Here is a 226,396-nt window from a genome sequence, read left to right as displayed (position 1 = left end):
CCAGCGCTGCTGAAGAATGTCGCGGCTGCGCTCGTCCAGGGCATCCATCGCTTCATGCAGATTGGAATTGGAGCTGTCGCTCCAGTCCGCATCTTCCAGCTGGCGGGCCGGATCGTAGCGGTGATCCTCCAGATAGTGCGCCGGGGACTGGTAGGCGCTGTCGTCATCGGCGTCGGCCGACGGATCGAAGGCCATGTCGTGACCGGTCAGACGGCTCTCCATCTCGCGCACTTCACGTGCCTCGACACCCAGGCTGTCGGCGACTCGCTCGACTTCGTCGTTGCTCAACCAGGCCAGGCGCTTCTTCTGGCTGCGCAGATTGAAGAACAGCTTGCGCTGCGCCTTGGTGGTCGCAACTTTGACGATGCGCCAGTTGCGCAGGATGAACTCGTGGATTTCCGCCTTGATCCAGTGGACCGCGAAGGACACCAGCCGCACGCCCATTTCCGGATTGAAGCGCTTGACGGCCTTCATCAGGCCGACGTTGCCTTCCTGGATCAGGTCAGCTTGCGCCAGACCGTAGCCCGAGTAGCTGCGGGCGATATGCACCACGAATCGCAGGTGAGCAAGCACCATCTGGCGAGCGGCCTCGAGGTCCTGCTTGTAGAACAGGCGCTCTGCCAGGTCGCGTTCCTGCTCGACCGAAAGCAGCGGGATGCTGTTTACCGTCTGCACGTAGGCTTCGAGATTGGCTCCCGGAACCAGCGCTTGAACAGGTTGCAGATTAGTCGTCATGCAGTTCCTCCAATAATGAAGCTGCAGCAGTTTAGCATTGCCGAATCAGACTTCAAGCCTGTGGAAAAGTTCCGACACCAATCTAAATAACTGAACAAAAACAATAACTTATCACCTTGGCGCAAGCTCACTGAGGTGCCGCGCTACCGCCAGCCAGGCTCCGATGTAGCCCAGCAGCAACGCACCGAGCACCAGCGACAGGCCATCCTCGACGGGTACCCCGGCCAGCCCGAAATCGCTGCCATACAGCCCAGCCAGGCCGGTCACGGCCTCGTTCAGCCACCCCAATCCGTAGGCGAGCAGCGCCCAGGCGATGAGCCCGGCCCCTAGGCCATAGAGTGCGCCCATATAAAGGAAGGGGCGCCGCACGTAGCCATCCGTACCACCAACCAGCTTGACCACTTCGATCTCGGTGCGGCGGTTCTCGATGTGCAAGCGAATGGTGTTACCGATGACCAGGAGCAAGGTCGCGATAAGCAGCAGACTTAGTCCGAAGACGAAGCGGTCGCCCAGCCTGAGGATGGCCCCGAGCCGCTCGACCCAGAGCAGGTCGAGCTGCGCCTGGGCCACGCCCGGCAGGTCGTCGAGCTGCTGTCGCAGGGCTTCCAGGTTATCCCGGTCGACTTCGCGAGGCGTGACCAGGATGACACCTGGCAGCGGATTCTCCGGCAGTTCGCGCAGGGCTTCGCCCAGGCCGGACAGTTGCTGAAACTCCTCGAGCGCCTGCTCGCGGCTGATCCATTCGGCCTCGGCAACGTCCGGTATCTCGAGTATCCGCTCACGCTGCGCTTGCCCTCCGGACGTGTCCACGTCCAGCTCCATGAACAGCGAGATCTGTGCGGCGCGCTGCCAGGAGCCGCCGAGCCGCTCGACGTTGTCCAACAGAAGCGCCAAGCCCATCGGTAGGCTCAGCGCGACAGCCATGACGAGGCAGGTGAAAAAACTGCCGATCGGCTGCTTGACCAGGCGCCCGACACTGTCGACGACGCTGGCGCGATGGCTCTCCAGCCAGGCGTGGAACAGCGCCTTGAAGTCCGGTTCGTCGTTGACGGGCTGTTCGGGCTTGTTGGGCAGGCCGCCGACGCGTTCGGCCGGGGTCGAGCCTTGTTTCTGTGCACTCATCGAGTCGCCTCCCCGTCACCGATCAGACGACCGCGCTGCAGCGTGAGCATGCGATGGCGCATGCGTGCGATCAGCGCCAGGTCGTGGCTGGCGATCAGCACGGTCGTGCCGAGGCGGTTGATGTCCTCGAACACACCCATGATTTCCGCGGCCAGGCGAGGATCGAGGTTACCGGTAGGCTCGTCAGCCAGCAGCAGGGCCGGGCGGTGCACCACCGCGCGGGCGATACCGACACGCTGCTGCTGCCCGGTGGACAGATCCGAAGGGTACTGCAACGCCTTGTCCTTGAGGCTGACTCGCTCGAGCGCCGTCATTACCCGCTGGCCGATCTCGCGCTTGCTCAGCCCGAGGATTTGCAACGGCAGCGCGGCATTGTCGAACACCGTGCGGTCGAAGAGCAGCTGATGGTTCTGGAAGACCACGCCGATCTGCCGACGCAGGAAAGGAATCTGGGCGCTGCTGATGCGCGACAGATCCTGCCCGGCCAGGAGCAGCTTGCCGCTCGTGGGTCGCTCCATCGCCAGCAGCAGCCGCAGCAGCGTGCTCTTGCCAGCGCCCGAATGGCCGGTCACGAAGAGAAATTCGCCGCGCTGCACATGGAAGGACAGCTCATGCAAACCGGTGTGCCCGTTGGGATAGCGCTTGCCGACCTGTTCGAAGCGGATCATGACGAGGCTGCACCCCCGCCCGCACCCCTCTCGGCGAACAGTGCGTCGACAAAGGCGTCCGCCTCGAAGGTCCGCAGGTCATCGATGCCCTCGCCCACGCCGATATAGCGAATCGGCGTGCCGAACTGCTTGGCCAGCGCGAAGATCACGCCGCCCTTGGCCGTGCCGTCGAGCTTGGTGAGCACCAATCCGCTGAGCTCGACCGCCTGGTTGAACTGCTTGGTCTGGTTGATCGCGTTTTGCCCCGTGCCCGCATCGAGCACCAGCAGCACCTCGTGCGGCGCCGTCTCGTCGAGCTTGCCCATGACCCGGCGGACCTTTTTCAGCTCTTCCATCAGGTTGTCCTTGGTATGCAGACGACCAGCCGTGTCGGCGATCAGGACATCGATGCCCCGCGCCTTCGCAGCCTGCACCGCATCGAAGATCACCGAAGCGGAGTCCGCGCCAGTGTGCTGAGCCACGACGGCGATGTTGTTGCGCTCCCCCCAGACCTGCAACTGCTCCACGGCCGCGGCGCGGAAGGTGTCACCGGCCGCGAGCATGACCTTCTTCCCCTCGAGCTGCAGTTTCTTGGCCAGCTTGCCGATGGTAGTGGTCTTTCCGACGCCGTTTACGCCAACCACCAGGATCACGAACGGGGTCCGGCTGGCATCGATCTGCAACGGCTGCTCGACCGGCCGCAGCAGGCCGGCGAGCTCCTCCTGCAGTGCCTTGTACAGGGCCCCGCTGTCAGCCAGTTCCTTGCGCGAAACGCGCCGCGTGAGGTTCTGCATGATCGCGGTGGTCGCCTCGACACCGACATCGGCGGTCAACAGCCGCGTTTCCAGCTCGTCGAGCAGGTCGTCGTCAATGGCCTTCTTGCCGAGGAACAGGCTGGCCATACCTTCGCCGATGCTGGCGCTGGTTTTCGACAAACCTTGCTTGAGACGTGCAAAGAAGCCAAGCCGAGGAGGCGCCTCGGCGACAGGGGCAGGCGGCGGCTCGATGGCGACTTCAGCCAGCGCCGGCTCTTCCGGCATCGTCTCGGGCACGACGATGTCGTGGGCCGGTTCGGATTCGGTCTGCAGCGCGGACACAGGCGCAGGCTCGGCCGACGCTTCGATGGGCGCCTCACGATCACGGACTTCTTCGCGGGCGGCCTCGTCGGGTTCATCGGCGAACGGCTGGCTCTCTTCCAGCGGCTCGGCGGCTGGCGGCGGCTCGGAGGCAGGCGCCTGCGGCTTCTTGCGCAGCCAGCCGAACAAGCCTTTCTTTTCGCCAGCCTCGGCTGGCGCCTTCTTATCGTCGTTGGAACCAAACATGGAGAAGATTTTCTCAAGAGGGCAAACGCCGGCGGCCACGCCACCGGCCGGACGGGCGCTATCCTAGCACTGCATAATCCCCTGCGCTAAGCGTGGCCCTACGCCAGGCTGCCGCCTTTGCCCTGGCATCAGCGCACCATTAACATGCCCGACGTGACAGCCTGCCGTGCCACCGGCGGATCCGACCTTCCAACGAGCCCCGACTATGCCCTTGACGCTACGCCGCGCCGCCCTGACGTTGTTAGGCGCCCTGTACTTGCCGCTGGTCATCGCCGCCGATGGCCAGCCCACCCACGAATTCTTCCTCGACAACGGCCTGAAGGTGATCGTGCGCGAAGACCACCGCGCACCGGTTGTAGTGTCGCAGCTCTGGTACAAGGTGGGTTCGAGCTACGAGTCTCCCGGCCAAACCGGCCTCTCGCACGCCCTTGAGCACATGATGTTCAAGGGCAGCCGCAAACTTGGCGCGGGTGAGGCCTCGCGCATCCTGCGCGAGCTCGGCGCTGAGGAAAACGCTTTTACCAGCGACGACTACACCGCCTACTACCAGGTCTTGGCGCGCGACCGCCTGGCTGTTGCCTTCGAGCTCGAGGCTGACCGCCTGGCCAGCCTGAAACTGCCGGCCGATGAGTTCGCCCGCGAAATCGAGGTGATCAAGGAAGAACGCCGCCTGCGCACGGATGACAAGCCCAGCGCACTGGCCTACGAGCGCTTCAAGGCCATGGCCTACCCCGCCAGTGGTTACCACAACCCGACCATTGGCTGGATGGCCGACCTGCAGCGCATGACAGTCGAGGAACTGCGCGGCTGGTACCAAACCTGGTACGCGCCCAACAACGCCACGCTGGTGGTAGTCGGGGATGTCACGCCAGAGGAAATCCGCAACCTGGCCGAACGTTATTTCGGGCCAATCGAACAACGCCCTCTGCCCAGCGCCAAGCGGCCGCTGGAGCTTGACGAGCCCGGCGAACGCCGCCTCACCCTTCACGTCAAGACGCAGCTACCAAGTCTGATCATGGCCTTCAACGTGCCCGGCCTGGCGACGGCTGACGAAAACCCCCGTCAGATACATGCCCTGCGCCTGATCAGCGCCTTGCTCGATGGCGGCTACAGCGCACGCCTGCCCGAGCAGCTGGAGCGCGGCGAAGAACTGGTGACCAGCGCCTCGGCCTGGTACAACGCCTACCCCCGCGGCGACAGCCTGTTCATCGTCAGCGCCTCGCCTAACGTGCAGAAGGGCCGCACCCTCGAAGAGGTCGAAGCCGGCATATGGCGGCAGCTCGAGGCGCTCAAGCAGAGTGCGCCTTCGGCAGAAGAGCTCGAACGGGTCCGAGCACAGGTCATTGCTGGCCTGGTTTACGAGCGCGACTCCATCACCCAGCAAGCCACAACTATCGGCCAATTGGAGACGGTGGGCCTATCGTGGCGGCTGATGGATGACGAGCTCGCTGCGCTGGAAGCCGTGACCCCGGAAGACATCCAGCAGGCCGCCCGCACCTATTTCACCCGCTCGCGCATGAGCGTCGCCCATGTGCTGCCCGAGGAGACCCGCGATGAGTGATCGCACCCCGTTGCGTCGCGGCCTGTTCGCCCTGGCGCTGGCCACTGGCCTGTTGACAGGCTGCAACGAGCACGCCAGCGAGACCGCCGCCAACCTGCCGGTGCCAGCCACGCAGACAGTTGCCACGCCGGCCGAGTCCGGCCAGGCCATCGCCCGCGAAGCCGAAGCGGAGCAACAGCGCATCCAGTCGCTCGACGAACTGGGCGACAAGCCGCTCGCCCGCCGCACACTGGACATTCAGAGCTGGCAGACCGAGGGCGGCGCACGGGTGCTCTTCGTCGAGGCCCACGAACTGCCGATGTTCGACCTGCGCCTGACCTTTGCCGCCGGCAGCAGCCAGGACGGCGGCGTCCCGGGGCTGGCCATGCTGACTAATGCCATGCTCAACGAAGGCATCGAGGGGCGTGACGTCACCGCGATCGCCTCGGGGTTCGAGGGGCTGGGTGCCGAATTCGGCAACGGCTCCTACCGCGACATGGCGATTGCCAGCCTGCGTAGCCTTAGCGCGGCGGACAAGCGAGAGCCGGCGCTGCAGCTGTTCAGCCAGGTGGTCGGCCAGCCGACGTTCCCGGAAGGCTCGCTGCAGCGGATCAAGAACCAGGTCATGGCCGGCTTCGAATTCCAGAAGCAGAACCCGGGCAAGCTCGCCAGCCTCGAGCTCTTCAAGCAGCTCTACCAGCAGCACCCCTACGCACATGCTAGCGAAGGCAACGCCGAGTCGATCCCAGGCATCACGGCCGACCAGTTGCGCGCCTTCCATGCCAAGGCCTACGCCGCCGGCAATGTGGTGATCGCCCTGGTGGGCGATCTCAGTCGAGACGAGGCCGAGGCAATCGCTAACACGGTTTCCGCGGCCCTGCCAAATGGGCCGTCGCTGCCAGCGCCACCAACGCCCGATGCCCCCCAGGCCGTGCATGAGCACATCGATTTCCCGTCAAACCAGACTCACCTGATGCTCGCGCAGCTGGGCGTCGCGCGAGGCGATCCGGACTACGCCGCGCTCTACTTGGGCAACCAGATACTCGGTGGCGGCGGCTTCGGCACGCGCCTGATGGAAGAAGTGCGCGAAAAACGCGGCCTGACCTATGGCGTGTATTCGGGCTTCAGCCCGATGCAGGCTGTTGGCCCCTTCATGATCAACTTGCAGACCCGCGCGGAGCTGTCCGAGGCGACGCTGGAGCTGGTCCAGCGCCTGGTCGCCGAATTCCTCGAGAAAGGCCCTACCGAAGCGGAGCTCGAGCGCAGCAAGCGCGAGATCGCCGGTAGCTTCCCGCTGTCCACCGCGAGCAACAGCGACATCGTCGGCCAGTTGGGCAGCATTGGGTTCTACAACTTGCCGCTGACCTATCTCGAAGATTTCATGCAACAGGTCCAGGGGCTATCAGTCGAGCAGGTGAAGACGGCGATGAACAAGCACCTCGAAGCCGGCGGCTTCGTCATCGTGACCGCCGGACCCAAGGTCGAGCAGAAGCCCCTGCCGCCGCCCAGCGATACACCCATCGAACAACCCAGCGGCGTTCCGGAGCATTGATGACCAGACCTTCCGCCCGCCCCGCCGCCCATGGCGGCCAAGGGCAACTGCGCATCATCGGCGGCGAGTGGCGCAGCCGCCGCTTTGCCTTCCCCGATGCCGAGGGGCTACGCCCCACTCCCGACCGGGTGCGTGAAACGCTGTTCAACTGGCTGGCGCCCTACCTGTCCGGCGCGCGTGTGCTCGACCCCTTTACCGGCAGCGGTGCGCTGTACCTCGAAGCGTTGTCACGCGGCGCCAGCATGGCCCTGGCGCTTGACCTCAACGCCAATGCTATCGCTGCCCTGCGCAAGCACCTCGATACCCTCAAGTGTGGCCACGGCCAGCTGATGCAAAGCGACGCCCTGCGCTACTTGGATACCCAAGCGCCGACCCCCTTCGACCTGATCTTTCTCGACCCACCATTCAGCAAGAACCTCCTGCTGCCTGCCTGCGAGCTATTGGAGGCCAAGGGCTGGCTGGCGAAGCATGCGTGGATCTATACGGAGAGCGAAGCGCAACCTTCGAGTCTCGGCCTGCCCGGTAACTGGCGCCTGCACCGGGAAAAGACGGCCGGCCAGGTGCACTACGCATTGTGGGAGCGCAGCGGCCAGGCCTGATCGGGCCCGGCACGCGCGCCAACGGACGGGCCGAACGTGTCCATGCCTGACACTGTCACCGCCTCGGTCGAGCAGGCTTTCCGGCCATCTCCCTGGCTACCGGGTGGCCACTTACAAACCCTGTGGAACCCCTTCTTCCGGCGCACCCCAGCGCTGGCGCGGCGCCGCGAGCGGCTCTGGCTCTCGGATGGCGACTTCATCGATCTCGACTGGCACGGTCCGCACGATGTGACCACGCCGCTGGTGCTGGTCCTTCACGGGCTGACCGGGTCATCGAACTCGCACTATGTCGTCGGGCTACAGGACCGTTTAGCGCATCAGGGCTGGAGCAGCGTCGCGATCAATTGGCGCGGCTGCTCAGGCGAACCGAACCTGCTGCCGCGCGCCTATCACTCCGGCGCCAGCGACGATCTGGCCGAAGTCATCGCGCACCTGCAGGCCGCACGCCCGCTCGCACCGCTGCATGCCGTGGGCTACTCGCTGGGCGGCAACGTTCTACTGAAGTACCTGGGCGAGACGGGCGCCGCGGCACCGGTGCAAAAGGCGGTAGCGGTCTCCGTCCCCTTTCGCCTGGACCAGTGTGCCGACCGCATCGGCCTTGGCTTTTCGCGGGTCTACCAGGCGCATTTCATGAAAGCGATGGTTGCCTACGTCAGGGACAAGCAACAGCGCTTCCAGCACGAAGGCCTGACTGAACACCTCGGCGCACTGCAGCGCCTGGGCTCGCTGGATGGCATGCGTACCTTCTGGGATTTTGACGGCCGCTTCACCGCGCCATTGCACGGTTACACCGACGCCCAGGACTATTACCGCCGCGCATCGAGCCGTTATTTCCTGCCAGACATCCGCGTCCCGACGCTGCTGATCCAGGCCGAGGACGACCCCTTCGTGTTCCGCCACAGCCTGCCCGAGCCGGGCGAATTGTCGTCAACCACCACCCTGGAACTGCACCCTAGCGGCGGCCACGTTGGCTTTGTCGAGGGCTCTCCACTCAAACCCGGCTACTACCTGGAGCGGCGTATTCCGCAGTGGCTGGGATCTCGCTGAACGGTGCTGCAGATCAACCGAGGGGCGCGTCGAGCGGCACGCGGAAGCGCCTACAGAGTGCGATATATCCCGCCCGCGCCGGCTCGGTAATGAAGCCTTCCTCCAGCGCCAGTACTTGGTAAACGCCGCGGCGCAGCAAGGCCTCGCTCAGCCGTTCCGAGCGAACGCCAGCGGTGTACAGGAAGCGCACCCATGAAGTGATGACGATCCAGGCGTTGAGCGCAATGTCCTCGACCTGAGTAGCGTCCATCCGCAGCAGGCCGGCATCGGCAAAGCCTTGATAGATGGTCCGGGCGGCCTTCAGATGGCGGTCGATGAACTGGCGGTAGCGCTCGGCCAGCAACGGGTCGTCGTCGAGCAGCTGTTCGAGGTTGCGTTGCACGAAGCGGTACTCCCAGATCGAGCCCAGCAGCGCTTCCAGATAGTCGGCCTTGTCATCCAGCGTCACCTCGCGGTCCGCAGGCAACTGCAGGAAGCCAGCCACGGCCGCTTCATAGCGGTCGAACAGATCGGCGACGATCATCCGCTTGTTGCGGAAGTGGTAATACAGATTGCCGGGCGATATTTGCAGGTACGCCGCGATGTGGTTGGTGGTGACGGCCGGCACGCCTTGCTGGTTGAACAGCTCGAGCGCGGCATTCAGGATGCGTTCGCGGGTATCGGGTCTGGGCGACATCGGGGGCATTCGTGACGGAGCGGAAACGAGGCGCAACGGTAACCCGGAAGCGGCATCCAGCCCAGCTCGATTGACAGAATAGAGTAATCACTCTAAACAGATTCGACCCCACCCCGGAGCTCGTCCCGTGCTCGCTGAGATTTCCTACCTGGACCAGACGCATCTCGTCATCGAGCGGCTGCCCGCAATTCTGGAGCGCCAGCGCAAGGCGTTCGCCGCCGACCCGCACCCGAGCAGCGAGACGCGCCTGCAGTGGCTCGAAGCGCTGCACGACCTGCTCGCCACGCATCAGCAGGCGATCGTCGAGGCAATCAGCCAAGATTTCGGACATCGCAACGCGGACGAGACCCGACTGGCCGAGATCATGCCCAGCCTGCACGGCATCCGGCATGCGCAGCGCCATCTCCGACGCTGGATGAAACCCTCGCGCCGCCGCGTCGGCCTGGCCTTCCAGCCGGCCAGCGCCCGGGTGATCTACCAGCCGCTTGGCATCGTCGGGATCATCGTGCCGTGGAACTATCCGCTGTACCTCGCGATCGGTCCCATGATCGGCGCGCTGGCGGCGGGCAACCGGATCATGCTCAAGATGAGCGAAGCCACGCCTGTCACCGGCATGCTATTGAAGGGCTTGCTGGGGCAAATCTTTGCCGAGGATCAGGTCGCTGTGGTGCTCGGCGAGGCGGATGTCGCTATCGCATTCTCACGGCTGCCATTCGATCACCTGCTGTTCACCGGTAGCACCCGCGTTGGTCGGCAGGTGATGCGCGCTGCAGCGGACAATCTCACCCCCGTAACCCTTGAGCTCGGCGGCAAGTCGCCGGCCATCGTCTCGGCTGACGTGCCCTTGGAGCAGGCCGCCGAGCGCATCGCCTTCGGCAAGATGCTCAATGCGGGGCAGACGTGCGTCGCGCCTGATTACGTATTGGTACCGCGTCAACGCCTAGCCCCCTTCATCGAGGCGTACCGCCAGGCGGTGCGCCACCTCTACCCCTCGCTGGTCGACAATCCTGACTACACCAGCATCGTCAACCAGCACCATGCCGATCGCCTGCAGGCCTACCTCGACGACGCACGGGCCCATGGCGCGCGCATACTGCCGCTGCATGACGAAGGCCATGGCCGGCGCATGCCGCCTTGCCTGGTACTGGACGTGAATGACCAGATGACGCTCATGCAGGACGAGATTTTCGGCCCGTTGTTGCCGGTAGTGCCTTACGACGGCCTCGACGAAGCGCTCGCCTACGTCAACGCTCGGGCTCGGCCGCTGGCGCTGTATTACTTCGGCTATGGCAAGGCCGAGCAGCGGCGTGTGCTGCACGAAACCCACGCCGGCGGCGTCTGTCTCAACGACACCCTGCTGCACGTTGCGCAAGACGACCTGCCATTCGGCGGCATCGGCCCGTCCGGCATGGGGCACTACCATGGTCGGGAAGGCTTTCTGACCTTCAGCAAGGCGAAGGGCGTATTCGCCAGGCCGCGACTGAACTCGACCCGGCTGATCTACCCACCCTACGGCCGACCACTGCAGCGCCTGATTACACGGTTGTTCGTACGATGAGGGCTGGCCGCTGTGCGAACGGCGCGGTAGGTCGACGGGGACTCCGCAGCCCGTCAAGCCCTCTAACGGTTGAAATGAGCATGAACAGCGCCATCATGCCGACAACGAGCCGGCATCCGCATTGATACTTTACGCTGCCGACACCCAGCCGCTACCATCCACCCCCCACGCATGCGTCAGGACGCCGCGATGAATCGAGTGTTGTATCCGGGCACTTTCGACCCGATCACCATGGGCCATACCGACCTGGTCGAGCGCGCCTCGCGCTTGTTCGACGAGGTGATCATTGCCGTTGCGGCCAGCCCCAACAAGAATCCACTGTTCCCACTTGAACAACGCGTCGCGCTGGCCAAGGAGGTGACAGCCCACCTGCCGAACGTCCAGGTGCTGGGCTTCGCCAAGCTGCTGGCGCACTTCGTCGTCGAGCAGCAGGCCAACGTCCTGCTGCGCGGCCTTCGTGCAGTGTCCGATTTCGAATATGAGTTCCAGTTGGCCAACATGAATCGCCAGCTGGTGCCGGACGTCGAAAGCCTGTTCCTGACGCCCTCGGAGAAGTTCTCCTACATCTCCTCGACGCTGGTCCGCGAAATTGCGCGGCTGGGTGGCGACGTCAGCAAGTTTGTCCACCCCTCGGTGATGAAAGCCCTGTCAGAACGCTACGCCTCGCGCTGAAACGCGGCGCGCGGTCGAGGGATGATCGGCCGCGTGCACCGGGCGAGCCAATGCGGCAAAATTGGCGGCCTGTTCTTACCTGCGCTACGGCCCGCGCCGCAGCTGGAGTTTGCTGGATGTCCCTGATAATCACCGATGACTGCATCAATTGCGACGTGTGCGAGCCGGAGTGCCCGAACAGCGCGATTTCCCAGGGCGAGGAAATCTACGTCATCGATCCCAACCTCTGCACCGAATGCGTCGGCCACTACGACGAACCCCAGTGCCAGCAAGTCTGCCCGGTGGATTGCATTCCGCTCGACGAGAGCAACGTCGAGAGCAAGGACGAGCTGATGCAGAAGTACCTCATCATCACCGGCAAGGCGTGATCACTTCGCCTGCCCAGAACTTCTTCACGATGGCTTTACTTCCGCAGCGGCCCTCGCCCGTTCCATACCCCGGCGCCAAAAACGAAACGGCTCCGCACGCACGAGGCGGCGGAGCCGTTTGAACGCCAAGCCGGCAGATGACCGACATTGGGCGTAGCAATCAGTCCTGGCGGTTGTAGCCGACGCGAGTGCAACCCAGGCAACGCGCGAATGCCGCAGCGCCGGGTTCAACCACCAGCGCCTTGCCAGTTTCCTTAATGCCACCGCCCATCGCGCTGAACGGCAGGCTGACGACGAACAGGCCGGCGCCGATCGCGGTAGCGGCAATCAGCAACGGGCGCGCGATTAGCAAGTCACCAACAATGGAAAAGGCCTTGGGTGCCTCGACGGTGTACAGGGGATCGCCACTGGCGTTCTGCTGCGTCGATTGCGCCTGGGCCGGCATTGCCAGCAGGCCGGTGGTCAGGGCCAAGACAACAGCAGTGGAGCGAAACAGATTCATGGTGTGGTCCTTCAGCTGGGCGAAACGAGGCAGATGATTGTAGTGGCGGTCCACTATAGCAGCGGCCACGGGTGATTGATCGTGAACGCCGTCAATGCCTGTGCAGCCGCGCCGAATTCATCGCTGGCAGCGGCCACAGTAGACACTGGCGCGCTGGCCCAGGCGCACTTCACGCAGGGTTGAGCCACACGTTTTGCAGAAATCGCCGCCGCGCCCATAGACGTATAGCTCCTGCTGGAAGTAGCCAGGCTTGCCATCCCCACCGACGAAGTCGCGTAGCGTGGTGCCGCCGCGCTCGATGGCGTAGGCCAGGATGCGTTTGATCTCGACGGCCAGCTTCAAATATCGCGCCCGGGAAACTGCGCCCGCGGCGCGCCGGGGGTCGATTCCCGCCGCGAACAACGCTTCGCTGGCATAGATGTTACCGACACCCACGACCACGGCGTTGTCCATGATGAACGGCTTGATCGCCATGCTGCGCCCACGCGATAGCATGTAGAGCCGATCACCGTCGAAGGCGTCATCCAGCGGCTCGGGGCCCAGGCTGGCGAGCAGCACGTGGCTCAGCGGATCATCGCTCCACAGCAGCGCGCCGAAGCGGCGCGGGTCGGTGTAGCGCAGCGCCATGCCCGATTCGAGCACGATATCGACATGCTCATGCTTGCCCGCCGGCAGCTCCGCCGGCACCAGACGCAAGCTGCCGGACATGCCCAGATGCGCAATCAGGGTACCGACCTCGGCCTTGATCAGCAGGTACTTGGCACGCCGCTCGACCGCCTCGATGCGTTGCCCGGACAGGCGCACGTCCAGATCGTCGGGGATGGGCCAGCGCAGCCGCCGCTCCCGGACGAGGACACGGCTGACGCGCTGGCCGATCAGGTGCGGGGCGATGCCGCGACGGGTAGTTTCAACTTCAGGTAATTCAGGCATGGGGCGAATCAACGGGAGACGGAAGGCGACCTTAGCAGCTCACGCCGCCCCGGGTCAGCTGAGGCCCAGCTCGCGGATGCTGTCGCGCTGGCATTCGAAATCGTAGTCGGAAAGCCCCACATACTCGAGCACGCGCTGAGCGATCGTTTCCCACTCGTGATCGTCCGCCTGCTCGCCAAGCACGCGATGGGTGGCGCAGATGTGCTCGGCCATCTTCAGAATGGCCAGCAACGTCCGGACCTGCGGATCGCCCCATTCGTCGCGGAACATGGCTAGCGCATTGTGGTGGTTGGCGATGGCTTCGCACAGATGCTGCGGCAGCTTCCAGGAGCGCGCCACGAAGTAACCGACCACCGCATGGTTGGTGTTCAGCACGCGATTTTCCACATCGGTGATGCGCGTCTCCGGCCCCACGCTGGCGTACGCCTCCTCGAGGATCGTCATGTAGCCGGGAAAGCGTTCGAGCATCAACGGAATGCCGCAGTTATGGAACAGCCCCAGGGTGTAGGCCTCGTCCGGCGAAGGGTGGCCAATGCGCTTAGCCAGTGTCAGACAGGTACTGGCCACGTCCTGCGCCGAATCCCAGAAACGGTTCAGGGTCACGATGGCCGCGTCGGTCAGCTCACCACGAATCGATTGCGCATTGATCAGGTTGATCACCGAATGGCAGCCGAGCAGATTGACCGCCTGCTGGATCGAGGCGATACGGTTGGCCAGGCCAAAGAACGGGGAATTGACAGTCTTGAGCAGCGCGCCGGAAAGCCCTGGATCCTGGCTGATCAGCCGAGCGATGGCACGGAGGTCGGGGTCAGGCATGACCTGCTCCATCTGCAGGTCGACCATGATCTGCGGCTGCGGAGGTACGCTGATCCCCTGCAGCACGCTACGGATCTGCTCGTCGGTAAGTTCGATGGACATGCTCGGCCCGGCCCGGCAAGTAGCACTAGGCCACTAGGAAAGAAGTGCGAACTTTGGCTGAGTTCACTGTCGGATTTCAAGTAGACCGAATTGCAATCCGACGAGGAGAAAACGAAATGGCCGATACCCTTAAAGGCAAACGCGTAGCGATCCTGGTCACCGATGGCTTCGAGCAGGTCGAGCTGACCGGCCCCAAGGAAGCGCTGGAGAAGGCCGGCGCTGTTGCCGAGATCATTTCGTCATCCAACGGCGAAGTCACCGGCTGGAACCACACCACGCCAGCCAGCAAGTTCCATGTCGACAAGACCTTCGACATCATCCACATGGAAGACTATGACGCTGTGCTGCTTCCAGGCGGTGTGGTCAATTCCGACACCATCCGCACCGACGAGATGGCGCAGGAGCTGGTCCGTGACGCCGCCAGGGCGAACAAGACCATCGCGGTCATCTGCCACGGCGCCTGGCTGCTGGCTTCTGCCGACCTGGTCAAAGGCAAGAAGATGACCAGCTGGCCATCGCTGACCGACGACCTGAAGAACGCTGGCGCCAATTGGATTGACCAACAGGTGGTGGTCGACGGGCATCTGATCAGCAGCCGCAAGCCGGACGATATCCCCGCGTTCAGTGAAGCGCTGGTCAAGGCATTGGCGGCCTGATACGTCCGCCGGACGGGAGCAGGCGCTTTCTGCGGCCGGGCACGGCTTTTTCGCTACGCTGGTCGCAGGCAGAGCCTGCTCCTACAAATGGGCTGAGCGCAGGCCCAAAGCCTGAAGCCTGCGCGGGGGCACTGCTCGCACGCCCAGCAACCTGTCTTTCGCCTACCCGTCCCAGCCTCAAGCCTCCAGCGCTTTTATCGGCTTTTACCCCTATAATCGCGCCCTTTTCCCGGAGCCGCCCCGATGAACCTGCCCAGCCTGCGCCTCAAAGCCAATGCCGACCGTCGCCTGCGGGCCGGCCACTTGTGGGTCTACAGCAACGAAGTGGATACCGCCGCCACGCCGCTGGCCGGCTTCCAACCTGGCGACCAGGCCGTTCTCGAAGCGGCCGGTGGCAAGCCGCTGGGCATCGTCGGGGTGTCGCCAAACAACCTGATCTGCGCGCGCCTGCTGTCTCGCGATCTCAAGCACAGCCTGGACAAATCGCTGCTGGTGCACCGGATCCAGGTCGCGCTATCGATTCGTGAGCGACTGTTCGACCAGCCCTGCTACCGCCTGATCTATGGCGATTCCGATCTGCTGCCCGGCCTGGTGGTGGACCGCTTCCACGACCACCTGGTGGTGCAATTGGCCTCAGCGACCATGGAGCGCAACCGCGACGCCGTGCTCGAAGCCCTGGTGCAAGTGCTCAAGCCGCGCGGCGTGCTCTGGAAGAACGATTCGAGCGCCCGCGACGCCGAGGGCCTGGAACGTTACGTCGACACCGCGTTCGGCGTCGTCCCGGAATGGGTGGCACTGGAAGAGAACGGCGTGAAGTTCGAAGCGCCTGTGCTGCAAGGCCAGAAAACCGGCTGGTTCTACGACCACCGCATGAACCGAGCGCGCCTGGCACCCTACGTCAAGGGCAAGCGCGTGCTCGACCTGTTCAGCTATATCGGGGGCTGGGGCGTACAGGCGGCGGCCTTTGGTGCTAGCGAAGTATTCTGCGTCGACGCCTCCGCTTTCGCCCTGGATGGCGTCGAGCGCAACGCCGCACTAAACGGAGTTGGAGACAAAATGACCTGCGTCGAGGGTGATGCCTTCGAGGCCATGAAGGAGCTGAAGAACGCCGAAGAGCGCTTCGACGTGGTCATTACTGACCCGCCCGCCTTCATCAAGCGCAAGAAGGATCTGAAGAACGGCGAAGCGGCGTATCGCCGCCTAAATGAGCAGGCCATGCGCTTGTTGAACAAGGACGGCATCCTGGTCAGCGCCAGTTGCTCCATGCACCTGCCCGAAGACGACCTGCAAAACATCCTGCTTGGTAGCGCGCGGCATCTGGACCGCAACATTCTGCTACTCGAACGCGGCGCGCAGGGTCCAGACCATCCCGTTCACCCGGCCATCCCGGAGACGCGCTACATCAAAAGCCTCACCTGCCGCATCCTGCCGAACAGCTGATCGCCATCGCAGGCGAAATCCTCGCACCCGACGCGTGCGAGGATTTCGTCAGAACGCTTACTCGATGCCCTTGCGTTGCTCCGTCCATAAAAGGCTGGTGCACAGCCCGCATAACCGTCCGTAGAAGGTGCTGCGGGCTGATTCATCATCCATCAGCTGATAGCGGAACCAGGCCGTGGAAGGCCCACGGTAAGCGCCGCCATCACCGACCGGCTCGAAGTGCGTGACGTAGCGCCGCTCACCCCAGAACACCGGCACGTTGGCACGCGTGTAGACCGGCTGCGCATTCAGGTATGGAAACGCGATGGTGTCGCCTCCGCCCGACATCAGGAACATCGGCCCCTTCTGATTGCGCTGAGACGCCGGATTGTGGCCCAGGCCAATGGTGTAGGGCTGAATCGGCGCGGTAGCGCTGACACGATCATCCTGACCGGCCATGATCGAGCCCCCGCCGCCCTGTGAATGACCGGACGTCCCGACCCGCCCGGTGTTGAGCACGCCGACATAAGTGCCGAAGGTACGGTTGCTCTCCTGCACCAGATAGTCGAGACAGGCGAGCATGTCTTGGCCGGTGCCGGCGTTGGAGGTCTCAGCTGCCGCTACCACGAAGCCATGGCTGGCCCAATGCGACAACAGGCCTGAATAGGCAGTCGGCCCGGTCCCGGTTCCGTTACCCCACAGAATCACCGGATGCCGGACGCCGTTCTGTCCCAGGTTGCTGGGACGGTAGACGCGGCAATTCGGGCCTTCGCTGCGACTCGTCGTCGCGTAGGGACCGGAGCGGTCGAAACTGCTCACGTTGGGAAATGGCGCGCCGGGGGTGTCAGGCAGTGGAGCAGCGATGGAAGACCCGCCAATTGCAAGGCCCAGCGCAACGGCGATGCCGCAGAGTTTGATGTCCAGCATGTGCATGTTCCTCTTGTTGTAATCATCATGTGTACGGACGTCGCGCCAGCTCGCCATGCGAGTCGAACGCACTGCACCTTTGTTTCCCGCCTGCCATCCAAAGGGCGGATGGCCAGTCGGCCGAATCAACCCTAGCCAGCGAAAATCGGTGCGCCACTGAAAGCCCGCGTGCGGCGGATGAACGGCCGCGCTTCGCCCCGGCTGAATAATTGATGATCAGCTTCGGTGTTGATGCACCTGACTCAACGTAGGATGAGTGCCGGTAATCGTGCCGTTTGGCTCGCCGCCCGGAACGCGCGTAGAATCGGCCGCATTCCTCGCCACCATCCCCCGGCGGGCCAGTGAGCCCCGGCCGCACGAGCCCTACCCGTCTCGTCCCGGCCCGTCCGCACGCACACGGTCACCTTCCGTTGCACGCAGCTCACCCTAAGCACCATTCGACCCGTTGATTAGCCGCAGGAACCGTCATGCCTGACTATCGCTCGAAAACCTCCACCCACGGCCGCAACATGGCCGGCGCCCGTGCCCTGTGGCGCGCCACTGGCATGAAGGACGAAGACTTCAAGAAGCCGATCATCGCCATCGCCAACTCCTTCACCCAGTTCGTGCCCGGCCACGTGCACCTCAAAGACCTGGGCCAGCTGGTCGCCCGTGAGATTGAAAAGGCCGGCGGCGTGGCGAAAGAGTTCAACACCATCGCGGTCGACGACGGCATCGCCATGGGCCACGACGGCATGCTCTATTCGCTGCCCTCGCGCGAAATCATCGCCGACTCGGTCGAATACATGGTCAACGCTCACTGCGCCGACGCCATCGTCTGCATCTCTAACTGCGACAAGATCACCCCCGGCATGCTGATGGCCGCGTTGCGCCTGAACATCCCGGTGGTGTTCGTCTCCGGCGGCCCGATGGAAGCCGGCAAGACCAAACTCGCCAGCCACGGCCTGGACCTGGTCGATGCCATGGTCATCGCCGCCGACAGCTCGGCCAGTGACGAGAAGGTCGCCGAATACGAGCGCAGCGCCTGCCCCACCTGCGGCAGCTGCTCGGGCATGTTCACCGCCAACTCGATGAACTGCCTGACCGAAGCCTTAGGACTAGCCCTGCCGGGCAACGGCTCGACGCTCGCCACCCACGCCGACCGCGAACAGCTGTTCCTGCGGGCCGGCCGCCTGGCCGTCGAGCTGTGCCAGCGCTATTACGGCGAGGGCGACGAATCGGTGCTGCCGCGCAATGTCGCCAACCGCCGCGCGTTCGAGAACGCCATGACGCTGGACATCGCCATGGGTGGCTCGACCAACACCATCCTGCACCTGCTCGCCGCGGCACAAGAAGCCGAACTGGACTTCGACCTGCGCGCCATCGACGCGCTGTCGCGCAAGGTCCCGCAGCTGTGCAAGGTGGCGCCAAACATCCAGAAGTACCACATGGAAGACGTGCACCGCGCCGGCGGCATCTTCTCCATCCTCGGCGAGCTGGCCCGTGGCGGCCTGTTGCACACGGACGTTCCAACGGTCCACAGCCGCAGCATGGAAGAAGCCATCGCCCAGTGGGACATCACCCAGACAAGGGACGAGGCGGTTCATACCTTCTTCCGTGCTGGCCCTGCCGGCATTCCCTCGCAAACCGCTTTCAGCCAGTCGACCCGCTGGGACACCCTCGATGACGACCGCACCAATGGGTGCATCCGCTCGGTCGAGCACGCCTACTCGCAGGAGGGCGGCCTGGCCGTGCTCTACGGCAACATCGCGCTGGATGGCTGCGTGGTGAAGACGGCCGGCGTGGACGAGTCGATTCACGTCTTCGAAGGCAGCGCCAAGGTCTTCGAAAGCCAGGACGCCGCCGTCAAGGGCATCCTCGGCGACGAGGTGAAGGAAGGCGACATCGTCATCATCCGCTACGAAGGCCCGAAAGGCGGCCCGGGCATGCAGGAAATGCTCTACCCGACCTCATACCTGAAGTCGAAAGGTCTCGGTAAAGCCTGCGCGCTGCTGACCGATGGCCGCTTCTCCGGCGGCACCAGCGGCCTGTCGATCGGCCACGCCTCGCCGGAAGCGGCCGCGGGCGGCGCCATCGGCCTGGTTCGCGACGGCGACAAGGTCCTGATCGATATCCCCAACCGAAGCATCAACCTGCTGGTATCGGATGAGGAACTGGCGCACCGCCGCATCGAGCAGGACAAGCTGGGCTGGAAGCCGGCGAAGCCGCGCACGCGCAAGGTAACCACTGCGCTCAAGGCCTACGCCCTGCTCGCCACCAGCGCCGACAAGGGCGCAGTGCGCAACAAGGCGATGCTGGACGGCTGATCGGCCGGTTCGCTGACAAAAAAGCCCGACCTCGCGTCGGGCTTTTTCGTTCTAGTCGGACATCGAAGGTTCCAGACGCATATCGTCGATCTGCAGGGCCGGGAAGCGCGGTGCGATCCGGTCTACATCGCCGGCACGCAGCCGTTCCGCCAGGGTCTCTCTGTCCAGCGGCTGATTGCCCGCGAGCCGCAGTTGGCCAATCCAGCGCCAATCGCCTGCGGCGTTGCGCTGTATCACCGGAAAGATGCGGGGTCGATCGCCGCGCAGCAGTACCGCTTCAGCTTGGCCGTCAGCGTCGAGGTCGATGGCGAATAGCTGGCATTCTTCGGCGCAACCCTGCGGTGCGAGCGTACGTGCAAGCGCCCCATCTTCGTCGGCCAGCGCCTCGCCAATCCAGCTGATCGGCGGGGCCAGGGCGACCTCTTGTTCGTTTCGCCATGCCCAGTAGGTGTCCGCCTTGTCGAGCCGTTGCAGCTCGGCCTGCAGCGCCTCGACCCGCGCCGGCTCAAGGCCTGGCATGGCGAGCTGGTCACGAAGTTGCGCCAAGTGACTGCGGCCGGGCTCACCCAAGTTGAAGCGCAAGGCTCCCAGGTCGGTGCGTTCGAGCGGCACGTCGTTATCCAGCAGGCGGGCATGCTGGCTCGCCGCGCTGAGCTGCAAGGGGCTCAGCGCGGCGACGTGCAGCCCGATCAGCAACAGCGCGGCCAGTAGCGCCAGCGGCGGATTGCTCTGCCGCAGCCCGGCCAGCCAGCCCTCCCCGCGCCGCCCCACCGCAACGGCCAGAGCCAGCCCATGCAGCACGGCAAGCGCGGTGAACAGCGCGGCCAACACACGGTCGGGAGTCAGTCCGTACTGGCCGATGCGCAGCCAGAGTGCGTAGGCGGCCAGGCCCGTCAGGATCGGCAGGCCAAGCGCGCTGACTTCGATCATCAGGCGCAGCGGGCGAGGATAGGGGCTGGTTTGATGGCCGTCCTGCACCACGCCGTTGAGCAGCGACAGGTGTGCGAAGGCCAGCGTCAGCAAGATCGGCGTCGCGTGCCGCGTTGCCCACAAAGGCCCAAGCCCTGTGAACGGTAAGAACAGGAGGAAGAGCAACAGGATGAGTGTCGTCATTGGCAGCAGAAACCGGCACATCGCCTGCACGCCGTTGCGCAACGCATCGACCATCTGGCCCCGCTCCAGACCAATCCACAGGCCGAGGGCAAAGACGCCGGCACTGGCGATCCAGACGAAGCCGGACGACTCGAAGAACGTCTCGAAAGCATCGATGCCGACCAGCTTGAACAAGCCCGCCCAGAGCAGGATCAGCAGCCAGAACGCCAGCAGCAGGAGACAGGCGATAAAGAGCATCAGGCCGTTGTTCACCGCATGCTGGTAGAGGCTGGCGTATTCCACGCGCCAACGCTGCCCGGCTTCGCGCGCCTGGATGAACGGCGCCAGCACATAGGCCAGGAGCAGGTTGCTCCAGAGCAACAATGTGGCGCTGGTTTCGCCCAGGTAGTACCAGCGCGGCTGGTCGAATTGTGCCGCAAGCGCCGCCGCCAGTACCGCCGGCACCAACGCTGCGGCCAACACGTGCGGCGTGCGCCCGGCCTCGCGCAGCGAGCCCCACATCAACTGCACCAGCCAGCCGCCGATCACTGCAAACGCCAGCAGCGCCGAACAGAGCGCGCGCCAGGCAGCGCCCTGTGGCCAGGCCTCGCTCGCCCCCCAAAGCACCAGGCCCTGTGCGAGCCCGATCAGCAGGTAGATTCCCAACAGGCGATTGTCAGTCGACGCTTGCATGCATTCCTCCCTGGCCCGCCGTCCGAAACGGGGCGGCGCAGCAGTGTGCCGCCGGGCGCCGGTAAGCCGCAACGCGACCAGCGTTGCGGCGTGATCAGTTCGTCAGCTGATCGCGGACGTGTCCGGCTATCGCCAATGCTGAAGTCAGCCCCGGGGATTCGATGCCGAACAGGTTCACCAGGCCGGGTACGCCATGCTGCGCCGGTCCATCGATGCGAAAGTCCGCGGCCGGCTCGCCGGGCCCACTGATCTTCGGCCGGATACCGGTATAGGCAGGCTGCAACGCGGCGTCCGGCAACGCTGGCCAGTAACGGCGGATCGCCGCATAGAATCCCTCGGCGCGCCCTGCGTCGAGGCGGTAGTCGAGACCCTCGACCCATTCGACATCCGGGCCAAAGCGCGCCTGGCCACCGAGATCGAGCGTCAGGTGCACACCTAGCCCGCCGGGTTCCGGCATCGGATAAACCAGATGGCTGAACGGCGCGCGGCCATTGAGCGTGAAATAGCTGCCCTTGGCGAAATAGCGCGGCGGCACGGCCAAACCCGGCGCGCCCTGTATGGCCTGGGCCAGCGGCGGCGCGCCGTGCCCGGCACAATTGATCACCTCACGCGCCATGAGCCGCATGGGCTCGGCGCCGCCGACCGTGACCTCGATTCCGTCGCCCGATATCCGCAGCCCTTCGACCGGCGCATTCACCGCAAGCATCGCACCGGCCGTTTCGGCATCGCCGAGCAGCGCCAGCATGAAGGCGTGGCTGTCGATAATGCCGGTGCTGGGTGAGAGCAACGCGGCGACGCCCGCGAGCTGCGGCTCGCGCGCGTGCAGGGCGGCCGCGTCGAGCCGTTGCAGGTCATGCACGCCATTGGCACGGGCCTGCTGTTCGAGCCGGCCGAAACCCTCGAGCTGGCTGTCGTCAGTCGCAACGATCAGCTTGCCGCAGCGCCGATAGGGCACCCCGTGGCTGTCACAGAAGGCATAGAGCGCTTCCCGCCCGGCCACGCACAGGCGCGCCTTCAGCGAACCTGCGGGGTAATAGAGGCCGGCATGGATGACTTCGCTGTTACGCGCGCTCGTCTCGGTGCCAATGGCGTCCAGCGCCTCGAGGATGATCACCTCACGCCCCGCCTGCGCCATGGCGCGCGCCACGGCGAGGCCAACCACGCCGGCACCGATGACGATGCACTCGACCCGTTCCATTGCCCCGCTCCGTTCAGCCGAAAGGGGCAAGCCTGCCCCATGATCGAACCGCGGCCAAGCCTTGCTTGCCTATAGTCGAGTAACCATGACAGGAGCCCCTATGCGAATCGGCGTGATATCGGACACTCATGGCCTGGTGCGGCCCGAAGCCCTGGCCATCCTCGACGGTTGCGCGTGCATCATCCACGCCGGCGATATCGGTAAGCCTGAGGTGCTTGACGCCCTGCGGGCGCTGGCGCCACTGGAGGTCATTCGCGGCAATGTTGATAGCGGCGAATGGGCCTCCGCCATTCCCGAGCGCCTCGACCTCGAACTCGGCGGGCTGCACATTCATGTCTTGCACGATCTCAAGACGCTGGACCTGGACCCGGTTGCCGACCAGGTCGATGTCGTCATCGCGGGGCATTCGCACCAGCCGCGTATCGAGGAGGTTGACGGCGTGCTCTACCTCAATCCCGGCAGCGCCGGCCGACGCCGCTTTTCGCTGCCGATCAGCCTGGCCCTGCTAGACATCGAGGATGGCCAGCCACGGGCGCAGCTGGTCACGCTGGGTTGATCAAGCCGGCCGTCTCAGCTGACACCCATGTAGCGATCGGCGCGATGGTTGATCGCCAGCACGAGGTTCAGCGCTACTGCGCCCAGCACTGAGAGCGCGACCCTGTCTAGCGGCACGACGAACACGACGCCCAGCACGATTGCCGCATCGATGCCCATCTGGATGGTGCCGGCGCGCAGACCGAAGCGCTCCTGCAAGAACAGCGCAAGGATGTTGACCCCACCGAGGCTCGCGCGGTGACGGAACAGCATCAGCAGGCCGATACCCATCGCGAAACCGCCGAACAGCGCGGCGTAATAAATGTTCAGATCGGCAAAGCGAATCCAGCCGGGTGTCAGCTCTGCCAGCAGCGACACCAGCCCGACCGCACAAATCGTACGCAACGTGAAGCGCCAGCCCATGCGCCAGATCGCCAGCAAATAGAAGGGCACGTTGAGCAGGAAAAACGCCAGGCCAAAGGACCAGCCGGCCATGTATTTCGCCAGAAAGGCCAACCCTACGGTGCCTCCGGTAAGCAACCCGGCATGCGTATAGAAGGCGATGCCGAGCGCGACCATGGCCGTGCCAAGCACGAGGGCAAGCGCGTCCTCCCAGAGCGGATGGCGCACGAAAAGGGGCGCAACGGCTTCGGCCGGCGCGGTATCAGGCTGCTGATGGGGCATGGGGATTTCTCGTCGGCTGCAATCGGGCAAGCCTATCGCCTGACGCCAATGCTGAACTTGGCGCCGGTCAATGCGGGCGGATCAGCAGGGGATCAACCGCGCTGCCAGGTCTCGAAACGATAGGCGGGCGCGCCGCCCTCGGCCGGGTGTGCCTGGTCGTCGACACGCTGCCACTGGGTTTCGTCAAAGTCAGGAAAGAAGGCGTCACCGTCAGGCGCGGCATCGATGCGCGTCAGGTAGAGGCGCCGCGCCCGATTTAACGCCTGGGCATAGAGCTGGGCACCACCGATCAGCATCACCTCGTCCACGCCCTGCTCCCGCGCCCACTGCTCGGCGCGTGCAAACGCCGCGTCCAGCGAAGGAAAAGTCTCGGCGCCCTCGAGCTGCAAACCCGGCTGGCGGCTGACGACCAGATTCAGCCGGCCCGGCAATGGTCGGCCGAGCGAATCCCAGGTCTTGCGGCCCATGATGATGGGCTTGCCGAGTGTCATAGCTTTGAAGTGCTTGAGGTCGGCGGGCAGATGCCAGGGCATCTTGTTGTCGAGGCCTATGACGCGGTTTTCCGCGAGGGCCGCGATCATTGCGAGGGGAAAGGGGGGCTGAGTCATGGCGGCGAGGATAGCAGAGGGCCTGCCGTGCGTCAGCGGCGCCAGAGACACGTCATCATCACGAAACGGTCATCCCCCAGCCACCGGAGCGTCAGGTGCTTGTCACTGTTACGCTTCAGGCTGACCGCTCCCCCTTCCGACGGAGACGTCTGCAATGGTCCGCCACCGCCGCCCTACCCTTCGTAACCTGTTCGTCGCCTGCAGTTTCCTGCTGCCAGCCGCCGCGTTCGCCGCTTCGCCCGAGCTGGCGAAGTCAGACAAGCTGACCGGCCGCGACGAGCCCAACCCGCTGGTTATCGCCCACCGCGGCGCCAGTGGCTACGTGCCCGAGCACACCCTGGCCTCTTACGCCCTGGCCATCCTCCAAGGCGCCGACTACATCGAGCCGGACCTGGTAATGACCCGCGACGGACAACTGGTCGCCCGCCACGACAACGAACTGGGCCTGACCACGGACGTCGCCAGCCATCCCGAATTCGCCGACCGCAAGCGCACCCAGGTGGTCGACGGCGTCAGCCTGACCGGCTGGTTCAGCGAAGACTTCACGCTCGCCGAACTGAAGACATTGCGAGCCATCGAGCGCATCCCGGCTATCCGCCCGGGCAATGCCCGCATGGACGGCAGCCTGGAGATCCCGACGCTGCAGGAGATCATCGATCTGGTGAAAACCATGCAGCTCAGCGAGCGCCGCCGCATCGGCCTGTACATCGAGACCAAGCACTCGACGCACTTCCAGCAACTCGGCCTGGCGATGGAGCAGCCGTTGGTGCGCACGCTCCACCGCAACGGCTATGCCGGCCGCCGCGCACCCGTCTACATTCAGTCGTTCGAAGTTGAGAACCTCAAGACCCTGAGCCGCCTCACCCAGCTACGGCTGGTGCAGCTCTTCGGCGGCGGCCAGCCGTACGATCAGACAGTGCGCGGCAGCGATCTGACCTACGCGCAAATGGCAACCGCCGAGGGCCTCAAGGCCATTTCCCGATATGCAGCTGGCGTCGGGCCGGAGAAGAGCTACATCATCCCGCGCGACGCCAATGGCAACCTCGGCGAGCCCACCGACTTCGTGCCGAACGCGCATGCAGCCGGCCTGAAGGTGCACCCCTACACGTTCCGCGCCGAAAACGTATTCCTGCCCGCCAACCTGCGTAAGGGCGAGGTCCCATCCGAGCGCGGCGACATCGAGGCGGACATCCGCGCCTACCTTGATGCGGGCATAGACGGCCTGTTCATCGACCAGCCCGATATCGCGGTGAAAGTGCGCGCTCAGGCTGAGTGACCGGCCCGAGAAAGGAGAGAAAGCGAAAAGGCGGCAGGGAAGCCGCCCCGGCCTATCACTGACGGATGGCGATTTTCTTCAGATTTTCGTTGATCTTGAACATGACGATCAGCAGCTCACACCAGAGCCGCGTCCCAATCAGGCCGCCGACGAGGATGGCAAGGCCGGACCACAGGCCGCCGCCAAATACACCAAACATGGCGGCCACACCGCATACGATAACGGCCAGCAGCCCCGCCCAATACAGGAGGGTAATGATCTTAGGCGTCAGCATGGCGTCGAAGAAAAAAATGTCTTTCATGGCAAAAGTCCTTTTAAAGCATGAAGGCGGGCCAGCAGCGCGTGGCGAACCGGCCTATCCGTGGCAGGTGATGCGGCGAAGCCGCAGGTCGATCATTCGATCGGCGGCGGATGGTACTGGACGCTTTAGCTGGACGACTTGACCGGTTTCACTCTTCGGGCGTGCAACGTTATTCTCAAACCCAAGCCCCATCTCGAGAAACCGCGTGCCCCAACCTCCCCTGTCGCCGCCCAATCCCCTCGACCGCCTCTGGCTGACCGAAGCCATTCGCCTGCGCGAAGAGCACGCCGGGCCGCTGGACGACGCGGAAGCCAATCGCCAGGCCCGCGCAAAAGGCGGGGAGTTGCCCGAACTGATCGAAGTCCGAGCGCTGTGGCTGGCACGCCGTGACGGTCTGATCGATGCCCTGCAGCACTGGCGCCAGGGCGTGCGGCTGGCCGGTATCGCGATGGCGCTGTTGGCGCTGTTCACTGGCGCCGGGCTGGCGTTTGCAGCGCTGGGGGACGGGCTCAGACCCGTGAATGTGTTCTGGGCGCTAGGCAGCCTACTTGGGTTGAATCTGCTGACACTGCTGGGCTGGCTGCTGGGATTTTTCTTTGCAGGCGATGCCGGCGGTGCGCTGGGTCGGCTGTGGCTCTGGCTCAGCGAAAAGCTCGCCCGCGATGCTCGTGCCGTGCAATTGGCCCCGGCGTTACTGGCGGTGCTAGAACAACGCCGCCTCGGACGTTGGCTGCTGGGGCTTGGTGTACATGGTTTATGGCTGGTGGCCATGAGCAGCGCACTGGTGACCCTGTTGGCGCTGCTCGCCACGCGTCGCTATGGCTTCGTCTGGGAAACAACCATTCTTGGTGAAAGCACATTCATCAACCTAACCCAGACCCTCGCCGTGCTGCCTTCGCTGCTGGGCTTCGGTGTGCCGGACATCGAACAAATCCGCGCCAGTGGCGACTTGGCCAACGGCGTGGAAAGCGCACGCCAAAGCTGGGCCGGCTGGCTGGTCGGTGTGGTACTGGTCTACGGCTTGCTACCGCGCCTGCTGCTGGCCCTGTTCTGCCTGTGGCGCTGGCGGCGCGGCCGTGCGCAGCTGCGGCTCGACCTGGAGCTTCCGGCCTATCGGCTGTTGCGCGAGCGATTGCAACCCTCGAGCGAGCGCCTCGGGATAAGCGATGCAGCGCCGCAACAGCTGCACGCACCGAGTGGCGGAGCGCAACTGGACGGCAGCGAGGGCGCGGTACTGGTTGCTATAGAACTGGACCAGAGCCACCCCTGGCCGCCAAAACTGCCAACGGCGGTGGCCGATGCCGGTGTGCTGGACGACCGCGAACAACGTCGTCGGCTGCTGGAACAACTCACTCGCTTCCCGCCGGAGCGCCTGGCCATCGCCTGTGATCCTCGCCGTTCGCCGGATCGGGGCACGCTGGCGTTGATCGGCGAACTGAGCCGTTGCGCCGCCGAGAGCCGCGTCTGGCTGCTGCAGCCGCCCGCTGGCGAAGCGCTGGACAGCTACCGATTGCAAGACTGGAAGCAGGCGCTGGACAGCCTCGGCCTGCCCCACTCCACCAGCGCACCGCTGACCTGGCTGGAGACCGGCCATGACTGATGAAACCGGCATTGCTGCAGTAGGAGCCAGCTTGCTGGCGATCAGATCGCCGACATCGCAGGACGCATCGCCAGCAAGCGGGCTCCTACAAAGGCGAACGCAGTGGAGCAATAACCGATGAGCGCCCCCCTGAAACTCGCCCTGGTCGGCCATACCAACGTCGGCAAGACGTCGCTGCTGCGCACCCTCACCCGCGATGTCGACTTCGGCGAAGTCTCGCATCGGCCTAGCACCACCCGCCACGTCGAAGGTGCGCGATTGTCGGTCGAGGGCGAGCCGCTGCTGGAGCTCTACGACACACCCGGCCTGGAGGATGCCATCGCCCTGCTCGACCACCTCGAGCGCATCGAACGCCCCGGCGAGCGCCTCGACGGTCCGGCACGCACCGCCCGTTTTCTCGAAGGCAGCGAGGCTCGGCAGCGTTTCGAGCAGGAAGCCAAGGTGTTGCGCCAGCTGCTGGCCAGCGACGCCGGGCTGTATGTCATCGACGCCCGCGAACCCGTGCTGGCCAAGTACAAAGATGAGCTGGCGGTGCTCGCGGGGTGCGGCAAGCCCTTGCTGCCGGTGCTCAATTTTGTCGCTCAGCCCGGCCACCGTGAAGACCTGTGGCGCGAGGCGCTCGCGCGGCTGGGCCTGCATGCGCTGGTGCGCTTCGACAGCGTGGCGCCGCCGATCGACGGCGAGCGCCGGCTCTACGAAAGTCTGGCGCTGCTACTGGAGCAATCGCGCCCCAAGTTGCAGCGGTTGATCGACGATCACGAAGCCCAGGCCCTTACCCGGCTGAGCGAGGGCAATCGGCTGATCGCTGAATTGCTGATCGACGTTGCCGCCTTCCGGCGCAGCGTGGCGGCACAACCTGAGCTCGAACGCGGCGCCATCCGTGAATTGCACGACGCAATCCGTGCACGCGAGCAGCGCTGCGTCGAAGCGCTGCTGCGGCTGCACGCGTTCCGCCCGCAGGACGCGGCCGCGGCGGACCTGCCGCTGCTCGATGGGCGCTGGGGCGACGACCTGTTCAATCCAGAGACGCTGAAGCAGCTCGGCGTGAAGATCGGTAGCGGCATGGCTGCTGGTGCTGCGGCCGGCGCGGGCGTTGACCTGATGGTTGGTGGCATCACGCTCGGCGCCGCAGCACTGCTCGGTGCGCTCGCCGGCGGCGGCGCGCAAACCGCCAGGCATTACGGTAATCGCCTGCTCGGCAAGCTCAAGGGCCAGCGTGAGCTGACTGTCGACGACGCCGTGCTGCGTCTGCTCGCCTTACGCCAGCGCTACCTACTGCAGGCACTGGCCGCCCGCGGGCATGCGGCAGTGGACACGATTCGCCTGGATGCGCCGGATGATAAGGCTTGGCGCGAAGGCCGACTTCCAGACGCACTGCAACGCTGCCGTGCTCATCCGGAGTGGTCGTCGCTCAATCCTGGGGCGCGGCTGGAGCACCCCGAGCGCCAGCAGCAACTGGCATCCCTGCAAGCGAGCCTGGCGCAGCGTTAGGGCCGCCTGGCTAAGCCGCACTCTGCGCTGGCGCAGCGACACCCCTTGCTTGCGTCGTGGTGGCCCGTAGCGCGATAAAGGTCGCCGTGACGATCAGCAGGCCACCCAACCAACCCTGCACGCCGATGCGTTCCCCCAGCCAGAGCCCGGCGATCAACGCACCGAACAGCGGCTCCGAGCCCATTAGCAACGAAACGCGCGTGGCGCTGGTGCGCCCCAATGCGAGGTTTTGCGCATACAGCGCAAAAAGCGTGGCGAACCCTACCAGATAGAGCGCGCCAGCCCAGAACGCCGGGCTCTGTGGCAAGGCCGGCAGACCCCCTGGCAAGGAAAAGCCGATCGCCACGCAGCCCGCCGCGACCACCCCGCTCTGCACCGCTGTCAGTGCCATCGGCGGAACCTCCAGCCCAGCAGTGAACCGCCGGGTCAGGCACACCAACAGCGCGCGCAACACCGCAGCGGCCAGCATCAGCCAATCACCAAGACTCAGCGACAGCTCGGTCCCGCCGGTCAGCAGCCAAACGCCCACAAGCGACAGCCCACACGCTATGAACAGTCGGCCGTCCGGGCGCTGGCGCAACAGTGCCCACTCGACGAAGGGCGTGAAAATTACGCACAGACTGATGAGAAACGCCGCGTTGCTGGCGCTGGTTAGCATCACGCCCCAGGTCTCACAGAGGAAGATCCCCAGCATGATCAGGCCCAACGGCACACCCGGGCGCAACGCCCGGCGCCCCGCTCCGCGCAATTGCGGCAACAGCAGCACAAAGGTCAGGCCGAAGCGGATCGCCAGGAAGCCCAGGACGGGATAGAACAGCAGCGCCTGCTTGGCCACCGCATAACTGCTGCCCCAGATAACCGCTACCGCCAACAGCATGGCGTCGGCCAGCCATAGATTACGTCGCGCCAGTTCCTGCATCTCGCTCGCCCCCTTCGTGGAGGGGCGATTGTTAACCTTTCCGAGCGGATCGATAATCCGTGACCTCAGAACAGGACTTGTGCGCTATGGGAATAAATGATGGCGCGGCTCTGCTGCCTGGCATGGCCGTTTTTGTCCGCGTGGTTGAGGCCGGAAGCTTTTCCGCGGCGGCGCGCCAGCTCGATATGACGGCCTCGGCGGTCAGCAGGCAGGTAGCACGGCTCGAGCAACAACTCGCGCTGCGCCTGCTCGAACGCACCACGCGGCAGCTGCGTCTGAACGAGGCTGGGCGAGAGTTCTACACGCATTGCCGAGCGATGCTGGACGCCGCCGACCAGGCGCTAGCCATCGGGGAGCGGCTGATGAGCTGTCCGCGTGGGCTGGTCCGCCTGAGCGTGCCGAAGGCGTACGGTAAGTTCGTGATCAGCCCATTGATGCCAGGCTTTCTTGGGCGTTACCCCGAGGTCGACGTGCAATTACACATCAGCGATCAGAGCCCAAGCCTGATCGAGGATGGCTTCGACGTGCTGGTACAGGTCACCGACCACCCGCCCGAAGAACTGGCCGGAAAGCCGCTCGGCCCGGTCCGTCAGCTACTGTGCGCAACCCCGGCTTATCTGCAGGAGCGCGGCACTCCGCAACATCCGCAGGCATTGCTTGGTCACGACTGCCTCTATCTGGGCGAGCGCGCCGGCGATAACCGCTGGCACTTCAGTGATGGCGAGCGGCAGGAGACGGTACTGGTGCGGGGTCGCTTCCAGAGCAACCACAGCGAAGCCCGTCTGGAGGTAGCGCTAGCCGGGCTGGGCATCGCCGTGCTGCCGCAGTTCACCGCGGCCGCCGCCCTGGAACAAGGGCGGCTTTGCGAAGTGCTGCCTGGCTGGCGCTTCACCGGCTCCTATCAGGGCGCCGCCTGGCTGCTCTGGCGACCGAACAGGCACCTGCCGCCGAAGCAGCGGGCGATGATCGATTACCTGAGCGAGGCGCTGGCGCGACGTTGAAGGGTCAGTCGCGCTTGGCGACCTCTTCTGCCATACGGGTCAGGCCCAGGTGGCGCACGTCGGTGCCGCGCACCAGGTAGATCACCATTTCGGCGATGTTGCGCGCATGGTCGCCGATCCGCTCCAACGAACGCAGTACCCAGATAACGCTGAGCACGCGGGAGATCGAGCGCGGGTCTTCCATCATGTAGGTGACCAGCTCGCGCAGCGCGGTCTTGTATTCTCGGTCGACGGTCTTGTCGTACTGCGCGACAGACAGGGCCAGTTCGGCGTCGAAACGGGCAAAGGCATCGAGCGCTTCCTGCACCATGCGGCGCACCTGGTCGCCGATATGACGGACCTCGACGTAACCGCGTGGCGACTCGCCGTCTTCGCACAGCTCGATGGCGCGGCGGGCGATCTTGGTCGCTTCGTCACCGATGCGTTCCAGGTCGATCACCGACTTGGAGATGCTGATGATCAAGCGCAGGTCGGAGGCAGCAGGCTGACGACGGGCCAGAATGCGAATGCACTCCTCGTCGATGTCGCGCTCCATGTGGTTGATCTGATCGTCGACGTCACGTACCTGCTGCGCCAGCCCGGAATCGGCCTCGATCAGCGCGGTGACCGCGTCGTTGACCTGCTTCTCCACCAGGCCACCCATGGCCAGAAGATGGCTGCGCACCTCTTCCAGCTCGGCGTTGAACTGCTGGGAGATATGTTGCGTGTGGCTGTCTTTGCTGATCATTGTTTCGCTCCGAGGAGGCTGCCGCTAGGCGGCTCTGGTGCGCAGCGCACCTAGAAAATTGTCGACTTAACGTTGAGGCCCTTGGGAAATCTTCACTGGCGCGGAGGGCGCGCGCTGACAGTACGAGTAGTACGGCAAGCGCGCCCGACAAAGCCAGAGGAGATTTCCCATGGCATCAACCGTAGCGGCCGGTGATGTAGTCTTCGGTCTGCTTCTTTTCGGGATTGGTGAACAGCGTATCGGTATCGCCGTACTCGATCAGCTTGCCCATGTACATGAACGCCGTGTAGTCCGAAACCCGCGCGGCCTGTTGCATGTTGTGGGTCACAATGACGATGGTGTACTTGGCCTTCAGTTCGTAGATGAGCTCTTCGACTTTCAGCGAGGAGATCGGGTCGAGTGCCGAGCTCGGCTCGTCGAGCAGCAGCACTTCCGGCTGCACGGCGATGGTGCGGGCGATCACCAGGCGCTGTTGCTGACCGCCGGAGAGGCCGAGCGCGGACTCATGCAGGCGATCCTTGACCTCATCCCACAGGGCGGCGCCCTTGAGGGCCCATTCGACGGTCTCGTCGAGCACGCGCTTCTGCTTGATCCCCTGGATGCGCAGGCCATACACCACGTTCTCGTAGATGCTCTTGGGGAACGGGTTGGGCTTCTGGAATACCATACCGACGCGACGACGCAGGTCGGCAACGTCTTCGCCCTTGCGGTAGATATTGTTGCCGTCGAGGTTAATGGCGCCTTCGATGCGGCAGCCGTCGACCAGGTCGTTCATGCGGTTGAAGCAGCGCAGCAGCGTCGACTTACCGCAACCGGACGGGCCGATGAAAGCGGTTACGCGCTGACGCGGAATGTTCAGGCTGACGTTGTAGAGCGCCTGCTTTTCGCCGTAGTAGAGGCTCAGGTCCGGCACCTCGATGGCGACCTGCTCGCTGGCCAGGTCCAGGGCGCGCTTGTCACGACCCAGCGCCGAAATGTCGATGGAATGCGTCTTTGCTTGTGACATGAGATGTCTCCGTAGTCGCTGGAGGCCAGAGGCTTGAGCTGGACGCGGTCAGTGCCGCTTGTTCGCCCAGCGCCGGCCTCCAGCGCTTTTATCGGCTGTTAGTGATCAAGCGCTTTGTATTTTTCGCGCAGATGGTTACGAATCACGACCGCGGTCAGGTTGAGGATGGCGATGACCAGGACCAGCAGCAGCGCCGTCGCGTAGACCAATGGGCGTGCCGCCTCGACGTTGGGGCTCTGGAAGCCGACGTCGTAGATATGGAAGCCCAGGTGCATGATCTTCTGATCCAGATGCAGGTAAGGGTAGTTGCCGTTAAGCGGCAGGCTCGGCGCGAGCTTGACCACACCCACCAGCATCAGCGGTGCGACTTCACCGGCGGCGCGTGCAACAGCGAGGATCAGGCCGGTCATCATCGCCGGGCTGGCCATCGGCAGCACCACCTTCCACAGCGTCTCGGACTTGGTTGCGCCCAACGCCAGCGAACCTTCACGGAGGATGCGCGGAATACGGGCCAAACCTTCCTCGGTGGCCACGATCACCACCGGTAGCGTAAGAATCGCCAGGGTAAGCGACGCCCACATCAGGCCAGGCGTGCCGAATACCGGCGCCGGCGCCGCCTCGGGGTAGAAGATGCGGTCGAGCGAGCCACCAAGCACATAGACGAAGAAGCCCAGGCCGAACACGCCGTAGACGATCGAGGGCACGCCGGCGAGGTTGTTCACGGCGATGCGGATGATGCGGGTCAGGACGCCCTGCTTCGCGTATTCGCGCAGGTAGACCGCCGCGATCACGCCGAACGGCGTGACGATGACCGCCATGATGAGGGTCATCAGCACGGTGCCGAAAATCGCCGGGAAGATGCCGCCCTCGGTATTGGCCTCACGCGGCTCGTCACTGACGAACTCCCAGATCTTGGCGAAGTAGAAGCCCATCTTGTCCGTCAGCGACATGGCGTTCGGGCGGTAGGCGCGGACCACCTTGCCGAGGCTGATCTCCTGCTCGCGGCCGTCCATGGTGCGCATGGTGATGCTGTCGCGGTTGAATTCCTTGTACAGGCTGACCAGCTGGCCTTCCAACGCCTTGTATTCGGCATCCCATTGGGCGCGCTCGGCGTCGAGTTCGGCCTGGGCCGCTTCGTCGAGCTGACCATCGAGCTCGAGCTTGCGTGTTTTCAGCCGCAGGCGCTCGAGGCCGTGGTTGATGCGGCCGATGTCTACCGCTTCTAGCTCGGCAATGCGTTCATGAAGATCGTCTACACGTTCGATGCGCGCTTGCAGCTCGCTCCATGCAGCCTCGCCCTCGGCGACCAGGTTGCCTTCTTCTTTTACGGCAAGCAGTTCACCGTAGAAGTTGCCCCATTCGCGGCGCTCCAGGGCAACCAGGTCGGCAGGCTTGCGCGGGTTGCTCAGCCACTCGCCGATGACCCAAGAGAAGTCCGCGCCGTAGACCTCACGGTTGCCGACCTTGAGCAGTTCGCGGGTCATGAATTCCCCGCCTTCCACATTAACCGGCAGCCCGCTGGCAGCCAGGCGCGCGCGCGGCACCTGCTCAGCCTGCACCACTTCGCCAGCCATGATCTTCTGCTCGGCGCCGGGCACCTGATAGTCGGCGACAATCACATCCGCCGGCCAGAAATGCTCGAGGCCACGTACAGCGATAACGGCGAGCAGGCCAAGGGTCATGATGACCGCGATGGACACAGCGCCGGCGTTCATCCAGACCCAGGGAGTGCCACTCTTGATCCAGGTTTTCAGCGAATCCTTTTTCACGGATCGATACCTTTGTCGAAATCTGTTCGCAGCCGTCACCGGCAGCGTCTTGCGCCCGCAGGCGGGGCTTCGGTTACAGGCTGGCGTACTTGCGACGCAGGCGCTGGCGAATCAGCTCGGCCAGCGTGTTCATCACGAAGGTGAACATCAACAGCACCATCGCGGCGAGGAAGAGCACGCGGTAGTGGGTACTGCCGACTTCCGACTCGGGCATTTCCACCGCGACGTTCGCCGCCAGGGTGCGCATGCCTTCGAAGATGTTCATTTCCATGATCGGCGTGTTACCGGTGGCCATCAGCACGATCATGGTTTCGCCCACGGCGCGGCCCATGCCGATCATCAAGGCCGAGAAAATGCCCGGGCTCGCAGTCAACAGGACGACGCGCGTCAGTGTCTGCCACGGCGTCGCGCCGAGGGCCAGCGAACCCAGGGTCAGGCTCTTCGGCACGCTGAACACGGCGTCCTCGGCGATCGAATAGATGGTCGGGATCACCGCGAAACCCATCGCGAGTCCAATCACCAACGCGTTGCGCTGATCGAAAGGAATGCCCATTTCATGGGACAGCCAGTGGCGCATGTCGCCATTGAAGATCCAGTTCTCTAGATGGCCGCTGACGGCGATCGAGCCCCAACCCACGAGCAGAATCACTGGAATCAGCAACACCGCTTCCCAGCCATCCGGCACGCTCAGGCGGATGCGCTCAGGCAGGCGGCTCCACGCCCAGCCGGCGAGCAGAATGCCGATTGGCGTGAGCATGAGCAGGCTGAAGATGCCTGGCAGGTGGTTTTCCAGGAACGGCGCGAGGAACAGGCCGGCGAAGAAGCCGAGGATGACCGTCGGCAGCGCTTCCATCAGTTCGATGACCGGCTTGACCTTACGACGCAGCGAGGGCGCCATGAAGTAGGCGGTGTAGAAGGCGGCGCAGATAGCCAGCGGTGCGGCCAGCAGCATGGCGTAGAAAGCGGCCTTGAGCGTGCCGAACGCCAGCGGTGACAGGCTCAGCTTGGGCTCGAAGTCACCCGTTGCGGAGGTGGACTGCCAGACATAGTCCGGCTCCGGATAGCTTTCGTACCAGACCTTGCCCCACAGCGCGCTCCAGGAGATTTCCGGGTGCGGGTTGTCGATTACGAAGCGCTGCAGTTGGCCATCGGACTCGACCAGCAGCCGTGTGGCACGCGGCGACATGGCGGCGATCGCCGCACCCTCGGCAACCTGTTCGGTCAGCAGTGTACGGTGCGCGGTGCTGTGAAAAATGCCCAGCTGGCCAGCGCTGTCGAGTGCAAGGAAGCCCTTGCGACGTTCTTCCGGAAGGATCTGGGTGATGGCGTTATCCGCTAGCTGGAAATTGCGCACGTTCTGCAGTTCGGCCTGGCCGTCACTGCTACGCACCATGAACCACTGGCCGATACCGCCCGTTGAGTCACCCACCATTAGCGAGATGCCGCCCAGCAGCGAAGCAACGGTCGTGATCTCACCTTTTCCGCTCAGCAACTTGTAACGACCGTTCAGTTGCTTACGGCGCAGGTCGAAGACATCAACGCTGGCGCGACCGCTCACGGCGAACAGCCACATGTGCCTCGGGTCGATTCGCAGCGCCTTGATCGGCTCGGCGAGCTGCGGCAATTGCAGCCGCTCTTCTTCGAGGGTGGTCTCGCCCGTCAGCATGTTTTCGGTGGCGGAAATGCGCAACGCCTGCAGCGCGCCGTTTGCAGCGCCTGCGACCATCAGCGTCTTTCCATTCAAGCTAACCGCTGCGTGGGCTATCGCGCGCCCTTCGGGATCCAGCTGCAGCGGCTCCTTACCGAACGGATAGTCGAGCTGAGGCGTGATGGTCTTTTTGCCGTTCGGGTAGCTGACTTTATAGTTGTGCTCAACGACCAAGACTTGGCCGTTGTCCAGTCCAAGGACGATACGGCGATTGCCTGGGGTGTCCTGACCGAGGGAGACGATCCGGCTTCCAGCCGGTAGCGGCAGTTCGACGCTACGCAGTGATTCGCCCGTACTCAGGCTAAAGAAGCGCACCAGCCCGTCAGCGCCCAAGCGCATCGCGACTTGATTCTGCTCTTCCATGGCGAGTAGCAGCGGTTCGCCCGCTTCAGCCAGCCAAGCCGGTTGCTGAGGATCGCGAGCTTCCAGCTCAGCCCCCTGAAACATCGGCGTCACGACCTGGGCGAGGTAAAAGAAAATAAGGCAGATGGCGCCAAGCACGGCGAGGCCGCCGATGGAGACGTACCAGCGCGCCATGTTGTCTTTAAGCGCGCGTATGCGGCGCTTGCGTTGCAGGGCCGGGGTATTGAAGTCCAGCCGTTGCAGATCGGAATTCGCGCTCATGGTCTCGATATCGTTCATGCGAAGGTCCTGGCCGCTCGGGCCGTTTTGTCCGCCGCGCCGCGTTGGCGCAAGCCTATATCCGGGCTTGGGGCCGGTCGGGCGCCTAATTTAATGCAGTCGTGTGACAGAAAAATTACAAGGCAATGACACGACAACGCCCGCCAACGCGCTTGGCGTGGCGGGCGTTTGCTCAACCTGCGACCGGGGTCGCAGGCTGTGCAGCAGACCTTAGTTGAGGCCCAGGTCGCTCAGCGTCTTGTCGACGACTTTCTTCGGCAGCGGGATGTAGCCGTCCTTGACTACGACTTCCTGGCCCTGCTTGGACAGTACGAGCTTCAGGAACTCGGCGTCGATCGGGCTCAGCGGCTTGTTCGGCGCCTTGTTGACGTAGACGTAGAAGAAGCGAGCCAGCGGGAACTTGCCAGCCAGCGCGTTCTCTTCGTTGGCTTCGAAGGCTTCGCCACCCTTGGACAGCGGAACGGCACGGACACTGGAGGTCTTGTAGCCGATACCCGAGTAACCAATCGCGTTCAGCGTGCTGGAAATCGACTGCACCACCGAAGCGGAGCCCGGCTGCTCGTTGACGTTGGACTTGAAGTCGCCCTTACACAGCGCTTCTTCCTTGAAGTAACCGTAAGTGCCGGACACGGAGTTACGGCCGAACAACTGGATCGGCTTGGCAGCCCACTCACCGGTCAGGCCCAGGTCGCCCCAGGTCTTGATGTCTTGCTCGCCACCGCACAGACGCGTGCTGGAGAAGATGGCATCGACCTGCTCGATGTCCAGGCTCTTGATCGGGTTGTCCTTGTGCACGAACACCGCCAGGGCGTCGATGGCGACCGGAACGGCGGTCGGCTTGTAGCCATACTTCTCTTCGAAGGCCTGGATCTCGTTGTCCTTCATCGGACGGCTCATCGGTCCAAGATTGGCGGTGCCTTCAGTCAGAGCGGGCGGAGCAGTAGACGAACCGGCAGCCTGGATCTGGATATTGACGTTCGGGTAGAAACGCTTGAAGTCTTCGGCCCACAGAGTCATCAGGTTGGCCAGGGAGTCGGAACCGACGCTGGACAGGTTGCCGGAGACGCCGGAGGTTTTCTCATACGTCGGCAGCGACGGATCAACCGCAGCGACCGAACTTGCAGCGCCTACACCGGCAGCGACAAACGTCAGGGCCGCCATCAAACGATTCAGTTTCATACCTTGCTCCTAGCAGGGGTGTGCTCGAGTGTGTTGGAACGGAGGCCATTGTCTGCAGGCCGTGTGACCACTCTATGAATGGAATATGACAATCTGGTTACGAGCCACCCGCGCCGGCGGCGGTCGCTGGACCCGCCGTCAGCGGCTATACTCGGCCCCCTGCCCGCGTCGATGCGGGCTTTTCGCGCCAGAAAAACAAACGCGCCGCGAGTCCGACCGATGAAAGAATACGAACAGGAAGATCCGATCCCGCAGGGCGACCTCGCTCTCCAGCTGACTGCACTGCCGCGCGAGACCAACGGCTTCGGTGACATTTATGGCGGGTGGCTGGTGTCGCAGATGGACCTGGCCGGCACGGCGATGGCCAGCCGGGTCGCGGCCGGCCGGGTAGCAACGGTCTCCATCGACCGGATGGCCTTCATGGTGCCGGTGCCGGTGGGCGCGCAGCTGTCCTTCTATACCCAGACGCTGGACGTAGGGCGGAGCTCGATTCGCATGCTGGTAGAGGTGTGGAGCGACGACCCGCTGTCGAGCGAGTGGCGTAAGGTCACCGAAGCGGTGTTCGTCTTTGTCGCGATTGACGGCAGCGGCCGGACCCGCCCGGTCATGCCGCGCCGCTGAGCCGCTTCTTCGGGCCTGTCAGGCTGCAACGTAGCGGTTTTTTCCTGCCTGTTTGGCGCGGTAGAGCGCGGCATCAGCCGCCTGATAGAGCTGCTCGGCGCTCTGCCCGGGCTGCCACATCGCAACGCCAATGCTGGCAGTGACACGCGCGCCCTGCGCCGACGCCGGGTGCGCGATGGCCCGCTCAGCCAACGCCTCCAGTATCTGCCCGGCAATCACCTGAGCTGCCTGCGCATCGCAGTTGAGCAACAGCAGCGCGAATTCCTCGCCTCCGACGCGCGCGGCCAGGTCCATGGGTCGGCGCGAGAAGCCCGCCAGGATCTCGCTGAACTGGCGGATCAGCGCATCGCCTGCCGGGTGGCCCAGCTTGTCGTTGTAGGCCTTGAAGTTGTCCAGATCGAGCAACAGCAATGCCAACGGCTGGCGGTCACGTCGCGCCTGTAGCAGCGTCTGCTTGAGCGCTGTGTCGAAGCTGCGCCGATTGGCAAGCCCGCTCATGGCGTCGTGCTCCGCAACCCAGCCCAGCAGCTTGCGCACCAGAAACTGCTCGCGCTGCGAGTACTCATGCACATAGCGGCTGATCGCGCCGATGATCAGCAGCAGCGTGTAATAGCTGACCGAAATCCAGTGCACGCGCATTTCTTCGGACGGCAGGATCACCGCGGCGATGACGATATCGATGAGGATGATCGCCGCCGCGCTGGCCAGCGCGCGCCAGAACGTGATGCCAAGAAAGAAGAATGAACAAACGATCAGCAGCCCAGCGCCATAGCGAAAGGCGAACTCTGGCTGCAGCACCTCATACTGGATGTCGATACGTGCAGCGATGGCGCCGACCAGCACCAGCAACAGCGGAAACAGCCGATTCGCCACTACCCGTATGCGCGTTCGCAGCAGCGTGATGATCAGGACAGCGAAACCGGGCAACGTCTGCAACAGGCGCAACAGCGTCAGTTCGCGCAGCCATGCCGGGTCGTGATAGGTAAAAAGCCTGTGTTCGACGTAGAGGTAGCCGCCGACCACCGCCAACAACAGACAGGCACCTAGGCACTGTGCGAGGCGCGCCTGCCGATCAACATAGCGGCGGAACTCGCGCTCCAGCTCGGGCGCGAACAGTAGGCAGCGAAACCCACCGAGCAGCTGCCGGCCGTAGGACGTGTCGCGAAAATCTTCCGCGGACTGGTGTTCGAGGGTCAACATCGGTATCGCTCTTGTACAGGCCCGGCGAATGATATCACTTAGACATCACCCCGCTTGGTTTCCCGATGAACGCACCAACCGGTTCCGGCGGCCACACCTGGCTTGCGGCGCGGCGCTTGACGTTCCACTATCGCTGAACCTGCACCGATGGATGTATACGAGTGACCACCCTGCTGCTGGCCCTCTGGCCCCTTTTCGCCCTGATCGTCGCCGGCTATTTCTTGCGCTTGCGTGCTTTTCCAAGCGCCGAATTCTGGCCCGGCGCGGAGCGCATCAACTATTTCATCCTATTCCCGGCCCTGCTGTTCAGCAGCCTGGCCACTGCGCCACTGGACAACCCCGCCCTGCCGCAACTCGCGAGTGGGGTCATGTTGAGCCTCGGCGTGGCCTGGATCGCCCTTCTGGCCGTCAAGCGTCTGCGTGGCTGGCCGGCCGCCCGCTTCGGCGCAATCACCCAGGGCGTGCTGCGCTTCAATACTTACCTGGGCCTGGCCGCCGTGGGCAGCCTGTTCGGCAAAGACGGCCTGGCCATGGCTGCGCTGATGCTTGCTCTCATGGTGCCGACTGTGAACGTGATGTCCGTATGGGCATTGACGGCCGAGCGCGGTGTTAGCGTGCGCGGCCTGCTCCTTCCAATCATCAAGAACCCGCTGATCCTCGCGTGTCTGGCTGGCGCGCTGGTCAATTTCTCAGGCCTGGGACTACCGGGCGGCACCGACCGGTTGCTCGCCTTGCTCGCCGCTGCCAGCCTGCCACTGGGCCTGCTGTGCGTAGGGGCGGCACTTAAACCTCGCGAGCTGGGCGGGGAGATTCCCGCGCTGGGCTGGAATTGCGCGGTACGCCTGCTCGCCGTGCCGCTGCTGGCTTATGGCGTTGCCATCATGCTCGGCCTGCCGACGATGGAGACGACCATTCTGGTGCTGTTCTTCGCCCTGCCCACCGCGCCGACCGCCTATGTGTTAACCCGCCAGCTTGGCGGCGACAGCCACCTGATGGCCGGCATCATCACCCTGCAAACGCTGCTCGCCGCCGCCAGCCTGCCGCTGGTGCTGACCTTGCTCGGAAGCTGACCCTCTCCGTTGCATGGCTGCGACCCTGTCGCAGCCATGCAACACCTGCAGCGCGACACTCGGTTGCACTGACACGCCCCGTCCCGCCCGCAAGCCCCGCCAGCCGTGGGCTGCATGCCCTTCGGCCGGCCTGGCACAGCGGTTGCTCTCCCTGGAAGACCTGCCCCTGAGGCGGTCGATCAATAACAAGAGAGAGCCTGCGATGAAGTCATTCGATCCCTACCTTGGCCGGTTTCCGGCGCCCACGCTGCTGGGCGCCAGCCTTGCTGCCCTGCTGTCCCTGCCGCTGCACGCCGCCGACGTCGACGGCAAGCGCATCGCCAATGCCGACGCCGAACCCGGCAACTGGATGAGCCACGGCCGCGACTACGGCGAGCAGCGCTTCAGCCCGCTGAAGAAGATCACCGATGCCAACGTCGACGAACTCGGGCTAGCCTGGAGCTACAAGCTCGACATCGACCGCGGCGTCGAAGCCACGCCCATCGTGGTCGACGGCGTGATGTACACCACCGGGCCCTTCTCCATCGTCTATGCGCTCGATGCGCGCACCGGCAAGGAAATCTGGAAGTACGACCCCAAGTCCGACCGTTCCCGCGCCGGTGAGGCCTGCTGCGATGCGATCAACCGCGGCGTCGCCGTGTGGAAGGGCAAGGTCTATGTCGGCGTGCTCGATGGCCGCCTGGAAGCCATCGACGCCAAGACCGGTGAGCGCGTCTGGTCGGTCGACACCCGCTACGACAAGGAACGCAGCTACTCCATCACCGGCGCGCCGCGAGTAGTCAACGGCAAGGTGGTGATCGGCAACGGCGGCGCCGAGTTCGGCGTGCGCGGCTACGTCACCGCCTATGACGCCGAAACCGGTAAGCAGGCCTGGCGCTTCTTCACCGTACCGGGCGACCCGGACAAGCCCGCCGAAGGCAAGGGCATGGAGATAGCCAAGAAGACCTGGCACGGCCGCGCCTTCGTCGAACAGGGCGGCGGCGGCACAGCCTGGGACTCCTTCGCCTACGACCCGGAGCTGAATCTGCTCTACATCGGCGTCGGCAACGGCTCGCTGTGGGACCCAATCTGGCGCAGCGAGGGCAAGGGCGACAATCTGTTCCTGTCCTCCATCGTCGCGGTCAACGCCGACACCGGCGAATACGTCTGGCACTACCAGACCACGCCGGGCGATGCCTGGGATTACACCGCCACGCAGCACATGATCCTGGCTGACCTGGAGATCAAGGGTAAACAGCGCAAGGTGCTGATGCAGGCGCCGAAGAACGGCTTCTTCTACGTCATCGACCGCGCCACCGGTGAGCTGCTCTCGGCTGAAAACATCGTGCCGATCAACTGGGCCAAGGGCGTCGATCTGAAGACCGGCCGGCCCATCGTCGACGACGAAGCGGCGGCCTACTGGAAAGGTGAAAAGAAGGCCAAGCTGGTCCAGCCGGGCTTCTGGGGCGCGCATGACTGGCACCCCATGTCCTATAACCCGAACACCGGGCTTGTCTACATCCCCGCGCACATCATGTCCGCCTGGTACGAGCACGTGCCGGATAAGCCGGCGCGTAACAAGTTCAAGAGCATGTACCAGCTGGGCCTGAAGACCGGGATGATGCCCGAGGACCCGGAAGGCCTCGGCAAGTACGCCGACACCTGGTCCGGCAAGCTGATCGCCTGGGACCCGGTCAAGCAAGAGCAGGCCTGGGAAGTGCCCTACGTCACCATCTTCAACGGCGGCACCCTGAGCACCGCTGGCAATCTGGTCTTCGAAGGCAGCGCCGATGGCCGGGTCATCGCCTATGCCGCCGACACCGGCAAGAAGCTCTGGGAGCAGCCGGCTGCCAGCGGGGTGATGGCCGCGCCCATCACCTACAGCGTGGACGGCGAGCAGTACGTGACCTTCATGGCGGGCTGGGGCGGTGCCTTCTCCACCTTTGCCGGCGCCCTGTCGCTGCGTGCCGGTGTTCAGCCCTATGCCCAAGTGCTCACCTACAAGCTTGGCGGCACGGCCGAACTGCAGGAACCGGCGCCGCGAGAAGATGCACCCAAGCCGCCACCACTGACTGCCGATGCCGCCACCGTCGAGGCCGGCGGCAAGCTCTATGACGGCTACTGCTCGCAGTGCCACGGCATCCATGCGGTCAGCGGCGGCGTGCTGCCGGATTTGCGCATGCTCACCCCGGAAAAGCATGAGCAGTTTCTCGGCATCCTCCACGGCGCACGCATCCCGGATGGCATGCCGTCGTTCGCAGAGGCTTTCGACATGGAGCAGATGGGCCAGATCCATCAATACCTGATCAAGCGCGCCCACGATCGCCTTGAGCACGGCCCGGACGACCTGCCACAGCCGACCCAGAAAACGGCCAGCAACTGACCACTAGGAGAATTGACATGACTGACTTGACGACCTACCAGAACTACATCGACGGCGCCTTTGTCGCCAGCGACAACCTCATCGAGGTGCGCAACCCGGCGACCGGCGCGGTGCTCTCCCGCGTGCCGGAGTCCGATGCCGCCACCGCCGAACGCGCCATCGCCGCCGCCCGCGCCGCGCAGAAAGCCTGGAGCCAGAAGCCTGCCATCGAGCGCGCCGGTTACCTGCGCGCCATTGCCAGCAAGATCCGCCAGAACGCCGACCGCCTGGCCCGCGTCATCACCGAGGAAGGCGGCAAGATCCAGAGCCTGGCGCTGGTCGAAGTCAACTTCACCGCCGACTACCTCGACTACATGGCCGAATGGGCGCGCCGCATCGAGGGTGAGATCATCACCAGCGACCGGCCCGGCGAAAACATCTTCCTGTTCCGCAAGCCGCTGGGCGTGGTGGCCGGGATCCTGCCGTGGAACTTCCCCTTCTTCCTGATCGCCCGGAAGATGGCGCCGGCGCTGGTGACCGGCAACACCATCGTCATCAAGCCCAGCGAAGAGACGCCGAACAACTGCTTCGAATTCGCCAAGCTGGTGGCCGAGACCGACCTGCCCAAAGGCGTGTTCAACGTGGTCTGCGGCAGCGGCGCTGGGGTCGGCAGCGCGCTGACCACCAGCGACAAGATCGACATGATCAGCTTTACCGGCAGCGTCGGCACCGGCCAGCGGATCATGGCCGCCGCGGCGCAGAACGTCACCAAGCTCAACCTGGAGCTGGGCGGCAAAGCCCCGGCCATCGTAATGAACGACGCGGACCTGGACCTCGCCGTCACCGCCATCCGCGCCTCGCGCATTATCAACACCGGGCAGGTCTGCAACTGCGCCGAGCGCGTTTACGTGCAGCGCGGCGTGGCCGACCAGTTCATCGAACGCATCGCCGGTGCCCTGGCCGAAACGCGCTACGGCGACCCCATCGCCCAGGCGGACGTGGAGATGGGCCCACTGATCAACGAGGCCGGGCTGCGCAAGGTCGAGCAGATGGTGCGCACCGCCCAGAGCCAGGGTGCGCAGCTGGTCACCGGTGGCGCCGTGGCGGACCTGGGCAAAGGCTTCCACTACCAGCCGACGCTGCTCGCCAACTGTTCGCACGACATGGAAATCATGCGCAAGGAAGTTTTCGGCCCGGTGTTGCCGGTACAGATCATCGACGACCTGGACGAGGCCATCGCCCTGGCCAACGACTGCGAGTACGGCCTGACCTCTTCGATCTACACGCGCGATCTGTCCACCGCGATGAAAGCGGCCGCTGGCCTGGACTTCGGCGAGACCTACATCAACCGCGAGAACTTCGAGGCGATGCAGGGCTACCACGCCGGGGTGCGCAAATCCGGCATCGGCGGCGCGGATGGCAAGCACGGCCTGTACGAGTACACCCATACCCATGCGGTGTACGTGCAGAGCTGATCAGCCGAGCATGCCCGGTCCCGCGCAGGCGAGATCGGGTCATGCGGGTCTGTGTGCCGGGGCTGAGTTCTAGTTGCGCTGGCATTAGGTGCTGGGTGCCTTTGGGGCGCATAAATTCGCCCCTACGCCCGGCATCTGTAGAGGTGAATTTATTCGCCTGACGTCCCCACACCGGCCAGCCTTTCCCTTACGACAAACCGTACCGACGCACCTTGCGATACAGCGTGGCGCGGTTGATGCCAAGGGAACGCGCCGCCGACGTGACGTTGCCGCCATGCTGCTCGAGTGTCGCTTGCAGATGGGCCGCTTCGGCCGCGTCTCGGGTCGTCTCCAGCGATTGCGTCACGGACGACGACTCCACCGACACCGACACCGACAGGACTTCCGGTGGCAGGCAATCGAGACCGATCACCCCGTCGTCTGCCAGCGCGACCGCACAGCGCAGCACGTTGATCAGCTGGCGCACGTTGCCCGGCCACGCGTAGGCGATCAGCCGCGACATCGTTTCGGGTGCCAGCGCGATCCACTCATCGGCCGACTCCTGCTCCAGCACCCGCTGAATCAGCCCGGCACGGTCCTCGCGCTCACGAAGTGGCGGCAGTTGTAACGTCAGGCCGTTGAGCCGGTAATACAGGTCCTCACGAAACTCGCCCGCAGCCACCATCGCGGGCAAGTCGCGGTGCGTCGCGCAGACCAGTTGCACATTCAGCGACACCGGCGTGGCGGCGCCCAGCGGCACCAGTTCCCGCTCGGCCAGCACCCGCAGCAGCCGCGTCTGCAGGTGCGCCGGCATATCGCCAATCTCGTCGAGAAACAGCGTCCCGCCATTGGCCTGCTCCAGCTTGCCCTTCATCCCCTGCCGGCTGGCGCCGGTAAAGGTGCCGGCGCGATAGCCGAACAGTTCGCTTTCGATCAGCGACTCCGGAATCGCCGCGCAATTGAGCGCTACGAAAGGGCCGGCCGCACGCTGGCTGGCCTGGTGGATAGCGCGGGCGAACGCCTCTTTTCCCGTGCCCGTTTCGCCGCGCAGCAGCAATGGGATGTCCCGGTTGAGGACCCGCCGCAGGCGCTGCACGGTCCGTTGCAAGTGGCTGTCTCCGCCGGCCAATTGTTCGAGCGTCGGCACGGCGATTGTCGTCTGCCGCGCCGGCACCGGGGCGGCACGTTGGGCGGGCATTGGCGGCAACCGCAAGGCCACCTCCAGCACCGGCTCGTCTGGGCGCAGGTGAAGGGTGGTGCTGCGTGCGCCGCCCTGGGTCAGGCTGATCAGACGATCCAGCGAGACCGGCAGCAGCGCCTCGACCGCCTGCCCGAGCAGCGGCCGTTCGCCGGTCGCCGCGGCAAAGGCAGCACGGTTGGCGCCGAGTACGCGGCCGCCGGCATCGAGCGCGAGCAATTGCTCGTTGCCCAGGTCGTTTTCCTGGCCACCAAGTGTCAGCACGACGCAATCGGCGTAGCGTTGCCGAAAGCTCGCATTCTCGATCAGGCGAGCGTACAGGCTGACCAATTGCAGCGTCAGGTATTGCGCCTGCTTTGGCCCGCCACTGTTCAGGCAGGAGGCGTTGAGACAGCCCATCAGCGCACCCTGGGCATCGAACAACGGCGCCACCGAGCAGCTCAGGCGGAAGTGGCTGTTCAGGAAGTGCTCGTCGCGGTGGATGATCAACGGCTGCCCGGCCGCCAGACCGGTGCCAATGCCATTGGTGCCGACCAGCGATTCGTCCCAGCAACTGCCGATGACCAGGCCGGAATCGGCGTACGGGCTGTGGCGGCTTGGCAGGCGCGCGTCCAGCGTAATGCCGCGACGATCGCTCAGCAGGACAGCGAAGCCTGCCGGGTTGAGCCGTCGCGACAGGCCCTCGACGCCCTGGCTGGCGACGCCGAGGTAGTCATGGTGCGCCTCCTGGTGCAGGCGGATCTCGTGCGCCTCGAGTTGTGCATGCGGCGCGTGCCGGGCCGGGTCTAGCCCGTGCTGGCTGACGCTGCGGTGCCAGGATTCGGCGATGAGTCGATCGGGCTGGCTCTGCCGGTCGGCGAAATGCGCGGCGACGAAGGCGGCGAGCTCGGTTGGCAGCTCGGCGTGCGAACGGGGGATCATGCAAGGCTCCAGACCCGGCGCCGAAGCGGGCCAGGCGTTGTTGTTCGTATGAGCCGGTCGAGACGGCGACAATATTGACTAGCCTAGCAGCGGTTTGCGGAACCGGCCGCCTGGCTGGGCGGTACCAAAGGCGAGCAGCACTGCTTCGATTGCCTGAGACGGTCGAGGTTCGACGAGCGGCCCTACAACGGCTTGACGGGCAAGCGCGCCTGATCCAACAAGCGATGGTATTCGCCACTGGCGCGTAGGGTTTGCAGGCCCCGGTCGAAGCGCTCGATCAGCGCCTCACCGCCCGTACGGCTACGCGGCACGATAAGGTGCATCGTCTCGCGGCCGACCACCGAGTTCGAGACGTGAAAACGCGATCGGGGCCCCTCGGTGGCCTGCAGGGCGAAACGGCCCAGCTCCAGATCAGCCAGGAAGACATCGTCACGGCCGAGCAATAGCAACTGTGCGCACTCGTTCAGGCCCGGCGGCGAATGACGCACCAGCACACCCCGGTCAACCAGCTTCTGGATAGCCTCAGGTAACTGCCAACCCAGCGGATGGCACAGCCGCCGCCCGGTTACGCGGGCCAGGTCTGCGTACTCGATGGCGTCCTTAGCGCGACTGAACAGGTGTTGCTCGGACACGTACAGCGGCGAGGAAAAGAGAAAATCGCGCTCGCGCTGCGCCGCGCGAATGTAGGGAAAGGTGGCGTCGTACTCGCCACGCAGGGTCATGAGATAGCCGCGTTTCCATGGTTGCCATGCCAGCGAAGTGTCCTGGCCGCCGCGCGTGAACGCTGCCTGTACCACCGAGGACAGCATGCCGGCACCGACCAGCGACTGGCCGGTGAGTGGCGCATAGTCGTCGCCCGTCACAAGCCGGACAGTGCCCGCATGAGTCCCCAGGCTGATCGCCAGGCTCAGCAATAACCATAGGCTGCGCGTGCACCCTTTCATCAGTCAGATCCCGACGTGCATAGAATGGCCGGGGCGAAACGTACCTGATGCCGCGTTACAGATCAGCATGACAACACCCGCGACCGATCAGCGCACGGTCTGGCCGCGCAGGAGATGCAGCAGTAACAGCGCCATTCCTAGCCCCGTAATGACCAGCACCAGCACCAGCATCGGCCCCAGGTAGCCGACCAACTCCTGCAGCCACAGCAGCAGTTGCCGAATGATCATCAGGCTCAAGCGGCCATCCCGATCGGCGGCTTCCAGGCGATAGGCGCCCTGCTCCCAAACGTCATACGCAGCACTGAGCGGCAGCAGGGCCATCGGCAATAGCAACAGGCACAGCCAATAACCGCTTCGCCGCCTCGGACCGAGCAGCCCCCAGGGCCGGTAGGCCGCGCGGATCAGTTGGAGGAAGCAGAAGGTGTAGTAAGCGATAGCCAACAAGGCCAAGGCGCCGCCCAAGGACGGCTCGGCCCACAGGCCGTACAGCGCAGCCCCGGCGAGCGACAGGCTGAGCAGGCCCCAAACCAAGAGAAAGAAGATTTTCATCGCGTGTCCCGGTTGTGGGTGATCGGCGAACGCCCATCGGAACAGAAAACCCGAGCGGATACCGGCAACCGTTTCACGAAACGAGCCTGCATTGGCGGCGATCATGCAGGGTTCGTGACCGGTGACCCTGTTCAGAACAGGCTGAGCTGGTCACCGGCCGGCTCGGGTTGCGCCGGCGGGCCGTCGCGGACAACGGGCGCCACCGCCTCTGCTGCTGATACCCGTGCCGATGCCGATGCCAGCCGCTCGGCAAGTCCGGCGGCGCGTTCGGCCCGAGTGGCAACCGCCTCAGCCAACCGCGCCGGCAGCGCCCAAATCTCCACGACCCGCTTGGCGCGGGTGATGCCGGTGTAGAGCAACGCGCGCGTCAACAGCGGGCTCGGTTGCTCAGGCAGCGCCAGCAACACCTCGGCGAACTCCGAGCCCTGGCTCTTGTGCACCGTCATCGCGAAGGCGCTGTCATGGCTCGGCAGGCGCGCCGGGGCGAAGCCGCGATGACCCTCGTCGCCCTCGAAGAACACCCGCAAACCCTGGTCGGTGTTCAGGCACAGGCCGATGTCTCCGTTGAACAGGCCCAGCGCATAGTCGTTCTGCCGCACCATTACCGCGCGGCCGGGATACCAGCGCTCACGGCTCGCGACGCCGAAGCGGCGTTTGAAGCGCGCCTCCAGTGCCTCGTTGATGCCAGTCACGCCAAACGGGCCGTCACGCTGCGCCGTCAGCGCACGGAAATCATTGAAGGCGGCGAAAGCCGCCGCGGGGTCGGCCTGCCGCGCGGCCTGCAAGTAGGGTGAGTAGCCTTGCTCCAGCCGCTCGATCAGCGCGCCCGGGGTCGGTGTCGCGTTCCAGACCAGGTCATCACGATTTTCCTGCAGCAGCGCGACGGTCCCCTTCGCATCGCCGCCGTTTATTCGCCGTGCCAGCTCCCCGATGCCGCTGTCGCCGGCGAAACGATGGCTGTGGGTCAGCAGCACCACGGCATCGCCGAGGCGCGAGCGCGGTGGCTCGACGGGCACCGGCTGACCGGTGAGACGTTCCAGCTCGCTCGCTGCCTCGGCATCGAAACCGCGCCCCTCGCAAAGCTCGGCGAAGACTGCACCGGCTTCAACGGCGGCGAGCTGATCCTTGTCGCCGAGCAGGATCAACCGCGCCTTGGGCGGCAGGGCATCGACCAGCTTGGCCATCAAGGCCAGGTCAACCATGGAGGCCTCGTCCACGACCAGCACGTCCAACGCCAGCGGATGGGATGCATCGTGACGAACCCGTGGGCTGTCGCCGCGGCTGCCTAGCAGGCGATGCAGGGTACGCGCCTCGTCCGGCAGCGCCGTCTTGACCGCCTCGCTGACCGGCAGATCGGCCTTGGCGTCGCGGATCGCCTCGGCCATCCGCGCAGCGGCCTTGCCGGTGGGCGCGGCGAGGCCGATGGCCAGACGCTCGCTGCCCGGCTGTTCGAGCAACGCGGCCAGCAAGCGCACCACCGTGGTGGTCTTGCCGGTGCCAGGGCCGCCGGAGATCACGGCCAGGCGCCGGCGTACCGCCTGGGCGGCGGCCAGGCGCTGCCAGTCCGGGCGCTGCTGGTTGAAGGCGAACAGCCGCGCCAGGCTGTCGGCGAGCTGCGCTTCGTCCACAGCCGGGGCTTCAGTTGCGCGGGCGATTAGCTGCTCAGCCAACCCTTGCTCGTAGGCTTGGTAACGGGCGAGGTAAAGCCGATCGCCATGGAGGATCAGCGGTGCGTAGTCGCCTGGCACACCAACCAGGGGCGAGGCCTCCAGCATCTCGCGCCAGGTGTCGAGCGGCGGCAGGTTGAAATCGTGCTCCGGCCACGGCCGTTGACCACCCAGGCGACGTAGCGGCAGGCAGACATCACCGCGGCCCAGCGCCTCGCAGCACAGCGCGGCGGCCACCAGCACCGGCTCGGCGGCCTGTGGCTCGAGGCGCTGCAAACTGCCGACGATGGCACGCTCCAGCGGACCGAGGGGTAGCTCTTGAAGCGTCATGGATGCGTCCTCACGGAGCGGTGGCAGGCGCCTGCGTATCGATGGGTTGCACCCTCCCTGGGCGCAGTGTGGATCAGCTGCCCCAAACGCTCAACGGCGCCTATATGCCCACTCCCGCTAGGGGACAGGGAGCAGGCGGCAGGCTGGCTCCTGGTTGGTCGTAGAGTCGGAGCAACCCGCCAGGCGAATAGGATGGGCATCACTTGCCCTCCTCGAACAAGCGATCCAGCGCATCGAGCAACGCGTCATCGGGCCGTGCGAAATACACACCCGCCTCGGGCATCCCGCGCAGGAACAGGTAGAAGGCTCCACCCAGCTGCTCGTCGCGGAAATCGGCAAGGCGCTGGCGCAGGAAGCGGCGCAGTGCGACCAGGTAGATCAGGTATTGCAGGTAATAATGCTCGGCGGCCAGCGCCTGCAGCAGCCGCTCGCCGCCGTAGTAACCCGCATCCGGGCCGAGCCAGTTGGACTTGTAGTCAGCGATGTACCAGCGGCCGTCGTGCTCGAAGGTCAGGTCGATGAAACCCTTGAGGAAGCCCTTGAGGCTGTCGAACTCCAGCCGCGACGCCGCCTCGCGCAGGGGCTCGGCCAATCCGTTGCCCGGATCGACAAGCAGCCGCCGCAGCCGCGCCACGTCCAGGTCACGCACGGGGAAGGTGAACCCTAGTTCAGGCAGGCGCCGCGCCGACTGCAGGCTCGCCAGCGTCAGGCCGGCACCATTCAGGTCGGTTTCCAGCACCTGCTGGAGGTGCCGAATGGCGATGTCCCGCCATTCCAGCGGCAGGCCGTAAGCCTGAAGCGCCGGTTCGACCAGCTGCGCCAGCTCGCCCTTGCCCCGCGCCCAGTCTTCGAGGATCGCGTGCAGGCAGGTGCCGGCCCGCGCACCGCGGGGAAAGGCGAAAAAGCCCGTGCCTGGTTCACCGGCATCGGGCATCGCCAGGGCATCGCGGTCGGGCGCTTCCATGTGCATACCCGCGGCGAGGCCGGAGAAGCTGCCAATGCGCCAGGCGCTGTGCAGGCTGCGGTTGAGCTGCGACAAATGCCTAGGCGGCGCGGCGCGGCCTGGGCCCTGCGCGCTGGCTTCGCGCGACTCCAGCGGCAGGCAGGCGATACGCCCATCGCTGTTGTCGACTAACCGTTCGATGGCCAGGCGTAGGCTGCTGCCCTCCAGCGCACCCAGATGTTCACTCAGCTCGGCCAGTGGCCGCTCTCCCGCCAACGTGCGCCCGTGCAGCAGCCAGGCCAAGGCACTGGTATGCAGGCCCTCGTCGGCGAAGGTGCCGTCCTTCTTCGGCTTGCACAGGCTGACCGGCCCCCAATGCAGCCAGAGCCGGTCACGGGCGCGGGTCAGCGCGACATAAGCCAGGCGCAGCTGCTCAGCGAAGGCCTCCTGGCGCGCGCCTTCGAGGTGTTCCTCGAAGGCTTCGCTGCCCAGGTCCAGCAGTGGCCGGCCCTCTGCGTCGTGACAGCGGGCGCTGTCGGGATGCTTGCCGAGCAGCTTGCCGTCCCAAAGGAACGGGCAGAACACCAGCGGGTATTCGAGGCCCTTGCTGGTGTGGATGGTGACGATCTGGACGCGCTCGGCATCGCTTTCCAGGCGCAGCAGCGCCTCCTCGCCACCGCCTTCGCTATTGCGCTGCGCATTAAACCAGGCGATTAGCGGTTCCAGGCCGGGCCGCACCAGGCTCTCGGCCTGTAGCAGCTCGCCGAGGTGCAGCAGGTTGGTCAGCCGGCGTTCGCCATCGACCCGCGCCAGCAGCCGCTCGGCCACCGCCTGCTCGTCGAGCCAGGCACGAAACACGCGCATGAAGCCCTGCTGCTGCCACAACTGGTGATAGCGCTCGGCGGCTTCGCGTTCGGCGTCCCACGCCTGCTGATCGTCCTGACAACGCGCCAGATCGGCAGCGCTGCGGCCTAGCATCCGCGTGGCCAGCGCATGGCGCAGCAGGCCTTCGCGCCCAGGTTCGACATAGGCAGCCAGGATTGCGGCGAGCTCGGTCGCCTCTTCGCTGCGCCAAACACTGTCACGCCCACGCCGCACGCTGGGAACGCCGCGGGCGGCCAATTCCTCGGCGATCATTCCAGCCTGCCGATGGTTGGCGACCAGCACCGCGATGTCGCCGCCTTTCAGCGGGGTGAATTGGCCGCCTTTGTAGAAGCCGGCGCGCCCCTCGGCGGCCGCTGCCAGCTGGATCGCGATGCGCCGTGCGGTGTCGCTGGCGACCCGCTCGGCAGCTTCGCCCTTGCCTAGCGGATCGTCACCGAGCCAGACCAGCGACAGCGGTGCCGCTCCGCCCTCCTCTACCAGGCGCAGCGTGGCGCGCGGTTTCTCGGCAGCATCGACGCTCGGGTACTGCAGGTCACGCTGGGCGAAGGGCTCCGGGTGCTCGAACAGCCGGTTCAGCGCATCGATCAACTCGGGCGTCGATCGGTAGTTGGTCGGCAGGTTGAACGGCTCGCGGTCGGCCTGCTGCTTGGCCGTCATGTAGGTCGCCAGGTCCGCACCGCGAAAGGCGTAGATGGCCTGCTTGGGATCACCGACGAAGCACAGCGAGGCCGGGCTGCCCTTGGTGTAGATGCGGTCGAAGATGGCGTACTGGATCGGATCGGTGTCTTGAAACTCGTCGATCAACGCCAGCGGATAGCTCGCGCGCAGGGAAGCAGCCAGGTCGTCGCCTGCCGGGCCTCGCAGGGCCTGATTGAGGCGGTTGAGCAGGTCGTCGAAGGCCAGCAGCCGCTGCGCCGCTTTGCGCTCGGGCAATTCGCGGTCGAGCCGCGCCAGCAGCTCGACCTGTAACGCCACCAGCCGCTGCGCGCCGGCCGGCAGGGCCTCGGCAACCTGGTCGCACAGCGCGTCGAGGGCGTGGGCCAGCTCGCAAACGGGCGCGTCGAAGCCCTTCTTGCAGGCCTTGCTGAGCGCACGCACGCCGAATTTCGCCGCGCCGTCAGGCAGGTCGAACATGACGGCGGGATCGGCGAAATAGGCGTCCAGCTCGGCCCGCCAGGGATCGAATTTGATGCGCTTGTGCGTACTCTGGTTGAGCCCGTCGTGGGCTGACAGCTCCGTCACCCAGGCAACGCCAGCCTCGCGCCATAGCGCCGCGGCCCGCTGCCAGGCCGCCTCGACCGGACGCAGGTCGGCAGCCACCGGTGTGCCCTGCGGCTCGACCCGCAGGTAAGGCTTGCCCAGATGGCTGCGCAGCCGCTGGCGCAGCGCCTGCGGGGTGATCCGCTGCTTCGCGAGGAAACGCGCCCAAGCCGGGTCCGCTGCCGCCAGCTCGCTGCGCCAGGCATCGGCGAGCAGCGCATCGATGAGCTCGCGGTCATCGGCGGTCAGTTCACTGTCGAAATCGCCGCCGGCTTCAAAGGCCGCGTCCTGCAAGGCCCGCTGGCAAAAGCCGTGGATGGTGAAGATTGCTGCTTCATCGAAGCCATGCACGGCGAGCAGCAAGCGCCGCCGCGAGGCTTCGTCGGGGTAGCGGGCGTGCAGCCGGTTGAGGAAGTCGTCCTCGCTGGGCGTGCCCTCGTAGACCGCCAGCAGGTCGGCCAGCCGCGCGCGGATGCGCTCGCGCAGCTCGGCAGTCGCGGCGGTGGTATAGGTAACAACGAGGATCTGGCCGACCGACAACTGCCGCTCGAGCAGCAGGCGGGCGTATAGCGCGGTCAGCGTCCAGGTCTTGCCGGTGCCGGCGCTGGCTTCGATCAGCGAGCGGCCGTCGAAGGGGGAATCGAGCAGGTCGAGTTTCATTGATCAGTTCCCTGCCAGGCGAGCGATGTATCGGCAGCATCTGTATTGCTGATAAGTCCGGGTTTCGCCCCGCCGGGCGAGTCACTTTCTCTTTGCGTGTGCAAAGAGAAAGTAACCAAAGAGAAAGCACACCCCACACCCGGCCCCGGCTGCGCCGGGGTTCCCTCGCTCCATCGGCCCTCCAGCGGCCCGCTCCGAAGGGGCGTCCATGCCCCTTCGGAGCTCTCGCGGCGTCCATGCCGCTCGACCACTTCCAGACCGATTCCACTCGGCCTCCTGAGGGGGCCCGGTTCCCGGCCCGACCTGCCTCGTATTACCGAAGCATTGGCAAGACAACGATGATCGCGATGCAATGATCGTTGCATCGCAGTCGGGACGGCACCCGGTTCCCCTTCAGGAGGCCGAGCGCAGGCGTTGCGCAGGGGGTCGCGAGGCATGGACGCCGAGCGAGTCACGAAGGGACAGGGACGTCCCTTCGTGGCGTGCCCCCGGAGCAATGCTGGAGTGAGGGAAGTCCGGTCGCGCAGCGACCAGACCCGTATGCAGGGGCGCGCTTTCTTTTGCTTACTTTTCTTTGCGCGAGCAAAGAAAAGTGAGGCGCCCATGAAGGGCGCAACGCGGGGCCGAGCCCGGCTAGCAAAGCCAAACACGTTCATTCCCCATCCTCCGGCACCTTCAACGCATCCAGCGCCGGGCCTATCAGCCGTTGGGCCAGGGTTTCGAATCGCTCGTCCAGCGGATCGCGATCGCGGAAGGCCAAGGCATTCCAGGGGTCTTCGGACTCGGCAGCGATGGGGCTGAACTCAGCCCCGACCCAGGCCTCCCGCGCCCGCTTGCGGGCCGTCTCGATAGGCTCGCTGCCGCGCGCCGGTTTGCGGTAGCCCTTGGCAAAGGCGTGGCTGCTGCGGGGCAGCAGCGGCAACGGTTCGCGGATAGCGTGCCGATAGGCATCGAGCCAGGGCTCGAGCAGCTCGGCCGCATTGGCCAGCGGCCCGAGCTGCCAGTCCCCGGCCGGCGACAGCATCATGCTGTGGCGCTCGATACCCGGCGTCGCGGAGAGGTTCAGGAGCAAGTGACGCAACCAGAACGGCGGCAGATCCCACTCGCCCAGCTTGCCGAGCTTCCAGCCGAACAGCCCACCCGGAGTGACGCCGTCGAGCCAGCCGTGGATGCGCACGCCCGCCAGCGTGATGTCCACGGCAAGCGGCTCGGGCACGGCCTCGGGGCGCAGCTCGAATAGCCGCGGGGTAAAGGCGCGTACCGGGCCGCGCAGCTTGCCCCAGAGCGCCTGGCCCAGTTCGCCGGTGGGCAGCCAGCCCGCCGCGCAGGCCATGCGCCGCTCGTCCTCGTCGCTCCAACCGTGCTCCATGGCCTGCAACGTCAGGCGGCGCAGGCCGTTCCAGGCCGGCAGCTCCAGGTCAAAGGGCTCGTCGGTGGCGAGCGCTTCTTGGTCGTCTGCCAGGCGCACACCCAAGCGCTGCTCGAGAAGGAAACGTGCCGGGTGGCGGAAGCACTGCAGCAGCTGCGATGGCTCCAGGGTCAGCCAGGCGTCATCGGGTTCGGCAAGCACGCTGGCAAACGGCTGCGGCTGGATGTCGGGCGGCTCGGCCAGACGCTGGGCCGCGCGGAACCAGGGCAGCGAGTAGCCGGCGCAAGGCGATTCGGCGAAGTTGCGCGGTGAAAACGGCTGCAAGGGATGGGCAATAAGAATCTTCTCGCTGGCCTTGGATTCTGTCTGCTGGACGAACTCAGCGCTGGCCCGATCGCGAGCCAGCTCGCTCTTAACGACGGCGGTCATGTCGACGGCTTCGAGCACTTCGCTGAGCAGCACCGACGGTGGCAACGTAGCGTTGTCCCGAGGGTCGCGGCCGACATAGGACAGGTACAGCGCCTGACGCGCCGAGAGCAGCGTTTCCAACAGCAGGTAACGGTCATCGAGTCGCCGCGCGCGATCGCCACGGCGGGGATGGCGGCCGATCAGGTCGAAGCCCGAGGGCGGTGTGCGCCGCGGGAAGGCGCCGTCATCCAGCCCGAGCAGACAGACCACGCGAAACGGCAGGCTGCGCATCGGCACCATGGTGCAGAAGGTCACCGCGCCAGTGAGAAAACCCGAGACGCCGCCGCCTTGCTGCAGCGCGGCGCTGAGCTGTTGGTGCACCAGCGCGAGTTCGATGGGCCGCGTGAGGTCCGCCGCCTGGGCCTGGTCGCGCAACGCCGCGCAGGCTTGCGACAGTAGCAACAGGGTGTCGCCTGCCTCGCGCTCGTTGAAGAGCGTGTCGAGTAATGCCTGAAGATCATCAGCCCAATCAGCCAGCGGGCGCGGGCGCTCTAATTGGTCGGCCAGTTTGCCGAGCCGTTCGACAAACTCAATCAGCCGGGCCAGCACCTGCGCACGACCGCCTTCCAGCGCATCCAGCGGCCAGTGCTCGCCGAGCAGCGGCGCGCCGTTGCCAGCCAGTTGCGGCGGTGCAGCGAAGCCGAGCAGCAGGCGGTCCAGCCCCTGGCGCCAGGTAAAGGCAGACTCGTCCGGGAGGCCGAGGCGCGCGCGTTGGGCACCATCGCGCCCCCAACGCACGCCGGCTTCGCGCAGCCAGTCACGCAGCAGGGGCAGATCGTCGCTTTCGATTCCGGCGCAGCGGGCAATGGCCGGCTGTTCCAGCCAGGCGAGCACTTCTTCGGCGGTAAAGCGGCTCTGGGCCAGCAACAGCAAGTCGAGGAACGCCTCGATCAGCGGCAGTTCGGCGCGCAGGCTGCGGTCGGCAAGGCTGTAGGGAATCCGCGGGCTGCCCTCGCGCGGGGCGAACACCGCCTCGATGAAAGGCGCATATCGCTCGATGTCCGGCGTCAGCACTACGACCTGGTCAGGCGTCAGGGTCGGGTCTTCGGCGAAGCGCGCAAGCAGCTGGTCGTGCAAGATTTCCACTTCGCGCAGCGGCGAATGGGCGATGTGGACTTCCAGCGAACGGTCATTCTCGGCCAGGTTGATGCGCGCTTCGGGCTGCCGCGTGTGCAGGCGCAGAACGTCGTTCTGCAGGGCGTGCAGGAGGCTGTCGTCGGTCAGGTCTTCATCATCGGAATACAGGCCGAACTCACGGCTGCCTTCGCTGGCGGCGAGGCTGAACAGCGAATCGAAGAAATCGCGGCCCTGTTTGCCCAGGCTCGCCAACAGTGGGTGGCCCACGTCCAGATACCAGTCATCAGCGGCGGATGGCTGCCTGGCCAGCTCGCGGATGTCACGAATCTCGCCCCACGCCTCGCGGCTCGGGTTGAGCGCGCAGACCACGACGTCGATGTGTCGGGCCAGGCCGTCGAGCACCCGCAAGTGGTGCGGCGGCAGGCTGCTGATGCCGAATACCAGCACCCGCTCGGGCAGCCCGGGAAGCGGCTCTTCTTTGTACAGACGCTGAAGCAGATCACCAAGTAGCCGTGCCCGGTGCGGGTGGCCATCCTTGGTCAGCTCGCGCCAGAGCAATGCTTGCCACGCTTCGTCCGGGCCGAGATCCAGCGTTTCGTCACGCTCCCAGGCCGCAAGCCAGTCGTCGCGATAAAGCAGGTATTGATCGAAAACGTCGGCAATCTTTGCGGCCAACGACAGTCGCCTGCGTTCGTCGCCGCCGTCGAGATAGCGCGCCAGACGCGGCGCCCGGTCGAGATTGTCCGGCTCGCACAACCAGCCGTAGAGCCGCCAGGTCAGGGTCGTCGGAGAAAACGCCGACTGCTCCGGCAGGCTGCCGAGAACGGCGCGGCTCAGGTCCCAAACGAATTTGGCGGGCAGCTGCATCTCCAGCTGCATGGCAATGCCCTGCTTGCGGGCCAGCTCGAGGGTCAGCCAGCGGCCCATGCCCTGGCTCGGCACCACTACTTGCGCAGGGGCGAAGGGGTCGCGCAGCGGCTGGGCAAGCAGCCGCGTGGCCAGTTCACCGAGGGTTTCCAGATCAGGGGCGTGATAAAGGTCGAGCATGCGGGCGGCTTCGGCGGGATCAGCGGCCAAGGTTAGCAAGAACGGCCCCCAGCGCCGACCCGGCCCGGCGCTCACGGACCGATGGTGCGGCATTTTTGCCTACGCCTTTCGCAGGAGGTCATCGCGCCTTGCGATCAATATCAATAGCCCCACCGGACATAGGATATTCAGGCCAGGCAGCCCTTCACGCACCTTTGCAGCCTGTCGCCTGCCGCAGGCTAGGAGCATTCGATGAAACCGAACCACCGGAACCTGCTGATCCTGTCGCTGGGGGCTGTGCTATGCGCCGGCCCGCTCGCCCATGCCGCCACGGAGAGCGCGCCGGCCAAGGGCTCGGTCGAGCGCAGCCACATGCGACAGGCCAACGCACTGCTTGACCGAGCCGCCGACTACTTGCAAACGAACGGCCCGGAGCGGGCACTGGCCGCTTTCAACGATCCCCAGGGCGGCTTCGTCGACGGCCAGCACTATGTCTTCGTGCTCGGCCAGAGCGGCACCCTGCTCGCCAGCAATGGCGCTTCACGAGCGCTGGTCGGGCTGACGGTGGGCGACGTCAAGGATGCCGCCGGCACGCCCTTCTTTCGGCAGATCCTCGAGGGTGCTCGCCAGTCGGACCGCGGCGCCGTCGACTATCACTGGCTGAACCCCGTCGACAACAAGGTGGAGAACAAGACCAGCCTGTACCGTCAGGTCGGTGACCACATCGTCGCCGTTGGCTACTACCTGCCCCGGGCTTCAGCCGAGCAGGCGCAGAAGATGCTCGATCGCGCCGTGGCACTGGTGAATCAATCCGGTGCGCAGGCCGCCTTCAATGCGTTCAATGACCCGCAGGGCGACTTCGTGATGAACGATGAATACGTCTTCGCCATCGGTTTGGACGACGGGCGCTACCGCGCCAGCGGCGCCTCGCCGAGCCTGGTCGGGGTGGATGTGCGTGAGGTCACCGATGCGGCTGGCACGCCGCTGTTCCGGCAGATGATCGCGTTGGCCAAGGACAAGGGCACCGGTACGGTCGACTACATGTGGTGCAACCCGGCCACCAATGCGGTGGAACGCAAGCATTCGTTGATTCGTCGCGTCGACGACGTGCTGCTCGGCGTCGGCTACTACTCGCCGAACTAAGGCCCGGACAGCCGTTCATGACCGCCACGTGAACGGCCGGCTCAGGCAGAGGGTCAACCCTATAGACCCGCGTGCGCCTTCACGGCGAGCCGCGGTCGTTGACCCTGCTATACCGGAGCCTGTGCTCGATGTTGACGCTGCTGCACTTGCTGTCCTCCATCGCCCTGCTGGTCTGGGGTACGCACATCGTGCGCACCGGGATCATGCGGGTATATGGCTCGCACCTGCGGCGGCTGCTCGGGCACAGCATGGCCAACGCGCCGATGGCCTTTACCGCAGGCCTCGGCGTTACGGCGTTGGTGCAGAGCAGCAACGCGACGGCATTGCTGGCCATTTCCTTCGTCGCGCAGAACCTGATGGCACTGCCCACGGCGTTGGCGATCATGCTCGGCGCGGACGTCGGCACGGCGCTGATGGCGCGGGTCCTGACGCTGGATCTGTCCTGGCTGTCGCCCCTGTTTACCCTGGTCGGCGTCTGCCTTTTTCTCTCGCGCAAACAAACCCGCGCCGGCCAGCTTGGGCGGGTTCTGATCGGCCTCGGTCTGATCATCCTGGCCCTGCAACTGATCGTGCACGCCGCAGCCCCCATCACCGAAGCGCGCGGCATGCGCGTGCTGTTTTCGTCACTGGCCGGCGACACCTTGCTGGCCGTGGTCGTGGGCGCCCTGTTCGCGGTGCTGTCCTATTCCAGCCTCGCCGCTGTGCTGCTTACGGCGACCTTGGCCAGCGCCGGCTTGATCGGCCTGCCGGTGGCCCTTGGGCTGGTAATCGGGGCGAACATGGGCAGTGGGCTGCTGGCCTGGTTCAATGCCACGCCCCAACCGATCCCGGCCCGGCGGGTGGCGCTGGGAAACCTGCTGTACAAGTTCGCCGGGCTGCTGGTGCTGCCCTTCCTGCCGACGCTGGTCGAGTGGATGGGCACGCTTGGCTATAGCGCGCAAACCCAGGTGATCGCCTTTCACCTGGTCTACAACTCGCTGCGTTGCCTGGTGCTGCTTCCCACCGTGAAGCCGATGGCCCGGCTTTGTGAGCGCCTGCTACCGGATCGCGTGCTCGATAGCGGGGTCGCACAGCCACGTCACCTGGACCCGACCGCGCTGGACACCCCGACCCTCGCATTGGCCAATGCCACCCGCGAGACATTACGCATTGGCGATCTGGTGGAAACGATGCTGGCGCGGCTGCTCGAGGCGCTGCGTGAGGATCGGCCAGAGCCCGGCGAGGAGATTCGCCGCCTGGACGATGACGTCGACGCGCTCTACAGCGGCGTCAAGCTGTACCTGGCGCGTATGCCACGCGAAGACCTGGCCGAGCAGGAAAGCCGGCGCTGGGCGGAGATCATCGAGCTGGCGATCAATCTGGAGCAGGCCGGCGACATCATCGAGCACATGCTGGGCAAGGTGCAGAACCTCAAAACATCCAAGCGTCGCTCGTTTTCCGACCGCGGCGTGGACGAACTCAGCCAGCTGCATGCGCTGCTCAGCGCCAACCTGAGCCTGGGGCTGTCGGTGTTCCTTTCCAGCGACTCGCACAGCGCACGGCAGCTGCTCCAGCAGAAGCGCCAATTCCGCAAGCGTGAACGCGAGCTGGCCCATGCCCATGTACATCGTCTGCACCAGCAGGTGGTCGAAAGCATCGAGACCAGCGCCGCCCATCTGGAGCTCATCGCCGACATGAAGCGCCTGAACTCTCTGTTCTGTAGCGCCGCCTACGCGGCCCTGGAAGGCCAGCCAGGCCAACGCAACCGGCAGCCCGCCGAGCCCTTGCGCGAGGCACAGGGCGCTCCGACGTCCTTGCCGGGTAAGCCGGCGTAGCGGAGCTGGTTTGGGGAAGCATCCGCGCAACGAGCGGATCGTAGCGGCCGGCATGCGGCTGAGGCCGTTAACCGGCGCCGGAGACGGGACGCGATCACCCCAGCCGCCCCGGACACGCTGTTCCGATGGCGCTCACAGTCCTCAGCACGCGGTATTGGCCAATAAAAAGCCCCGGCCATGCAGCGCATGACCGGGGCTTTCTACGCTCGATGCGTCAGCGGTTCAGGCGCCGCCGCTGCATCCAGACAATCAGGCCGAACAGCAAGAAGGCCGGAATCCACATGAACTCCTTCGGCCAACGCTCCGTGGGCGCACGGACCCGCAGAATCTCCTGATCGAACTCCAGGCCCGCCTCTGCGGCCGGGCTGCCGAAGGTGACGCTATCGATCAGCACCTTGCCGCCCTCTTCATAGGTCATCAGGCCGATCTTCTCGAGCTTCTCCTCACCACTCTCGCCATCCGGGATGGCCAGCAGCACGACGAACTCGCGCGGGTCGCCGACGTCGTCCTCACCCATCACCCGCAGGCGCAACTGGCTGTCTTCCTCGACGTCGGCCAAAGCCTCGACCAGCCGGGTCGGCTCGAGGTCGCGGTACGGGTCATGGATCATGTCCATCCAGAAGCCCGGGCGGAATAGCGTGAATGCGACCAACAGCAGCAGCACACTCTCGTACCACCGGCTGCGCACCAGGAAATAACCCTGAGTGCCGGCGGCGAAGATCAGCATGGCGATGGTCGCCACGATGAAGATCAGCGCTCCGTGCGCGAAATCGACATCGATCAACAGCAGGTCGGTATTGAAGATGAACAGGAAGGGCAGCGCCGCGGTGCGCAGGCTGTAGTAGAACGCGGTGATACCGGTCTTGATCGGATCGCCCTTCGACACGGCCGCCGCAGCAAAGGAGGCCAGGCCCACCGGTGGCGTCACGTCGGCCATGATGCCGAAGTAGAAGACGAACAGGTGGACCGCGATCAACGGCACGATCAGGCCGTTTTGCTGACCCAGCGCCACGATCACCGGCGCCAGCAGGCTGGACACCACGATGTAATTGGCAGTGGTCGGCAGGCCCATGCCCAGGATCAGGCTGAGGAAGGCGGTGAGCAGCAGCATCAGCAGCAGGTTGCCCATCGACAGCAGTTCGACCAGGTCGGCGAGCACCAGGCCGACGCCGGTCTGCGAGACCGCACCGACGATGATCCCGGCTGCCGCAGTGGCGATGCCGATGCCGATCATGTTGCGCGCACCGGCGATCAGCCCTTCGCGCAGATCGACGACGCCGTCCATGAAGTTGCCGTGGTCATGGGCACCATCCTTGCGCAGCAGCGACAGCAACGGCCGCTGGGTGAGCAGGATGATCACCAGCATCACCGACCCCCAGAACGCCGACAGGCCGGGCGACAAGCGTTCGACCATCAGGCACCAGACCAGCACCACCACCGGCAGCAGGAAATGCAGGCCGGACAGCAGCACGGGGCGGGTCTTGGGCAACTGCTCGATGGGCGCATCCGGGTCTTCGTCCGGCAGCGGTGGGTTGCTCGCAGCGACTTTGAGCAGGCCGACATAGACGATCGCGAGCAGGACGCCAACGACCCACAAGGTGGCATCGCCCAGCAGGGGTTTCATCCAGCCGAGGCCGTAATAGACCGCCAGGGAGATCCCCGAAATCAGTGCCGCGCCAAAGGCGAAACCGATCAGACGCTGCATCCAGGGCTTGGCCGCTTGGGCAGGTGGCAGGGCGGTAAGGCCAAGCTTGAGCGACTCCAGATGCACGATGTAGACGAGCGCGATGTAGGAAATCAGCGCCGGCAGGAAGGCATGCTTGATCACCTCGACGTAGGGAATGCCCACGTACTCGACCATCAGGAAGGCCGCGGCGCCCATTACCGGCGGCATGATCTGCCCATTGACCGATGACGCCACTTCCACCGCGCCGGCCTTCTCGGCTGAGAAGCCGGTGCGCTTCATCATCGGGATGGTGAAGGTCCCGGTGGTTACCACGTTGGCGATCGACGAACCGGAGATCAGGCCGGTCATGCCGGAGGCAACGACGGCGGCCTTCGCCGGGCCACCGCGGAAATGGCCGAGCATGCTGAAGGCCAGCTGGATGAAATAGTGCCCGGCGCCCGCACGCTCCAGCAGAGCGCCGAACAACACGAACAGAAAGACGAAGCTGGTGGAAACGCCGAGGGCGATGCCGAACACGCCTTCAGTGGTGATCCACTGGTGGTTGGCCAGTGCGGTGAGGCTCACCCCGCGGTGCGCCAGCAGACCTGGCATCCAGGGGCCGGCGACGCTGTAGACGAGAAAAATCAGCGCGATGATCGCGAGCGGCGGGCCAAGCGCGCGGCGAGTGGCCTCGAGCAGCAGCGGAATGCCCACGCAGGCAGTCACCAGATCGAGCGTGGTCAGGTTGCCAGGGCGCTGGGCCAGTTGCTCGTAGGCAATGAACAGGTAGGCGGCCGTGGCGGCAGCGATGAGCCCCAGGGCAATGTCAGCGAGCGGCACACGATCCCTGGGCGATCGCTTGAAGGCTGGATAGGCGAGAAACGCCAGCAGCAGGGCGAAGGCCAGGTGGATGGAGCGGGTTTCGGTGTCGTTGAGCACGCCAAAGCCCAGGACGAAGGGCAACGGCGAGGCAATCCACAGTTGAAACAGCGACCAGAGCAGGGCGAGCCCGGCAATGACGGCCGACATGACCCCCGCCGGCGTACGCGCACCGACGTCCTGGGCGATCAGTTCCTCGGTGGACAGTTCTTTGTCTTGCATGGAATGTGGCCTGTTTTTTCAGGTAACGGAAACCGCGAAAACCCGCGCAAGGCGCGGGTTTCCAGACGAAAGCCGCGGACAATGGGCCTGTGCGCCATCGGCGTCAGGCCCGGAGCCCGTTACATCCAGCCACGTTCCTTGTAGTAGCGCTCGGCACCTTCATGCAGCGGCGCGGACAGGCCAACCTTGATCATGTCCTCGGCCTTCAGGTCCTTGAATGCCGGGTGCAGGCGCTGGAAGCGCTCGAGGTTCTCGAACACCGACTTGACCAGCTTGTAGACCACGTCAGCATCGACCTTGGAAGTGGTCGACAGGACGGCCTTGCCGCCGATCGACTGGGTCGCGCTGTCGTTGCCCTTGTACAGGCCGCCAGGGATCTCGGCCTTGGTGTAGTAGGTCTTGTCAGCCAGCAGCTTGTCGATTTCCGGACCGGTGATCGGCACCAGAACCGCGTCGACAGTGGTGGTCGCTTCCTGGATGGCACCGTTCGGGTGGCCCACGAAGTAGGTCATCGCGTCGATGTTGTTGTCGCCCAGGGCGCTGGCCTGTTCAGCCGGCTTCAATTCGGCGGCGAGCGCGAAGGCCGACTTGTCCCAGCCCTTGACGTTCATGATCTCTTCGAGCGTGTCACGCTGGCCCGAACCGGGGTTGCCGATGTTGACACGCTTGCCCTTCAGATCGTCGAGGCCCTTGATGTTGGCGTCACGGCGCGCCAGCACGGTGAACACTTCGCTCTGCAGCGAGAAGACGGCGCGGATGTCATCCATCTTGCCTTCTTTCTCGAACGGCGCGACGCCTTCCATTGCCTTGTACTGGTGGTCCGACTGCATGATGCCGAAGTTGAACTCACCGCTACGCAGGCCGTTGACGTTGGCCACGCCGCCGCCACTCGCTGGTGCGTTGCACTTCAGGTCCTCGGCGTTGCGGTTGACGAAACGGCAGATCGACTGGCCGGCGACGTAGTAAACGCCCGTCTGGCCACCGGTGCCGATGGTGACGAAGTTTTCTTGTGCCTGAGCCAGGCCAGCGAAGGTTGTGCCCGCCAGTGCTGCTGACAGGGCCCATGCGAGGGATGTGCCTTTCATGGGAGATCTCCTTTTGAGTTGTTGTTAAATCCGGCCGAACCTTGTGGGCCTTTTCGAACGGAACCCGGAGTTTAACCGCTCCAACCCCGCTGCACGAATGAAAAGCCGTGAGCCGGCGTCTCACAACCGCAGCGGTTGCGAATTACTCGCCAGAGCGGTTCACCTTGCCCGACAAGCCAAGGCCGAGTGCAGCCGCCGCCGGCCGGGCTCGAAGCACCTAGGCGGCGCCCCGCGACCGATCAGTCAAGAACGCAGTTGGCCGCTTGGGTTGCTTCCGATGGATGGCAGACCGCTGGGTCGATGCCAAGTAGCATCAAAACGACATCACCCGTATCGTCTCAACCTTTCGCCCACCGCTCCGATACCCTGCTGGACGCTCCAGTCCACCGAAACAGCCACGAGGTTTTCCGGCCGCAATGCGCACCTGCCTGCTTACGATTCGCTGCCTGATGGCGCTGCTCGCGACTGTCGTCTGCAGTTCAGCCCTGGCGTTGAGCCCGGAGGTTGTCAGCAAGGCTGACACGACACTGCGCGCCGGCGCGATCGAGTGGATCGAGGGGCACCCGGATGCAGACTTCACCACCGCGCAACAGGCCGGCTGGCCGTGGCAACCGCTCGCCAAACCCAACCTCGGCAAGCAGCGCGAAGGCGCCTGGCTGCGCTTCAGCCTGGAAAGCAGTGTGTTCACACCGGCCGGCAGCTGGTATCTGACGCTCAAATGGCCGGTGCTGGACGTCGTTCGGGTGCGGCTCTATTACCCGGCCAGCGATAGCTGGGGCCCGCCGATGTATGCCGGCGATCACTTGCCGATGGCCGGACGCCCACTGGAAAGCAACAACCTGGTGTTTCCCATCGAAATCGAGCCAGGCGAAAAGGCAGTGGTGTACATGCAGGTCCAGGCGCGAGAGCTGATCGCCCTTCCGCTGACGCTGTTCGATGAAGCAGGCTTCGCCGCCGACAAGATCACGGATGTGGCGATGATCAGCCTGTTCTTCGGCGGCATGCTGGTGATACTGCTCTACAACAGCAGCCTCTTCATCTTTACCCGAGACCGCGCGTACCTCTTCTACGTGGCCTACCTGCTCAGCGCGCTTTTTTACATCCTGGCGATGACCGGCTTCGGTCAGTTGTTCGTCTGGCCAGATACACCGGCCCTAGCCCGTCACTTCTATGGGCTCTCCGCTGCACTGACTCTGTTTACCCCGCTGCTCTTCGCCAGCCGCTTCCTCGCCACGCGCCGTTATGGCGGCTGGCCCTGGCTGGTGACCTGGGTCCTGATGATCTACTGGGCAGTGGTGATCGTGGCGATCATCGCGGCGCCGAACCTTACTCGGTATTTGGCGATCGAGCCGATGGTGCTGGTGCATTGCGTGCTGACGATGGCGGCGGTGATCAACCTGTGGCGACGTGGCAACGGTGCGGCACGCATGTTCACTATCGCCTGGGCGACCCTGCTGGTGGCGACGATCGTGCACCTGCTCGCGCTCGAGGGCGTGCTGCCGTTGAACGCACTGACGCTGCACGGCCAATTGATCGGCATGTTCACCGAATTCGTGCTCTTGTCGATGGCGCTGGCCGAGCGCATCAATCAAGAGCGCGAGAGCCGCATCAGCGCCCAGCACAGTGCGCTGCAGGCATCGCTGGCGCTGGCTCAGGAACGGGAGTCGCGGCTGAGCGCGCAGCAGGAAGCACTGTCGGCGCAGATCCGCAGCAACGAGGCACTGGAGGCGCGGGTCTATGAGCGCACCCGGGCGCTGGAGGACGCCAAGCGCGGGCTGGAGCAGGTCAACGCGCAGCTCACACGCGTCAGCGTTACCGATGCGCTGACCCAACTGTCTAACCGCGGGCATTTCGACCTGATGCTGGACGAAGAGATTCGCCGCGCGGTGCGCACCGGGATGTCGCTGTCCGTGCTGCTGCTCGACATTGACCACTTCAAGCGCGTCAACGATACCCACGGCCACCTGTTCGGCGACCGCTGCCTGCGCCAGGTAGCGGAGGTCCTGCGCCAGCACGGCCAGCGCGCCGGCGAGGTGGTGGCGCGCTACGGCGGCGAAGAATTCGCGATGATCCTGCCGGGCCTCGCCGCGCCCGAGGCGGCCCCGTTGGCCGAGCGCATCCGCGACGCGGTCGAGCGGCTGGCGCTGAGCCATGGCGAAACCCGCGTGACCTTGACGATCAGCATCGGCGTGGCGAGCTTGCCGCCCCGTGATACCAGCCCAGCACAGCTGCTCGATGCCGCCGACGCAGCGCTCTACCGCGCCAAGCACAGCGGGCGTAATCAGGTCATGGTCGCCGAGGCACCGTTAATCGACGCCGTCGCTCGTTGACGCTGGAAAGCGCACCTTGACCAGCAGGCCACCGAGCGCCGCCTCGCCGAGCTCGATGCGGGCGCGGTGGGCGCGGCTGATCTCACCGACGATCGCCAGGCCCAGGCCGGCGCCGCGCCCGCGCTTGACCTGATAAAAACGTGCAAAGACCCGCTCGCGCTCACTGGCCGGTATGCCGGGGCCGTCATCTTCAACCTCCAACACCCGTTGCGGCAGCACGCGAATAACCACATTGCCGCCTGCCGGCGTATGCGCCAGCGCGTTGTCGACCAGGTTGCTGAGCAGCTCGTTGAGCAGGGTCGGCTCGCCATGTACCCATACTGGCTGGTCGGCTTCCAGTGCGAGCGCCACGCCCCGCTGGTGCGCCAGCGCGGCCATCGCCAGCCCCAGCTCGCGCGCCAACTGCGACAGGTCGAGACGTTGGGTGCCGCCTTCGGCCATGGCCTGCACGCCGCTTTCGATGCGCGCCAGTGAGAGCAGCTGGTTGGCCAGGTGGACGACGCGATCGGTGTGCTCCTCGGCCTCCTCCAGGGTCAGTTTCCAACGCTGCGGCTCCGGGTCGCGCAAGCCCAGTTCCAGGCGCGCCTTGAGCGCCGCCAGCGGTGTACGCAGTTCGTGCGAGGCATCGGCGATGAATTGCGCCTGCCGTTCCAGCTGCCCACGCAAGCGTTCGGTGAAGTGATTGAGCGCCAGCACCAGCGGCCGGAACTCGCGCTGCACCGAGACCAGCGGCAGCGGGCGCAGGTCATCCGGCTCGCGCAGTTCGACCGCTTCGCTGAGCCGCCCAAGCGGGCGCAGCGCGCGACTGACCGCAAGCCAGACGAGCACAAGCGCGGCGATCGCCAGCACCCCGACCCGCCAGAGGGTATCGGTGAGCAGGCTGCGCGCCATGCGCTCGCGCGCGCCCAGGGTTTCGGCGACCCGAATTTCAGCGATGCCCGTGAGGGCCGGGTCGCTGAGCGGCTGCAGCAGGCTGACCAGGCGCACACCCTGGCCCTGGAACTCGCCGTCGTAGAAGCGCGCCAGTGCCGGGTAGTCATCGGTACGTAACACTTCGGGGCCTGGCGCGGGCAAGTGCTCGTAGCCGCTGACCAATTCGCCGGCGGTGTCCAGCACCTGGTAATAGATGCGCCCCGCGCTGTCGTAGGCAAACGTATCGAGCGCGATGTAGGGCACGTTGGCGCGCAGCTTGCCCTCGTTGGTGACAAGCCCGTCGGCAATGGCGCGGGCCGAGGCCAGCAGGGTGCGGTCGTAGGCGGTATCGGCGGCGGCGCGGCCGTTCCAATAGGCACTCCAGCCACTGAACAACAACAACAGCGCGAGCAACGCCGCCAGCCAGAGCAGCAACCCGGCGCGCAGGCTTCCGGCGCGCCGCCATTCAGGCATCCACGGCCTCCAGCAGGTAACCCAACCCGCGGAAGGTGACGATCCGCACCGCGCCGCCTTCAAGCTTCTTACGCAGCCGGTGAATATAGATCTCGATGGCGTCGGCGCTGGCTTCCTCGTCGAGCCCAAAGACCAGGGCGGCAAGCTGATCCTTGCTCATCACCCGCCCCGGCCGGGTAATCAGCGCTTCGAGCACGCCCTGCTCGCGCGAGGTGAGGCTCAGCGGTTGGCCGTCGAGGCTGAAGCGGCGGGCGTCCAGGTCATAGACCAGCGCACCGCAGCGCTGCTGGCGCTCGCCACCGGCGACGCTGCGGCGCAACAACGCCTTGACCCGCGCCTCCAGCTCCGACAGCTCGAACGGCTTGGCCAGGTAATCGTCAGCACCGAGGTTGAGCCCATGGACGCGGTCGCTGACCTCACCGCGCGCGGTGAGCATCAACACCGGCAGCGTCTTGCCACGCCCGCGCAGACGCGCCAGCACCTCGAAGCCATCGAGCCGGGGCAGGCCGACGTCGAGGATTGCCAGCGCGTAGTCCTCGCTCGCCAGAGCCAGATCGGCCGCGATGCCGTCGTCGAGCCGGTCCACAGTCCAGCCGGCCGCGCGCAGCGCCTGAGCCACGCTTTCGGCGAGCTGAGGGTGATCCTCGACGAGAAGTATCCGCATTGCCTGTCCTCTGCCCGATACGCAAGGTGCGCCAGTGTAGCGACTGGGCTTGCGACATGCTGCTTTCGCGCGTGAAAGGCTGGTGAAAGTTTCGCCGCCTAGGATCGCCGCAGGTGGCCAGATCCACCGGCACGGCTCAAGGCCGTCACAACAAAAACAATAGTGGAGATCCAAGGATGCTGACTGTCGTCAGACAAACACCCGTACACGCCCGTCTCGCCCTCGCTGTCGCGGCCGCCTCGCTGGCACCGCTTGCCCAGGCTGATTTCATCGAGGACAGCAGCGCCACGCTGCAAACCCAGAACATTTACCTCAACCGCGACTTCCGCGAAGGCACCGGCCAATCCAAACGCGAGGAATGGACCCAGGGCTTCATTCTCGACGTTCAGTCCGGTTTCACCGAAGGCACCGTGGGCTTCGGCCTGGACGCGCTCGGTATGCTCGGCGTCAAGCTCGACTCGGGCGGCGGCCGTGCCGGCACCGATCTGCTGCCCGTCAACGAGGACGGCAGCACGCCTGATGAGTTCAGCCGTCTGGGCCTGACCGCCAAGGCGAAGATTGGCGAGACCGAACTGCGCTACGGCACCCATCTGCCGGAAATGCCGATCGCCAACGCCAGCGATAGCCGCACCCTGCCGCAGCTGTTCGAAGGCACCACGCTGATGTCCACCGACATCGACGGCCTGACGCTGATTGGTGGGCGCTTCGACAAAGTGATCGACCGCGCCTCGACCGACTCGCAGGACCTGCAGCTGAACAACAAGAACAGCCGCTTCGCCCGTGCTGCCGAGGCCGATCATCTGACGTTCGCTGGTGTCGAGTACCGCTTCAGCGAGCGCTTCACTGGCACCTACTACGCCTCGGAGCTGGACGACATCTACCGCCAGCACTTTTTCAACCTGCTGGCAGTGCAGCCGCTCGGCGAGCAGTCCTCGCTAAGCGCAGACGTGCGCCTGATGATCAGCGACGACACTGGCGCGGCCAACGGTGGCGAGATCGACAACCAGGCCTGGAACGGCATGCTCGGCTACAGCCTGGGCGGCCACAAAGTTAGCCTCGGCTACCAGCAGATGCGCGGCGACACGGGCTATGCCTACATCGACGGCAGCAACCCGTACCTGGTCAACTTCGTCCAGATCAACGACTTCGCCAACGCCGATGAGCGCTCCTGGCAGGCACGTTACGACTACAACTTCGCCTCCATCGGCATCCCTGGGCTGACCTTCCTCACCCGCTACGTCTCGGGTGACAACGCCGAGTACAGCGGCGGCGACAACGGCAGCGAGTGGGAACGCGATATCGAACTGAAGTACGTGGTGCAAAGCGGCCCGCTGAAAAACGTGGCGGTGCGTTGGCGCAACGCGATGTACCGCTCTGACTTCGCCCGCGATGCCGATGAAAACCGCCTGATCGTCAGCTACAGCCTGCCGATCTGGTAAAGCCGTCCACAATAAGAAACCGAGGAGACACCCATGAAGAACGCATTTCGTCGTTTCGCCCTGCTCTCGTCCTGCTTGATGCTCTCGAGCCAGCTGATGGCCGAGCCCAAGCGCCCCGAATGCATCGCCCCGGCCAAGCCCGGCGGCGGCTTCGACCTGACCTGCAAGCTGGCCCAGAGCGGCCTAAAAGATGCCGGCCTGCTTGAAGCGCCGATGCGCGTCACCTACATGCCGGGCGGTGTCGGTGCGGTCGCCTACAACGCCGTGGTTGCCCAGCGCGCCGACGAGCCAGGCACCATCACCGCGTTCTCCAGCGGCTCGCTGCTGAACCTGGCACAAGGCAAGTTCGGCCGCTACGACGAATCCGCCGTCCGCTGGCTGGCCGGTATCGGCACTGACTATGGCGCCATTTCGGTACGCGCCGATTCGCCCTACCAGGACCTCGATGACCTGATCGCTGCCGTGAAGAAGGATCCGGGCAGCGTGGTCTTCGGCGCTGGCGCGACCATCGGCGGCCAGGACTGGATGCAGACCGCACTGATCGCCCGCGCCGCCGGTGTGGACGTCAAGAAGCTGCGCTACGTGGCGTTCGAAGGCGGCGGCGAGACGCTCACCGCCATGCTTGGCGGCCATGTGCAGGTCACCAGTAGCGGCCTAGGTGAAGTGGCGCCGCAGCTCGACGCCGGCAAGATCCGCATTCTCGCGGTGCTGTCGGACGAGCGCCTGCCGGGCAAGATGAGCGAGATCCCGACCGCCAAGGAGCAGGGCTTCGACATCAGCTGGCCGGTGATCCGCGGCTTCTATATGGGCCCGGAGGTCAGCGATGAAGACTTCAACTGGTGGAAGACCCAGTTCGACACCCTGCTGGCCGACGAGGATTTCGCCAAGCTGCGTGAACAGCGCGACCTCTTCCCGCTGTCGATGACCGGCGACGAGCTCAAGGCCTTCGTCGACAAGCAGGTCAAGGAGTACAAGGATCTCGCCGGCGAGTTCGGCCTGGTCAAGTAACACCCCGTCGGCGCCACGCCTGCGCGGCGCCGACTCCTGCCGAGGTAACTCCAATGTACGTTCGTGTCTTCGCCGCGGCCTGGCTGCTCGCCTGCGTCGGTCTCGCGCTGCTCGCCTGGGGCTTCGAGGCGCCATTCGCCTATGACCCGGTCGGCCCGCGCGCCTACCCGCTGCTCCTGCTGTTCTTGATGGGCATCGGTTCGCTCTGGCTGCTGTGCAAGCCCAAGGGCGAGCCGACGCCAGCTTTCGATTGGGCCATGGCCCGCCGCGCCGCCCTTTGCATCCTGGTGCTCCTGGCCTACGCGTTGCTGTTCGAGCCACTGGGCTTCGTGATTTCAACCGCGCTGGCCGGCTTCGCCCTAGGCCTGCTGTTCAACGGTCGCCTGTGGCCATGCGTGATCAGCGGTGCGCTGCTGGGCCTGTTGCTCTACGGCCTGTTCGATTACCTGCTGGACGTGCCGCTGCCGCTCGGCGTGCTGCGTTTGCTGGAGAGCTAAAATGGAAACACTGAATTTCTTGATGCAGGGCTTCGATGTCGCCACGCGACCGACCAACCTGCTCGTGGCGCTGTTCGGCGCCTTTGTCGGCACCATTGTCGGCCTGCTCCCAGGCCTGGGCCCGATCAACGGCGTGGCACTGCTCTTGCCGCTGGCCTTCGCCCTGGGCCTGCCGCCGGAGACCGCGCTGATCCTGCTCGCCGCGGTGTACCTGGGCTGCGAATACGGCGGCCGCATCTCGGCAATCCTGCTCAACGTGCCGGGCGACGCCGCCGCGGTGATGACCACCCTCGACGGCTACCCGCTGGCGCGCCAGGGCAAGGCGGGCATCGCCCTGTCGCTGTCGGCAGTCAGCTCCTTTATCGGCAGCATCATCGCCACCTGCGGGGTGGTGCTGTTCGCGCCACTGCTGGCCAAATGGGCGGTGGCCTTCGGCCCGGCCGAATATTTCGTGCTGATGATCTTCGCCATCGCCTGCCTCGGCGGCATGGTCGGGGACAAGCCGGTCAAGACGCTGATGTCGGCGCTGATCGGCCTGGGCCTGGCGACCGTCGGCGTGGATGCCACCACCGGCGTGTACCGCTTCACCTTCGGCAGCGTCAGCCTGTCGGACGGCATTCAATTCGTCATCGTGGTGATCGGCTTCTTCAGCGTCAGCGAAATCCTGCTGATGCTGGAAAAGACCCACAGCGGGCAACAGGCAGTCAAGGCCAGCGGGCGACTGCTGTTCAACTTCAAGGAGTTCTGCCTGACCTTCTTCACCATGGTCCGCAGCGCCGTAGCCGGTTTCGTCATCGGCACCTTGCCGGGCGCCGGCGCCACCATTGCCAGCGCCATGACCTACATGAGCGAAAAGCGCATGGCTGGCGAAAGCGGCAAGTTCGGTGACGGTGACCTGCGTGGCCTCGCCGCGCCGGAAGCCGCGAACAATGCGTCTGCGTGCGGCTCGTTGATTCCCATGCTGACCCTCGGCGTACCGGGCTCAGGCACCACCGCGGTGATGATCGGCGCGCTGACGTTGTACAACATCACCCCCGGTCCGCTGCTGTTCGAACAGCAGCCAGACGTGGTCTGGGGCCTGATCGCCTCGCTGTTCATCGGCAATGTGATCCTGCTGATCATGAACATCCCGCTGGTCGGCCTGTTCTCGCGCATGCTCGCCGTGCCGAACTGGGTCCTGGTACCGGCGATCACCGTGATCAGCATGGTCGGCGTCTATTCGGTGCACAGCACCACCTTCGACCTGGTGCTGATGGTCGGCCTCGGTGTCTTCGGCTATCTGCTGCGCAAGCTGGATTTCCCGCTCTCGGCGCTGATTCTTGGCTTCGTGCTCGGCGAGATGATGGAAGACAACCTGCGCCGTGCGCTGTCGATTTCCAACGGCGAGCTGGGCATCCTCTGGGGCAGCCCGATTACCCTGATCCTCTGGGCCATGGCTGTACTGATGCTGGCAATGCCGGGCATCCGCTGGTACATGGGGCGCCGCCGTCGCGCCACCCTGGCCGCACAGGGCTGAGATGCGCGCCCTGCGCTTGCCCGCCTGGTGGGCGACCCCGCTGGTGGGCGCCCTTGGCGGCTGGCTGGCCAGCCTTGCAGGCTGGCCGCTGCCCTGGATGGTCGGCTCGCTGCTGGCGGTGATCCTTGTTCGTTGCAGCGGCTGGTTGGTGCAGGAGGTGCCGCGAGGCCGCCAGGCCGGTCAGTGGATCATCTCCAGCGCCATCGGCCTGCACTTCACCAGCGAGGTGATGGAGCAGGTACTCAGCCACTTCGGTGTGATTTTGGCCGGCGCTATCGGCACCCTGCTGCTCGGTTTGATCGGCCTTCTGGTGCTGATGCGCGGCGGCGGCGTCGATCGAGCGACCGCCTTTTTCGCCAGCATGCCCGGTGGGGCAAGCGAAATGGTCAACCTGGCCTCGCGCCACGATGCCCAACCTGCTCGCGTCGCTGCCGCGCACAGCCTGCGCCTGCTGTTGGTCGTACTGGTAGTGCCGGCACTCTTTACCTGGAGCCTGCCGCCGGTCGACCCGCCGGCCCCGTACCCGGTAAGTTGGTTCTGGATCGCCGTGCTGCTGCCCGCGGGCGGCTTGCTCGCCTTGCTATGGAAGCGGCTGGGCCAACCCAATCCCTGGATGCTCGGCCCGCTAACAGCGTGCGCCATCGCCGCGGTGACGTTCGACCTGCACCTCGGCCTGCCGCCGGGCGCGGGGCAACTGGGGCAATGGCTGATCGGCTGCTCGCTGGGCTGCCATTTCGATCGGCCGTTCTTTCGCAACGCGCCGATCTTCCTGCTACGCGTCTTGCTCTTCACGCTTCTCGCCATGGCGGCCGCAGCTGGGCTGGCAGGGGCACTCGGCTGGGCGAGCACGCTGAACCAGACCTCGTTGATGCTGGGCATGATGCCCGGCGGTATCACCGAGCTGTGCCTGACGGCCGAGGCGCTGCAGCTGTCCGTGGCGCTGGTGACGGCCGTGCAGGTTTTGCGGTTGTTTCTGGTGATGTTTCTGGCAGAGCCGTTGTTCCGGGTCTGGCAGCGAGTAGCGGGCTAACGCCCACGCCAGGCTAAAGCCTCGACCGGCCTTAGCCAAAAAACCAATAGCACACCAGGATCGCCGCGGTGATCCCCGCGGCATCTGCCGCCAAAGCACACCCCACCGCATGCCGCGCGCGCTGAATCCCGACCGCACCGAAATACACCGCCAGCACGTAGAAGGTCGTCTCGGTGCTGCCCTGCACCGTCGCGGCGACTAACGCGGGAAAGCTGTCGACCCCTTGGCTTTGCATCGTTTCGATCAACATCGCCCGTGCTGCACTGCCGGAAAACGGTTTGACCAGTGCCGTCGGTAGCGCATCGACGAAGCGGGTGTCCCAGCCCAGCACCTCGACCAACCAACGGATGCCGTCTAGTCCGAAATCCAGCGCGCCGGATGCGCGCAGCACGCCGATCGCGCAGAGCATGGCAATGAGGTACGGCAACAGGCTCTTGGCAACGTCGAAGCCTTCCTGCGCCCCCTCGACGAAGCTCTCGTACACCGGCACCTTGCGCAGCGCGCCAATCACGACGAAGGCGATGATCAGGCCGAACAGCGTCAGGTTGCCCAGCAACGACGACAGGGCAGCCAGCGCCGTAGCGGAGAGCCCGGCCAGCAGCGCGATGAAACCGCCAAGCAACAGCGCACCGGGTACTAGATAGGCGAGCACAACCGGGTCCCAGAGGCGCAGCCGCTGGACGAGCGCGACGGCCAGAAGCCCGGCGAGCGACGATGCGGTGGTTGCCAGCAGGATCGGTAGGAAGACGAGCGTGGGATCCTCCGCGCCCTGCTGGACGCGGTACATGAAGATCGAGACAGGTAGGAGGGTCAAGGACGAGGTGTTGAGCACCAAAAAGAGAATTTGCGCATTGCTCGCCACGGTTGGGTAGGGGTTAAGCTCCTGCAGTGCTCGCATTGCACGCAGCCCGATAGGCGTGGCCGCGTTATCCAGGCCAAGGCCATTGGCGGCGAAATTCAGCGTGATCAAACCCAGCGCCGGGTGACCGGCCGGCACCTCGGGCATCAGCCGCCTGAACAGGGGGCCAAGCAGACGGGCCAGCCATTCGATCAGCCCGGCCTTTTCCGCGATTCGCAGGAAGCCGAGCCAGAGCGTCAGGGTGCCGAACAGCACGATCATGATTTCCACGGCCAGCTTGGCCATGGCGAACAGGCTCTCGACCAACGCCGCAAAGACGCCAGGGTCTCCACCGATCAGCCACCTAGCGAACGCCGCAATAGCCGCGACGACGAAAAAGCCAAGCCAGAGGCCATTGAGCATGTTGTTCTCCCGCGGATGACTGGTCGCGATGATAGCGGCGTCGACGGGTGACGGTCATGCCTTGACCAACGCCGGCTGGAGAACAGTGCGGTTCGCGCGGATAACGTAACGGATACGTTTAAGCACAACGGAGGGAGAGATAGATACGAACCGAAGGTGGTGAGTGCCACCTTCGGTTGCGCGTCGCTGAACCTGGCCCGTGCCGGAGGTACCCCCTGTACCCCTAGGTCGCTCCGATAGCAGAGCGTCCCGACCCCTTGGTTCACCCGCTACGCGGGGTTGGATGGCTCGCCAGCGAGCCGTCCGATCAGTGGAGGGCTGCGTGGGCAACCACTCTAGATTTTGGCGTCCTGTCCGGTGCCGCTTCCTTCGGTATTGCAGCCGCCCTTACGGGCGGCATGGTTGCGTCAGACCCGCGGGCCGCGACCACGGCCGAAGATCAGCGATGCCACGAACAGCACCAGGAACACGACGAACAGGATCTTCGCGATACCCGTTGCGGTGCCGGCGATACCACCGAAGCCCAGTACCGCAGCGATGATGGCGATGATCAGAAAGGTAATGGCCCAACTCAGCATGGTGTCTCTCCTCTTCGGTTCAGGAACATCTCAGCGGGATCGTCGCGTTGAGATTGGCGGATCTACTACTCAGAAAACCCAGCGTTGCTCCGACCGGACCTGCAGATAGTCGATAGAACGTGGTTCGGGTCCGGTCTGCACGACCCCTACCGGTTGAGCGTCATACATGCGGATTCGTTCCGCCGGCTGCTGTTGCGTCTGGCTGAGCGGTTGCGACATCGGCCGCTCGGCACCAACGAGAAGAGTTACGACCGCAGCGGTAAGACAAGCCTTTCCAACCAGTGAGAAGCGTGCGTTGCGATTCATCCTCAACTCCTTCTAAGCATGCGGGGCAATCTGAATTACCTAATGGATTGCACTCCGCATGCCAGCTTTATCTAGTTATTTTTAATTTGTATTTCAATAACTTATCTACACCAACCTGCTTGCCGCCAATTTAATTTGCACGATGCCCCGAAGCGGGCCCGTGCGAAATGCACGACGGCCTAATCCCCACCTAGGCGTCATCGCCGCGGTGATTGAGCGCATGGATGCGAGCGTGGCAGGCGCGTAGCTTCGGCAGCTCGATGGCAAGCAGCGCACGCACATCGGGCTCGGCGCTTTTCAGCGCGTCTTCGAAGGCGCCCAGGATGCGTTCCTCCGCCTGGTCCAGTTGGTCCACATACACCGCGTCGGGGTCGCCAAGGCGCGCCTTGGTGTCGGCGTAGACCTCCCGCAATTTGCCGGCTGTAGTTCCACCCTGCGCTGGCTGCTCCTGATTGGCGGCGACCTTCACCGACAGCGCTTGAATGACGTGCGTCTTGGCCTGGGCGAGATCACGGAACAGGTGTTGGAGTTCGACGTCCTTCACCGCCTCCATTGCGTGCTGATAGAAATGTTGGCCGTCGCGGGTGATTTCGATCAGCTCGTTCAGTTGCGTCATGGTGTGGGCCATTTGATTCCTCCAGCGCCCCGTTCGAGGCAAGTCAGACAGTCAGTTGTGCCCTCTCGCCGCAAGGCGCGTGCCAGACTTTTTCACATGGCAAAGTTAAAGAAAACAACGACTTAGGCAATCGTTTCGCTTGCTGAGTGATTGCAGGCTGCAGTAAAGCCCCAACCTGACCGTGCAACTTGCAAGACTTTCCGTAGACTAATGCAGGCGCTCGAGTGCGGCCGCCCGCTCAGCCGCTAACCGGGCGCCCGTCGTACCTTCCGATTCAGCTGCTAATCCGCTTTGCCAACCTGGAGCATCCATGGACCAAACGACCGACACCGGTGGCCGTATTCTTCTGGTAGATGACGAGGCCGCGATCCTGCGTACCTTCCGCTACTGCCTGGAGGATCGCGGCTATACGGTTGTCACTGCCGCTAGCGCATCGCAGGCCGAAGCCGTCCTGCAGCGCCAGGTCTTCGACCTATGCTTCCTCGACCTGCGCCTCGGCGAGGACAACGGCCTGGACGTTCTGCAACAGATGCGCGTGATAGCCCCCTGGATGCGCGTGGTGATCGTCACAGCCCATTCGGCGGTCGACACCGCGGTCGATGCCATGCAGGCGGGCGCGGCGGACTATCTGGTCAAGCCCTGTAGCCCCGAGCAGCTGCGGCTGTCGGCGGCCAAGCAGCTGGAAGTCCGGCAGATGGCGGCACGGCTCGAAGCGCTCGAAGGCGAGGTCCAAAAGCGCAACGACGCGCTCGGCTCGCACAGCCCGGCCATGATGAATGTGCTGGAAACCGCCCGGCAGGTGGCCGACACCGACGCCAATATCCTCATTCTCGGCGAGTCCGGCACCGGCAAGGGCGAGCTGGCCCGAGCCATCCACAACTGGAGCCGTCGCGCCAAGAAAGCCTTCATCACCATCAACTGCCCATCGCTATCGGCGGACCTGATGGAGAGCGAGCTGTTCGGTCACAACCGCGGGGCCTTCACCGGGGCGACCGAGAGCACGCTCGGCCGCGTCAATCAGGCCGACGGCGGTACGTTGTTTCTCGACGAGATCGGCGATTTTCCCTTGACGCTCCAGCCCAAACTCCTGCGTTTCATCCAGGACAAGGAATACGAGCGGGTCGGCGATCCGGTCACCCGCCGGGCCGATGTGCGCATTCTCGCCGCCACGAACCTGAACCTCGAGGAAATGGTCCGTGAAGGCAAGTTCCGCGAGGATCTGCTCTACCGCTTGAACGTCATCACGCTCAACTTGCCACCGATGCGCGAGCGCCCAGAAGACGTGCTGACCTTGGCCGAACGTTTCCTGGCCTCGTTCGTAAAGAGCTATGGCCGGCCGGCGCGCGGCTTCAGCGACGCCGCCATCGCGGCCCTCAAGGCCTACCGCTGGCCCGGCAACGTGCGCGAACTGCGCAACGTCGTCGAGCGCGCCAGCATCATCTGCCCGCAGGAAATGATCGAGGTGAGCCACCTCGGCCTGGCAGACCAGGCCGTCAGCAACGCGCCACGCATCGGTGAAGCCATGAGTCTGGAGCAACTGGAACGCGCCCACATCGCCGGCGTGCTGAGTACCAGTGAAACACTCGAACAGGCCGCCCGGACGCTCGGCATCGACGCGTCGACCCTCTACCGGAAGCGCAAGCAATACGGCCTATGAAGATTCAGATGAAGCTCCGGACCCGACTCTTCCTCGGGTTCTCGGCGCTGATGACCGTTGCATTGCTGGGCCTGGTCCTGGCGCTCGTCAGCGTGGTGCAGATGGCCAAGAGCCAAGAGAAGCTGATCCGCGACAACTTCGGTGTGATCGAGGCCAACCAGCAACTGCGTCAGGCGCTGGGCAATCATCTGCTGATCCTGGTGCGCACGGATCGCGACAATGCCGCCCTCGACGAACCGCGCCAGGCCTTCGAAACAGCCCTGGCCAGAGGCTTGGCCGAAGCGGCAGACGAAGCCAGCCGCGATGATTACCGCGCCATCGAACAAGCCTATGCCGCGTTTCTCGCCATGCTCGAGGCACCGGCCGCGCAGGCGCTTACGCTGCTGGAGGACAACGGCCTGCGCCGCGCCTTCAATCGGGTGCGTTCGTTGATGGTCGATATGCAGCAAGATGCCTACGATCAGATCCGAGACACCGAGATCCGCAGCCGCGAGCGGGCCCAGCTACTTGCGGGCCTGCTCGGCTTGACGGGCATCGCCGTCCTGCTGATCGGCTTTGTAACGGCGCACAGCTTCGCACGGCGCTTTGGCGACCCCATCGAGCAACTGTCGAGCGTGGCGGACCAGATTGGCCGCGGCGATTTCAATATCACGCTGCCTAGCTCGCCCATTGCCGAACTGTCTTCGTTGAGCCGGCGCTTCGGCTTGATGTCGCAGGCCCTGCACACCTTCAAGCAGACCAACATTGATGCCTTGGTCAACGGCCAGCAACGCCTCCAGGCCCTGCTGGACAGCATCGACGATGGCCTGCTGATCATCGATCGGCAGGGCCGCCTGGAGCACGCCAACCCGGTCGCACAGCGGCAGCTCGCTTGGGAAACCGAACACATCGGCTCGACGCTCGGCGAAGCGCTGGGCCATCCGGAACTGGACGAGGCCGCACGCCTGGTGCTGGACGACAAGCCGCTCTCCGGTCCGCCGGACGACCTGGTAATCGAAGCCGACGGCGAGCGACGCCTGCTTTCCTGGCGCCTGAGCCCGGTGAACCACCATGACGGCCGTATCAGCGGCGCGGTGATGGTCTTGCACGACGTCACCGACCAGCGCACCTTCGAGCGCGTACGCAATGAATTCGTGCTGCGCGCCTCGCACGAACTGCGCACGCCGGTAACCGGTATGCAGATGGCCTTCAGCCTCTTGCGCGAGCGCACCCATTACCCGGCGAGCAGCCGCGAGGCCGACCTCTTCAGCACCGTGCACGAAGAGATGCAACGCCTGGTCACGCTGATCAACGACCTGCTGAACTTCTCCCGCTACCAGAGCGGGCAACAAAAGCTCGAACGCGTGCCATGCGACCCGGCGGCGCTGCTTAGCGAAGCCCGCGAGCGCTTCGTCGCGGCGGCCGCCGAGAACGATATCGAGATTGAGCTGGAACTGCAGGCCTTGCTGCCGAACCTGCTGCTTGATCGCCAACAGATGGAGCGCGTGCTGGACAACCTACTCAGCAACGCGCTGCGGCACACGCCCAAGGGCGGCGAAATCCGGCTGCTGGCGCGGCACCATGGCGAACGTGTGATCCTCAGCGTGGAAGATAACGGCGAAGGCATCCCCTACAGCCAGCAGGCGCGAATCTTCGAGCCCTTCGTGCAGATCGGTCGGCGGCGCGGCGGGGCTGGACTGGGGCTTGCCTTATGCAAGGAGATCGCCCAGCTGCATGGTGGTCGCATCGGCGTGCATTCACGCATCGGCCACGGCACCATCTTCTACATCGCCCTGCCCATCTGAGCCAGGCGGGCGACGGCCAACGAAAGGAGCCGCCATGCCCGCCCATCTCAACCCTACCGCGGAACAAATGCAGCAGTTCGCCGAGCGCATGCCCGCCGACATACCCATTCTCATGCTCAATCTGCTGCGCTTCCACCAGGAGGCGCACTACCCTGACAGCTCGCCCCATGCAGCGTGCAGCGGTGCCGAGGCGTATGCGCGCTACAGTCGCACCGCACTGACGAAGGTCCGTGAAGCGGGTGGCGAGGTGCAGGTGATGGCGCGGGCCCATGTCGCCCTGATTGCTCCGGCCGATGAGCATTGGGACCGGATGCTGCTGGTCCGCTATCCCTCGCGAGCGGCCTTCCTGGCGATGCTGGCCGATCCTGAATACCGCGCCGCTACCGACCATCGAACCGCAGCCCTGGCCGATTCCAGGTTGATCGGCTGCACCGAGCGGTCTTAGGGCGCAGCGAGTGCCGCGTTGAGCACGTGCAGCAGCGCTGCAGTCTCAGCATCCGGCTCGCCATCGAACCGCGACGGTCGATACTTCATTTGAAACGCTGCGATCACGTTGCGCGTCTCCAAATCCAGATGCTCATGGGTCGGCACCTTGTAGCCCTGGATCGCCAGCTGGCGCTGGAACCAGCCGACATCCGGCAGCTGCTGCGCGAAGATCGATTGCTGCCGCGCAACAGCGGCTGCGTTTGGCCAAGGCACCAGCCCTTCCTCTGCGAGCCGTTTCCAAGGAAACAAGGGCCCCGGATCCACCTTGCGCTGCGGGGCGATGTCGCTGTGCCCGACGATTGCGCCAGGCTTGAGCCAGTGGCGCTGCATGATGTCCTTGAGCAGGACGACGAGCGCGTCGATTTGCGCCTCCGAATAGGGATACCAGAGCCGCCGCCCCTGCGCGTCCTCAATGTAGCCACGGTTGACCAACTCGATGCCAATGGAACTCGAATTGAGCCAGGTGCGCCCATTCCACTGGCTATCGCCAGCATGCCAGGCGCGTCGGTCCTCATCGACCAGCCGGTAGATAGTGGCTGGCGATTCTCCAATCAGGTAGTGGCTGCTGACCCCGTCACCCTTGAGAATCTCCAGCGAGCGCTGCAGGTCGCTCGAGGTGTAGTGCAGGACAATGAATTGCGCCCGGCTGTCCTGGCCCAATGAAGTATGGCGGGTATCGATGCGTGGGCCGCTGGCGCAGCCAGCCAGCAATACGGCCAGCGCACCTAGAATCAGGGCTTTCATGGTCACCTCGGGTCGACAACTGAATGACTCAGGCAGCCGGCATGCCGCTGGCCGTGCCGATGCAACGCGCCGCTTCGCGCGGCGCGTGACGAGACGGGCCAGTATACGCAGGGTAAGCAGCCGGTCCAGACCGGTTGGTCAGCCCGCCTCGATACGGTTGCGCCCGCCGCCTTTGGCACGGTAAAGCGCCTTGTCGGCCCGCTCGAAGACCGCATCGGCACTGTCGCGCTCGCGGAAATCGGCGATACCGCCCGACAGCGTGACCTCCAGACGCGCACCTTTGAAATGGAACGGGCAGGCCTGAATGCCGGTGCGCAAGTTGTCGAGCAACTGCAGCCCAGCTTCCAGCGGCGTTTCAGGCAGCAACAGGGCGAACTCCTCGCCGCCGAAACGGGCGATGAAATCGGTCTTGCGCAACCGCTTGCGCAGCTCATTGGCGATGATTTTCAACACCCTGTCACCGGCCAGATGACCGAAGCTGTCATTGATGCGCTTGAAGTGGTCGACATCGAGCACCGCGAGCAGCAGATTTCCGCCATAGCGCTGCTGCCGCGCCAACTCCAGCTCGAGGCGCTCATCCCAGGCCGCCCGGTTGGCAAGCTGGGTGAGCGGATCCTGCAAGGCCTTCTGACGCTGCTCTTCGAGGTGCTGCTGCATGCCGACTGCTGCTTCCTCCAGGCTCGCGACACGGCCCACCAACGTGCCGAGCCGTTCGGCCAGGCGCTGCTCATGCTCGCCGCGTTGCTGCTCGTAGAGGTCGACCGTCTCCAGCAGCCCGTCGAGGCGTGCCTGCACGGCCTGTTTCAGTGAAGGCAAATCCTTGGCTTCGAGCATGCTGCTCTGCAAGCCACCAACCTGCTGGCGCAGCTCCTCATCGAGCGCTTGGGCGGCTTCCTGGCTTTGCGCATGACCTTCACGGGCCGAACTCAGGCTCTGCTGCATGCTCGCCAGTCGCTCGTTAAGCAGCTTGAGGTAGTTCTCGAATTCGCGCTGCCCCTGATCCGCCACCGCCAGCATCAGTTGCGCCAGATCATCGAGCACCGGCACCAGCTCGTACCAATTCAGACCGCGCTGGATACGTTCACGCAGCGCCTGCGCCTGCGGCTGCTGGTGCTCCGGCAGTTGCAAGCCATCGAGCAGGCTGAACAGGGTGGTCTCGACCCGCTCGGCTACCGCGCTGTAGGCCAGCTCAGGGGTTTCAGGCAGCGTATAGATCACATCATCGCCGTGGCTGGCGTCTTCCAGAGGGCTGTCAACCGGCGTGACGGGCGTTAGGTCGACCGGTTCGTTAACGGCCGGGCAGGATCCCTCAGATGCGACCGTTTCAGGCTCGGGCCCGGAGAGTGTCGCCTGGGGCGGCGCGGGCTCGGACGGCGCCCCCAGCGGCTGTGGCGACGAGGCCTGGCCTGCGGGTTCGCCCGATGAGGCTTCCGGTTGATTGCGCGTGCCAAAGAGCCGGCCGAACAGGCCCACCGACGCCGGCGCGGCCTGATCCTGTGCAGCCAAGGCCTGTTGTTGCAATTGGCCCAGCTCGTCCAGCAGCGGCGGCAGTTCGCGCGATTGCGCCGCGCGGTCGTCGAGCTGACGATCGAACTTCTTCAGCGGTTTGCGTATCTCGCCAGGCAGAGGCAGCTCGAGCAATTGCTCGACCAGGCGATGGAGCGCGCCGGTCAATTGTCCAAGACGGTCCTGCTTGGTCCGTTCGGTATCCAACACGGCCCGTTCCAGACGCGGCACCAGCGCGGCCAGCCGGTCGTCCAACACCTCATCGCGCAGTATCTCGCGCAACTCGCGCATGCACTGCTCGACCGCTGGGTCGGCACCCTCGACAGCGAAGCTGCTGCGCACCAGGCTCCGTCGCAGCAGATCCAGGCGGGTTTCCCAACGCTTTTCCTGGCGCTCCTGCTGCTCCAGCGAGCTGAGGTACTTTTCCTTCCAACGTTTGGCGTCGTCGTTCACTTCATGCCTACCTTGGGACCGGCAACGCATCGCCGTGCATTGAATCGGGCAGCCGAATCTCCACGGCGACGGGCAGATGGTCGGAGCTCGCCTGGGCCAGCACGTCGACGCGCTCGAGTGTCAAACTTGGGCTGAGCAGAATATGGTCCAAACACCGGCGCGGACGCCAGCTGGGAAAGGTCGCCTCAATCTGTGGCGCCTGCAAACCGAGGTCGCGCAAGGGCGAATGTTCCAGCAGGTCGCTGGCATGAGTGTTCATGTCGCCCATGAGTACTTGATGACGGTAAGGCCCGACCAGCTCGCGAATATAGGCAAGTTGTCGCGTCCTGGTGCTGCCGCCGAGCGCGAGGTGCATGACGACCACCACGAGGGCATCCTCACCTTCACCGAAACGCAGAAGGATCGCACCGCGCCCGGAGGGGCCAGGCAGCGGGTGATCCTCCAGCCCCTGAGGCTCCAGCCGGCTGAGCACGCCGTTGCTGTGCTGGGCGAAGCGGCCGAGGTTGCGATTGAGCTGCTGGTACCAGTAGGGAAAAGCGCCGAGTTGGGCCAGGTGCTCGACCTGGTTGACGAATCCGGAGCGCATGCTGCCGCCGTCAGCCTCCTGCAGGGCGACCAGATCGTAATTGGACAGCAGCTCGCCGATACGCTGCAGGTTGAGCGCCCTGCCCTGATGAGGCAGGAAGTGCTGCCAGCTTCGGGTCAGGTAATGGTGATAACGCTCGGTACTGATGCCGACCTGGATATTGAAGCTCAGCAGGCGCAGCCGGCCATCGCACGGCAGGCCGATGGAGTCCAGACAGTGCGAGTTGACCCTGGTCTGACCGGGGCCTGCCAGGCGCGGCGAACTCCAGCGGCGCAACATGGCGTTGCTTACTGCGCGGTGCGTTCTTTTTCGATCAGGAAGTCGGCGACTTCCAACGCGCGCTGCGGGCCACCCGCCGAGCCGATATCGAAGCGGTACTTGCCGTTGACGATCATTACCGGCACCCCCGTGATCTGATAGGCCATGGCAAGCTTCTTGGCCTGCTCAGCGCGGCTCTTCACACCGAAGGAGTTGTAGGCTTTCAGGAAGGCCTCGCCGTCGACGCCCTGGCCGGCCAGGAATTCGGCCATTTTCTCAGGTGTATCGAGCTTGTTGCCCTCGCGGTGATAGGCATTGAACACCGCATCATGAACCTTCTGCTCGACACCCATCGACTCGAGCGCCAGGAACATCTGGCCATGCAGGTTCCACACGCCGCCGAACATCGCCGGAATACGCTTGAAGTCGACGTCCTCGGGCAGTTGCTCGACCCACGGATTGATCACCGGCTCGAATTGATAACAGTGTGGGCAGCCGTACCAGAACAGCTCGACCACTTCGACCTTGCCGGGCTCGGCGACGGGCACCGGCGTCTTCAATTCGACGTATTCCTTCCCCGCCTGGAATTCCGCCGCGCTGGCCGGCAGACCGAACAGGCTAGCAGTGACGAGAACGGCGCTGAGAACGAGTTTACGCATGGTGACTCCCTTGGCTATGAACGGCTGACCGAATGCGCAACAGGCTGCAGTAATTCGCTGCGGCTCGCCAGCGCTTTCATCGGCTTTTCAAACTCTTGACACAGGATTATAGCGAGGCCCAAAACAACGAAAGGGCGCCAAGGCTCACGCCTCGAACGCCCTTTCGGTACGCCGACCGGCTAGCGGATCAGTGTAGGCCCTGGATGTAGCTGGCCAGGGCTTCGATGTCCTTGTTGGTCAGCTTCGACGCGACGGTTCGCATGATGGCGGCATCGCCGTCGTTGGTGCGGTTACCTTCGCGGAAATCGGTCAGCTGCTTGGCGGTGTAGGCCGCATGCTGGCCACCGAGGTGCGGGAACTTGGCGAGCTCGATACCAGCCCCATTGGGCGAGTGGCAGCCAGTGCAAGCGGGCATGCCTTCTTCGACCTTACCGCCGCGGAAGAGCTTCTCGCCCTGCGCGACCAGCGCCGGATCGGCCATGCCGACGGTCATCTTCTGGCTTGCGAAGTAAGCGGCGATGTCTTGAAGGTCCTGATCGCTGTAGGGATCGAGGATGCCTGTCATTTCCAAGACCTTGCGACCAACACCCGGCTCGGCGGTTGGCGAGCTGCCGGCCTTGATGTCCTGCAGTTGCTTGAACAGGTAGCTTTGGCCCTGACCCGCGAGCTTCGGGAAGTTCGGGGCGGCGCTGTTGCCGTCGGCACCGTGGCAGGCACCACAGACCGCGACCTTTTCCTTGCCTGCTTCGGCATCTCCAGCCGCGTGGGCCATACCGGTGATGCCAAGGGTCAACAGCAGACTCACGAGTACTTTGTTCATCAGCTCATCCAACTACGGCTAAAGGGTTAAAAGGATCTTATTCGGCAGGCCAGCCAGCTGGCTGCGGCCATGCTCGTTAGGTTCGCACGGGTTCGATACTGACCGAAACGATCCCTCCACCGGCCGGATGCGGCGCCGAGGTGATCGCTGCAGGGGTTCGTGTCAAGACCAAAGCGCACACAAAATCTGCGGCATTATATACTGGCGGCCTTGAAACGGAAATGAACCATTGCCGCACCCCTGCGCACCTCACCGGAATATCCATGCTCCCGAAGAACCCGATTCTCCGCCTCTGCCAGCAAGCGACCTTCATGACCAGCGCCGCCAAGGTCGACCAATGCCCGGCTGACGAGGGGTTGGAGGTCGCATTCGCCGGCCGCTCCAACGCAGGCAAGTCCAGCGCGCTGAACACACTGACACACGCCAACCTTGCGCGTACCTCGAAGACGCCCGGGCGCACCCAGTTGCTAAACTTCTTCCGCCTGGACGACGAACATCGCCTGGTCGACCTGCCCGGCTACGGCTACGCCAAGGTGCCGATTCCCCTCAAGCAGCACTGGCAGCGCCACCTGGAAGCGTACCTGAGCAGCCGGGAAAGCCTGGCCGGTGTGTTCCTGATGATGGACATCCGCCATCCGCTGACCGAATTCGACCGCATGATGCTGGACTGGTCGAGTGCCAGTGACCTACCGCTGCATATCCTGCTGACCAAGTCGGATAAGCTCGCGTTTGGCGCCGCGAAAAACGCCCTGCTGGCGATCCAGCGTGACATTCGTAAGGGGTGGGGTGAAGGGGTCAGCGTCCAGCTGTTCTCCGCCCCGAAGCGCCAGGGCGTCGAAGAGGCGCAGCTCGCGCTAGCCGAAATGCTAGGGATGGAATCGGTAGCCGACGACGCGGCCGACAGCTGACGCTCGACCAGCGAAACCGGGCCAGCCTATGGTCAGGTGTAACGGCAATTCACGCGGACGGGTAGCACTCTAACCGAAGCATCTTGACCGGCAGCCGTGCGAGGCGGATTGCTGAGAACGCTGGATCGCCCGTCTGCAAGCCGGTCTCTGGGGCCCCTGGCATATCTGTCGGGAACGAAATATCGGGCTTATCATGCCCAGACCACCCAGCGTGATGATGCCTCTATCCTTTTACCGAGCTTGGGAACACACCGAGGGCTCGCCGCCCCCGGTTTCCAGCGCGTTCTCAGCAGATCAATCCCTGTATGCGTCGACCGGCACGCAGGCACAGAACAGGTTGCGGTCACCGAAGACGTTATCCACCCGGTTCACCGCCGGCCAATATTTGTGCGCGCGCGTGTGGGCAGTCGGGGTGACACCTTCGGCGATGCTGTAGGGGCGGTCCCAAAGGTGAGTCACGTCTGCCAGGGTATGCGGTGCGCGCACCAATGGGTTGTCCTCGGCCGGCCAGCCACCGCTCTCGACCTTGGCAATCTCGGCCCGAATGCTCAGCATCGCCTCGACGAAACGGTCAAGTTCGGCCTTCGATTCGCTTTCGGTCGGCTCGATCATCAAGGTGCCAGGGACTGGGAACGACATGGTTGGCGCATGGAAGCCATAGTCGATCAAACGCTTGGCGACGTCCTCCTCGGTTATCCCCGTCTGCGCCTTCAAGGGTCGCAAGTCGATGATGCACTCGTGCGCGACGCGGCCATTGCGGCCGCTGTAGAGCACCGGATAGGCATCACCCAAACGCTTGGCCAGGTAGTTGGCACCCAGGATGGCGACTTCGGTAGCGTCCCGCAGCTGCGGGCCCATCATGGCGATGTACATCCAGCTGATCGGCAGAATACTCGCACTACCCCAGGGCGCCGCGCTGACCGCACCGTTCTCGGGGTTAGGGCCTTGCAGTTCGATAACCGGATGATTGGCCACGAAGGGCTGCAGGTGGGCCTTGATGCCAATGGGTCCCATGCCCGGGCCGCCACCGCCGTGCGGAATGCAGAACGTCTTGTGCAAGTTCATGTGCGACACGTCGGCGCCGATGTCGGCCGGTCGCGCCAGCCCAACCTGCGCGTTGAGGTTGGCTCCGTCCATATAGACCTGCCCACCGTGCGCGTGGATGGTCTCGCAGATCTCGCGCACGCCTTCCTCGTAAACGCCGTGCGTAGACGGATAGGTGATCATCAGGCAGGACAGCCGATCCCCCGCTTCGGCGGCCTTGCGCTTGAGGTCCGCCAGGTCGACGTTACCAGCCTTGTCGCATTCAACGATGACGACACGCATGCTGACCATCTGGGCCGAGGCTGGATTGGTGCCATGCGCTGAGGACGGGATCAGGCAGATGTCGCGCTGCCCTTCGCCACGGCTCTCATGGTACTTGCGGATCGCGACCAGGCCGGCATATTCGCCCTGGGCGCCGGAGTTGGGCTGCATGGAGATCGCATCGAAACCTGTGATCGCGCACAGCCAGGCTTCCAACTCGTCGATCATGGCCTTGTATCCCTGTGCCTGTTCGAGCGGGGCGAAGGGATGCAGATTGGCGAATTCCGGCCACGTGATCGGGATCATCTCGCTGGTTGCGTTGAGCTTCATCGTGCAGGAGCCCAGCGGGATCATCGCCTGGTTCAGGGCCAGATCCTTGTTTTCGAGCTGCTTGAGGTACCGCAGCATCTCGGTTTCGCTGTGATGGCTGTTGAACACCGGGTGCGAGAGGAAACCGGTGCTGCGTACCAGGGCCTGCGGGATGCCATCGCCAACCTCGCCGGCGTCGAGTGCTGCAACGTCGAGCCCGTGGTCGGCACCGAGGAAGATTGCGAGCAGTTGCTCGACGGTCTTCTCACAGCAGGTTTCGTCCAGGCTCACGCCCAGCTTGCCGCGCCCCAGAATGCGCAGATTGATGCGCGCTGCCCGGGCACTTTCGAGGATCGCCGTCTGGGCACCGCCGACGTCGAGGGTCAGCGTGTCGAAGAAATGGGCGTTGATGCGCTTGATGCCGCCGCGCTCCAGCGCCGCGGCAAGGATCGCCGTCAAGCGGTGGGTGCGCTGGGCAATCCGCTTGAGCCCGTCCGGCCCGTGGTAAACAGCGTAGCAGCTGGCAATGTTCGCCAGCAGCACCTGCGCGGTGCAGATGTTGGAGTTGGCCTTCTCGCGACGGATGTGCTGCTCGCGGGTTTGCAGCGCCATGCGCAGCGCAGTATTGCCACGCGCATCCTTGGACACACCGATGATTCGCCCCGGCATGGCGCGCTTGAACTCGTCACGCGTGGCGAAATACGCAGCGTGAGGCCCGCCGTAGCCCATCGGCACGCCGAATCGCTGCGTCGTACCGAGCACCACGTCCGCGCCGAGCTCGCCAGGCGGCGTCAGCAGCACGAGGCTGAGCAGGTCGGCCGCGACACAGGCCAGGGCCTGACGCGCATGGAGCTGCTCGATGGCCGGGCGCAGGTCGCGAATTTCGCCATGGGTATCGGGATATTGCAGAAGCGCCCCGAACACGTCCTCGCCGGCAATGCTCTCGACGGCACCGACCACCAGTTCGAAGCCGAAGGCCTCCGCGCGGGTCTTCATGACCGAGAGCGTTTGCGGGTGGCAGTTTTCATCGGCGAAGAAGCGGTTGCTCTTGCTCTTGGCTACCCGCCGCGCCAGCGTCATGGCTTCGGCCGCGGCGGTCGCCTCGTCGAGCAGCGATGCGTTGGCCAAATCCAGCCCGGTCAGGTCGATGGTCATTTGCTGAAAATTCAGCAGCGCCTCGAGACGGCCCTGGGCAATTTCAGGTTGATAGGGCGTGTAGGCGGTGTACCAGCCCGGGTTCTCCAGCACATTACGCAGGATAACCGTCGGAGTGATGGTGCCGTGGTAGCCCATTCCGATCAGGCTGGTCCAGAGCTGGTTCTGCTCGGCATGGCTGCGCAACCTGGCCAGCGCACCTTGTTCGTCCAGCGCCGGCGGCAGTGCCAACTCGCCGTTCAGCCGGATCGCCGGCGGTACGGTCTGCTCGATGAGCTGCTCGCGGCTCGACAATCCCAGCGCGTCGAGCATGGCCTGTTGCTCAGCCGCATCGGGCCCTAGGTGGCGACGGAGGAAGGCGTCGGGTTGCTGAAGCTGGGAAAGGCGCGGCACTTGGGACATGACTGCTCTCTCGGAAAAAGGAAAGCCCCGGCGCCGAGCCGGTGAGCGAACTCGACCAGCGGCGCGGGGCTCGGATCAGAAAATCAGGCGTCGGCGTTGCAAGCGGCCTTGTAGCCCTCAACGTCGAGCAGCTTGTCCAGCTCGGCCGTGTCGTTGGGCTGCACACGGAAGAACCAGCTGCCGTAAGGTTCGCCATTGACCTTCTCGGGTGCATCGGTCAGCTGTTCGTTGATTGCTACGACCTCGCCGGAGATCGGCGCATAGATGTCGGACGCTGCCTTCACCGACTCGACCACGCCCGCCTGCTGGCCGGCGCCGAGCTGCTGCCCGACCTCAGGGAGTTCGACATAGACCACGTCGCCCAACGCTTCCTGAGCATGGTCGGAGATGCCGACGCTGACGGTGCCGTCCGCTTCGAGGCGGGCCCATTCGTGGCTGGCGGCGTAACGCAGATCGCTTGGGATGTCGCTCATGTTCATGTCCTCGAAACCGTTGGAATTGAAGTCGCAGCAGGCCTCTCGCAGCCCACCGCAAGGAAGCGCTCCGCGGAATTTACACCAGGACTTTGCCGTGGCGCACGAAAGTCGGCTGAACCACCCGAACTGGGTACCATTTGCCGCGTATTTCCACTTCGGCACGATCACCGGTCGCGGCAGGCACGCGGGCGAGCGCGATGGACTTGCCCAGCGTCGGCGAAAAGCTCCCACTGGTGATCTCACCTTCACCGCTGCCATTGACCCGCACCACTTGGTGGGCGCGTAGGACGCCACGCTCCTCCAGCACCAGCCCAACCAACTTGGGCACCTCGCGCGTGCGTTCGGCCTCGAGTGCGGCGCGGCCGATGAACGAGCGATCGGCCGGCTCCCAGGCCACCGTCCAGCCCATGTTGGCCTGCAGCGGCGATACGGCTTCGGTCATGTCCTGACCGTAAAGGTTGAGGCCCGCTTCCAGGCGCAGCGTATCGCGCGCGCCCAGCCCGATCGGCGAAATGCCGGCACCGACCAGTTCGCTGAGGAAATCCGGCGCTTCGGCGGTAGGCAGAATGATCTCTAGGCCGTCCTCGCCCGTGTAGCCGGTGCGGCCGATGAACCAGTCACCGACAGCGCGACCCTGGAAGGGTTTGAGTTCCTGGATAAGCGCCGCGCGTTGCTGATTGAGCAGGTCGGCCGTACGGGCGCGGGCATTCGGCCCCTGAATCGCGAGCATCGCCAGATCGGGCCGCTCGCGGACGTCGACCGCAAAACCCTCGGCCTGGCGGGTCATCCACGCCAGGTCCTTGTCACGGGTGCTGGCGTTGACCACCAGGCGGTAGCCCCAGTCCGTGAGATAGACGATCAGGTCGTCGATCACCCCGCCCTGCTCGTTGAGCATGGCGGTATAGAGCGCCTTGCCGACCTCGGCGAGCCGGCCGACATCATTGGCCAGCAGGCGCTGCAGGTAAGCCTTGGCTTGTTCGCCGGACACATCGACGACGGTCATGTGCGAGACGTCGAACACCCCGCAATCGCGCCGCACCTGATGATGCTCCTCGACCTGGGAGCCATAGTGCAGCGGCATGTCCCAACCGCCGAAGTCGACCATCTTGGCACCGAGCGCGAGGTGCTGATCGTAGAGGGGAGTACGCTGACCCATGGGTTTCTCCTTCCGGGCAGGTCGCCGAAGCGGCGTAGGTAATGCTTGTTAGAGCCGGAGAATGCTACCCGGCGTTTTTTGAATGGCGCGCATTGTAGCCCCAAGGTTGTGACAGGTCACGGTGAGGCGATTAGCCACCGGCCCGGCGCGCGGAACGTCGAATGAGCAACACTACCGGCAGCAACCCGACCAGGACCAGCGTCAGCGCAGGCAGCGCCGCCCGGGCCCACTCGCCCTCGCTGGTCATTTCGAAAATCCGCACGGCGAGCGTGTCCCAGCCGAAGGGCCGCATCAGCAGGGTGGCCGGCATTTCCTTGAGTACGTCGACAAATACCAGCAACGCGGCACTCAGCGTGCCTGGCAGCAGTAGCGGCAAATAGACCCTGAAGAACAGCGCCGGCCCGCCAACGCCCAGGCTGCGCGAGGCCTGCGGCAGGGACGGCCGGATCCGTGCCAGCGCAGTCTCCAGCGGCCCAAAGGCGACCGCCATGAAACGAATCAGGTACGCAAGCAGCAGCGCGCCAAGGCTACCCAGCAGGATCGGCTTGCCCGCACCGCCAAGCCAAGCGGACAACGGCACGACCCATTCGCGATCGAGGTAGCTGAATGCCAGCATGATCGATACCGCCAGGACCGAGCCGGGCAGCGCGTATCCAAGGTTTGCCAAACCCACCGCGGCGCGCACCGAACGCACTGGCGCCTGCCGCCGGGCGAAGGCCAGCAGCAAGGCCACCACCACGGTGATCAATGCCGCGAGGCCGCCCAGGTACAGCGTGTGGAGGATCAGCCCGACGTAGCGTTCGTCAAGGTCATAGCGACCGCGCTGCCACAGCCAGACCAAGAGCTGTAGCACCGGTACGACGAAGGCGCAGCCGAACACCAGGCCGCACCAGACGCTGGCCCCGAGCGCCTTAAAGCCTCGCAGCTGATAGAGCGGCGCCGAACGCGCACGCTCGTTGGCCGGACGGGCCGCACCACGGGCCCGACGCTCGCCGTAGAGCACCAGTATCACGGCGAGCAGCAGAAGGCTGGCCAGCTGGGTCGCGCTGGTCAGGCTGAAGAAGCCGTACCAGGTCTTGTAGATGGCCGTCGTGAAGGTATCGAAGTTGAACACCGAGACGGCACCGAAATCCGCCAGGGTTTCCATCATCGCCAGCGCCAGCCCGGCGCCAATCGCCGGCCGCGCCATCGGCAGCGCCACGCTCCAGAACGCCCGCCACGGCGAGTGACCGAGCACCCGCGCCGCCTCCATCAAACCCCGCCCCTGCGCCAGGAACGCCGCCCGCGCGAGCAGGTAGACGTAAGGATAGAAGACCAGCACCAGAACCACGATGACCCCGCCTGTCGACCGGACGCGGGGGAACCGGATACCGCTGCCGAACCACTCACGCGCCAGCGTCTGAACCGGGCCGGCGAAATCCAGCAACCCGATGAAGACGAACGCCAGCACGTAGGCGGGAATCGCGAAGGGCAGCATGAGGGCCCAGTCCAGCCAGCGCCGGCCTGGAAAGTCGCAGAGAGCGGTCAGCCAGGCGAGACTGACGCCAAGAAGCACCACACCTGCACTGACACCGACGATCAATGACGCCGTATTGCCCAGCAGCCTGGGCAGCTGGGTATCCCACAGGTGAGACCAGATGCTGGTATCGATATCGCTCCAGCTGAGCAGCAGCACACTCAGCGGTAGCAGGACCAGCGCGGCAACCGAAAGGGTGATGGGGTACCAGCGACGCTCGACGGGGTGGGACACGCAGGCCTCGGAAAAGCAGAAATGACAACGCCCCCGGAGCAATCGGGGGCGTCGAGTATAACCGCAGCCGCAGCGGCCTGGTCGCGTGCCGGCGGTGCGGCTGCGATCAGGCGTTCAGGTCGCTGCCTTTAGTTCCAGCCGGCGCGATCCATCAGCTTGATCGCTTCGGCCTGGCGCTTGCCCGCGACCTCGACCGGAATGGTGTCGGCCTTGAAGTCACCCCATGCGGCCACTTCGGCAGATGGCTTCACGTCGGGATTGGCCGGGAACTCCATGTTGATGTCGGCGAAGATGCTCTGCGCTTCGGGGGTCGTCATCCACTCGACCAGTTTGCGCGCGGCGTCTGGATGCGGTGCGTGCTTGGTCAGGCCAATGCCGGACAGGTTGACGTGAACGCCCCGGTCGGACTGATTCGGCCAGAACAGCTTGGCCTTCAGGTCCGGGTTTTGCGCGTGCAGACGACCAAAATAGTAGGTGTTGACGATACCGACGTCGCACTGGCCGGCATCGACCGCCTGGATCAGCGCGGTGTCGTCAGCGAAGACGTCGGTCACCAGATTGTTGACCCAACCCTTGAGGATTTCCTCGGTCTTCTCGGCGCCATGCGTTTCGATGAGCGTGGCGGTCAGCGACTGGTTGTAGACCTTCTTGCTCGTGCGCAGGCAGAGGCGGCCATCGAAGTTTTCGTCGGCCAGGGCTTCGTAGGTGCTCAGCTCGCTCTCTTCGACGCGCTCGGGCGAATACACGATGGTCCGCGCGCGCAGCGACAGCCCAGTCCAGGCATCAGTGGAGGAGCGGTATTGCGCGGGGATGTTCTTCTTCACCACATCCGAGTCCAGCGGCTGAAGAATACCCATCTGTTCGGCCTGCCAGAGGTTGCCGCCATCGACGGTCAGCAACAGGTCAGCCGGCGTGTTCGCACCTTCCGCCTTGATGCGCGCCATCAGCGGCGCTTCCTTGTCGGTGATGAACTTGATGTCGACGCCCGTCTTGGCTGTGTAGGCGTCAAATACGGGCTTGATCAGCTCGTCGATCCGCGAGGAGTAAACCACCACTTCGTCGGCAGCCTGAGCGGCGCCGGACAGCGCAGTGAGCGCCAGAGCGGCGAGTAAACCTTTGCTTACCTGCATGGATCAGCCTCTTCTTGAGTGAACGAAAGAGGCCAAATAGTAGTGAATCCCATTTGCCAACTCAATGCGACACGTCGTGCAAGGCGTTACAGCACGCGTCAGACCCGCGCCAGTATCGGCAAATCACCGGACAGTCCAAGCGCTTGCCGAACGAAGCGCGCCTTGGCTTCGGGCATCGCCTGGACACCCTTCAGCCCGGCGTTACGCAACCACCGCAGCGGCAAGCTATCGGCCTGGAACAGCCGCTCGAACCCCTCCATCGCCGCCATCATCGCCAGGTTCTGCGGCATGCGCCGCCGCTCGAACCGCGAGAGGACGCGCAGGTCGCTCGGCTCGGCCCCTCGCGCCACCGCAGCCGTCAGCACCTCGGCCAGCACGGCTGCGTCGAGCAATCCCAGGTTTACGCCCTGCCCCGCAAGCGGATGGATGGTATGGGCCGCGTCGCCGATCAGGGCCAGCCCCGGCTGGACGTATCGCTTGGCGTGGCGCTGGCGCAGCGGGATACACAGCCGCGGATCGGCCTGCTGAATGTCGCCCAGGCGATGCTCGAAGGCCCGCCCCAAGGCCTTCCGGAAGCCCTCGTCGTCGAGCGCCATCAAACGCTGCGCCTCGAGCTCGGTGGTCGACCAGACGATCGAGCACCAGCGCTCGTCATCGCCCCGCTGCAACGGCAGGAACGCCAGCGGCCCTTCGTCAGTAAAGCGCTGCCAGGCGGTGCGCTGGTTGGAATCGGCGCAGCGCACGCTGGTCACGATCGCATGATGCAGGTAATCCCACTCGCGGGTTTCGCAGCCGGCCAGGCGCCGGACCGCCGACTGGGCGCCATCAGCAGCCACCAGCAGTCGGGCACAATGGTGAGAACCGTCGGCCAGCGTGACCTGCCAACCCTCGGCATCATGTTGCAGATGTTCCAGCCGCGCCTCACCGATCAGCTCGACTGACGCGCCATCGTTGAGTGCATCGAGCAGGGCGTCCTGTACGACCCGATTCTCCACGATGTGGCCAAGCACCTCGGCATGTACGGAGGCGGCAGAAAAATGGATCTGGCCGGTGCCGGAGCCATCCCACACGCGCATTTCGAGGTAGGGGCTGGCACGCCGTTCGACGATCCCGGTCCAGGCTCCCACCCGTTCGAGGATCCTCTGGCTCGCCGCCGAAAGCGCGCTGACACGCGGTTCGAAGGCGCCATCAGCGTCGAAGGGCTGCGACGTTAGCACGCCGGCATCGATCAGTTTGATGGAAAGCCCTGCGTCACGCAGCGCCAGCGCAAGGGTGCTGCCGACCATGCCCGCACCGACGATGATGAGGTCCGTATGCATCCGTTCTCTCCTGCGTGGCCGGCTCGCGCCGGTATGAGATTCAACCTTCGCGAACGCCAAGCCCCATCGCCTGGCGTGCGAACCACCCCTTGCCCGTCGGTGAAAGGTCCAGCGCGACCAGCCCCAGGTTGCGCGCGAGCGTACTGGCCCGACCGGGCTCGCCGAACAGACGCGTCAGACGATCCGAAAACCCGACGGTAAGCGCCTGGTCCGCCCGTTGACGCCGGTGGTAGGCCTGCAGCACGGCCAGGTCGCCAAGCGCGGATGAGCTGGAGAGCAACGCCCCGGCCAGCGCCTCTGTGTCGCGCAGCGACAAGTTGTAGCCCTGACCGGCAATCGGATGCAGGCTGTGCGCGGCATTGCCGAGCACTACCAGGTTGCGCCGGACCTGCTCCTCCGCTTCGATGAGGGTCAGCGGGTAAAGATGCCGCGTGCCGACGTGACGAAACCCGCCAAGCCGGAAGCCGAACGCATCTTGCAGTTCGGCGAGGAAGGTCCTGTCGTCTAGCCCTACAAGGCGCTCGGCGTCGGCCTTCGGGCGCGTCCAGACCAGCGCGCAGCGGTTGCCCTGGACGGGCAACAGGGCCATCGGCCCATGTTCGGTGAATCGTTCGAATGCGCGACCGCCATGCGCTTGCCCCGGCGTGACGTTCGCGATCAACCCGCACTGCCCGTACGGCGTACGGCGCACCTCGATGCCGAGTTGCTCGCGTAGGCCTGAGCGACCGCCGTCGGCAAGGACCGCCAGGTCGCAATCGAGCGTGCGGCCATCGCTGAGCGCAAGGCGATAGCCATCGGCCACGGGTTGCATGTGCTCGACCTCGGCGGGGCAATGCCGCTCCACAACCTGGTCATCCAGCGCTTGCCACAGGCAGTGCCCGATCCAGGCGTTTTCTACAACGTAGCCAAGCGCCGGTACGCGCTCTTGCGCCGCTTCGAGCCGGGTCGCGCCAGGATGCCCACGATCGGACACATGGATATGACTGATGGGCTCGGCACGCTCGGCAATCCGCGCCCAGACGCCAAGCCGCTGGTATATCAGCCGCGTGCCGTAGGACAAGGCCGTGGACCGCGCATCGTAGCTCGGCTGGTACTCATGGCCTGGCTCGAACGGCTCGATCAGCAGGATTTTCCATCCACGATTCCGCGCCCCGGCCTGCAGCGCCAGCGCAAGGCTGGCACCAACCAGCCCGCCGCCGACAATCGCCAGCGTGCCCATGCCTTAGGCGACCTCGCGAGCGGCGGCCATCAGCGCCTCGACTTCGTCGGCCGCCTTGGGCACGCCGCCAGTGAGAATCTCGCATCCGGTACGGGTTACCACGACATCGTCCTCGATGCGCACGCCGATGCCACGCCACTTCTTCGCAACATCCGTATTGTCGGCCGCGATGTAGATTCCGGGCTCCACCGTCATCGCCATGCCGGGCTCGAGGACACGCCAGGCACCGCCGACCTTGTAGTCGCCGACATCGTGCACGTCCATCCCCAACCAGTGGCCAGCCCGGTGCATGTAGAACGGTTTGTAGGCCTCGGCCGCGATGAGCTCGTCGACTTCACCCTGAAGCAGGCCCAACTCCACCAGACCTGCAGTGATCACCCGCACGGTGGCTTCGTGGGCTTCGTTCCAGTGCTTGCCCGGCGCGATGTGCTTGAACGCTTCCAGGTTAGCGGCCAGGACCAGGTCGTAAATGGCGCGCTGCTCTGGTGTGAAACGGCCGTTGACCGGGAAGGTGCGGGTGATATCGCTGGCGTAGCAATCGATTTCGCAACCCGCATCGATCAGTACCAGCTCGCCGTCCTTCAACGGCGCATCGTTTTCTCGATAGTGCAGGATGCAGGCGTTCTTGCCCGCCGCGACGATCGAACCGTAGGCCGGCATCTTCGCCCCGCCCTTGCGGAACTCGTAGTCAAGCTCAGCTTCGAGGTGATACTCGTGCAGCCCGGCTCGGCTGGCCTGCATCGCCTTGATGTGCGCGCGCGCGGAAATCTCCGCGGCGGCACGCATGACCTTCACTTCGTTGGCCGATTTGTACAGCCGCAGGTCGTGCAGCAGATGGTCGAGGGCGACGAATTCGTTGGGCGGCTGCGCACCTTGGCGCGCCTTGGAGCGGATGGTGTTGATCCACTCCATCAGTTGGTGATCGAACTCAGGATTGCTGCCGATGGCGTAGTACACCCGCGAGCGGCCCTCGATCAGCCCTGGGAGGATGTCGTCAATGTCACCGATGGGGAAGGCATCGTCGGCGCCGTAATCACGAACCGCCCCATCCTGCCCTGCACGAAGCCCGTCCCAGAGTTCGCGCGCCGGGTCTCGCTCGCGGCAGAACAGCACGTACTCACCGTGCTCACGTCCGGGGATCAGGGCAATCACCGCTTCGGGCTCGGGAAAGCCGGAGAGGTACTGGAAATCACTGTCCTGCCGGTAGGTGTGCTCGACGTCGCGATTGCGGATATGCATGGGCGCCGCGGGCAGGATGGCAATGCTGTTGGGCTCCATCTGCTCCATCAGCGCCTTGCGCCGGCGGGCGTATTCGGATCGGGGTATGCGAGTCATGTATGGGCAACTCTCAATGCAGGGAAGGCTTGGGGACCGGCGCGACAGGTCTGGCACACTCACTGAACAAGAGCATGGGCGCGACGCGCAGGTACTCCATTACCTCCATATAGTCGCTTTCGCCATCCTCCGACTCTTCCAGCGACTCCTGGACCTGGGCAATCGCCGCCAGGTCCTGCAGGACTTCCATTGCCTCACCGCTCAGGGCGCGGTCGCCGGCGACCAGGCCGAAGCCGGTCAGGAAACTCTGACACCACTGCCCCAGCGCGGTTGCGCGCTCGGTGAGCGAGGCCTCATCGGAGGGCAGCAGCAGGACGATAGCAATGTCCTCGCCGGCGAGTTCGCCCTTGACCATTTCCTGCAGGCCGATCAACGCCTGACGGACCGGCTCGTCCGGCTCGCCACCGAGCAGTTCGGTGGCGTCAGCGATCCAGGCATCGATATCGAAGCCGGCCCCTGCGCAGCTGCGCCCCAGCAAGAGGCCATGGAGTTCGGCCGGGGTGACGGGTTGAGCGCTGCTGGCCAGCAATGTGGCGAAGGCAGCATAAGGAGAATTCTGAGTGGGCATTGGCTGCTAGGCGCGCGGGGGCGCTAATGACTAGAATGAAGGCCTCGTATCCTAGCATCGGCGCCCGAGCCAAGACCATCTGAGACGGCCGGTCGTTGCCGCTGGCACTTCATCAGGAATCCCATGGAAGACGCCGATCTGCAATTGCTCACGAGCAAGCTGGAACAGCTGTTACAGCGGGTCGAGCAGCTCAAGGCCCAGAATCGCCTGCTGCTCCACAGCGAGCAGGCCTGGCGCGAAGAGCGCGCTCATCTGATCGAGAAGAACGAAATCGCTCGTGTAAAGGTCGAAGCGATGATTTCGCGCCTGAAAGCCCTGGAGCAGGACTCATGACCCAGCCGAACACCGTCACCGTGCAAATCTTGGACAAGGAATATTGCATTGCCTGTCCGCCAGAGGAGCGCAGCAATTTGGAAAGCGCGGCCAGCTACCTGGACCGCAAGATGCGCGAGATCCGCAGCAGCGGCAAGGTCATCGGGGCGGACCGCGTTGCCGTGATGGCCGCGCTGAACATTACGCACGAGTTGCTGCACAAGCACGATCGCCTAGACGCCCAGGCCAACAGCGCCCGCGAGCATGTTCGCACCCTGCTCGAGCGAGTCGACAGCGCGCTTGCCGCCGATCCAAACCCCTCGCGCAACTGATCAACGGCAACCGGTTTGCGTTATACTCGCGCCCACTCCCTGGCATGTTCGCCAGTCGGCGATGACCCTCTCCCGATAAGCAACACCATGGAGGCTACACGTAGTGCCGGTGTGCATGTCCGCCTGACGGAAAGCCTTAAGGTACTCTGTAGTCGCCACCTTGAACTCTCGGGTTCAAGGGCCTACGCGGGCAGCGGCATGCTGGGGAGCTTACTTTCATGATCGCTGCCGAAGGCCTTTCTCGCCCCGCGCTGCGGCGGTCACTGCGCCAAGCGCGCCGCCAACTGTCCAAGCATCAGCAGCGCCTGGCCTCAGGCCGACTCTTCCGTCAACTTGCCCAGCACCCACTGTTTCGCCGCGCCCGGCATGTTGCCTTGTACCTACCCAACGATGGCGAGATCGATCCGCGCCCACTCATGCTTGAAGCCCAGCGCCGCGGCAAGGCGACCTATCTACCGGTGCTCAACGCCTGGCCGCGAACACGAATGGCGTTCCAGCGGATCATGCCCGGCGAACCTCTGCGAACCAATCGCTTCGGCATCGCCGAGCCGCGCTTTCGACCGGCTCGACAACGCCCCATATGGGCGCTGGACCTGGTACTGATGCCACTGGTGGGCTTTGATGAGTTCGGCGGTCGACTGGGCATGGGCGGCGGGTTCTACGACCGCAGCCTGGCCTACCGGAAAGCGCGCAAAAAATGTCACAAACCGACCCTGCTCGGCCTGGCACATGACTGTCAGAAGGTCGACCAGCTACCCCTGCAAAGCTGGGACGTCAGCTTAAGGGCGACAGTGACGGATAGAGGATGGTACGGAGAGGACTGAGCGATGCCGCGTCCATGCGGCGAGCGGGATCAGCGCTGTTGCTGCGCGTGGCTGATCGGGACGGTGGACGTAGCGTCATTCTGTTCCCAAAGCCCCTGCGTATAGCCCGTCGTGACGACACCGAGACCGAAGATAAGCACCAACACCCACAAAATATCCGGCTTGCGTTTCATATAAGTTCGCCTCCCCCTGCCAGGCGAAAAACATCGAGCCACTCTTTCGTTTTAGTTCTGGGACTCGATACTGCCAACCTCAAGCGCGGCATTCTCCGCTAAGGTCCGATGCAGCGCAAACGAGCGCGGTGACCGGTTGTCGGGGAATGTTCGACTTGAGAATCCTGATAACCCTAGACAATGAGCAAACTCCATGCCGTATTGGCTGATGAAGTCTGAACCCGACGAATTCTCCATCCTCGACCTTCAGCAAAAGCAGCGGGCACGCTGGGATGGGGTGCGCAATTACCAAGCACGCAATTTTCTACGGGCCATGGCGCCAGGCGATGAGTTTTTCTTCTACCACTCTAGCTGCGCTACGCCCGGCGTGGCAGGCGTAGGCCTTATCATCGGCGAGGCCTATCCCGACCCGACGGCGCTGGATCCGGACAGCCCCTATTTCGATGCCAAATCCAGTGACAGTGCCAATCGATGGAGCGCCATCGACGTCGGCTTTGGTGAACGTCTCAATGAAGTACTGGCACTATCGCGCCTGAAGCAGCAACCGGCGCTGGCGGAACTGCCATTGGTACAAAAGGCCAGCCGACTCTCGGTGATGCCGGTGACCGAGGCGCAGTGGCGCGCGATCCAATCGCTGCGCTGACAGCGCAGCCGTGACCTACTGGACGATCAAATTATTGAACAGCAGATCCTCGACCAACGGCTGCCCCTCCTCCTGATTCAGCACGGCCTGCACCTGCTTGAGCGCCTCCTGACGCAACGCTTCCTTGGCTTCGACACTGCCCAGACTGGCGTCCGTCTGCTGTGAGAACAACATGACCAGTTGGTTGCGTATCAGCGGCTCGTGATGCTTGACCTTGGCCTCGGCTTCGGTACCGGTGATGCGCAACGCCACATCGGCCTTGTAATACTTGAGCTTTGCACCGGAGCCATAGTTACCCACCAGCGCCGGAACCAGCGTGTAGTAAATCGTCTTTGGCGCCGCGGCCTCCTCCCCTTCGGGTGAATTGGCCATCACAGGCGCGGCAACTAACAGGGCAAGGCAGAACAGCAGAATGCGTTTCACGGTGACGACTCCAAAAGGGGAGGCGGCCAGCATAACCACTGCGCCGCGCCGACCCAAGCCCGGCGTATGGGCACCCATCAGGGCCGACCATGCTCATTGCGCCTACGATCGAGGCTTCTAGACTCCAGGCGACTGACCCGGACTAAGAAGGAAACCCGATGAAAGCGGTCCTGTGCAAAGCGTTCGGCCCCGCCGAACACCTCGTCGTCGAAGACGCACCCACCCCGACCGTCAAGAAAGGCGATGTGCTGCTCGACGTCCATGCGGCTGGGGTGAATTTCCCCGACACCCTCATCATTCAGGGCAAATACCAATTCAAGCCGCCGTTTCCCTTTTCCCCGGGCGGAGAAGCGGCCGGTGTGGTCGCCGCGGTGGGCGAAAAAATAACCCATCTCAAAGTCGGTGATCGCGTCATGGCCCTGACCGGCTGGGGCAGCTTTGCAGAGCAGGTCGCGGTGCCTGGCAGCAATGCCCTTCCGATACCCGCCGAGATGGATTTCACCACCGCCGCCGCCTTCAGCATGACCTATGGCACGTCCATGCATGCCCTGCGGCAACGCGCCAACCTGCAACCAGGCGAGACGCTGCTCGTACTCGGCGCATCGGGGGGCGTAGGGCTCGCAGCCGTGGAGATCGGCAAGGCGATGGGCGCCAGGGTCATCGCGGCCGCATCGACGGCCGAAAAGCTGACGGTGGCGAAGGCGGCGGGCGCGGACGAGCTGATCAACTACAGCGAGACGAGCCTGAAGGAGCAGATCAAAACGCTCACAGGTGGACAGGGTGTGGACGTCATCTACGACCCGGTCGGTGGGCAACTGTTCGAGGAGGCGTTCCGCAGCATCGCCTGGAACGGGCGGATGCTCGTTGTGGGATTCGCTGCAGGCGATATCCCCGCGCTACCGGCCAACTTGCCGCTGCTCAAGGGCGCCTCGCTGGTAGGCGTGTTCTGGGGCTCGTTCGCACAGCGACAGCCGCACGACAATGCCGCCAACTTTCGACAACTGTTCGCCTGGTATGCCGAGGGCAAGCTCAAGCCACTGGTTTCGCAGACGTTTACGTTGGAACAAACGCCCCAGGCAATCGACACGCTTGGGCAGCGCAAAGCGGTGGGCAAATTGGTTGTCACGGTCCGCTAGCGTGAACACATGACGAGCGAAACAGCCGGGCGTCACGCCTCGGCTGTTTCATGCACCGAACGAACTGCGGCGCGTGGCGGCGTGCTCGATTAGTGAGCGGTCGCGGGAGCGTCGCCGGCCTGCTGCATGCGGGCCATTTCCTGCGCATAGAGCGCATCGAAATTGACTGGCGCCAGCATTAGCGCCGGGAACGAGCCACGGGTCACCAGGCTGTCGAGCGTCTCGCGAGCATAAGGGAACAGGATATTCGGGCAGAAGGCGCCGAGCGTGTGGCTCATCGCCTGCGCCTCGAGCCCCTTGATCAGGAAGATGCCGGCCTGCTGCACCTCGGCGATGAACGCGACCTCTTCTCCGGTCTTGACGGTAACTGAGAGCGTCAGCACGACTTCATGGAAGTCGCCTTCGAGCGGCTTCTGCTTGGTGTTCAGATCCAGCGAAACACTCGGGCTCCATTCCTGACGGAAGATTTCGGGGCTCTTTGGCGCTTCGAACGACAGGTCGCGCACATAGATGCGCTGCAGGGAAAATTGCGCGCCCTGCTCCTGCTGGCCAGCCGCTCCGTTGTTTGCTTGTTCAGTCATGTGAAGCCTTCTCGTTGTGCGTGGGATGTTCGGGTCATCAAGCGGCAACCTAAGGCGCCGCGGCCGGCCGGTGCGGCTCAGCCCTGCAACATCGCATCCAGGCGTCCAGCACGGTCGAGCGCATGGAGGTCGTCGCAACCACCGACATGCGCGTCGCCAATCCAGATTTGCGGAACCGATGTACGGCCGGCCTTGCTGGCCATCTCGGCACGCAGCGCAGGCTTGCCGTCCACGGCTATTTCCTCGTAGGCGACACCCTTGCGATCAAGCAGCGCCTTGGCGCGAATGCAAAAGGGGCACCAGGCGGTGGTATAGATGACGATGTTAGGCATGTTCATTTGACCACTGGCAGATTCTCGCCGCGCCAGCTGGAAATCCCTCCGGCCAGCTTCGCGGCTGTGAAGCCTGCCTTTTGAAGCTCACGGCAGGCCGTTCCGGCGTGCTGGCCCATGGCATCGACCACGACGATCGTCCTGGCCTTGTGCTTTTCCAGCTCACTCAGTCGGCTGACCAGCTTGTCGTAGGGAATGTTCAATGAGTCGACGATGTGGCCGGCATCGAACTCCTTCTTGGCACGCACGTCCAACACGACGCCTTCGTCACGGTTGACCAGGCCGGTCAGTTCGCGATTGCTCAGGCTCTTGCCGCCCTTTCGGGCCTCGGTGATCGCCAGCAGGATGAGCAGCACCAGAAAGATGCTGACCAATACATAGTGGTTAGAGACGAATTCAATCAGCTTAGCGACCATCTAATGGGTACCCGGGGGATAAAATGCGGGCCAGTATACACAGCCCCCCTACCAGGCTGAACCCTGCGAATCGTGACGCCAAACCGGCCAGCCAGTAGACTGGCCGCCATTTTCGCGCCCTCGTGCAAGGAGCCAGATACATGCCTGCCGCGCCCAAACCTCTCGTACTGATGATCCTCGACGGCTTCGGCCACAGCGATAATCCGGAATTCAACGCGATCCATGCCGCCCGCACGCCGGTCTATGACCGCTTGCTCGCGACTCAACCGCACGGGCTGATCTCAGGCAGCGGCATGGACGTCGGCCTGCCGGACGGCCAGATGGGCAATTCCGAGGTGGGCCATATGAACCTGGGCGCCGGCCGGGTGGTGTATCAGGACTTCACCCGCGTGACCAAGTCGATCCGCGACGGTGATTTCTTCGCCAACCCCACCATCTGCGAAGCGGTCGACAAGGCCGTCAATGCGGACAAGGCCGTACACATCCTCGGCCTGCTGTCCGATGGTGGCGTGCACAGCCACCAGGATCACCTGGTTGCCATGGCGGAACTGGCAGCCAAGCGCGGCGCCGAAAAAATCTACCTGCACGCATTCCTCGATGGCCGCGACACACCACCGAAGAGCGCGCAATCCTCGATCGAACTGATGCAGGCGACCTTCACTCGTTTGGGCAAGGGGCGGGTCGCCAGCCTGATCGGTCGTTATTTCGCCATGGACCGCGACAACCGCTGGGACCGCGTCGAGCAGGCCTATCATCTGATCGTTGACGGCAAGGCCGACCACCATGCCGACTATGCGGTCGACGGCCTGATCGCTGCCTACGAGCGCGGCGAGAGCGACGAATTCGTCAAGGCCACCACCATCGGCGAGCCGGTCCGAGTGGAGGATGGCGATGCCGTCGTCTTCATGAATTTCCGCGCCGATCGTGCGCGCGAGCTGACGCGCTGCTTTGTAGAAGCCGATTTCGAGGGCTTTCAGCGTGCTCGCGTCCCACAGCTGGCCGGCTTCGTGATGCTCACCCAGTATGCGGCGAGCATTCCGGCACCGTCGGCCTTCGCACCCGAGGCCCTGACCAACGTGCTCGGCGAATATCTGGCCAACAATGGCAAGACTCAACTGCGAATTGCCGAGACCGAAAAATATGCGCACGTGACCTTCTTCTTTTCGGGCGGCCGCGAAGAGCCGTTCGAAGGTGAAGAACGCATCCTGATCCCATCGCCGCAAGTCGCGACCTACGACTTGCAGCCGGAGATGAGCGCGCCGGAAGTCACCAACCGCATCGTCGACGCCATCGAACATCAGCGTTACGACGTCATCATCGTCAACTACGCCAACGGCGACATGGTCGGCCACACCGGTGTGTTCGACGCAGCGGTCAAGGCCGTCGAGTGCCTGGACAGTTGCATGGGTCGCATCGTCGAAGCGCTGGAGAAGGTCGGTGGCGAGGCTCTGATTACCGCCGATCACGGCAACGTCGAGCAAATGGAAGACGCGATGACCGGCCAGGCACACACGGCGCACACCTGCGAGCCGGTGCCCTTCATCTATGTCGGCAAGCGTTCGGCGCGCATTCGCGAGGGCGGCGTGCTTGCGGACGTCGCCCCGACGTTGCTGACGTTGCTGGGCATGCCAGTGCCAGCCGAGATGACCGGTCGTTCGATAGTCGAACTGAGCTGACAGCCCAATCGGGAAGCCAGGCCCAGCTTTGGCAGGGCCTCAAGCTTCCCGATCATTTTTTAGGCATACTACGGCGGTCGTCGAACTCTCGGTTAGCTCCCCCATGCCTCGTATTCTTTTAGCCCTGGTGCTCGCCTGCCTGCTCGGTCCGGCCATCGCCGATGAACGTGCCGACGCCCGCCGGCAGATCGAAGCGGCACGGCAGGACGTTGCCGAATTGCAAAAGCTGCTCAAGCAGATCGAGCAGGAGAAATCCACGGTCCAGAAGCAGCTGCAAACCACTGAAAGCGAGATGGGCGAGCTGGAAAAGCAGGTCGACTCGCTGCAACAGGAAATCGATCGCAGCGAAGCCGAGCTTGACCGCTTGAACGAGGAGAAGACGACGCTCGAAGGCGCCCGCATCGAGCAGCAGCGTCTGATCGGCATTCAGGCTCGCGCGGCCTACCAGAGCGGCCGTCAGGAATACCTGAAACTGCTGTTGAACCAGCAAAGCCCGGAGAAGTTTTCCCGCACGCTGACCTATTACGACTACCTGAGCAAGGCGCGCTTCGAGCAGGTCGAGGGCTTCAACGAGACGCTGCGCCAGCTCGCCAATGTCGAGGCTGGTATCGAAGCGCAGCAAGCAACCCTCGCCGAACAGCAGGACGGCCTCAAGCAACGCCGCGAGCAGCTGGCCGAAGTACGCCAGAAGCGCCAGCAAACCCTGGCCAAGCTGGACCGCGACCGGGCCAGCCGCGACCAGAAACTGCAGGCGCGCAAGCAGGAGCAGGCACAGCTCGAGCGCGTCCTCAAGATCATCGAGGAAACCCTTGCCCGCCAGGCCCGCGAAGCGGAACAGGCTCGCCAGCGCGCCTTGGCACAGGCCCGCGAGCAGGAGTCGCAACGCCAGCAGGCAGGCCGTGCTTCGACGCAGCCCAGCGGCCCTGTGGTCTCAAGCGCGGGCGGCAGCTTTGGTGGCCCCTTCGCTAGCGCCAAAGGCAAGCTGCCCTGGCCGGTGGACGGCCAATTGGTCGCGCGCTACGGCACTCCGCGTGGCGGCGATGCTCGAACCAAATGGGACGGCGTACTGATTGGCGCGCGTGTCGGCACTCAGGTCCGTGCCGTCCATGGCGGCCGGGTGGTGTTCGCCGACTGGTTACGGGGCGCCGGATTACTCGTCATCCTCGACCACGGCAACGGTTACCTGAGCCTCTACGGTCACAACCAGAGCCTGCTGCGGGACGCGGGAGAGATCGTCAAGGCCGGCGACCCCATCGCTACCGTAGGCAACAGCGGCGGACAGGAATCTGCCGCCCTGTATTTCGCCATTCGCCAGCAGGGCCGCCCCAGCGATCCTGCCGTGTGGTGTCGCGCGCAAGGATAGGCCGCCCGGCCGCAAGCGCACCCCCTCTCAACTGGAGTTCGACATGCTGCACCTGCGCCGTTTCGCCCAACCTTCCACCCTCGCCCTGGCGATCATGCTGGGGATGCACGGTAGCGCCTGGGCCCAGGAGCCGCCGGCAGAGGCGGAGCCGGCCGCCATCGAGGCGCAGCGCAAGGCGCCCCTGCCACTGGACGAGCTGCGCACCTTCGTCGAGGTGCTGGACCGGATCAAGGCCGCCTATGTCGAACCGGTCGATGACAAGACCCTGCTGGAAAACGCCATCAAGGGCATGCTCAGCAACCTTGATCCGCATTCGGCTTATCTGGAGCCGGAAGCGTTCGCCGACCTGCAAGAAAGCACCAGCGGCGAGTTCGGCGGCCTCGGCATCGAGGTGGGCATCGAAGACGGCTTCATCAAGGTCGTCTCACCGATCGACGACACGCCCGCCTCCAAGGCCGGCATCGAAGCCGGTGACCTGATCGTCAAGATCGACGGCAAGCCGACTAAAGGCATGTCGATGATGGATGCGGTGAACATGATGCGCGGTAAGCCGGGCACCGACATCGCACTATCGCTCGTGCGCGAGGGAGGCAAGCCGTTCGACGTCAAACTCACCCGTGCGGTGATCAAGGTCAACAGCGTCAAGAATCAGATGCTGGAGCCCGGCTATGGTTACCTGCGTGTGACCCAATTCCAGATCAACACTGGCGAAGAAGTCGGCAAGGCGCTGGCCGCGCTGCGCAAGGAGAACGGCAAGAAGCTCAACGGCCTGGTGCTCGACCTGCGCAACAACCCCGGCGGCGTGCTGCAGGCGGCCGTCGAGGTGTCCGATCACTTCCTCACCGATGGGCTGATCGTCTACACCAAGGGGCGCATCGCCAACTCCGAGCTGCGCTTCAACGCCGATCCGGCCGACGCCAGCGAAGGCGTACCGCTCGTCGTGCTGATCAACGGCGGCAGCGCCTCGGCGTCGGAAATCGTCGCCGGCGCACTGCAGGATCAGAAGCGCGGCGTGGTGATGGGCACGGACAGTTTCGGCAAGGGTTCCGTGCAAACCGTCCTGCCGCTCAACAACGATCGTGCGCTCAAGCTCACCACCGCGCTCTATTTCACCCCTAATGGCCGCTCGATCCAGGCCCAGGGCATCGAGCCGGACATCGAAGTCACACGCGCCAAGCTGACCCGCGAGCAGGCTGCCGACGGTATCCGCGAGGCGGACCTGGCGGGGCACCTGGGCAACGGCAACGGTGGGCCGGATCGCCCCAGCAGCACGCAAGTGATCAGCGATTCGGAGCGCCCGCAGGACGATGACTACCAGCTCGGGCAGGCGCTGAACCTCCTCAAGGGACTGAACCTGACCCGCGGCCAGTAACCGGTGCGCCGGGTGGCGCTGCCGTGGCTGGCGGCATTGACGCTGTTCCTGCATGCCGCGGCGGCACCCGCCCCGGCGGCAGACCGTGCCAGCCCGCCTGAAGCCCAGCGGCAAGCTCCTGCCAGCAGGCCCAGGCTCGCTCTGGTCATCGACGACCTCGGTCAGAACCTGCACCGCGACCTACGAGTCCTGCAGTTTCCCGGGCCGGTCGCGCTGGCGATCCTGCCGGATGCCCCTCACGCCAGGGCGCTTGCGGAGAAGGCCAACAGTGCGGGCAAGACCGTCATGCTGCACATGCCCATGGCGCCGGCGGGTGGTCCCTACGCCTGGCGCCCCGGGCTGCCTCAGGACGCGCTTCAGCACCGACTGGACGAGGCGCTCCGGGCCGTACCGCACGCAAGCGGACTGAACAACCACATGGGCAGTGAAATGACCGTCAGGCAGTTACCGATGCTGGCCTTGATGACCGAGCTGCAACGGCGCCACCTTTTCTTTCTCGACAGCCGCACTAACCGGGGAACGGTCGCGGCGGCATCCGCCCAGCAGGTGGGGCTGGCCAGCCTGTCACGGGATATCTTTCTCGACGACGATCCAAGCCCCGCGGCAGTGGCCACACAGTTCCGCGAGGCGCTCGCCCTCGCTCGCAAACAGGGTTCCGTGGTGATCATTGGCCATCCGCACCGCAGCACATTGGCGCTGCTTGAGCGCGAACTGCCGCGCCTGGAGGAGGCCGGCATCGACTGGGTCGACATGGGCCAGATGATCGCCATGCGAGCCAACCGGGCTATGGCTGCGCACGGCCGCGATGGCGTCTATCGCTGACCAACAGCTTTCAGCACCGCCCCGCCCTGTTGCGGGTTGACCATGACATCAGGCGCTACAGATAGCGGCGCAGGATGACATCGATCGATCCGTCGCTCCGCATGTCGTTGAGTGCCTTCTGCAGGCGGCTCACCACCTCGTCGGGCGTCTGTTTGTTCAGCGCGAGGAACAGTTGGGCATCGTTGAATCGCAATACGGTGGTCAGACCGCCGACGCCCTCCTGCTTGGCGAGGTACGGGCCGACCGGGTCGGTGGTCGCCCAAAGATCGATCTGCCCCTTGAGCAACTTGCCGACGTTCTCCTGATCACGAAGCGAGTTGACCGGCTCGAAACCTTTACTTTCCAGATGCTGGCTGACCGCATCGTTGCGGTAGGCGCCGATCCGGTACTGCCTGGCCTCTTCCAAGGAGGTCAGGCGCAGCGAGCTGCCGGGTGGCGCAAGCAGAACCCAGCCGGTGCTCGCCAATGGCCCGACCCATTTGAACAATGGCTCACGCTCAGGGGTATAGGTGGTGGAGAACAGGGCCTGGTCGTGGTGCTCCAGCACCTGGTTGTAGATGCGGTCCCAGGGGAAACGCAGCGTGAGGCTGTAGTCCACACCGGCGCGCTTGAACATCTCCCGGACGATATCAGCATTGATGCCGCTGATGTTCCGGTCGGCAGCGTAATTCTTGCCGTCCGCCGCCATATTGAAGGGCGGGAAGTTCTCAGTCAGCACAACGAGTTTGTAATCGCTTGGCAATGCGGCCTGAGCCGACACGGCCGACAACATGAACAAGGCCACCGCAAACAAACGCTTCATCGAACACGCTCCCCTCATCGAACACGCTTGCACCGACGCCGCTGGCAGCCTGTCGTACAGGCACTGCGCCAGTGTTCCTCCATCTGGTTTAGCAAGTTGTGAACCAGGCGCACGCGAGCAAGCCGTGAAATGAGAAATCGGTCACAGCTAAGCTGTCATTTCGATATCACAAGGAGGTGTCGGGTAGAAATACCGGGCACTGTGCGGCCCTTGCCTCGCCGCGACGCCCGCGCGTTGCGCACGGGCTGGCGAAAGCGCCCCGTGATGGGGCGCGGGGGTAGGTCAGAGGTAGCGAGCCGTAATGACGTCCAGCGTGCCATCGGCACGCATGTTGTCCAACGCCGCCTGTAAACGGGCCACGATGTCGTCGGCGGTTTCCTTGTTCAGTGCCAGGTAAAGCTCAGCGCTGTCGAACCGCAGCACCGATTTGAAGCCCGTCACACCCTGCTGGCGAGCCAGAAATCGCCCCGCCGGGTCACCCGTGGCCCAGAGGTCGATGGACCCGTTCTGTAGTTTCTCGACGTTAGCCTGGTCACGCAGCGCTAATTGCGGTTCGAGTCCCTTGCTTGCAAGGTGCTCGGCGATGGCGTCGCCCTTGTAGGCGCCGATTCGATACTGGCGCGCCTGTTCGAGGCTGCTGATCTGCAGGTCACTGTCGCCTCGCGCCAGCAGCACCCAGTCGTCCGGCCCGATCGGCCCTACCCATTTGAACAGCGCTTCGCGCTCTGGCAGGCGCGCCGCGACGAACACGCCGTAGCCCGGCATCTCCAGCGCCATCTTGTAGATTCGCTCCCACGGGAAACGCAGGGTCAGGCTGTAGTCCACACCCGCGCGCTTGAACACCTCGCGCACGATGTCCGCAGCGATGCCACTGATGTTCTCGTCGCGCGCGAAGTTCTTGCCGTCGACGGCCATGTTGTAGGGCGGGAAATTTTCAGTCAGCAGGTGGATCCGTTCCGGTTCCGCCTGGGCCGCGACCGGGGCGAGTGAGAGGCCGACGGCCAGCGCAAGCAGGAGGGGTTTGAACATTTTTCAGGGGTCCTTGATGACGCAACGGCCGCTGCTGGCGGCCGTGTCCTTGGGTGTGGTGATATGTCCGCCGGGCGGCGGTTGTCAGCGCATCACGATGCCGCAGCTGGCCATGTAGGCCTTGGCTTCCGGCACGGTGTACTCGCCGAAGTGAAAGATGCTCGCGGCGAGTACCGCATCGGCCTTGCCTTCAAGGATGCCGTCGGCCAAGTGCTGCAGATTGCCGACACCGCCGGAGGCGATGACCGGGATGCGCACCGCCTCGCTAATGGCGCGCGTGACACCGAGGTCATAGCCACTCTTCACACCGTCCTGATCCATGCTGGTCAGCAGGATTTCGCCAGCGCCAAGGGCTTCCATCTTCTGCGCCCAGAGCACCGCGTCGAGCCCGGTGGGCTTGCGACCGCCATGGGTGAAAATTTCCCAGCGGCCGGGCTCACCGGGCTTCGAGACGCGCTTGGCGTCGATCGCCACGACGATGCATTGCGAGCCGAAACGATCGGCGGCTTCACCGACGAATTCTGGGGTGAACACCGCGGCCGTATTGATCGACACCTTGTCGGCACCGGCATTGAGCAGGTTGCGGATGTCTTGAACGGTGCGCACGCCGCCGCCCACGGTCAGCGGAATGAACACCTGGCTGGCCATGCGCTCGACGGTGTGCAGCGTGGTGTCGCGGTTGTCGACGCTGGCGGTGATGTCGAGGAAGGTAATCTCGTCGGCGCCTTGCTCGTCGTAGCGGCGCGCGATCTCCACCGGGTCACCGGCGTCGCGGATATTCTCGAACTTGACGCCCTTGACCACGCGGCCGTTGTCCACGTCGAGGCAGGGGATGATGCGTTTGGCCAGGGCCATGCTTTTCTCCGAAAAGAGCTTGAAGCCTTAAGTGCAGAAGCGGGAAGCCGGTCGAGCAGCTTCGCTTTCAGCTGCCGGCTTCCAGCTCACGGCTTGTTACTCGTCTTTGAACTTCAGATCGCAGAGCGCCTGCGCTTCGGCGACGTCGAGGGTGCCCTCGTAGATCGCGCGCCCGGTGATGGCGCCGATGATGCCGGGCGTGTTGGTGTCGAGCAGCTTCTGGATATCGCCAATGTTGTGGATGCCACCGGAAGCGATCACCGGGATACGACTGGCATTGGCCAGCGCCACCGTGGCCTCGACGTTGCAGCCCTGCATCATGCCGTCCTTGGCGATGTCGGTGTAGACGATCGCCGAGACGCCATCGGCCTCGAACCGGCGGGCCAGATCGACGGCCTGCACACTGCTGACTTCCGCCCAGCCGTCAGTGGCCACGAAGCCGTCCTTCGCGTCCAGGCCGACGATCACTTTGCCCGGGAAGGCGCGGCAGGCTTCGCCGACGAACTCGGGCTGCTTGACCGCCTTGGTGCCGATGATCACGTAGCTGACGCCGGCGCGCACGTAGTGCTCGATGGTTTCCAGCGAGCGAATGCCGCCGCCGATCTGGATGGGCAGGTTCGGGTAGCGCTTGGCGATTGCGGTGACCACTTCACCGTTGACCGGCTGGCCCTCGAAGGCACCGTTGAGGTCGACCAGATGCAGGCGACGGCAGCCCGCTTCGACCCACTTCGCGGCCATGGCCACCGGATCATCGGAAAACACCGTCGCGTCATCCATCAGGCCCTGACGCAGACGCACGCAGGCGCCGTCCTTGAGATCGATGGCGGGAATAATCAGCATGGCTCGAACCTGTTCAAATCAAGTGTCGGTTAAGGTCAGCTCTTCTCGAGCGCCCACAAGTCGCTCTCGATGCTTTCGAACCTCTCTTTGAGGTGCGTCTGCACGTCGAAAATCGCCTTGTTGTAATACAGCGGAGCGATTTCACGGGCGAACAGATCAAGCACTTCCTGCGCTTCGAACGAGCCCAGCTCCAGCTCGAAACGGTCTTCCAGAAAGCGCTTGATGGTCTGTTGCGCGGCCTGCTCCTGAGCGGAATCCAGCGTCAGGACCGGAGCCTTTGGCTTGGCCCGGCTCATTACCAGCGGCCATCCCAGGCGGCGAAGTTCTGCAGCAGCTGCAGGCCGTGGGTGTGGCTTTTCTCGGGGTGGAACTGCACGGCGAAGCGCGAGCCGTCGGCCAGCGCGGCGGCAAACGGCTTGCCGTAGCGACCCCGCCCGACGACCTGGCGCGGCTGAGCCGCCTCGACGTAATAGCTGTGAACGAAATAGAAACGGCCGTCAGCTGGGATGTTGTGCCACAACGGATGGCTGACCGCTTGCTCCACCTCGTTCCAGCCCATGTGCGGCACCTTTAGGCGCTCGCCATTTTCTTCCAGATCCTTACCGAAAAAGCGCACCCGACCTGGAAACAATCCAATACAGTCAACGCCGCCGTTCTCTTCGCTATGTTCCATCAGCGCCTGCATACCCACACACACGCCAAGGAACGGCCGATCCACGCTAACTTCGCGCACCAACTCATCGAAGCCCAGTCGACGGATTTCGGCCATGCAATCGCGAATCGCGCCCACGCCGGGAAACACTACGCGGTCCGCCTCGCGGATCACCTGCGCATCGCTGGTGATCAGTACCCGGCCGGCGCCCACGTGTTCGAGCGCCTTGGCGACCGAATGCAGGTTGCCCATGCCGTAATCGATGACTGCGACGGTCTGCATTACAGGCAACCCTTGGTCGATGGCATCTGCCCGGCCATGCGCTCGTCCAGCGTCACGGCCATGCGCAGCGCGCGGCCGAAGGCCTTGAATACGGTTTCGATCTGGTGATGGGTGTTGTGCCCGCGCAGGTTGTCGATGTGCAGGGTGACCAGCGCGTGGTTGACGAAGCCCTGGAAGAATTCCTGGAACAGATCGACATCGAAGCCGCCGACGGTGGCGCGGGTATAGGGCACATGCATCTGCAAACCCGGGCGACCGGAGAAATCGATGACCACGCGCGACAGCGCCTCATCCAGCGGCACGTAGGAATGGCCGTAGCGGGTCATGCCCTTCTTGTCGCCCACCGCCTTGGCGAAGGCCTGGCCGAGGGTGATGCCGACGTCTTCAACGGTATGGTGATCATCGATGTGCAGGTCACCCTGACATTCGATGTCGAGATCGATCAAGCCGTGGCGGGCGATCTGATCGAGCATGTGCTCGAGAAAAGGCACGCCGATGGCGAAGCGGCTCTTGCCAGTGCCGTCCAGATTGATGGTGGCCTTGACCTGGGTTTCCAGGGTGTTGCGCTCTACGCAAGCCGTACGTTCGGACATCAACAGCTCCGCTGATCATCGGGCGAAAAAGGCACGCATTATAGGCGTAAACCCGTACCAAGGGATACGCGCCCGCCGGCCGGATCGCCTCGCGCGGACCGGCAGATCGCCCCGCTCCCCCCTGCTGCACGGGCAACCGCATCGGATATCTCGAGCCCGCGCGGATAGATCAAGGACCCGCGCATCGCCTCTGGGCGCCCATGAGCCGTGTCCAGGCGCAACACCGGCGGCCAACCCGCGCAGGCAGGGTGCTGTCGTGCGATTGCCAGAATGCGGGGTTATGCTTGCCGGCATCTTCCGCACAGGTGCCCGGCCGTATGCCCGTCTACGTCGAAACGCTCACCGACCCCAGCCCGCAGGATCGCATCGACCTGGCGAAAATCTATGCCGACGCGCCCGCCTGGCTGCTCGTGCCCCACGCCGATGCCGAGGCGTTGATCGACAGCGCGCTGGCCGACGGCAGCCTGATCGCCGGCCGCTTCAATGACCGCCTACTCGGCGCCGCCCAGCTTCGGCGCAACACAGATCATTGGCAGCTTTCACACCTCTGCGTGCGCAAGGTCACCCGGCGCCGTGGCGTCGGCAAACGCTTGCTCGACGAGAGCCTGCGATTGGCGGCCGAGGCCGGGAAACCGCTGCGCCTGGCCGCGCCAGCCGGCCATCTCGACGCCCAGGCGCTCGCCGCTCGCACCCATCTGCCGCTGGACCTGATCTGAGGCCCGACCGGCCGCAGGAACCGCGGCGCCCACATCGACTCCAACACGCACCGCGCCGCCCGGCCAACCTGCGGCGCTATACTCGCTGCCTTTCAGAACGCAAAAACACAAGGACTCGTCCATGAAAGCGCTCGGCAAGATCCTGGGCCTGGTAATCCTCGGGTTGCTGCTGGTACTCGTCGGGTTGGGCTTCGCACTCACCCACCTCTTCGACCCCAATGACTACAAGGATGAAATTCGCAAGCTTGCCCGCGACAAGGCCGGCCTCGAACTGAACATCGCCGGCGACATCGGCTGGAGCCTGTTTCCCTGGCTGGGTCTTGAGCTGCACGAAACCACCCTCGCCAGCGCCCAGACGCCCGACCAGCCCTTCGCCGACCTGCGCATGCTCGGGTTGTCAGTCCGCGTAATGCCGCTGCTGCGCCGCGAAGTGCAAATGAGCGACATCACCGTCAACGGTCTCAACCTGATGCTCGCCCGTGACGAACAGGGCCGGGGCAACTGGGAAGGCATCGGTCGCCCGGCGAAGCAGGGCGACACCGAGCAAGGCGCGGAGGCCGAGCCAGCCGAAGCGCCCGCCGATACCGAGGCGGAAACGACCGGCAGCACACGCCCGCTGCGCCTGGACATCGACAGCCTGACCATTACCGATGCTCGTGTCGCCTACCATGACGCCCGCAGCGGCCAGCAGCTCAGCGCCGAAGGCATCGAGCTGACCACCGGCGCTATTCGTGAGGGCAGCCCGATCCCGCTCAAGCTCAATGCCTTCTTTGGCAGCAACAAACCGGTCATGCGGGCCCGTACCGAGCTGCAGGGCTCGCTGAGCTTCGACAATCGCCTGCAGCGCTACCAGTTCGAGGACATGCGCTTGAGCGGCGAAGCATCGGGCGAGCCGCTGAAAGGCAAGACCCTCAACTTCAGCGCCCAAGGGCAGCTTCTGGCCGACCTGGCCGCCGATGTGGCCGAGTGGACCAGCCTCAAGTTCACCGCTAATCAGGTGCGCGGACTTGGCGAACTCAAGGCGCGCGATCTCAACGACCAGCCCAAGGTCGCCGGCACGCTGTCTATCGCGTCGTTCAACCTGCGTGAGTTTCTTGAAGGCATCGGCCAGCCGCTGCCGGTGATGGCCGACGGCAACGCCCTGGGCAAAGCCGAACTGGTCACGCGACTGGCCGCCACGCCGACCAGCCTCATGCTCGAAGAGCTGGACCTGAAGTTCGATGACAGCCGCTTCACCGGCCAAGCCGGCATCAGCGATTTTGCCCGCCAGGCCGTGCGTATGGACCTCAAGGGCGACCGGCTCGATCTCGACCGCTACCTGCCCCCTGCGCAAAAGGACGATCCGGCGGGCGCCGCACGCCAAGGCGAGGTCGATGCCACCGAAGCCGCGGTGATCGGCAGCGGCACCACCCCGCTTCCGGACAAGCCGACCCAGCACGCCTGGAGCGACGAGAAGCTGTTGCCAGTCGAGACGCTGCGCAAGCTGGACGCGCGCGTCGTGGTTACTGTCGCCAGCCTCACCGCGAAAAAGCTGCCGCTGGAGAACGTCAGCCTCAACGCACGCAGCGCTGGCGGCCAGCTTGCTGTCGAGACACTGCGCGCCGGCCTGTACAACGGGCGCGTCGAAGGCTCGGCGACCCTCGATGTCCGGCAGGCGCTGCCGCAGATCGGCCTGCAGAGCCGGCTGATCCATGTCCCCATCGAACGTCTTCTGCAAAGCATGGGCGAGAAAGTCATCATCAAGGGGCTGGTCAATCTGGACGGCGACTTCCGCACCCAGGGCAATAGTCAAAAAGCTTGGATCGACAACCTCAACGGCAAGGCCGGCTTCATCATCGACAATGGCGTGCTCGTCGATGCCAACCTGGAGCAGCAAGTCTGCCGCGCCATCGCCACGCTCAATCGCAAGCAGCTGAGTGGCGACCCTCGGGGCAAAGACACCCCCTTCCGTGAACTCAAGGGCAACTTGGTCGTGAGCAATGGCGTCGCCACCAACCGCGACCTCAAGGCCAGCATCCCGGGCCTGACGGTCAACGGCGAAGGCGATATCGACCTGCGTGTGCTGGGCATGGATTACCGCGTCGGCATCCTCGTCGAAGGCGACAAGGGCGCCATGCCCGACCCGGCCTGCGAGGTTAACGAGCGCTACGTAGGCATCGAGTGGCCGCTGCACTGCCGGGGGCCGCTGGAGCTCGGCGCCAAGGCGTGCCGTTTCGACAATGACCGTCTGGGCAAGATCGCCGCACGGCTCGCCGGCGAGAAACTCAACCAGACCATCGAAGAAAAGCTGGGCGACAAGGTCAGCCCGGAACTGAAGGATGCGCTCAAGGGGTTGTTCAACCGATGATCACCGAGCCGATGAGCCCGGAGCAGTTCGGCGACGCCGTGCTCGAATGGTACGACCGTCACGGGCGCAAAGACCTGCCCTGGCAGCAGGGCATCACTCCGTATCGGGTCTGGGTGTCGGAAATCATGCTGCAGCAAACCCAGGTCAGCACCGTGCTCGGCTATTTCGACCGGTTCATGGACGCGCTCCCCTCGGTCGAGGCGCTTGCTGCCGCGCCGGAAGACGAAGTGCTCCACCTCTGGACTGGCCTCGGCTACTACAGCCGTGCCCGCAACCTGCACAAGACTGCCAAGCTGATCGTGGCCGAGTACGGCGGCGAATTTCCCCGTGACGTCGAACGCCTCGCCGAACTGCCCGGCATCGGCCGCTCGACCGCGGGCGCCATCGCCAGCCTCAGCATGGGCCTGCGCGCGCCGATCCTCGACGGCAACGTCAAGCGCGTGCTGGCCCGCTACACCGCTCAACCGGGCTATCCCGGCGAGCCGAAAGTCGCCCGCCAGCTCTGGGACGTCGCTGAGCGATTTACCCCGGGCCGGCGCGTTAACCACTACACCCAGGCAATGATGGATCTGGGCGCCACACTCTGTACGCGAAGCAAGCCGAGCTGCCTGCTCTGCCCGCTACGCTCGGGCTGCCGCGCTCACCTGCTGGGTCGCGAGACGGATTTCCCGGTCCCCAAGCCGCGCAAGACGTTGCCACAGAAGCGCACCCTGATGCCGCTGCTGGCCAACCGGGACGGCGCCATCCTGCTCTATCGTCGCCCATCGACGGGCCTTTGGGGCGGCCTCTGGAGCCTGCCCGAACTGGACGACTTGGACGCCCTCGCGCCGCTCGCCGAACGCCACGCCCTACGCCTGCAGGGGCAACAACCGTTGCCGGGCCTGACGCACACTTTCAGCCATTTCCAGCTCGCCATCGAACCCTGGCTGGTCCGCGTCGACAGCGTCGCCGGCGCCGTGGCCCAGCCCGACTGGCTCTGGTATAACCTCGCCACCCCGCCGCGACTGGGGCTTGCCGCCCCGGTGAAGACGCTGCTCAAGCGCGCCGCCGCCGAACTGAACGCAGGAGAGATGTCATGACCCGCACCGTGAATTGCCGCAAATACAAGGAAGAACTGCCCGGCCTGGACCGCCCCCCATACCCCGGCCCGAAAGGCGAGGACATCTATAACAACGTGTCGAAGCAGGCCTGGGACGACTGGCAGAAACACCAGACCATGCTGATCAACGAACGCCGCCTGAACATGATGAACGCCGAGGATCGCAAGTTCCTCCAGGCCGAAATGGACAAGTTCCTCTCCGGCGAAGAGTACGCCCAGGCCGAAGGCTACGTGCCGCCGAGCGAGTGAGGGCGAGCAGGGCGGGTAGTCACCTAAACGCCCGTCCTGGCTAAATATTTTTCCAGGGCGCGCTTGACAGGCAAAAGCCAAATCCGTCTAATAGCGCCCCGTTGCCCAGGTAGCTCAGTCGGTAGAGCAGGGGATTGAAAATCCCCGTGTCGGCGGTTCGATTCCGTCCCTGGGCACCACTCATTTCGTTTCGAGTGGTGCACACCTTCGAAACACCAGAAACCGGCCATGAGCCGGTTTTTTGTTGCCTGCGATTTCTGTAGTCGCTACCCATCTGAGACACAGCTCCCTGCCCTTCGGTAATTGGCCTGCTAACCTCGCGCGCCTCGCTTCGCCGGAGGTACACATGCTGCGCTACCTGCTCGCCACCTTGTTGGTCACCGCCCTGCCCGCTTCGGCTGACTCAATCGACTGCCGCGTCATCGGCATTGCGGGGGGCGATCTCTTTGCGTGCCTGACTGCCGACCGAGAGCGGATACGTGTGCGGCTGGCTGAGGTCGACGCGCCCGAGGCGGGGCAGGCGTATGGCCTCGAGGCACAGCACGCCCTGTCGGGCTTCATTTTCGGTAAGGACGTCTCGCTCGCGGTGAAAGGACGCGATCGCCATGGCCGCACGCTTGCGCGGGTTCATGCGGGCGACACGGATGTGAACGCCGAGATGATCCGAGCAGGTGCAGCCTGGGCCGAACCCGACTACATGACGGATCGGAGCCTGCTAGCCCTCGAAGCCGTGGCGCGCGAATTCAAGCGCGGCCTGTGGGCATTGCCCAAATCGGACCGGCAGGCGCCCTGGGAATGGCGCCAACGCAAGCGGTGAGTCGCCACGGCAAGACCACCCCCATCTCGCTGGAAGACTTGCGCAAGGCCGAAACAACCCAGCCGACTGTGTAAATTTAATGAAAGTAATTCGCATTTAGTTTAAGTTCTCGCTCCCCCAATAAAACCAATACCGGGAGCACCAGGTGTTACGCAAACCTTGTCTTTGTCTGGCCATTTCTCTGGCTTCCCTATCCTTCGCCTCCGCGCCGGTCCTGGCCAACCAGGCGGCCGAGCTTGAAGCAGTGACCATCAGCGCCACACGCGCTCGAAGCGAAGCGGGCAAGACGCCCCAGAAAATAACCGTCATCGATCGCCAACAGATCGAGCAGCAGCTGGCGATCACGTCGGATCATGGTGCGGTGCTCAGCAACCTGATCCCCTCCTACTCCCCGAGCCGGCAGAAGATGAGCAGCGCTGGCGAAACCTTTCGCGGTCGCTCGGCGCTGATCCTGATCGACGGCGTACCGCAGTCGACGCCGCTTCGCGACAGTCAGCGAGATGGCTATGTCATCGACTTGTCAATGGTCGAGCGCATCGAGGTGATCCACGGCGCCAGTGCCGAGCACGGCCTGGGCGCCACGGGCGGGATCATCAACTACGTCACGCGGCGCCCCGCCAGTGGCACGCTACGCCAGCATGCCGCCGTGAGCCTCACGGCCCCCACCGACTACGATTCCGAAGGCCTTGGCTACAAGATGGACTACCGGGTCGAAGGCACGAAAGGCGATTTCGACTACCTGGCCGCGGCCAGCTGGCAGACGCAAGGGATGTTTTACGACGCCAATGGCGAACTGATCGGTGTCGACGACACCCAGGGCGACGTCATGGATTCCACCGCCCAGGATCTGATGGTCAAGCTCGGCTACTGGATCGATGACAACCAGCACGTGTCGCTCATGCTCAACCGCTACCAGGTCGAAGGCGAACACGAATACGTGAACGTGCCGGGCGACGCAGACGCCGATGTACCCGCGACCTCGCGCAAAGGCGACCCGCAGGGCAAGGCGCCGCAGAACGAGACGCTGGCGAGCAGCCTTTCCTACAAGCATGCCGATCTGTACGGCAACGAACTTGGCCTTCAGCTTTACACCCAGCGTTTTCGTGCGCGCTTCGGTGGCGGAACCAATGGCACCTTTCAGGACGACAGCATCGCGCCGATCGGCACCCTGTTCGATCAGTCGCAAAACGAATCGGACAAGATTGGCGGCAAGCTGACCCTGAGTCGCGACGGCCTGCTCGACGATCACCTGCGGCTGACGGGCGGCCTCGATGTGCTGCAAGACACCACCCGCCAGCAGCTGATCCTCACTGATCGGGAATGGGTACCGGAGACGGTATTCCGCAACTACGCGCCCTTCTTGCAGGCCGAGGTCCGCACGCTGGACTCCCTGACCCTCTTCGCCGGGGTGCGCCACGAGTTCGCCGAGCTTGAGGTCGACAGTTTCCGCACCATCGCCTCGACCAATCCGGCGCTAGGCGGCGTAGACGTCGAGGGCGGCAACCCGAGCTTCGAAGAAACGCTCTACAACGCCGGCCTGGTGTGGCAGATAAATGACTGGGCACAACTGTTCGGAAACTATTCCGAGGGCTTCGGTATGCCTGATGTCGGCCGCGTGCTGCGCGGCATCGGCACCCCGAACACTCGCGTAGACAGCTTCCTCGATCTACAGCCGGTGGTTACCGAGAACCGCGAGATCGGTCTGCGCCTGAAGCAGGGGCCGTTCGATGCCGAGATCAGCTACTACGAGTCCGACGCCGATCTCGGCTCACGTCTGGACAGCGTAGGCGGGGTCTACCAGATCCGTCGCGAGCGCACCGAGATCGACGGCGTCGAGCTCACCGCTGGCTGGCAGGTCAACGATGCACATCGCCTGAAACTGATGTATGCCCAGGTCGATGGCCGCTCGGACACCGACGGCGACGGCAAGGTCGACACCGACCTCAACGGTGCCAACATCTCGCCGGACCGCTACAGCATGAGCTGGCAGGCCAACTGGACTGACAACCTCCACAGCCTGCTACAGGTAAACCACTACGCCAGCCGCGATTTCGACACGCCCGGCCTGGAGTTCGATGGCTACAGCCTGGTCGATGCCACCCTGGGCTACCGGTTGCCGGTGGGCGAGGCCAGCCTCGGCATCGAGAACCTGCTGAATGAGGACTACCTGACCTACTACTCGCAGGCGGCCAACACCGGCTCGAAGGTCACCCGCGACGGTCGCGTGTTCAACGGCCGCGGTCGCACCTTCACGCTCGCCTACGCCGTCACGTTCTAAGCGACACGGCGCACTCGGTTCACGCGCCGGAACACCCCACCCCACCGTCCTTGCCCGCGCACGTCCTGTGCGCGGTTGGCCCGAAGGCGCCTGCTTCGGGAAAGTTCTGGTGAGTATTCGGCCGCCCCTTGCCGTCTACCTTTGGTTGGCGTCTCGCATAAAGGAGCCACAGCCCGTATTCCGTCCCATTCTCCAACCAGAGAGCAGACCGACATATGGAAGCAGACAAGAAGCTACCCAAAGCCATCATCCTCGTGCCGGTGTTCGTGCCCGCGGTCATCGTGACGCTGCTCTTGGTGATCGGCACGATCAGCAACCCAGACCTGGCAGGCGAACTGTTCAGCTCGACCCTGGCCTTCATCACCACCAATTTCGGGTGGTTCTACATGCTGTCGGTGGCCTTCTTCCTGGTCTTCATCGTCGGCATCGCGCTGACCAAATGGGGCAACATCAAGCTGGGTCCGGACCATGCCGAACCGCAGTACAGTTTCCCCGCCTGGTTCGCCATGCTCTTCTCGGCCGGGTACGGCATTGCGCTGCTGTTCTTCGGTGTTGCCGAGCCCGTACTGCATTACGCGTCACCGCCAGCCGGCGCGGCGGAAACGGTCGATTCGGCCAAGCAGGCGATGCAGATCGCCTTCTTTCACTGGGGTTTCCATATCTGGGGCATCTTCGGCATCGTCGGGCTGGCGCTGGCGTACTTTTCGTTCCGCCATGGGCTGCCGCTGTCGCTGCGCTCGGCGCTGTATCCCCTGATCGGTGAGCGCATCTACGGGCCGATCGGCCATTTCGTCGACGTGCTGGTCATTCTCGGCACGCTGTTCGGCATCGCCACCACGCTTGGGTTGTCGGTCACTCAGATCAACGCGGGTCTGAATTACCTCTGGCCGGAGATCCCGGTGAGCATCTGGGTGCAGGTCACCGCCATCGCCATCATCACCGCGATGGCTGTCGCCTCCGTGGTTGCCGGCTTGGACAAGGGCGTGAAGAACCTGTCGCTGCTCAACATCCTGCTGGCGACCGTGCTCATGCTGTTCGTGCTGGCGGTAGGTCCCACCATCTTCATTCTCGAGACCTTCCTGCAGAACACCGGCAGTTATTTGAACAACATCGTCGAGCGGACCTTCAATCTTCAGGCGTACAGCCGCAGCGACTGGATTGGCAACTGGACGCTGTTCATCTTCGGCTGGACGATTTCCTGGTCGCCCTTCGTCGGGCTGTTCATCGCCAAGATCAGCCGCGGGCGCACCATCCGCCAGTTCGTCTTTGGAGTGATGATCGTGCCAACGATGTTTACCTTCCTCTGGTTCTCAGTCTTCGGCGACACCGCGCTGCACCTGATCATGGTCGAGGGCTACACCTCGTTGATTGCCGAGGTCCAGGCTGACAACGCCATCGCGCTGTTCAAGCTGTTCGAACTGCTGCCCTGGTCATCAGTCGCCTCGTTTCTGGCGGTGCTGCTGATCGTGACCTTCTTCGTCACCTCGTCGGACTCCGGCTCGCTGGTCATCGACTCGATCGCCGCCGGTGGCGCCATCCGCACGCCGGTCTGGCAGCGGGTGTTCTGGGCGACTATCGAGGGCGTCGTCGCCGCGACGCTTCTGATCGCTGGCGGTCTCAGCGCGCTCCAGACCATGGCCATCGCCAGCGGCCTGCCATTCTGCATCCTGATGATGCTGGCCGGGCTCGGCATGTGGCGCGCGCTCGTCATCGAAGGGCACCAGCTCAGCCTGCAGAACCTCGCCCAGGGCAATCGTGCAACCACAGCGGCGCCCGGTACGTGGAAGAAGCGCCTGGCCGGGTTGGTCAACTTTCCCAACCGCGAGCAAGTGCAGACCTTCATGGACACCACCGTGCTCAAGGGCATGCGCCGCGTGCAACGCGGGCTGGTAGAGCAAGGCTGGCCGGCCGAGATACAGATCGACGAAGCCAACTCGCGCCTGTATCTGGAAGTGATCAAGGAAGACCAGCTCGACTTCGTCTATGAGATTCGCGCGGTCGGCTACGCCATGCCGGCGTTCGCGTTCGCCGACGCACCGGAGTCGGACGAGCTCTACTACCGCGCCGAAGTCTTCCTGCGCCGCGGCGGGCAGCACTACGATGTGTACGGCTACGACCAGGCCGACATCATTAGCGACATTCTCGACCAGTTCGAAAAGTACCTGCACTTCCTGCATATCTCGCCCGGCAGCCTGCCATGGCGCATGGAAGAGCATGACGAAATGCTGACCGGCGAGGCCGAGCACGCTCGAACTGGCTCGGCCTGACGCTCGCACCCAAGGGCGCAAACGATCCAATTGCGCCGCCCTTGGGAATTTCATCTATATAGATAGAGGCACCTGAACAGGGCACGGCAAAGCTGACCGGTCAGTCACGCCGCACGGGGTAGCGTCGCGCTTGGCGCATGCCCCCACCCATGCTAGGTTTGCGCCTCGCCAGGACGGCGAGCAGTCGGCCGGAGCGCAATTTACATAAAGACGGACCAGGTCCCCGCCTGCTCCGAGAAGAGGAAGCTCAATGGCCGAGGCCATACCCGCGCTGGAAATCCGCAACCTGCACAAGCGCTACGGCGATCTGGAAGTACTCAAGGGCATCTCGCTGACCGCGCGCGACGGCGACGTGATTTCCATCCTCGGCTCGTCCGGCTCCGGAAAATCCACCTTCCTGCGCTGCATCAACCTGCTGGAAAACCCCAACGAGGGCGAGATTTACGTCTCCGGCGAGCAGCTGCGCCTCAAGCGTGCAAAGGACGGTGACCTGGTTGCCGCGGACTCCAAGCAGATCAACCAGATGCGCAGCAAGCTGGGCTTCGTGTTCCAGAGCTTCAATCTCTGGCCCCACATGAGCGTGCTGGACAACATTATCGAAGCGCCCCGCCGCGTGCTTGGCCTTAGCAAGGCCGAGGCGACCGAAACGGCCGAAGCCTTGCTGGCCAAGGTTGGGATCGCCGACAAGCGACACGTCTACCCGAATCAGCTCTCCGGCGGCCAGCAGCAGCGCGCGGCCATTGCACGGACGCTGGCGATGCAACCACAGGTCATCCTGTTCGATGAGCCAACCTCGGCCCTCGACCCGGAGATGGTACAAGAAGTGCTTACGGTGATCCGGTCGCTGGCCGATGAAGGTCGCACCATGTTGCTGGTCACCCATGAAATGAACTTCGCCAAGCAGGTTTCCAGTGAGGTCGTCTTCCTCCACCAGGGCCTGGTCGAAGAGCAGGGAACGCCCGAGCAGGTGTTCGACAATCCCCAATCGGCACGCTGTAAACAGTTCATGTCCAGCCATCGCTAATGGAGCAACACCGCATGAAAAGCTATAAGAAGATTCTGCTGACCGCCGCCGCCACGCTGATGATCGGCGCCAACGCCTTTGCTGCAGAAAAACTGCGTATCGGCACCGAAGGTGCTTACCCACCCTTCAACTTGATCGATGCCAGCGGGCAGGTCGTAGGGTTCGACCTGGACGTCGCCCACGCGCTCTGCGCCAAGATGGAAGTCGAGTGCGAAGTGGTCACCTCTGACTGGGACGGCATCATTCCCGCCCTGAATGCCGGTAAGTTCGACTTCCTCGCCGCCTCCATGTCGGTCACCGAGGAGCGCAAGCAGGCTGTCGATTTCACCGATCACTACTACACCAACAAGCTGCAGTTCGTGGCGCCCAAGTCCGTCGACTTCAAGACAGACGAGAGCTACCTCGATGGCAAGGTGATTGGCGCACAGCGTGCGACCATCGCCGGTACCTGGCTCGAGGACAACCTCGATGACGTCGTTGACATCAAACTCTACGACACCCAGGAAAACGCCTACCTTGACCTTGCAGCTGGCCGCGTTGACGGCATCCTTGCCGACTCGTTCGTCCAGTGGGAATGGCTCAAGAGCGATGCAGGCAAGGACTTCGAGTTCAAAGGCGAGCCGGTGTTCGACAACGACAAGATCGCCATCGCCGTACGCAAGGGCAATGACGAGCTGCGTGAAAAGCTGAACAAGGCGCTGGCGGAAATCCGCGCTGACGGCACCTACGAGAAGCTCAACGCCAAGTACTTCCCGTTCGACATTTACTGATCCAGCTGAATCGAAGCCCGGCCGCCAGTCTTGGTAGGTCGGGCTTTGATGTTTGAGCCCATATGATTCTCGATCTTCACGGATTCGGTCCGGCGCTGGTCGCCGGCACCTGGATGACCATCCAACTGGCCCTTGCGGCGCTCGCCCTCGGCCTGGTGCTGGGCCTGCTCGGCGCGCTGGCCAAAACGTCCCCGTTTGCCGCCCTGCGCTGGGTCGGCGGCACGTACTCGACGATTGTCCGCGGCGTCCCCGAGCTGCTCTGGGTGCTGCTGATCTATTTCGGCACCATTGGCCTGGTGCGCGGTATCGGTGAGCTTTTTGGCATCGAGAACCTCGCCCTGAGCCCCTTCGCTGCAGGCACCATCGCCCTCGGCCTGTGCTTCGGCGCCTATGCCACGGAAGTCTTCCGCGGTGCTTTGCTGGCGATCCCGAAGGGTCACCGGGAAGCCGGTCTCGCGTTGGGCTTGGGTAAGCGACGCATCTTTCTGCGCCTGATCCTGCCGCAAATGTGGCGCCTGGCCCTGCCTGGCCTCGGCAACCTGTTCATGATTCTGATGAAAGACACGGCGCTCGTATCGGTCATCGGCCTGGAAGAGATCATGCGCAGCTCTCAGATCGCCGTGACCGCGAGCAAGGAACCCTTCACGTTCTTCGTCGTTGCCGCACTCATCTACCTGGGCCTGACGGTCATTGCCATGACGGGCATGTATTTCCTAGAAAAACGGGCCGGTCGCGGCTTTGTCAGGAGCGCCGCATGAGCTGGGAGCTATTCATCAAGTGGCTGCCGAGCTTTCTCGAAGGCGCCTGGCTGACCCTGCAACTGGTCGGGGTCTCGGTCATTGCCGGCCTGATTCTCGCCCTGCCGCTGGGCATTGCCCGCTCGTCCCGCATGCTGGCCGTGCGCGCCCTGCCCTACGGCTACATCTTTTTCTTCCGTGGTACGCCGTTGCTGGTCCAGCTCTTCCTGGTGTACTACGGCATGGCGCAGTTCGAGGCGGTCCGCAACAGCGTGCTCTGGCCTTACCTACGTGATCCTTACTGGTGCGCCATCATCACCATGACGCTGCACACCGCGGCCTATATCGCGGAGATCCTTCGCGGCGCGATCCAGAACGTGCCTGCGGGTGAGGTCGAGGCGGCACGGGCGCTGGGCATGTCACGTAGCCAGGCGCTTTGGCACATCATCCTGCCCCGTGCGGCGCGTATCGGCCTGCCGGCCTATAGCAATGAGGTGATCCTGATGCTCAAGGCCAGCGCGCTGGCGAGCACCATCACGCTACTGGAATTGACCGGCATGGCGCGCAAGATCGCCGCCCGCACCTACATGCACGAAGAGATGTTCCTCACTGCCGGCCTGATCTATCTGGTTATCGCCTTCGTGCTGATGCAGGGGTTCAAGTTGATCGAGCGCTGGCTGCGCGTCGACGCCTGCCAGGGCCGCTGATCACGCCCCGTCGGGGCCCGCCCGCGCGGCGCCCCGCCTGCCCCTCTCACCGCGCCGTTCTGGAATCCCGCGGCGCCGGCAGGGTCAGAGCTATTCATTCATTACCCTCGCGAGAGCACCTATGCCCGTCGACATCCAGCGCATCGAAATGGACCAACTCGCTTGCTGGCGTATCCGCCGCGGCGATGCCGAGCTGGTAGTCGCCGAGCAGGGCGCACAGGTACTCAGCTACCGCGGTGCGGACGGCCAGCCGGTCATCTGGCTGAGCGAGCAGGCCGCCTTTCTGCGCGGCCAACCGGTGCGCGGCGGCGTACCGGTCTGCTGGCCTTGGTTCGGTGACCTGAAGCGCAACCCTCAAGCCGTGCAGAACGCCTACCACAGCAGCGAACCGCCAGCACACGGGCTGGTTCGCGGCATCGACTGGACACTGCAGAGCAGCGACAGCGATGACGAGGGCGCATCCCTGATCTTCGCCTGCCCCGGCAATCTTCCCGGCTGGCCTCACGAGGTTAGGGCGGAGCTGAAGATTCGCCTCGACGACCGGCTGCATCTGTCATTGACCAGCCATAATCGCGGGCACCAACCCGTGGCGCTGTCCCAGGCACTGCACAGTTATTTCGCCATCAGCGACATCCACCAGGTGGTGGTCGAGGGCCTCGATGGCCTGCCCTACATCGAGACGCTCGACGGCTGGCAGCGCCGCGAACAACAAGGCGACCTGCGCTTCGCTGGCGAGACTGACCGCATTTACCTCGACGTTCCAGCCAGCCTGGCCCTGCATGATCCAGCAGCGAACAGGCGCATCAGGTTAGAGGTCGAGGGGTCGCGCTCGGCCGTGCTGTGGAACCCCTGGATCGACAAGTCGCAGCGCCTCTCGCAATTCGCCGACGACGCTTGGCAGCGGATGCTTTGCATCGAGACGGCCAATGTCATGGACGATGTCGTGCAGCTCGCGCCCGGAGCCAGCCATACGCTCAGCGTTGCGATCGGCGTCGAGCCAAGCGCCAGCTGAGCGCTATCGCCTGGGCAGTAGCTGCGTCAGCCGCGCATCGAGCAACCCGGGGAAGCGGCTGTACCAGGCGAGATTGCGTGGCGAGGGGTGTGGCAGTGGGTGCAGGCGCAGCTGGCGTCTGCCTTGCCCGGTGTCGAGCATGATCTCGCAACATGAGCTGAACCTGTCCTCACGCTGCCAGTAGGCCTCCAGCCGCTGACGATCGGCGGGCGTCGCATCGAGGCCGAACCAGAGAAAGGCCTCGCGCCCGAGTGTGACAACGTCTTCGCCCTCCCAACGTTCCAGCAGCAAACGTCGCATCAACGGATGAAAGCGGCGCTTGACCGCCATCGACCATGCGCGATTGCCCAGCGGTTTGTAGGGCACGGTGTTAAGCCAGAAGAAGTCGGCTCCCACCGCCAGGCTCGCCTCGAAGCTGGGCGACTCGGTTGCGTAAAGATGGCGATGAAGCGCACGCCGCACCAGCTGCCCGCCGCTGCCAACGAACGGCTCGCCATGGCGCACCTCCTCGCGCCCCGGGTCACGCCCGAGAAAGGCGACGGGGGCGTCGCCTGGGCCGAGCCCGATGATGGGCTCCAGCGGGTCCTTGCCGAATGCCTGGTAAACCGCCGTGTCGATCCCCTCCGTCAGTGCTGCCAGATTGCGAAACGCCTGGCGCAGCTGCGGATCAAGAGCCCCAGACTGACGCATCGGCTAGGGATCGTCCTCGTCGACGAGCGTGACGCTGCTAGCGGCAATGGCGTAGGCGGCATCCGCCAGTTCATTGCTGACCGGTTCGATTGCCAGCGTACCGTCGACCCATAGCGGCGCGTAGATGTCGTCCAGCAGGATGCCAGCCGGGTATCGCACCATCACGATCTGGTTCGGCGGTGGCGGTGGAACGTGGATGCAGGCGCCCGGGTAGGGTACGAGGAAGAACTCGATGGCGCGCCCTTTTGCGTCGGTTTCCAGCGGGACGGGATAACCACCCAGGCGAATCTGCTTGCCCGCCAGGGCCGGCACGGTTTTGGCCGAATACATCACCTCCGGCAGGCCGGCGCCTTGCTTGAGTCCACCCTCGTCGCTGAAGCCGTCCGCCTCGGGTGTGTCGTGCGCGATCTCGGGCATGTCTTCCAGCGCCTGGCGATCTTCGGCCGGCATCAGTTCGAGCCAGTCGAGTTCGGCCGGGGCGGCATGGGTGAAGGTGGCGCAGAGCAGCAGAAAGAGGGCGGTGAGGCGCATGGAGGTCGACTGGTCGATGGGAAACGGGCCGCCGGAGACGGCCCCGTGCGGATCAGTGTTTACGGCCGGTCACCATACCGTAGATCACCAGAAGGATGATTGCACCGATCACGGCACCGATAAACCCTGCACCCTCGCCTGCCTCGTAGAGGCCGAGCGCCTGGCCACCGTAAGTCGCCAGCAACGAACCGCCGATACCCAGCAGGATGGTCATGATCCAGCCCATGCTGTCGTTGCCCGGTTTCAGGAAGCGTGCGATCAGGCCCACGATCAGGCCGATGATGATTGTTCCGATGATGCCCATTGGCAGTCTCCTAAGGTCCGATATTGGCGTTACCCAATTTCGGACCGGCGCCGCGCCAGCCAGTTCGGAAACCGGTGCGGCGAGCCAGACGGCCGGGAGCTCAGTTACGTTTGATCAGCGACTCGACCGCCGTAACCTGCCGGTCAAGGGTCGCGCGATCCGGGCAGCGCAACGTGGCGTGGCCAACCTTGCGCCCCGCTTTGAAGGCCTTGCCATAGTGATGCAGGTGGCAATCCTCAACGGAAATGACCTTGTCCACCGGCGGCACTTCACCGATGAAGTTGAGCATGGCGCTCTCGCCCAGCTTCGCTGTCGAGCCCAGTGGCAGGCCGGTCACCGCGCGCAGGTGATTCTCGAACTGGCTGCATTCGGCGCCTTCGATGGTCCAGTGCCCGGAGTTGTGCACACGCGGCGCGATCTCGTTGGCCTTGAGGCCACCGTCTACCTCGAAGAACTCGAACGCCAGCACGCCGACATAGTCGAGCTGCTTGAGCACGCGACCTAGATAGTCCTCGGCCAACGCCTGCAGCGGATGGTTGCTACTGGCAACCGAGAGCCTGAGGATGCCGTCCTCATGGGTATTGTGAACCAGGGGATAGAAACAGGTTTCGCCGTCACGACCCCGCACCGCGATCAGCGAGACTTCGCCACTGAACGGCACGAAGCCTTCGAGGATGCAGGGCACGCTGCCCAGTTCCGCAAAGGCGCCGGTAACGTCGGCCGGTTTGCGCAGGACCTTCTGACCCTTGCCGTCGTAGCCCAGGGTCCGCGTCTTGAGCACAGCCGGTAGGCCGATGCTGGCTGCCGCGGCGTCGAGATCTTGCTGCGACTGAATGTCGGCAAATTCCGGGGTGGGAATGCCGAGATCCTTGAACATGGACTTTTCGAACCAGCGATCGCGAGCGATGCGCAGCGCCTCGGCGCTGGGGTAGACCGGTACGAACTGCGAGAGAAAGGCGACGGTTTCGGCCGGCACGCTCTCGAATTCAAAAGTCACCAGGTCGACCTCATCGGCCAACTGGCGCAGATGATCCTGATCGCCATAATCGGCACGCAGGTGCTCGCCGAGCGCGGCGGCACAGGCATCCGGCGCCGGGTCGAGAAACGCGAAGTTCATGCCCAGCGGTGTGCCCGCCAGGGCCAGCATGCGGCCCAGCTGGCCGCCACCGATCACGCCAATCTTCATTTACGCGTCCCTCGGGTCCGGGTTATCGAGCACGGTCTGGGTCTGTTCGTCGCGGAATTTCTTCAGCGCCACGTGATACTCGGGGAATTCATGGCCCAGGATGCTGGCCGAGAGCAGCGCAGCGTTGATGGCGCCCGCTTTGCCAATGGCCAGGGTCGCGACCGGCACACCGGCTGGCATCTGCACAATGGACAGCAGCGAATCAACGCCTGAAAGCATCGATGACTGCACAGGCACGCCGAGCACCGGCAGGTGAGTCTTGGCCGCGCACATGCCCGGAAGATGGGCGGCACCGCCCGCACCGGCGATGATCACCCGCAGGCCACGCTGTTCAGCCTGTTCGGCGTACTGGAAGAGCAGATCGGGGGTGCGGTGCGCGGACACCACGGTGACTTCGTGCGGTATGCCGAGCTTTTCCAGCATATCGGCGGTGTGGCTCAGGGTTGACCAGTCGGACTTGGAGCCCATGATCACGCCTACCAGTGCGCTCATCATCGTGCCTCTCATCGGCGCCTTAGGGGCGCATCAATAACGACAAACCACGCTATAGAGCGTGGCCTGGAATGCCTCGCGGCCTGGCGATTGCCGGCCGTCGAGAGGGCCGGGGAGTATAGCGCAACCCCCGTCCGGTCAGTACCCCACCGGCCGACAAGGCGGCGGCTGCGTCCGGGTTGTGACAAGCAGATCGGTTAGCCGCTCGCTTACCCTTCGCCGGTCTGCCCCGCTCCCGCTTCGAGCTTGCGCCAGAGCAGCCGGACCGGCGCCTTGCGCACCAGCGCACAGCGATACAGACGGATTTCCAGCGGCACACGCCACTGCTCGCCACCGCAAACCACCAATTCGCCACGTTCGAGTTCGGCGGTCACGCTCAGGCGCGGCACCCAGGCCAGACCGAGGCGCTGCATGGCCATGCTCTTGAGGCTGTCGGCCATGGCGGTTTCGTAGAGCGTCGTCGCGCGCAGCCCACGCTGGCGCAGCAACAGGTTGACCGAGCGGCCGAGCGAGGCACCCGCGGTGTAGGCCAGCAACGGGACCGTCTGCCCGCTATCCGGATCGAACAGCGGCTCGCCGCCGGCATCCACCGCGCAGACCGGGACGATCTCTGTGCGCCCGAGCGACAACGAGGGAAACAGCTCCGGGTCCATCTGCAGCGCGGCTTCCGGATCGTAGTAGGCGAGGATCAGGTCGCACGTACCCTCGCGCAGCGAATGCACGGCCTCACCGACGTTGGTCGCCACCAGTCGGCTGTTCACCGGCACTCCATCCTGGCGCAGGCGGGCCAGCCACTCGGGAAAGAAGCCGAGCGCCAGCGAGTGAGCGGCGGCGATCTGCAGCACTTCGCCGCGCTGACCTTCGAGGTTGTGCAGGTAATGCACCGCTTCGCCGAGCTGGTCGATCATGTTGCGCGCGGTCACCAGAAACAGCTGCCCCGCCTCGGTCAACTCGACCGGCGTGCGCGCACGGTTGACCAAGGTCAGGCCGAGGCAATTCTCCAGGCTGCGGATACGCCGACTGAATGCCGGCTGGGTGACGAAGCGCCGCTCGGCGGCCTGGGAAAAGCTGCGGGTGGCGGCCAGGGCGACGAAGTCTTCCAGCCATTTCGTTTCGATGTTCATGCCAGCTCCGGGCGGTGGGACAAGCGACGCACAACTCGATAACGCTCGCCAGCGAAACGGCGTCACAGCATCGTTATGCCGATCCTGCATGACCCAACACCCAACGGCATTGGCCGAGCATCACCTTGAACCCCTATGGTAGCGGCCTTCGCGGCAAATGCCGTTTTTCTCTCGGATGAGAACCTCATGTCCTCCGCTGCATCCTTCCGGCTTGAAAAAGACCTGCTTGGCTCCCTTGAAGTCCCCGCCGACGCCTACTACGGCATCCAGACCCTGCGCGCGGTGCGCAACTTTCACCTCTCCGGCGTGCCGCTTTCGCACTTTCCCAAGCTGGTCGTGGCGTTGGCGATGGTCAAGCAGGCCGCCGCAGACGCCAACCGCGAGCTCGGTCACCTCAGCGATGCCAAACATGTGGCGATCAGCCAGGCCTGTGCGCACCTGATTCGCGGCGAGCACCACGAGCAGTTCGTCGTCGACATGATCCAGGGCGGCGCCGGCACCTCGACCAACATGAACGCCAACGAGGTGATCGCCAACCTCGCACTCGAATACATGGGCCACGCCAAGGGTGAATATCGCCACCTGCACCCGAACAATGACGTGAACATGGCGCAGTCGACCAACGACGCCTACCCCACCGCCATCCGCCTCGGCCTGCTGCTCGGCCACGACACCCTGCTGGCCAGCCTCGACAGCCTGGTGCAGGCGTTCGCCGAGAAGTCCGGCGAATTCGCCCACATCCTGAAAATGGGCCGCACCCAGCTGCAGGATGCCGTGCCGATGACCCTCGGTCAGGAATTCCGCGCCTTTGCCACCACGCTTGGCGAAGACCTCGAGCACCTGCGCCTGATTGCGCCGCAGCTGCTGGTCGAAGTGAACCTTGGCGGCACCGCCATCGGCACTGGCATCAATGCCGACCCCAACTATCAGGCCCTGGCCGTGCAACGCCTGGCGACCATCAGCGGGCACCCGCTGAAACCCGCTGCCGACCTGATCGAAGCCACCTCCGACATGGGCGCCTTCGTTACCTTCTCCAGCATGCTCAAGCGCCTGGCGGTGAAGCTGTCGAAGATCTGCAATGACCTGCGTCTGCTCTCCAGCGGCCCGCGCACCGGTATCAACGAGATCAACCTGCCAGCGCGCCAGCCGGGCAGCTCGATCATGCCGGGCAAGGTCAACCCGGTGATTCCCGAAGCGGTCAACCAAGTCGCCTTCGAGGTGATCGGCAACGACCTGGCGCTGACCATGGCCGCCGAGGCCGGCCAGCTGCAGCTCAACGTGATGGAGCCGCTGATCGCCTTCAAACTGTTCGATTCGATCCGCCTGCTGCAGCGCGCCATGGACATGCTGCGCGAGCACTGCATCGTCGGCATCACAGCGAACGAAGACCACTGCCGCCGCCTGATGGAAAACTCCATCGGCCTGATCACCGCGCTCAACCCCTACATCGGCTACGAGAATGCCACCCGCATCGCTGGCCAGGCGCTGCTCAGCGGGCGCGGCGTGCTGGAGCTGGTGCGTGAGGAGCAACTGCTCGACGACGCCACGCTCGACGACATCCTGCGACCGGAAAACATGATCGCCCCGCGGCTTGTCCCGCTGAAGGCCTGACCCCCGTTTCACGCGCCCGACTCGTCGGGCGCGCTTGCATCCGGGCCGCGATCGGCGGCCCTTCTTTCAATAAGAACAACAAGGTACCCGCATGAACCAGAGCACCACCCTGCGTACACCCTTCCGCCTGCTCGGCCGCCTGGCCCTCTGGCAGCAGATCCTCATTGGCCTGGCCCTCGGCATCGCCGTCGGCCTGGCATTCAAGCAGGACGCCCTTGTCCTGGCGCCGATCGGCACGCTGTTCCTCAACGCGATCAAGATGCTCTTCGTGCCGCTGGTGTTCGTCTCGCTGGTAGCCGGCATCACCTCGATGAAAGACAGCGCCAAGCTCGGCCGCATCAGCGTCAAGACCATCGTCGTCTATCTAGTGACCACCGCCTTCGCGGTCAGCATCGGCCTGCTGTTCGGCGCCCTGTTCAGCCCGGGTGAAGGGATGAACATGGTTGCCAGCGGCACGGCCGAAACCAAGGAGGCGCCATCGCTGGTGAGCATCCTCGTCGGGTTGGTGCCGAGCAATCCGGTGACCGCCTTCTCTGAAGGCAACATCCTGCAGATCATCGTCTTCGCCATCGCGATGGGCGTCAGCATGAACCTGGTCGGCGAGCGCGCAGCCCCGGCGGTGCGCCTGTTCGACGGCCTGGCCGAAACCTTTTACAAGCTCACCGACCTGGTGATGCGCGTCGCCCCCATCGGCGTATTCGCGCTGACTGCCGGGGTGGTCGGCAGCCATGGGGCGGAAGTCTTGCTGCCGCTCGCCGGGGTGATCGGTGTGATTTATCTCGCCAGCATCGCCCATGTACTGGTCGTTTACGGTGGCCTGCTGGGGCTGGTCGGCCGGCTCAGCCCGCTGCGCTTCCTGCAAGGCATTGCGCCCGCCCTGGCGGTCGCCTTCAGCACCTCGAGCAGCGCCGGCACGCTGCCCGTCTCCATCGAGTGCGCCCGCAAGAACCTGGGTGTCTCCGAAGGCGTCGCGGGCTTCGTGCTGCCGGTCGGCGCGACCATCAACATGGATGGCACGGCCATCTATCAGGGCGTGCTGGCCCTGTTCATCGCGCAGGCCTTCGGTATCGACCTCAGCGCCGGGCAATACCTGATGATCATCCTTACCGCGACGCTCGCCTCGATCGGCACGGCCGGCATCCCCGGCGCCGGGCTGATCATGCTCGGCCTGGTCCTGACCTCCGCCGGCTTGCCGCTCGAAGGCGTAGCGCTGATCGCCGGCATCGACCGCATCCTCGACATGGCCCGCACCACCGTCAATGTCGCTGGTGACCTGATGACGACGACCCTGATCGGCCGCAGCGAGAACGAGCTGGATCGTGAGGTGTTCGACAGCGCAGCCAACCGCTAGCGCGATCGCGGCGCCTGCAACAGGCGCCGCGTGGAACTTGCCCCTACGTACCCATCGTATCGAGGCAACTGATTCGCTAGAGAGCCTGGGAGCACCGCTCAGTCCTGGTCAGTCCTTCCATACGAAAGCACCACAAAGGTAAGAAACCAGGCGATCAGCGGGATATAGGCTCCGATGAACATCCGGTGCCTGTGTTTTCGCTCTTGTTCGTTGTAAGCGGCCTGGGTCCAGTCGAATTGAAGCAGCTCCCGCTTTATCCGGCCTCGATCGATTCGAGCGATGAACTGACCAACAAAATCGCGTTGGCGCACCAGCCGTTCAGCTTCGTCATCACACATCCATACAACCTTTCGTTGCAAGGCGGTCGGGTGATCTCGAAAGCTGCAGGTCCCTTGAGCTTTTTTGGACTGGATCGGTGGTTTGATCCGATAGATAAAACCTTCATGGGTGCCGAGCAACACATCCTGCCCACGCTCAATGGGCAGCATGACGGTATCGCGGTAGGCCAGCGGCCAGATTCTTCCTTCTGTATCCGCGATAAAGCTCTGCGGCTCGCAACGGCGATGGGTGCTGAGCCAACCACTACGACAGCTCAGTTTCTCGCCAAATGCCGCAACCGTAACGGGCTGATCAACCAGGCTGCGAAGCGCCGGCATTGGCCTCGGACGGAGGCTCCAGACCGAAACCGCGGATACAAGCACCGCGCACAAGAGATACAAGACAAGCGCGCGGCTCGGGAAGCGCATCCGTTTGATCATTACGTAGGCCAGGGCCAACACAAGTATGTCGGCCAACAGGCGTCCGCCGTCTCGCCATAGAAGCGACTTATGCCACGCCTTCAGTTGCACCATATCGAGCAACGTAGCGGTACGGGGTAAGCCTGGAAGCGGGGCTGGCGAAGCGGTTCGGGTAATGGTGTACGCAACGTCACCCCGTAGCCCTACGTTGAGCTCGTCGCCTGCCTGCAGCAATGCATAGCGGCCGTCGTTCGCATCGAGCAACGGTGCGAGAAACATCCGTATTTCCCGCTGCCGATCAGTGACAAGCACCATCCTCCAGTCGCACAGGCGCTCGCCACGGCGGAGCACCCTGCAGTACTGCCCCGTTTTCACGCTTTTAACAGTGATACGTTCTTGGACAAGCTCTTGCGCGTCCGGGACGGTGGCCATAAGCGAGGCGGCACGACTGATGGCGTCTTTAGCAGCCAATGCGGACAGCAAAGCGAAGATCGCCAAAAAAAGAAGCCGCATGTTTCGTCCTTGAGTGAGCTGCGGGTTCGACGCACCGATAGGCCTGACGGGGGCGCCGCAAAAACACAGCACCCTAGCCCAAATCGATAACGGGCTATGCGGACCCGTTCACGGGCGTTTAGCCAAATCGCTAACTGCGCATCCGGGACAAGCCTCCCTTCGCTATCGCCCCAATGAGTCAAGCCGACGCTGCAGAAAACGCCTCTCCGATTCGAGCCGGGCGAGAGACAGTGCGGTTCGGTAAGCCCGGCGCGCTTCGTCCAGGCGGCCGAGTTGGTAGCAGAAGTCGGCACGCGCGGCGTGTAGCAGGTGGTTATCCTTCAACAGGGCGCGGGCCTCGATGTGGTCGAGAACGGCCATACCGGCCGCAGGGCCGTCGTGCATGGCCAGCGCCACGGCACGGTTCAGTTCGATGGTCGGTGATGGACTGACGCACAGCAGCACATCGTAGAGCCTGATGATCTGCTGCCAGTCGGTCTCCGGCGCACTGGGGGCCTCGGCATGCACGCCGATGATGGCCGCTTGCAAGGCGTAGGGGCCAGGGCGGCCAGTTCTGAATGCCTGCCGTACTAGCGCCAGACCCTCCGCGATGATGGCCGGCTCCCATAGGCTGCGGTCCTGATCCTCGAGCCGCACCAGATCCCCAGCGGCATCGACCCGCGCCGAGCGGCGGGCTTCGTGCAGCAACATCAGCGCCAGCAGCCCGCTCACTTCCGGATTCGGCAGCAGATGCTCGAGCAAGCGACCCAGACGAATTGCCTCACGGCAGAGGTCGGCGCGGGTCAGCGCATCGCCGCCCGTGGCGCAATAGCCTTCGTTGAACACCAGATAAATCACTCGCAGCACGCTATCCAGCCGCTCCGGCAGCTCGTCGCGGTCCGGCACGTGATAAGGCAGCCGCGCCTCACGAATGCGCGCCTTGGCGCGAACGATGCGTTGGGCGATGGTCGCGGGCGCAACGAGAAAGGCGCGGGCGATCTCGTCGGTAGTCAAGTCGCAGACCTGTCGCAGCGTCAGGGCGACCTGCGCATCAGGCGGCAATGCCGGATGGCAGCAGGTGAAGATCAGCCGCAGACGATCATCGTCCACCTCGTCCACCTCCCCCGGCGCCGCCTGCTCGAGCTGATCGGCGAGCTGCTGCAACGAGGCATCGAAGCGCATGCGCCGGCGCAGGGCGTCGATGGCCTTGAATCGTCCAGCCGACACCAACCAGGCGCGCGGGCTCGCCGGCACGCCATCGCGCGGCCACTGCTGGACAGCGGCGGCGAAGGCGTCGTGCAGCGCCTCTTCGGCGCGATCGAAATCACCGAGCAGTCGGATCAGGGTCGCCAGCACGCGCCTCGACTCGCTCCGGTAGAGATGCTCGATGCGCGCCGCGACATTGGTCGCCTGGGCGGGCATCCCTAACGCTGCGGCAGCTGACGCAGCGGGCGCACCTCGATGCTGCCAAATGCTGCGGGCGGCAAGGTCGCGGCGATTTCGGCGGCTTCGTCCGCATCTTCCGCCTGGATCAGGTAGAAGCCTGCCAGCTGTTCGCGCGTTTCAGCGAAAGGCCCGTCAACGACTGACGCTGCACCGTCGCGCACCCTGACCGTGCGCGCCGTGCGTACCGATTGCAACGGCTCTCCGGCCAGCATGTGGCCGCTGGCGCGCAGCCGCTCGCCGCACGCCAGGCACCGCTCGACCAGCGCATGCCACTGCTCGTCGGTCATGGTCTCGACGTGCTGTTCGTCGTAATAGATGAGGCACAGGTAGTTCATGGGCGGGCTCCGTCTGCCGCTGACGCAGCAACGCTAGCAGCCCGCCACGTACCCTGCCTTGCCAGGCGACGAACGCATCCGCTACGCCTGCCCCTGTTGCTGCGCCGGCGCCTCGCTGAAACTGACCTGCCCAGTTTCCATGTCGAACGGCATGGAGAAATGCTCATGCACGACCCGCCACTCGCCATCCTGCCGGCGCCAAACCCGGCTGCCGCGCATCCAGGCGGTCTGCAGCTGACCTTGTTCGTTGGTACCCCCGCAATGGTTGAGCATGCGGCTGTAGGCGAGGTCGCCGCCGACCTCGATGTGCAAGTCATGCACCTCAAAAAAGCCCTCGCCTTGGCAGAACTCGAAACAGCGCTTCCAGTGGGCGTGGTACTCGGGCACACCGCTGAATTGCAGTGCGCCGACCGCATCGAAGGCGACCACGTCTGGTGCGTACTGGGCCATGATCCGGTCCAGATCCTTGGCCTTGATGGCAGCCTCGAACTCGTTGTGCAGTTGGCGAATGCGGGCTTCGTCCGGGTGGATGGCATTTGGCATGGTGGTTTCTCCTGTCATGTGGGTTTCGCATGAACTGGTCGTCCGGCAGCAAGCCAGATCGACAACCGCCCTCATGTGTTTCCGAATATGACGACCAACGGCATAGTCGCGACCATTCGGCGCAGGATGATGCAACTTAGGTTGCGAATTGTTCGCATTGAAATATGATAGTGGCCCTCAGATAGCATGCCGTTTCGTCGGCCTCTGCTCCGTGATCCACCCATTGCCTCCATGCCGGTCAGGTCTCCCATGCCCACTCTTCGCTTCGCACGCAAAACCGCCCTGCTGCCCGTTTGCCTTGCGGCCAGCTTCACTGGCACGCCGTTGATGGCGCAGGAACAAATCGAGCGCCAGCCCCAGGCGGCGACCACCGAGCCGGTGGAACTGCAATCGGTCGAGATCACAGCTAGCGCCGACGCCTCTGCTGAAGGCCTGACTCAACCTTACGCAGGCGAACAAGTTGCCCGGGGCGGCCGGGTGGGCATCCTGGGCAATCGCGACTACATGGAAACGCCGTTCACCTCTACGTCCTACACCTCGCAGCTGATTCAGGATCAGCAGGCGCGCAGCGTGTCGGATATCGTGCAGAACGATCCTTCGGTCCGTGTCGCGCGAGGCTTCGGCAACATGCAGGAGCTTTATGTCGTGCGCGGCTTCCCGTTGTACTCGGACGACATTTCCTACAACGGACTGTATGGCCTGTTGCCTCGACAGTACGTTGCCGCCGAATTTATCGAGCGAGCCGAAGTATTCCGGGGTGCGAGCGCCTTTCTTAACGGCGCGGCACCAGGCGGTACCGGCCTTGGCGGCGCTATCAACCTGCTGCCCAAGCGCGCTACGAACGAGCCGCTAACGCGAATGACCGTTGGTGCCAGCAGCGGAGGCCAGGGCACAGTCGCGGCGGACGTGGGCCGCCGCTTCGGCGAGGAAAACCAGTTCGGCTTTCGTCTCAACGCCGCCAAACGCGCTGGCGAAACTGGTGTCGACGACGAGGACCAAACGCTGGACATGTTCGCGCTGGGCCTGGATTACCAGGGTGATCGCCTGCGTCTGTCGGCGGACATTGGTCACCAGTACCACTTCATCGATGAACCACGCCCGAGCGTGACACCGAACGGTGGCCTGCCCAGCGCGCCAGATGCTGACGATAACTTTGCGCAGTCCTGGACCTATTCGAAAGAGAAGCAGACCTTTGGCACCTTTCGCGCCGAATACGATTTCGCCGACGCCGTGACTGGCTGGCTGGCCGCCGGTTTGCGTGAGGGTGAGGAACAAAATCGCCTTGCCAATCCACGGGCCACAGCCATTGGCACAACCTCCGCTTCGCGCTTCGACAATTACCGCGAAGACAGCGTATTCACCAGCGAAGCCGGCTTGCGCGTGCGCCTGCAGACAGGCGCAGTCTCGCATCAGCTCGTGACTTCGGCGGCAATGTACGACTCGCGGGAAAAGGGGGCAAATCAGTTTTACGCCCCGGTGGTCGGTAACCTTTACAACCCGTTCGACGCGGTGCTGCCCACCACTGTTACCTACGATGGTGGAGACCTCTCTGATCCGCATGTAACAGAGCGCATCCGTACGAAAAGCCTCGCTTTAGCCGACACGCTGGGCTTCATGGATGACCGCCTTCTGGTCACGCTTGGTGCGCGCTGGCAGGGCATCGAAACGAAGAGCTATTCCTCGCAGACCGGTAACCGCAGTGGCCAGTACGATGACCACGAAGTCACCCCCGTCGCGGGCGTTGTATACATGCTGACCGACGAGCTTTCGGTGTACGCGAACTACATCGAAGGATTGACCAAGGGTGAAACCGCCCCGGCAACATCCAACGGGCTGCCAGTGCTCAATGATGATGCGATCCTGGCGCCCTATGTCGCCAAGCAGACCGAGGTCGGCCTCAAATACGACGGCGGTAACCTGGGTGGCAGCATTGCGGTATTCAATACCAAACGGCCTTTCGGCATCGTTGAAAACCAGCTGTTCCGCGAGGGCGGAGAGCAACGCAACCGTGGCATCGAGCTGTCGGTCTTCGGCGAGCCCGCCCATGGGATACGTCTGCTAGGCGGCCTGACCCTGCTGGATGCCGAACAGAAGAAGACCCTCAACGGCGCAAACGATGGCAACGATGCCATCGGCGTTCCTAAGGTACAGGCCAATGTCGGTGGCGAATGGGATGTGCCCGGCATGCAGGGGCTGACCCTGACCAGCCTGGTGGTGCATACCGGCAAGCAGTACGCCAGCGCCAGCAATGACCTGCGCTTGCCCTCCTGGACTCGCCTGGACCTCGGCGCTCGTTACCGTATGACCATCGACGACCGGGACGTGGTCCTGCGGGCTCGTCTGGACAACGCCACCGGCCGCGATTACTGGGCCTCCGCTGGCGGCTATCCGGGCTCGAACTACCTCGTCCTCGGCGCGCCCCGCACCCTCACGGTTAGCGCCACGGTCGACTTCTGATGCAGGCAGCAACGCTTCGGCGCTGGGGCTGGGTCCACAAGTGGTCCAGCCTCGTCTGCACGCTGTTCATCCTGATGCTGTGCCTGACCGGCCTGCCGCTAGTCTTCTCGCATGAAATCGAGCACCTGGCCGGCGACGAGATCGAAGCGCCGGCCATGCCCGAAGGAGCTCCCCGCGCGCCGGTCGACCAGGTGGCGGCGCAGGCGGTGGCGGCCTATCCGGGGCTGGTGCCGCTGTACTTCTTCGCCGAGGAAGACGAGCCCGACCTCTGGTACGTGAAGCTCGACACCCGTGTCGATACCGACGAAAGCGAGTCGACCCTGATCCTTTCCGATGCGCGCACCGGCGGGGTGCTCGGTGCACCGAACTTCGACGAAGGCTTCATGAGCGTCATGTATCGCCTGCACGTGGACCTGTACGCCGGCCTGCCCGGCAAGCTGTTCCTCGGCTTGATGGGCCTGCTGTTGATGATCGCGATCATATCCGGCGTGGTGCTCTACGCGCCCTTCATGCGTAAGCTGCGCTTCGGTGAAGTGCGCCAGGAGCGCGCCGCACGCACGCGCTGGCTGGACCTGCACAACCTGCTTGGCATCGTCACCCTGGTATGGGCGCTGGCAGTAGGTTTCACTGGCGTGATCAACACCTGGGCTGATCTGATCTTCAAAGGTTGGCAGGCCGAGCAGGTCGCGGCGCTGCAGGCCGGCGAGACGCGCGTGCTGCTCGCTGCCGAGGCCGAGGGCGCACCCGCCGTGGACGGCACACTGCAGGCGTCAGTCGATCGCGCATTGGCCGCTGCACCCGGCATGGCGGTATCGATGATCGCCTACCCCGGCACCCTGCGCGCCACGCCCGAGCACATCGCCGTGATCCTGCGCGGCGACACGCCGCTCACTTCGCGCCTGACCCAGGCCCTATTGGTCGATCCCGCCACGGGCGACGTGCTGGAAGCCAGCGCCCGCCCTTGGTACGTCACCGCGCTGCAGCTGTCCGAACCGCTGCACTTTGGTGACTACGGGGGATTACCGCTCAAGGTGCTCTGGGGATTGCTCGACATCCTCACCATCATCGTGCTCGGCAGCGGCCTGTACCTATGGCTCAAGCGCGGCGTTACGGAGCGGCAGCCATGATGCGTATCTGGTTCTGGCCGTTGGTGATCGCCACGCTTTCGCTCTTCGGGCTGATTGCCGGGCTGGTATCCGACGGGTTGGGCGACTGGCTGAGCTGGTTCGCCCTGGCCGTACCGGTGGCGATTTCGCTGCACGGGTTGCACCGCCGCAAAGCGCTGGGCCAGCGTGCGCTAAAGGTACGAACGCAGGGCTGAAGGGCAACGCGTGGAGCGTTGCGGCGCGGCTGCGGTCATAGCCTCACGCACGTTCGGGAGATCCGCCATGCGCCACCTCATCACTGCCCTGCGCCACAGTGCCCTCCTCGGCGCGCTGGCGTTCAGCGCCTCGGGAGTAGCGGCACCCATGTACCAGTTTCTAGTCGGCAGTTACACCAGCGAAGAGGATGATCGCGGCATCTACCGCATGCAATTCGACGCTGGCAGCGGCCAGATCGAACCGCAGCCCTTGCAGGTCATCCGTAGCCACAACCCCTCGTGGCTGACGTTGGATCTCAACCGCAACCGGCTCTACGCCACCAACGAGAACGGGCCGGGGCAGCCCGACCCCGTAGGCCGGGTCAGTGCTTTCATGATTGCGGTGAACAGCGGCAGGCTGTCGCCACTGGCGCAGCAGGTCAGCCTGGGCGACGAGCCCACCCATTTGAGCCAAAGCCGCGACGGCCGCTATCTGTTCGTCTCCAACTATGGCTCGCGGCCAAACCCTGGTGGCAGCCTGGCGGTAATGCCAACGGCGAACGACGGCACCCTGGCGCCCGTCACGCAGATTGCCGCGCACAAGGCCAGCGAAGTACACCCGGAGCGCCAGCAGGGCCCGCACGTGCATTCGGCTGTGATGTCGCCCAATGGCAAGACGCTCTTCGTCAGCGATCTGGGTGCAGACAAGATATTCGCTTACCGCTACGACCCAGCCAACGCCGAGCGACCGCTCTCCCCCGCCGACCCCGCATTCATCGCCCTGCCCGGCGGCAGCGGCCCACGCCATCTGGTGTTCAGTCCGGACGGGCTGCAGGCTTACGCCACACTGGAGCTGAGCGCCCAGGTCGCGCGCTTCGATCATGTCGATGGCACCCTGGTGCAGCGCCAACTCGTCAGCCTGGCCGAAAATGGCGATGTGTCCAAACATTCACCTGGCGCCATTCACCCTTCACCAGACGGCCGCTTCCTCTACGTCAGCGACCGCGCCGAGACCAACCGCATCGTGGTGTATGCAATCGAGGAAGCCGGCATGTTGCGCGAGATTCAGCAGCGCAGCAGCGAAGGCCGCGAGCCGCGGGAGTTCGCCATCGACCCGAGCGGCCAGTTCATGATCGTTGCCAATCAGAAGAGTGACGGACTGGTTGTACTGGCGCGGGACCCCGACAGCGGCAAGCTCGGCGATACCGTGCAAACGCTGCCGCTGGGGCGGCCTTCGGATGTGAAATTCATCGATCGCGGCGAGCCGTGAGGGGGCGGCTCGTCAGGACAGCAGGCTGACCACCGCGAAGCGGCTGATGGTCGCCTGGGCGACGACCGTCTGGGTGACCGCAGCGTAGCTCGATGGGCTGCGCTGCATCAGGTTGAACACCGAGCGCGAGAAATCCATGGCCCACTGCTTCTCGTCGACATGCGCCTGGCGGGCGAGGAATTCGCGGATTTCCTGCTGGCGGTTGCTCAGCTGTTCGCGCAGCGTGGTGACCTTGTCGAGCCCGGCCACCACCGAATCGAGCAGACGGCGCAGCTCGCGGAAGGAATCGAGCTGCAGTTCATCGGGGAAGCTCAGCAGCTGGTCGTCCTCGCTCTGCACGCGAACGTACCGGCCTTTGTCGAACAGCTTGCCTTCGCCCTGTACCGCCAGCTGGCCCTTGAGTGTCTGCCAGTCGCCTTCGCGGGCGGAAAATTTCAGCGCACCGTTCTGGTCCAGCTCGGCGCGAATCCCGGCCTGACCCAGGCTGCCGTTGAAGCGGCGCAGGATCTGCTCGTCGGTCATCTCGTCGTCGAGCACCACGGCCACCGGTTCGGCCAGCTGACGGCCACCGCTGAACAGCAGCGTCTCGCGGCCCGACTGGCGAATCTTTTCCAGCGACTCCTGTCGATCCTGGCGATGATCATCCTGCCGCTGCCGCCGCAGCTGCTGGACGTGCTGTTCACCTTCAACATCGCCATGTCGATCCTGGTGCTGCTGGTCAGCGTGTCGTCGAAAAGTCCGCTGGATTTCTCGCTGTTCCCCACGGTGATCCTGATCACCACGCTGATGCGCCTGACGCTCAACGTCGCCTCGACGCGCGTGGTGCTGCTCGAGGGTCATACCGGTACTGGCGCGGCGGGCAAGGTGATCGAGGCCTTCGGCGAAGTGGTCATCGGCGGCAACTTCATCGTCGGCCTGGTGGTGTTCGTGATCCTGATGATCATCAACTTCATCGTCATCACCAAGGGCGGTGAGCGGATCTCGGAAGTGACCGCGCGCTTCACCCTGGACGCCCTGCCGGGCAAGCAGATGGCCATCGATGCCGACCTCAACGCCGGCCTCGTCACGCAGGAAGAAGCCAAGGCGCGGCGCCAGGAAGTGGCCAAGGAAGCCGACTTCTACGGGGCCATGGACGGTGCCTCGAAGTTCGTCCGCGGCGACGCCATCGCCGGCATCCTGATCCTCCTGATCAACCTGTTCGGCGGTTTCGCCATCGGCGTGTTCGCCCACGACCTGGCGGCTGGCGAAGCCTTCAAGCAGTACGCCCTGCTCACCATCGGCGACGGCCTCGTCGCGCAGATTCCGGCGCTGCTCTTGTCCACCGCGGCAGCGATCATCGTCACGCGGATCAACGAATCCAGCGACATCACCAGCCAGGTGCAGCGCCAGCTGCTGGCCAACCCGGCCTCGCTGTACACCGTGGCCGGTATCCTCTTCGTGCTCGGCCTGGTGCCGGGCATGCCGCACCTGGCCTTTATCGGCTTTGCCGCGCTGATCGGTTTCATCGGCTGGCGGGTGTCGCTGCACGAGCCGCCGGCTGCCGGAGCGGATCTCAAGGAGATCCAGCAGCTCGGCCAGGCGATGGACAAGGAAAAGGCCCAGACGCTGGCCTGGGAAGACATTCCGCTGGTCGAGCGTTTGTCGATTTCGCTGGGCTACAAGCTGGTCGGGCTGGTCAACGAAGCCTCGGGCGCGCCGCTGCCGGCACGGGTGCGCGGCGTGCGCCAGACGCTCTCCGAGCACCTGGGCTTCCTGCTGCCGGAAGTGCAGATCCGCGACAGCTTGCGGCTCAAGGCTTCGCAATATGACATCTACATCAATGGCGAGAAGATCGACGGCGCCGAGCTGCATGCCGACCGCCTGATGGCGATCCCCTCGCCGGAGCTGTACGGCGAGATCGACGGCATCCTTGGCACCGATCCGGCGTACCGCATGCAGGTGGTCTGGATTCAGCCGACGGACAAGTCGCGGGCGCTGAACCTCGGCTATCAGGTGATCGACTGCGCCAGCGTGGTCGCCACCCACCTGAACAAGGTGGTGCGGGAGCACCTGCCGGACCTGTTCAAGCACGACGACGTCGAGCACCTGATGCAACGCCTGACGCTGCAGGCGCCAAAGCTGGCCGAAAGCCTGAAGGGCGCGCTGAGCTACACCCAGCAGATGCGCGTGTACCGTCAGCTGCTGCAGGAGGAGGTGCCGCTGCGCGACATCGAAACCATCGCCAGCACCCTGCTCGAATGCAGCGAAACCACCAAGGACCCGGTGCTGCTGGCGGCTGATGTACGTTATGCCCTGCGCCGTAGCATCGTTTCGATGATTGCCGGTGATCGTCGCGAACTGGCGGTCTTCGTGCTGGAAAACGCACTGGAAAACACCCTGCTCAATGCCCTCGCGATTGCCCAGCAGGCCGGCCAGGTGAGCCTGGACAACATCCCGGTGGAGCCGAGCCTGCTCAACCAGCTGCAGAACAGCATGCCGGTGGTGAAGGAAAAGCTGCGCAAGGACGGCCACCCGCCGATCCTGACCGTGATGCCACAGCTGCGCCCGCTGCTGTCGCGTTACGCACGGGTGTTCAGCCCAGGGCTGCACGTACTGTCGCAGAACGAGATTCCGGATCGGGTCGGGGTGAACATACTCGGGACGCTGGGTTGATCAGCCACGGCTCTGGCCGGCTGGCGGCGATCCCCGCGACTCGGGAGCCTGGGGGATCGCCAGCAAGCTGGCTCCTACAGGTTCGGAGTTCGCCCCGGAGCGGGCTGCTCCTGTAGGAGCGAGCTTGCTCGCAAAAGATCAGGTCGACGATGCCGCAGCCGCGCCCGATGCAGTCGTTCGACCCGCGAGATTTCCCGGTTCGCCAGCAAGCTGGCTCCTACAGGTGCGGAGTTCGCCCCGGAGCGGGCTGCTTCTGTAGGAGCGAGCTTGCTCGCGAAAGATCAGGGCGACGATGCCGCAACCGCGCCCGTTGCAGTCGTTCGACCCGCGAGAATTCCCGGTTCGCCAGCAAGCCGGCTCCTACAGGTGCGAAGTTCGCCCCGGGGCGGGCTGCTCCTGTAGGAGCGAGCTTGCTCGCGAAAGATCAGGTAGACGATGCCGCAGCCGTGCCCGCTGCAGTGTTTCGCCCCCCGGTTTCCCGGTTCGCCAGCAAGCTGGCTCCTACAAGTTCGGAGTTCGCCCCCGAGCGGGCTGCTCCTGTAGGAGCGAGCTTGCTCGCGAAAGATCAGGTCGACGATGCCGCAGCCACGCTCGATGCAGTCGTTCGACCCGCGAAATTTCCCGGTTCGCCAGCAAGCTGGCTCCTACAGGTACGGAGTTCGCCGCCGGAGCGGGCTGCTCTTGTAGGAGCGAGCTTGCTCGCGATCACGGGCCCTTCGTAGCCGCAGGTCGCAAAGCAGGGCTCGATCTTGCAGCGCCTACGGGGCGATCCCTAGCCATCTGGACTGCTCAAAGATTCTCCGCCAGGAACACCAGGCTCCGCCCATGCGCCAGCGCCGCGGCATTCTGGCTGTAGGCTGGCCGCGCCCAGCAGTTGAATCCATGGTCGACGCCCGGGTAAGTCTCGATCTGGGCCCCACCGACCTGCGCCATCTTTTCCTGCAAGGCCGCGACTGCGTCGCTGTCGATGTGGTCATCTTCTTCGGCGAAGTGGAACAGCGTCGGGCACTTGATCTTCTCCGCCTGATCCAGACGCTTCTCGATGCTGCCGGGGTAGTAGCAGATCGCAGCATCGACGCCTGGGTGGGACGCCAGCAGATAAGACAGCACACCGCCCATGCAGTAGCCCACCGAGGCTACGCGCCCACTGCAGTCGTCGCGTTCGCGCAGCAGCTCGGCGCTGCGGCGCAGATCGTCAATGGCAAGCTCGAAGTCCAGCGCCTTCATCAAAGCAAAGGCCCGCTCCCAGTCGTCGCCGTCATAACCGAGCTGCACGCCCGGCTCGCTGCGCCAGAACAGATCCGGCGCCAGGACGACATAACCATCGGACGCGTACTGGTCGGCGACCGACTGGATATGGTCGTTCACCCCGAAAATTTCCTGAATCAGCACGATGCCAGGGCCGTGGCCGGCGGCGGCAGAGCCAGGTAGCCCTTGAAGGATTTGCCGTCTTGCGCGGGAATGTCGATCCACTGTGAAGTCATGCCTGTCTCCGTTGAGTTGCGAGTTGCCGGACAATTTCAGGCGCACCGAAGAGCACCGGTCGAACAGGTGCGACCGGGGCAATGGGGTTCGAGTTCGCGCCGGTCTGCCAGTAAAGCCACGCACGCCTGTCATTGCGCTGAGCGCGACACGGGACATTCCGCTGCACGTCTCGGGTCAGAGGTTCTGACTCAGCCACCCGGCTCCATTACTATGCCGAGCTGCCTTCGACACATGACAGACACGGAGACAACCAATGCCCCAGGCGCCCGCGCCCGATGCCCAGGCCACTCACGGCGAGCCGAACGACCCGCGTCTCTATCGCAAGATTGCCTGGCGGCTGATCCCGTTTCTCTGCTTCTGTTACCTGGCGGCGTACCTCGACCGTATCAATGTCGGCTTCGCCAAGTTGCAGATGGCCGATCAGTTGCAGCTCAGCGAAGCGGCATTCGGTCTCGGGGCGGGCCTGTTTTTCGTCGGGTACATTCTCTTCGAAGTGCCCAGCAACCTGATCCTCAAGCGCGTCGGTGCGCGGGTCTGGATCGCGCGGATCATGATCACCTGGGGTGTGCTGTCGGCCTGCACCATGCTGGTCACCACGCCCGGGCAGTTCTACCTGGTGCGCTTCCTGCTCGGCGTCGCTGAGGCGGGCTTCCTCCCTGGCGCGCTTTATTACCTGACGTTGTGGTTTCCGACCTACCGGCGAGGGCGAATGATCGCGCTGTTCATGATCGGCCTGCCGTTGTCGAGCGTCATCGGCGCGCCGCTATCCGGCTGGATTCTCGATCATTTCGACCAGATTCAGGGGCTACGCGGCTGGCAATGGTTGTTCCTGCTCGAAGGCATTCCCAGCGTACTGCTTGGGCTGTTGGCGCTGCGGATGCTGCCCGAGGGACCCAAGCAAGCCAGCTGGCTGGATGTTACCGAGCAAGGGCAGGTGCTGCGCGACCTGACGCTGGACGAGGCACAGAGCCCGGCCAGCGGCGACAGCTTTCGCCAGGGCTTCTTCAACCTGAAGGTCTGGATGCTCGGTGGCATCGATTTCGCCATTCTGCTGAGCGCATACGCGATGGGGTTCTGGATGCCGACCTTCATCCGCAATGCGGGCGTCAGTGATGTCACGGTCATCGGATTGCTCACGGCAGTGCCGAGCGTCGCTGCGGTCATTGGCATGCTGGGGCTAGGCGCCAGTTCAGACCATTTCCGCGAGCGGCGCTGGCACATCATCCTGCCGTTCTGGATCGGCGCCGCCGCACTTGCCACCAGTACGGCCTATACGGACAACGTGCTGATCACGGTCCTGCTGTTCTCAATCGCACAGGCGGCGATCATCGGTGCGGTGCCCGTATTCTTCAGCCTGCCGGCGACCTTCCTCACCGGCACGGCTGCAGCGACCGGCTTCGCCCTGGCGTGCTCGCTGGCCAATATTGCAGGGCTGGTCAGCAACACGGTGATCGGGGTGACGCTGCAGCTGACCGGCAAGAGCGGCAGCGCCTTGCTGTTCTTCGCCGCTTGCCTGCTGCTCGGTTCGTTGCTGGTAGCCGCATTGCCGGCCCGGGTGGTCAATCGCTGATCAACGCCGCTTGGGCAGCAACCGTCCGACCAGGTCGATGAAGGCCGCGCTGGGCCGGTCCAGCGAAAAGCCCATCTCGAAGGCATCGCGACGGGAATCCTTGCGCACCCACTGGCAGATCACGACCACCTCGACCTCACGCAACCGCTCGCCTTGGTCCGGCACGTGCAGCACCATTTCATAGCAGCCACTCATGCCCAGCGGCTGCTTGGCGACCAGCCGCAACCCACCCATGGACAGGTCTGCCACGTAGCCCATCGGATCCCCACTGAGGCGATTGGTGACCAGGATGCGGCTGAGGTGACGAAAGCTGAGGCGGGTATGTTGGCGCATGGCGGGCTCTGCGGTCTCGTTCGGCGGCCCTGACGCATGACGAGCCAGGCGCCGTAGGACGATGTACGTAGAGCCAGCAAGCGACCATCGATAGGATTTTCTTAAGCCCGGACGCCATTTTTTTTCGCCGCCCGGGCCGCTGGACTAGTGCCGGGGTTTATCGCTGCCGCGCGCCGGGTCGTCGCTGACCTCCTCGGTCATGTCCGACGGCACGTTGTAGGCGCCACCCGGCACGTCGTCGCGATCGCCTCCGGCCGCCTCGCCGTTACTGGTGCGGCCGTTGCTGCGGGCCTGGTCGTCGCGCGCTGGGATGCGGTCTTCGAGAGTCTCCAGGTTCTGTTTGCCACGCTCGGATGGGTTCATTAGGACCTCCTGATGGGATGGGCTGGGCGATACGCGCCCTTGCAGTTAGGAAGACCGTCATGGGTAGAAGTTGCACGACGATCAGCCCCCGCTGATGACCGGCCATTCGGCAGGCGCGCTGAACTAATACCCAGCGGGCGGGGCCAAAAAAGTCATCTGGGGCCTCCCCTTCTGCCGCCGTGTGAACCTATGCAACTGACTCCAAGCCTCCCCGTCGATGCGCTGCTCGTGGCACCCGAGGCAAGGGCGCCTTCCAAGGAACTCTATTTCGCCCTGCTCGAGTCGCCTGCCAGCGAACAAATCCGCGCAAGCGCAGCGGAGTATCTCGAACTGCAATTGGGCAAGGCCGCCTCGCTACCCTGTGACCTGCCCGAACATCCGGCCGGGCTTGGCGAATGGCTCGAAGGGCATACCGCCAAGGTCGGCGCGCAGTACCAGCGTTATCTGGACGAGCGCCGCGCGGGCGGGCCACGCCGTTACTTCACCAGCAAGGCGCACGCGCTGCATTTCCTGCGGGGCGTGGCACCGACCAAGCTCGTCGACGGCGCCTGGCTTTATGGCCTGTTGCAGCGCTGGGACGACGCCCGCTTCACCTCACTGATCCAGACCTATCTGGAAGAGCTCGGCGAAGGCCAGCCAGACAAGAACCATGTCGTGCTCTACCGCAAGCTGCTCGCCAGCCAGGGATGTGATGACTGGCAAAGCCTCGAAGACGAGCATTTCGTTCAGGGTGCGATTCAGCTGGCGTTGGCGGAGCATGCCGAACGGTTCCTCCCGGAGGTGATCGGCTTCAATCTCGGCTACGAGCAGCTTCCGCTGCATCTGCTGATCAGTTCCTACGAGCTCACTGAGCTAGGCATCGACCCCTATTACTTCACCCTGCACGTGACAGTAGACAACGCCGATAACGGCCATGCGAAAAAGGCCGTACAGGGTTTGTTGTCTGCCTGGCCACAAGTGGCCGACAGCGAAGAATTCTATCGCCGGGTCGTCAACGGCTATCGACTCAACGATCTCGGCGCGAGCACGCTGTCGGTGATCGCCGATTTCGAACCCGAGCACGAAGTGATGCGGGTGTTGGAAAAGAAGGCGGCGGTCGGGCAGTTCGTCCACTCGGACTACTGCCGCTTCGACGGCCGCACGGTGAACGCCTGGCTCGCCGAACCGGCGCTGATTCCGCGCTTTCTCGACACGCTTCAACAGCGTGGCTGGATCAAACGCCACCAGGATCCGCAGCACAGCCGTTTCTGGCAGCTGATCACGGGCGAGCAGGCCCCGATGTTCGGCGTATTCAGCGCACACGAGCAGCAGCTTATCCACGACTGGATTGCAGGGGACTGGCTGGCCGAGCAGGCCCCGACGTCGGGCAAGCCGCACCCGGCCCTGGCGCAGCGCCAGGCTCAATTCAATAGCCGCCGACGCACGCCGGCCGAGCGCCCGAACAAGCCTGCGCTGGTCGCGGCCAAGGATCGGCCGAACAGCGACTTCGACACCGAGACCCAACTGCTCGAACAACAACTGGCGCAACTGCCAAGCCGCGAGGCACGCATGCATCACCTGGTGCCGCTGCTCGCGCCGACCCGCCACCACAGCGCGGCCGGGCTGCTGGCCACCCGCATCTTTACCGGATTGTTCAACTGATAGGCGAAAGCCAGGGAAGCACTATGACAACGGAAACCACTCAAGACCGCGCGTTGCTGCAGCTGGTCAATGCGCTGCGCGAACGCGGCTACCACTTCGTTACTCCGACGCCTCTGACGCACGAGCGAGTCAATCAACGCCCCGAGAACCAGCTCGCCAAGGATCTGCAGGGCGTCTTCGGCTGGAGCCGGCCGTTCCAGCATGAGCTGCTGCCACCGGCGATCTTCAGCCTCATGGACCAGGCTGGCGTCCTGGCACCCTGCGATTCCCACTGGCGTAGCCGCGTGCGGCTATCAAGCCTTGACGGCCAACTTTTCGTGCACTCGGCTTACCCGACCGACTCGCCGGACTCGGTTTTTTTCGGCCCCGATACCTATCGCTTCGCCAACGCAATCAGCGCGCATCTGAGCCATCACCCGGGCAACATCGCCCGCACGGTGGACATCGGCTGCGGCTCCGGCGCCGGTGCAATTCTCACCGCTCTGGCACGCCCGCAAGCAGAGGTGCTGGCTGTGGATATCAACCCGCTGGCGCTGCGCATGACCCGCACCAACGCCGCCCTGGCCGGAGCCGACAACTTGAGCACACGCCACAGCGACCTGCTCGATGATGTCGAAGGCGACTTCGATCTGATCCTGGCCAACCCGCCCTATCTGGTCGACCCGGGCGAGCGCGCCTATCGGCACGGCGGCGGCCCGCTTGGTGCGGGCCTGTCTCTGGCGATCGTCGACAGCGCGCTGCAACGTCTGGCGCCCTGCGGCACTCTGCTGCTGTATACGGGCGTTGCGATGAAGGGCAGCCAGGACCCGTTCCGTCGCGAGGTCGAGCAACGTCTCGAGGGGCGTGGGTTCGATTGGCGCTACCGGGAGGTGGATCCGGACGTGTTCGGCGAGGAATTACTTGAAGGTGCCTATACCGAGTGCGACCGCATCGCAGCGGTGGTGCTGGAAGTGACGCGGCCGGCGGGCTGAACGTTACCGCGTGGCAAACGCTTCGCGGTTTTCCACGGGGTGGCCATCCACCCTACGACCGGCCCAGGCGTAGGGTGGATAACGCCGCAGGCTTATCCACGCGTTCCAGACCTTTGATAGGGGCACCAGATCCGTAGGATGGGTGCAAGGCCACCTCTACACCGGCAACAGCACCAGGCACGCCGACAGGGTGACCAGCGAGCCGAGCGTCGAATACAGCACGACACGCGACACCCGCGAGCCCTCCCGCCCATAGAACTCGGCGAGCATGTAGGGGCCCGTCCCGGTAGGCAACGCACTCAGCAGCAGTGCCGAATAGGCCCATAGCAGCGGCAACTCGAAGATCTGAAACGCCAAATACCAGGTGATCAGCGGCTGCGCGATCAGCTTCAGACCTACCAGAGGCCAAACCCCCGCCACCCGCCCGCCTGGTTGCGGTTGCGCCAGGAACAACCCCAGCGAGACCAGCGCACAGGGCGCCGCCGCTGCGCCGAGCAGCTCCAGCAAAGTCGCCACCGCTACCGGCAATGTCGCCCCACTGGCCGCCCAAAGCCCACCCAGCATTGGCGCCACCACCAATGGGTTGCGCAGCAGCGCAAACGCTACCTTGCCGAGCGTACGGCTGAAGCCTTGGCCGCTGTGCAGGCCGGTTTCGACACAAGCCAGGGCGATGGCAAACAACACGCAGACCACTACGATCGAAGCCACCATGGCCGGCTGCAGCGCCTCGTCGCCCAACACCAGCATGCACAGCGGAATACCGATGTAACCCGTGTTGGCATAGGACGCGCCGAGTGCATCGAGGCTGGCATCGACCAGCGGCTGTTTCTGTAGCAGGCGATAACCCAGCGTAAAGGCGAACACCCCCAGGCAACCCACTGCGAACGCTGTAATAAAGCCGGGCTGCCACAACTGCGCCCATGTGGAGTTGGCCACCACGCTGAACAGCAGCGCCGGCAACCCCAGCCAGACCACGAACCGGTTGAGCTCGGAAGCCCCAGTCGGCCCCATGCGGCCGGTACGGCGGCAGATGAAACCCAGCAGGATCAAGGCAAAGACCGGGAGGACGACGTTGACGACGGCGGACATGGGTTCTCATCGGGTGGTGACCGCCAGGGGTGGCGGTGCGGGGCGGGCTGCAGACCTTAGCAAAAAATGGCCTGTCGCATTGTTCGGGGCGAGTTGCTTTTTCGAGCTATTAAGCGCGTAAAACCGATTGCCCCTGCATATTGCGCTGTCGTGGGAGCGGTCTTGACCGCGAAGCTTTTCGACTTTGAGTTCCGAGCCCAGGGCCCGATGGCGGAGCTGACTGGGGCATTGGTTTCGCCCTGCTGGGCGAGTCCCTTTTGGCAATTGCCCCAAAAGGAACCAAAAGGTCTTGCCCCGCCATCCGGCCCCGGCTGCGCCGGGGTTCGTTCGCTCCATCGCCGCTTCAGGGGCCGGCTTACAAGGGCCATCCATGGCCCTTTAAGCCTCTCGCCGCATCCATGCGGCTCGCTCCCTTACGCAACGATTGCGCTCACCCTCCTGATGGGGCGTTTTGTGTCGTCTGGCGATCTGTGCAAAGAAAACGGAGCAAAGGCGACAAAGCGACAAAGCGACAAAGCGACAAAGCGACAAAGCGACAAAGCGACAAAGCGACAAAGCGACAAAGCGACAAAGCGACAAACAAGTCTCGTGGGGCGGTGGGGCCGCGTGAGTGAACGTTATCAACGTGCAGCACAGGACATCTCGCATGCTACGTTTTTTGCTCTTCTTGTAAGCGCACGGCCCGGCAGACGACACCGAATCGCCCCTTTCAGGAGGCCGAGCGCAGGTGGCGTGGAAGGGGTTGAGCGGCATGGATGCCGCGAGAGCCGCGATGGGCCAGGGATGGCCCTTCGCGGCGGGCCCCTGGAACGTCACCGGAGCGAGGGAACCCCGGCGCAGCCGGGGCCGGATGCAGGGGCAAGCGTTTTTGCTTACTTTTTTCGCGACTGAAAAAAGTGAGTCGCCCAGCAGGGCGAAACCAATGCTCCAGCTAGCTCCGCCATCGGGCCCTAGGCTCGGAAGCCAAAAGCCCAAAAGCCCAAAAGCCCAAAAGCCCAAAAGCCCAAAAGCCCAAAAGCCCAAAAGCCCAAAAGCCCAAAAGCCCAAAAGCCCAAAAGCCCAAAAGCCCAAAAGCCCAAAAGCCCAAAAGCCCAAAAGCCCAAAAGCCCAAAAGCCCAAAAGCCCAAAAGCCTCGCGGCCAAGGCCGCTCCCACAACAGCGCAATACGCAGAACTAAGGCTTTTTTGGTCCCTTTGGCAGACCGTCCATCCGGGCGACTGCCAAAAGAAACCCACCCAGCAGCGCGATACCAAGCCCTCAACCAACTCGGTAGTCACCCAGCGCGCAAAACCAACCCGCGCAACGCGTCCCGTCGGCGACAGCCGGAATGCCCCTTAATGCAACATCGTCGAGGGACTGTACCCATTCGGCTCAGCCCGCGCCGCGGCGAACTCCGCCTCGACCTTCCCCCGCATCGCTTGCGGATCCGCCGGGAAGCCGCTGCGGTCACTGTAGTCCCATTCGGTAACGTAATGACTCTCGGCGGCCAACCCCTTGGCGCAGCTGATATCCAGTGCCGTGATACCAGCCACCGCCCCCGCGGCAATGGCCGCGTTGACCTGCTCGGTGCCGTTTTCGATGCTCAGGCCCAGGCCGACCAGGTCGAGGGCATCGCCGCCGATGCGGCCGTATATCCAGGGTTTGGGATCGTCGGTGAGCAGGAGGCCGACGCCGGTGGCGATTTCCCGTGCGCCGCAGGCGCGGATCAGTCCCTCGTTGCCGGGTACGCCGAGGAAGCGGGCCAGCTTGCCGGGCATCAGCACCTCGGCCAGGCCCAGGCCGATGCTGAACCAGCCCAGCCCGCGGGCCAGGGTACGAGCGGAATGGTTGGGGCGGGTAACGCGATGTGGAACGCTCATTATTCAGTCCCTCCTTCGGGGCTCGGGGGAAGCAGATGACGACTCCCTGTACCAGGGAACCGCCACCCGGGCCTCAGGGTTTGAGAACGACCTTGATGCAGCCGTCATGCTTGTCGCGGAAGGTCTTGTACATCTCCGGACCCTGCTCGAGGCTGACGCTGTGGGTGATGACGAAGCTCGGGTCGATCTGGCCTTCCTGGATGCGCTTGAGCAGGTCGTCGGTCCAGCGATTGACGTGGGTCTGGCCCATGCGGAAGGTCAGGCCCTTGTTCATCGCCGCGCCGAACGGAATCTTGTCGATCAGCCCGCCGTAGACGCCGGGAATCGAGATGATTCCGGCCGGACGGCAGACGTAGATCATCTCGCGCAGCACGTGCGGGCGGTCGCTCTCGAGCATCAGCGCCTGCTTGGCGCGGTCGTACATCGAGTCGATGGAACGCGCCGCGTGAGCTTCCATACCCACCGAGTCGATGCACTTCTCCGGGCCCTTGCCGCGGGTCAGCTCTTTGAGCCGCTCGAGCACGCTCTCTTCATCGAAATTGATGGTGATGGCGCCGCCGGCGCGGGCCATCGACAGGCGCTCGGGCACGTTATCGATGCAGATGACCTGCTCGGCACCCATCATGATCGCGCTGCGGATGGCGAACTGGCCGACCGGTCCTGCGCCCCACACGGCAACCGTGTCGGTGGGCTGGATATCGCACTGCGCCGCGGCCTGCCAGCCGGTGGGCAGGATGTCGCCGAGGAACAGCACCTGCTCGTCAGTCATGCCATCTGGAACAACGACCGGACCGACATCGGCGTAGGGAACACGGACATATTCGGCCTGGCCGCCCGCATAGCCGCCGGTGAGATGGGTGTAGCCATAGAGGCCAGCGGTGGTGTGGCCGAAGACCTTGTCGGCCACGTCCTTGTTGCGGTTGGTACGTTCGCAAACGGAAAAATTACCGCGCCGGCATTGATCGCACTCGCCACAGACGATGGTGAAGGGCACCACCACGCGGTCGCCGACCTTGAGCTTCTTGTTCGCCGAGCCGACTTCCATCACCTCGCCCATGAACTCGTGACCCATGATGTCACCGTGCTGCATGCCGGGCATGAAACCGTCGTACAGGTGCAAGTCTGAGCCACAGATGGCGCAGGACGACACCTTGATGATGGCGTCGCGGGGGTCTTCTATCGACGGATCGGGTACGTGGTTGTCGCAGCGGATGTCGTGCTTACCGTGCCAGCGAAGGGCTCTCATTGGAAAAATCTCCTGCTTCGGTGTTCGAAAACGCCGCCGTGGTGGTTCTTCCTGATGACTTCGCCGCGCTGCGGCAGCTGCTCCTGACCCGACTGCTGCCATGCGGCAGGGTGTACGGCGTGCGTGCTATCAGATTTTTAGTAAGCACGATGTCGGCAGAGTTGCGGGAAATGACGGCCAAACGGGCGGATCGCCGACGGAATGACATACGCGGTTCGGTGCGGGGAGGCCTTATGCGGTCCGTTCGCCCATTGATCTAAGGCGCTCCACCGGGCTGATCGCACCGCCCTTGCTGTAGGAGCACGCTCTGCGTGCGACCCCCGCGGCCCCACCCCCCCGCGACGCGGCTCCTTACTTAACCCTTGCCGGGGCGAAGGGAGGCGTAGCCGTTGCGGTAGCTTGGATACTGTGGCACCCAGCCCAGCGCGCGGGCGCGCGCATTACTGCAGCGTTTGCTGCCAGCGCGGCGGGTCATCGTCTGTTCTGCCCAATGCGTGACGCCGAGCCGCTCGCGCAGGAAGTCGACCACTTCGTGAAGGGGGGCAGGGTCGTCATCCACACCCAGATAACAGTCCTCCAGCGGCGCTCCGGCAAGATCCTTTTCCAGCAGGCAGGCGAGCAAGCCGGCGGCATCGTCGCGGTGGATGCGGTTGCTGTACTGCGCAGGCTCCCGATCGACACGCAACCCCGCGCGTACCTGGTTCTGCATCCAGGGCCGCACGGGATCATAGAGCCCCGCCATGCGTACGCAGGTTGCTGGCAGGCCACTGGCCGCCGCCAGCGCCTCTGCTTCCAGCATGACGCTACCGGTGTAGCCGCTCGGTTCGGTTGCCGAGGTTTCGTCGATCCACTCGCCGCCGTGCTGCCCGTAGACGCCGGTGCTGGAGAGGAAGAACAAGCGGCGCGGCTGCTGGCCGCGTTGCTGCAACCAGCCGAGCACGTTGCGCAGGCCCTCGACGTAGGCCTGACGATAACCCGGCTCATCATGTTGGCTGGCCGAAGCGGCGTAGACGAGGTAGTCCAGCGCGACATTGGGCCAACCACGCGGCACCTCGGGCGAGGCCAGATCACCGCGGACCGGCAGAATCGGCACCGGCAGCGACGAGGCCTCGCGGCGCAGGCCGAACACCGTCCAGCCAGCCCGGCTCATCCGCAGCCCCAGACGACTGCCGACGTCACCGCAGCCGGCGATCATTACAGAAGGACGCTTTGCCATGGCGGTTGCTCCATAACCGGTGCGAGCCATCGTTCGGGCCCGCCTGCGTCGAGTGTACTGCTGGCGACGCTTTGTGCGCTCGTTGCGATGTAAAAGGAACAACAGGCAGCCAGTTGGTTCGAACACGAGCAAAGGCTATGCTAGCCGGCACTCTGATGGAATGACGCTATGACACTGACCGAACTGCGCTACATCGTCACGCTCGCCCAAGAACAGCACTTCGGCCGGGCCGCCGAGCGTTGCCATGTCAGCCAACCTACCCTTTCGGTGGGCGTTAAAAAGCTCGAGGACGAGCTTGGCGTGCTGATTTTCGAGCGGACCAAAAGTGCGGTACGCCTGACCCCGGTTGGCGAGGGCATCGTCACCCAGGCGCAAAAGGTTCTCGAGCAGGCACAGAGCATTCGGGAGCTCGCTCAGGCCGGCAAGAACCAGCTGGCGGCACCGCTAAAAGTGGGCGCCATCTACACCGTCGGCCCCTACATGTTCCCGCATCTGATCCCGCAGCTGCACCGCGTGGCGCCGGACATGCCGCTGTATATCGAGGAAAACTTCACGCATATCCTGCGCGACAAGCTGCGCACCGGTGAGCTGGACGCGATCATCATCGCGCTGCCCTTTCAGGAAGCCGATGTCCTGACCCTGCCGCTGTACGACGAGCCCTTCTATGTCCTGATGCCGGCCGGCCATCCGTGGGCGAAGCGCGAAACCATCGACAGCGAAATGCTCAACGACAAGAGCCTGCTGCTGCTCGGGGAAGGCCACTGCTTCCGCGACCAGGTGCTTGAAGCCTGCCCCACCACCCGCAAGGGCGAGGCACCGAGCCATACCACCGTCGAATCCTCCTCGCTGGAAACCATCCGCCATATGGTCGCCTCGGGTCTGGGCGTATCCATCCTTCCGCTGTCGGCGGTCGACAGCCATCACTACTCCGCCGGCGTATTGGACATCCGCCCGCTGACGCCGCCGGTGCCTTTCCGCACCGTGGCGATCGCCTGGCGCGCCAGCTTCCCGCGGCCGAAGGCCATCGAAGTGCTGGCCGATTCCATCCGGCTGTGCTCGGTCGCCAAGCCGCCGGCCGCGAACGCCTGAACCCATGAGCGAGCTGTCGGCGGTCCCGGTCACCGCGATCAAGGGCGTCGGCGCGGCGCTGGCCGAAAAGCTCGCCAAGGTCGGTTTGGAAACCCTGCAGGACCTGCTGTTCCACCTACCATTGCGCTATCAGGACCGTACCCGCATCGTGCCGATCGGCGCGCTGCGTCCAGGCCAGGATGCAGTGGTCGAAGGCACGGTGACCGGCGCCGACGTGGTGATGGGACGACGACGCAGTCTGTTGGTGCGCCTGCACGACGGTAGCGGCAGCCTCAGCCTGCGCTTCTATCATTTCAGCCAGGCGCAGAAGGAAGCGCTCAAGCGCGGCACCCAGGTGCGCTGCTACGGCGAAGTGCGCCCCGGTGCGTCGGGGCTGGAGATCTACCACCCCGAATACCGCGCGCTTAGCGACAGCACGCCGGTCGCCGTGGAACAGACGCTGACCCCGATCTACCCGACCACCGAAGGCCTGACCCAGCAGCGCCTGCGCCAGTTGACTGAACAGGCGCTGGCACGGCTCGGCCCCCACAGCCTGCCGGACTGGCTGCCCGCGGAGCTGACCCGCGACTACCGGCTGGCCAAGCTCGACGAAGCAATCCGTTACCTGCACCGACCGCCGCCGGATGCCGACCTGGAAGAGCTCGCCGAAGGCCGGCACTGGGCCCAGCACCGTCTCGCCTTCGAAGAGCTGCTGACCCACCAACTCTCGATGCAGCGCCTGCGCGAGAGCAGCCGCGCGCAGCACGCGCCTCCGCTACCGGTCGCCCGCGACCTGCCTCAGCGCTATTTGACCAACCTCGGCTTCCAGCCCACCGGGGCGCAGCAGCGCGTCGGCGCCGAGATCGCCTATGACCTGGCCCAGGACGAACCCATGCTGCGCCTGGTGCAGGGCGACGTCGGTGCCGGCAAGACGGTCGTTGCCGCCCTTGCCGCCCTGCAGGCGCTGGAAGCCGGCTATCAAGTCGCACTGATGGCGCCGACCGAGATCCTCGCCGAGCAGCACTTCATCACCTTCTGCAAGTGGCTCGAGCCGCTGGGCATCGAGGTCGCCTGGCTGGCCGGCAAGCTCAAAGGCAAAGCCCGTGCCGCAGCGTTGGAGCGCATCGCGGCCGGCTGCCCGATGGTGGTCGGCACCCATGCGCTGTTTCAGGACGAGGTGCAGTTCCGCCGCCTGGCGCTGGTAATCATCGACGAGCAGCACCGCTTCGGCGTCCAGCAGCGCTTGGCGTTGCGGCGCAAGGGCGTCGAGGGTCGGCTCTGCCCGCACCAGCTGATCATGACCGCCACGCCCATCCCGCGTACCCTGGCCATGAGCGCCTACGCCGATCTGGACACCTCGCTCCTCGACGAGCTGCCGCCGGGCCGCACCCCGGTCAACACCGTGCTGGTGGCCGACAGCCGCCGTCTGGAAGTCATCGAGCGGGTGCGCTCGGCGTGCAATGAGGGACGCCAGGCCTACTGGGTCTGCACCTTGATCGAAGAGTCCGAGGAGCTGACCTGCCAGGCTGCAGAAACAACATTCGAGGACCTCAGCGCGGCGCTTGGCGGCTTAAAGGTCGGCTTGATCCACGGACGCATGAAGCCGGCCGAGAAGGCGGCGGTAATGGCCGAATTCAAGGAAGGCCGGCTGCAGCTGCTGGTCGCCACCACCGTGATCGAGGTGGGTGTCGACGTGCCCAACGCAAGCCTGATGATCATCGAAAACCCCGAACGCCTCGGGCTCGCCCAACTGCACCAGCTGCGCGGGCGCGTCGGGCGCGGCAGCGCGGCCAGCCATTGCGTGCTGCTCTATCATCCGCCGCTTTCGCAGATCGGCCGCGAACGGCTGGCGATCATGCGCGAAACCTGCGACGGCTTCGTCATCGCCGAGAAGGACCTTGAGCTGCGCGGCCCCGGCGAAATGCTCGGCACCCGTCAGACGGGGCTGCTCCAATTCAAGGTCGCCGACTTGATGCGTGACGCAGATCTCCTTCCGAGCGTCCGTGACGCAGCCCAGGCACTTCTGGCACATTGGCCCCAGCATGTCAGCCCATTGCTTGAGCGCTGGCTGCGCCATGGTCAGCAATACGGTCAGGTTTGACGCTCGTCGGCAAACCCAAACCGCACTAAAGCTGGGGCTATACTGCGCCGCACGGGAATAAGACGGAACCTCGCTCATGAATTCGGCTGTCGACCAAACCAACGATGTCACGCTGCCTCCCCTGATTGTCCAGCTGCTGGACAAGTTGGCGCTGCCCTACCGCACCTGTGAAGACCGCACGGACCTGGACCCCGCCACGCGTGTGCAGGCCGTGCTGCTGGACGACGCCATCGGCGCACTGCTGGTTCTGTATCCCCGTGACCACCTGCTCGACCTGCCGCGCCTGGTCGAGCTGACTGGCCGCCAGCTCACCGCCGTCACGCCCGAACGCCTAACGCGCATGCTGGCCAAGCAGGACCTGCGCGTGCTGCCAGGCCTGCCACCGCTGACGAGCTCCCCCTGTCTTTATGAAGAGCGTCTGCTGCAACAGCCTGAAGTGCTGGTCGACAGCGGCCACCCTGGCCTGCTGGTGGCCATGGCCAGCCAGGACTTCAAGCAACTGCTCAGCAAGGCCAGCGCCGGCCAGTTCGCCGCGCCGCTGAGCGGCATTCGCCCTAACCTCGATCGCCCCGGCGACGACAGCACCGAGATCAGCCAAGCGGTGCAGAGCTTCACCGCGCGGCGCATCCAGAAGCGCCTCGAGGAGACCCTCGAGATTCCCCCGTTGCCGCAGACGGCACAGAAGATCATCAAGCTGCGCGTGAGTCCTGAAGCGAGCGTCGACGACATGACCGGCGTGGTCGAGACCGACCCGGCACTCGCCGCGCAGGTGGTCAGTTGGGCCGCCTCGCCTTACTACCGCGCCCCCGGCAAGATTCGCTCGGTGGAGGACGCCATCGTCCGCGTATTGGGCTTCGATCTGGTCATCAACCTCGCCCTGGGCCTCGCGCTCGGCAAGACCCTCAGCCTGCCGAAGGATCACCCGCAGCAGGCCACGCCCTACTGGCAACAGGCGATCTACACCGCCGCAGTGATCGAGGGGCTGAACCGTGCGATTCCTCGCACCCAGCGCCCCGAGGCAGGCCTCAGCTACCTGGCCGGGCTGCTGCACAACTTCGGTTATCTGGTACTGGCCCACGTCTTCCCACCGCACTTTTCGCTGATCTGCCGGCACCTGGAGGTCAACCCGCACCTGGACCACAGCACCATCGAACAGCACTTGCTGGGCATCACCCGCGAGCAGATCGGTGCCTGGCTGATGCGCTACTGGGAAATGCCGGAGGAATTGTCGGTCGCCTTGCGGTTCCAGCATGACCCGGACTACACCGGCGAGCATGCCGGACATGCGAACCTGGTCTGCCTGGCCGTGCATCTGCTGCGCAACCGCGGCATCGGCTCGGGGCCTTATGCAGACATTCCGCAAAGCCTGTTCGATCGCCTGGGCCTCACCCGGGAAAAGGCCGACGACGTAGTCAACAAGGTGCTCGACGCCGAAGCTGCGTTGCGCGCCTTGGCCAACCAGTTCCAGCCAACAGCCTGAGGCTAGAGGCTGGCCGGGCTCCTGCTCCCCGGTCAGCCGCCGGCTAGAAAACTCACTCGCGCATCCACCAGCCCATCGCCGACCTGGCTGATGCTCACCTCACCGATGGCGGCTCCATTGCCCTGCATCTCATCGAACCAGCGCAGCAGCGTCGGGTAGGACGCGCTCGGCAGGCTGACCTGCAGGCTGCCGTCACTGCCGTTGTCGAAGCTCTCGATGGTCAGGCCGTTGGCCTGTGCACTCTGGGTGACCAGGCCCTGCAGCGCCTCGGGCGCCAGCACAATGGGATTGCTGCGGGACATCTGCCGTGCCAGCTCAGTGTTCTGCTGCAGATAGGCATAGAGTTCGCGCTCACGCTCGAACGCTTCACGCGCATCGCGGACCCGCTGCTGCGCCGGTTGCCACAGCAACAAGTAGAACAGCACTACCAACAGGAAGGCGCCGAGCAAGGTCAGGGAGAGCCGCTCACGCGGCTGCAGACGCTGCCAACGAAGCCAGAGCGGTGATTCGGCCAGGCGTACGCGCAGTTGTTGTTTCAGATCCATCTCTAGCCTCCTATCACGACGCGCGCGCTCACCGAATCGCCTTCGCGGCTGGCCGACCCGAGCTGCACGCTGCGGCCGGTCTCGCCCAGGCGTTGCCGAAGCTGCTCCAACGCGGCGAAATCACTGGCCTGCACCTGAAGCGCCATGTCGCCCCGCCCCTGGTTGTAATCGAGCTGGCTGATCGACACCGGTAGGCCTTCGGCGATCGCCAGCGCGACCTCATCGAGCACGCGCATGAACTGCCCGCCTGTAGTGTCACTCTGGCCGATGTGATCGGCGAACTGAGCCCGAAGGTTGACGATGCGCGTGTCCTCCGGGAACAGCTCGGTGTAAAGGGCGCGGCTGGCCTCGGCGTATTCCTCCGCCTGGCGCCCGAGCGACCAGGCCTGGACCAGGTTGAACACCAATTGCACTGCCAATACCAAGGCCAGCACCACCATCAGCGGCTTCCACTGACCGAGCCCGCTGCCAGCGGCGCGCACGGCAAATTCCCCCTGCGCGAGGTTTAGCGCCGCGGCGCGGCCGCTGGCAAGAAAGCGATAGGGCTCATCCAGCCTCACATAATCCGCCAACGGCGCGGGTGGCTCGTCAAGCGTGCCGTTCGCATGCAATGGCGGTGGACATTGCGCGGCAAGGTGAGGCCACTGGCCGCTGGCGAAGGCCAGGCGAGCTTCCGGCGCACCGCCCAGCAAGGCGCGGCCGTCGAGAAACAGTAACTGGGTGCCGTCACGCGGCAGCAGGTCGGCATCGACATGGATGGCTACAACGGTCAGTCCAAGTGCTTGCAGATCGGCCAGCCAGTCGGCCAGCTGTTGGCGGCGAATGGCGATCACACGGCGGCGGCCATCCTCCAGCGCATCGCCGTGGGTCAGGTGAAGGTCGTCGACGTTCTCCGCCAGCAGCTCCTCGACGGCATAGGCCAGCGCCTGGTTAACCCACCGCGCCTTGCGTGTCGGCAGGTTGACCGCGAAATAACTGCATACCTCGGCAGGCAGTACCAGGGTTAGCCCTGTACTCGCCTGCTCGGCGCATCCGGCCAGTGGCAGCCAGGCGCCGGGGCCCTCGCCAGGCAGCCAGTAGGCCTGAGTATCGCCGTTGAGGCGGGCGCCGCAGTCAGCGGGCAGGAACAGGCAGTCCATGGGCTATCGATCTCCATCATCGAGTTGGGCGGGCAGGCGAGGTGGCTGCCCGAGGTTACGCTGCAGCACGCGCACGGCACCATCGTCTTCACGGTGTAACTGGCTGACCAGCGCCAGGCGCCGGTCGCCGAGGCGCACTTCGCTGATCGCCTGGAAGTGCTGGCTCGTCACCGCCAGCGTGATGCCTTGCAGTTGGACACCGCTGAGCGCCGGTTGCGCCATGAAGGTTGCGGTGTCGCGAAACGGTGTCGATTGCCGCGCCTTGACCAGCGCCTGAGCCGCACTCGGGCTGAGGCTGTCGGCGAGGCTGGAAAGCACCATGGCGCTGGCGGTATTGACGTTCAACGGGGTATCGGCCGGCAGCACACTGACGTAGGGCGCCAGGCGCTGGAAGTCCTCGTCGCGCATGTCCAGCAACAAGCGCAACTCGGACAGATCTTCGAGCCCGCGCCCAGCGGTCCGGTATGACGGCTCAAGAAGCAGGTAGGCATTGTCCTCGGCGCCCAGCTCGCCGCTGGGCTGCTGATCGCTGTCGAGCCAGTCGAGCAGGCGCTCGGCATAGGGTGCGCTGATCTGCAGCCGCAGCAGAAGGCGGCGGAACTGGGCAAGGGCGGCAGCATTGGGCTGCTGCTCCTGCACCAGGCTGTTCAGGTTGAACCGGCCGGCCAGATCCTCGATACGCACCTGTACCTGGCCCTGCCCCTCGTCCAGGTCATAGGCTGGCTGCGGCAGCGCCCAGGGCTCGAGTAGATGATCGACCGCAGGCACGCCCTCGGCCGAGGCCTCCCGATCCTGGCGCAGGATCGACTGGGCCAACGCTTCCCCACCCAGCGCGTAGTGCCAAGCCTGGCGCGCCTGCATCTGATTACCGGTGCCCCGGATCGACAGCTGCTGACGAGCGATCATGCCGGCGCAGACGACAGTAACGATTGCCACCACCAGCAGCACGGTGATCAGCGCGACACCACGCTGGGCTTTCATTGCATCTCCCCCACGCCGCCAGGCTCCGGCACGCCCTGGGAGTCGGGTTGGATGAACTGCTGCGCCGGTGCCGGGCCATCCGGCAGGCGCAGCAAACGGGTGATGGTGCCGTAGCGGCGATGATCGAACGACACCTCGACCGCGACCGGCATGCGTCGCGCCTGTTCGGCCGGATCGCCACGGCCAAACTCGAAAGGCGGCCATTCCTCGTGCCAGCTGTTCTCAGCGTCGAGGTAACGCAGGCGCAGCGCCAACACATCATCGAGCACACGTTGTATGCGCGGTTCGCTGTCGACATCACGGTCGAGCACCACCCAGTAGAGCCGCTCCAATGTGTCGCCCGATAAGCGCCAGCGCACCCGTTGAAGATTCGAACGCCGCAGGCCCGTGGGGTTGCGCCAGCCGCTGCGGGTCAGCTCCATCGAGACGCCATCTTCGCCCGAAAGCTGGCCGATGAAGGCGTTCTGCTCGTCGCCGAAGCCGTCGCGCACAGGCCGCGGTGCCGCCTGGATCAGATCGCGTTCGAATGTCCAGACGGCACGGCCGAGCTCGCGCAACTGGCCCTCCTGAGCACGGATCACCTCGTCGCTGCGTAGCACTGTCTCGAGCATTCGGTAGGTCGCCAGCCCAAGCAGGGCAAACAGGGCGATGGCGATCAGCAGCTCGAGCAGCGTGAATCCCGCCTCCAGGCGGGAGCGGATTGCGGTCATGGTTCGACGCCAACGAAACCGGTGATGCTGGTCACCGCACGCTCGTCGATCGAGCCGGAAGACGCCCCGCGTCGGGCCTCGGCGGCGGCGACCCAGACGCGAATCCTGAGCAATCCAGGCGTGCCGCTGGTCTCGACCTCGCTCAGCGTCTGCCATTGGCGTCCACCGAACTCCAGCTCGGTGTCCTCACGGCCAACGCTTGGCGCCGGTTCCTGCAGTTGCAGTTCGGTCAGGCGATTGTCGGCGATCCAGCCGGCAAGCGTCAGCGCTTCCAGGCGCGCCGCGTTGCTTACGCTGCGCCCGGCGGCGGTCAGCACCACGGCGGCGACGATGGCGAAGATCGCCAGCGCCACTAGGACTTCTAGCAGGGTGAATCCCCGTGCAGCACGAACGCTCATCGGCGATCTTCCAGGGGCACGGCCTGCGGCATGCGGAAGCCGTCGCTGGAGACGACCCAGCGAGTGCCGCCGGGACGCTGGTCCGCGAACGTCAGCGTGAAGGGTGACATTTCGCCGCTGGAAAGAATCAGCAATTGCGGCTGCAGACGCGGTGCGCGGCGGCGCTCGCGGTCGCCCTCCTGGGATAGCCCTGCCCGGTCATCCTCACGCGTGGTCGGGGCGATCAGCTCCAGCGGCGAACCGTCGAGCTCGAGCTCCATGCGGATGAAATCCGGCGGCTGGTGCGCCTGGGTGTCGCCAGCATCGAGCCAGCGCTGCTTGGCCTCGTCATAGCGCAGCACGCGGTAGCTCTCGCGGTTGACCAGCAAGCCGTATTCACGGCTGTCCAGCACCGCCTCGTCAGCGAGCAGTCCGATCAGGTTGGCCAGGCGTTGCGCTTCGTCCCGGATGTCCCGGGATGAACTCGTGCTGCCAATGGAGAGCACCGCCAAGCCGACCAGGCTGCCGAGGATGACGATCACCACCAGCAGTTCGATCAGCGTGAAGCCGCCCTCCCGGCGCGCCCGCGACATGAGATCAGAGGTCCCAGTTGCCGATGTCCGCGTTCAGGTCGGAGCCGCCCTGCTTGCCGTCAGCACCGTAGGAGTAAAGGTCGTACTGGCCTTGGGTGCCCGGCGAGAGGTACTGGTAGTCGTTGCCCCATGGGTCCTTGGGCACACGCTTGAGGTAACCGTCGCGGTTCCAGTTCTTCGGTTGCGGGTTGCCGGACGGTTTCTCCACCAGCGCATCCAGGCCCTGCTGGGTACTCGGGTAGGCGTAGTTGTCCAGCTTGTACATGTCTAGCGCGGCGCCGATGGCTTTGATGTCACCCTTGGCGACGGTGACCTTGGCCTGGTCCGGGCGGTTCATCACCTGCGGCACGACCAGCGCGGCAAGAATCCCGAGGATCACCACCACGACCATGATTTCGATAAGGGTAAAACCCGATTGTTTACGCGTGTTCAACGTCATGCTCACTAGCCCACCAGTTGATTGAGAGAAAGGATCGGCAGCAGGATCGCCAGCACGATCACCAATACCACGGCCCCCATGAACACCAGCATGAAGGGTTCGAACAGCCCCACCATCAGCGAGATCTGCGCAGCCAGGTCGTTCTCCTGGTTGCGCGCGGTGCGGGCGAGCATCTGATCCAGCTCGCCGGACTTCTCACCGCTCGCGATCATGTGCAGCATCATCGGCGGAAACTCGCCCGTCGCGTCCAGCGCTCGCGTCAGGCTGCCGCCCTCACGGACGCGTTGCGCCGCCTCGATGACCTTGTCGCGAATACGCAAGTTGGCGATCACCGCGGCCGCAATACCGAGCGCATCCACCAGCGGCACGCCGCTGCGCGTGAGGATCGCCAAGGTCGAGGCGAACCGCGCGGTGTTGGTCGCCCGCGACAGCCGCCCGACCAACGGAATGCGCAGGATCACAGCATGCCAGCGCCGCCGGATGCCCTGGTCGCGCAGCGCCTGTCGCACGCCCAGGCCCGTTACCACGATCACCACCAGCATCAACCAGCCCCAGCGCTGCACCGCCTCGCTCACTGCGATCAGCCCGGTGGTCAGTGCCGGCAGTTGTTGCCCGGTGTTGACGAAAACCTTCACCACATCCGGCACCACGTAGCCCAGCAGAAGGATGACAATCGCCAACGAGGCCACCAGCAAGATCACCGGGTAGAGCAGCGCCAGTTGGATTTTCTGCCGTGATTGCTGGCGCTGGTCGGTGTAGTCGGCCAGCTGGTCAAGCACCAGCCCCAGGTGCCCGGCGTGTTCGCCGGCGGCGACAGTGGCGCGATACAGCTCGGGAAACGCGGACGGGTATTCACGTAACGAACCCGCCAGACTATGGCCTTCCATGACGCGCGCCCGGACCGCCAGCAGCATCGACTTGATCTTCTGCGAAGCGGACTGAGCCGCCGCCGCACGCAATGCCTCCTCGATCGGCAACGCCGCCTGTACCAGGGTCGCCAGCTGCCGGGTGACCAGCGCCAGGTCGCGTGCCGACAGCCCGCGACCAAACGAGAAACCTGCGCCGCCGCTGTCCTCCTTGGCCTTGGCCTGCTTGACCTCAAGCGGGGACCACTGCTTTTCACGCAGAAGCTGGCGAGCCTGACGCGCACTGTCCGCCTCGATCAGCCCCTTCTGTTCGCGGCCGCGGGGGTCGAGCGCGATGTATTCGAACGCTGCCATCAGCCACGCGCCCCATACATCAGCACACCGCAGCCAATCATCCGAATCGGCTCATGAGGTTGCACGGCGACCGCCCTGTCCGAGCGCCAATCATTGGCTTTCATCTCACTCCTCACGTGTGACGCGTAACACTTCCTCGATGGTCGTCACGCCCTCTCGCACCTTGCGCAGGCCGTCGTCACGAATGCTTGGTCCCAGCCGGCGCGCGTGGCGCAGCATGTCCTGCTCGGGCGCGCGGGTATGGATCATGCTGCGCAGGGCATCGTCGAACATCACCAACTCGTAGATACCCGTCCGGCCGCGGTAGCCGAGCTGGCGGCACACATCGCAACCCTCAGCGTGATACAGCGTCGGCGCCTCGCTTGGGTCGAGCCCGAACAACGCGCATTCGGCCTCGTCGGCCACGTAGGGGCGTTTGCAGTCATTACACAGCACGCGTACGAGGCGCTGGGCCAGCACGGCAAGCAGCGACGAGGAGATGAGAAAGGGCTCGACGCCCATGTCCACCAGGCGCGTAACCGCGCCAATGGCACTGTTGGTGTGCAGGGTCGAGAGCACCAGGTGGCCGGTGAGCGACGCCTGCACCGCCATGTCGGCGGTTTCCTGGTCACGGATCTCGCCGACCATCACCACGTCCGGGTCCTGACGGAGGATGGCGCGCAGGCCGCGGGCGAAGGTCATGTCGACCTTGGTGTTGACCTGGGTCTGGCCGATGCCCTCGAGGTTGTATTCGATGGGGTCCTCGACGGTGAGGATGTTGCGCGTGCGGTCGTTGAGCGTGACCAGGCTGGCATAGAGCGTGGTGGTCTTGCCCGAGCCGGTCGGGCCGGTGACGAGGATGATGCCGTGCGGTTTCTGCACCGCCTGTTCCATCACCTTGCGGTCGCGGTCGCTCATGCCCAGGTGGCGCAGCGTCAGGCGTCCGGCCTGCTTGTCGAGCAGGCGCAGCACCACGCGCTCGCCGTTGGCCGAAGGCAGCGTCGAGACGCGGATGTCCACCTCGCGCCCGCCGACCCGCAGGGAGATGCGGCCGTCTTGCGGGATGCGCTTTTCGGCGATGTCCAATCGCGCCATGACCTTGATCCGCGAGACCAGCAGCGCCGCCAGCTCACGCTTGGGCTGCACCACCTCGCGCAGGATGCCGTCGATGCGAAAGCGGATCACCAGTCGTTTCTCGAAGGTCTCGACGTGGATGTCCGAGGCGTTTTCCTTGATCGCCTCGCCGAGGATCGCGTTGATCAGCCGAATGATCGGCGCGTCGTCCTCCTGCTCGAGCAGATCCTCGGTTTCCTGGATCTGGTCGGCCAGGCTGTGCAGGTCCATCTCGTTGCCCAGGCCCTCGACCATCTGCATCGCCGCGGACGAATCGTGCTGATAGGCCGAGCTCAGGGCCTGCTCGAACTCGTCCTGCGCCAGCCACTGCATCGCCAGCGGCCCACCGGCGACGCGCTGCGCCTCCTGCAGTGCGGTCAGCGGCGCACCTTCACGCGCACACAGGCGCAAGCCCTCGGGACGCTCCAGCAGCAGCACGCCGTGGCGGCGGGCGAAGGCGAAAGGCAACCGCCGTGGCAGCGGCTCCTCGAGCAAGGTCATCTCGTTCACGTTCAATTCGGTCATGCCGGCTATTTTCTCGCAGAGCGTGCGCATGGGGATGGCCGGCGGTCCGATCCTGGCGCGGCCAACAGCTATGGACTACAGGGAATGCATGACATTGCAAACCGTGCGCGGAATTTAACGTGCGGCTGGCCGCGGTCAATCGCGTAACCGGCACCAAGGTCGAATATAGACAAGGCCGCAGGCGAATACCGCGTCTATGGGCCGTCATTCATGATTGCGCCGCGCACAACCCGGCATGGAACCTTAGACGAAGGTCGAATCCAATACCGACGCGGCCTGCAGCGATGCGGAGCAACCTAACGGTCACATTGTGAACGAACCGCCACACTTGCGTTCACGTTAAAACAGTTGTTTGATTTTTTCAGTCCTTGCAGAATGCCGCGCCGCACCGGGCTTTGCCTGGATGCGAGGGCCGTAGCCGATCCACGCTCGACCGCCATCCGCAGTGGTCGGGCGAAACGTAACGCCAGCGATTCATGGCCGGTCGACCGGCAGGACCGCAGGCGACGATCCAGCAGGAGAACAAGAACAATGCACATTGGTGTTCCTCTCGAAACCAGGCCCGGTGAAACGCGCGTCGCCGCGACACCGGAAACCATCAAGAAGCTGATCGGGCAAGGGCATCGGGTGACGGTGCAGAGCGGAGCTGGCGTACAGGCCAGTATTCCGGACAGTGCCTTCGAGGCGGCAGGCGCCACCATCGCCGATGCCGCTGCGGCGTTCGCAGCAGAGATCCTGCTGAAGGTGAACGCACCGAGCGAGACCGAACTGGCGCAGATCGCGCCCGGTACGGCTCTGATCGGCATGCTCAATCCCTTCGACAATGACAACATCGCACGCATGGCCGAACGCGGCGTCACCGCCTTCGCCCTGGAGGCCGCGCCGCGTACGTCCCGCGCGCAGAGCCTCGACGTGCTCTCCTCCCAGGCCAACATCGCCGGCTACAAGGCGGTGATGGTCGCGGCCAACCAATATCCGCGCTTCATGCCGATGCTGATGACCGCCGCCGGGACGGTGAAGGCCGCGCGCGTGCTGATCCTTGGCGCTGGTGTCGCCGGGCTGCAGGCCATTGCCACGGCCAAGCGCCTGGGTGCGGTGATCGAAGCCTCGGACGTGCGTCCGGCGGTGAAGGAGCAGATCGAGTCCCTTGGCGCCAAGTTCGTCGACGTGCCGTTCGAGACCGACGAAGAGCGCGAATGCGCCGAAGGCGTCGGTGGCTATGCCCGTCCGATGCCGGCGTCCTGGATGACACGTCAGGCCCAGGCCGTGCATGAACGTGCCAAGCAGGCCGACATCATCATCACCACCGCGCTGATTCCGGGCCGCAAGGCACCGACGCTGCTGCAGGAAGAAACCGTGCAGCAGATGAAGCCCGGTTCGGTGGTGATCGACCTCGCCGCCTCTCAGGGCGGTAACTGTCCATTGACCGAAGCCGATCAGGTGGTGGTCAAGCACGGCGTGACCCTGGTTGGCTACACCAACCTGGCGACCCTCGTGCCGGCGGATGCCTCGGCGCTATACGCCCGCAACCTGCTGGACTTCCTCAAGCTGGTGATCGATGGCGAAGCCAAGTTCCAGCTCAATCTTGAAGACGACATCGTCGCCGCGTGCCTGATGTGCCGCGATGGCCAGGTCGTGCGCACCAACGCTTAAGGGAGCCCGAACGATGGACCTGATATCCGATGGCATCTACAACCTGATCATCTTCGTGCTGGCGATCTACGTCGGCTACCACGTGGTCTGGAACGTCACCCCGGCGCTGCATACACCGCTGATGGCGGTCACCAACGCCATCTCCGCGATCGTCATCGTCGGCGCCATGCTGGCCGCTGCGCTGACCGTCACGCCGATGGGCAAGCTGATGGGCACCCTGGCCGTGACCCTGGCCGCGGTCAACGTCTTCGGTGGCTTCCTCGTCACCCGCCGCATGCTGGAAATGTTCAAGAAGAAGGAGCGTGCCGTTGCTGGCGCCAAGGCGGAGGCCAAGCCATGAGCATGAACCTGATCACCCTGCTCTACCTCGTCGCTTCGGTGAGCTTCATCCAGGCCCTCAAAGGCCTGTCGCACCCCACTACTTCGCGCCGCGGCAACCTGTTCGGCATGGTCGGCATGGGCATCGCCGTGGTCACCACGGTATTCCTGGTGTTCAAGCTCGGCTCACAGCTGGCTGAGAGCGCCAGCCCCTGGAGCGGCCTGGGCTTCATCGTCCTTGGCCTGTTGATCGGCGGCAGCATCGGTACGCTGATGGCCAAACGCGTCGAGATGACCAAGATGCCCGAGCTGGTCGCCTTCATGCACAGCATGATCGGCCTGGCGGCGGTATTCATTGCCATCGCCGCCGTGCTCGAGCCGCAATCGCTGGGCATCGTCCAGGCGCTCGGCTATCCGATTCCGGCCGGTAACCGTCTGGAGCTCTTCCTCGGCGCGGCCATCGGTGCCATCACCTTCTCCGGTTCGGTGATCGCCTTCGGCAAGCTCTCGGGCAAATACAAGTTCCGCCTGTTCCAGGGCGCGCCGGTGGTGTTCGCCAACCAGCACAAGGTCAACCTCGCTGTCGGCGTGGCGATTCTGGTGCTGGGCCTGCTCTACACCTTCAGCGGCAATTTCACCGCGTTCATGATCCTCGTGGCGCTGGCTTTCGTGATCGGCGTGCTGATCATCATCCCCATCGGCGGCGCGGACATGCCGGTGGTGGTGTCGATGCTCAACAGCTACTCGGGCTGGGCGGCGGCCGGGATCGGTTTCTCGCTGAACAACTCGATGCTGATCATCGCCGGTTCCCTGGTCGGTTCGAGCGGCGCGATCCTCTCGTACATCATGTGCAAGGCGATGAATCGCTCGTTCTTCAACGTGATCCTCGGCGGCTTCGGTGCCGACGCCGATGCCGGACCGGCGGCCGGCAGCAAGGAGCAGCGTCCGGTGAAATCCGGCTCCAGCGACGACGCCGCCTTCCTGCTGTCGAACGCCGATACCGTGATCATTGTCCCTGGCTACGGCCTGGCGGTGGCTCGCGCGCAGCACGCGCTGATGGAGCTGGCCGAGAAGCTGACGCACATGGGCGTGACCGTGAAATACGCGATCCACCCGGTCGCCGGCCGCATGCCGGGGCATATGAACGTGCTGCTGGCCGAAGCCGAGGTGCCCTACGAGCAGGTCTTCGAGATGGAGGACATCAACTCGGAGTTCGGCCAGGCCGACGTGGTGCTGGTGCTCGGCGCCAACGACGTGGTCAACCCGGCGGCGAAGAACGATCCCAAGTCGCCCATCGCCGGGATGCCGATCCTCGAGGCCTACAAAGCCAAGACGGTCATCGTCAACAAGCGCTCCATGGCCAGCGGCTATGCCGGCCTGGATAACGAACTGTTCTACATGGACAAGACCATGATGGTCTTCGGCGACGCCAAGAAGGTCGTCGAGGACATGGTCAAGGCTGTGGAATAAGCGACACCGCGACACCAAAGCCCCTCCCGGCGCCGCCGCGAGGGGCTTTGTTTTGTCGGATCAGATGCCCAGCACCGAAGCCAGGTGCGTTTCGTAGCGCTTGATATCGGCTTCGATGGCCGGGCGCTTCATGACGTCGTCGCACAGGAACGTCGGCAGACTCGTCATGCCAAGGAACTGGTTGGCCTTGTGGAACGGGAAGTACACCGCGTCCACGCCCTTGCCTTCGAAGAAATCGGAGGGATCGTCGAAGGCCTGTTGCGGCGCGTTCCAGGTCGCCGAAATCATGTACTGCTTGCCCTGCAACAGCCCGCCGCTGCCGTATTTCTGCGAGGCATCGGCGCGCGTGCGCCCGTCGTTGGCATAGAGGCTGCCGTGGCCCTCGGTGAACACCTCGTCGAGGTATTGCTTCACCGTCCAAGGCGCGCCCATCCACCAGCCGGGCATCTGATAGATGATCACGTCCGCCCAGAGAAACTTGGCGATTTCTTCGGCCAGGTCGTAACCCGCGTCGATCTGGGTTTGCTTGACGTCGAAGCCGGCGCGATCGAGCAGGCTCAGCGCAGTCTGATGGAGGGTCGCGTTGTATTGGCCCTCGGAATGGGCGAACCGCTTACCACCGTTGAGAAGCAGGATGTTGGTCATGAATAACGCTCCACGAATCAGAATGGCGAGCAGCCTAACGATCAGCACCAGGGCGATCCAGAGCGGCGCTGGCAAATGGCTTTTGACTGGAAGTCATGAATGGTGGGCGCGCGCCTACGCTAGGCTGAGCGACCTCAGACTTGGAGCTCTCCATGAACGACCGCTGCGCCTTCATCCTCCACACCCACACCCGGCCAGAAAAATCCGCCAAGTTCGAAGCGCTCTTCAGCCGCTACGTCGCCGCCAGCCGGGCCGAAGCGGGCTGCATCGAGTACCACATGCTGCGCGATGCGGCAGACCCGACGCTGTTCATCTTCTTCGAGGTCTGGCAATCCGCGGCGCATCTGGAGGCACACAACGCTCTGCCACATATGCAGCACTTCCGTGAACAGCAAATGATGTATCTCACGCGCGATGTCGAGATCCGCCCCGTGAACATGCTCAGCGCGCCCAGCAGCGAGCCGGCCCGGCCGTTGCGCTGAACAGTTTCTCGACCGCAAAGCAGTACAGTTGCCCGCCACACGCGACTGCACCCGCACAATTCCCCTCGCCTGTGACTGTTGCGCAACAGCCCGGCACGCGAACCTGTTTGCCCATACCCCATCCCCGCCGAATGCGGGAAGGAGCGGCACGTGGAACGCGTACTGGAGCGAGACTCACCGACGATCAGCCTGCCCTCACTGCGCCGGATCGCACACCTGCTCAGGCTCTGGCAGCAACGTGCCCGCACGCGGCAGCAGCTGGCGGCGCTGGACGAGCGCCAACTGGCCGACGTCGGCATCAGCCACAGCGAACGACAGGACGAACTGAACAAACCCTTCTGGCGCTGACGCAACGCTTTACCGGCGATTACCTCGGCTGCCAAGCTGAACGGCACCCTCGCCCGGCGGTCGAAGCGGCTATCGGCAGGGCGCCGTATCTAGCCTGGAGAACGCTATGAACAAATATCTGTTGTCTATCGCCACCGCAGCCTGCCTGGCCGCGGGTACTGCCTCGGCCGGGAGCGTCACCGGCACCCTCGATGCGATTGGTGGGTCGCTGGTGAATACCATCGAAGGCACCTCCGACATCACCTCCAACGTTGGTGACAACAAGCTGGTACGCGATGCCCGCGACGATGCCGCCCGCTTCGTTGCCAGCAATGGCGAAGCCCGCGGTGCCGAGCTCGAAGCGGCCCTGCAGCACATCCGCCAGCAGGCCCCGGCGCTGCAGGCGAGCGACCTGGAACTCGCCGGCGCTATCTTGGCGCTCTGAACGGAATTTCCGCGAGCGCAGCGCTGGTCCCGGTACCGGCGTTTCGCTAGCCTTGGCGCCCGTTCGTTTCAGACGCCAGGATTCGCATGCGTTCGCTCTACCTCGCTCTTGTCGGCTGTTGCCTATGCGGCAGCGCTCAGGCCTTCGATAGCCTGACCGGTGCCGTCGTCGCCTCCAGCTATGTCGCCAGCCAGGTGACCAGCGCCCCCTTCGACAACAAGCTGATCCGTGACTCCCGCGACGACGCGGCACGCTTCGTCGCCAGCCATGGCCAGTGGCGCAGCGCGCGCCTGGAAGCGGCGCTGCACTGGTTGCGCGCCGAGCACCCGGACCTGGCGGCAGGCGATCTTGAACTGGCCGAGGCGATCCTCGTCCAATGACCCAACCGTTTTCATGAGTACACTATGAAGCCCACCCTGATCACCCTGCCCGTCGCGCTGGCCCTCTTCGCGGGTGCCGTACAGGCGCAGACGCTGGTCGCCACCAGCAACATCCTGGTCAACGCCCTGGATCGCAGCATCAACTTCACCTCCGACGTGACCAGCCGCATCAGCGACATGAAGATCGTGCGCGAAGCCCAGGACGATGCCGCCGGCTTCGTCGCCAGCGAAGGCGACATCCGCAGCGCCCGCCTTGAGGCCGCTTTCGGCGCGCTGCGCAGCCGCTTCCCCGAGGCGCGCCAGGCCAGCGACCAGGCCCTGGCCGAAACCATCCTCGCACAGTGAGCACCTCGCGCAGCTGGTGGCTGGGCATCCTGCTCGGTGCCTTTGCCACCCTGTGCCAGGCCGACCTGCGGCTGACGCTGGATTCGCGTGACCTCACCCCTGCCGAACGAGCCGCTAGCCAGGCGCTGATCAGCGAAGCCATGGCAGCCTTGCCGCCGCGTATGGCCGAGCGCCTCGACCACAACGTCCGCGTACGTTGGCATGACGGACTAGCGCACGAAGCCTACGGCAGCGCGGGTGGCAACCTGATCCTGCTCAACCGACGTCTGCTGCCATCGCTGACCGACGGCGGCGCGGCCACGCAACGCACCCAACGCCCGCACGGCACGGTTCGCCGCGAGCTGCTGGCAACCCTGATTCACGAGCTCGGTCATCTCTATGACCGCGCGCGCCTCTGGTCACTGGAAGAACGTCGCGAGTTCGGCTTGTGCCGCAGCCGCGCTCAGAGCCTCGGCCCGGTCGGCCTGCCGGATGCCTGCCGCGGCCAGACCGAACGGCGCTTCACCCTCAGTGACGATCCGCACCTGCTCGACCTGGCCGGATGGCCGCAACGCGTTGGCCAGCGCGGCGAGCGCGAGCGAGCCAATGCACAGCAAGCGCGCAGCCCGGACAGTTATGAGCTGACCAGCCCGCTCGAATTCGTCGCGGTGAACCTCGAATATTTCCTGCTCGATCCCCGCTTTGCCTGCCGCCGCCCATTGCTGCATCGCTACTTTAGCGAGCACTTCGGCTGGCAACCGGCCGGCCAGCCCGACTGCGGTGTAGGCTTGCCGATCCTCAACGCCGGGCACGACTTTGCACGCACGCCGCTGGTCAAGCTCGACCCCGAACGCGTCTACGCGGTCGACTACCTGTTCGCAGAAGCCAACGACGCCTGGGTCAGCCGCTGGGGCCACAGCATGCTGCGCCTGGTCATCTGCGCGCCAGGACGTCCCCGCGGGCCGGATTGCAGGCTCGACCTGGATCAGCACCTGGTACTGTCCTTTCGCGCCTTCGTCGGAGACCTGCAGCTATCGAGTTGGGACGGTCTTACCGGCGTCTACCCCTCTCGGCTGTTCGTGCTGCCACTGGACCAGGTGATCGATGAATACACCAAGGTGGAGCTGCGCAGCCTTGCCTCGGTCCCGCTCAAACTGGCGCGCGACGAAATCGAGCGGCTGGTCACGCGCAGCGCCGAAATGCATTGGAGCTACGACGGCGACTACTACTTCCTCTCCAACAATTGCGCAGTCGAAACGCTCAAGCTGCTGCGCAGCGGCACCGCCCGGCCTGAACTCAGCGCGCTGGACAGCATCCTGCCCAGCGGCTTGCTGGAGATCCTCATCAACCGCGGGCTGGCCGACGCCAGCGTGCTCGACGATCCGCACGAAGCGCTGCGCCTTGGCTATCGCTTCGACTCCTACCGCGACCGCTACCAGGCAATGTTTGCCGTGATGAGCAAGCGCCTCGGCCTGCCGCAGACCGACGTCGAACAGTGGCTGGACCTACCAGCTATAGAACGTCGCCCCTGGATCGCCAAAGCCGACCTGCGCGCAAGCGCCGCCCTGCTACTGGTGGAGCAGGCGGCCTTACGCCGGCATCTTCTGCTCGCTCAGGAGGAGCTTAAAAATCGCTATCTGGGCGGCCGCGGCGACGCCAGCCTGGCCAAGGCGGACGAAACCCTGCAGGGGATCCTCGCTAACAGCGGCTTCCTGAGCCAGCCGGCGCAGTTGCTCGACAATAGAGGCTATGGCCTGCCCCTGGCCAACGAATGGCAGCGCCTGGAGCAGGAAAGCAGCGCACGACAGGCGCGCCTGAACCAGCTGACCGAAACGTTGAACGAAGAAGTGCGCCGCCTGCTTGGTAAGGCGCGCCAAGACGAACTGGACGCCGTTGAGGCCAACCTGGCACAGATCGGCACCCACCTGCGGGCGCTGCACAAGGCCGGAGGCGGGCTCCAACTGCCCTGACGTTCATCGCGCGGTGCGCCGTTACCTCGCAGACCCAGGTCGCGGGCAGAGCCCGCTCCTACAAAAAGCCATGCCCGAGCCGGTCGCACGCGCCACGCGCTCGCTTCTATAGGTGCAAGCTCTGCTTACGACCCGTCACCATGCCCTTCTTGCGACCCGCGACTTTTCTCGAGACGAAAAAAAAACCTCGAACTTCGTTGGGGGAGGGGGAAGTTCGAGGTCCAAGTCCGGAACGCCTAGAGCGTTTCCAGAGATCTGCCAACACTTAACACAACAAGGAGCATCGAAGGGCTTCTACACCCTTCGTAGCCTAGGACCGGCCGATGACTCCATCAGTTCAACGCGAAAAGAAAAAAATTTCATTCGCCCTGGCGGGGCCCCGCTCTAGTGCGCTTCGTCCCAGTTATTGCCGACGCCGGCTTCGACCAGCAGCGGCACGTCCAGCTGAGCCGCCCCGCTCATCAACGGGATGATCTGCTCGCGAACCTGCTCGACCAGATCCTCACGCACCTCCACGACCAATTCATCGTGCACCTGGAGGATGACGCGCGCATCCAGCCCGCTCGCCTGCAGCCAGTTATCCACGGCGATCATGGCGCGCTTGATGATGTCGGCCGCGGTGCCCTGCATCGGTGCGTTGATCGCGGTGCGCTCGGCACCCTTGCGCATGGCGCCGTTCTTCGAGTTGATCTCCGGCAGGTACAGCCGGCGCCCGAACAGCGTCTCGACATAGCCCTGCTCAGCCGCCTGGGCGCGGGTGCGCTCCATGTAGGCGAGCACACCGGGGTAACGCGCAAAATAACGGTCGATGTAGGCCTGCGCCTCGCCGCGACCGACGTCGATCTGCTTGGCCAGGCCAAAGGCGCTCATGCCGTAGATCAGGCCAAAGTTGATGGCCTTGGCGCTACGCCGCTGGTCGTTGCTGACCTGATCCAGCTCGACACCGAAGACCTCCGCCGCCGTGGCGCGATGCACGTCCAGATCATTCTGGAAGGCGTATAGCAGGCCGGCATCCTGAGCCAGGTGCGCCATGATGCGCAGCTCGATCTGTGAGTAGTCAGCCGCCAGCAGCTTGTACCCCGGCGCGGCGACGAAGGCTTGGCGAATACGCCGCCCCTCGGCCGTGCGGATCGGGATGTTCTGCAGGTTCGGATCGCTCGACGAAAGCCGCCCGGTCGCCGTCACGGCCTGGTGGTAGCTCGTGTGGATGCGCCCGGTGCGCGGATTGATCTGCAAAGGCAATTTGTCGGTGTAGGTGCCCTTGAGCTTACTCAGCGAGCGGTGCTGCATGATCACCTTGGGCAGCGGATAGTCTTTTTCGGCGAGCTCCGCGAGTACGGCTTCGGCGGTGGATGGCTGCCCGCTGGCGGTCTTTGAAAGCACCGGGCACCCAAGCTTGTCATACAGAATCGCGCCGAGCTGCTTGGGGGAACCGAGGTTGAATTCCTCGCCGGCCATTTCGAACGCCTGGCGCTCCAGCTCGACGAGCTTGTTGCCAATCTCGACGCTCTGCAGCCCGAGCAGATTGGCATCGACCAGCGCGCCGTTGCGCTCGATACGCGCGAGCACCGGCACCAGCGGCATTTCGATTTCGTTGAGGACCTTGAGCAGCGACGGCGTGGCTTCCAGCTTGCCCATCAGCGTCTGGTGCAGGCGCAGGGTGACATCCGCATCCTCAGCAGCATAGGGCCCTGCCTGCTCGACAGCGATCTGGTCGAAGGTCAGCTGCTTGGCACCCTTGCCAGCGATGTCCTCGAAGCGAATGGTGCCGCGACCCAGGTATTTGAGCGCCAGGCTGTCCATGTCGTGGCGCGTGGCGGTGGCGTCGAGCACGTAGGATTCGAGCATGGTGTCGAACGTCATGCCGCGGATCTCGATGCCGTAATGCATCAGCACATTCATGTCGTACTTGCCGTGCTGGCAGATCTTGCGCTTGTTCGGGTCTTCGAGCAGCGGCTTGAGCGCAGCCAGCACCGCGTCGAGGTCGAGCTGCTGCGGCACGCCCATGTAGCTGTGGCCGAGCGGTACGTAGCCGGCCTTGCCCGGCTCGATGGCAAAGGAGACGCCGACCAGTTGCGCCTTCTGCGCATCGAGGCTGGTGGTTTCGGTATCGAAGGCAAAGCAATCCGCAGCCTTTAAGCGCTCGAGCCAGGCGTCGAAATCGGCCTGCTCGAAAATCGTGCTGTACTCGGCTTCAGCCTGAATCGAGCAGCCCTCGGGCTGCACCTCGCAGTCTTCGCCAGCAGCCTTGGCCTCGCGCAGCAACTCGTCGAGCCAGTTCTTGAACTCCAGCTCCCGGTACAGCGCAATCAAGGCTTCGCGGTGCGGCTCGCCGGGCATCAGGTCGCCGACCTCTACATCTAGCGGGACGTCGATCTTGATGGCGGCCAGCTCGTAGGACATGAACGCGGCGTCGCGATGCTCTTCGAGCTTGGCGGCCAGCGACTTGGCGCCGCGGATCGGCAGCTCACAGACCTTTTCAAGGTTCTCGTAGAGCCCCTTGATGCCGCCCTCAATGCCGTTGAGCAGGCCACAGGCGGTCTTCTCACCGACGCCGGGCACGCCCGGGATGTTGTCGACCTTGTCGCCCATCAGCGCGAGGAAGTCGATGATCAGCTCCGGGCCGACGCCGAACTTGTTCTTCACGCCTTCAATGTCGTACACGCTGCCGGTCATGGTGTTGACCAGCGTGACGTGCGGGCAGACCAGCTGGGCCATGTCCTTGTCGCCGGTGGAGATGATCACGTCGCGCTTGAGCGCGGCACACTGACGCGCCAGGGTGCCGATGACGTCATCGGCTTCGACCCCTTCCACACACAGCAGCGGCATGCCCAGGGCGCGCACGCTGGCATGCAGCGGCTCGACCTGGGAGCGCAGATCGTCGGGCATCGGCGGCCGGTGCGATTTGTACTCGGCGAACATGGTGTCGCGGAAGGTCGGGCCCTTCGCATCGAAGACCACCGCAAAGGGGCTGTCTGGGTACTGCCGGCGCAGCGACAGCAGCATGTTCAGCACGCCCTTCACCGCGCCGGTGGGCTTGCCGGTCGAAGTGGTCAACGGCGGCAGGGCGTGAAAGGCGCGGTAGAGGTAGGACGAACCGTCCACCAGAACGAGGGGGGCTTGGCTCATGAGCGGGATCAACCTTTTCGGCGGGTCCGGGGCTAGAATGCACCGGACAACGTGTCGACAAAGGGGCAAGGTTAACATGCGTTCGATCAAAGCTTGGCTGCTGGCCAGCCTGCTGGTTGTGGTGCCGCTGAGCGGCTTCGCTCAGGAGTCGGTCGAGGGCGAGCCGGACGTCACCATCCGTCAGGAAGGCGAACGGACCGTCGAGGAATATCGCGTCAACGGCTTCCTTTATGCGGTCAAAGTTATTCCGAAGACTGGCAAGCCTTACTTCCTGGTACGCGCCGACGGCGACAGCAATTTCATCCGCAGCGACAGGCCGGATATGTTGATTCCCGCCTGGGAAATCTTCAGCTGGTAAGCCACGGATAACGGAACGAGCAGAATGTCGGTTTTCACCCCCCTGCAACGCGACGAACTGGAAGCCTTTCTCGCGCCCTATGGCCTTGGCCGGCTGCGCGAGTTCGAGGGCATCGCTGCCGGCAGCGAGAACAGCAACTTCTTCGTTAGCATGGAGCGCGGCGAATACGTGCTGACGCTGGTCGAGCGCGGGCCGGTCGACGACCTGCCATTCTTCATCGAATTGCTCGACGTGCTACACCAGGCCCGCCTGCCGGTGCCTTTCGCGCTTCGCACAGGCACCGGCGACGCGCTGCGCAGCCTTGCCGACAAGCCGGCGTTGCTGCAGCCGCGGCTCGCCGGCAAACATGTCACCTCGCCGAACCCGCACCACTGCGCGGAAGTAGGTCGGTTACTGGCGCGGCTGCACGTGGCGACGCAGGCGCAGATTCTCGAGCGACGCAGCGACCGCGGCCTGGACTGGATGCAACAGGAAGGACCTGCCCTTGCCATGAGCCTGCCACACGACGAGCTTGCGCTGCTGCGCGACAGCCTGGCCGAGATCGCCGAACTCAAGCCGAAAATCCTTGCCCTGCCTCGCGCCAACCTGCACGCCGATCTGTTCAGAGACAATGTGCTGTTCGAAGGTAACCACCTGAGCGGCGTGATCGACTTCTATAACGCTTGCTCCGGGCCAATGCTGTACGACATCGCCATTGCTGTGAACGACTGGTGTACGCATCCCAATGGCGAGCTGGACGAGGAGCGCAGCCAGGCGCTGCTAGCGGCCTACTCCGCCTTGCGTCGCTTCAGCCCTGCTGAGGCCGAATTGTGGCGGCCTATGCTGCGTGTCGCCTGCGTGCGCTTCTGGCTGTCGCGCCTGATCGCAAAGCAAGCTTTCGCCGGCCAGTCGGTGCTTATCAAGGAGCCCGACGAGTTTGGCCGCCTGCTCCGCGCCCGCCGGGACTGCCACAGCGCCCTGCCGTTTGCCTTCTGACGGTGCCCGCCTGCGATGTGATCGCGACCACCGTGCAATCAAACGGCCATACATGATGTCGAAGCTCATGACACGGATGGCCAGGCGGAACGCGCGAATGCCCACGACTCAACTCCCTGCGAAGCCGGCAAGGAACGAAATCGCCGGTGCGGCGTCAAGTAAAGCCGGTTTACACCACTCGCTGCGGGCCGGCGCGAGCGGTCGACGCAACGCACATGCTCCCTGTTGCCCACCTGGCGGGCCGATCGGCCGAACCCTGCGCAGCACTCACGACCTGATTTCCGCGTCGCCGCCATCGGCGCCGGCGCCTACCATTCCCATGCAGCCAGGCTCGCATGGGTTCAAGGGAATAGAACAATGACCTCACGCTATGTAATCAATGCCTCGGTGAGCCCCAAGGGCAGCCTGGAAACCCTTTCCCAACGCGAAGTACAGCAGCTCAGCGAAGCCGGCTCCGGCAGCACCTACACGCTGTTTCGGCAATGTGCGCTGGCGATCCTCAATACCGGCGCGCGCATCGACAATGCCAAAACGATTCTGGAGGCCTACGACGATTTCGAAGTGCGCATCCATCAACAGGATCGCGGTGTGCGACTGGAGCTGCTCAATGCTCCGGCCGACGCTTTCGTCGACGGCGAGATGATCGCCAGCACGCGCGAGATGCTCTTTAGCGCGCTGCGCGACATCGTCTACACCGAAAGCGAACTGGGCAGCCCGCGCATCGACCTCACCAGTTCGCAGGGCATCACTGACTATGTCTTCCACCTGCTGCGCAACGCCCGCACCCTGCGCCCGGGTGTCGAGCCGAACATGGTGGTGTGCTGGGGCGGCCACTCGATCAGTACCGAGGAATACAAATACAGCAAGCGCGTCGGCCATGAGCTGGGCCTGCGCAAGCTGGACATCTGCACCGGCTGCGGCCCGGGCGTGATGAAGGGCCCGATGAAGGGCGCGACCATTGCCCATGCCAAGCAGCGCATCAATGGCGGGCGCTACCTCGGGCTGACCGAGCCGGGCATCATCGCCGCCGAGGCGCCGAACCCGATCGTCAACGAGCTGGTGATCCTGCCCGACATCGAGAAGCGCCTGGAAGCCTTCGTGCGAGTCGGTCACGGCATCATCATCTTTCCGGGTGGCGTCGGCACCGCGGAAGAATTTCTCTATTTGCTCGGGATTCTGCTGCACCCGGATAACCGCGAGCTGCCCTTCCCTGTCATCCTCACCGGGCCGGAAAGCGCCGCGCCTTACCTGCGGCAACTGCGTGACTTCGTCGGCGCCACGCTCGGCGATGAGGCGCAGAAGCTCTATCAGGTCATCATCGACGACCCGGCCGAGGTCGCGCGGCAGATGGCCGAGGGGCTCAAGGCAGTCAAGCAATTCCGTCGCGAGCGCAACGACGCCTTCCATTTCAACTGGCTGCTGAAAATCGACGAAGGCTTCCAGCACCCCTTCGATCCGACCCACGAGAACATGGCCAGCCTTCAACTCACCCATGAAGTGCCGCCGCACATCCTGGCAGCGAACCTGCGCCGCGCCTTCTCGGGCATCGTGGCCGGCAACGTGAAGGACAAGGGCATCCGCCGCATCGAGCAATACGGGCGTTACGAGATTCACGGCCACCCGACGATCATGAAGCCGCTCGACGAGCTGCTCCAGGCATTCGTCGAGCAGCACCGCATGAAGCTCCCGGGCGGGCGCCCGTACGAGCCCTGCTATCGCGTGGTGACCTGAACGCAGCCGCGTGAGCCAGGCAGCCGATCGGCTGCCTGGCTCACGCCTCAGGACCGCTGCTGAGGTGCGGCTCTGAACACCAGCGCCAGGCCCACCAATATCGCTCCCATGCCTAAAAGCCCGAGACGCGACAAGGCATTACCGAGGAACAGATAGTCCATTCCCACGGTCACGACGGGCACCAGATAGAACAAGCTGGTGACATTGACCAAATTGCCGGTCTGGATCATCCGGTACAGCAACAACTGCGCCGCAACCGAAATGACCAGGCCCAGCCATAGGACCGGTACGACGAACCCCACTACCGCCTCGAATCGTACGGGCTGAAAAGGCACGAACAGCAAGCACAGCACCACGCTCGCCGCGTACTGCAGGGGCAGCACCTCGACCGGACTTTGACGTATGCGGCGTTGGAAAATCGCACCGAACGTCATGCACAGCAGTGCTCCCGCGGCGAACAGCATGCCGTAAATTGAGAAACGCGCCAGCACCAGGCTCTGGAACACGACCGCTGATAACCCAACCAGTGCCAACAACAATCCTGCAAGGCGTAGCGGTGAGAAACGGCGCTCGAGTAACAGCAGCGTGAGGATCGGCTGAACACCCAGCAGTGTCGCCATGACGCCCGGCGTGATACCGAATGCCATGGCCTGGAAGTAGCAGATCGAATAACAACCGACCATCAAAAAGCCGGTGACCAGGACCAGCGGGCCGGAGCCCGGAACAGGCCACAAACGGCCCCGATAAAGTCCTATGCAGACGACCGCGCCCAGTGCCAACGTGAACCGCACGATCAGTAAGGCGAACGGGGTGCCATGGTCCAGACCCCAGCGGGTAAAGATGGCGGCGCTGCCCCAAAGCAACACGAAGAGCGTCATGACGCCATAGGACGTCCAAACCGATTTGTTGAAGTTCATGAATCATCACCTGTCGAATCGAAACAGGCCTCAGCCGCGGACAAGCAAGCATGTGCTTCGGCTCTCGAAGGCCGAAGTGACGAGGCTGAAGCTGTGAAGTGGGCGGATCAGCCCAGCGCTACCACCTGAGGTGGTGGCGCGATTGCCGGAACGGCAACGACAGATGGGGGTGGTGCGATTGCGCACAGCCGCGCCGCGCCGAGACCGGCTGGCTTCGCTGAAAGAGGGCTGCGAGCGTGGGAGGACATCAGATCAATACCAGGGAAGGTGGTAATGGAGCGAACCTAGCAGAGCCAGGATCGCCCCGTAAAGAGGCCTGGCGGCATTCCGGCCCCTGGATTTACGCCCGCAGCCTCATCCGCACTTCGAATTGCCGCAGTTCAGACAGGTCGCGCAGCCATCCATCTGCACCACGGCCTGGGTGCTGCACTTGGTGCACAGCTGCGCGCCTGCCGGGAAGCCTTCGCCCGGTTCGACCGTAGCGGCGCCCTGGCTGGCTTCGTAAGCGGCGCGTTTTTCGGCCAGGTACTGGCGCTGGGTTTCGTCCAGCGCATGGCCTTCGAGCATGCCGATGGCGATCAGGTGCCGCTCCAGCACGGCGCCGATCTCGGCGACGATCGAGGGCATATAGACGCCACCTTTCTTCAGGTAGCCGCCGCGCGGGTCGAATACGGCTTTCAGCTCCTCGACGAGGAAGGTGCAATCCCCGCCCTTGCGGAACACGGCCGACATGATCCGCGTGAGCGCGACGATCCACTGGAAGTGGTCCATGTTCTTCGAGTTGATGAAGATCTCGAACGGCCGGCGCTGTTCGTGGGGCGTGCCGGCGTTGAGCACCACGTCGTTCACCGTAACGTACAGCGCGTGCTCGAATAGAGGGGATTTGATCTTGTAGGTCATGCCGATGAGCGTCTCGGGGCGCTCCAGGCTCTCGTCCATCTCGATTACGGTGACCTTGGTGGTCTTGCCGTCACTGGCGGTAGCGGGCTTTTCGAGCGTCTCGTCCACGACCTTAAAGCCCTTGATGCGCTGGGTGATTTTTACAGTCATTGCAAATTCTCCATCCGGACGGCACCAGCCGCCCGGCTTCAGGTCGGGCTCAATACTTGCCGTAGTAGCCTTCTTTCAAGGCATCGAACAGGTTGGCGGCGGTGTTTACCTCGCCGTCGTACTCCACTTCCTCGTTGCCCCTGAGCTCGACCACACTGCCGTCCTCGAGCACGAAACGGTACTTGGTCTTTTCCAGGTCGGCTTCCTTGACCAGCACGCCCTGAAAGGCCGCCGGGTTGAAGCGGAACGTGGTACAGCCCTTGAGGCCCTGATGCCAGGCGTAGCGGTAGATGTCCTTGAATGCCTCGAAGGGATAGTCGGTCGGTACGTTGGCGGTCTTGGAGATGGACGAATCGACCCACTTCTGTGCGGCGGCCTGGATATCGACGTGCTGAGTCGGCGTGATGTCGTCAGCGGTCACGAAGTAGTCCGGCAGTTCCTGCCCCGGCTCGGTGCCACCCGGCGTGGCGTTGGGGTTGATCATCGTGCGGTAAGCCAGCAGCTCGTAGCTGAACACCTCGATTTTTTCCTTGGCCTTGCGACCCGGGCGGATGAGGTTGCGCGAGTACTGGTGAGCGAAGCTCGGCTCGATGCCGTTGGAGGCGTTGTTGGCCAGACTCAAGCTGATGGTGCCGGTGGGCGCGATTGAGCTGTGGTGAGTGAAGCGCGCGCCCTGCTCGGCCAAGGCGTCAACAAGATCCGGCGCGAACTCGGCAACCTTTTGCATGTAGCGCGAGTAACGTGCATGAAGGACGCGGCCGGGTATTTTGTCGCCAACCTTGTAGCCATCCTTAGCCATCTCCGGACGCTTGCGAAGCATCTCGGCGGTGATCTCGAATGTCTCGGTCAGCAACGGTGCCGGGCCCTTCTCCTTCGACAGCGCCAACGCCTCTTCCCAGCCAACCAGCGCCATCTCGCGCGCGACTTCTTCGGTGAACACGCAGGCCTCCGGGCTGCCGTACCGCAGCTTTAGTAGCGTCAGCGCCGAACCCAGGCCGAGGAAGCCCATGCCATGACGCCGCTTGGTTTCGATCTCGTGCCGCTGTTGCGCCAGCGGTAGGCCGTTGACCTCGACCACGTTGTCCAGCATGCGGGTAAAGACGCGCACCACCTCGCGATACTTGTCCCAATCGAAGCGCGCATCGGTGCCGAACGGGTCGATGACGAAACGGGTCAGGTTGATCGAGCCCAGCAGGCAAGACCCGTAGGGCGGCAACGGCTGCTCGCCGCAGGGATTGGTGGCGCGGATCGCCTCGCACCACCAGTTGTTGTTCAGTTGGTTGACGCGGTCAATGAGGATGAAGCCCGGCTCGGCGTAGTCGTAGGTGGACACCATGATCATGTCCCACAGGTGACGCGCCTTGACCCGCCCGTAGATTTTGCAGGCCACCAGGCCGTCCTCGCGAACGATGTAGCCGCCATGGCTCGGCCACTCGCGCCAGAGCACCTGGTCCGGGTCGTCAAGATCGAGATCGGCCTTTTCCTTGAGGTGCAGCGGGAAGATCAATGGCCAGTCCTGGTCGGCTTCCACGGCCTGCATGAATTCGTCGGTGATGAGCAGGCTGAGGTTGAACTGGCGCAGGCGACCATCCTCGCGCTTGGCGCGGATGAATTCGCGCACGTCCGGGTGGCAGACGTCGAAAGTGCCCATCTGCGCGCCACGGCGGCCACCGGCCGAGCTCACGGTGAAGCACATCTTGTCGAAGATATCCATGAACGACAGCGGGCCGCTGGTGTGCGCACCGGCACCGGAGACGAAGGAGCCACGCGGGCGCAGGGTGCTGAATTCGTAGCCGATGCCGCACCCGGCCTTGAGTGTCAGCCCGGCCTCGTGAACCTTGCCGAGAATGTCATCCATCGAGTCTTCGATGGTGCCGGACACGGTGCAATTGATGGTCGAGGTGGCGGGCTTGTAGTCCTGCGCGCCGGCATTCGAAATGATCCGCCCGGCGGGGATGGCGCCGTTGCGCAGCGCCCAGAGAAAACGTTCGTGCCAATGCTCGCGCTGCTCGGCCGGCTCGACATCGGCCAGCGCCCGGGCAACGCGCTGCCAGGTGGCATCGACGCTGTCGTCGACCGCGCTGCCGTCCTTGCGGGTCAGGCGGTACTTCTGCGCCCAGATATCTTCGGAAGCCGCCTGCAGGGCGACGTCGGGGGTGGTTCTGGTTTCTGCCGCGGTGGGCCCGTCCGTCTTCGCCATGCGCTACGCATCCTCGTGTCGATGAAATCCAAAGCACGAAGAATAGTCAGCAGCGCCAGCGGCACTATGACGTGCATCAAGTCGACCGACGGATGACCCACTGGCCGCCGGACGGCGTCGGCAGGCTGGCCCTTAGAGCGACTCGAGGCACCCGGCCAGCGAGCTGCCAAGAGTGTCGATCAAACGCTCATAACCCTGCGCGTTCGGGGCAATCTCGTAACCGAGGGCGTCCAACTCCGCTACTTTGACCGGCAGGCCGCGAACCAGACTGTCGGCCAGCCGAGGGCGTACCGGCGGCTCGTAGAACACGCAACTCGGGCCGGCCTGTTCCAGGCGCTCACGCATGGCTGCAACGTGGCGGGCGCCGGGCTGGGCTTCACCGCCTGCGCTAAAGACGCCGGCATGCCGAAGTCCGTAGGCTGCTTCGAAGTAGTCATAGGCTTCGTGGAAAACGAAATACGGCTTGGAACGCACCTTGCCCAGACGTTCCTGCAACCGCGCATCGAGGGCGTCCAGCTGCTGGCGGAAGGTGGCCAGGTTGGCGGCGTAGCGCTCGGCGTTGGCCGGATCGACCTCGGCGAGCTGGCGGGCCATGTCCTCGGCGATCACCCGCGCGTTGGCCGGCAGCAGCCAGAGATGGGCATCGAGGCTGCCGGGACGGTGATCATGATCATGCTCGTGGGCCTCGACGGCCGACGTTTCATGGTCATGGTCGTGCTCGTCATGCTCGTCATGTGCCGCATGGCCATCATCGCCCTGCTCATCGTGCGCATGCGCCTCGCCGAAATGGCGCAAGCTCATGCCAGGGAGCGCCTGTACCGCAATGGTCGGCCCCTTGCGGCCTTCCAACACGGGTGACAGGAAGCCTTCCATATCCGGGCCGATCCAGTAGAGAAGATCGGCGCTGCGCACTTGCCGTACGTCGGATGGACGCATCGCGTAATGATGGGGCGAAGCGCCTGGCGGCAGCAGCACAGCGGGCGTGCCGGCGCCATCCTGAACCGCGGCAGCAATGAGTTGCAGGGGTTTGATGCTCGTTACCAATTGCACATCGGCATGGGCCGGAACGGTGGTGAGCAACAAGGCGGAGAGGACCAGGGGAAGCGAAAAAAGACGGAACACGGGCAACACTCGTACGAACTGAATGGGTAACATAATAACGTCTCTCAGCCACATCGTCTCCGCCCATGCCTAAGTCCCCCCTGGCCTGTACGCCTCATGATCACGACCATTGCGTGAGCCATGCGCTGGCCGAAGCCGACCACCTCTGTCAACGCGCCGGTGTTCGCCTGACTGCGTTGCGCAAGCGCGTGCTGGAGCTGGTATGGCAGAGCCACAAGCCGCTCGGCGCCTATGACATCCTTGCCGAGCTAAGCGCACAGGACGGCCGCCGCGCCGCGCCGCCCACGGTGTACCGGGCACTGGATTTCTTGCTTGAAAACGGGCTGGTGCATCGCATCGCATCGCTCAATGCCTTCATCGGCTGCAATCACCCGGCGCACCCGCATCAGGGGCAGTTCCTGATCTGCCGCAACTGCCATACGGCGATCGAACTCGAGCAGCCAGCCATCAGCGAATCCATCGACCAGGCTGCGCAAAGCGTGGGCTTCACAGTGGAAGGCCAAACGGTCGAAGTGGTCGGTCTCTGCGGCCATTGCCGGGATGCGGCATGAGCGATGCGCTGATCCGCCTGGATGACATCCATGTGCGCTTCGCCAACCAGGCGGTGCTCGAAGGAGCTCAGCTGCAGGTCAATCGGAGCGAGATCGTCACGCTGATCGGCCCCAACGGCGCCGGCAAAACGACCCTGGTGCGCGCGGTGCTCGGGCTGATCAAGCCGGACCGCGGCAAGGTCTGGCGTAAACCCAAGCTGCGCGTGGGCTACATGCCTCAGAAGCTGCATGTAGACGCCACCTTGCCGCTGTCGGTGCTGCGTTTTCTGCGCCTGGTTCCGGGCGTGGATCGTGCGGGTGCGCTGTCTGCGCTGAGTGAAGTGGGCGCCGAACATGTCATCGATAGCCCGCTGCAATCGGTCTCGGGCGGCGAGATGCAACGGGTCCTGCTGGCTCGTGCCCTGCTGCGCCAACCTGAGCTGTTGGTGCTGGACGAGCCGGTTCAAGGCGTCGACGTCGCTGGCCAGGCCGACCTGTACCGGCTGATCGGTCGGCTGCGAGAGCGCTATGGCTGCGGCGTGCTGATGGTCTCGCACGATCTGCATCTGGTGATGAGCGCGACCGATCAGGTGGTTTGCCTGAACCGGCATGTCTGTTGCTCCGGTCACCCGGAACAGGTCAGTACCGATCCGGCCTTCGTCGAACTCTTTGGTCAAGATGCACGCAGCCTGGCGGTCTACCACCACCAGCACGACCACAGCCATGACCTGCATGGCAGCGTGGTCACCGGTAAACCCCACGTCCACGGCCCCGACTGTAAACACGGATAGCCCGCGCAATGCCCGATTTCCTGCTTAACGCCCTGCTGGCCGGCCTCGCGCTGGCGCTGGTGGCCGGTCCGCTCGGCTCATTCGTCGTCTGGCGGCGGATGGCGTACTTCGGCGACACCCTTTCCCACTCGGCGCTGCTCGGTGTGGCGCTGGGGTTGATGCTCGACGTCAACCTGACGCTTGCCGTCACGGTCTGCTGCGTGCTGCTCGCGGTGCTGCTGGTCACGCTGCAGCAACGCCAGCCGTTGGCCTCCGATACGCTGCTCGGCATCCTCGCGCACAGTAGCCTGTCACTCGGGCTGGTATCGCTGAGCTTCATGCAGGACGTGCGCATCGACCTGATGGGCTACCTGTTCGGCGACCTGCTCGCGGTCAGCCTCACCGACCTTGGTTGGATCATCGGCGGTTGCGCCCTGGTGTTGTTGGCCTTGATTCCGCTGTGGCGCTCATTGCTGGCGGTCACGGTGCATGAAGAACTGGCTCGCGTCGAAGGGTTGCCGGTAACAGCCATCCGCCTGGCGCTGATGCTGCTGATCGCCATGGTGATCGCCGTGGCGATGAAGATCGTCGGCGTGCTGCTGATCACCTCGCTGCTGATCATCCCTGCCGCTGCAGCGCAGCGTCACGCTCGCACACCGGAGCAGATGGCATTGGGCGCGAGCGTGCTGGGCATCGTGGCGGTGTGCCTGGGGCTGTCATTGTCCTGGTACGAAGACACCCCGGCTGGGCCGTCCATCGTGGTCAGCGCCGCCGCGCTCTTTCTACTCAGTTTTGCCTGGCCGAAGCGCACGTGACCGACCTGAAGTACCTGCGCGGCTATCCCGAGCCGCTGCTGGCCCAGGTGCGTGAGTTGATCGAGTCACAGCGGCTGGGTGACTACCTGGAGCGACGCTACCCGGGGCGCCATCAGGTGCAGAGCGACAAGGCGCTCTACGGCTACGTACAGCAGCTCAAACAGGACTACCTCCGGAGCGCCCCGCCTATAGACAAGGTGCGCTATGACAACCGCCTGGATTTGACTCACCGCGCGCTGGGCCTGCATACCGCCGTCTCGCGCGTACAGGGCGGCAAGTTGAAGGCAAAAAAGGAGATCCGCGTCGCCGCGCTGTTTCGCGAGGCGCCCGCCGATTTTCTGCAGATGATCGTGGTACACGAATTGGCGCACTTGAGAGAAAGCGACCACAACCGCGCCTTCTACAAGCTGTGCGAGCACATGATGCCGGGTTATGCGCAGACCGAATTCGATCTGCGCTGCTATTTGCATTGGCGGGAACTGGCAGCGCGTTGACGAAAGCAGCCTAGCGGTTGATCGCTTCGCCAGCCCCCTGCTACCCACGAAAAAGGGATCAGGTCACCAGCGGATTCAGTCCCATAGCCCGAGTGCTGGCGAATCGGCCGGGACCTGAACGAACCCACAGGCCGACCGCCCGCCAGCACGCTGCGGCTACACCGAGCGCTACGCCGGGACCTGAGCTGCCACTGCCTCGCGCGCCCAAACCCGATGTTGTGCCAGCGCCTTGGCGAAGGCACTGAAGACGGTGCTCAGATCGCCCGCATCGCCAGCGACCAGCCCGGTATCTTCCGGCAGGTTAAGCGCGGTGAGCAGCTGCCGAGCATCGCCTAGAACCGCGATCGGCTTGAGGTGCTTGTAGGCCTCGAGCAAGTAGTGCTTGGCCACGCCGGAGCCGAGCATGGCCTGCACGCTCTGAGCGCCACCGGGCACGAACACCGCGTCGAAAGCGATCGAGGGCATGCCGTCCATTGCTGCATCGGGCATAAGCAGCTTGCCGTCAGCGGTTTTCACCGGGGCGGGCGACGGGCCGATCAGTTTGGCCAGTGCGCCTTCATCGGCGAGTTTCTTCTTGAAGGCATCGATCATCGCGCCGTCCACGCCGTTGGCCACGAGGATCGCCACCTTGCGCGACTTGATATTGCCGGACAGGTGGTTGAGCAGGCTCAGGGCCGGCGACGAAGCAGGGTTCGGCTGACGAGGGCTCGCCGTTGGTGCGGTGGGCGGGGTAACGCCGATGTTCTCGGCGACACGCCGGGCCAGCTCCAGATCGATATTGGCAAGGATCTCGTTGACCTGCCGCTCGCGGATGAACACCCGCTCGACCTTGCCCAGCTCGAAGCTATAGGCACCGATGATGTGTTCCTTCTCCGGCGCGCTCATGCTGTTCCAGAACAGCGTGGCCTGAGAGAAGTGATCGCCAAAGGATTCACTGCGATTACGGATCTTGTGGCCCTCGACGCGCTCTGGGTAACTTTCGAAACCGCCACCCTGGGCTGCGGGCGGGGTCTCCTTGGGCCAGCCGTTGTCGATGGAATTGGGTTCGTAATTCGCGCGCCCGCGATTGACGGTCTGCCGATGGAACGCATCGCGCTGGTTGTTGTGCACCGGTGCGACCGGGCGGTTGATCGGGATCTCGTGAAAATTCGGTCCGCCAAGACGCAATAGCTGCGTGTCGGTGTAGGAGAACAGCCGGCCCTGCAGCAGCGGGTCGTTGGTGAAATCGATGCCCGGCACGATATGGCCGATATGGAATGCGGCCTGCTCGGTCTCAGCAAAGAAGTTGTCCGGGTTGCGATTGAGCGTCATCTTGCCGAGTTTCTGCACCGGCACCAGCTCTTCGGGGATGATTTTGGTCGGGTCGAGCAGATCGAAGTCGAACTTGTGCTCATCGGCTTCCTCGACCACCTGTACGCCCAGCTCCCACTCGAAATAGTCGCCCATCTCGATGGATTCCCACATGTCACGACGGTTGAAATCCGGGTCCTTGCCGGCCAGCTTCAACGTCTCGTCCCAGACCAGCGAGAAAGCGCCTGCGACCGGCTTCCAGTGGAATTTGACGAAACGGCTCACGCCTTCGGCATTGATCAGGCGGAAGGTGTGCACGCCGAAACCTTCCATCGCCCGGTAGCTGCGCGGGATGGCGCGGTCGGACATGGTCCACAGCACCATGTGCGCCGACTCGGGCGTCAGCGAGACGAAATCCCAGAAGTTGTCGTGGGCCGACTGGCCCTGGGGAATCTCGTTGTGCGGCTCGGGTTTGACGGCGTGGACGAAGTCCGGAAATTTGATGGCGTCCTGAATGAAGAACACCGGCATGTTGTTGCCGACCAGGTCGAAGTTACCCTCGTCGGTGTAGAACTTGGTGGCGAAGCCGCGCACGTCGCGCACGGTATCGGCCGAGCCGCGAGAGCCCTGCACCGTGGAAAAGCGCACGAAGACGGGCGTCTCCTTGCCCTTCGCCGAAAGAAACGACGCCTTGGTCAGCGCGCTGTGGTCGTCGTAGCTGACGAACACGCCATGCGCCGCCGCGCCGCGGGCATGGACGATACGCTCGGGGATGCGCTCGTGGTCGAAGTGAGTGAGCTTCTCGCGCATGATGAAGTCTTCGAGCAGCGAGGGGCCACGGCCTCCAGCCTTGAGGGTGTTTTGATTGTCGGCGATCTTCACGCCCTGGTTGGTGCTCAGGGCTTCGCCCGTGGCGTCGGAGCGAAAGGTGTCGAGCTGGTCGAGCTTCGTGTTGTGGTTCTTGCGGTCGACGGTGTCGGTACCGGCGAGTTCACTGTTCTTGAGCGTCTTGTCCGTCATCTTGGGCCTCGGTTGGGCAGGTGAGCCGAACCGCGAAATGACCGGGCCGTTCTAGCGTGGCCTGAGAGCTGATCGATTCACGGCATGCCGTTTTAGTGACCACGCACGGCGCCAAGAGGTTGCCTGCTGCGACGATTCGCGTCGTCTATCGCCTCGATGCCCAACATCAATCGGGGCGTGATCGCTACGCCAGGCGGGCCTAAACGCGTAGAATGCTCGCCTTTCGCCAATCATCCCGGCATCTACGACCGTACCCACAAGGTTCGCCCGTGATCGAATTCCAGCAAGTCCACAAAACCTACCGGGTGGCCGGCGGCCGCGAAGTGCCTGCGCTCAAACCGACCGCGCTGAGTATCGGTGCCGGCGAAGTATTTGGCCTGATCGGCCATTCCGGCGCGGGCAAAAGTACCCTGCTGCGGCTGATCAACCGTCTCGAGGAGCCGTCCGGCGGTCGCATCCTGGTCAATGGCGAGGATGTCACCGCGCTGGACGCCGATGGCCTGAGGCGCTTCCGCCAGCGCGTCGGAATGATCTTCCAGCATTTCAACCTGCTGATGTCCAAAACCGTTGCCGACAATGTCGCCATGCCCCTGCGCCTGGCCGGCAATCACTCGCGCGGTGAGATCGATCGCCGAGTCGCAGCCCTGCTCGAGCGCGTCGGCCTGAAGGACCAGGCGCGAAAATACCCCGCGCAACTTTCGGGCGGGCAGAAGCAGCGCGTAGGCATTGCCCGTGCCTTGGCCACCGAACCGGACATCCTGCTCTGCGACGAAGCCACCAGCGCACTAGACCCGCAAACGACGGCATCGGTACTTCAGTTGCTGGCCGAGATCAACGCCGAGCTGAAGCTGACCATCGTGCTGATTACCCATGAAATGGACGTCATCCGACGCGTCTGTGACCGCGTTGCGGTGATGGATAGTGGCGAGATCGTCGAACAGGGGCCCGTGACCGACGTGTTCCTGCACCCCAGACACTCGACTACTCAGCGCTTCGTACTGGAAGACGAGGCAGTCGATGAGAACGCCCAGCGCGACGACTTTTCCCATGTGCCCGGCCGCATCCTGCGTCTGACCTTCCAGGGCGAGGCAACCTATAAACCGCTGCTGGGCACGGTCGCGCGCGAGACAGGTGTCGATTTCAGCATTCTCTCGGGTCGCATCGACCGCATAAAAGACACGCCCTACGGCCAGCTGACCCTGGCCCTGGTGGGGGGCGATATGGCCGCGGCACTGGCCCAACTGAATGCAGCGGACGTGCACGTGGAGGTATTGCGCTGATGGACGCCTTGTTCAGCTCCTTGCTGGGAAATGTCGACTGGTACGAAATCTGGCTGGCAACGCTGGACACCCTGCTGATGCTCGGTGGCTCGCTGTTGTTCACGATCATCCTCGGGCTGCCGCTGGGCGTGCTGTTGTTCCTCACCGGCCCGCGCCAGCTGTTCGAGAACGGCCCCCTGTATGCCTTCCTGTCCTTTGCGGTAAACGTGCTGCGTTCGCTGCCGTTCATCATCCTCTTGATCGTGATGATTCCCTTCACGGTGCTGATTACCGGCACCTCGCTGGGCGTCGCCGGTGCCATTCCGCCGCTGGTGGTGGGTGCGGCGCCGTTCTTCGCGCGGCTGGTAGAAACCGCCCTGCGCGAGGTCGACCGCGGCATCATCGAAGCGACCCAGGCCATGGGCGCGACCACCCGGCAGATCATCTTCAACGCACTGTTGCCCGAAGCACGACCGGGCATCATCGCCGCGGTGACCGTCACCGCCATCACGCTCGTCTCCTACACCGCCATGGCCGGCGTCGTGGGCGCAGGCGGACTGGGCGACCTGGCCATCCGCTTCGGCTACCAGCGCTTCCAGACGGACGTCATGGTGGTTACCGTGGTGCTTCTGCTAGTGCTCGTTCAGGTGCTGCAGAGCGTCGGTGACAAGCTGGTAACGCATTTCTCCAGAAAATAACTGCCTAACCGGCATCGCTACAGGAACCCACAAGGAGCCCTTCATGAAAAAACTGCTTGCCGCCTTCGCCGCTGCCGCGGCCTTCTCCGCCCAGGCTGCCGACGAACTGAACGTCGCCGCGACCGCCGTACCGCACGCGGAAATTCTCGAATTCGTCAAACCCCAGCTCGCCGAGCAGGGCGTTGATCTCAAGGTGAAGGTCTTCACCGACTACGTTCAGCCGAACATCCAAGTCGCCGAGAAGCGTCTGGACGCCAACTTCTTCCAGCACCAGCCGTACCTGGATGAGTTCAACAAGGGCAAGGGCACCGAGCTGGTCAGCGTCGCGGGCGTGCACATCGAGCCCTTCGGCGCCTACTCGAGCAAGCTGAAGTCGCTGGATGAGCTGCCCAACGGCGCCACCGTGGTCATCCCCAACGACGCCACCAACGGCGGCCGTGCGCTGCTGCTGTTGCAAAAGGCCGGCGTGATCACCCTGAAGGACGGCGCCGGCATCACTGCCACCGTCAAGGACATCGCCGAGAACCCGAAGAAGATCAAGATCCGCGAACTGGAAGCGGCGACCCTGCCGCGTGTGCTGACACAGGTCGACCTGGCGCTGATCAACACCAACTACGCGCTGGAAGCCAAGCTGAACCCCACCGAAGACGCCCTGTACATCGAGGGCAGCGACTCGCCTTACGTGAACATCCTCGTTGCCCGCCCGGACAACAAGGACAGCGCCGCCATGCAGAAGCTTGTCGAAGCGCTGCACAGCGAAGAGGTGAAGCAGTTCATCAACGAGAAGTACAAGGGCGCAGTCGTTCCGGCGTTCTGATTACCGGCACACCGAGCGTCACCGCTCACCCTTTGCAGTAAGAACGGGCCCTTTCAGGGCCCGTTTTTTTTAGCGCACCACCACCAGCGGATGGCCACGCTCGGGATGGCGCTGCACCAGCACATCGAGCCCGAACACCTCACGCAGCGGCTCGGGCCTGATCACCTCTTCCACGGCGCCCTTGATGTGCGCCCGGCCCTGGTGCAGCAGCACGAGCCGATCGCAATAACGTGCCGCCAGGTTGAGGTCATGCAGGATCACCAGCACCGCCGCGCCGCGCTCGGCAAAGCCGCGTACCGCTTGCAGCGTGCTGTGCTGATGGAGCGGGTCGAGCGCCGCAGTAGGCTCATCGAGCAACAGCACTCGCCCTTCCGCTCCCGGCCAGAGCTGTGCCAGCACCCGCGCCAGATGTACGCGCTGGCGCTCGCCGCCGGAGAGCGACAGGTAATTACGGCCTGCCAGATGGCCTGCGTCGGCCGCAGCGAGGGCCTCGCCCGCGATGCGCCGGTCCGCGGCGCGGCCTTCAGCATGCGGCAACCGGCCCATGCCGACCACGTCTTCGACATAAAAGCCAAAGCTCAGGCTGGACTGCTGCGGCAGCACGGCAAGCCGCTGTGCTCGCTCGCGCGACGGCCACTGGGCAAGCGGCCGGCCTGCAAGCAGGACCTGACCAGCGCTCGCAGGCAATTCTCCGCAGAGCGCGCCGAGCAACGTGCTCTTCCCCGCACCGTTCGGACCAAGCACACCCAGCACCTCGCCTGCACCGACCTGTAGATCGACGTTTTGCAGGACCGGGCGCGTTCCGCGGCTGACCGATAGAGCGTGGGCAATGAGCATCAGCGGCGCTCCCGCACCAGCAGGAACAGGAAGAACGGCGCGCCAAGCAGCGCCGTGACGATGCCGATCGGCAGTTCCGCCGGCGCCAGCAGCAGGCGCGCCAGCAGGTCGGCCAATAGCAACAGGCTGGCACCGGCGAGCGCGGAGGCTGGTAGAAGGACGCAGTGATCCGGCCCGCTGAGCAGGCGAATCAGGTGCGGTACCACCAGCCCGATAAAGCCAATCAACCCTGCCGCTGCGACTGCAGCGCCGACGCCAAGCGCCGTTAGAAACACCAGCTCACCCTTGAGCCGCTCCACCTGAAAGCCCAGGTGGCGCGCTTCCGACTCCCCGAGAAGCAATGCATTGAGGGCCTGCGCTCGGCGAGGCAACCAGGCCGCCACGGCCACGGTGATCAGCAACAACGGCCAGAGCCGCACGTAGCTGGCCCCGTTGAGGCTGCCAAGATTCCAGAAGGTCAGGGTGCGCAGGGTCGCGTCATCGGCGAGATAAGTGAACAGGCCGATGCCAGCGCCCGCCAATGCGGTCAGGGCGATGCCGGCCAGCAGCATGGTGGCGACGCTGGTCTGGCCGTCTCGGCGGCCTAGCCGGTAGACCGTCGCGGTCACAACCAGCCCGCCGGCAAAGGCGCTACCTGACAGCAGATAAGGCTCAAGGCTTGCCGGCAGGCCACCGAGCAGGGCGCCGCAGACGATCGCGACCGCAGCACCGAGAGCGGCGCCGCTGGAGACGCCAATAAGCCCTGGGTCGGCGAGCGGGTTGCGAAACAGTCCCTGCATGGCTACGCCGGTCAGCGCCAGCACCGCACCCACGGCGAGGCCGAGCAGCGTGCGGGGCAAGCGAATCTGGCCCAGGATAAGTTCTGCCTGCGCCAGCCGCGGATTGGGCTCGCTTAGCCCGGACAGGCTGAGCGCGGCGCGCCAGGTGTCACCCAGCGCCAGGCTCACCGGTCCGAGGGCGAGGGACAACCAGATCGAGAGCACTAGCAGGACCGCCAGCAGCGCGAACAGCAGGCGCGGGGGCAAGACGCGGGTCATCGGGACGTTTCGGTAAGGGCTTGCGCGTGAGGATAAAAGGCTGCGCACAACGCCGCCAGCTTGGCAGGCAGCCGCGGCGCGATAGGCGAAGGCCGACGTGTGGCTGCCAGGCCTGCTCGGCCGCCAGCAGTCGAGACGCTCAGCCTTCTTGCCCGATCAAGACGGGCAACTGCTCGGCCAGCTTGTCGGTACGCAGCGGCGCGCGGATGAAACCGCGCAGGCGACCGTCCGGGCCGATCAGTGCGAGGTTGCCGCCGTGGTCGACCGTGTAGTTTTCCTTGGAGGTATCCGCGGGAATGAACGGCACGCCGGCCGCGTTGGCGAGCGTCTGGATATCCTCGAGCGGACCGGTGAGGCCGATGAATCCAGCGCCGAAATAGTCCAGGTACTGCTTGAGCTGTTCCGGCGTATCACGCTCGGGGTCGACGCTGACCAGTATCGGCTGGAGACGCTGCTTCACCTCGTCAGGCAGCTTGCCGCGCAGGTGACGCAATTCAGCGAGCGTGGCCGGGCAAATATCCGGGCAGAAGGTATAGCCGAAGAACAATAGGTTCCATTGCCCCTCGAGCTCAGCCGTGGAGACGGGTTCGCCGTCCTGATTCGTCAGTGTCACGTCCGGTATGTCGCGCCCTTGGGGCAGCATGACGATGCCGGCGTCGAGCTGAGCGGCGGTGTCGACCTGCTGTCCGGTGTTGAGAACACGATAAGCCGTCAGGCCAATGACCAGCGCAACCAGCGCCACGAGGATGAAAACGGTTTTGTGGATGCGCGTCATGAACGTCCTTGGCCGGTTAGAAGGTCAGCGGCAAATAATGATCAACCAGCAAAGCGATGAACAGCGCGAAGAGGTACCAGATGCTGAACTTGAATGTCTTGATCGCGGCATGTGGGCGGCTGTCGCGATAGAGCACGACCGTCCAGAACAGGAAGCGGGCGCCCAACAGTACGGCTGCGGCCAGGTACAGCACACCACTCATGTGGATGGCAAACGGCATGACGCTCACCGCCAGCAGCATGGCGGTGTAGAGCAGGATGTGCACCTTGGTGTAGTGCTCGCCATGGGTCACGGGCAGCATCGGTACGTTGACCTTGGCGTATTCGTCCTTGCGGTGAATGGCCAGCGCCCAGAAGTGAGGTGGGGTCCAGGCGAAAATGATCAGCACCAGCAGCAGCGGTTCGGCTGTCACGTGCCCTGTTACCGCGACCCAGCCCAGCAGCGGCGGGGCAGCGCCAGCGAGGCCGCCGATGACAATGTTCTGAGGCGTGGCGCGCTTGAGAAAGCCGGTATAGATCACCGCGTAGCCGACCAGCGAAGCGAGCGTCAGCCAGGCAGCCAGCGCGTTGGTGAAGGTCAGCAGGAGCGCCATGCCCGCCACAGCGAGAGCCAGGGCGAAAAGCAAGGCGGCGGCTGGCGAGACTCGCCCCTCGGCCAACGGACGGCGGTGGGTACGGGCCATGACCGAATCGATGCGTCGATCCACGACATGATTGACGGCCGCCGCACCGCCGGCACACAGGGCGATGCCCAGGTTGCCAAATAGCAGCACGGTCCAGGGCACGCCGGCACGTGTCGCGAGAAACATGCCCACCAGCGAGGTGATGAGCATCAGCAGCACCACCTTCGGTTTGGTCAGTTCAAGGTAATCCCGCCACGTCGCTTGGGCGCCGCGTTCGCTGAGTAGAGTCGCCATGGGGTTTCTCCTTCTGGTCAAGCGCGTGGCAGGTCGAGCCTACCCGTCGTGTTCGAATCGAGGTGCGCCCGAGGTTCAGGCGCTACGGCCCTGGCCCCGAGGCTCAGGCGGTGATTGATCAGCACCGTTACCAGCAGCAGCAACGCGCCTCCCCCGTTGTGTGCGACCGCAACGGCAAGCGGAAGATTCAGTAGGACATTGCTGATGCCCAGGCCGACCTGCAGCGCGAGCGCCGCTACGAGCAGCCCAGCCAGGCGCGAAAGGCCGTGGCGCCAGAGTTGCCAGGCAAGCCCGAGCAACACGAGCATGACGACCAGCGCACCGAGCCGGTGCGTTACATGAATAGCGGTACGCGCCTCGCCATAGAGCAATCCGCCGAGGTAATTGGGGCCAATGTCGTGATGCGCGAGATTGAACGCATTGGCGAAGTCCATCGTTGGCCACCACTCGCCGTGGCAGGTCGGAAAATCAGTACAGGCGACTGCCGCGTAGTTGCTGCTGACCCACCCACCGAGCGTGACCTGACCGATCACCGCGGCCATGCCGAGTACCGCCAGGGTTCTCAAGCGGCGTGGAATGGGAGGGATCGCTGGCCGCCTTCCGGCCAGACGCAGGCTCAGGAGGAACAACAGGCTGAGGGTGGTGAAACCGCCCAACAGGTGTGCCGTGACGACCTGCGGCCAGAGCTGCAGAGTGACCGTCCACATCCCGAACGCCGCCTGCGCGATCACCACGGCGAGCAGGAGCAGAGGCAACTTCAGTGGTTGGCCCGGCAGGTCTCGCTGGCGCACCGCCCTTACCGAGAGCGCGAGAATCACCAGGCCCAGCGCGCCGGCGAAGTAGCGATGGACCATCTCGTTCCAACCCTTGTGCACTTCCACCGGTGCGTCCGGGAAGCGTTGCGCGGCCAAGGTCTGCGCCTGTTCACTCATCGGCACGGCGAGAAACCCATAGCAACCGGGCCAATCCGGGCAACCGAGGCCGGCGTGGGTCAACCGGGTGTAGGCACCCAGTAACACCACCACCACGGCGAGCAGCGTGGCGAATACGGCTAGACGGAATCCGGGTTTGGCCATCAGGTGCTCCTTGGGCGTGCTTTAGGGTTTCAGCGCGTATGGCTCAACCGATCTGGGAAATCTTCAGCAGGTGTTTGAGGTCATCGAGGATCGCCTTGCCGTTGGCCTGCTCGTCGTAGCGCAACACCAGATTGCCGTGTGGGTCGACAATCCAGAGCTGCGCACCGGTCGGCAGCGCGGGGTTGGCGCCATACCTCGCCGCGTCCAGCGGGTAGCGCTTGAGCTGCGGGTATTCGCGATGCAGGCGCGCCTCGTAGCCAGGCTCAAGCGGTGTGCCGCTGGCCAGCGCGTGGCTGGCGCGCCCGGCTTCGCGAGCCAGGCCGATATTGATCTGCCGCGCCAGATAGACCAATTCCTGACAGGCGTCAGCGCAGCCTTGCGGAGCGGTCACTAGCAACTCCCAATGCGGTTCGCTGCCCTCCGGCAGGCTGATGCCGAGCGCTTCGCGGCCTTCGCCCGTGGCGATCAGCACGCCGTCGTAGTTGCGCGTCTCCGGCACCCAGAAGCCATAGCGATACATGGCCGAGGCCAGCAACATGGGCCCGATCACTACGGCAAAGATCAACAGCAATTGCAGCCGCCCGCGGCGGCGCGAGGGCTGAACGGGGTGATAGCTGGGATTCATCGCGCTCACTGCTTGCTCCCCCGTGCCTGATGCACGCCAAAGTAAATAAACAGCGCCAGCAGCGCGGCGGCCAGGGCGAACCATTGCACGGCGTAGCCCAGATGCTGCGCAGGCTGCATGGTGGTTACCGGCCAGTCGGCACGGTAAGCGGCCGGGCCGGGCTGGAGCCGAAGCTCGTAGGCGACGCCGTCGCGATCGAGCGTTTGCCACAGCGCCTCGACGTCCACATGATTGATCAGCCTCGGCCAGCCCTCGGCCTGCCGCTTGTTCAACACGAAGGGTTTGCCGGGTGGTGCATAGACCCAGGCGGCGAGCTTCACCGGCTGGTCCGGTGTATCGAATTGCGGTGGCACGCGCCGGTCCGGCCAGGGTATCCAGCCACGATTGACCAGCACCCAGCGCCCACTGGGTTCGTCCTGCAAGGGTTGAATCAACTCCACCCCGACCTGACCATCGCGGGTGCGGCTATCGAGCAGAAAGCTGTGTTCAGCGTCGAAGGTGCCCTGGAGGTAGATACGGCTGTAGCCAGGCTCGGCGAGCCGTTCGATCTGGTCTGGGCCAACCGGCGGCGCTTGTTCACGAGCTTCCTGCCGCGCCAGCAGTTCGCGCTTCTGCTCGCCGCGCTCGAGCTGCCAAATTCCGAGCCAGACCAGCAACGGCAGCAAAACAAGCACCACGAGCGTCGGCACGAGCCCGGGCCGGAACCCGGTCATGCCACGCACCCCGGCACGTCGATAAGGCTGGCTATACTGCACCCCCACTTCCCCCAGTTCCCCTGTCACGGCGGACCCGCTCATGCTCAAGGCGGCGATTGTTCTGTTATTAGTGGCCACGTTGGTCAGTCTGTTCAGTGGTCTGTTTTTTCTGGTCAAGGACGAAAGCCGCAGCTCGCGCCTGATTACCGCCCTCTTCGTCCGCGTGTCACTCACCGCCCTGACGGTTGCGTTGATCGCCTGGGGCTTCTATTCCGGCCAGCTGCATCCAGGCTTCGGTTAAGCCGCAGCCGCTTCTAGCGAGAGGCCGGCGGCGCATCGGCGGGTTACTCCCGCCCTACAGCACATAGACAAAGACGAACAGGCCGATCCAGACCACGTCCACGAAGTGCCAATACCAGGCCGCTGCCTCGAAGCCGAAGTGCTGCTCAGGCGTAAAGTGGCCGCGGAAGCTGCGCACCAACATGACGGTCAGGATGATTGCGCCCATGGTGACGTGCGCACCGTGGAAACCCGTCAGCATGAAGAAGGTTGCGCCGTAAATGCCCGAGCCGAGCGTCAGCCCAAGCTCGGTGTAGGCATGCACGTATTCCTCTGCCTGCAGCAGCAGGAAGATCACGCCCAGCAGTACGGTGATGCCCAGCCCCAGTTTCAGTTGCTTGCGATTGCCCTTGCGCAGGGCGTGGTGCGCCCAGGTCAGGGTGAAACTGGAACTGACCAGAAGGATGGTGTTGATCAGCGGCAAGCCCCACGGGCTGATCGTGCCTTCCGGCGCCGGGTACACCTGCGGATCGGGGTTGTTCAGCAGTGGCCAGCTGTACTCGAAGTTCGGCCAGAGCATGGCGCTCACGCCCTTGTCGCCGTCACCGTCCAGCCAGGGTCCGACCCAGTAGCGGATATAGAAAAGCGTGCCGAAGAAGGCGAGAAAGAACATCACTTCAGAGAAGATGAACCAGCTCATGCCCCAGCGGAACGAGCGGTCCATCTGCGCGCTATAGAGCCCGGCTCGACCCTCGCGCACCACCGAGCCAAACCAGCCGAACATCATGTACGCGATCAGCAGCCCGCCGATGAAGAAAATGACCGGGCCGCTGATCTCGTCGCGCTCGGCCTTGAGGTCGTTGAACCAGGTGCCCAGGCCATAGACCGTCGTCAGCAGGGCGATGGTCCCCACGATCGGCCATTTACTTTGGGCGGGAACGTAGTAGTTCTCGTGCGTGGTGGTCTGTTGGCTCATTGCAGACTCTCCTTGGCCGGCTTCGAAGACGCCTGGGCTACGGCGACGGGAGGCTGGCGAGACGTGATGTCGAACAGGGTGTACGCGAGCGTCAGGTGACGCACATCCGCAGGCAGATCACGATCAACGATGAAGCGCACTGGCATTTCGATGCGCTCACCGGGTTGCAGTACTTGCTGGGTAAAGCAGAAGCATTCGGTCTTGTGGAAATACGCCGCCGCCTTGGACGGCGACACGCTGGGCACCGCCTGCGCGGTCATCGGCTTGTCGGTCGGGTTGTAGGCGACGAAGCGCATTTCCCGGCTGGAGCCCGGGTGGACGCTGAGCTGGTCGGCGACGGGCTTGAATTCCCAAACCATTCCCGACGCGTTGGTGGCCAGGAACTGCACCCGCACCTCGCGCGCCTCGTCTGCGGTCTGAGCACCTTCATAGGCGCCCGCCGTCTTGCCGTTGATGCCGAACGCCTTGCACATCACGTCGTAAATGGGCACCAGAGCAAAGCCGAAGGCGAACATCGCCACGACCACCAGCAACAGTCGACGTACTAGGCGGCCCAACGGCAGCTCAGTGTTCATGGCGACGCTCCGAGGTGGGCAGATTAGTCATGCTTCGGGCCCGTCCGGTGCTCGTGCAGTTCTTCCACGCTCGGCGGCACGCTGAAGGTGTGATACGGCGCAGGCGACGGCACACTCCACTCCAGCCCCTCGGCACCGTCCCAGGGCTTGGCCGCCGCCGCCGGACCGCCGCGAATGCACTTGATGACGATGAACAAGAACAGCAACTGCGTCGCCCCGAACATGAACGCCCCGATGCTAGAGACCATGTTGAAGTTGGCGAACATCATGTTGTAGTCCGGGATCCGTCGCGGCATCCCAGCGAGCCCGACGAAGTGCATCGGAAAGAACGCGAGGTTCATGCCGACGAAACTCATCCAGAAATGCAGCTTGGCCAGGGTTTCGTCATACATGTGCCCGGTCCACTTGGGCAGCCAGTAGTAGGCCGAGGCAAAGATGCCGAAGATCGCGCCGGGCACCAGCACGTAATGGAAATGCGCCACCACGAAGTAGGTGTCGTGGTACTGGAAATCAGCCGGCGCGATGGCCAGCATCAGCCCGGAAAAACCGCCGATGGTGAAGAGAATCACGAAGGCCACCGCAAAGAGCATCGGCGCCTCGAAGGTCAGCGAGCCGCGCCACATGGTCGACACCCAGTTGAACACCTTCACCCCGGTGGGCACCGCGATCAGCATGGTCGCGTACATGAAGAACAGCTCCCCGGTCAGCGGGATGCCGACGGTGAACATGTGGTGCGACCAGACGATGAACGAGAGAAAGGCGATGGCACCGGTGGCGTAGACCATGGAGGTGTAGCCGAACAGCGGCTTGCGGGAGAACGCCGGGATGATCGAGCTGACCGCGCCAAACGCTGGCAGGATCATGATGTACACCTCTGGGTGCCCGAAGAACCAGAACACATGCTGGAACAACACCGGGTCGCCGCCGCCCGCGGCGCTGAAGAAGCTGGTGCCGAAGTGGATGTCCATCAGCATCATCGTCACCACGCCAGCCAGTACCGGCATCACCGCGATGAGCAGGAAGGCAGTGATCAGCCAGGTCCAGACGAACAGGGGCATTTTCATCAATGTCATGCCCGGCGCGCGCAGGTTGAGCACCGTGGCAACCACATTGATCGCGCCCATGATCGAGCTGATGCCCATCAGGTGGATGGCGAAGATGAAGAAGGTCACCGACTCCGGTGCATAGGTCGTCGATAGCGGCGCGTAGAACGTCCAGCCGAAGTTCGGCCCGCCACCCTCCATGAACAGGGTCGACACCAGCAATCCGAACGCGGCGGGCAGCAGCCAGAAGCTGAAGTTGTTCATCCGCGGCAGCGCCATGTCCGGTGCGCCGATCATCAGCGGGATCATCCAGTTGGCGAGGCCGACGAAGGCGGGCATCACCGCGCCGAAGACCATGATCAGGCCGTGCATGGTGGTCATCTGATTGAAGAACTCGGGCTGCACGATCTGCAGGCCCGGCTGAAACAGCTCGGCGCGAATCACCATCGCCATCGAACCGCCCAGCAGAAAGGCGCAGAAGCTGAACCACAGGTACATCGAGCCGATGTCTTTGTGGTTGGTGGTCAGCAGCCAGCGGGAGATCCCCTTGGCCGGGCCATGGTGGTGGTCATGCCCGGCATGACCATGATCGTCGATCACTGCACTCATCGCCGCCACTCCTCTTATTGACTGGCTTCTTCGGCCTGTTTGAAGTCGAGCACGTCTTTCGGCGTGACCATGTCGCCCTTGTCGTTGCCCCAGGCGTTACGCTCGTAGGTGATGACTGCGGCAATATCGACTTCCGATAGCTGCGGCCCGAACGCCGGCATCGAGGTGCCCGGCTTACCTTTGACGACGATAGTGATGTGCCCTTCCGGTTCGCCGGTGGCGATGGGCGAACCCTTGAGCGCCGGGAACATCGGCGGCAGGCCTTCGCCGGTGGGCTGGTGGCAGCTGGCGCAGTTGGACTGGTACACCTTCTCGCCACGCTCGACGAGCTCTTCGAGCGTCCATTCCTTGCTGGTCAGCTCGGCAAGCTTGGCAGCCTCGGCTTTCTTCTCGCCGAGCCAGGTGGCGTAGTCCTCGGGCGTCTTGACGTCGACCACCACGGGCATGAAGCCGTGGTCCTTGCCACAGAGTTCGGTGCACTGGCCGCGGTAGATGCCGGGCTCATCGATGCGGGTCCAGGATTCATTGATGAATCCTGGGATGGCGTCCTTTTTCACCGCCAGGTCCGGCACCCACCAGGAATGGATGACATCGGCCGCGGTGATCAGGAAGCGCACCTTGGCGCCCGTCGGGATCACCAGAGGCTCATCAACCTCCAGCAAGTAATGCTCGCCCTTCGGTTCGAGGTTGTTGATCTGGTCGCGTGGGGTGGTGAGGTTGCTGAAGAACTCGACGTCCTCACCCAGGTACTTGTAGTGCCACTTCCACTGATAACCGGTGATCTGGATGTCGACGTCCGACTCCGACGCATCGTAGATGTGGATCAGCGTGCGCGTGGCCGGTACTGCCATGCCGACAAGAATCAGCAACGGGATGATGGTCCAAAGCACTTCGACTTTGGTGTTTTCATGGAAATTGGCTGACGTCTTCCGCTTGGAGCGGTGGTGCGCAAGCATCGACCAGAACATCACAGCGAACACCAGCACGCCGATGATCACGCAGATCCAGAAGATGGTCATGTGCAGGTCGAAGACGGAACGACTGACTTCTGTGGCGCCGGAGCGCATGTTCACGTCCCAGGCCGCTTCGGCCTGACCGAACAGCGAACACAGTCCGATCCCCATCCAGGCTCGTGGATGTCGCGGCATTGCGGGTTCCCCTTATGGTTCTTGTTATCCCGCCGACTGCTGCTGTCCGGCTGCGGGCAAGCAAATCGCTCGCACCAACATCCAGACTAGGCTCCGAACTGGCTCCCCCCAATTCCTGGTTGCCAGGCTTCGCTTTGCACGCACAGTCGGATTCGATCAGTACGCCTACGATCGGAGTATAGACAGCGTTTGAAGACTGGCAATTTAGTCAACATCAGGCTCTGGCTTCGGCCTCTGCGGGGTGGTCGTTTTTCTTCACGCCACGGATGTTCATCAGCGCCAGGCACACCTGCAGCGTGATCAACGCCCAGGCTTCGGCGGACCAACCCCAGATCACCCAGAGCAGGTTGCTCAGCAGAAAGCACCAGAAGCCCACCGTGCGCCGCCGCGGCTTCAGCGAGCCGATAAGCCAGGCCGCCAGAACCGTGACGACCATAGCGGGCCACTGCAGCAGATCGATAAAAACGTCCAATTCAGTCCTCCAGAACGAACAGCAGCGCACCGGGATAGCCGATGCGCTGCGATCTGGGAACGCACTTCAAGCGCCCCTTGCCAGAGAGTCAGGTGGCCTGCGGCTCCGATTAGTTCCCCTATGCGGTGCCGGCCAAGTGCTCCGCCTGTCGACGCCGCCCCTCGACACGCCGCGTCAGTGCGCGTGGCTCGATGATCAGCCGAGCGCCGTGCACGTCGTTGGAACGCCGCCACTCCTCGAGCAGCTCCATGCAGGCATGGTCGATGTAGCGCAGATGCTCCATCGGCACCTGCAGCCAGGCACCCTGTGGGACCGATTCGAGCGCCTTCGACAGTTGTGGCACCTTGAGAAAGGTCGCCGCGCCCTGCATGCGCAACTCGACCTGGCGGCCGTTGCAGGTCAGGTTGATCTTCAGGCGCGACGCCTGCCAGGCCAATTGCGCGAGGGTCAAGGCAAAGCCCACCAGCACGCCGGTCAGCAGGTCGGTGGCGACAATGGTCAGCGCCGTCGCGACGTGGATCAGCATCGCCATGCGCCCGTAACGGCCCAGCTGGCGCAGCGCCTTCAAGTCGATCAGCTTGAAGCCGGTATAAATCAGCACGCCCGCCAGGCTCGCCACCGGGATTCGCTCGAGCAACGTCGCCAACAGCACCACCGCCGCGAGCAGCCACACCGCATGCAGCATCGCTGACAGGCGCGTCCGCGCCCCTGCTTGCACGTTCGCCGAGCTGCGTACGATCACGCCGGTCATCGGCAGCGCGCCGACTACACCGCACAGCATGTTGCCGATACCCTGCGCCGCCAGCTCTCGATCGAAATCAGCCCGCGGGCCCTGGTGCATACGGTCCACCGCAGCAGCCGAAAGCAGCGTCTCGGCACTGGCGATGAAGGCCAGTGCCAGCGCTGCGACCAGCAGCCCTGGATCGGCTAGCGCCAACATGTCGGCCGGTCGCAGCCAGGTCACCGCCTCGGCGAGGTTGTCTGGCACCTCGACGCGGCGCACGTCCAGCCCCAACCACAAGCCTACTAACGTCGCCGCCGCGACCCCGAGCAATGCACCTGGCAACAGGCGCAGGCGCTGAGGCCGGACGCGATCCCACAGCCACATGCAGGCGATCGTCAGCAAACCGAGCGACGCGGCCAGCATGCCGTCGCCATTACCTTGAAACGGCAACGCCGACCACAGCGCGCCCGGAAAAGCGCTGAGGTTGCCCAATCCCGAGGCAGCCGGCTGAGCATCCATCATCACATGCAGCTGCGATAGCACGATGAGGATGCCGATGCCCGCCAGCATCCCGTATACCACCGCAGGCGCCGTGACTCGGAACCAGCATCCCCACTTCAGCCGCCCCGCCAGCAGTTGGAGCGCGCCAGCCAACAACAGAATCGGCCCCAGCATGGCCGCGCCATACTGCTGCACCAGCTCGAACACCAATACCGTAAGCCCTGCGGCCGGGCCGCTGACCTGCAACGGTGCGCCAGACAGCCAGCCAACCACCAATCCGCCGATGATGCCGGTCACCACGCCTTTGGCCGGGGGCATGCCCGATGCGATGGCGATGCCCATGCAGAGCGGAAGCGCTACTAGGAAAACCACCACCGAGGCCATCAGGTCCCGCGGCAGGTTCGCCTTGATCGAATCTAGGTTCATGGTCACCTCCTCAGGCTGACGCATAGCGCGGAACCGGCGTCGCCACCGGTACCTGCCCGTCACCGTCGAGGGGCGCAAAGCGGCCCGACCGGGCGTCATAGGCGAGGATCTCACTCGTCTCGATGCAGTACACCCAACCATGAATAGCGAGCTGGCCGCCTGCCAGCCGCGCGGCGACAGAGGGGTGCGTACGCAGATGGTCCAGCTGAGCCACGACATTTTCTTCGGTGAGCACACCAAGGTGCTCGCCGCCGCAGCCACAGTTCTGCTCGACCAAGCTGCGCGCGACCTCACAATGCCGCAGCCAGGCGCGGACCGTGGGCATCCGCTCCAGCCCATGCGGGTTCAGCACCGCTTTCATCGCGCCGCAATCGGAATGGCCACAGATGATGATGTGCTGGACGTTGAGCACCATCACGGCGTATTCGATGGCCGTCGACACGCCGCCGTTCATCTGGCCGTACGGTGGCACCACATTGCCGACGTTGCGGGTGACAAACAGATCGCCGGGCGAACTCTGGGTAATCAGCTCCGGCACGATGCGCGAATCGGCGCACGTGATGAACATGGCGCGCGGTTGCTGGGCTCTGGCCAGGCGAGTGAACAGCGCCTGCTGTTCGGGGTAGATCTCAGTACGGAAGCGGCGAAAGCCGTCGACGAGACGGGTGAAGGACTCGTCGGCGCTTTCGCCGCGTGCAGGCAAGTCGATGGGCTCGGGGCGGGTATGGATGGGTTCACGCATGGCGGGTCTCCTGATGGGCGATGGGCGCGCCATCGTCCGGGCCCACTGCGGCCCGTGACTGACTGGTCACGCCTGCCTGGAGGCTAGTCACCGAGACTTAACCGAAACTGAACGAACCGCTCTATCTCGCCGCTTTCAGACGAAACGTCCAATTGCGCAGTGATGCCATGTCGAGCGTATGGAATAGCGCTAGAGCAGTGACATCTGCACGCCCGGCACGGCGAACCGGGTGCAGTCGAGACCGTAGTTCTGGTCGCGGCGAGTAAAACCCAATCGCTTGCAGGCCAGCTGGAAGCGCTGGGCCAGCAGTTGAGCGAACTGCCCTTCGCCGCGCATGCGGCTGCCAAAACGGCTGTCGTAATCCTTGCCGCCTCGTGACTGGCGGACCAGGCTCATCACATGCGCGGCCCGCTGAGGGAAATGCTCCTGCAGCCGCTCATCGAACAACGTAGCCACCTCATGGGGCAGCCGCAGCAGCACGTAACCGGCTGAGCGGGCCCCGGCATCACGTGCGGCCTCGAGCATGCGTTCCAGCTCCATGTCATTGATCATGGGAATCATCGGCGCGCACATCACACTGACCGGCACGCCCGCTTCGTTCAATGTGCGCAGCACGCGAAGCCGGGCCGACGGCGAGGCCGCACGCGGCTCCATGATGCGCTTGAGTTCATCGTCTAACGTGGTGAGGCTGACCGAGACGCTGACCAATCGTTGTTCCGCCAACGGCACCAGCAGGTCGAGATCGCGCAGCACCAGCGAGCCCTTGGTGATGATGTGCACCGGATGCTTGAAGCGCAGCAGCGCCTCCAGCGCCTGACGCGTCAGCTGCTGCTCGCGTTCCAGCGGTTGATAGGCATCGGTGTTCACCCCGAGGGCGATGGGCTGCGGTACGTAGCCTCGTTTGCTCAGCTCTTGCTCCAGGCGCTCGGCGAGGTTGGTCTTCGCAATCAACCGAGTCTCGAAGTCGATGCCGGGCGACATGTCCCAGTACGCATGGCTCGGCCGCGCAAAGCAGTAGATGCAGCCGTGCTCACAGCCGCGATAGGGATTGACCGAACGATCGAAGCCGACATCCGGTGACTGGTTGCGGGTGAGCACGCTTTTCGCCGTCTCGAATCGCACTTCGGTCGCGCGGGTCGTGGGCACGTCCTGCTCCCAGCCATCGTCGTACGCCTCGCTGCGAGTCGGGGCGAAACGATTGTCCGGGTTGATCGCAGTGCCGCGACCGCGCGGCGTGCTCTTCGGCGGGTACATGGCAGGCTCCGGAATACTGTATATCGATACAGTATCAGAACATGGCGAAGCATCGCCAATGTCACCGCACCCGCCCGTCGCGTAGGTTGATTGCGCCTATCGAGCCAGCCCCCTGCAGACGGCCGAGATCGAGTCAGCTCGAAGGACGTCGCACCTGCACCTTGCTGTATTCAGCCTGCGCGTCGTCACTGAGCAAAAGAACGCCGCGTCTCGCCAGCTCGCGGGCGCGCCAGTAGAGAAACATGTCCGTGGCGAAGAACCCATTGCAGTGGCCCATGACCTCGGCCATGGCGCGTGCCAATGGCATCCAGTCGTCGCGGCAGGCCCCAACTAATGCTTCGTCGATCTGCGCATTGTCCTCGCCAACGAAGCGCCCATCGACCCAACGCCGTATCGCTGCATTTTCAGCAACGGCAGCGCGCCATTGGCTGGCGAGGTTGGCCGTTCGGATCGGCTCTACAAGGCGCGGCTGATAAAGCGCTGCCAAGGCATCGGGTGCGTGCATGGACACTGCCATGCGGGCACCGGCGCGGCTGTCACCAGTGCCGCACACGACTTCGTAAAACGGTAACGGCGAGCCTTCAAGCGCCGCCGCCACGCGCGCCAACATCAGCTGTTCGGACGCACTATCGCCATGCCAGACCGTGAATTGGCGCGACTGGGTGCCGATGCTGGCGAGCCATTCGGCGTCGGCCGCCACACCGGCGAAGTCGGGCTGAGGCTCCAGCCTGGCAGGCCAGACGCGCTCCCAGAACACCACCCGCTCAGCGCAAGGCGGTGATTCGATATCGGCAAGGGGGCCAACCGCAAGATCATCCCGCAGGATCCGAAGCTCATTGCCTTCGGCCAGCAACTGCCGGACGTTGTCCGCCGCGAGGTCGCCACAGGTGAGATGCCACATGGCGAGCCTCCTTCGGATCAGTCGGTTTTTTTCTTCAGCTTTGGATTGGGAAAGAATTGCACGGCCTGCACCTGCGGATCGGCCGGCTTCGGCTTGGCCTGGTTGACCCGCGTACCTAATTCCATGGGCACCGACTGGCCCTGGGCGTTGAGGGTATCGGCGTAGCCGCACTCGACGCATTCGCGATGCGGAACGCCGTCGACATCCCACATCTTGATGCTGTCGCTGGCGCTGCACGCCGGGCATACAGCCCCGGCGATGAAGCGCTTGGTGGTCACCTTGGGCGCGTCGCTCATGCCACGTTCTCCGTCAGGCCGAGGTGGCGCAGCAAGGCGTCGGTCGACGGCTCGCGACCGCGGAAGTCGACGAACAGCACCATCGGCTCCTGCGAGCCGCCGCGCGCCAGGATGGCGTCGCGGAAGGCGCGGCCGGTGTCGGGGTTGAACACGCCCTCTTCCTCGAAGCGCGAGAAGGCATCGGAGGACAGCACCTCGGCCCACTTGTAGCTGTAATAGCCCGCCGCATAACCGCCAGAGAAGATGTGCGCGAAGCTGTTGGGGAAGCGATTGCTGGCCGGCGGACGCATGACCGAGACCTCGTCGCGGATGCTCTCCAGGACCTGCAGCACGCTGCGGCCGTCGCCATGGGTGGCGTGCAGTTCGAAGTCGAACAGTGAGAACTCCAGCTGGCGCACCATCATCAGGCCGGACTGGAAGTTCTTCGCAGCCAGCATCTTGTCGAGCAGATCCTGCGGCAGGGTTTCACCGGTCTGGTAGTGGCCTGAGATCAGCGCCAGGCCTTCTGGCTCCCAGCACCAGTTTTCCATGAACTGGCTCGGCAGCTCGACCGCGTCCCAGGCCACACCGTTGATGCCCGAGGCACCGGCATGCTCAACCTGGGTCAGCAGGTGGTGCAGGCCATGGCCGAACTCGTGAAAGAGCGTGGTGACTTCATCGTGCGTCAGCAGCGCCGGGCGCTCACCCACTGGCGGAGTGAAGTTGCAGACCAGGTTGGCGACCGGCGTTTGCAGCGTGCCGAGGCAGGTACGGCGCTTGTCGCGCGCCCCATCCATCCAGGCGCCACCGCGCTTGTTGGCCCGCGCGTAAAGGTCGAAGAAGAAGCGCCCGACGTGCTCGCCCTTCTCACGGATTTCGAACAGGCGAACATCCGGATGCCAGCTGTCGAAGTGCTCCAGCTCGTGAATCTCGATGCCGTACAGGCGCTTGACGATGGCAAACAGGCCGGACAGCACCTTATCCACCGGGAAGTACGCACGCAGTTCTTCCTGACTCAGGCTGTAGCGGGCCTGGCGCAGCTTCTCGCCGAAGTAATTGACATCCCAGCTCTGCAGATCGGTGACACCCTGCTCAGCGGCGAAGGCGCGCAACTCTTTCAGGTCGCGCTCGGCGAACGGCTTGCTGCGCGTGGCTAGATCCCGCAGGAAGCCCAGCACCTGGTCGGTGCTATCGGCCATCTTGGTCGCCAACGACAGCTCGGCGTAGTTGCCGAAGCCCAGCAGCTGCGCCAGTTCCTGACGCAGGTCAAGGATCTGCTCCATCACCGGGCCATTGTCGAACTGGCCGGCGTTCGGCCCTTGGTCGGAAGCACGGGTGGAATAGGCGACGTAGACCTCTTCGCGCAGCTCACGATTGTCGGCGTAGGTCATCACGGCGTAGTAGCTGGGGAATTCGAGACTGATCAGCCAGCCATCCAGCTCCTTGGCCTTGGCGGCTTCGGCCATCTGCGCCTTGGCCGAATCGGTGATGCCGGCCAGCAGGCTTTCGTCGGTGACGTGCTTGGTCCAGGCCTGGGTGGCATCGAGCAGCTGGTTGGAAAAGGTGCTGCCCAGCTCGGCGAGCTTCATGCGGATCGCGCCGAAGCGTTGCTGCTCGGCTGGCGGCAGATCGATGCCGGAGAGGCGGAAATCACGCAGGGCGTGGTCGATGATGGTCTTTTGCGCCACATCGAAGCCGTCGGCCTCGGGGCTCACCGACAGCGCCTGGTAGGCGGCAAACAGGTCGGCGTTCTGACCCAATTCGGTGGCGTAGGCCGACAGCTTCGGCAAGCAGGCCTCGTAGGCGCTGCGCAATTCGGGGTTGTTGCGCACCGCGTTGAGGTGGCTGACCGGGCCCCAGGCGCGGCTGAGGCGCTCGTTCATTTCGTCGAGGCCGACCACCAGGGTGCTCCAGTCAAGGCTCTCGGCCGGGCGGCTGAGCAACTCCTGCAAGGCGACGCGGTTCTCGCCGAGGACGGTATCGACCGCCGGCTCGACGTGCTCCGGGCGAATCTCGGAATAGGGCGGCAGGTCGAAGTCCCGAAGCAGCGGGTTGGTATCGGTCACGGCAGTTGCCCCTTCTGAATGAATGATCACCGGTGCATGTTAAAGACAAATGCCCGACCGCGCAGCTGGGGAACGCGGCGATAGAGCGGCTCTATGTACGACCAAACGACGCGGGCAGCGGGCATCCGTACCGGTTATTGGACCGCCACCTCCTCGGGCAATTCAGGCCGCCGCGCATAGCGTTGGGCGAGCACGGTGCAGACCATCAGCTGGATCTGGTGAAACAGCATCAGCGGCAGGATGATCATGCCGACCGCGCTGGTGGCGAACAGCACCTGCGCCATGGGCACGCCGGTCGCCAGGCTCTTCTTCGAACCAGCGAAGAGGATGGTGATGCGGTCTTCCAGATTGAAGCCGAACAGCTTGGCCAGCATGGCCGTCAGCCACAGCACGATGGCCAGCAGCAGGCAGCAAGCGACGACCAGCCCCAGCAGATGACCCAGCGGCACAAGCTGCCAGAGACCCTCGACCACTGCGCCACTGAACGCCGTGTAGACCACCAGCAGGATCGAGCTTTGATCGACCGTCTTCAGCCAGCTCTTGTTGCGCGTCACCCAGGCGCCGATCCAGCGGCGCGCGACCTGCCCGGCGATGAAAGGCACCAGCAATTGCAGGACGATCTTGCCGATCGAGTCCAGCGTCGAGCCGCTATCGCCTTCGACGCCCATCAACAGCAGCACCAGCAGAGGTGTGAGGAAGATGCCGATCAGGCTGGACGCCGCGGCGCTGCAGATCGCGGCGGGCACATTGCCGCGCGCCAGTGAGGTAAAGGCGATAGCCGACTGCACCGTGGCGGGCAACGCACAGAGATAGAGCATGCCCATGTACAGCTCGTTGCCCACCAGCGGGGTCAGCACCGGTTTCAGTGCCAGCCCCAGCAGCGGAAACATGACGAAGGTACAGGCGAACACCAACAGATGCAGGCGCCAGTGACCGGCACCGGCGAGGATGGCTTCTCGCGACAGCTTGGCGCCGTGCATGAAGAACAGCAGGGCGATGGCGGCGGCCGTCAGCCATTCGAAGAACACCGCGCCGCGCCCTTCGCAGGGAAACAGGGTAGCGATGGCAACCACGGCGAGCAGGGCCAGGGTGAAGTTGTCAAAGACGATTCGGAGCTTGGCCATTGAACGGCTTCCTTGGGCTTGCGGGCGACAGGAATCGACCTTAACGTGGGCGCCACCTTCCGACTAACGCCAAGCAGGCACGAAATGTCGCCAATCGGACAAGAAGCCGCGCTGATCACCCGCCTCGGTGCGCTCAAGTCGCTGCCACGGCCGGTCTATGGCCAGCTCGACTCACCGCCCAACCTCAAGCTTGGCTACCGCCACAGCCATCCCTGGGTGCAGCTGTCCCACGCGGTCGAAGGCGTGCTCGAAGTGCGCACCGACAATGGTCGCTTCATTGCGCCACCGCTGCGTGCGGTGTGGATTCCGGCCGGCGTGACACACCAGGTCTTCTGCGCGCCGGACACCTGCATCCGCAGCCTCTACATCGACCGAGCCGTGGCCGGCGATGCGCCCGAGCATTGCCGCGTGCTGCAGGTCAGCCCGCTGCTGCGCGAACTGATCCGGCATTTCAGCACCCTGCCCGAAGCCTATGCCGAAGACGGCGCGGAGGGGCGCCTGGTGCAGGTGCTGCTCGATCAACTAGGTTGCGCGCCGGAGGTCGAACTGGTGCTGCCGCTGCCGGCCGAGCCACGTTTGCATCGGTTGTGCAAAAGCCTGCAGGCGCAACCGGAATCCCAGGAAGGGCTGGCCGACTGGAGCCGTACCCTCGGCGTTTCGGAACGGACCCTGAGCCGGCTGTTCCTGCGCGAAACCGGCCTGACCTTCCGTGCCTGGCGCCAGCGCATGCGGCTGCTCAGCGCCCTGCCGGCACTGGAGCGTGGCGAGCGGGTGACCGACGTGGCGCTGGGCTGCGGTTATGAATCCCTATCGGCGTTTATCGCCGCCTTTCGTGAACAGTTCGGCGCCACGCCGGGCGAATTCTTCCGTCCCGGCAGCAACGCCGCCGAAGGTCGGGTCTATCAGTGACCGAGCGTCCTTACGTCTACAGGAGCCACCCATGAGCATCCGAACCTTCCAAGGCCACACGCCGGCACTCGGCGAGCGCGTCTTCGTCGACCCCAGCGCCGTGCTCATCGGCGACATCGAGATCGGCGAAGACAGCTCCGTCTGGCCGCTGACCGTGATCCGCGGCGATATGCATCGCATCCGCATCGGCGCGCGCACCAGCATCCAGGACGGCAGCGTGTTGCACATCACCCACGCCGGCCCGTTCAACCCGGACGGCTTCCCGCTGACCATCGGCGACGAAGTCACCGTCGGTCACAAGGTCACGCTGCACGGCTGCACCCTGGGCAGCCGCATCTTGGTGGGCATGGGTTCGATCGTGATGGACGGGGCGGTGGTCGAAGACGAGGTCATCATCGGCGCCGGCAGCCTGGTGCCACCGGGCAAGACGCTGGAAAGCGGTTACCTCTACGTCGGCAGCCCGGTGAAGCAGGCCCGGCCGCTGACCGAAAAAGAGCGCAGCTTCTTCAGCTATACCGCCGTCAATTACGTGAAGCTGAAAAATCAGCACTTGGCCGAGGGCTGCGACGGCTGACGACCGACGCAGGCCCACAACGCGCCGTGGCCTGGCGCGGCGCTGCTAGACACTCTGTAGGAGCGGGCTCTGCCCTCGCCCCGGAGCCGCGCCGTGCCACTCCAAGCCCCTATTCGCGACCAAGGTCGCTTCCACAAAAAGCCGACCCAGCAACGCCCGCTCGCAGCCATCCTCGCACGCACGGTTCCTGTAAGAGCGGGCTCTGCCCGCGATCCGGAGCCGCGCCGTGCTACTCCAAGCCCCTATTCGCGACCAAGGCCGCTCCTACAAGAAAAGCAGACCCAGCGAAGCCAGCACGCAGCCAACCTACACGCACGCCCCTGTAGGAGCGGGCTCTGCCCGCGACCCCGGAGCCACGCCGAGCCACTCCAGACACTCATTCGCAACCAAGGTCGCTCCCACAAAAGCCGACCCAGCCACGCCCGCTCGCAGCCATCCTCGCACGCACGGTTCCTGTAAGAGCGGGCTCTGCCCGCGATCCGGCGGTCACGCCCCGCTAGAGAAACATCCCGCCCGACGCCTCGATCCGCTGCCCATTGATCCAGCGTCCGCCCTCGCCGAACAGGGCGGCCACGGCGAGACCGATGTCATCGGCCTGCCCCACCCGCCCCAAGGCCGTGTTGCTGGCGACGAAGGCGTTGAGGTCGGCGTTGTCACGCACCGCGCCGCCACCGAAGTCGGTTTCGATGGCTCCCGGGGCGATCACGTTGACGCTGATGCCACGCGCACCCAGCTCGCGCGCCTGATAGCGGGTCAGCACTTCGATGCCGCCTTTCATCGCGGCGTAGGCGGCGTAGCCCGGCAGCGAAAAACGGGCCAGACCACTGGAGACGTTGAGGATGCGCCCGCCGTCAGCGATCAGCGGCAGCAGCGTCTGGGTCAGGAAGAACGGCCCCTTGAGATGCATGTTCATCAGCAGGTCGAACTGCGCCTCGCTGGTGTCGACGAAGCTCACGTGCTCGCCGACGCCCGCGTTATTGAACAGAAAATCGATATCGGAACGGCCGAAGCGCTCCGGCAGCGCACCGCGCAAGCGCTCGGCGAACGCCGGGAAGCTCGCGCTTTGCGTCACATCCAGCTGCAGCATCAAGGCCCGCGCGCCGCGGTTTTCGATCTCGTGCGCCACCGCCTGCGCCTCGGCCGCTTTGCTGTGGTAGGTGCCGATGATGTCGACGCCTTCTGCGGCGAGATGCAGGGCCGCACTACGCCCCAGCCCGCGGCTGGCACCGGTGATCAAAGCGAGTTTGCGTTTCATGGGGGATCTCCCGACTGGTTGGTGACGGGACCAGCGTATTGGCCCAGGATGCCCGGTTAAATCCATTAAGCTTGGATAGACTGTTCGTACACACCGACCAATCGAGACCGTCATGACCAACATTCTCGAACTGCTGCGGACCTTTGTCCGCGTCTATGAACTGGCCAGCTTCACCGCTGCGGCGGACAACCTCGGCCTACCCCGCTCCACCGTTTCCGAACAGATTCGCGCGCTGGAGCGACGCCTCGGTGCCCGGCTGCTTCAGCGCACCACGCGGCGGGTCCAGCCGACCCAGGATGGCCAGCTGCTGTACGAGCGCAGCCGCGACATGCTCGACCAGGCCGACGACATCGAGGTGCTGTTCCGTGACAGCCGCGCGCTCACCGGGCGTCTTCGCATCGACCTGCCGGTGGCCCTGGCGCGCAGCCTGGTAATGCCGCGGTTGGGTGAGTTTCTCGAGCGGCACCCGGCCATCGAGATCGAAGTCAGCGCCACCGACCGGCTGGTGGATCTGGTGCGCGAGGGGTTCGATTGTGTGTTGCGCATCGGCGAGGTGGCAGACACCGGCCTGGTTGCACGGCGGCTCGGCCGCTATCCGCTGGTGAACTGCGCCAGCCCGGCCTATCTGGAACGGCACGGCATACCCAAGACGCTGGCGGACCTCGCCGACCACCAGCTGATCCATTACGTGCCGGTGCTCGGCGCACGTTCGGCCGGCTTCGAATACCAGGAAAACGGCAAGCCGATGTGCCTGCCGATGCAGGGCCGGGTGACGGTCAACAACAGCGACAGCTACAAACTGGCCTGCATCGGCGGTTTTGGCCTGATTCAGGTGCCGCTCGCCGGGGTCCGCGATGCCCTCGAAAGCGGCGAGCTGCAGATGGTGCTGCCGGACTACGTTCCGGCGCCGATGAGCGCATCGCTGCTATACGCCCACCGGCGCAACCTGCCGCGCCGGGTGCGCGCGTTCATGGACTGGCTGGCCGCGCTGATTGAACAAGACCTGGCCGCCGCGCAGGCGCTTGCCCAGCACATGCAAACGCGGGCCAGCTGAGCCCGTCACCGTTTGCCCTGACGCCGCGGGTTCGGGACAATTGTGGACCCACCCAGCAGCCGGCCGCCCTCCATGCACCACTCCACCATTCTTTTCGACCTCGACGGCACCCTCACCGACCCGCGCGAGGGCATCACCCGCTCGATTCAGCATGCACTGGCCCAGCTTGGCATCGACGAACCGGACCTGAGCAAGCTCGAACCCTTCATCGGGCCGCCGCTGCTGCAGGCATTCATGGAGTTCTATGGCTTCGACGAAGCGCGGGCTTGGGAAGCCGTCGGTCATTACCGCGAGCGTTTCAAGACGGTCGGGCTGTACGAGAACCTGCTGTTCGACGGCGTGCTGGAGCTGCTCGAACACCTGCGCGGGCAAGGCCGGACGCTCTACGTCGCGACCTCGAAGCCGTCAGTCTTCGCCCGCGAGATTGCCCGACATTTCGCCTTCGACCACCACTTCAAGCTGATCTATGGCAGCGAGCTGGACGGCACCCGCACCAATAAGGTCGAGCTGATCGCCCATGTGATTGCCGAAGAAGGGCTCGATCGGGAACAGACACTGATGATCGGCGACCGCAAACACGACCTGATCGGCGCGCACCAGAACGGGCTGAAAGCCGCGGCGGTGGGCTACGGCTTCGGCAGCCATGCCGAGCTGATGGCGCAATCGCCAGCGTATTACTACGCCACGCTGCCCGAGCTGCGCGCGGCGTTCGGCTAAGGCGTCTGGTCGCGTTCGGGAGCGAAGCTCACAGGTGGTGACCCATCGGCGTTGATCTGCTGCACCTGCGACGGCCGGCCCTCGGCATCGAGCCGAATGCGACCAATGCCCGAGCCGTTCCACAGGCGTTCGCCAGATCGGCTGCGGCTCGGCAACCACGGTTGGACCCGCACCCGGCGGCGCTTGGTGAACCAATTCAGCGGCGAGCGCGGTGAATACAGCCAGCGATTGAGCCGGTCGAACAGATCCAGCAGGCGCCGGGGAAACTCGTTTTTCACGCCGCTGCTGGTGATCTGCCAGATGTTCGGCCCTTCTGCCCGCCCACGGACATGCACCTGATAGGCGAACGAATAGTGCACGTCGCCGGAGAGGATCACGTAGTTACCCGGCGTGCGGGTATGACGGAAGATGTTGAGCATGACCTGCGCTGCGCCGCGGTGGGCCATCCAGTTTTCCGCATCGACCAACAGCGACAGCCCGGCCCAGCTGAATGCGCGTTGTACGGTCTCGATCAGCTTGACGCCGAACATCGGCGCCGGCGAGACGATAATCACCGAACGATGATCAAGCAATTCCTGCTGAAAGTCCGTCAACGCTTCCCAATCCATCAGCCCGGAAGGCCGGCTCAGGTTTCGCTCGCTGCGCCAGCGTCGGGTACGGGTGTCGAGCACCACGACCGGGGGATCGCTCGGCACGACGTAACCCCAGCCTGGATGCTTTAACACCTCATCGACGACGCGGTTGTGCGCGATGCAATCCAGCGTTCCGTCCTTTTCGCTTGCCATGAACCGCTGCACCGATACTAGCAAGCCATCAAAGGCCTCAGGCTCGTTGCCCCACGCCTGGCATAGGAGATAACCAAGCAAGGCATTGCCAATGATCCGCCGCGAGAAGGGATGGCCATACGCCGTCGCTTCCCAGCGGGCACTCAGGTTCCAGTCATCAGTGATGTCGTGATCGTCAAAGATCATGAATGTCGGGAGGTGCGCCAATACTCGGGCGACCCGCGGCAGTCCCGCTCTAAAGGCCTGGACGGCGTGGATTTCCCGTGCGTAGCGGCCGGCCAGCTTCCCGTCGAGTATCGGCATGCTCATATCAATCAAGCCCCAAGGCACGGGCGACCACACCAGCATGTACATCGCCATGACTTCGCCCAGCGATACGAGGTGGTTGTGCGCGTTAGCAGTCGTAAAAATTGGCTTCTCCACTCCGCCAAAAAAGCGTTCCCGCACCGCCTCGTTCGATTTGAAGGCCGGTAGAAGCTGCTCACGCCGATAATAGGTAGCGGGGTGGTTCATGAGTTCGTCGCTGTGACCAACCACCGCACCCTCAAGCTGTTCAGCATAGAGTCCCAACCGCCGAACCAAGGCATGAATGGCGACGAGCGTTGGCCCTGCGACATCGTCGGCATATACCTGATCCCCGGTCATCAAGAGTGTCGCTGGCCAGCGCGCCGGGCAATGACGCGCGTTCTCGATGAGGCTATCGATGGCCACCAGCCCATCGGCAGAGGGGTGGTGCGGCTTTCGACAGGATCCATGCATGAGATCATCGAATCGCGCCTTGATTACGAATGCGGGCCGGCACTCGCCCTGATAGAGCAGGTGCGGCGCATACGCCACGATCCCAAGCGGGCCCTCGGGGCGAGCAACAAGAAGGTCATAGCCGACCAAGGTGTCAACGGGCAGAGCTTGGTCCAGACGGATATCGAGAAGATGCAGCCACGCCGACGCGCCGAAACGGACCCGTTGGCAACGCCCGCCGTCACACTCCATCGCGAGTTCTGGGGCGCTCTCAGGTTGCAGTATCAGGCGCAGCGACAACGTATCAGACGCGACAAGCCAGAACACCAGCCTGTCCGCTTCTATACGCCGCAATAAAGGTCCGGCCAGGACCAGTGGTAAAGCGGTACAAGCATCGGAATTCAATCGCTGCATTCAAGGCTCGTTAGTGGTTAACCGGATCCAAGTGTAACGAGGCCGGCCAGCACTGAAACCAATCGCTCATAGTCCGGACTCGCCGGCCTGAAGGCGAGCCGCACCCATAACGCTAACGGCGCAGTGGAACAGCGAGATGAAGACACTGTTAACGCCTGCTTCGCACTGCTGCTTTCTCGCTGACAGCCTCAAAGGGATAGCAGGCGGTCCCCAAGGTATATTCTCAAGGAACATGGCAGAGCGAGGCCGACCGTGCCCTGTCGCGCTCAGCACAAATCACATTCACACAACAGATATCTACGTGAAGCCTCGCATCCTCGTGGATCATTTTCCAGCCCACAAAGACAAACCCCCGGCCATCATAGATGGTCGGGGGTTTGGTGTATAAGCTTGACGATGACCTACTCTCACATGGGGAAGCCCCACACTACCATCGGCGATGCGTCGTTTCACTTCTGAGTTCGGGATGGGATCAGGTGGTTCCAACGCTCTATGGTCGTCAAGCAATCTGGTTGGGGAGTCGGTGTTGAGTCGCTTCCCCGAATTGGGCATGTGGTGTTCTGCGAGTGATGCTGATTTTCGGTTTGTTTGTCGACTTCGACCGTCTGACACACAAACATCAAATTGTTTGGGTGTTATATGGTCAAGCCTCACGGGCAATTAGTATGGGTTAGCTCAACGCCTCACAGCGCTTACACACCCCACCTATCAACGTCGTAGTCTTCGACGGCCCTTTAGGGAGCTCAAGGCTCCAGTGAGATCTCATCTTGAGGCAAGTTTCCCGCTTAGATGCTTTCAGCGGTTATCTCTTCCGAACATAGCTACCCGGCAATGCCACTGGCGTGACAACCGGAACACCAGAGGTTCGTCCACTCCGGTCCTCTCGTACTAGGAGCAGCCCCTCTCAAATCTCAAACGTCCACGGCAGATAGGGACCGAACTGTCTCACGACGTTCTAAACCCAGCTCGCGTACCACTTTAAATGGCGAACAGCCATACCCTTGGGACCGGCTTCAGCCCCAGGATGTGATGAGCCGACATCGAGGTGCCAAACACCGCCGTCGATATGAACTCTTGGGCGGTATCAGCCTGTTATCCCCGGAGTACCTTTTATCCGTTGAGCGATGGCCCTTCCATACAGAACCACCGGATCACTAAGACCTACTTTCGTACCTGCTCGACGTGTCTGTCTCGCAGTCAAGCGCGCTTTTGCCTTTATACTCTGCGACCGATTTCCGACCGGTCTGAGCGCACCTTCGTACTCCTCCGTTACTCTTTAGGAGGAGACCGCCCCAGTCAAACTACCCACCATACACTGTCCTCGATCCGGATAACGGACCAGAGTTAGAACCTCAAAGTTGCCAGGGTGGTATTTCAAGGATGGCTCCATGAGAACTGGCGTCCCCACTTCAAAGCCTCCCACCTATCCTACACAAGCAAATTCAAAGTCCAGTGCAAAGCTATAGTAAAGGTTCACGGGGTCTTTCCGTCTAGCCGCGGATACACTGCATCTTCACAGCGATTTCAATTTCACTGAGTCTCGGGTGGAGACAGCGCCGCCATCGTTACGCCATTCGTGCAGGTCGGAACTTACCCGACAAGGAATTTCGCTACCTTAGGACCGTTATAGTTACGGCCGCCGTTTACCGGGGCTTCGATCAAGAGCTTCGCTTGCGCTAACCCCATCAATTAACCTTCCGGCACCGGGCAGGCGTCACACCCTATACGTCCACTTTCGTGTTTGCAGAGTGCTGTGTTTTTAATAAACAGTCGCAGCGGCCTGGTATCTTCGACCGGCATGAGCTTACGGGGTAAACCCTTCACCCTCACCGGCGCACCTTCTCCCGAAGTTACGGTGCCATTTTGCCTAGTTCCTTCACCCGAGTTCTCTCAAGCGCCTTGGTATTCTCTACCCAACCACCTGTGTCGGTTTGGGGTACGGTTCCTAGTTACCTGAAGCTTAGAGGCTTTTCCTGGAAGCATGGCATCAACCACTTCTCCTTCTAAAAGAAGGATCGTCATCAGTTCTCGGCATTAAGATCCCGGATTTACCTAAGATCTCTGCCTACCACCTTAAACTTGGACAACCAACGCCAAGCTGGCCTAGCCTTCTCCGTCCCCCCATCGCAGTAACTAGAAGTACGGGAATATTGACCCGTTTCCCATCGACTACGCTCTTCAGCCTCGCCTTAGGGGCCGACTCACCCTGCGTCGATTAACGTTGCGCAGGAACCCTTGGTCTTTCGGCGTGCGAGTTTTTCACTCGCATTGTCGTTACTCATGTCAGCATTCGCACTTGTGATACCTC

The 226,396-nt window shown here is 64.2% G+C and carries 203 protein-coding genes, 1 tRNA gene, 2 rRNA genes, 1 other RNA gene and 2 pseudogenes (2 of these 209 only partly in view); 91 read left to right on the top strand and 118 right to left on the bottom strand.

Features of this window, described 5'->3' with window-relative positions:
- From rpoH to ftsY, 4 genes are all read right to left on the bottom strand, one after another.
- Positions 1-735: the 5' portion of an RNA polymerase sigma factor RpoH gene (gene rpoH / locus M1D78_RS01545; RefSeq protein ID WP_437422315.1), read on the bottom strand. The gene continues 120 nt to the left of window position 1, outside the view; 735 of the gene's 855 nt are visible here — the first part of the coding sequence; it begins with the start codon at positions 733-735; the stop codon falls past the left edge of the window.
- 111 nt (positions 736-846) lie between these two features.
- Positions 847-1,857, bottom strand: a complete 1,011-nt coding sequence (gene ftsX / locus M1D78_RS01540; RefSeq protein ID WP_437422316.1) for a permease-like cell division protein FtsX — start codon at positions 1,855-1,857, stop codon at positions 847-849.
- Positions 1,854-2,525, bottom strand: a complete 672-nt coding sequence (gene ftsE, locus M1D78_RS01535; RefSeq protein ID WP_437422317.1) for a cell division ATP-binding protein FtsE — start codon at positions 2,523-2,525, stop codon at positions 1,854-1,856. Before ftsE ends, ftsX begins: the two co-directional genes overlap by 4 nt.
- Positions 2,522-3,826, bottom strand: a complete 1,305-nt coding sequence (ftsY, locus tag M1D78_RS01530) for a signal recognition particle-docking protein FtsY (RefSeq protein WP_437422318.1) — start codon at positions 3,824-3,826, stop codon at positions 2,522-2,524. The genes ftsE and ftsY overlap by 4 nt, the downstream gene beginning before the upstream one ends.
- Positions 3,827-4,031: 205 nt before the next feature.
- On the opposite strand from ftsY, the gene M1D78_RS01525 reads away from it, so the two are divergent.
- The 4 genes from M1D78_RS01525 to M1D78_RS01510 are packed head-to-tail and all read left to right on the top strand — an operon-like array spanning position 4,032 to position 8,564.
- Positions 4,032-5,387, top strand: coding sequence for a M16 family metallopeptidase (locus tag M1D78_RS01525; RefSeq protein WP_437422319.1), 1,356 nt, complete (start codon positions 4,032-4,034; stop codon positions 5,385-5,387).
- Positions 5,380-6,918 (top strand): M16 family metallopeptidase, encoded by a 1,539-nt coding sequence (locus M1D78_RS01520; RefSeq protein WP_437422320.1) that lies wholly within the window; start codon positions 5,380-5,382, stop codon positions 6,916-6,918. Before M1D78_RS01525 ends, M1D78_RS01520 begins: the two co-directional genes overlap by 8 nt.
- Entirely contained in the window at positions 6,918-7,517 is a 600-nt protein-coding gene (gene rsmD, locus M1D78_RS01515; protein ID WP_437422321.1) for a 16S rRNA (guanine(966)-N(2))-methyltransferase RsmD, read from the top strand. Before M1D78_RS01520 ends, rsmD begins: the two co-directional genes overlap by 1 nt.
- A 42-nt stretch (positions 7,518-7,559) precedes the next feature.
- Entirely contained in the window at positions 7,560-8,564 is a 1,005-nt protein-coding gene (locus tag M1D78_RS01510) for a hydrolase (protein ID WP_437422322.1), read from the top strand.
- Positions 8,565-8,577: 13 nt separating this feature from the next.
- Here M1D78_RS01510 and M1D78_RS01505 read toward each other — a convergent pair whose 3' ends face one another.
- The gene (locus tag M1D78_RS01505; protein ID WP_437422323.1) at positions 8,578-9,240 is read right to left on the bottom strand and encodes a TetR/AcrR family transcriptional regulator; all 663 of its coding nucleotides are present in this window, start codon (positions 9,238-9,240) and stop codon (positions 8,578-8,580) included.
- A gap of 127 nt (positions 9,241-9,367) precedes the next feature.
- On the opposite strand from M1D78_RS01505, the gene M1D78_RS01500 reads away from it, so the two are divergent.
- The 3 genes from M1D78_RS01500 to M1D78_RS01490 all read left to right on the top strand — a co-directional run bounded on the left by M1D78_RS01500 (position 9,368) and on the right by M1D78_RS01490 (position 11,838).
- Positions 9,368-10,798 carry a coniferyl aldehyde dehydrogenase gene (locus M1D78_RS01500; protein WP_437422324.1) on the top strand — a complete coding sequence of 477 codons (1,431 nt, stop codon included), beginning with the start codon at positions 9,368-9,370 and terminating at the stop codon, positions 10,796-10,798.
- A gap of 189 nt (positions 10,799-10,987) precedes the next feature.
- Positions 10,988-11,470 carry a pantetheine-phosphate adenylyltransferase gene (coaD, locus tag M1D78_RS01495; RefSeq protein ID WP_437422325.1) on the top strand — a complete coding sequence of 161 codons (483 nt, stop codon included), beginning with the start codon at positions 10,988-10,990 and terminating at the stop codon, positions 11,468-11,470.
- Positions 11,471-11,586: 116 nt separating this feature from the next.
- Positions 11,587-11,838, top strand: a complete 252-nt coding sequence (locus tag M1D78_RS01490) for a YfhL family 4Fe-4S dicluster ferredoxin (protein ID WP_025243441.1) — start codon at positions 11,587-11,589, stop codon at positions 11,836-11,838.
- 160 nt (positions 11,839-11,998) lie between these two features.
- Here M1D78_RS01490 and M1D78_RS01485 read toward each other — a convergent pair whose 3' ends face one another.
- The 3 genes from M1D78_RS01485 to M1D78_RS01475 all read right to left on the bottom strand — a co-directional run bounded on the left by M1D78_RS01485 (position 11,999) and on the right by M1D78_RS01475 (position 14,188).
- The gene (locus M1D78_RS01485; RefSeq protein WP_437422326.1) at positions 11,999-12,340 is read right to left on the bottom strand and encodes a multidrug transporter; all 342 of its coding nucleotides are present in this window, start codon (positions 12,338-12,340) and stop codon (positions 11,999-12,001) included.
- A gap of 117 nt (positions 12,341-12,457) precedes the next feature.
- On the bottom strand, positions 12,458-13,270 hold the full coding sequence (gene mutM, locus M1D78_RS01480) for a bifunctional DNA-formamidopyrimidine glycosylase/DNA-(apurinic or apyrimidinic site) lyase (RefSeq protein WP_437422327.1): 813 nt from the start codon (positions 13,268-13,270) through the stop codon (positions 12,458-12,460).
- A 54-nt stretch (positions 13,271-13,324) separates the two neighbouring features.
- A complete protein-coding gene (locus M1D78_RS01475) occupies positions 13,325-14,188 on the bottom strand; it encodes an HDOD domain-containing protein (RefSeq protein WP_437422328.1) in 864 nt (287 codons plus the stop codon).
- Between the two features lie 116 nt (positions 14,189-14,304).
- Here M1D78_RS01475 and M1D78_RS01470 point away from each other — a divergent pair, with 116 nt between their 5' ends.
- Both M1D78_RS01470 and M1D78_RS01465 read left to right on the top strand, forming a co-directional pair.
- The gene (locus M1D78_RS01470; protein ID WP_437422329.1) at positions 14,305-14,844 is read left to right on the top strand and encodes a type 1 glutamine amidotransferase domain-containing protein; all 540 of its coding nucleotides are present in this window, start codon (positions 14,305-14,307) and stop codon (positions 14,842-14,844) included.
- 243 nt (positions 14,845-15,087) lie between these two features.
- Positions 15,088-16,284 (top strand): class I SAM-dependent rRNA methyltransferase, encoded by a 1,197-nt coding sequence (locus M1D78_RS01465; protein ID WP_437422330.1) that lies wholly within the window; start codon positions 15,088-15,090, stop codon positions 16,282-16,284.
- Between the two features lie 57 nt (positions 16,285-16,341).
- Here M1D78_RS01465 and M1D78_RS01460 read toward each other — a convergent pair whose 3' ends face one another.
- Entirely contained in the window at positions 16,342-17,190 is an 849-nt protein-coding gene (locus tag M1D78_RS01460) for a poly(ethylene terephthalate) hydrolase family protein (protein WP_437422331.1), read from the bottom strand.
- A 467-nt stretch (positions 17,191-17,657) separates the two neighbouring features.
- On the opposite strand from M1D78_RS01460, the gene ilvD reads away from it, so the two are divergent.
- Positions 17,658-19,496 carry a dihydroxy-acid dehydratase gene (gene ilvD / locus M1D78_RS01455; protein ID WP_437422332.1) on the top strand — a complete coding sequence of 613 codons (1,839 nt, stop codon included), beginning with the start codon at positions 17,658-17,660 and terminating at the stop codon, positions 19,494-19,496.
- Positions 19,497-19,547: 51 nt separating this feature from the next.
- Here the strand turns inward: ilvD and M1D78_RS01450 are convergent, their stop codons facing one another.
- Together M1D78_RS01450 and M1D78_RS01445 are read right to left on the bottom strand one after the other, a co-directional pair.
- Positions 19,548-21,281, bottom strand: a complete 1,734-nt coding sequence (locus M1D78_RS01450; RefSeq protein ID WP_437422333.1) for a DUF4153 domain-containing protein — start codon at positions 21,279-21,281, stop codon at positions 19,548-19,550.
- 94 nt (positions 21,282-21,375) lie between these two features.
- Positions 21,376-22,479 (bottom strand): NAD(P)/FAD-dependent oxidoreductase, encoded by a 1,104-nt coding sequence (locus M1D78_RS01445; protein ID WP_437422334.1) that lies wholly within the window; start codon positions 22,477-22,479, stop codon positions 21,376-21,378.
- A gap of 100 nt (positions 22,480-22,579) precedes the next feature.
- Here M1D78_RS01445 and M1D78_RS01440 point away from each other — a divergent pair, with 100 nt between their 5' ends.
- Positions 22,580-23,035, top strand: a complete 456-nt coding sequence (locus M1D78_RS01440; protein WP_437422335.1) for a metallophosphoesterase family protein — start codon at positions 22,580-22,582, stop codon at positions 23,033-23,035.
- A 14-nt stretch (positions 23,036-23,049) separates the two neighbouring features.
- Here M1D78_RS01440 and M1D78_RS01435 read toward each other — a convergent pair whose 3' ends face one another.
- Positions 23,050-23,697, bottom strand: a complete 648-nt coding sequence (locus M1D78_RS01435) for a YitT family protein (RefSeq protein WP_437422336.1) — start codon at positions 23,695-23,697, stop codon at positions 23,050-23,052.
- Between the two features lie 92 nt (positions 23,698-23,789).
- Positions 23,790-24,305 (bottom strand): dihydrofolate reductase, encoded by a 516-nt coding sequence (locus tag M1D78_RS01430; RefSeq protein WP_437422337.1) that lies wholly within the window; start codon positions 24,303-24,305, stop codon positions 23,790-23,792.
- Between the two features lie 154 nt (positions 24,306-24,459).
- On the opposite strand from M1D78_RS01430, the gene M1D78_RS01425 reads away from it, so the two are divergent.
- On the top strand, positions 24,460-25,581 hold the full coding sequence (locus M1D78_RS01425) for a glycerophosphodiester phosphodiesterase (RefSeq protein ID WP_437422338.1): 1,122 nt from the start codon (positions 24,460-24,462) through the stop codon (positions 25,579-25,581).
- A gap of 55 nt (positions 25,582-25,636) precedes the next feature.
- Here M1D78_RS01425 and M1D78_RS01420 read toward each other — a convergent pair whose 3' ends face one another.
- Positions 25,637-25,882, bottom strand: a complete 246-nt coding sequence (locus M1D78_RS01420; protein ID WP_437422339.1) for a DUF4282 domain-containing protein — start codon at positions 25,880-25,882, stop codon at positions 25,637-25,639.
- A gap of 205 nt (positions 25,883-26,087) precedes the next feature.
- On the opposite strand from M1D78_RS01420, the gene M1D78_RS01415 reads away from it, so the two are divergent.
- Together M1D78_RS01415 and M1D78_RS01410 are read left to right on the top strand one after the other, a co-directional pair.
- Positions 26,088-27,482: a DUF2868 domain-containing protein gene (locus M1D78_RS01415; protein ID WP_437422340.1), complete on the top strand. Its 1,395-nt coding sequence runs from the start codon at positions 26,088-26,090 to the stop codon at positions 27,480-27,482.
- 117 nt (positions 27,483-27,599) lie between these two features.
- Entirely contained in the window at positions 27,600-28,973 is a 1,374-nt protein-coding gene (locus M1D78_RS01410) for a GTPase/DUF3482 domain-containing protein (protein WP_437422341.1), read from the top strand.
- Between the two features lie 10 nt (positions 28,974-28,983).
- Here M1D78_RS01410 and M1D78_RS01405 read toward each other — a convergent pair whose 3' ends face one another.
- On the bottom strand, positions 28,984-29,892 hold the full coding sequence (locus M1D78_RS01405) for a DMT family transporter (RefSeq protein WP_437422342.1): 909 nt from the start codon (positions 29,890-29,892) through the stop codon (positions 28,984-28,986).
- A gap of 86 nt (positions 29,893-29,978) precedes the next feature.
- Here M1D78_RS01405 and M1D78_RS01400 point away from each other — a divergent pair, with 86 nt between their 5' ends.
- Complete coding sequence (locus M1D78_RS01400; protein ID WP_437422343.1) at positions 29,979-30,893, top strand: LysR family transcriptional regulator; 915 nt, start codon at positions 29,979-29,981, stop codon at positions 30,891-30,893.
- 4 nt (positions 30,894-30,897) lie between these two features.
- On the opposite strand, the gene phoU is transcribed toward M1D78_RS01400, so the two are convergent.
- From phoU to M1D78_RS01375, 5 genes are all read right to left on the bottom strand, one after another.
- Positions 30,898-31,620 (bottom strand): phosphate signaling complex protein PhoU, encoded by a 723-nt coding sequence (gene phoU, locus M1D78_RS01395; RefSeq protein WP_437422344.1) that lies wholly within the window; start codon positions 31,618-31,620, stop codon positions 30,898-30,900.
- 175 nt (positions 31,621-31,795) lie between these two features.
- The gene (pstB, locus tag M1D78_RS01390; protein WP_437422345.1) at positions 31,796-32,626 is read right to left on the bottom strand and encodes a phosphate ABC transporter ATP-binding protein PstB; all 831 of its coding nucleotides are present in this window, start codon (positions 32,624-32,626) and stop codon (positions 31,796-31,798) included.
- Between the two features lie 98 nt (positions 32,627-32,724).
- Positions 32,725-34,341: a phosphate ABC transporter permease PstA gene (gene pstA / locus M1D78_RS01385; protein ID WP_457933567.1), complete on the bottom strand. Its 1,617-nt coding sequence runs from the start codon at positions 34,339-34,341 to the stop codon at positions 32,725-32,727.
- A 127-nt stretch (positions 34,342-34,468) separates the two neighbouring features.
- Positions 34,469-36,745 carry an ABC transporter permease subunit gene (locus M1D78_RS01380; RefSeq protein WP_437422347.1) on the bottom strand — a complete coding sequence of 759 codons (2,277 nt, stop codon included), beginning with the start codon at positions 36,743-36,745 and terminating at the stop codon, positions 34,469-34,471.
- Between the two features lie 210 nt (positions 36,746-36,955).
- Positions 36,956-37,924 (bottom strand): phosphate ABC transporter substrate-binding protein PstS family protein, encoded by a 969-nt coding sequence (locus M1D78_RS01375; RefSeq protein ID WP_437422348.1) that lies wholly within the window; start codon positions 37,922-37,924, stop codon positions 36,956-36,958.
- A 219-nt stretch (positions 37,925-38,143) separates the two neighbouring features.
- Between M1D78_RS01375 and M1D78_RS01370 the strand changes: the two genes are divergently transcribed.
- Positions 38,144-38,545 carry an acyl-CoA thioesterase gene (locus tag M1D78_RS01370; RefSeq protein WP_437422349.1) on the top strand — a complete coding sequence of 134 codons (402 nt, stop codon included), beginning with the start codon at positions 38,144-38,146 and terminating at the stop codon, positions 38,543-38,545.
- Between the two features lie 18 nt (positions 38,546-38,563).
- Here the strand turns inward: M1D78_RS01370 and M1D78_RS01365 are convergent, their stop codons facing one another.
- Positions 38,564-39,745: a GGDEF domain-containing protein gene (locus M1D78_RS01365; protein ID WP_437422350.1), complete on the bottom strand. Its 1,182-nt coding sequence runs from the start codon at positions 39,743-39,745 to the stop codon at positions 38,564-38,566.
- Positions 39,746-39,900: 155 nt separating this feature from the next.
- Here M1D78_RS01365 and M1D78_RS01360 point away from each other — a divergent pair, with 155 nt between their 5' ends.
- The 3 genes from M1D78_RS01360 to aldA all read left to right on the top strand — a co-directional run bounded on the left by M1D78_RS01360 (position 39,901) and on the right by aldA (position 44,631).
- Complete coding sequence (locus tag M1D78_RS01360) at positions 39,901-40,815, top strand: AEC family transporter (protein ID WP_457933566.1); 915 nt, start codon at positions 39,901-39,903, stop codon at positions 40,813-40,815.
- 202 nt (positions 40,816-41,017) lie between these two features.
- Positions 41,018-43,177, top strand: coding sequence for a PQQ-dependent dehydrogenase, methanol/ethanol family (locus tag M1D78_RS01355; RefSeq protein ID WP_437422352.1), 2,160 nt, complete (start codon positions 41,018-41,020; stop codon positions 43,175-43,177).
- Positions 43,178-43,194: 17 nt separating this feature from the next.
- Positions 43,195-44,631 carry an aldehyde dehydrogenase gene (aldA, locus tag M1D78_RS01350; RefSeq protein WP_437422353.1) on the top strand — a complete coding sequence of 479 codons (1,437 nt, stop codon included), beginning with the start codon at positions 43,195-43,197 and terminating at the stop codon, positions 44,629-44,631.
- A gap of 187 nt (positions 44,632-44,818) precedes the next feature.
- On the opposite strand, the gene M1D78_RS01345 is transcribed toward aldA, so the two are convergent.
- The 6 genes from M1D78_RS01345 to recC form a co-directional block, all read right to left on the bottom strand.
- Positions 44,819-46,729, bottom strand: coding sequence for a sigma-54-dependent Fis family transcriptional regulator (locus M1D78_RS01345; protein ID WP_437422354.1), 1,911 nt, complete (start codon positions 46,727-46,729; stop codon positions 44,819-44,821).
- Between the two features lie 182 nt (positions 46,730-46,911).
- Complete coding sequence (locus M1D78_RS01340; protein ID WP_437422355.1) at positions 46,912-47,673, bottom strand: substrate-binding periplasmic protein; 762 nt, start codon at positions 47,671-47,673, stop codon at positions 46,912-46,914.
- 87 nt (positions 47,674-47,760) lie between these two features.
- On the bottom strand, positions 47,761-48,222 hold the full coding sequence (locus M1D78_RS01335) for a hypothetical protein (RefSeq protein ID WP_437422515.1): 462 nt from the start codon (positions 48,220-48,222) through the stop codon (positions 47,761-47,763).
- Between the two features lie 131 nt (positions 48,223-48,353).
- Complete coding sequence (recD, locus tag M1D78_RS01330; protein WP_437422356.1) at positions 48,354-50,219, bottom strand: exodeoxyribonuclease V subunit alpha; 1,866 nt, start codon at positions 50,217-50,219, stop codon at positions 48,354-48,356.
- Positions 50,220-50,418: 199 nt separating this feature from the next.
- Positions 50,419-53,967 (bottom strand): exodeoxyribonuclease V subunit beta, encoded by a 3,549-nt coding sequence (gene recB, locus M1D78_RS01325; RefSeq protein WP_437422357.1) that lies wholly within the window; start codon positions 53,965-53,967, stop codon positions 50,419-50,421.
- 652 nt (positions 53,968-54,619) lie between these two features.
- Complete coding sequence (gene recC, locus M1D78_RS01320; protein WP_437422516.1) at positions 54,620-57,928, bottom strand: exodeoxyribonuclease V subunit gamma; 3,309 nt, start codon at positions 57,926-57,928, stop codon at positions 54,620-54,622.
- Between the two features lie 231 nt (positions 57,929-58,159).
- Here recC and M1D78_RS01315 point away from each other — a divergent pair, with 231 nt between their 5' ends.
- The gene (locus tag M1D78_RS01315; RefSeq protein WP_437422358.1) at positions 58,160-59,050 is read left to right on the top strand and encodes a cache domain-containing protein; all 891 of its coding nucleotides are present in this window, start codon (positions 58,160-58,162) and stop codon (positions 59,048-59,050) included.
- 128 nt (positions 59,051-59,178) lie between these two features.
- Positions 59,179-60,864 carry a Na/Pi cotransporter family protein gene (locus M1D78_RS01310; protein ID WP_437422359.1) on the top strand — a complete coding sequence of 562 codons (1,686 nt, stop codon included), beginning with the start codon at positions 59,179-59,181 and terminating at the stop codon, positions 60,862-60,864.
- Between the two features lie 214 nt (positions 60,865-61,078).
- Here the strand turns inward: M1D78_RS01310 and M1D78_RS01305 are convergent, their stop codons facing one another.
- Positions 61,079-63,631: a TRAP transporter permease gene (locus tag M1D78_RS01305; protein ID WP_437422360.1), complete on the bottom strand. Its 2,553-nt coding sequence runs from the start codon at positions 63,629-63,631 to the stop codon at positions 61,079-61,081.
- Positions 63,632-63,750: 119 nt separating this feature from the next.
- A complete protein-coding gene (locus tag M1D78_RS01300; RefSeq protein WP_437422361.1) occupies positions 63,751-64,716 on the bottom strand; it encodes a TAXI family TRAP transporter solute-binding subunit in 966 nt (321 codons plus the stop codon).
- A gap of 416 nt (positions 64,717-65,132) precedes the next feature.
- Here M1D78_RS01300 and M1D78_RS01295 point away from each other — a divergent pair, with 416 nt between their 5' ends.
- The gene (locus tag M1D78_RS01295) at positions 65,133-67,046 is read left to right on the top strand and encodes a sensor domain-containing diguanylate cyclase (protein WP_437422362.1); all 1,914 of its coding nucleotides are present in this window, start codon (positions 65,133-65,135) and stop codon (positions 67,044-67,046) included.
- On the opposite strand, the gene M1D78_RS01290 is transcribed toward M1D78_RS01295, so the two are convergent.
- Together M1D78_RS01290 and M1D78_RS01285 are read right to left on the bottom strand one after the other, a co-directional pair.
- Positions 67,023-68,432 carry a sensor histidine kinase gene (locus M1D78_RS01290; protein ID WP_437422363.1) on the bottom strand — a complete coding sequence of 470 codons (1,410 nt, stop codon included), beginning with the start codon at positions 68,430-68,432 and terminating at the stop codon, positions 67,023-67,025. The genes M1D78_RS01295 and M1D78_RS01290 overlap by 24 nt on opposite strands.
- On the bottom strand, positions 68,425-69,096 hold the full coding sequence (locus M1D78_RS01285; protein WP_437422364.1) for a response regulator: 672 nt from the start codon (positions 69,094-69,096) through the stop codon (positions 68,425-68,427). The genes M1D78_RS01290 and M1D78_RS01285 overlap by 8 nt, the downstream gene beginning before the upstream one ends.
- Before the next feature lie 176 nt (positions 69,097-69,272).
- On the opposite strand from M1D78_RS01285, the gene M1D78_RS01280 reads away from it, so the two are divergent.
- Genes M1D78_RS01280 through M1D78_RS01260 form a run of 5 tightly spaced genes read left to right on the top strand, consistent with a single transcriptional unit; the run spans position 69,273 to position 74,586 of the window.
- Positions 69,273-70,535 (top strand): OprD family porin, encoded by a 1,263-nt coding sequence (locus M1D78_RS01280; protein ID WP_437422365.1) that lies wholly within the window; start codon positions 69,273-69,275, stop codon positions 70,533-70,535.
- 33 nt (positions 70,536-70,568) lie between these two features.
- Entirely contained in the window at positions 70,569-71,543 is a 975-nt protein-coding gene (locus M1D78_RS01275; protein ID WP_437422366.1) for a tripartite tricarboxylate transporter substrate binding protein, read from the top strand.
- Between the two features lie 53 nt (positions 71,544-71,596).
- Positions 71,597-72,040: a tripartite tricarboxylate transporter TctB family protein gene (locus M1D78_RS01270; RefSeq protein ID WP_437422367.1), complete on the top strand. Its 444-nt coding sequence runs from the start codon at positions 71,597-71,599 to the stop codon at positions 72,038-72,040.
- A 1-nt stretch (position 72,041) separates the two neighbouring features.
- Entirely contained in the window at positions 72,042-73,556 is a 1,515-nt protein-coding gene (locus tag M1D78_RS01265; RefSeq protein WP_437422368.1) for a tripartite tricarboxylate transporter permease, read from the top strand.
- A gap of 1 nt (position 73,557) precedes the next feature.
- On the top strand, positions 73,558-74,586 hold the full coding sequence (locus M1D78_RS01260; RefSeq protein ID WP_437422369.1) for an AbrB family transcriptional regulator: 1,029 nt from the start codon (positions 73,558-73,560) through the stop codon (positions 74,584-74,586).
- Positions 74,587-74,617: 31 nt separating this feature from the next.
- Here M1D78_RS01260 and M1D78_RS01255 read toward each other — a convergent pair whose 3' ends face one another.
- The 4 genes from M1D78_RS01255 to M1D78_RS01240 all read right to left on the bottom strand — a co-directional run bounded on the left by M1D78_RS01255 (position 74,618) and on the right by M1D78_RS01240 (position 77,359).
- Positions 74,618-75,847, bottom strand: coding sequence for a nucleoside recognition domain-containing protein (locus tag M1D78_RS01255; RefSeq protein ID WP_437422370.1), 1,230 nt, complete (start codon positions 75,845-75,847; stop codon positions 74,618-74,620).
- Positions 75,848-76,254: 407 nt separating this feature from the next.
- A complete protein-coding gene (locus tag M1D78_RS01250; RefSeq protein ID WP_003282841.1) occupies positions 76,255-76,425 on the bottom strand; it encodes a DUF1328 domain-containing protein in 171 nt (56 codons plus the stop codon).
- Positions 76,426-76,494: 69 nt separating this feature from the next.
- Positions 76,495-76,731 carry a hypothetical protein gene (locus tag M1D78_RS01245; protein WP_437422371.1) on the bottom strand — a complete coding sequence of 79 codons (237 nt, stop codon included), beginning with the start codon at positions 76,729-76,731 and terminating at the stop codon, positions 76,495-76,497.
- Between the two features lie 190 nt (positions 76,732-76,921).
- Positions 76,922-77,359, bottom strand: coding sequence for a ferritin-like domain-containing protein (locus tag M1D78_RS01240; RefSeq protein WP_437422372.1), 438 nt, complete (start codon positions 77,357-77,359; stop codon positions 76,922-76,924).
- A 298-nt stretch (positions 77,360-77,657) separates the two neighbouring features.
- On the opposite strand from M1D78_RS01240, the gene algB reads away from it, so the two are divergent.
- From algB to M1D78_RS01225, 3 genes are read left to right on the top strand one after another with little or no spacing between them, the layout of a single operon-like run.
- Positions 77,658-79,004 (top strand): sigma-54-dependent response regulator transcription factor AlgB, encoded by a 1,347-nt coding sequence (gene algB / locus M1D78_RS01235; RefSeq protein WP_437422373.1) that lies wholly within the window; start codon positions 77,658-77,660, stop codon positions 79,002-79,004.
- Positions 79,001-80,788 (top strand): KinB sensor domain-containing domain, encoded by a 1,788-nt coding sequence (locus M1D78_RS01230; protein ID WP_437422374.1) that lies wholly within the window; start codon positions 79,001-79,003, stop codon positions 80,786-80,788. Before algB ends, M1D78_RS01230 begins: the two co-directional genes overlap by 4 nt.
- A gap of 34 nt (positions 80,789-80,822) precedes the next feature.
- Positions 80,823-81,233, top strand: coding sequence for a DUF1330 domain-containing protein (locus tag M1D78_RS01225; protein WP_437422375.1), 411 nt, complete (start codon positions 80,823-80,825; stop codon positions 81,231-81,233).
- Here M1D78_RS01225 and M1D78_RS01220 read toward each other — a convergent pair.
- The 5 genes from M1D78_RS01220 to M1D78_RS01200 all read right to left on the bottom strand — a co-directional run bounded on the left by M1D78_RS01220 (position 81,230) and on the right by M1D78_RS01200 (position 86,300).
- On the bottom strand, positions 81,230-82,018 hold the full coding sequence (locus tag M1D78_RS01220; RefSeq protein ID WP_437422376.1) for an N-acetylmuramoyl-L-alanine amidase: 789 nt from the start codon (positions 82,016-82,018) through the stop codon (positions 81,230-81,232). The genes M1D78_RS01225 and M1D78_RS01220 overlap by 4 nt on opposite strands.
- Before the next feature lie 138 nt (positions 82,019-82,156).
- A complete protein-coding gene (locus M1D78_RS01215; RefSeq protein ID WP_437422377.1) occupies positions 82,157-83,977 on the bottom strand; it encodes a diguanylate cyclase in 1,821 nt (606 codons plus the stop codon).
- A gap of 7 nt (positions 83,978-83,984) precedes the next feature.
- A complete protein-coding gene (locus M1D78_RS01210) occupies positions 83,985-84,842 on the bottom strand; it encodes an endonuclease/exonuclease/phosphatase family protein (RefSeq protein WP_457933308.1) in 858 nt (285 codons plus the stop codon).
- A gap of 8 nt (positions 84,843-84,850) precedes the next feature.
- Positions 84,851-85,480 carry a thiol:disulfide interchange protein DsbA/DsbL gene (locus M1D78_RS01205; RefSeq protein ID WP_437422378.1) on the bottom strand — a complete coding sequence of 210 codons (630 nt, stop codon included), beginning with the start codon at positions 85,478-85,480 and terminating at the stop codon, positions 84,851-84,853.
- 187 nt (positions 85,481-85,667) lie between these two features.
- Positions 85,668-86,300, bottom strand: coding sequence for a c-type cytochrome (locus tag M1D78_RS01200; protein WP_437422379.1), 633 nt, complete (start codon positions 86,298-86,300; stop codon positions 85,668-85,670).
- 263 nt (positions 86,301-86,563) lie between these two features.
- On the opposite strand from M1D78_RS01200, the gene yihA reads away from it, so the two are divergent.
- Positions 86,564-87,208, top strand: a complete 645-nt coding sequence (gene yihA, locus M1D78_RS01195; RefSeq protein ID WP_437422380.1) for a ribosome biogenesis GTP-binding protein YihA/YsxC — start codon at positions 86,564-86,566, stop codon at positions 87,206-87,208.
- A 294-nt stretch (positions 87,209-87,502) separates the two neighbouring features.
- Here the strand turns inward: yihA and gcvP are convergent, their stop codons facing one another.
- The 9 genes from gcvP to M1D78_RS01150 all read right to left on the bottom strand — a co-directional run bounded on the left by gcvP (position 87,503) and on the right by M1D78_RS01150 (position 99,332).
- Entirely contained in the window at positions 87,503-90,379 is a 2,877-nt protein-coding gene (gene gcvP, locus M1D78_RS01190) for an aminomethyl-transferring glycine dehydrogenase (RefSeq protein WP_437422381.1), read from the bottom strand.
- 83 nt (positions 90,380-90,462) lie between these two features.
- A complete protein-coding gene (gene gcvH, locus M1D78_RS01185) occupies positions 90,463-90,852 on the bottom strand; it encodes a glycine cleavage system protein GcvH (RefSeq protein WP_437422382.1) in 390 nt (129 codons plus the stop codon).
- Between the two features lie 79 nt (positions 90,853-90,931).
- Positions 90,932-92,011 carry a glycine cleavage system aminomethyltransferase GcvT gene (gcvT, locus tag M1D78_RS01180; protein WP_437422383.1) on the bottom strand — a complete coding sequence of 360 codons (1,080 nt, stop codon included), beginning with the start codon at positions 92,009-92,011 and terminating at the stop codon, positions 90,932-90,934.
- A 130-nt stretch (positions 92,012-92,141) separates the two neighbouring features.
- Positions 92,142-93,761, bottom strand: coding sequence for an ABC transporter permease (locus M1D78_RS01175; protein WP_437422384.1), 1,620 nt, complete (start codon positions 93,759-93,761; stop codon positions 92,142-92,144).
- A 128-nt stretch (positions 93,762-93,889) separates the two neighbouring features.
- Positions 93,890-94,891, bottom strand: coding sequence for an extracellular solute-binding protein (locus tag M1D78_RS01170; RefSeq protein ID WP_437422385.1), 1,002 nt, complete (start codon positions 94,889-94,891; stop codon positions 93,890-93,892).
- A gap of 98 nt (positions 94,892-94,989) precedes the next feature.
- Positions 94,990-96,210 (bottom strand): 2-octaprenyl-3-methyl-6-methoxy-1,4-benzoquinol hydroxylase, encoded by a 1,221-nt coding sequence (locus M1D78_RS01165; RefSeq protein WP_437422386.1) that lies wholly within the window; start codon positions 96,208-96,210, stop codon positions 94,990-94,992.
- Positions 96,211-96,250: 40 nt separating this feature from the next.
- Positions 96,251-97,429, bottom strand: a complete 1,179-nt coding sequence (gene ubiH / locus M1D78_RS01160; RefSeq protein ID WP_437422387.1) for a 2-octaprenyl-6-methoxyphenyl hydroxylase — start codon at positions 97,427-97,429, stop codon at positions 96,251-96,253.
- A gap of 3 nt (positions 97,430-97,432) precedes the next feature.
- Positions 97,433-98,764 carry a Xaa-Pro aminopeptidase gene (pepP, locus tag M1D78_RS01155; protein WP_437422388.1) on the bottom strand — a complete coding sequence of 444 codons (1,332 nt, stop codon included), beginning with the start codon at positions 98,762-98,764 and terminating at the stop codon, positions 97,433-97,435.
- A gap of 13 nt (positions 98,765-98,777) precedes the next feature.
- Positions 98,778-99,332, bottom strand: coding sequence for a YecA/YgfB family protein (locus tag M1D78_RS01150; protein WP_437422389.1), 555 nt, complete (start codon positions 99,330-99,332; stop codon positions 98,778-98,780).
- Positions 99,333-99,455: 123 nt separating this feature from the next.
- Between M1D78_RS01150 and M1D78_RS01145 the strand changes: the two genes are divergently transcribed.
- The 4 genes from M1D78_RS01145 (at position 99,456) to M1D78_RS01130 (ending at position 100,800) form a co-directional block, all read left to right on the top strand.
- Positions 99,456-99,665 (top strand): TIGR02449 family protein, encoded by a 210-nt coding sequence (locus M1D78_RS01145; RefSeq protein WP_437422390.1) that lies wholly within the window; start codon positions 99,456-99,458, stop codon positions 99,663-99,665.
- Positions 99,662-99,976 carry a cell division protein ZapA gene (locus tag M1D78_RS01140; protein ID WP_437422391.1) on the top strand — a complete coding sequence of 105 codons (315 nt, stop codon included), beginning with the start codon at positions 99,662-99,664 and terminating at the stop codon, positions 99,974-99,976. The genes M1D78_RS01145 and M1D78_RS01140 overlap by 4 nt, the downstream gene beginning before the upstream one ends.
- 33 nt (positions 99,977-100,009) lie before the next feature.
- A non-coding RNA gene (ssrS, locus tag M1D78_RS01135) (6S RNA) lies at positions 100,010-100,188 on the top strand.
- A gap of 6 nt (positions 100,189-100,194) precedes the next feature.
- A complete protein-coding gene (locus M1D78_RS01130) occupies positions 100,195-100,800 on the top strand; it encodes a 5-formyltetrahydrofolate cyclo-ligase (RefSeq protein WP_437422392.1) in 606 nt (201 codons plus the stop codon).
- Positions 100,801-100,829: 29 nt separating this feature from the next.
- Here the strand turns inward: M1D78_RS01130 and M1D78_RS01125 are convergent, their stop codons facing one another.
- The gene (locus tag M1D78_RS01125) at positions 100,830-100,973 is read right to left on the bottom strand and encodes a hypothetical protein (protein WP_437422393.1); all 144 of its coding nucleotides are present in this window, start codon (positions 100,971-100,973) and stop codon (positions 100,830-100,832) included.
- 193 nt (positions 100,974-101,166) lie between these two features.
- Between M1D78_RS01125 and M1D78_RS01120 the strand changes: the two genes are divergently transcribed.
- Entirely contained in the window at positions 101,167-101,616 is a 450-nt protein-coding gene (locus M1D78_RS01120) for an EVE domain-containing protein (RefSeq protein ID WP_437422394.1), read from the top strand.
- 15 nt (positions 101,617-101,631) lie between these two features.
- On the opposite strand, the gene M1D78_RS01115 is transcribed toward M1D78_RS01120, so the two are convergent.
- Positions 101,632-102,039, bottom strand: coding sequence for a flagellar basal body-associated protein FliL (locus M1D78_RS01115; RefSeq protein ID WP_437422395.1), 408 nt, complete (start codon positions 102,037-102,039; stop codon positions 101,632-101,634).
- A 158-nt stretch (positions 102,040-102,197) separates the two neighbouring features.
- Here M1D78_RS01115 and M1D78_RS01110 point away from each other — a divergent pair, with 158 nt between their 5' ends.
- Positions 102,198-103,175, top strand: coding sequence for an NADPH:quinone oxidoreductase family protein (locus M1D78_RS01110; RefSeq protein WP_437422396.1), 978 nt, complete (start codon positions 102,198-102,200; stop codon positions 103,173-103,175).
- 89 nt (positions 103,176-103,264) lie between these two features.
- On the opposite strand, the gene secB is transcribed toward M1D78_RS01110, so the two are convergent.
- The 3 genes from secB to M1D78_RS01095 all read right to left on the bottom strand — a co-directional run bounded on the left by secB (position 103,265) and on the right by M1D78_RS01095 (position 104,504).
- Entirely contained in the window at positions 103,265-103,756 is a 492-nt protein-coding gene (secB, locus tag M1D78_RS01105) for a protein-export chaperone SecB (protein WP_437422397.1), read from the bottom strand.
- 77 nt (positions 103,757-103,833) lie between these two features.
- A complete protein-coding gene (gene grxC, locus M1D78_RS01100; protein WP_437422518.1) occupies positions 103,834-104,088 on the bottom strand; it encodes a glutaredoxin 3 in 255 nt (84 codons plus the stop codon).
- A 2-nt stretch (positions 104,089-104,090) separates the two neighbouring features.
- Positions 104,091-104,504, bottom strand: a complete 414-nt coding sequence (locus M1D78_RS01095; RefSeq protein ID WP_437422398.1) for a rhodanese-like domain-containing protein — start codon at positions 104,502-104,504, stop codon at positions 104,091-104,093.
- Positions 104,505-104,644: 140 nt separating this feature from the next.
- Here M1D78_RS01095 and gpmI point away from each other — a divergent pair, with 140 nt between their 5' ends.
- The 4 genes from gpmI (at position 104,645) to M1D78_RS01075 (ending at position 109,737) form a co-directional block, all read left to right on the top strand.
- Positions 104,645-106,180, top strand: coding sequence for a 2,3-bisphosphoglycerate-independent phosphoglycerate mutase (gene gpmI, locus M1D78_RS01090; protein ID WP_437422399.1), 1,536 nt, complete (start codon positions 104,645-104,647; stop codon positions 106,178-106,180).
- 103 nt (positions 106,181-106,283) lie between these two features.
- Positions 106,284-107,543, top strand: coding sequence for a murein hydrolase activator EnvC family protein (locus M1D78_RS01085; protein ID WP_437422400.1), 1,260 nt, complete (start codon positions 106,284-106,286; stop codon positions 107,541-107,543).
- A 43-nt stretch (positions 107,544-107,586) separates the two neighbouring features.
- Positions 107,587-108,915 carry a S41 family peptidase gene (locus M1D78_RS01080; RefSeq protein ID WP_437422401.1) on the top strand — a complete coding sequence of 443 codons (1,329 nt, stop codon included), beginning with the start codon at positions 107,587-107,589 and terminating at the stop codon, positions 108,913-108,915.
- A 12-nt stretch (positions 108,916-108,927) separates the two neighbouring features.
- Positions 108,928-109,737 (top strand): divergent polysaccharide deacetylase family protein, encoded by an 810-nt coding sequence (locus M1D78_RS01075; RefSeq protein ID WP_437422402.1) that lies wholly within the window; start codon positions 108,928-108,930, stop codon positions 109,735-109,737.
- Between the two features lie 55 nt (positions 109,738-109,792).
- Here M1D78_RS01075 and M1D78_RS01070 read toward each other — a convergent pair whose 3' ends face one another.
- The 7 genes from M1D78_RS01070 to hisB form a co-directional block, all read right to left on the bottom strand.
- Positions 109,793-110,539 (bottom strand): substrate-binding periplasmic protein, encoded by a 747-nt coding sequence (locus M1D78_RS01070; RefSeq protein WP_437422403.1) that lies wholly within the window; start codon positions 110,537-110,539, stop codon positions 109,793-109,795.
- Positions 110,540-110,821: 282 nt separating this feature from the next.
- Complete coding sequence (locus M1D78_RS01065) at positions 110,822-111,568, bottom strand: substrate-binding periplasmic protein (protein ID WP_437422404.1); 747 nt, start codon at positions 111,566-111,568, stop codon at positions 110,822-110,824.
- 84 nt (positions 111,569-111,652) lie between these two features.
- Positions 111,653-112,423 carry an imidazole glycerol phosphate synthase subunit HisF gene (hisF, locus tag M1D78_RS01060; protein WP_437422405.1) on the bottom strand — a complete coding sequence of 257 codons (771 nt, stop codon included), beginning with the start codon at positions 112,421-112,423 and terminating at the stop codon, positions 111,653-111,655.
- Positions 112,424-112,519: 96 nt separating this feature from the next.
- Positions 112,520-113,263, bottom strand: a complete 744-nt coding sequence (hisA, locus tag M1D78_RS01055; RefSeq protein WP_217475896.1) for a 1-(5-phosphoribosyl)-5-[(5-phosphoribosylamino)methylideneamino]imidazole-4-carboxamide isomerase — start codon at positions 113,261-113,263, stop codon at positions 112,520-112,522.
- A gap of 35 nt (positions 113,264-113,298) precedes the next feature.
- Positions 113,299-113,559, bottom strand: a complete 261-nt coding sequence (locus tag M1D78_RS01050; protein WP_437422406.1) for a DUF2164 domain-containing protein — start codon at positions 113,557-113,559, stop codon at positions 113,299-113,301.
- Entirely contained in the window at positions 113,559-114,197 is a 639-nt protein-coding gene (hisH, locus tag M1D78_RS01045) for an imidazole glycerol phosphate synthase subunit HisH (RefSeq protein WP_019341946.1), read from the bottom strand. The genes M1D78_RS01050 and hisH overlap by 1 nt, the downstream gene beginning before the upstream one ends.
- Positions 114,197-114,790 carry an imidazoleglycerol-phosphate dehydratase HisB gene (gene hisB / locus M1D78_RS01040; protein WP_019341947.1) on the bottom strand — a complete coding sequence of 198 codons (594 nt, stop codon included), beginning with the start codon at positions 114,788-114,790 and terminating at the stop codon, positions 114,197-114,199. Before hisB ends, hisH begins: the two co-directional genes overlap by 1 nt.
- 317 nt (positions 114,791-115,107) lie before the next feature.
- On the opposite strand from hisB, the gene panM reads away from it, so the two are divergent.
- From panM to M1D78_RS00975, 13 genes are all read left to right on the top strand, one after another.
- Positions 115,108-115,506, top strand: a complete 399-nt coding sequence (gene panM / locus M1D78_RS01035; RefSeq protein ID WP_437422407.1) for an aspartate 1-decarboxylase autocleavage activator PanM — start codon at positions 115,108-115,110, stop codon at positions 115,504-115,506.
- Between the two features lie 121 nt (positions 115,507-115,627).
- On the top strand, positions 115,628-117,853 hold the full coding sequence (locus M1D78_RS01030; protein ID WP_437422408.1) for an AsmA family protein: 2,226 nt from the start codon (positions 115,628-115,630) through the stop codon (positions 117,851-117,853).
- Positions 117,854-117,864: 11 nt separating this feature from the next.
- Positions 117,865-118,932, top strand: coding sequence for an A/G-specific adenine glycosylase (gene mutY / locus M1D78_RS01025; RefSeq protein WP_437422519.1), 1,068 nt, complete (start codon positions 117,865-117,867; stop codon positions 118,930-118,932).
- Positions 118,929-119,201 (top strand): oxidative damage protection protein, encoded by a 273-nt coding sequence (locus tag M1D78_RS01020; protein WP_437422409.1) that lies wholly within the window; start codon positions 118,929-118,931, stop codon positions 119,199-119,201. The genes mutY and M1D78_RS01020 overlap by 4 nt, the downstream gene beginning before the upstream one ends.
- Positions 119,202-119,304: 103 nt before the next feature.
- Positions 119,305-119,380 (top strand) — tRNA-Phe (locus tag M1D78_RS01015).
- Between the two features lie 167 nt (positions 119,381-119,547).
- On the top strand, positions 119,548-120,018 hold the full coding sequence (locus M1D78_RS01010; RefSeq protein ID WP_437422410.1) for a thermonuclease family protein: 471 nt from the start codon (positions 119,548-119,550) through the stop codon (positions 120,016-120,018).
- A 145-nt stretch (positions 120,019-120,163) separates the two neighbouring features.
- Entirely contained in the window at positions 120,164-122,296 is a 2,133-nt protein-coding gene (locus M1D78_RS01005; RefSeq protein WP_437422411.1) for a TonB-dependent receptor, read from the top strand.
- 215 nt (positions 122,297-122,511) lie between these two features.
- Positions 122,512-124,563 carry a BCCT family transporter gene (locus M1D78_RS01000; protein ID WP_437422412.1) on the top strand — a complete coding sequence of 684 codons (2,052 nt, stop codon included), beginning with the start codon at positions 122,512-122,514 and terminating at the stop codon, positions 124,561-124,563.
- A gap of 250 nt (positions 124,564-124,813) precedes the next feature.
- Positions 124,814-125,587, top strand: coding sequence for an ABC transporter ATP-binding protein (locus M1D78_RS00995; RefSeq protein WP_437422413.1), 774 nt, complete (start codon positions 124,814-124,816; stop codon positions 125,585-125,587).
- A gap of 14 nt (positions 125,588-125,601) precedes the next feature.
- Positions 125,602-126,357 carry an ABC transporter substrate-binding protein gene (locus tag M1D78_RS00990; protein ID WP_437422414.1) on the top strand — a complete coding sequence of 252 codons (756 nt, stop codon included), beginning with the start codon at positions 125,602-125,604 and terminating at the stop codon, positions 126,355-126,357.
- 62 nt (positions 126,358-126,419) lie between these two features.
- Positions 126,420-127,115 carry an ABC transporter permease gene (locus M1D78_RS00985; protein ID WP_437422415.1) on the top strand — a complete coding sequence of 232 codons (696 nt, stop codon included), beginning with the start codon at positions 126,420-126,422 and terminating at the stop codon, positions 127,113-127,115.
- On the top strand, positions 127,112-127,801 hold the full coding sequence (locus M1D78_RS00980; RefSeq protein WP_437422416.1) for an ABC transporter permease: 690 nt from the start codon (positions 127,112-127,114) through the stop codon (positions 127,799-127,801). Before M1D78_RS00985 ends, M1D78_RS00980 begins: the two co-directional genes overlap by 4 nt.
- A 121-nt stretch (positions 127,802-127,922) precedes the next feature.
- Complete coding sequence (locus M1D78_RS00975) at positions 127,923-128,813, top strand: D-hexose-6-phosphate mutarotase (RefSeq protein ID WP_437422417.1); 891 nt, start codon at positions 127,923-127,925, stop codon at positions 128,811-128,813.
- Between the two features lie 3 nt (positions 128,814-128,816).
- Here the strand turns inward: M1D78_RS00975 and M1D78_RS00970 are convergent, their stop codons facing one another.
- The 6 genes from M1D78_RS00970 to M1D78_RS00945 form a co-directional block, all read right to left on the bottom strand.
- Positions 128,817-129,503, bottom strand: a complete 687-nt coding sequence (locus tag M1D78_RS00970; protein ID WP_437422418.1) for a uracil-DNA glycosylase family protein — start codon at positions 129,501-129,503, stop codon at positions 128,817-128,819.
- A gap of 3 nt (positions 129,504-129,506) precedes the next feature.
- Positions 129,507-130,034, bottom strand: coding sequence for a DUF3299 domain-containing protein (locus tag M1D78_RS00965; RefSeq protein ID WP_437422419.1), 528 nt, complete (start codon positions 130,032-130,034; stop codon positions 129,507-129,509).
- A gap of 52 nt (positions 130,035-130,086) precedes the next feature.
- Positions 130,087-130,338: a GlsB/YeaQ/YmgE family stress response membrane protein gene (locus M1D78_RS00960; RefSeq protein ID WP_243604351.1), complete on the bottom strand. Its 252-nt coding sequence runs from the start codon at positions 130,336-130,338 to the stop codon at positions 130,087-130,089.
- A 100-nt stretch (positions 130,339-130,438) separates the two neighbouring features.
- On the bottom strand, positions 130,439-131,524 hold the full coding sequence (locus M1D78_RS00955) for a 5-(carboxyamino)imidazole ribonucleotide synthase (protein ID WP_437422420.1): 1,086 nt from the start codon (positions 131,522-131,524) through the stop codon (positions 130,439-130,441).
- The gene (purE, locus tag M1D78_RS00950) at positions 131,525-132,016 is read right to left on the bottom strand and encodes a 5-(carboxyamino)imidazole ribonucleotide mutase (protein WP_243604353.1); all 492 of its coding nucleotides are present in this window, start codon (positions 132,014-132,016) and stop codon (positions 131,525-131,527) included.
- Between the two features lie 209 nt (positions 132,017-132,225).
- Positions 132,226-133,140 (bottom strand): LysR substrate-binding domain-containing protein, encoded by a 915-nt coding sequence (locus M1D78_RS00945; protein WP_437422421.1) that lies wholly within the window; start codon positions 133,138-133,140, stop codon positions 132,226-132,228.
- Positions 133,141-133,326: 186 nt separating this feature from the next.
- Here M1D78_RS00945 and M1D78_RS00940 point away from each other — a divergent pair, with 186 nt between their 5' ends.
- Both M1D78_RS00940 and M1D78_RS00935 read left to right on the top strand, forming a co-directional pair.
- On the top strand, positions 133,327-134,751 hold the full coding sequence (locus M1D78_RS00940; protein WP_437422422.1) for an aspartate ammonia-lyase: 1,425 nt from the start codon (positions 133,327-133,329) through the stop codon (positions 134,749-134,751).
- Positions 134,752-134,842: 91 nt separating this feature from the next.
- Positions 134,843-136,102: a dicarboxylate/amino acid:cation symporter gene (locus tag M1D78_RS00935; protein ID WP_437422423.1), complete on the top strand. Its 1,260-nt coding sequence runs from the start codon at positions 134,843-134,845 to the stop codon at positions 136,100-136,102.
- A 98-nt stretch (positions 136,103-136,200) separates the two neighbouring features.
- Here M1D78_RS00935 and M1D78_RS00930 read toward each other — a convergent pair whose 3' ends face one another.
- From M1D78_RS00930 to M1D78_RS00915, 4 genes are all read right to left on the bottom strand, one after another.
- Complete coding sequence (locus tag M1D78_RS00930; RefSeq protein ID WP_437422424.1) at positions 136,201-137,352, bottom strand: hypothetical protein; 1,152 nt, start codon at positions 137,350-137,352, stop codon at positions 136,201-136,203.
- 162 nt (positions 137,353-137,514) lie between these two features.
- Positions 137,515-138,753 (bottom strand): RNA polymerase sigma factor, encoded by a 1,239-nt coding sequence (locus M1D78_RS00925; RefSeq protein ID WP_437422425.1) that lies wholly within the window; start codon positions 138,751-138,753, stop codon positions 137,515-137,517.
- A gap of 2 nt (positions 138,754-138,755) precedes the next feature.
- Positions 138,756-139,112, bottom strand: a complete 357-nt coding sequence (locus tag M1D78_RS00920) for a YciI family protein (protein WP_437422426.1) — start codon at positions 139,110-139,112, stop codon at positions 138,756-138,758.
- 81 nt (positions 139,113-139,193) lie between these two features.
- A complete protein-coding gene (locus M1D78_RS00915; RefSeq protein ID WP_437422427.1) occupies positions 139,194-139,655 on the bottom strand; it encodes a YybH family protein in 462 nt (153 codons plus the stop codon).
- 249 nt (positions 139,656-139,904) lie between these two features.
- On the opposite strand from M1D78_RS00915, the gene M1D78_RS00910 reads away from it, so the two are divergent.
- From M1D78_RS00910 to M1D78_RS00895, 4 genes are all read left to right on the top strand, one after another.
- A complete protein-coding gene (locus tag M1D78_RS00910; protein WP_437422428.1) occupies positions 139,905-142,112 on the top strand; it encodes a TonB-dependent receptor in 2,208 nt (735 codons plus the stop codon).
- Positions 142,112-143,239: a PepSY-associated TM helix domain-containing protein gene (locus tag M1D78_RS00905; protein ID WP_437422429.1), complete on the top strand. Its 1,128-nt coding sequence runs from the start codon at positions 142,112-142,114 to the stop codon at positions 143,237-143,239. Before M1D78_RS00910 ends, M1D78_RS00905 begins: the two co-directional genes overlap by 1 nt.
- Complete coding sequence (locus M1D78_RS00900) at positions 143,236-143,433, top strand: hypothetical protein (protein WP_437422430.1); 198 nt, start codon at positions 143,236-143,238, stop codon at positions 143,431-143,433. The genes M1D78_RS00905 and M1D78_RS00900 overlap by 4 nt, the downstream gene beginning before the upstream one ends.
- A gap of 67 nt (positions 143,434-143,500) precedes the next feature.
- Positions 143,501-144,682, top strand: a complete 1,182-nt coding sequence (locus M1D78_RS00895) for a lactonase family protein (RefSeq protein ID WP_437422431.1) — start codon at positions 143,501-143,503, stop codon at positions 144,680-144,682.
- Positions 144,683-144,694: 12 nt separating this feature from the next.
- Here the strand turns inward: M1D78_RS00895 and M1D78_RS00890 are convergent.
- A pseudogene (locus M1D78_RS00890) lies at positions 144,695-145,303 on the bottom strand (hypothetical protein); the annotation flags it as partial.
- Here M1D78_RS00890 and M1D78_RS00885 point away from each other — a divergent pair.
- Positions 145,301-147,334: pseudogene (locus M1D78_RS00885) on the top strand (flagellar biosynthesis protein FlhA); the annotation flags it as partial. The pseudogenes M1D78_RS00890 and M1D78_RS00885 sit on opposite strands and share 3 nt — an antisense overlap.
- 789 nt (positions 147,335-148,123) lie before the next feature.
- Here M1D78_RS00885 and M1D78_RS00880 read toward each other — a convergent pair.
- Complete coding sequence (locus tag M1D78_RS00880; protein WP_437422432.1) at positions 148,124-148,702, bottom strand: dienelactone hydrolase family protein; 579 nt, start codon at positions 148,700-148,702, stop codon at positions 148,124-148,126.
- Between the two features lie 370 nt (positions 148,703-149,072).
- Between M1D78_RS00880 and M1D78_RS00875 the strand changes: the two genes are divergently transcribed.
- The gene (locus tag M1D78_RS00875) at positions 149,073-150,389 is read left to right on the top strand and encodes an MFS transporter (protein WP_437422433.1); all 1,317 of its coding nucleotides are present in this window, start codon (positions 149,073-149,075) and stop codon (positions 150,387-150,389) included.
- Here M1D78_RS00875 and M1D78_RS00870 read toward each other — a convergent pair whose 3' ends face one another.
- Positions 150,390-150,722 carry a PilZ domain-containing protein gene (locus M1D78_RS00870; RefSeq protein WP_437422434.1) on the bottom strand — a complete coding sequence of 111 codons (333 nt, stop codon included), beginning with the start codon at positions 150,720-150,722 and terminating at the stop codon, positions 150,390-150,392.
- Between the two features lie 144 nt (positions 150,723-150,866).
- Positions 150,867-151,085, bottom strand: coding sequence for a hypothetical protein (locus M1D78_RS00865; protein WP_437422435.1), 219 nt, complete (start codon positions 151,083-151,085; stop codon positions 150,867-150,869).
- A gap of 189 nt (positions 151,086-151,274) precedes the next feature.
- On the opposite strand from M1D78_RS00865, the gene M1D78_RS00860 reads away from it, so the two are divergent.
- Both M1D78_RS00860 and M1D78_RS00855 read left to right on the top strand, forming a co-directional pair.
- Entirely contained in the window at positions 151,275-152,726 is a 1,452-nt protein-coding gene (locus tag M1D78_RS00860; RefSeq protein ID WP_437422436.1) for an iron-containing redox enzyme family protein, read from the top strand.
- 23 nt (positions 152,727-152,749) lie between these two features.
- Positions 152,750-153,697, top strand: coding sequence for a methyltransferase (locus M1D78_RS00855; RefSeq protein WP_437422437.1), 948 nt, complete (start codon positions 152,750-152,752; stop codon positions 153,695-153,697).
- 156 nt (positions 153,698-153,853) lie between these two features.
- On the opposite strand, the gene M1D78_RS00850 is transcribed toward M1D78_RS00855, so the two are convergent.
- The 4 genes from M1D78_RS00850 to M1D78_RS00835 form a co-directional block, all read right to left on the bottom strand.
- Positions 153,854-154,786: an AEC family transporter gene (locus M1D78_RS00850; RefSeq protein ID WP_437422438.1), complete on the bottom strand. Its 933-nt coding sequence runs from the start codon at positions 154,784-154,786 to the stop codon at positions 153,854-153,856.
- 1,334 nt (positions 154,787-156,120) lie between these two features.
- Complete coding sequence (locus M1D78_RS00845; RefSeq protein ID WP_217475525.1) at positions 156,121-156,645, bottom strand: transcriptional regulator; 525 nt, start codon at positions 156,643-156,645, stop codon at positions 156,121-156,123.
- 73 nt (positions 156,646-156,718) lie between these two features.
- Positions 156,719-157,891 carry a zinc-dependent alcohol dehydrogenase gene (locus M1D78_RS00840; RefSeq protein ID WP_437422439.1) on the bottom strand — a complete coding sequence of 391 codons (1,173 nt, stop codon included), beginning with the start codon at positions 157,889-157,891 and terminating at the stop codon, positions 156,719-156,721.
- 355 nt (positions 157,892-158,246) lie between these two features.
- On the bottom strand, positions 158,247-159,107 hold the full coding sequence (locus M1D78_RS00835) for an NAD-dependent epimerase/dehydratase family protein (RefSeq protein ID WP_437422440.1): 861 nt from the start codon (positions 159,105-159,107) through the stop codon (positions 158,247-158,249).
- A gap of 168 nt (positions 159,108-159,275) precedes the next feature.
- Here M1D78_RS00835 and M1D78_RS00830 point away from each other — a divergent pair, with 168 nt between their 5' ends.
- The 3 genes from M1D78_RS00830 (at position 159,276) to M1D78_RS00820 (ending at position 163,756) form a co-directional block, all read left to right on the top strand.
- On the top strand, positions 159,276-160,196 hold the full coding sequence (locus M1D78_RS00830; protein ID WP_423707242.1) for a hydrogen peroxide-inducible genes activator: 921 nt from the start codon (positions 159,276-159,278) through the stop codon (positions 160,194-160,196).
- A gap of 4 nt (positions 160,197-160,200) precedes the next feature.
- Positions 160,201-162,276, top strand: coding sequence for an ATP-dependent DNA helicase RecG (gene recG, locus M1D78_RS00825; protein ID WP_437422441.1), 2,076 nt, complete (start codon positions 160,201-160,203; stop codon positions 162,274-162,276).
- Between the two features lie 76 nt (positions 162,277-162,352).
- Positions 162,353-163,756 carry an aminoacyl-tRNA deacylase and HDOD domain-containing protein gene (locus M1D78_RS00820; protein WP_437422442.1) on the top strand — a complete coding sequence of 468 codons (1,404 nt, stop codon included), beginning with the start codon at positions 162,353-162,355 and terminating at the stop codon, positions 163,754-163,756.
- A 32-nt stretch (positions 163,757-163,788) separates the two neighbouring features.
- On the opposite strand, the gene M1D78_RS00815 is transcribed toward M1D78_RS00820, so the two are convergent.
- The 9 genes from M1D78_RS00815 to gspE form a co-directional block, all read right to left on the bottom strand.
- On the bottom strand, positions 163,789-164,301 hold the full coding sequence (locus tag M1D78_RS00815; RefSeq protein WP_437422443.1) for a type II secretion system protein M: 513 nt from the start codon (positions 164,299-164,301) through the stop codon (positions 163,789-163,791).
- A 2-nt stretch (positions 164,302-164,303) separates the two neighbouring features.
- Positions 164,304-165,440: a type II secretion system protein GspL gene (gspL, locus tag M1D78_RS00810; protein ID WP_437422444.1), complete on the bottom strand. Its 1,137-nt coding sequence runs from the start codon at positions 165,438-165,440 to the stop codon at positions 164,304-164,306.
- 3 nt (positions 165,441-165,443) lie between these two features.
- Positions 165,444-166,421: a type II secretion system minor pseudopilin GspK gene (gspK, locus tag M1D78_RS00805; protein ID WP_437422445.1), complete on the bottom strand. Its 978-nt coding sequence runs from the start codon at positions 166,419-166,421 to the stop codon at positions 165,444-165,446.
- A complete protein-coding gene (gene gspJ / locus M1D78_RS00800) occupies positions 166,418-167,131 on the bottom strand; it encodes a type II secretion system minor pseudopilin GspJ (RefSeq protein WP_437422446.1) in 714 nt (237 codons plus the stop codon). The genes gspK and gspJ overlap by 4 nt, the downstream gene beginning before the upstream one ends.
- On the bottom strand, positions 167,128-167,529 hold the full coding sequence (gene gspI, locus M1D78_RS00795; RefSeq protein WP_437422447.1) for a type II secretion system minor pseudopilin GspI: 402 nt from the start codon (positions 167,527-167,529) through the stop codon (positions 167,128-167,130). The genes gspJ and gspI overlap by 4 nt, the downstream gene beginning before the upstream one ends.
- Positions 167,526-168,101, bottom strand: coding sequence for a type II secretion system minor pseudopilin GspH (gene gspH / locus M1D78_RS00790; RefSeq protein ID WP_437422448.1), 576 nt, complete (start codon positions 168,099-168,101; stop codon positions 167,526-167,528). The genes gspI and gspH overlap by 4 nt, the downstream gene beginning before the upstream one ends.
- 4 nt (positions 168,102-168,105) lie before the next feature.
- Positions 168,106-168,540: a type II secretion system major pseudopilin GspG gene (gspG, locus tag M1D78_RS00785; RefSeq protein WP_437422449.1), complete on the bottom strand. Its 435-nt coding sequence runs from the start codon at positions 168,538-168,540 to the stop codon at positions 168,106-168,108.
- A 5-nt stretch (positions 168,541-168,545) separates the two neighbouring features.
- Positions 168,546-169,760 carry a GspF family T2SS innner membrane protein variant XcpS gene (gene xcpS, locus M1D78_RS00780; protein ID WP_437422450.1) on the bottom strand — a complete coding sequence of 405 codons (1,215 nt, stop codon included), beginning with the start codon at positions 169,758-169,760 and terminating at the stop codon, positions 168,546-168,548.
- A 105-nt stretch (positions 169,761-169,865) separates the two neighbouring features.
- Positions 169,866-171,377 carry a type II secretion system ATPase GspE gene (gene gspE, locus M1D78_RS00775; protein WP_437422451.1) on the bottom strand — a complete coding sequence of 504 codons (1,512 nt, stop codon included), beginning with the start codon at positions 171,375-171,377 and terminating at the stop codon, positions 169,866-169,868.
- Between the two features lie 531 nt (positions 171,378-171,908).
- Between gspE and M1D78_RS00770 the strand changes: the two genes are divergently transcribed.
- The 3 genes from M1D78_RS00770 to M1D78_RS00760 are packed head-to-tail and all read left to right on the top strand — an operon-like array spanning position 171,909 to position 174,818.
- The gene (locus M1D78_RS00770) at positions 171,909-173,030 is read left to right on the top strand and encodes a Re/Si-specific NAD(P)(+) transhydrogenase subunit alpha (protein WP_437422452.1); all 1,122 of its coding nucleotides are present in this window, start codon (positions 171,909-171,911) and stop codon (positions 173,028-173,030) included.
- 13 nt (positions 173,031-173,043) lie between these two features.
- Entirely contained in the window at positions 173,044-173,370 is a 327-nt protein-coding gene (locus tag M1D78_RS00765) for an NAD(P) transhydrogenase subunit alpha part 2 (protein ID WP_243607259.1), read from the top strand.
- Positions 173,367-174,818, top strand: a complete 1,452-nt coding sequence (locus M1D78_RS00760) for an NAD(P)(+) transhydrogenase (Re/Si-specific) subunit beta (RefSeq protein WP_437422453.1) — start codon at positions 173,367-173,369, stop codon at positions 174,816-174,818. Before M1D78_RS00765 ends, M1D78_RS00760 begins: the two co-directional genes overlap by 4 nt.
- Positions 174,819-174,878: 60 nt before the next feature.
- Here M1D78_RS00760 and M1D78_RS00755 read toward each other — a convergent pair whose 3' ends face one another.
- Positions 174,879-175,463 (bottom strand): NAD(P)H-dependent oxidoreductase, encoded by a 585-nt coding sequence (locus tag M1D78_RS00755; protein ID WP_437422454.1) that lies wholly within the window; start codon positions 175,461-175,463, stop codon positions 174,879-174,881.
- A 152-nt stretch (positions 175,464-175,615) separates the two neighbouring features.
- Between M1D78_RS00755 and M1D78_RS00750 the strand changes: the two genes are divergently transcribed.
- From M1D78_RS00750 to M1D78_RS00725, 6 genes are all read left to right on the top strand, one after another.
- Entirely contained in the window at positions 175,616-175,945 is a 330-nt protein-coding gene (locus M1D78_RS00750) for a putative quinol monooxygenase (protein ID WP_437422455.1), read from the top strand.
- Positions 175,946-176,134: 189 nt separating this feature from the next.
- Positions 176,135-176,293, top strand: coding sequence for a DUF1127 domain-containing protein (locus tag M1D78_RS00745; protein ID WP_437422520.1), 159 nt, complete (start codon positions 176,135-176,137; stop codon positions 176,291-176,293).
- 106 nt (positions 176,294-176,399) lie between these two features.
- The gene (locus M1D78_RS00740) at positions 176,400-176,717 is read left to right on the top strand and encodes a DUF2388 domain-containing protein (protein ID WP_437422456.1); all 318 of its coding nucleotides are present in this window, start codon (positions 176,400-176,402) and stop codon (positions 176,715-176,717) included.
- Positions 176,718-176,803: 86 nt separating this feature from the next.
- Entirely contained in the window at positions 176,804-177,097 is a 294-nt protein-coding gene (locus M1D78_RS00735) for a DUF2388 domain-containing protein (protein WP_437422457.1), read from the top strand.
- A gap of 24 nt (positions 177,098-177,121) precedes the next feature.
- On the top strand, positions 177,122-177,442 hold the full coding sequence (locus tag M1D78_RS00730; protein WP_437422458.1) for a DUF2388 domain-containing protein: 321 nt from the start codon (positions 177,122-177,124) through the stop codon (positions 177,440-177,442).
- Between the two features lie 20 nt (positions 177,443-177,462).
- Positions 177,463-179,391: a DUF7844 domain-containing protein gene (locus M1D78_RS00725; RefSeq protein WP_437422521.1), complete on the top strand. Its 1,929-nt coding sequence runs from the start codon at positions 177,463-177,465 to the stop codon at positions 179,389-179,391.
- Between the two features lie 384 nt (positions 179,392-179,775).
- Here M1D78_RS00725 and polA read toward each other — a convergent pair whose 3' ends face one another.
- The gene (gene polA / locus M1D78_RS00720; RefSeq protein ID WP_437422459.1) at positions 179,776-182,520 is read right to left on the bottom strand and encodes a DNA polymerase I; all 2,745 of its coding nucleotides are present in this window, start codon (positions 182,518-182,520) and stop codon (positions 179,776-179,778) included.
- 76 nt (positions 182,521-182,596) lie between these two features.
- On the opposite strand from polA, the gene M1D78_RS00715 reads away from it, so the two are divergent.
- From M1D78_RS00715 to ppnN, 3 genes are all read left to right on the top strand, one after another.
- Positions 182,597-182,878 carry a DUF2782 domain-containing protein gene (locus tag M1D78_RS00715; protein WP_437422460.1) on the top strand — a complete coding sequence of 94 codons (282 nt, stop codon included), beginning with the start codon at positions 182,597-182,599 and terminating at the stop codon, positions 182,876-182,878.
- Between the two features lie 24 nt (positions 182,879-182,902).
- Entirely contained in the window at positions 182,903-183,853 is a 951-nt protein-coding gene (locus M1D78_RS00710) for a homoserine kinase (RefSeq protein ID WP_437422461.1), read from the top strand.
- Between the two features lie 357 nt (positions 183,854-184,210).
- Complete coding sequence (gene ppnN / locus M1D78_RS00705; protein WP_437422462.1) at positions 184,211-185,584, top strand: nucleotide 5'-monophosphate nucleosidase PpnN; 1,374 nt, start codon at positions 184,211-184,213, stop codon at positions 185,582-185,584.
- A gap of 47 nt (positions 185,585-185,631) precedes the next feature.
- On the opposite strand, the gene M1D78_RS00700 is transcribed toward ppnN, so the two are convergent.
- The 4 genes from M1D78_RS00700 to znuA all read right to left on the bottom strand — a co-directional run bounded on the left by M1D78_RS00700 (position 185,632) and on the right by znuA (position 190,873).
- Complete coding sequence (locus M1D78_RS00700; protein ID WP_437422463.1) at positions 185,632-186,501, bottom strand: DMT family transporter; 870 nt, start codon at positions 186,499-186,501, stop codon at positions 185,632-185,634.
- Between the two features lie 354 nt (positions 186,502-186,855).
- Entirely contained in the window at positions 186,856-187,551 is a 696-nt protein-coding gene (locus M1D78_RS00695) for a TSCPD domain-containing protein (RefSeq protein ID WP_437422464.1), read from the bottom strand.
- A gap of 49 nt (positions 187,552-187,600) precedes the next feature.
- The gene (locus tag M1D78_RS00690) at positions 187,601-189,751 is read right to left on the bottom strand and encodes an adenosylcobalamin-dependent ribonucleoside-diphosphate reductase (protein ID WP_437422465.1); all 2,151 of its coding nucleotides are present in this window, start codon (positions 189,749-189,751) and stop codon (positions 187,601-187,603) included.
- A 132-nt stretch (positions 189,752-189,883) separates the two neighbouring features.
- Positions 189,884-190,873: a zinc ABC transporter substrate-binding protein ZnuA gene (gene znuA / locus M1D78_RS00685; protein WP_437422466.1), complete on the bottom strand. Its 990-nt coding sequence runs from the start codon at positions 190,871-190,873 to the stop codon at positions 189,884-189,886.
- A 65-nt stretch (positions 190,874-190,938) separates the two neighbouring features.
- On the opposite strand from znuA, the gene zur reads away from it, so the two are divergent.
- From zur to M1D78_RS00665, 4 genes are read left to right on the top strand one after another with little or no spacing between them, the layout of a single operon-like run.
- Complete coding sequence (zur, locus tag M1D78_RS00680) at positions 190,939-191,424, top strand: zinc uptake transcriptional repressor Zur (protein WP_437422467.1); 486 nt, start codon at positions 190,939-190,941, stop codon at positions 191,422-191,424.
- A complete protein-coding gene (gene znuC, locus M1D78_RS00675) occupies positions 191,421-192,194 on the top strand; it encodes a zinc ABC transporter ATP-binding protein ZnuC (protein ID WP_437422468.1) in 774 nt (257 codons plus the stop codon). The genes zur and znuC overlap by 4 nt, the downstream gene beginning before the upstream one ends.
- A gap of 8 nt (positions 192,195-192,202) precedes the next feature.
- Positions 192,203-192,988 (top strand): zinc ABC transporter permease subunit ZnuB, encoded by a 786-nt coding sequence (znuB, locus tag M1D78_RS00670; protein ID WP_437422469.1) that lies wholly within the window; start codon positions 192,203-192,205, stop codon positions 192,986-192,988.
- Positions 192,985-193,482, top strand: coding sequence for a YgjP-like metallopeptidase domain-containing protein (locus tag M1D78_RS00665; RefSeq protein ID WP_437422470.1), 498 nt, complete (start codon positions 192,985-192,987; stop codon positions 193,480-193,482). Before znuB ends, M1D78_RS00665 begins: the two co-directional genes overlap by 4 nt.
- A gap of 168 nt (positions 193,483-193,650) precedes the next feature.
- On the opposite strand, the gene katE is transcribed toward M1D78_RS00665, so the two are convergent.
- Positions 193,651-195,792: a catalase HPII gene (gene katE / locus M1D78_RS00660; protein WP_437422471.1), complete on the bottom strand. Its 2,142-nt coding sequence runs from the start codon at positions 195,790-195,792 to the stop codon at positions 193,651-193,653.
- A gap of 269 nt (positions 195,793-196,061) precedes the next feature.
- Between katE and M1D78_RS00655 the strand changes: the two genes are divergently transcribed.
- The 3 genes from M1D78_RS00655 to M1D78_RS00645 are packed head-to-tail and all read left to right on the top strand — an operon-like array spanning position 196,062 to position 198,566.
- The gene (locus M1D78_RS00655) at positions 196,062-197,072 is read left to right on the top strand and encodes a methionine ABC transporter ATP-binding protein (RefSeq protein ID WP_437422472.1); all 1,011 of its coding nucleotides are present in this window, start codon (positions 196,062-196,064) and stop codon (positions 197,070-197,072) included.
- Complete coding sequence (locus M1D78_RS00650; protein WP_437422473.1) at positions 197,072-197,749, top strand: methionine ABC transporter permease; 678 nt, start codon at positions 197,072-197,074, stop codon at positions 197,747-197,749. The genes M1D78_RS00655 and M1D78_RS00650 overlap by 1 nt, the downstream gene beginning before the upstream one ends.
- A 43-nt stretch (positions 197,750-197,792) precedes the next feature.
- Positions 197,793-198,566, top strand: a complete 774-nt coding sequence (locus tag M1D78_RS00645) for a MetQ/NlpA family ABC transporter substrate-binding protein (RefSeq protein ID WP_437422474.1) — start codon at positions 197,793-197,795, stop codon at positions 198,564-198,566.
- Positions 198,567-198,635: 69 nt separating this feature from the next.
- Here M1D78_RS00645 and M1D78_RS00640 read toward each other — a convergent pair whose 3' ends face one another.
- The 7 genes from M1D78_RS00640 to M1D78_RS00610 all read right to left on the bottom strand — a co-directional run bounded on the left by M1D78_RS00640 (position 198,636) and on the right by M1D78_RS00610 (position 204,545).
- Positions 198,636-199,403, bottom strand: coding sequence for a heme ABC transporter ATP-binding protein (locus M1D78_RS00640; RefSeq protein WP_437422475.1), 768 nt, complete (start codon positions 199,401-199,403; stop codon positions 198,636-198,638).
- Positions 199,403-200,386: a FecCD family ABC transporter permease gene (locus M1D78_RS00635; protein WP_457933565.1), complete on the bottom strand. Its 984-nt coding sequence runs from the start codon at positions 200,384-200,386 to the stop codon at positions 199,403-199,405. Before M1D78_RS00635 ends, M1D78_RS00640 begins: the two co-directional genes overlap by 1 nt.
- A gap of 193 nt (positions 200,387-200,579) precedes the next feature.
- On the bottom strand, positions 200,580-201,215 hold the full coding sequence (locus M1D78_RS00630) for an SCO family protein (RefSeq protein ID WP_437422477.1): 636 nt from the start codon (positions 201,213-201,215) through the stop codon (positions 200,580-200,582).
- Positions 201,216-201,231: 16 nt separating this feature from the next.
- Positions 201,232-202,131, bottom strand: a complete 900-nt coding sequence (cyoE, locus tag M1D78_RS00625; protein WP_437422478.1) for a heme o synthase — start codon at positions 202,129-202,131, stop codon at positions 201,232-201,234.
- Between the two features lie 17 nt (positions 202,132-202,148).
- Entirely contained in the window at positions 202,149-203,207 is a 1,059-nt protein-coding gene (locus tag M1D78_RS00620; protein WP_437422479.1) for a COX15/CtaA family protein, read from the bottom strand.
- A 43-nt stretch (positions 203,208-203,250) separates the two neighbouring features.
- On the bottom strand, positions 203,251-203,832 hold the full coding sequence (locus M1D78_RS00615; protein ID WP_437422522.1) for a hypothetical protein: 582 nt from the start codon (positions 203,830-203,832) through the stop codon (positions 203,251-203,253).
- Between the two features lie 5 nt (positions 203,833-203,837).
- Complete coding sequence (locus M1D78_RS00610) at positions 203,838-204,545, bottom strand: SURF1 family protein (RefSeq protein ID WP_437422523.1); 708 nt, start codon at positions 204,543-204,545, stop codon at positions 203,838-203,840.
- A gap of 82 nt (positions 204,546-204,627) precedes the next feature.
- Between M1D78_RS00610 and M1D78_RS00605 the strand changes: the two genes are divergently transcribed.
- Complete coding sequence (locus tag M1D78_RS00605; protein WP_437422480.1) at positions 204,628-204,828, top strand: twin transmembrane helix small protein; 201 nt, start codon at positions 204,628-204,630, stop codon at positions 204,826-204,828.
- A 54-nt stretch (positions 204,829-204,882) separates the two neighbouring features.
- Here M1D78_RS00605 and M1D78_RS00600 read toward each other — a convergent pair whose 3' ends face one another.
- The 12 genes from M1D78_RS00600 to M1D78_RS00545 form a co-directional block, all read right to left on the bottom strand.
- Positions 204,883-205,782, bottom strand: a complete 900-nt coding sequence (locus tag M1D78_RS00600; RefSeq protein ID WP_437422481.1) for a cytochrome c oxidase subunit 3 — start codon at positions 205,780-205,782, stop codon at positions 204,883-204,885.
- A complete protein-coding gene (locus M1D78_RS00595) occupies positions 205,779-206,357 on the bottom strand; it encodes a cytochrome c oxidase assembly protein (protein WP_437422482.1) in 579 nt (192 codons plus the stop codon). Before M1D78_RS00595 ends, M1D78_RS00600 begins: the two co-directional genes overlap by 4 nt.
- Before the next feature lie 23 nt (positions 206,358-206,380).
- Complete coding sequence (ctaD, locus tag M1D78_RS00590) at positions 206,381-208,009, bottom strand: cytochrome c oxidase subunit I (RefSeq protein WP_437422483.1); 1,629 nt, start codon at positions 208,007-208,009, stop codon at positions 206,381-206,383.
- A gap of 14 nt (positions 208,010-208,023) precedes the next feature.
- Positions 208,024-209,157 carry a cytochrome c oxidase subunit II gene (coxB, locus tag M1D78_RS00585; protein WP_437422484.1) on the bottom strand — a complete coding sequence of 378 codons (1,134 nt, stop codon included), beginning with the start codon at positions 209,155-209,157 and terminating at the stop codon, positions 208,024-208,026.
- 214 nt (positions 209,158-209,371) lie between these two features.
- A complete protein-coding gene (locus tag M1D78_RS00580) occupies positions 209,372-209,629 on the bottom strand; it encodes a hypothetical protein (protein WP_437422485.1) in 258 nt (85 codons plus the stop codon).
- Between the two features lie 118 nt (positions 209,630-209,747).
- Positions 209,748-211,280 (bottom strand): SulP family inorganic anion transporter, encoded by a 1,533-nt coding sequence (locus tag M1D78_RS00575; protein ID WP_437422486.1) that lies wholly within the window; start codon positions 211,278-211,280, stop codon positions 209,748-209,750.
- Positions 211,281-211,290: 10 nt separating this feature from the next.
- Positions 211,291-212,022 (bottom strand): carbonic anhydrase, encoded by a 732-nt coding sequence (locus tag M1D78_RS00570; protein WP_437422487.1) that lies wholly within the window; start codon positions 212,020-212,022, stop codon positions 211,291-211,293.
- Positions 212,023-212,211: 189 nt separating this feature from the next.
- On the bottom strand, positions 212,212-213,276 hold the full coding sequence (locus M1D78_RS00565; protein WP_437422488.1) for a PA0069 family radical SAM protein: 1,065 nt from the start codon (positions 213,274-213,276) through the stop codon (positions 212,212-212,214).
- 133 nt (positions 213,277-213,409) lie between these two features.
- Positions 213,410-214,177, bottom strand: a complete 768-nt coding sequence (locus M1D78_RS00560) for a DUF1835 domain-containing protein (protein WP_437422489.1) — start codon at positions 214,175-214,177, stop codon at positions 213,410-213,412.
- A gap of 17 nt (positions 214,178-214,194) precedes the next feature.
- A complete protein-coding gene (locus M1D78_RS00555) occupies positions 214,195-214,473 on the bottom strand; it encodes a YheV family putative zinc ribbon protein (RefSeq protein ID WP_437422490.1) in 279 nt (92 codons plus the stop codon).
- Positions 214,470-216,518, bottom strand: coding sequence for an oligopeptidase A (gene prlC / locus M1D78_RS00550; RefSeq protein WP_437422491.1), 2,049 nt, complete (start codon positions 216,516-216,518; stop codon positions 214,470-214,472). Before prlC ends, M1D78_RS00555 begins: the two co-directional genes overlap by 4 nt.
- Positions 216,519-216,652: 134 nt before the next feature.
- On the bottom strand, positions 216,653-217,642 hold the full coding sequence (locus tag M1D78_RS00545; protein ID WP_437422492.1) for a bile acid:sodium symporter family protein: 990 nt from the start codon (positions 217,640-217,642) through the stop codon (positions 216,653-216,655).
- An 84-nt stretch (positions 217,643-217,726) separates the two neighbouring features.
- Between M1D78_RS00545 and M1D78_RS00540 the strand changes: the two genes are divergently transcribed.
- Entirely contained in the window at positions 217,727-218,551 is an 825-nt protein-coding gene (locus tag M1D78_RS00540; RefSeq protein ID WP_437422493.1) for an AraC family transcriptional regulator, read from the top strand.
- A 31-nt stretch (positions 218,552-218,582) separates the two neighbouring features.
- The gene (locus tag M1D78_RS00535; RefSeq protein WP_437422494.1) at positions 218,583-219,125 is read left to right on the top strand and encodes a gamma carbonic anhydrase family protein; all 543 of its coding nucleotides are present in this window, start codon (positions 218,583-218,585) and stop codon (positions 219,123-219,125) included.
- A gap of 496 nt (positions 219,126-219,621) precedes the next feature.
- Here the strand turns inward: M1D78_RS00535 and M1D78_RS00530 are convergent, their stop codons facing one another.
- Positions 219,622-220,380, bottom strand: a complete 759-nt coding sequence (locus tag M1D78_RS00530) for an SDR family NAD(P)-dependent oxidoreductase (RefSeq protein WP_437422495.1) — start codon at positions 220,378-220,380, stop codon at positions 219,622-219,624.
- 112 nt (positions 220,381-220,492) lie between these two features.
- Here M1D78_RS00530 and M1D78_RS00525 point away from each other — a divergent pair, with 112 nt between their 5' ends.
- Entirely contained in the window at positions 220,493-221,434 is a 942-nt protein-coding gene (locus M1D78_RS00525) for a LysR family transcriptional regulator (protein WP_437422496.1), read from the top strand.
- Between the two features lie 72 nt (positions 221,435-221,506).
- Entirely contained in the window at positions 221,507-222,151 is a 645-nt protein-coding gene (locus tag M1D78_RS00520) for an HAD family hydrolase (protein WP_437422497.1), read from the top strand.
- Here M1D78_RS00520 and M1D78_RS00515 read toward each other — a convergent pair.
- The 3 genes from M1D78_RS00515 to M1D78_RS00505 all read right to left on the bottom strand — a co-directional run.
- Positions 222,148-224,088, bottom strand: a complete 1,941-nt coding sequence (locus M1D78_RS00515) for a metallophosphoesterase family protein (protein ID WP_437422498.1) — start codon at positions 224,086-224,088, stop codon at positions 222,148-222,150. The genes M1D78_RS00520 and M1D78_RS00515 overlap by 4 nt on opposite strands.
- A gap of 388 nt (positions 224,089-224,476) precedes the next feature.
- Positions 224,477-224,592, bottom strand: a 5S ribosomal RNA gene (rrf, locus tag M1D78_RS00510).
- A gap of 135 nt (positions 224,593-224,727) precedes the next feature.
- Positions 224,728-226,396: ribosomal RNA gene (locus M1D78_RS00505) — 23S ribosomal RNA — on the bottom strand; it runs 1,222 nt beyond the window's last position.

This window comes from Pseudomonas sp. SA195 (assembly GCF_054131565.1).
Note: the sequence above shows the minus strand (reverse complement) of the source record. Positions and strands in the feature narration are given on the sequence as shown.

What these genes read in the sequence shown, in the direction of transcription:
- ftsX (WP_437422316.1), bottom strand. Translation starts at nt 1,857, where the DNA reads ATGAGTGCACAGAAACAAGGCTCGACCCCGGCCGAACGCGTCGGCGGC.
- ftsE (WP_437422317.1), bottom strand. Translation starts at nt 2,525, where the DNA reads ATGATCCGCTTCGAACAGGTCGGCAAGCGCTATCCCAACGGGCACACC.
- ftsY (WP_437422318.1), bottom strand. Translation starts at nt 3,826, where the DNA reads ATGTTTGGTTCCAACGACGATAAGAAGGCGCCAGCCGAGGCTGGCGAA.
- M1D78_RS01525 (WP_437422319.1), top strand. Translation starts at nt 4,032, where the DNA reads ATGCCCTTGACGCTACGCCGCGCCGCCCTGACGTTGTTAGGCGCCCTG.
- M1D78_RS01520 (WP_437422320.1), top strand. Translation starts at nt 5,380, where the DNA reads ATGAGTGATCGCACCCCGTTGCGTCGCGGCCTGTTCGCCCTGGCGCTG.
- rsmD (WP_437422321.1), top strand. Translation starts at nt 6,918, where the DNA reads ATGACCAGACCTTCCGCCCGCCCCGCCGCCCATGGCGGCCAAGGGCAA.
- M1D78_RS01510 (WP_437422322.1), top strand. Translation starts at nt 7,560, where the DNA reads ATGCCTGACACTGTCACCGCCTCGGTCGAGCAGGCTTTCCGGCCATCT.
- M1D78_RS01505 (WP_437422323.1), bottom strand. Translation starts at nt 9,240, where the DNA reads ATGTCGCCCAGACCCGATACCCGCGAACGCATCCTGAATGCCGCGCTC.
- coaD (WP_437422325.1), top strand. Translation starts at nt 10,988, where the DNA reads ATGAATCGAGTGTTGTATCCGGGCACTTTCGACCCGATCACCATGGGC.
- M1D78_RS01490 (WP_025243441.1), top strand. Translation starts at nt 11,587, where the DNA reads ATGTCCCTGATAATCACCGATGACTGCATCAATTGCGACGTGTGCGAG.
- M1D78_RS01485 (WP_437422326.1), bottom strand. Translation starts at nt 12,340, where the DNA reads ATGAATCTGTTTCGCTCCACTGCTGTTGTCTTGGCCCTGACCACCGGC.
- mutM (WP_437422327.1), bottom strand. Translation starts at nt 13,270, where the DNA reads ATGCCTGAATTACCTGAAGTTGAAACTACCCGTCGCGGCATCGCCCCG.
- M1D78_RS01475 (WP_437422328.1), bottom strand. Translation starts at nt 14,188, where the DNA reads ATGTCCATCGAACTTACCGACGAGCAGATCCGTAGCGTGCTGCAGGGG.
- M1D78_RS01470 (WP_437422329.1), top strand. Translation starts at nt 14,305, where the DNA reads ATGGCCGATACCCTTAAAGGCAAACGCGTAGCGATCCTGGTCACCGAT.
- M1D78_RS01465 (WP_437422330.1), top strand. Translation starts at nt 15,088, where the DNA reads ATGAACCTGCCCAGCCTGCGCCTCAAAGCCAATGCCGACCGTCGCCTG.
- M1D78_RS01460 (WP_437422331.1), bottom strand. Translation starts at nt 17,190, where the DNA reads ATGCTGGACATCAAACTCTGCGGCATCGCCGTTGCGCTGGGCCTTGCA.
- ilvD (WP_437422332.1), top strand. Translation starts at nt 17,658, where the DNA reads ATGCCTGACTATCGCTCGAAAACCTCCACCCACGGCCGCAACATGGCC.
- M1D78_RS01450 (WP_437422333.1), bottom strand. Translation starts at nt 21,281, where the DNA reads ATGCAAGCGTCGACTGACAATCGCCTGTTGGGAATCTACCTGCTGATC.
- M1D78_RS01445 (WP_437422334.1), bottom strand. Translation starts at nt 22,479, where the DNA reads ATGGAACGGGTCGAGTGCATCGTCATCGGTGCCGGCGTGGTTGGCCTC.
- M1D78_RS01440 (WP_437422335.1), top strand. Translation starts at nt 22,580, where the DNA reads ATGCGAATCGGCGTGATATCGGACACTCATGGCCTGGTGCGGCCCGAA.
- M1D78_RS01435 (WP_437422336.1), bottom strand. Translation starts at nt 23,697, where the DNA reads ATGCCCCATCAGCAGCCTGATACCGCGCCGGCCGAAGCCGTTGCGCCC.
- M1D78_RS01430 (WP_437422337.1), bottom strand. Translation starts at nt 24,305, where the DNA reads ATGACTCAGCCCCCCTTTCCCCTCGCAATGATCGCGGCCCTCGCGGAA.
- M1D78_RS01425 (WP_437422338.1), top strand. Translation starts at nt 24,460, where the DNA reads ATGGTCCGCCACCGCCGCCCTACCCTTCGTAACCTGTTCGTCGCCTGC.
- M1D78_RS01420 (WP_437422339.1), bottom strand. Translation starts at nt 25,882, where the DNA reads ATGAAAGACATTTTTTTCTTCGACGCCATGCTGACGCCTAAGATCATT.
- M1D78_RS01410 (WP_437422341.1), top strand. Translation starts at nt 27,600, where the DNA reads ATGAGCGCCCCCCTGAAACTCGCCCTGGTCGGCCATACCAACGTCGGC.
- M1D78_RS01405 (WP_437422342.1), bottom strand. Translation starts at nt 29,892, where the DNA reads ATGCAGGAACTGGCGCGACGTAATCTATGGCTGGCCGACGCCATGCTG.
- M1D78_RS01400 (WP_437422343.1), top strand. Translation starts at nt 29,979, where the DNA reads ATGGGAATAAATGATGGCGCGGCTCTGCTGCCTGGCATGGCCGTTTTT.
- phoU (WP_437422344.1), bottom strand. Translation starts at nt 31,620, where the DNA reads ATGATCAGCAAAGACAGCCACACGCAACATATCTCCCAGCAGTTCAAC.
- pstB (WP_437422345.1), bottom strand. Translation starts at nt 32,626, where the DNA reads ATGTCACAAGCAAAGACGCATTCCATCGACATTTCGGCGCTGGGTCGT.
- pstA (WP_457933567.1), bottom strand. Translation starts at nt 34,341, where the DNA reads ATGAACGCCGGCGCTGTGTCCATCGCGGTCATCATGACCCTTGGCCTG.
- M1D78_RS01380 (WP_437422347.1), bottom strand. Translation starts at nt 36,745, where the DNA reads ATGAACGATATCGAGACCATGAGCGCGAATTCCGATCTGCAACGGCTG.
- M1D78_RS01375 (WP_437422348.1), bottom strand. Translation starts at nt 37,924, where the DNA reads ATGAAACTGAATCGTTTGATGGCGGCCCTGACGTTTGTCGCTGCCGGT.
- M1D78_RS01370 (WP_437422349.1), top strand. Translation starts at nt 38,144, where the DNA reads ATGAAAGAATACGAACAGGAAGATCCGATCCCGCAGGGCGACCTCGCT.
- M1D78_RS01365 (WP_437422350.1), bottom strand. Translation starts at nt 39,745, where the DNA reads ATGTTGACCCTCGAACACCAGTCCGCGGAAGATTTTCGCGACACGTCC.
- M1D78_RS01355 (WP_437422352.1), top strand. Translation starts at nt 41,018, where the DNA reads ATGAAGTCATTCGATCCCTACCTTGGCCGGTTTCCGGCGCCCACGCTG.
- aldA (WP_437422353.1), top strand. Translation starts at nt 43,195, where the DNA reads ATGACTGACTTGACGACCTACCAGAACTACATCGACGGCGCCTTTGTC.
- M1D78_RS01345 (WP_437422354.1), bottom strand. Translation starts at nt 46,729, where the DNA reads ATGATCCCCCGTTCGCACGCCGAGCTGCCAACCGAGCTCGCCGCCTTC.
- M1D78_RS01340 (WP_437422355.1), bottom strand. Translation starts at nt 47,673, where the DNA reads ATGAAAGGGTGCACGCGCAGCCTATGGTTATTGCTGAGCCTGGCGATC.
- M1D78_RS01335 (WP_437422515.1), bottom strand. Translation starts at nt 48,222, where the DNA reads ATGAAAATCTTCTTTCTCTTGGTTTGGGGCCTGCTCAGCCTGTCGCTC.
- recD (WP_437422356.1), bottom strand. Translation starts at nt 50,219, where the DNA reads ATGACGCTTCAAGAGCTACCCCTCGGTCCGCTGGAGCGTGCCATCGTC.
- recB (WP_437422357.1), bottom strand. Translation starts at nt 53,967, where the DNA reads ATGAAACTCGACCTGCTCGATTCCCCCTTCGACGGCCGCTCGCTGATC.
- recC (WP_437422516.1), bottom strand. Translation starts at nt 57,928, where the DNA reads ATGCTCGACCTTTATCACGCCCCTGATCTGGAAACCCTCGGTGAACTG.
- M1D78_RS01315 (WP_437422358.1), top strand. Translation starts at nt 58,160, where the DNA reads ATGAAACCGAACCACCGGAACCTGCTGATCCTGTCGCTGGGGGCTGTG.
- M1D78_RS01310 (WP_437422359.1), top strand. Translation starts at nt 59,179, where the DNA reads ATGTTGACGCTGCTGCACTTGCTGTCCTCCATCGCCCTGCTGGTCTGG.
- M1D78_RS01305 (WP_437422360.1), bottom strand. Translation starts at nt 63,631, where the DNA reads ATGCAAGACAAAGAACTGTCCACCGAGGAACTGATCGCCCAGGACGTC.
- M1D78_RS01300 (WP_437422361.1), bottom strand. Translation starts at nt 64,716, where the DNA reads ATGAAAGGCACATCCCTCGCATGGGCCCTGTCAGCAGCACTGGCGGGC.
- M1D78_RS01295 (WP_437422362.1), top strand. Translation starts at nt 65,133, where the DNA reads ATGCGCACCTGCCTGCTTACGATTCGCTGCCTGATGGCGCTGCTCGCG.
- M1D78_RS01290 (WP_437422363.1), bottom strand. Translation starts at nt 68,432, where the DNA reads ATGCCTGAATGGCGGCGCGCCGGAAGCCTGCGCGCCGGGTTGCTGCTC.
- M1D78_RS01285 (WP_437422364.1), bottom strand. Translation starts at nt 69,096, where the DNA reads ATGCGGATACTTCTCGTCGAGGATCACCCTCAGCTCGCCGAAAGCGTG.
- M1D78_RS01280 (WP_437422365.1), top strand. Translation starts at nt 69,273, where the DNA reads ATGCTGACTGTCGTCAGACAAACACCCGTACACGCCCGTCTCGCCCTC.
- M1D78_RS01275 (WP_437422366.1), top strand. Translation starts at nt 70,569, where the DNA reads ATGAAGAACGCATTTCGTCGTTTCGCCCTGCTCTCGTCCTGCTTGATG.
- M1D78_RS01270 (WP_437422367.1), top strand. Translation starts at nt 71,597, where the DNA reads ATGTACGTTCGTGTCTTCGCCGCGGCCTGGCTGCTCGCCTGCGTCGGT.
- M1D78_RS01265 (WP_437422368.1), top strand. Translation starts at nt 72,042, where the DNA reads ATGGAAACACTGAATTTCTTGATGCAGGGCTTCGATGTCGCCACGCGA.
- M1D78_RS01260 (WP_437422369.1), top strand. Translation starts at nt 73,558, where the DNA reads ATGCGCGCCCTGCGCTTGCCCGCCTGGTGGGCGACCCCGCTGGTGGGC.
- M1D78_RS01255 (WP_437422370.1), bottom strand. Translation starts at nt 75,847, where the DNA reads ATGCTCAATGGCCTCTGGCTTGGCTTTTTCGTCGTCGCGGCTATTGCG.
- M1D78_RS01250 (WP_003282841.1), bottom strand. Translation starts at nt 76,425, where the DNA reads ATGCTGAGTTGGGCCATTACCTTTCTGATCATCGCCATCATCGCTGCG.
- M1D78_RS01245 (WP_437422371.1), bottom strand. Translation starts at nt 76,731, where the DNA reads ATGAATCGCAACGCACGCTTCTCACTGGTTGGAAAGGCTTGTCTTACC.
- M1D78_RS01240 (WP_437422372.1), bottom strand. Translation starts at nt 77,359, where the DNA reads ATGGCCCACACCATGACGCAACTGAACGAGCTGATCGAAATCACCCGC.
- algB (WP_437422373.1), top strand. Translation starts at nt 77,658, where the DNA reads ATGGACCAAACGACCGACACCGGTGGCCGTATTCTTCTGGTAGATGAC.
- M1D78_RS01230 (WP_437422374.1), top strand. Translation starts at nt 79,001, where the DNA reads ATGAAGATTCAGATGAAGCTCCGGACCCGACTCTTCCTCGGGTTCTCG.
- M1D78_RS01225 (WP_437422375.1), top strand. Translation starts at nt 80,823, where the DNA reads ATGCCCGCCCATCTCAACCCTACCGCGGAACAAATGCAGCAGTTCGCC.
- M1D78_RS01220 (WP_437422376.1), bottom strand. Translation starts at nt 82,018, where the DNA reads ATGAAAGCCCTGATTCTAGGTGCGCTGGCCGTATTGCTGGCTGGCTGC.
- M1D78_RS01210 (WP_457933308.1), bottom strand. Translation starts at nt 84,842, where the DNA reads ATGTTGCGCCGCTGGAGTTCGCCGCGCCTGGCAGGCCCCGGTCAGACC.
- M1D78_RS01205 (WP_437422378.1), bottom strand. Translation starts at nt 85,480, where the DNA reads ATGCGTAAACTCGTTCTCAGCGCCGTTCTCGTCACTGCTAGCCTGTTC.
- M1D78_RS01200 (WP_437422379.1), bottom strand. Translation starts at nt 86,300, where the DNA reads ATGAACAAAGTACTCGTGAGTCTGCTGTTGACCCTTGGCATCACCGGT.
- yihA (WP_437422380.1), top strand. Translation starts at nt 86,564, where the DNA reads ATGCTCCCGAAGAACCCGATTCTCCGCCTCTGCCAGCAAGCGACCTTC.
- gcvP (WP_437422381.1), bottom strand. Translation starts at nt 90,379, where the DNA reads ATGTCCCAAGTGCCGCGCCTTTCCCAGCTTCAGCAACCCGACGCCTTC.
- gcvH (WP_437422382.1), bottom strand. Translation starts at nt 90,852, where the DNA reads ATGAGCGACATCCCAAGCGATCTGCGTTACGCCGCCAGCCACGAATGG.
- gcvT (WP_437422383.1), bottom strand. Translation starts at nt 92,011, where the DNA reads ATGGGTCAGCGTACTCCCCTCTACGATCAGCACCTCGCGCTCGGTGCC.
- M1D78_RS01170 (WP_437422385.1), bottom strand. Translation starts at nt 94,891, where the DNA reads ATGCAGGTAAGCAAAGGTTTACTCGCCGCTCTGGCGCTCACTGCGCTG.
- M1D78_RS01165 (WP_437422386.1), bottom strand. Translation starts at nt 96,210, where the DNA reads ATGCATACGGACCTCATCATCGTCGGTGCGGGCATGGTCGGCAGCACC.
- ubiH (WP_437422387.1), bottom strand. Translation starts at nt 97,429, where the DNA reads ATGGGCACGCTGGCGATTGTCGGCGGCGGGCTGGTTGGTGCCAGCCTT.
- pepP (WP_437422388.1), bottom strand. Translation starts at nt 98,764, where the DNA reads ATGACTCGCATACCCCGATCCGAATACGCCCGCCGGCGCAAGGCGCTG.
- M1D78_RS01150 (WP_437422389.1), bottom strand. Translation starts at nt 99,332, where the DNA reads ATGCCCACTCAGAATTCTCCTTATGCTGCCTTCGCCACATTGCTGGCC.
- M1D78_RS01145 (WP_437422390.1), top strand. Translation starts at nt 99,456, where the DNA reads ATGGAAGACGCCGATCTGCAATTGCTCACGAGCAAGCTGGAACAGCTG.
- M1D78_RS01140 (WP_437422391.1), top strand. Translation starts at nt 99,662, where the DNA reads ATGACCCAGCCGAACACCGTCACCGTGCAAATCTTGGACAAGGAATAT.
- M1D78_RS01130 (WP_437422392.1), top strand. Translation starts at nt 100,195, where the DNA reads ATGATCGCTGCCGAAGGCCTTTCTCGCCCCGCGCTGCGGCGGTCACTG.
- M1D78_RS01125 (WP_437422393.1), bottom strand. Translation starts at nt 100,973, where the DNA reads ATGAAACGCAAGCCGGATATTTTGTGGGTGTTGGTGCTTATCTTCGGT.
- M1D78_RS01120 (WP_437422394.1), top strand. Translation starts at nt 101,167, where the DNA reads ATGCCGTATTGGCTGATGAAGTCTGAACCCGACGAATTCTCCATCCTC.
- M1D78_RS01110 (WP_437422396.1), top strand. Translation starts at nt 102,198, where the DNA reads ATGAAAGCGGTCCTGTGCAAAGCGTTCGGCCCCGCCGAACACCTCGTC.
- secB (WP_437422397.1), bottom strand. Translation starts at nt 103,756, where the DNA reads ATGACTGAACAAGCAAACAACGGAGCGGCTGGCCAGCAGGAGCAGGGC.
- grxC (WP_437422518.1), bottom strand. Translation starts at nt 104,088, where the DNA reads ATGCCTAACATCGTCATCTATACCACCGCCTGGTGCCCCTTTTGCATT.
- M1D78_RS01095 (WP_437422398.1), bottom strand. Translation starts at nt 104,504, where the DNA reads ATGGTCGCTAAGCTGATTGAATTCGTCTCTAACCACTATGTATTGGTC.
- gpmI (WP_437422399.1), top strand. Translation starts at nt 104,645, where the DNA reads ATGCCTGCCGCGCCCAAACCTCTCGTACTGATGATCCTCGACGGCTTC.
- M1D78_RS01085 (WP_437422400.1), top strand. Translation starts at nt 106,284, where the DNA reads ATGCCTCGTATTCTTTTAGCCCTGGTGCTCGCCTGCCTGCTCGGTCCG.
- M1D78_RS01080 (WP_437422401.1), top strand. Translation starts at nt 107,587, where the DNA reads ATGCTGCACCTGCGCCGTTTCGCCCAACCTTCCACCCTCGCCCTGGCG.
- M1D78_RS01070 (WP_437422403.1), bottom strand. Translation starts at nt 110,539, where the DNA reads ATGAAGCGTTTGTTTGCGGTGGCCTTGTTCATGTTGTCGGCCGTGTCG.
- M1D78_RS01065 (WP_437422404.1), bottom strand. Translation starts at nt 111,568, where the DNA reads ATGTTCAAACCCCTCCTGCTTGCGCTGGCCGTCGGCCTCTCACTCGCC.
- hisF (WP_437422405.1), bottom strand. Translation starts at nt 112,423, where the DNA reads ATGGCCCTGGCCAAACGCATCATCCCCTGCCTCGACGTGGACAACGGC.
- hisA (WP_217475896.1), bottom strand. Translation starts at nt 113,263, where the DNA reads ATGCTGATTATTCCCGCCATCGATCTCAAGGACGGCGCCTGCGTGCGT.
- M1D78_RS01050 (WP_437422406.1), bottom strand. Translation starts at nt 113,559, where the DNA reads ATGAGCCGGGCCAAGCCAAAGGCTCCGGTCCTGACGCTGGATTCCGCT.
- hisH (WP_019341946.1), bottom strand. Translation starts at nt 114,197, where the DNA reads ATGCAGACCGTCGCAGTCATCGATTACGGCATGGGCAACCTGCATTCG.
- hisB (WP_019341947.1), bottom strand. Translation starts at nt 114,790, where the DNA reads ATGTCCGAACGTACGGCTTGCGTAGAGCGCAACACCCTGGAAACCCAG.
- panM (WP_437422407.1), top strand. Translation starts at nt 115,108, where the DNA reads ATGCCCGTCTACGTCGAAACGCTCACCGACCCCAGCCCGCAGGATCGC.
- M1D78_RS01030 (WP_437422408.1), top strand. Translation starts at nt 115,628, where the DNA reads ATGAAAGCGCTCGGCAAGATCCTGGGCCTGGTAATCCTCGGGTTGCTG.
- mutY (WP_437422519.1), top strand. Translation starts at nt 117,865, where the DNA reads ATGAGCCCGGAGCAGTTCGGCGACGCCGTGCTCGAATGGTACGACCGT.
- M1D78_RS01020 (WP_437422409.1), top strand. Translation starts at nt 118,929, where the DNA reads ATGACCCGCACCGTGAATTGCCGCAAATACAAGGAAGAACTGCCCGGC.
- M1D78_RS01010 (WP_437422410.1), top strand. Translation starts at nt 119,548, where the DNA reads ATGCTGCGCTACCTGCTCGCCACCTTGTTGGTCACCGCCCTGCCCGCT.
- M1D78_RS01000 (WP_437422412.1), top strand. Translation starts at nt 122,512, where the DNA reads ATGGAAGCAGACAAGAAGCTACCCAAAGCCATCATCCTCGTGCCGGTG.
- M1D78_RS00995 (WP_437422413.1), top strand. Translation starts at nt 124,814, where the DNA reads ATGGCCGAGGCCATACCCGCGCTGGAAATCCGCAACCTGCACAAGCGC.
- M1D78_RS00990 (WP_437422414.1), top strand. Translation starts at nt 125,602, where the DNA reads ATGAAAAGCTATAAGAAGATTCTGCTGACCGCCGCCGCCACGCTGATG.
- M1D78_RS00985 (WP_437422415.1), top strand. Translation starts at nt 126,420, where the DNA reads ATGATTCTCGATCTTCACGGATTCGGTCCGGCGCTGGTCGCCGGCACC.
- M1D78_RS00980 (WP_437422416.1), top strand. Translation starts at nt 127,112, where the DNA reads ATGAGCTGGGAGCTATTCATCAAGTGGCTGCCGAGCTTTCTCGAAGGC.
- M1D78_RS00975 (WP_437422417.1), top strand. Translation starts at nt 127,923, where the DNA reads ATGCCCGTCGACATCCAGCGCATCGAAATGGACCAACTCGCTTGCTGG.
- M1D78_RS00970 (WP_437422418.1), bottom strand. Translation starts at nt 129,503, where the DNA reads ATGCGTCAGTCTGGGGCTCTTGATCCGCAGCTGCGCCAGGCGTTTCGC.
- M1D78_RS00965 (WP_437422419.1), bottom strand. Translation starts at nt 130,034, where the DNA reads ATGCGCCTCACCGCCCTCTTTCTGCTGCTCTGCGCCACCTTCACCCAT.
- M1D78_RS00960 (WP_243604351.1), bottom strand. Translation starts at nt 130,338, where the DNA reads ATGGGCATCATCGGAACAATCATCATCGGCCTGATCGTGGGCCTGATC.
- M1D78_RS00955 (WP_437422420.1), bottom strand. Translation starts at nt 131,524, where the DNA reads ATGAAGATTGGCGTGATCGGTGGCGGCCAGCTGGGCCGCATGCTGGCC.
- purE (WP_243604353.1), bottom strand. Translation starts at nt 132,016, where the DNA reads ATGAGCGCACTGGTAGGCGTGATCATGGGCTCCAAGTCCGACTGGTCA.
- M1D78_RS00945 (WP_437422421.1), bottom strand. Translation starts at nt 133,140, where the DNA reads ATGAACATCGAAACGAAATGGCTGGAAGACTTCGTCGCCCTGGCCGCC.
- M1D78_RS00940 (WP_437422422.1), top strand. Translation starts at nt 133,327, where the DNA reads ATGTCCTCCGCTGCATCCTTCCGGCTTGAAAAAGACCTGCTTGGCTCC.
- M1D78_RS00935 (WP_437422423.1), top strand. Translation starts at nt 134,843, where the DNA reads ATGAACCAGAGCACCACCCTGCGTACACCCTTCCGCCTGCTCGGCCGC.
- M1D78_RS00930 (WP_437422424.1), bottom strand. Translation starts at nt 137,352, where the DNA reads ATGCGGCTTCTTTTTTTGGCGATCTTCGCTTTGCTGTCCGCATTGGCT.
- M1D78_RS00925 (WP_437422425.1), bottom strand. Translation starts at nt 138,753, where the DNA reads ATGCCCGCCCAGGCGACCAATGTCGCGGCGCGCATCGAGCATCTCTAC.
- M1D78_RS00920 (WP_437422426.1), bottom strand. Translation starts at nt 139,112, where the DNA reads ATGAACTACCTGTGCCTCATCTATTACGACGAACAGCACGTCGAGACC.
- M1D78_RS00915 (WP_437422427.1), bottom strand. Translation starts at nt 139,655, where the DNA reads ATGCCAAATGCCATCCACCCGGACGAAGCCCGCATTCGCCAACTGCAC.
- M1D78_RS00910 (WP_437422428.1), top strand. Translation starts at nt 139,905, where the DNA reads ATGCCCACTCTTCGCTTCGCACGCAAAACCGCCCTGCTGCCCGTTTGC.
- M1D78_RS00905 (WP_437422429.1), top strand. Translation starts at nt 142,112, where the DNA reads ATGCAGGCAGCAACGCTTCGGCGCTGGGGCTGGGTCCACAAGTGGTCC.
- M1D78_RS00900 (WP_437422430.1), top strand. Translation starts at nt 143,236, where the DNA reads ATGATGCGTATCTGGTTCTGGCCGTTGGTGATCGCCACGCTTTCGCTC.
- M1D78_RS00895 (WP_437422431.1), top strand. Translation starts at nt 143,501, where the DNA reads ATGCGCCACCTCATCACTGCCCTGCGCCACAGTGCCCTCCTCGGCGCG.
- M1D78_RS00875 (WP_437422433.1), top strand. Translation starts at nt 149,073, where the DNA reads ATGCCCCAGGCGCCCGCGCCCGATGCCCAGGCCACTCACGGCGAGCCG.
- M1D78_RS00870 (WP_437422434.1), bottom strand. Translation starts at nt 150,722, where the DNA reads ATGCGCCAACATACCCGCCTCAGCTTTCGTCACCTCAGCCGCATCCTG.
- M1D78_RS00865 (WP_437422435.1), bottom strand. Translation starts at nt 151,085, where the DNA reads ATGAACCCATCCGAGCGTGGCAAACAGAACCTGGAGACTCTCGAAGAC.
- M1D78_RS00860 (WP_437422436.1), top strand. Translation starts at nt 151,275, where the DNA reads ATGCAACTGACTCCAAGCCTCCCCGTCGATGCGCTGCTCGTGGCACCC.
- M1D78_RS00855 (WP_437422437.1), top strand. Translation starts at nt 152,750, where the DNA reads ATGACAACGGAAACCACTCAAGACCGCGCGTTGCTGCAGCTGGTCAAT.
- M1D78_RS00850 (WP_437422438.1), bottom strand. Translation starts at nt 154,786, where the DNA reads ATGTCCGCCGTCGTCAACGTCGTCCTCCCGGTCTTTGCCTTGATCCTG.
- M1D78_RS00845 (WP_217475525.1), bottom strand. Translation starts at nt 156,645, where the DNA reads ATGAGCGTTCCACATCGCGTTACCCGCCCCAACCATTCCGCTCGTACC.
- M1D78_RS00840 (WP_437422439.1), bottom strand. Translation starts at nt 157,891, where the DNA reads ATGAGAGCCCTTCGCTGGCACGGTAAGCACGACATCCGCTGCGACAAC.
- M1D78_RS00835 (WP_437422440.1), bottom strand. Translation starts at nt 159,107, where the DNA reads ATGGCAAAGCGTCCTTCTGTAATGATCGCCGGCTGCGGTGACGTCGGC.
- M1D78_RS00830 (WP_423707242.1), top strand. Translation starts at nt 159,276, where the DNA reads ATGACACTGACCGAACTGCGCTACATCGTCACGCTCGCCCAAGAACAG.
- recG (WP_437422441.1), top strand. Translation starts at nt 160,201, where the DNA reads ATGAGCGAGCTGTCGGCGGTCCCGGTCACCGCGATCAAGGGCGTCGGC.
- M1D78_RS00820 (WP_437422442.1), top strand. Translation starts at nt 162,353, where the DNA reads ATGAATTCGGCTGTCGACCAAACCAACGATGTCACGCTGCCTCCCCTG.
- M1D78_RS00815 (WP_437422443.1), bottom strand. Translation starts at nt 164,301, where the DNA reads ATGGATCTGAAACAACAACTGCGCGTACGCCTGGCCGAATCACCGCTC.
- gspL (WP_437422444.1), bottom strand. Translation starts at nt 165,440, where the DNA reads ATGGACTGCCTGTTCCTGCCCGCTGACTGCGGCGCCCGCCTCAACGGC.
- gspK (WP_437422445.1), bottom strand. Translation starts at nt 166,421, where the DNA reads ATGAAAGCCCAGCGTGGTGTCGCGCTGATCACCGTGCTGCTGGTGGTG.
- gspJ (WP_437422446.1), bottom strand. Translation starts at nt 167,131, where the DNA reads ATGACCGCAATCCGCTCCCGCCTGGAGGCGGGATTCACGCTGCTCGAG.
- gspI (WP_437422447.1), bottom strand. Translation starts at nt 167,529, where the DNA reads ATGAGCGTTCGTGCTGCACGGGGATTCACCCTGCTAGAAGTCCTAGTG.
- gspH (WP_437422448.1), bottom strand. Translation starts at nt 168,101, where the DNA reads ATGTCGCGGGCGCGCCGGGAGGGCGGCTTCACGCTGATCGAACTGCTG.
- gspG (WP_437422449.1), bottom strand. Translation starts at nt 168,540, where the DNA reads ATGACGTTGAACACGCGTAAACAATCGGGTTTTACCCTTATCGAAATC.
- xcpS (WP_437422450.1), bottom strand. Translation starts at nt 169,760, where the DNA reads ATGGCAGCGTTCGAATACATCGCGCTCGACCCCCGCGGCCGCGAACAG.
- gspE (WP_437422451.1), bottom strand. Translation starts at nt 171,377, where the DNA reads ATGACCGAATTGAACGTGAACGAGATGACCTTGCTCGAGGAGCCGCTG.
- M1D78_RS00770 (WP_437422452.1), top strand. Translation starts at nt 171,909, where the DNA reads ATGCACATTGGTGTTCCTCTCGAAACCAGGCCCGGTGAAACGCGCGTC.
- M1D78_RS00765 (WP_243607259.1), top strand. Translation starts at nt 173,044, where the DNA reads ATGGACCTGATATCCGATGGCATCTACAACCTGATCATCTTCGTGCTG.
- M1D78_RS00760 (WP_437422453.1), top strand. Translation starts at nt 173,367, where the DNA reads ATGAGCATGAACCTGATCACCCTGCTCTACCTCGTCGCTTCGGTGAGC.
- M1D78_RS00755 (WP_437422454.1), bottom strand. Translation starts at nt 175,463, where the DNA reads ATGACCAACATCCTGCTTCTCAACGGTGGTAAGCGGTTCGCCCATTCC.
- M1D78_RS00750 (WP_437422455.1), top strand. Translation starts at nt 175,616, where the DNA reads ATGAACGACCGCTGCGCCTTCATCCTCCACACCCACACCCGGCCAGAA.
- M1D78_RS00740 (WP_437422456.1), top strand. Translation starts at nt 176,400, where the DNA reads ATGAACAAATATCTGTTGTCTATCGCCACCGCAGCCTGCCTGGCCGCG.
- M1D78_RS00735 (WP_437422457.1), top strand. Translation starts at nt 176,804, where the DNA reads ATGCGTTCGCTCTACCTCGCTCTTGTCGGCTGTTGCCTATGCGGCAGC.
- M1D78_RS00730 (WP_437422458.1), top strand. Translation starts at nt 177,122, where the DNA reads ATGAAGCCCACCCTGATCACCCTGCCCGTCGCGCTGGCCCTCTTCGCG.
- polA (WP_437422459.1), bottom strand. Translation starts at nt 182,520, where the DNA reads ATGAGCCAAGCCCCCCTCGTTCTGGTGGACGGTTCGTCCTACCTCTAC.
- M1D78_RS00715 (WP_437422460.1), top strand. Translation starts at nt 182,597, where the DNA reads ATGCGTTCGATCAAAGCTTGGCTGCTGGCCAGCCTGCTGGTTGTGGTG.
- M1D78_RS00710 (WP_437422461.1), top strand. Translation starts at nt 182,903, where the DNA reads ATGTCGGTTTTCACCCCCCTGCAACGCGACGAACTGGAAGCCTTTCTC.
- ppnN (WP_437422462.1), top strand. Translation starts at nt 184,211, where the DNA reads ATGACCTCACGCTATGTAATCAATGCCTCGGTGAGCCCCAAGGGCAGC.
- M1D78_RS00700 (WP_437422463.1), bottom strand. Translation starts at nt 186,501, where the DNA reads ATGAACTTCAACAAATCGGTTTGGACGTCCTATGGCGTCATGACGCTC.
- M1D78_RS00695 (WP_437422464.1), bottom strand. Translation starts at nt 187,551, where the DNA reads ATGACTGTAAAAATCACCCAGCGCATCAAGGGCTTTAAGGTCGTGGAC.
- M1D78_RS00690 (WP_437422465.1), bottom strand. Translation starts at nt 189,751, where the DNA reads ATGGCGAAGACGGACGGGCCCACCGCGGCAGAAACCAGAACCACCCCC.
- zur (WP_437422467.1), top strand. Translation starts at nt 190,939, where the DNA reads ATGCCTAAGTCCCCCCTGGCCTGTACGCCTCATGATCACGACCATTGC.
- znuC (WP_437422468.1), top strand. Translation starts at nt 191,421, where the DNA reads ATGAGCGATGCGCTGATCCGCCTGGATGACATCCATGTGCGCTTCGCC.
- znuB (WP_437422469.1), top strand. Translation starts at nt 192,203, where the DNA reads ATGCCCGATTTCCTGCTTAACGCCCTGCTGGCCGGCCTCGCGCTGGCG.
- katE (WP_437422471.1), bottom strand. Translation starts at nt 195,792, where the DNA reads ATGACGGACAAGACGCTCAAGAACAGTGAACTCGCCGGTACCGACACC.
- M1D78_RS00650 (WP_437422473.1), top strand. Translation starts at nt 197,072, where the DNA reads ATGGACGCCTTGTTCAGCTCCTTGCTGGGAAATGTCGACTGGTACGAA.
- M1D78_RS00645 (WP_437422474.1), top strand. Translation starts at nt 197,793, where the DNA reads ATGAAAAAACTGCTTGCCGCCTTCGCCGCTGCCGCGGCCTTCTCCGCC.
- M1D78_RS00640 (WP_437422475.1), bottom strand. Translation starts at nt 199,403, where the DNA reads ATGCTCATTGCCCACGCTCTATCGGTCAGCCGCGGAACGCGCCCGGTC.
- M1D78_RS00630 (WP_437422477.1), bottom strand. Translation starts at nt 201,215, where the DNA reads ATGACGCGCATCCACAAAACCGTTTTCATCCTCGTGGCGCTGGTTGCG.
- cyoE (WP_437422478.1), bottom strand. Translation starts at nt 202,131, where the DNA reads ATGGCGACTCTACTCAGCGAACGCGGCGCCCAAGCGACGTGGCGGGAT.
- M1D78_RS00620 (WP_437422479.1), bottom strand. Translation starts at nt 203,207, where the DNA reads ATGGCCAAACCCGGATTCCGTCTAGCCGTATTCGCCACGCTGCTCGCC.
- M1D78_RS00615 (WP_437422522.1), bottom strand. Translation starts at nt 203,832, where the DNA reads ATGAATCCCAGCTATCACCCCGTTCAGCCCTCGCGCCGCCGCGGGCGG.
- M1D78_RS00610 (WP_437422523.1), bottom strand. Translation starts at nt 204,545, where the DNA reads ATGACCGGGTTCCGGCCCGGGCTCGTGCCGACGCTCGTGGTGCTTGTT.
- M1D78_RS00605 (WP_437422480.1), top strand. Translation starts at nt 204,628, where the DNA reads ATGCTCAAGGCGGCGATTGTTCTGTTATTAGTGGCCACGTTGGTCAGT.
- M1D78_RS00600 (WP_437422481.1), bottom strand. Translation starts at nt 205,782, where the DNA reads ATGAGCCAACAGACCACCACGCACGAGAACTACTACGTTCCCGCCCAA.
- M1D78_RS00595 (WP_437422482.1), bottom strand. Translation starts at nt 206,357, where the DNA reads ATGAACACTGAGCTGCCGTTGGGCCGCCTAGTACGTCGACTGTTGCTG.
- ctaD (WP_437422483.1), bottom strand. Translation starts at nt 208,009, where the DNA reads ATGAGTGCAGTGATCGACGATCATGGTCATGCCGGGCATGACCACCAC.
- coxB (WP_437422484.1), bottom strand. Translation starts at nt 209,157, where the DNA reads ATGCCGCGACATCCACGAGCCTGGATGGGGATCGGACTGTGTTCGCTG.
- M1D78_RS00575 (WP_437422486.1), bottom strand. Translation starts at nt 211,280, where the DNA reads ATGAACCTAGATTCGATCAAGGCGAACCTGCCGCGGGACCTGATGGCC.
- M1D78_RS00570 (WP_437422487.1), bottom strand. Translation starts at nt 212,022, where the DNA reads ATGCGTGAACCCATCCATACCCGCCCCGAGCCCATCGACTTGCCTGCA.
- M1D78_RS00565 (WP_437422488.1), bottom strand. Translation starts at nt 213,276, where the DNA reads ATGTACCCGCCGAAGAGCACGCCGCGCGGTCGCGGCACTGCGATCAAC.
- M1D78_RS00560 (WP_437422489.1), bottom strand. Translation starts at nt 214,177, where the DNA reads ATGTGGCATCTCACCTGTGGCGACCTCGCGGCGGACAACGTCCGGCAG.
- M1D78_RS00555 (WP_437422490.1), bottom strand. Translation starts at nt 214,473, where the DNA reads ATGAGCGACGCGCCCAAGGTGACCACCAAGCGCTTCATCGCCGGGGCT.
- M1D78_RS00545 (WP_437422492.1), bottom strand. Translation starts at nt 217,642, where the DNA reads ATGGCCAAGCTCCGAATCGTCTTTGACAACTTCACCCTGGCCCTGCTC.
- M1D78_RS00540 (WP_437422493.1), top strand. Translation starts at nt 217,727, where the DNA reads ATGTCGCCAATCGGACAAGAAGCCGCGCTGATCACCCGCCTCGGTGCG.
- M1D78_RS00535 (WP_437422494.1), top strand. Translation starts at nt 218,583, where the DNA reads ATGAGCATCCGAACCTTCCAAGGCCACACGCCGGCACTCGGCGAGCGC.
- M1D78_RS00530 (WP_437422495.1), bottom strand. Translation starts at nt 220,380, where the DNA reads ATGAAACGCAAACTCGCTTTGATCACCGGTGCCAGCCGCGGGCTGGGG.
- M1D78_RS00525 (WP_437422496.1), top strand. Translation starts at nt 220,493, where the DNA reads ATGACCAACATTCTCGAACTGCTGCGGACCTTTGTCCGCGTCTATGAA.
- M1D78_RS00520 (WP_437422497.1), top strand. Translation starts at nt 221,507, where the DNA reads ATGCACCACTCCACCATTCTTTTCGACCTCGACGGCACCCTCACCGAC.
- M1D78_RS00515 (WP_437422498.1), bottom strand. Translation starts at nt 224,088, where the DNA reads ATGCAGCGATTGAATTCCGATGCTTGTACCGCTTTACCACTGGTCCTG.